Raw genomic sequence first — 230,686 nt, forward strand, 5'->3', positions numbered from 1 at the left:
ACTCAGCTGCTTCATCAAAAGACAAATGAGAAATTGGTTTAGTTCCTTTCACAATTCTAGGGTCGTTATTGTGCATCCCGTCAATGTCAGTCCATATTTGAACTTCTTCTGCTAAAATTGCAGCCCCTAATAATGATGCTGTATAATCACTTCCACCTCTGCGTAAATTATCAACCTCGCCAAAGCTATTTCTACAAATAAAACCTTGTGTAATGAATAAGTTATTTCCTTTGTGTTTGGCTAATAACGGCGTTAAATGTTCCGTAGTAAAAGGAATATCTGGCTCATTATCCTCATCAATTTTCATAAAATCTAAAGCAGGTAAAAGCACAGAAGGCACTCCTATCGACTTTAAATAGATATGATATAAAGTGGTTGATAATAATTCACCCTGAGCCAAAACAACTTTATCTTCTATATTGGTAAATAAATCATTAGCTAAAGAAGCTAAAAAATTAAAATGATAATCTACTACTTCCTGGCCTTGCTCTCTAAAATCGCCTGCTGGCAAAAGCTCGATCACAAACTCATTATACTTTTGGTTTAATGCCTTTATTAATTTGATAGCCTCATCCTTTTCTTCCTTCAATAACTTAGAAGAAATTTCCACTAAACTGTTTGTTGTACCAGACACCGCTGATAATACAACTATTTGTTCTTCAGCCGGATTAATAATATCCAACAGTTTTGTCATTCGCTCAGGACTACCTACAGACGTTCCACCAAATTTTAATATTTTCATTTTTAATTTTAGAATGCGTATTTTTCTTATTATTGTATCGGGGCGTGAAAATAAGGAAAAGAGGTCTAATTTTCGCCAAAATGACAAAATAAAATTCTGATAACGTTCTCGTAAATAGACGTGAACAATTTTAATTTTGTTTTGTATTTATAATACTTACATCAATCAATTTAAAAAATGCAATTAGAAGAAAGCACCCTTGCAACAATTAACGAATGGCTTAATGGCAATTACGACCAAGAAACAAAAAGTTCAATTCAGGCCTTATTAGACAATAATTCGACTACTGAATTAACAGATTCATTTTATAGAAGTTTAGAGTTTGGGACAGGTGGCTTGCGTGGAATTATGGGGGCTGGTTCTAACCGCATTAACAAATATACTATTGGAACTGCTACACAAGGCCTGGCTAATTACTTGAACAAAAAATATCAAGGAGAAAAAATTAGCGTGGCAATTGCACACGACAGCAGAAACAATTCTGACTTTTTTGCAAAGATTACTGCAGATGTTTTTTCTGCAAATGGCATTAAAGTTTACTTTTTCTCAGCGTTGCGTCCAACACCGGAACTTTCATTTGCTATACGTGAATTAGGTTGCAAAAGTGGCGTGATGTTAACCGCTTCCCATAACCCTAAAGAATATAATGGCTATAAGGCTTATGGTAATGATGGCGGCCAGTTTACCTCTCCGGATGACAAAATGGTAATGGATGAAGTTGCTGCCATTAAAAGCATTGACGAGGTTAAATTTGATCGAGTTGAAAGTAATATTGAGTTAATTGCAGAAGCAATTGATAAAAGTTATTTAGATAAAATTACTGCACTTTCAGTTTCGCCAGATGCAATTGCTCGTGAACGCGATTTAAAAATTGTTTACTCTCCTATCCACGGAACTGGAATTACACTAGTACCAAAAGCTTTGGCGCAATTCGGTTTTACTAATGTTAACATAGTTGAAGAGCAAAGTAAACCAGATGGAAATTTTCCAACTGTTGTTTATCCAAATCCTGAAGAAAAAGATGCTTTAAGTTTAGCGATAAAAAAAGCTGAAGAGCTTGACGCTGACTTAGTTTTAGCAACGGATCCAGATGCTGACCGTGTTGGTATTGCTGTTAAAAACAATGACGGAGAATTTATTCTTTTAAATGGAAACCAGACTGGTAGCTTGTTAATTAACTATTTATTAACCGCTTGGGAAGAAAAAGGAAAATTAACTGGAAATGAATACGTTGTTTCTACAATTGTAACCACAAGTTTAATTAAAGCCATCTGTGATGCTAAGAGCGTTGAATACTTTAATACTTTAACAGGATTTAAGTGGATTGGCCAGGTAATGACACAACAACAAGGCAAAAAAACCTTTATTGCAGGTGGTGAAGAAAGCTATGGCTATTTAATTGGCGATTTAGTGAGAGATAAAGATGCAGTGATTTCTTGTGCATTTATTGCCGAGATGACTGCGTTTTATAAAGATAAAGGCAGTAGCTTATATCAAGCAATGATTGATATGTACGTTACTTACGGAATGTACAAGGAAGATTTAGTTTCGATTACCAAAAAAGGTAAAACTGGGGCTGAAGAAATTAAAGCTATGATGGAAACATTTAGAAATAATCCACCAGCAAAACTGGGTGGTTCTGAAGTGGTTACCTTAAAGGATTACGAATTAAACAAAGAAACAGATATTAAAGCAGGTTCTAGCAAGGAACTAGGTTTTCCAAAATCTGATGTATTGCAATTTATTACTGCTGATGGTAGCATCATCTCTGCCAGACCAAGTGGCACAGAACCTAAAATCAAGTTTTATTGCAGCGTAAATACGTCATTAGAAAGCGCAGAAGACTTTAAAGCTACTGAAGAGAAACTAGCAGAAAAGATTAAAACAATAATGGAAGATTTGCAAGGATAATAAATTGTCAGTTTGAGCGGAGTCGAAGACTCATCATTAAAATAAAGGTTGGTGTTTTACATCAACCTTTTTTGTTGCCTATTATTTCGAAGAATTGCTTGAACTTGTCAAACTAAAACAGTCAGCTAAGCAAACGGCAATGAACTAACACTGAAACGAATATATGAAGAAAAACATAAAAGTATCATCTTGCCAAGAAATGACCACATTTCACAGGCTTGAATAAGGTTTGTTCGAGACTTCTCCCAGATTTGTTCGAGAAACCTTGCTTTAAAGGCCGATTCTCCGAACGAATCTGGGAGGAATGTGGGAGAAAACACCCACAATTCTTCGCCTTGACAGCGTAAAAAAATATGTTTTTCTTAAAAGTTTTACACTGTTTTTACTTTTACTCAAAAATTCCAAACGAATTCACCTAACTAGATTATTGCTCGAGATTTGGCCACTCTGGCAAATGACGCTTAATTCTTAACCACATCCCAAAGTGATTTTAACTTAACCATCACACTTTTGCCATTTAATTCCTTTTGGTCAAAAGTAATAACTTTCTCTTTCCATGCTTCCAAATCGAAATAGTTATCGCTTAATTTTCCTTTGTAACCAGCGATATCTACAAAAACATATTTAGCAAGGCTTGAAGATTTTAAAATGATTTGATTGCCTTTAACTTGATAAGTAATTTTAGGATTTACCAACTTTAAATCTTTCGGTTTAATCATATCTCTTTCAAGTTTAATATCATCCCTATAGGCTTCTTTTACAGCGTACCAAGCTGCTTTTGGAGCACGGTCGTAATAATCTGTAATGCTCCAACTTGCTACAGGCCAACAATCATTTAACTGCCATAGCAAAGTTCCCATATTGTATGGTGCTTTATTTCTGTGGATTAAGATCATATTCTTGAAACCATAATATTGCACACATTGGGTGAGATAAGTATAATCCTCAACGGAAAGTTTATTGATTCTGGCCGAATCAATCATATAGTTTTGGAGATAAACATTCAGCTTTGCAAAACCATTCCCTGCCTTTTGATGGTCGTTTAAAACTTTGGAAAACAAATACCTATCCTGTGGTTGCGTATAAGCTAAAACACTTGAATAATTAGGCATAGCTAGCATTCCGTACTCGCTCACAAATCTTCCAGTTTTATTTTCAAACACCTCAAAATCTTCATTGCCCCACCAAACGCCCCAATAATGACTATCGCCTTCAGTAAAGCTATTTTTAACACCCCATCCATATTTTGGAGAAGTGCTGATGTAAGGTCTACTATTGTCAACTTCTTTTACCCATTTTGGGATGCTATCCCTAAATAGTCGAGTGTAATCATCCCATAATTTAACTGAATCTTTAGGTTTAATGCGATATTGATTTTGCCACCCCCAACGGTTAAAAGCTTCATCAATTTCATTGTTACCACACCATAACACAATACTTTTATGATGCCTTAACCGCTTAACCTGATATTTTACTTCTTCTTTTACATTGGCAAAAAAAGCTTTATCTCCTGGCACCATTGTTCCTGCAAACATAAAATCTTGCCAAACGTGAATGCCAAGCGAATCGCACAAATCATAAAATTCATCAGCTTCATAAATTCCTCCACCCCAAACCCTTAACATGTTCATATTGGCATCTTTTGCCATCATCAACATTTTGCGGTAATCATTTTTGGTCATTCGGGTTACAAATGCATCAGATGGAATGTAGTTTGCTCCCTTCATATAAACGGGTTTTCCATCAATCTTAAAATAGAATGATTTACCATCTTTATCGGGCTGTTGCACCAACTCTACATTTATGGGTACTACAAAAGGTTTTTCAGCTGGTTTGGTGTTGTAACTTTCCAATCTTACTTCTTTCCAAATGCCAACGCCCGTTAATTTCGGTCCCCAATCCCAGCCAAAATGAAACTGTGCCTTGCGCACATAAGCTCTTGGATTATCGGGGATAAAAAAAGGTAAATCGGCTTTTGCAATGGCATCAACTTTGTTTTGTGCTGAATAAAAACGAACTAACAATTGATTGCCTTTTGGTTTAACAAGGCGTTTCACATCAACTGTCCACTGGCGAAACATATTATCCGCCTTTAAAATCAGCTTTCCATTTAAATAAACATCAGCATAGGTATCTAAACCATCGAAAACTAAATCTATATGATTAGAAGCAAGGGTTTGAGCAGAAATATCAAAGTTAGTTTTATAGTCCCAATTCTCTTTTTCTACCCATTGTACTTTTTTTTCATTGTCACGATAAAATGGGTCTGGTATTAATTTGTTATTTAACAAATCTACATGTACCTCCCCTGGCACTTTTGCAGGATACCATTTAGCATCATCCTGCTCTTGAAAAACCCAATTGGTGGTTAATTTTTGCTTCAAGGTTTGCGCATCCGCGTTGATGGCGAATAATAAATATAGAACTATAATTATTTTTAATTTATTCATATAATTTAAAAAATACTCCCGCAGATTTAACAGAAAATCGCAGATTATATTTCTTTAAAATCTGCGAAATCCGCAATATCAGCGGGCTTCAAAAACTGAATTCAATCTACTTTTATTATTTTGACTTGTACAATCCCAACTCTGTAATCGTTGGATTTAACCTTGATGATAAAATGTTTAACCTCACTTCTTTTGCTACGATAGCTTTAAAACGCAATAGCCTTTTATACCCAATTGTAGTTCCTTGAGTAATCGTTTTCCAATCGTCCCCATCTTTATATTCTAACACAAACTTTTCTACTCTTTGACCAATGGCAATGTTTTCTTGCAGCGATAAAACATCAAACTCTACTGGTTTTGAAAAAGTAAGATTTATGGTAGCAGCGGTATCTTTTGGTGAAGCTACATAATAGGTATGTTGACTGCCATCTAATATTGAATTTACATTATTACCATTACTCGCTTTTAAGCTAGCTTGTTTGGCTATGTTTTCTGCAAATAATTCGTTCCTTAAAAACGACCAGTCTTTTAAGGTTTTGACATCACTTTCGCTTACTAGCCCATTTTTGTCTGGCGGAACATTTAATAGCAAAACACTGTTTCTTCCAACGGATGAAAAATAGATATCCATTAATTTTTCTGGCGTTTTCACTTTGTTATCTTGTTCTGGATGATAAAACCAACCATCACGAATAGATACATCAGTCTCTGCTGGATACCAAACCAAACCTTTAGCATTTAAAATCTTCGAGCGACTACCTAAATCCTCACCCATTTTATCACCAGCAGGGACAAAAGCTACTTCCTTTTGAGAATTATCGGCAATTGCCTTTAACATGTTTTCATCTGCAGGTAAAACACTCCATTCCGTTTCACGCCCATAACCACTTTCGGTTCCTACCCAACGTACATCTGGCCCCATAACTGCAATAGTTGCTGATGGCTGTAATTTTCTAATCAGCTTGTACCAGTTGGCAAAATCATAAACAGGCTTTTTACCATTTGGTCCGGTTCCGTTTGCACCATCAAACCAAACCTCATCTACTTTACCATAATTGCTTAGCAATTCGGTTAACTGGTTTACGAAATATTCATTATAAATTTTACTATCACCATAATCTTTATGGTTCCTGTCCCATGGAGATAAATAAACACCAAAACCAATCTTATATTCCTTACACGCAGCTGCAACTTCTTTTACCACATCTCCCTTTCCACCTTTCCATGGACTATTCTTAACACTGTGTTCAGTAAATTTACTAGGCCATAAACAAAAACCATCGTGATGTTTTGCTGTCAAAATAACTTGTTTAAAGCCTGCTTCTTTCATTGTTCTTACCCACTGTCTGGCATCCAGTTTTGTGGGATTGAAAATCTTAGGGTCTTCCTTTCCATCTCCCCACTCTCTATTGGTAAAAGTATTTACACCAAAATGGAAAAAAGCAGTTAGTTCTAGCTGTTGCCATCGTAATTGTCTGGTAGATGGTTTTACATTAGCTGCTTTGCGGATTATATCCTCGTGTTTATCCGTTGCTTTAATGATGACTTGATTGCCAGTATTTTCTTGAGCAAATAGAGAAGAATTAACTAAAACTAGACCAGCAAAAAGAATTGTTTTTATAGATCGCATATTTCGGAAATTAATATACAGTTTTTGCTTTAATTGAGCAGTAAAAATGTTTAGTTTTGCGCTCGATGAAAATCTGTAAGCAGTTTATAGCCATCTTTCTTTTGGTTGGAATTTTAACCAACTGTTTTAACTATTGGATTTTATCATCATCTTATATCCTCAACAAACAATACATTTCTACCGTACTTTGTACCAATAAAGATAACCACGAATTGCATTGTGAAGGTAAATGTTTCATGGATATTAAATTAAAGGAACTGGACCAAAAGAATAAACACGATCAAGATAATTTAAAACGAATTATTGAAACTGTAGCACCAGTAACGGCTAGCTTGTTAGCACCAGTTTACGAATTGCCCATTGAAATTTTTGCAATGAATTACCTGCAAAAAAAGCCAATAAAGACTTCCCTCTCTATCTTCCAACCGCCTAAGCACGCATAACATCTATTTGTTACCTTGAATCGCTGTCTTTTGATAGGCAAATTATCAAGGTCGTTCTTGAATTTTCGTCAAGACTAACTATTCTTATAAAATTTTCCCGCTGATTTAACAGATTGCGCAGATAGACACTTAAAATCTGCAAAATCATATTTATCTGCGGGGACCAAATAATAATTGCCAAAATCAAATTGGCACATTTCTACATTTTTTAAAGTTTCAAACAATGAATACCAAAAATATATCAATCGCACTTTTTGCAATTTTAACCATTGCATTTACTTCTTGCAAAAAAGATGAAACCGTTAATACAGCCGAAAAAGGAACTTTCGCCTTAGAATTTGAAAATCAGGTAAACGGTGCTCCACTAGTTTTAAACAATCAAAATTACACGAATCTCAATGGAGAGAGTTTCAATATTTCTACATTTAAATATTATGTAAGTAATATCAAACTAACCAAAACAGATGGTTCTATTTATGCAATCCCAGAAAGTTACATCTTAATGGATGCGGCGAAACCAAGTTCTTTATTAAACAATCTTAAAGACATCCCGGCAGGAGATTATGCTAAAATATCTTTTACCATTGGTGTAGACAAAGAACGGAATTTGGCAGGTGCACAAACAGGTGCATTAGATCCAGCTTTAGGAATGTTCTGGACTTGGAATAGTGGTTACATCTTCGTGAAATTTGAAGGAACATCGCCACAATCTACAGCGACAGACAAATCATTAACTTTTCATATTGGCGGAATTGTTGACCCAAATAACACCATTAGAACTTTCAGCAGCGATTTTAGTACTGGAAATCCGCTAAGAATTAGAGCTGATAAAAATCCTCAAGTTCATTTTGTGGTGAATGCTGGAAGTTTATTTAAAGGAAAACAAAAAATCAGCTTTGCTAACCTAAACTTTACCATGGGTGGTGCTAATTCTGTAATTGTGGCAGATAATTATGTAAATGGTTTATTCGAATTTGAACACATACACAATTAAACATGAGGCATTTAAAAATATACCTCATACTTATAGCAAGTATGGGGATGTTGTATGCCTGTAGTAAAACTGAAATAGTTAAACCACAAACTGAAGAAATTCGGTTTGTGGTTCCTAGCAACTTTCCAGATGCGGTATACAAATTCGATGGAAATATCTTAACTAATAATGGCTTTGCTTTAGGCAAAAAACTATTTTATGATGCTCGATTATCAGCAGATAAATCAATCTCTTGTGGAAGTTGTCACCAACAATTTGCAGGTTTTGCAAACCTAGACCATAAAGTAAGTCACGGGGTTAACAATTGTTTAGGGAAAAGAAATGCACCTGTATTGTTTAACCTAGCTTGGCAACGCGAATTCTTTTGGGATGGCGGTGCTAAAAACTTAGAAATTGTACCCATTAATGCCATAACAGATATTTGCGAAATGGGAAGCGACTTAAATACAATCGTCACTTTCTTAAATAACACAGCTCCCTACCCTAGTCTTTTTAAAGATGCTTTTGGTTCAGCAACCATCAATTCTCAAAATCTTTTAAAAGCTTTAACACAGTTTACAGCAGCGATGGTTTCTGCAAATAGCAAGTATGATAAAGTGATGAGGAAGGAAACTGTTTTTAATCCTGAAGAACAGCAGGGATATCAATTATTTAAGGATAAATGTGCCAACTGCCATACAGAACCTTTGTTTACCAATCTAAATTACATCAATAACGGATTGGATTTAAACAGTGTTGATGAAGGACGTAAAACGATAACGGGTTTAGTTAGTGATAAGGCGAAGTTTAGAGTTCCAACTTTGAGAAACATCGAATTATCATCGCCATATATGCATGATGGTCGTTTTAATACATTAGAAAAAGTACTAGAACATTATAATGTTGGTGTACAAGCGAACGAAAATTTAGATGTTTCGCTCTCCAAAGATTCGCAGCTAGGTATTCCGCTATCTAACATTCAAAAACAACAAATTATAAGTTTTTTAAAAACATTAACAGATGATGAATTTATCAAGAATAAAATTTTCAGTGAAAATTAATATTATACTTTTTGCTCTACTTACAATTTCAATAAGCGCTTCCGCTTGTGATATTTGTGGTTGCTTCATGGGACTAACGCCTTATGATAACCAAAGTAGTTTTGGCTTATTGTATCGATATCGTTCCTTTAGCGGTTATCACGGTCAAAACCATTATACTTTTCCAAAAGGTAGTAGTTTCTTCTTTCCAAAAGACGATAAATCAGCTCCATTAACTGGTCACAATAATAATCCAAACGATTATGAATTATACCGAACAATGGAAATTAGAGGCAGGTATTTTGTACATCGAAAAATTGAATTAAATGCCATTATTCCTTACAATTCAAACAGCGAACGATATAATGGAAATACCATTTCCATTTCTGGAATGGGCGATGTTAATCTTTATGCCGGTTATCACCTGATTAGAAAATTAGACCAATCAACATTTAATCAGCGTTTAATTGTAGGTGCCGGAGTTAAATTGCCTAGCGGGAAAAATGATATCAAGACTAATTCAGGAATCAAGTATTCTGCTTTAATGCAACCCGGTACGGGTAGTACCGATGGGTTTGTTTATGCCAATTACTTAATTGGTTATAAAAAATTCGGAATGAGCATTAATACTTCCTATAAAATAAATGGAGAAAACAATGAACAGGAAGGAATTGCCAATAGCAGCACAACCTTTTTAAATCTGTTTTACACCCAAAGAATTAGCAAAGAATGGCAGGTAATGCCATCAGTTCAGTTTTTTTACGAAAATTCTGCTGGTGAAACCTACAAAGGAGTAAAAACTGGCGAACACGAGATGAACAACTTAATGGCGGGTATTGGGGCAGATTTATATTATAAAAATATAGCGTTAAACATAGGTTTACAAAAAAATGCTTGGCAAGCTAAAACAGACCATCCACAAAGTTCAGCTAAAATTTATTTAGGTATAACCTACAACATTAATCAATTATATTATTTACTTAAATCTTAACAAATCTTACAGATATACGTTAAACTTTATTTGGGTTTAACGTATGTTTGTAACCAATTTCAATCATCATGATAAAAATTAAAAACACTATCGCCATCGCTACTTTATTAAGTTTAAGCATTTGCTTTTATGCTTGTAATAGCGATAAAAAATTACCAATTTACGGTCAGCGTGAAGCAAAAATAACAAAAGATGCGGATGGAAATGAAAAAGTAGATACCATTTACCAAACCATTCCAAATTTCAAATTCTTAAATCAAGATAGCACTTACTTAACCCAAGATGCTTTTAAAGGAAAGATATATATAGCAGATTTTTTCTTTACTTCTTGCACCACCATTTGCCCTATCATGCACAGAAATTTGAAAACAGTTTATGATGAATATAAAAGCAATCCAGATGTGATGTTTTTATCTCATACCATAGATTTCAAATATGATAAACCTTCAGTTCTAAAAAATTACGCCCAAAAACTTGGTGTTGATACTAAAAAATGGCAGTTTGTCTATGGCCCAAAAGAAGAAGTTTATTCATTGGCAGAAAAGAGCTATCTAACTGTTGTTGGAGAGGATAAAACAGCACCAGATGGCTATATGCACCAAGGTTGGTTGGTGTTAATTGATAAAGAAAAAAGAATGCGTGGCGCTTATGATGGCACAAAAGAAGAGCAAGTTGCCAAGCTAAAAGAAGACTTAAAAACACTTATAGCAGAAGAAGAATAATGCGCAAAACCATTTTACTTTCTATTTTTTCTTTTATCATTTGCTGTATCATTTATTCCTGCCAAAATGCAGCAGAAATGGAACAAGCAAAATACCTTTCTGGTGGCAAAGACTTATACATTAAATATTGTCAGAATTGCCATAGTGCCGATGGAGAAGGCTTAGGTGAATTATACCCTGCATTAACAGACACCGTTTTTTTAAAGAAAAACAAGGATCAACTGGCTTGTATCATTAAATATGGCTCTAATAAACGAATGGTGATAAATGGAAAAAAATACGATGGTAAAATGCCCGCATTTAAACAAATAGAAAACATCGATTTAGCTAAAATCATAGTATACATTACCAATTCATTTGGCAACAAACAAGGAATGTACAAATTTGAGCAAGTAGCTGATGATTTGGAGAAATGTAAATAGTTTGGAGTTAACGCAAAACTCCAAACTATTTTAAGCCTTTCGGCTTAAAAACCTATCTTTACAAAAAAATGCAAGCCGTTCTATCGCCGTATCTTAATGGTAAGGAGGAAAGTCCGGGCAACATAGAGCATCTCGCTTCCTAACGGGAAGGCATTTAGGATTGAAAACCTGAATGACGGAATAGTGCCACAGAGAATATACCGCCACGATTTATCGGGGTAAGGGTGAAAACGTGAGGTAAGAGCTCACGAACTCGCTAAGCGATTAGTGTTTTGGTAAACCCCGGGAGTTGAAAGACCAAATAGGCTAACGCATGTAGGGCTGCTTCGTCCGATGTTAGTGGGTAGGTCGTTAAAGATAAATGGCAACATTTATATTAGATTAATGATAGAAAACTGATTTATCAGGAACAGAACCCGGCTTATAGGCTTGCATTTTTTTCTTTTTTTGAAGCACAATACTAGTGCTTTTTTTGGCAGCCCACCTTTTCGGCATATCTATTTTTGTCTTTCGACAAGCTCAGGATGACAAAAATAGGATATCGCTGCAATTAGGGCTATAAACTAATGCTTGTGCAAGTAAAACCCCTCATAGTAGCACAACCCCAAGTTTAATAAACCTGGTGGCAGCGAACACGGAACGAAGTGGAGTAAAGCGGACAGCAAGACTGCTCTTGCCTAATGATACTGACATTCATTTTCAAAAATATAGTTGTTATTTAACCACAAAGACACTAAGAACACAAAGTTTATATTCTTCTAAAGACAGAATGGCAAAACTAACCAAATGAGCCAATGAGCTTATATTTTCCTATTGTTCAAACTTGCACAATGAATTAATGAGCTATTGAACAAATGAACCACCCTAAAACCTTTAACCTATTTTAACGTTATAAACTGTATAAAAAACTATACATTAAACAAAAAATAATATATTAGCATACTTATATAAATGAATACCTACTAACTATGGCAAAACTGCTTATAATTGATGACGAGAGAGCGATAAGAAGTACTCTTCGCGAAATTTTAGAATACGAAAGTTATGAAGTTGATGACATTGATAATGGCATTGACGGATTAGAACTCATCAAAAAAAATAATTATGATTTAGTCTTGTGCGATATCAAGATGAATAAAATGGATGGTATGGAGGTGCTAGAAAATGCACTTTTAATGAAACCAGACCTTCCATTTATCATGATATCTGGACATGGAACCGTAGAAACGGCAATAGAAGCAAGTAAAAAAGGAGCTTTTGATTTTGTTTCAAAACCACCTGATCTAAACAGGTTATTAATTACTGTTCGCAATGCATTAGATAGAGGAACCTTAGTTACAGAAACTAAGGTTTTAAAACGTAGGGTTAGTAAAACTCGTCATATTTTGGGCGAATCTGATAGCATTAGCAAAATTAAGGAAACGATTGAACGTGTTGCGCCAACCGAAGCTAGGGTATTAATTACTGGTGCAAATGGTAGCGGTAAAGAATTAGTTGCGAGATGGATTCACGAAAAATCTAACAGAGCTGAAGCACCTTTAATTGAGGTTAACTGTGCAGCAATTCCATCAGAATTAATTGAAAGTGAGTTATTTGGCCACGAGAAAGGTTCATTTACATCTGCCGTAAAACAACGCATTGGTAAATTTGAATTAGCTAATGGTGGTACCTTGTTTTTAGATGAGATTGGAGACATGAGTCTTTCTGCTCAAGCGAAAGTATTAAGAGCATTGCAAGAACATAAAATTACCAAGGTTGGTGGCGAGAAAGAACAAGAAGTTAACGTTCGTGTTTTAGCGGCAACCAATAAGGATTTATTGAAAGAAATTGAGTTGGGTAATTTCCGTATGGATTTATACCACCGTTTAAATGTTATCAATATTCACGTTCCGCATTTAACAGAAAGAACTGATGATATTCCTGTAATTGCACAGAACTTTTTAGATGAAATTTGCGGTGATTATGGTATGCCTGTTAAAAAAATTAGTGAGGGTGCAATGGAAGCTTTAAAGGCTTTACCTTGGACAGGTAACGTGCGTGAATTACACAACATGATTGAGCGTTTAATCATATTGAGCGATAAAACGATTACCGAAAATGATGTAATTGCGTTTGCTAATCCAACTGGAGGGACTAATATTGGTACTGCAGTAGCTGGTGGTGGCAATGGCTCTTCTGGTGGTTCTGCTATCAATTATGAGAAATTCTCGAACTTCCAAGATTATAAAGATTTCGCAGAAAAGGAGTTCATCAAGTTTAAATTAGAAAAGAACAATTGGAACGTTTCTAAAACAGCAGATGACATCGAAATTCAACGCAGTCACTTATATAGTAAAATAGAAAAATTTGGCTTAAAAAGAGCTGAGTAAAAAATTGGAATTTGTAAGGTTTGAATGTTGAAAGGTTACCCACCCTGAACATTTCAACTTTACAACTTTTTAAATATTACTACAAACCTACGAATCAAACTTATCCAACAACTTCAACAAGGTTGTAAAATCTTTTGGATACGGTGCTTCAATGTGAATATCTTGCTCATCTAAGCCTTTAAATGTTATTTCTTTTGCATGTAAGGCAAAACGTTTCATAATTGGTTGCTCCTCCTCATCTTTCGCAATGCGATAGCCTTTTTTAAGCGCAGAAAGAAAAACTGGTTTTCCTTTGTACATGTGATCGCCACAAATTGCGGCACGTTGGGTAGCCAAATGTATACGAATTTGGTGCATTCGGCCAGTAACAGGCTTACACTCAACTAGAGTATAATGTTTGTAATGTGTTAAGGTGTTAAAATAAGTCTCGGCACGTTTGCCCTCAGCCCTATCTATCGTTACGTTTTTATTACCATCATTTAGAATTGGCAAGTCGACGAACAGATTATCAAATTGCCATTGTCCATCTACTACAGCGTGGTAAATCTTTTTAACTTTCCTACGTTCAAACTGCATTGCCAAATTACGGTAAGCATCAGGGTTTTTAGCAATTACAATAGCTCCAGAAGTTTCTTTATCTAATCTGTGGCAAACTTGTGCATCATCTGAATACTGTCTAGCCATCCGAAGGATATTAACTTCGGCACCAGCAGTACGTTCGTCTAATGAAGCTACAAAAGGAGGTTTGTTTACAACGATGTAATCATCGTTTTCGAATAAGATAAGGTCTTTAAAAATTGGATACTTCACGCTGTGTTGTTATGTAAAGTGCAAAAGTACGGAAATAATAATTAGCTAATTAATGAATGTGCTAATTAGCTAATTGCCTAGTTAATTTAATAAAAAAAGTCTTAGCTATACGCCAAGACTTATTATATTTTGAAATGTTGTCTTTCGGGTTTCTTAACTCAACTCAAACTTATAACCAACACCTTTTACGGTAGCTACATAAGTTTCGCCTAATTTTTCACGAAGTTTACGGATGTGAACATCAATGGTACGATTGGTTACCACAACTGAATCTTCCCAAATGTTTTTAAGGATTGATTCCCTTGTATAAACCTTACCTGGTTTTGAAGCTAACAAATACAATAATTCGAATTCTTTTTTAGCAAGAACTACTTTCTGTCCATTTTGATAAACCAAATAAGCTTCTCTATCTATTACTAAATCACCTATTTCAACTTTGTTATCAGATACTTCTTCACCACTTGAATTTCTACGAAGGATAGCATTTATTCTACTTACTAAAGCTCTTGGTTTAATTGGTTTTGCTATATAATCATCAGCACCAACATTAAAACCTGCTATTTCAGAATACTCCTCGCTTCTAGCAGTTAAAAACACCATGAAAGTATTTTTAAACTCTGGAATAGCTCTCATTAAACGGCAAGCTTCAATTCCATCCATTTTGGGCATCATGATATCCAAAATAATCAAATCTGGCTGAACTTTTTTGGCAACAGTTATTCCTTCCTGACCATTGCTTGCTAAAAATACCTGATAACCTTCTTTTTTTAAGTTGTATTCAATCAGCTCTAAAATATCCGGTTCATCATCAACAATTAATATTTTCTGTTTGGCTGTGCTCATCGCTTATTTTTATTTATTACGAAAGTAAGTATTGATTTGCACTATTGAGTTAAAAATAGGTTAACAAATTGTTAACCAACGCAAATATTTTAACACTGAATTAGGCTTAGGGTAATGTCTTGTTTAAAAAAGCTTCTAATTCTTCTCCTCGTAAGTTCCTTGCAATGATTTTTCCAGCTGGGTCAATTAGGAAAGAAGCTGGTATAGCTTCTACCTGATATAACTTTACACTTGCACCTTCAAAGTCGGCTAATTCACTTGCATGTGACCAGGTTAAACCATCTTGTTTAATGGCCTGTTGCCAAGCAGCTTTATCTTTATCTAAAGAAATTCCCAAGATAGTGAAGTTTCTATCTTTAAACTTATTGAAAGCTTTAACCACATTTGGATTTTCATTTCTACATGGTCCGCACCATGAAGCCCAAAAATCAATTAAAGTATATTTTCCTTTAAAATCAGTTAAGTTAATGGTTTTTCCATCAATAGAATTGATACTGAAATTTGGCGCTTGCTGACCAACCTGCACTGCTTTTAGTTTAGTTACTTTTTCTACAAAGGTTTTAACTGCAGAATTTTTCTTTAAATCTTCATCCACTTTCTCTGCATAAGCAACCATAGCAGCTTCATTACCTTGTGGATTAATTAAACTAATGGCATAAAAACTAACCAGCGACTTTGTATTTTCTTGTGCAAATTTGATGATGGCATCATTTAATTCTTTTAATGCAGCCATGTAAGAAGGTGTAATTTGTTGTATTAACGCTTCCCTACTATCAGGGTTTGCTGCTACTTTTTGTTCAAAATCACTTTTAATGGTTTCAACTTTTGTCGAATAGGTATTCTTTAGGGTATTAAACTCAGTTATCTTCTCAGCATCATCAGAACCCCTAAGTTTATATTCGTGGTTTTTATTATTTAAATCTGCATTTATAATAACTTCATCACCATTTTTAGCAATTACCATGTATTCGTTGGTACCGTTATTTACTCGATAAAAATCAGCTTCTGGTGCAACTCCTTTAAACTCAAATTCCCCTTTTTCAGATAACGTGGTCGAATCTAACACAACCATATTGCTGCTAGACATCCCATATAGGTACACTTTCTTTTCTGCGCCAACATTTTCAAACTTACCATCTATGGTAAATTTCGTTTTGTCTTTACAAGCTGTAAAAACGGTTGAAAAGGCTAATACATATATTAATTTCTTCATCTTTTATTTTAATTTTTCTATGATTGAATCACTTATTTTTTTGGCATCGGCCTTGCCCTTTGCTAATTTCATTACCTCGCCAACAAACAAACCTAAAACGCCTTTTTTGCCAGATTTGTATGCCTGTACTTGCGATTGGTATTTTGCGAACACTTCATCTATAAATCCAGCTATGGCATCATTATCTTCAACAATCAGCAAATTCAATTGCGAGGCTAAACTTTCAACGTCTATATCCTTTCCTTCTAAAGCAGGTAAAAGTTGTTGCAATGCATTAGCCTGGCTTACCTTTTTTTCATCTACTAAATTAATAACGGAGGCTAACCGATCAGGTTGTACTTTATATTCAGCAATGCTGATTCCTTTTTCATTTAACAAAGCCCTAACTGAGCCTAACAACCAGTTAACCAAACTCTTTTGAATTTTAACATCAAGTTTAGCTTCATTAAAATAATTGTATAAATCGATATCTTCTGCTAATAAATTCGCTTCAGTTTTATTAAGGCCAAAATCGGCAATCAATTGTTTCGCAATTTCTTTTGGTAAAGCTGGCATGGCCGATTTAATTTCGGCTAACCACTCATCAGAAATAGAAATTGGTTGTAAATCTGGGTCTGGAAAGTAACGGTAATCATTAGCTTCCTCTTTTGTACGCATTGGAGATGTGGTACCTTTATCTGCATCAAAGTTTAATGTACTCTGAATAATCTTACCTCCATTTGATGTCACTTCAACCTGTCTGCCGAATTCAAACTCCATTGCTCTGCGTACGTTTCTAATAGAGTTTAAGTTTTTAACTTCACAACGTGTCCCAAACTCAGCAGTTCCCTTTTCACGAATAGAAATATTGGCATCGCAACGCAATGAGCCTTCTTCCATATTACCATCGCTCACATTTAAGTGACGAACTAAACTTCTAATTTCGGTTAGCAAGGCTGATGCTTCTTCTGCACTGCGAATATCTGGTTCAGTTACAATCTCAATTAATGGAACACCTGCCCTATTTAAATCTACATAAGAATATTTAGCATTTTGATCGTGCAAACTTTTCCCCGCATCTTCCTCTAAATGTATCCTATTTATACCAATTCTTTTTTCTTCGCCATTGGCCAAAGCCACATTCAGAAATCCATTTTTACAAATAGGACTATTATCTTGTGTAATTTGATATCCTTTCGGCAAATCTGCATAGAAATAATTCTTGCGGTCGAAGAAATTATGTTGATTGATTTCACAGTTTAGTGCCAATCCAATTCTTATTGCTTTAGCAACAACCTCCTTATTTAGCTTGGGCAAAGCACCTGGTAAAGCCAATGAAACTGGAGAAATATGCTCATTTGGTTTTGCCCCAAATGTAGCGCTATCAGAAGAAAATATTTTTGATTGTGTATTTAACTGTACATGTATCTCTAAACCGGAAACCAATTCGAAGGTTACACTTTCAGCTGCAGTTATTGTACTCATTTAGTGTGTAATATGTATTAAAACAGTCGTTTAAGACTAGTCAAAGATAGATAAATATCCATCAATTCTATTGAAAAACAGTTAACAAATATACTTATGGCACAGAATTGGATTTAAGTTTATTACACACATAATTTTAAAGCTATGAAAAGATTAATTGTATTTGCAATGTTAGGAATTGCATCAGTCGCTTATCAGCCAGCAAAAGCTCAGGTCAGTATTAATATGAACATTGGAACACCTGCATACTATGGCTACAATACTTATTATGTACCTGCACGACCTGTGGTTTATGTAGACAGAGATGTAAGGTACCGTAGAAGCTATAACTATCATCCACAAAGAAATGTGGTTGTTTATAGACCACAACCAGTTCATCGCAAAGTTTATTATAACAATTACAGACCATCAAACAGATATTACTCTGTAAGAAGTGTTAATTATAAACATTATAATAAGTCTTTCAAACATTCTAATGGCAGAGGTCATGGAAAAGGAAGACACTAACCTGATTACTCACTAAACTTAAATATATAAAAATGAAAAAATTAATGCTGGTAGCCATGCTAGGAATAGCTTCGCTACTAAACAATAATGCAAAAGCGCAAATTAACATTAACATCAGCGCTCAACCTTTATGGGGACCAACTGGTTATGACCATGTAGATTATTATTACCTACCGGATGTGGATAGTTACTATAGTGTGCCAAAACAACAATTTGTTTACCTAAACAATGGCAATTGGGTTTTTAACAATACACTGCCTGCTCGTTACAGCAGTTATAACCTTTATAATGGCTACAAAGTTGTTGTTAATGGAGATAGACCTTATTTAAACTATAAGACAGATAAAATTAAATATGCTAAGTTTAAAAACTATGGCGGTAAACAATTGGTAATTAAAAATAGTAACGATAAAAAATACTATGTTGTTAAAGGACATCCGCACGGAATGCCACCAGGGCAAGCCAAAAAAATATATAGTGGTAATGGAAAAGGGAAAGTTGTTAATGTAAAAGGAAATAGTGGAAAAGGTAACAACGGGAATGGAAAAGGGAAAGGGAAGAATTAATAAGCAAATGAAATAAAAAAGTCCCGACCAAATGGTCGGGACTTTTTTATTTTAAAATCTTTTACCAATAGTAATACCAGCTCTTGGATAGGCATCAGCATTATTAGCACCAAAAAGCCTACCTGCACCTAAATAAATCTCTCCAACAAAACCATTTTTTGTAAGGAATTTAGCACCAGCAGCGGCTCCCAAACCAAAATTTGTTTGAGTTCTATCTCCATAATAGGTATATACATCTGTGGTATAGTCATACTTATAATAAGATCCATACCCATCAGAAGAAATAACTGCTGCATTTCCTTCTATAAAAAAACCATTTGCTTTTTTACCACCAAAATAGACTCTAAAATTAGGGATGATCCCGAAGTTGAATTCAGGATTTTCTTCAATCCCAAACATAACAGCAAGACCAACACTCATGTCATCTTTCAGAATTCTCTCATAATTTATTTCCGGAAAACCTCCAATAGTGTAAGCTAGGTTCAGTTTTAACTCATTATTGCCACCTATACCAGATTTCTTGTTAGAAGAAGTATCTACTTTTTGGGCATATGCAAAAAAACTTGTGGCCAATAAGAAGCCAGAGAGTATTAATTTTTTCATAGGGTTAATTTGATTTTCTAAAGGCCTAAAGTATAAAATGTTTTTTAATTACTAATACTTTAGTTCACACATAAAAGTTTTAACAAAAAAAGCTTTAAAAATTCACCAACAAATCAACTTATGAAATTCTTTGCTTTAGCTAATACTGATGGCAAACCAGCTGCATTTTTACCACCCGCTGTTGCATAAAACGGCTGACCACCACCACCACCTTGAATTTCTTTACCTAATTCGCGAACGATTTTAGCGGCATTCAAACTATCTGAAACAATATTTTCGGAAATCATTACCGTAATACCTGGTTTTTCATCAATTAAAGTGGTTAACACCAAGTACAAATCTGGCACTAAAGCTTTCACTTCAAAAGCTAGGTTTTTAACAGCTTCTGCATTAGGTAAATCTACTTGAGTAGCAATAAAATTGATGCCGTTAATATTTTCTGCTTTAGCTGCGATATCTTGTTTCATATCTCCGGCCTTAGCTAAAATACTTTTTTCTACTTCTTTTTTAAGTTTGGCATTTTCTTCTATTAAAGCTTGTATGGCAGCACTGATGTTTTGCGTTCCTTTCAACAAACCTCTAAGATGATGTAACTCTTTGCTTTGATTAACGATGAATTGTTCTGCCTTATCAGCTGTAATGGCTTCTATCCTACGCACACCAGCAGCTACAGCAGTTTCAGCTACAATTTTAAAATAACCAATTTGCCCGGTTGCTTTAACGTGTGTGCCACCACAAAGTTCTTTAGAGAAATGATCATCAAAAGTAATTATACGCACAAAATCGCCGTATTTTTCTCCAAATAAGGCTGTTACACCAGAATTGATAGCTTCATCATAAGGAACATTCCTTTGTTCCTTTAATTTGATATTCGCTCTAATCTTTTGGTTAACGATATACTCAATCTCCGCTAAATCGTCTTCATTAATTTTTGCAAAGTGCGAAAAATCGAAACGTAAGTTTTCAGCGTTAACTAAACTTCCTTTTTGGTTAACATGTGCACCTAGAACCTTTTTTAAGGCCGCATGTAATAAGTGGGTAGCTGAATGGTTATCTTCTGTTAATTCCCTCTTATCTTCATCAATTACTGCCCAAAACTTACCATCAAGGTCGATAGGTAAAGTATCTGTATAATGAACAATAACGCCATTTTCTTTTTTAGTATCAGTAATTTCTACCCAAAACTGACGGCTATGGTCTTCTAAACGACCTGTATCACCCACCTGACCACCACTTTCTGCATAAAAAGGTGTTTGGCGTAAAACGATTTGATATTGCTCCTTACCTTTTGCACTTACTTTGCGGTATTTTAAAATTTCGGTTTCAATCTCAGTTAAATCATAACCAACAAATTGGGTGTCGTTATCTTGGTTTAGAATTATCCAATCTCCAGTATCGACGGCAGTTGCAGCACGAGAACGATTTTTTTGTTCAGCTAAAGCTTTATTGAAACCTTCCATGTCAACAGTTAAGCCTTTTTCGCGAGCCATTAACTCTGTTAAATCTATTGGAAAACCGAAAGTATCATATAATTCAAAGGCAAAATTACCATCAATTATATTTTTTGTTTCGTACTTCTCAAAACGCTGTATTCCTGTAGCTAAAGTTCTCAAAAATGAAACCTCTTCTTCCAGAACAACCTTTTGAACGAAGTCTTTTTGCAAATACAATTCATCAAAAACACCTTCAAACTGATTAGCTAAAACTGGTACCAGTTGATTTAAGAATGGCTCTTTTAAATTCAAGAAAGTATAAGCATAACGCACCGCTCTACGTAAAATACGACGAATTACATAACCAGCTTTATTATTTGAAGGCAATTGACCATCTGCAATTACAAAAGAAATAGCCCTGATATGGTCGGCCATTACACGCATTGCAACAGCTTCATTCCATCCTTTATCTCCAGGTTCTGCACTGCTGCTATATTCAAATCCAGATTTTTCTGAAATAAATTGAATTAGGGGTTGGAAAACATCCGAATCATAGTTTGAAGTTTTGCCTTGTAAAACGCGCACTAAACGCTCAAAACCCATTCCTGTATCTACATGTTGTGCGGGTAATGGTTTTAAAGAACCATCCTTCACTCTGTTAAATTGCATGAATACATTGTTCCAAATCTCAATTACTTGAGGATGGTCCGCATTGACTAAACTCTTACCACTTACCGCTAAGCGCTCAGCAAACGGACGGCAATCTACGTGGATTTCTGAGCAAGGCCCACAAGGTCCAGTATCGCCCATTTCCCAGAAGTTGTCTTTTTTATTGCCTAAAATAATCCTGTCTTCATCTACAAATTGTTTCCAAAGTTCAAAAGCTTCATTATCTCTTGGTAAACCTTCTTTTTCATCCCCCTCAAAAATAGAAACGTACAATTGGTCTTTCGGAATTTTATAAACTTCAGTTAATAATTCCCAGCTCCAAGCAATGGCTTCTTTTTTAAAATAATCACCAAAACTCCAGTTGCCCAACATCTCGAACATGGTATGGTGATAAGTATCAATTCCTACTTCTTCTAAGTCGTTATGTTTACCAGAAACACGCAAACAACGTTGTGTATCGGCAACGCGAGGGTATTTAATGGCAGCTTCTCCTAAAAACAAATCTTTAAATTGGTTCATCCCTGCATTGGTAAACATTAATGTAGGGTCATTTTTAACCACAATTGGTGCAGATGGCACAATGTGATGTTGCTTGCTTTTGAAAAAATCTAAATAGGTCTGTCTTATTTCTTTCGCTGTCATTTTATGGAATGTTTCAATGTTGTAAAGTTTAAAAGTATTGATAAGCTTGGGAGAAAACTCTTCAGTCGCTTAAAACCTTTAATCTTTAAAACACTTTGTGTTCTTTGTGTCTTTGTGGTTGTATTATTGCAGAACAAAATTAAAATTTTTATTGTGGTATTTTACTAAAAACCGACTACATTTGAATACTTTAAGTAAAACTCACAATCAATTCATAATCAGCTAAGAAGATGCCGTATAAAGAGAGAGAAATTAATAAAATGTATTATACAATGGGTGAGGTTACCGAAATGTTTGGCGTAAATGCTTCACAAATTAGGTTTTACGAAAAGGAATTTGATGTACTTCAGCCTAAAAAAAACAAAAAAGGGAATAGGCTTTTTACCCCAGAGGACATTGACAATTTGAAGATCATTTTTCACTTAGTAGATGATAAAGGTTTTACCTTAAAGGGTGCCAAAGACCATTTAAAAAACAATAGTGGCGAGGTTAAGGAAAATCAAAAAGTCATAGCTTCATTAGAGAAACTGAAAGATTTTTTATTGAAGCTGAATGAAGAGATATAATTGATGGAAAATGTAAGATGGAAAATGGATGTAAAATTCCTATCTTACCTCTTCCATTTTCCATCTTACATATTTTATTCTATCTGAAATTATTGGTTTTTAGTGGTATCTGGTAATTTTTTGGTAGTATCCACTGCAGGTGAATCTATTTTATTAGTATCCACCGTAGGCGAATCTAGTGTACTATTTGCATTTTTGCTTGAGCTACATCCTGCTACTGCCATCCCGGCAACTGCAAGAACTATTAAAAATTTCATTTTCATCGTTTTTTCTTTAGGGTTAATGTATTTGTACTATATAAATAACTCTAAGTAGAAAAAGGTTTTAAAAAATTTATAATAATCTAATTATCAATAATTTAAATAAAATATTTACTACTAGAAACAATAAGAAACAGTTGATTTACGAACTATAATGATATAATTAGCGCTCGAATTAATATGACGGCATGCATTGTCTTTCAATAACACTGCCCAATTCTCCTATAAACTCATTTGGCATTTCTCTTCCACCTACTTGCTCCCAACCATCTTTAACTTTATTGATAGTACCTATTAATTGGTCGCCAACACAGACATAAAAAACATCGCTTATGTCTGATTGCATTAAGGTATAAAGCAGTGGAAGCTGATTCTCAAACAATTCGCACAAATAATCAATTTTTACCATGACCCATATCAATTAATTTTCCATTTGAATAACTTTATCTAGACAACCATAAAACCAACTAAATGTTTGGTGAATTTTAATGATAAATCCTTAAAAATTTAAATATCTTCTCTAAATATGAAATTACGGAATTTCTTGAAATTTAAAAACAACAAATTGTTAATAAATTATTTACAATATTCTTTCATTGCATCCAATATCATTTGCTTGCGATCGCCTAAAGAGTATCCTAATTTTAAATCTGCACAAATTTTAGCCAACTCAATTTCTGGAATTTGAACTTTATCTTTCGTTGCTAATATTGTTACCTCGCTAGTAGCGCTTAGTTTCCGGCTATCCTTAAACTGAAACTTTCTTAATCTGGCGAAAGCTCTATTACTTATGGCCTCCATATAAAGAGGTTCTAACTCTACAGCCTTATCAAAATCAGCGATGGAATTATCGAAATCAAATAAATTTAGCTTTGCAGTACCCCTATATAAATAGGCATCAGAATAATTAGGGTTTAGTAAAATTGCTTCATTTAATTTTCTTACTGCAGCAGCATATTCATTATCCTTTAGGTAAGTTAAACCTTTATCTAAGGCTGAAAAAAAATTCAACTCTTCTTTAGGAACATCTTGCTTATTAGCTACAAAAGTAGATTGCCTTTTTAATTTTCCAGTTGAATAAAACATTTGCCACAACCCAACTTCTTTTTTATGATCAAAACTTCCTTTCTGTTTTAATTTACCATTTATAAAGTATTCTTCAGTATTGCCGTGTTCTATTCCATTCTCATAAGTGTAGAAATATCGTTTATTACCATTGGAAAAATAAACAGTCCTAACACCATCAACTACTCCATTTGTTAAAGTACCCTCACCCTGTATTTTACCATTTAAATAATAATCTATAACCCTTCCAGTGTACGGTGTATCTGAATTATTAATATACCATTTACCCTCTTTTCTAACCATTATCTTTGTAGTGGGAATTTGTTTTAATTCTTCAGATCTTTTAGAAAACGCTTTTGTTGTGATAATAAAAATTTTATCTACTTTTCCTTCATAACCTAATGCCTTAATGCGGTCTAAACTTGTTACAACTTCAAGATTTTCGATATCATCGTTTAATAATTCGTCTGTTTCATCAGGGTCATCCATTATTGGAACATTGTCTACAATATAGAATATTCTTTCTTGTTGCTGCTGAGCAAAAGTTAAAACACTAAACAGTAAAATAAGTACGGCTAGATATATTTTTTTCATAGCTTATACCTTTTTTACTATGGCGATAATATCTTCCTCACCTAATTCTTGTTCTGCATTTTTAAAACTTTCATAAGCTGCATTTGCCAATGGCGAATTTAATCCCTCTGCTTTTGCCAAGCCTAAATCTTTTGAAATATGTTTCAATGCAAAAACTGCATTATAATTATCTTCCAAAATAGCATCACCTTTAATTTTCATAAATACATTACCTAAAGCGCTATTATTAATTAACTCTAATAAATCTTTAGTATCAATTCCTTGTTGTTTAGCAAATGACACTGCTTCTGCCAAGCCTTGTGCATGGAAACTTAACAAGGTGTTGATAGCCAATTTAGCAGAATTACCAGCACCTATCTGTCCTATATGCAAGGCTAATTTACCCAGCACATCAAATATTGGTTTAACTTTTTCAAAAGCCGATTTATCACCTCCAACCATAATTACTAAAGAACCTTCTATGGCTTGTTTTAAACTTCCAGAAACTGGCGCATCAATGTAAAAGGCACCCTCTTGAGCAAGTAAACTGGTCATTTCTTTACTGATGGCCGGCGAAACTGTACTCATATTTATAATGATTTTCCCAACAGTCGCTGAAGAAATTAGGCCATTCTCTCCTGTAATGATGTCTTTAGTTGCCTTGTCATCAGCAACCATTAAAATCACAACTTCACATTGTTTCTGTAAATCAGCAGGGTTATTCATAAACCTTGCTCCTTCTGCAACTAAAGAATCAGCCTTTGCTATACTTCTATTGTAAACAAAAAGCTCATAGCTAGCCTTTATTAAATTTTGAGCCATTGGGATGCCCATTTTCCCTAAACCAATAAAACCAATTTTTGTAGTGTTCATAGTTTAAAGATAATTAGAATAAAAAACAAGGAATAAAGATTAAAGACAAAAATTCCAATATACTTGGTCTTTCATCTTTGTTAATTTATCCTTATTCCACTCCTTTAACTTTCATTTTTATGGTATAAACCGACTTAGATGCAGTTATGAATAAGATGTCTCTATTTTTACCTCCAAAGCACAAATTTGCGGTGTGATTTTCTGGAACATTGATGTGTCCAATTTGCTCGCCTTTTGAATTGTATATGGTAACTCCTTTTCTAGTGAGATAAAGATTCCCTTGATTATCTAAAGTCATTCCATCAGAGCCTTGACTTACAAATAGTTTACGATTAGTTAGTCTTCCATTTGACTTAATATCATACCTATAGGTTTTATTAGCCTTTGCATCAGTAACATACAAGGTTTTGCCATCCGGGCTACCAACAATTCCATTGGGCCTTTGTAAGCTATCTTCTACTACCATGACATTTGAACCTTCAGTTATTTTATTTGGCAGGTAATAAACCTTTTCACCAACAATTGCAGGTGCTTTTCTTATCCAGTAATCTCGTTGGTAATAGGGGTCTGTAAAATAAATCCCTCCTTTTTTATCAATCCACAAATCATTTGGCCCATTTAAGTCAGCACTTATAGGGTTTTTATAAATTACTGTGGCTACTGCATTCTTATCAAAAGACCACAATTCAAATTGTTCATCAGCACAAGCAATTAGATTTCCTTTTTTATCAAAGAACAAGCCATTTGCTCTTCCAGCCTTTGCTGTAAAAAGCGATAACTTACCTTCAACATCATATTTCCAAATGGTGTTATTTGGTTGGTCGGTAAAAAAAATATTTCCTTTTTTATCTACGGCAGGGCCTTCGGTAAACTTAAATTGAGAAGAAACTAGTTTGAGGCTATCCTGTATAAATAAGGACTTATTCTCTTCTACTTGGGATTGAGCAGCTAAAGTGATTAACGATATAATGCAGGTTAATATTGATTTCAAAACTTTAAGCCCTCCACTTTCCACTTTTTTTCAGGTAACGAATAATCACGTAATAAGCAGCTAAAACAACTAAAGCGCTAATGCCTATTTTATCTCTTAGCACCGTATCTCCACCAGTTAAAATCGGATTATCCATTGAATTATTGTAATTATAAAAATAAAGTAGAATAACAACAATACCCAACATCCAAACCGTTTGTGTGTTATATTCTTTAATTAACCAACGCTTACCGTTAAAAGCCATGCTGCCAATTGTTTTATGTAGACCACCAAAATTAATCCACCACCTGTTTACACGAGCACAATATTCATCAAATTGTTTACCGAATTTCCCTCTTAAAAAATTCTCTTCTGCTAGTACAATAGCTTGATAAATGAATAAAAACAAAGGAATAAAAACACACATGAAAACAACTGAGTTCATCAAAATCCCTACACCAACCAACATTAAAATATTGCCAACATACAGTGGGTTACGACCGTGATTAAAAAACCCCTCTGTTACTAAATCATCTGCATGAACTTTTTTATTTAAACCGCCCCTAACAATGTAAGCCAATGAAATGGCTACTCCGCGGATTAACTGACCCAGTACGGTGATGAACAATCCGATAATTAATGGATATAAATAATAGTTTGCACCGAATTCGCTTTCTCTAAAAATTTGAGGAGATGGAATAAACAAAGCTAGGTACAAGAAGATGAACAGAAAGTTTCTGTACTTGAAAAAGAAGTTTCCTATAGCAATCATATTAGTTTTTTACTGCGATAAAGCCTGAAAAATTATACCATTTAAAAAAGGTTTCTGTATGTTGAAAACCAGCCTCTGCTAACATCTTAAAATTTTCACTTAACTTATAAGGAATTAAGACATTTTCCAAGGCTTCTCTTTTTTGAGAAATCTCCATCTCACTATAATTGTTTCTACGCTTATAATCGTAATAATATTTGATAAAATTTCTGTTGAACAGACTGTCTTCTGCCAAAATCTTTTCTGAAATAATCAAAACTCCACCTGGCACTAAACCATCATAAATTCTTTTCAATAACTTCTCGCGAAAAATAGGGCGCATGAACTGAAGTGTTAAACAAAGAATAACAACAGAAGCATTTTCTATTTTCACTTCATCATGCAAATCTGCATTAACCAATTCGTAATTACGTTTAAAATCTGCTTGTTTCAGTTTAACATCGCATTTTTTAAGCATTTCTACAGAATCATCTATTCCTACAAACTTTATGTTTTCTGCAACGTAAGGGTTCAATCCAATCATTGTGGTACCTGTAGAACAGCCTAAATCTACCACATTGGTATTTGGTAATGCGTGTTCGGCTGCCAGTTCAATAATCATTCGCTGTATTTCATTGTAAAATGGAACAGACCGCTCTACCATGTCATCAAAAGCATTGGCAACAGTAGCACCAAACTTAAAATCAGAAGGTTTTTTTATTTCTTCTTTAAATACGTTATCTAAATTCTCCTTCTTATCCATATCAGGTTTATATTGGTCTTTGTGATTAGCCTTAAAGATATGTATAACTATCTCTAAAGCTAACATAAGCAATTGATTTAACTAACATTTAACACCGCAGTAAAATATTTGTTTCAATATACCATTAACATTACCTAGCATAAACCCCATTTGGCGAAACTACGGATGCCAGCCCACCAGTTATGCCAACAGGAGGAATAATTACATCTATAATTTTACCATCTATTTTTACCAATACCTTTTTGGCATGTATTTCTACCCCTTGTTGATAAAATGGTGGCATTGCAGATGGCTGCCTATTTATTAAATAAGGTTCTGAAAAATCGCTCATTTCTACCTCGAAGGTATAACCGTTTACTACGCAGGTAGAGTAAGCACATGTTGGTGTTATTTCAACCTTTATAAAAGCTGTTAAAACTGATGCCATTTCAAAAGGAGTATCAGCAAAAATATTCGGTCCAAAGTATTTCCCCACAGTTTCGTTGTTACTTACAAAACCCATAACTGCTGGAGGCGCAGTTAGGTCTGGCTGCCATAAAATCATTCCACTAGCAGCATTTCCCACTGGTGTGTTTACCATTCTGCCCAGGTGAATTATTAAGTTGGGCATTTGAAGGTCTGGAGCTGTTAAAGCCACAAGGTCTATCCCACCTTCCCAACTCATCCATTTGGTTACATTGTTCATTTCTTTTAGTTTAAGTTTATAATACACTAAACTTAGTGGCATAAATTAGTTGTAACAATACCCGATGGTGGGTATATTAACTGATAATTAAATATTCGTAACGGCTTTAACACATTGCATCATATAAACTGCAATAGCACTACATTTGCCCATCAAAATTATTTTATGAAACTGAGACAATTATTCCCTATTGCCTTGTTTTGTATAAGCCTGTTCTTAATCTCTTGGGGTTATACTGGTCACAGAACAATTGGTCAAATTACACAGAACCATCTTAACCCTAAGGCAAAAGAAGCCATCAAAAATCTTTTAGGAGATACCAGCATTGCTGAAGCTTGCACCTGGGCAGATGATGCAAGAAGAGAGCCCGAATTTTCGGAAACCGCTAACTGGCATTTTTTAAATCTTCCGCTAGGCTTATCTTTTGAAGATTTCAAGAAACACATTGATACATTAAGCAATGAAAACGTTTATACAGCCTTAAATAAGGCAAAAATAGAATTGACAAATCCTCAAGCTACAAGAATTCAAAAAGTGCATGCACTTAAATTCATCATGCATTTTGTAGGTGATTTACACCAACCAATGCACATTAGCAGAGCTGAGGATAAAGGAGGCAGTACCATTCAATTAAATTTCGATGAAAAAGGAACCAACTTACATAGCCTTTGGGATACCAAAATGTTAGAAAAACAAGGTTTAACTTACGATCAATTGGCTACTAAATACGATAATGTTTCTGCAGAAAACATTAAACAATGGCAAAACGATCCGTTGATACAATGGCTTTGGGAAAGTTACCAAATTTCAACGCAACTTTATGCTGAGGTAGATGCTATGAATAAAAGAGTAATTGACGATGCATACTATCAAAAACATTTGCCAATGGTCGAAAAACGCATCCAACAAGCCGCAATTAGACTGGCTGGTGTTTTAAATGAAATATATCCAGAATAATTTTATTAAATATTTTCTGTAAAGCGGGGCAAGCGATTCTTAAGAAGATCTTGTCCTGCTTTAGTCTCTGCCAACCGCAGGCAGGTTTTAGCTTTAATTTAAAGATCTATTTATTCCCTTTAAAAACATTAACTGTGCTTGTTTTCCAAGCAATGTATCCTTGTAGGGCACAAATTTGTGCTACTTCTTTTTCTACAAAATCTGGCACATCGTTAGCTATTCTCCAACGAACGTTATACTTTAAGTTATAACTGATGTAGATTACAATATCATCATCCATCGGTGGCATCGACGCCAAGGATTTTAAATGAACGTTTTGCAAATCGGATGCTAAACGTATCAATCTTTCCTTTAACACTTTAGCTAATGGTGCATGCGGATTAAACTCATCAAATATGGCAACGACAGTAACGGTCATAAAAAATTATGCTATTATTTTTAGCAAATGTAATAAAATTTACCAAAGATAAAAGCAAAAAAATGTCAGTTTTATTATTTCTATGCAGATTATAACTAAACTTCCTCTAAACCAAAACTTTGTGTTTTTATATTTGTTGCTTTGTTCCGATTGAAGAAATCAATAACCATTAAAACTATATCACCTATATCTCTATGTGGTAAAATCTTTAACTATCTTTGCACAAATAGAAAACCCATGGCAGTACTACATAAAAAAGAAGAAAAAATACAAGCAGTATTAGGCAGATTGCCTAAAAACTACACCAACGAAGAATTTGTTGCCATGTTTATTCAATTATATTCTAAAGATTGGGGTAAAATTAAGTCTGCCTACATTAAACAATCGCAAGACAAAGAACCTGGAACGGTAATTAATATGCCTAAGCCAGATCTTTACTTAAAGCAAGTTTTAGAAACTTATTTAAAAAATAATGTGGCAGCAGCTGGTGTTCAAGTAAAGGAAGAACCAGTAGTGGTTGCAAAAGCACCTAAAATAGTTAAGGAAAAAACAGCTATTAAAAAAAAGGGAGTTAATGAAGAAACCATTACTGGCCCAGAAATCATTCAAACAGTTAAAAAAACAAAAGCGCCTGCTAAAATGAAAATAATTGAGGATGAAGCGGTTACAAAACTAAAAAAACAGTAGCAAAAAAAAAACTAGAGAAGAAAAAAAATAATAATGTTTATACAATAAATAGCTTTTTTAGGTGTTTATATATACGAGAGCGTTAATTTAGATAACGGGGATTTGTCTTTGATGAATCCCTGTTTCTTTTTAGAAAAAATGCTATTGATTGGGATATTAACCTTTTAAATAATACCAAATCCCATTTTCTTGTTTAAAAACTGATCTTTCATGATGAATAAATATCTTTAAACCATTCTGGTAAAAAGCCTTAAATTCTACAATGTCTTTTTTAGCTTCACAGATCTCTAGTTTTAACCAAACATTACTTTTAGCCGAATTCTCTATTTCCTTCTTTTGATACAAATGTCTTTGCGAAGGATGTGTTGTTTCAATTAAATAATCTATTAAATGTAAGGCGTAGGCAGAAAAACGAGAACGCATTAGCTTTTCTGGCGTTAATGGCTTTTCTTTATTTAAATGAAATGGGTGGCAACAATTGGAATAGCTTAAGTTAGCACAACAAGGACAATCAATATGCAATATTTTAAACTTTAATTTTTTGCAAAATGACAGTTATTGATGGTGATATTAATTCCATATGATGAATTCTATTCATTGGAATATCTATAAAATCACCCACCTTCATTACTCTTAAATTTTCACACACTGTGAATTTACATTCCCCTTCTAAAACTAACATACTTTCTAATACGTCTGGGTGATTTTCTTCTTTAACACCTAAAGTTGTAGTAACTACCATTTGTAAAACATCATCGTCCTCACGAAGCACATGAATGGCTTTACCTGACACCGATGATTCCATTTCTAAGTCCTTCGTAAAATTTAACCAGTTTTTATAGCGTGAATATGCGGTAATTATAGGTAAATCATTGACATTCATAACTTGCTCTTTCTGTAAGTTTACAATGTTGTCTATTATCCTGCCCTTTAATGCAGGCCTTGGACCGTCAATATCTAAATCCGAATAGCTTTCAAAAGCCATTTCAATCTCTGAAATCTTTTCTAGTAATTCAGGATTATTTTTTACTGCTTTTTCTATATTAAGTTTCTCATGTATAGGTAGAGAATCTAAAACATAAAGCTCTAATATGCCACTTTCTAGGTAAGGTGCTAAATTCAAGGTTATAAAAATAGTTAGTTTTAAATCTCTTTAATTAGTAAAACATTTTACCAATTCATCAGAAATAAATATATGACATATTTTTACAAGTTAAAAGCTGTTGAAGCAAAGAATTATCAACAAAATACTAATAAACTAGCTATTAAGCTATAAATTACTTAAAAATGATGATTTTTGCTCTAAAAATCAAACTAACAGCACTAAAAACAGCTAAACACACACAAAATCAAGCAGAAAAAACACCTATAAACAAAATATCCTTTGTTTTTACCAAGCAAAGGATATTTTTAAGCTTTATAACAGTGATTTATCTTCTTACTCTTGTAGGACTATAAGCAATGAAATGATCTGCACCTATCTGTGACTCTATTAACTGATCCTTGATATGAATTTTTGGATATTTAGTATTGATGCGTTTTAAAACAGCGTCACCAAAATCATCCATACTTTTTTGGTCAACCGCAACACTTACTGTTGGGTAATAATCATGTTCAATAGCTAATTTTTGAGTAAGTGAAACCTTTTCCAATTTCCAGTTTTCTGAAGGCATTATCCCATTTTCATCATTTGCATTATTTAGATGGAAAAGATATTCTGTTGCCATAAAGGCGATGTTGTTAGTTTTCATCAATGTAATTTTTGTTTTTTTGTAATGAAACCATCATGAGCATATCCACAGCTATTGCTTGTAAGCGTTTGCCCATAACAATTTTATTCATATAATTTAATGGCCCGATTAATTAAGTAAACCTACAAAATGGCCAAATGAAGGGTAAGTCCAATCGATAAGAATGCCAAAGGTAATTATATAATCGCACCAAACTATAAACGAGACAAATAATGCAAATATTTTACAATGAATAGAAATATTTAGAATAGCTATAAAAATGTTTTTTATTCTCCAGGCTTAACCTCACTAGTAGAGAAACTGTTTCCACTTAACCTATATTTAATGGTTTTTACTAAGGTTGTTGTTTTGCCGCTATCTACATTAACAACTGGAACAGAGCGAAACAGATCACCATTTTTAACAAAAAACTTGTCATTGCCTTCATAACCTTTTTTAAGGTTATCCTTTAAACCCGGAAAACTGATTTTATCAAAACTTCCGTTGCTGTATTCAAAAACATTTAAGTCGTTAACGTTTTTCCTTACTACATATTGAACATATAACTCTGGATTTCCGTCATTGTCCATATCCATGTTCCAAGCATCGGCAATGATACCTTTCCTTTCAACAGAGATTGATTTGTAGTTGTTTTTCACAGAATCAGACATCAATAACAAATAACCACCTAAGGTATCAACTCCTTTTCCCCAACTTAGCACCTCAAAGTTAAAACCAGGTTTAATTTCTATGTTTTTATAAAATGGAAAAGGATTTGGTTCTTTAGTATCACCTTTGGTAGCTGGCGCCGCAGTTAATGGCTTGTCGTCACTTGTACAAGCAGCTATGAATAAAACACTGGCTAAAGCACAACATCCTAGTTTGATAGCTTTGGTTAATTTCATTTTTGTGATGATTTTATTTTAAAACATTAAGAATTTCCAATCGTTAAGTTAACCTTAATTTTTCTTCATTTCTTAATGTTTAATTTTTGTTACGCATTTATCTTGTCTACTTATAACATTTAACGAAAATTATTTCGTTTTAACATCAGCAGCACCATTATTTAATATTGTTTCTGTAACCACACTCCTTCTTCCACTTGGCATGATCACTATGGTTTTAAGCACTTTCTTCTGTCCTTGTGGCACAATAACTTTTATTGGGCTTTTATATTCAGTTGCGTTCTCAGATGGACGATAATTATCCAATGTGTAAAACACCTTAGCCCCTGGCATTGGTGATTTTAACTCCACTGTTATATTTTCTCCATTAATTACTTTTTCTGTTTGGCCTATTGGGGTTGGCACCCAATAATTAGTATTTGTTTTATCCAATCTGGCTAAATGTAAAGGTAAACGTTCTTCAGTAAAGTTTTTGATGTCTTTTCTTTCAACCGGGCTCCATGCAATTTCTGCTAAAGAAAACAACCTAGGTAAAAGCATGTATTCTACCTTAGCTGGTGTTTCCATATATTCTGTCCAAATATTTGCTTGCACACCAATTACATATTTACGTTGGCCTGCATTTAATTCTTTCGGAACCGGATCATAACCATAAACCTTTGTAAAATTAGACAAACCACCAATAGTTAGGGGCTCATCGGTTGAGGCAGATTGTTTATGATCAAAATATAAACCAGCAGAACCTGGTGTCATGATTACATCATGATTTTGTTTGGCTGCCTCAATACCTCCTGCTTCTCCCCGCCAAGACATTACGGTTGCATTTGGCGCTAAACCACCTTCTAAAATCTCATCCCAACCAATAATAGACCTACCTTTTGCGTTAATGTATTTTTCCATTCTTTGGATAAAATAACTTTGCAAACCATGTTCGTCTTTCAGGTTATTATCTTTAATAAACTGCTGGCAAAAAGGAGATTGTTTCCAATATTCTTTAGGGCATTCATCGCCACCAATGTGGATGTATTTTGAGGGAAACAAGGCAATAACCTCATCCAATACATTTTCTAAAAATTTAAAGGTATTTTCTGTAGGCACAAAAACATCGTCAAAAACACCCCAGGTTTGTTGCACTTGTTTTCCCTTTCTATCTCCACTCCAAGGTGTTTTATCACTAATAAAGGTATCTCTATCGGGAAAACAACTTAACTCTGGGTAAGCCGCAATTGCTGCACCAGCATGGCCTGGCATTTCTATTTCTGGCACAACAGTAACGTACTTTGCTGCCGCATAGGCTACAACCTCCTTCACCTCGTCTTGTGTATAATAACCTTTATGCACCTCGTTGTCATTACCGCCTGTACCCGGATAATTACCTGCAATAGTTCCGTTTCTCGTGCTACCCACACTAACTAATTTAGGATATTTCTTAATCTCAATTCTCCACCCTTGGTCTTCTGTTAAATGCCAATGAAAATTATTCAGTTTATACTGCGACATTAAGTCGATGTATTTTTTAATAAAAGAAACCGGGAAGAAATGACGGGCTACATCTAGGTGCAAGCCACGGTATTTAAAACGCGGATAATCGTTAATCTCAACCGATTGGATACTAATCCTATCTTGTTTTTTCTCCGGCATTAATTGTATTAAAGATTGCACTGCGTAAAACAAACCCACTTCTGTACCCACTACCTTAATTTGGTTAGCTGTAATTGTTATGGTATAACCCTCCCCAGGTAATTTATCGGCACCTGCCGAAGTTAAAACAATAGCTTTTTGCCCTGCCGTTAAAGTTTTTGCTTCTCTTAATGCAAAACCACCTTTTGTTACAATAAATGCATTTAATAAATCCGCAGCCTTGGCATTTGCTGTTTCATTATTTACCAAAATAACAGTTTTATCTAAAGAAAAAGTACCCGTGTTTTTTTTAATGGAAACCGGAACCGGTATAATGCCCATATTGGCATCTGTTTGCGCAAAAGTTTGAATGGCAAAAAAACTTGCCAAGAAAAATAATAGGTATTTTCTCATCATGTGTGTGTCTTTAATATTTGGTAGCCCAAGATATAAAATTTAGGAGAGATGTAAGAAAAAGATGGATTGTAAATTATTATTGATTGTAATTTGTAGTGGGACAGATCAGCAAATTAAATCTATGCCGCTCTAGCACTATGTCTAATTTGTTCCGACATATAAGATCAAAACATAACAATAATCTAATAGCTCAAAACAAAAAAGTTCAGCATACATTTTACAATATGCTAAACTTTTATCTCAATCAGAAACGGGATGCTTGCTCGGTTTTAGTGATAATTTGAACACCTATCATTTATACACTACACTAACCCCCTAATTCGCATTTGATAAATTGGTAAATTTAATTTTTTTTAAATCAGTGCCATCAATGTTTATCGAGTTAATAAAATTAACATCATCAGTTTTAAGAAAAAACACCTTATGTATTTTACCATTATAGCGAATTACTTTAGAATGAGTGCCGGTAGTGGCAAAATTATGTTTTGCCTTTGAGTCTTGAGATTAATATTAACTAATTGATAAGAGCATGCTGCTACTATATTGTCCGACTCCAATATTACTGGGTTACTATAAAATTTAGAATTTCTCAAGGTGTCATTAGTTACACTAATTTTCTTAATATTTCTTAAATTTTTATTATAGAAAAAAATACCATCATCGGGACCACTTTTTGCCAGAAGTATTCTATTTTGATCTACATATGTTAAATCAGAGAAGTTATAAGCCTTTATATCAGAAAGCTTATCAACCTTTAAGGTTTTATATTAAGTGAATAAATATCGAAATTATGGGGGCACTACTCCTGAATCTGGAATAATTTCTGTATTCCTTCGCTTGCGTATAATATACAATGCTATCATTTACAAATACACCTTCAATTTTCAAAGCATTATTATCAGAGATATTTTTCATTTCTTTTCCTGACAAAGGGATAGGCAAAAGCCATCGCTATGTGACCTTTGGGAAAAGCACGAAAGGCCTTAAATGCACGGGAAGGAGAAGATAGCATTGTTATTTCATGATAATTGAGCATAATTAACAATTACTTATCAAGCACGAGCTTTCTCCAACCAGATTTACCCACACCTTTTAAATCTTTTTTACGTTCTTCCATTACCTTTTTAATTTTAGAGGCATAGGTCCAACAGGTGCTTTGTCTAATGCCTAATTTTTCTGACAATTTATGAGAAGAAATTGCGCCTTTATGGTTATACATTAAATAAACAAGGTAAAAGGCTTTGTTAATTGGTATTCTATTATTCTCAAAAATAGTTTGATGTAAAACAGATTCCTCATAGGCGCACTTTGTACATCTTCTGTTAAATGGAACTTTACCATTACAATAAGTTGTATTAGCGCATTTAATGCATGCATAACCATTTTCCCATTTCAATTCGGCCAAAAACTTATAACAGGTATCTCTATCGGGATATTTTAAACTAAACTCATCAAAATCCAGCTCTGTTGCATTAACACGGGCATCGGTTACTTTTTCTATATTGGTTTTAAGCGTAATGTTGTCTTTTTCTAGTAGGATGTTCATTCTAGAAATTTCCTCAGCCTGTTGCTCTAACAATGCATTAATAGACAACAATTCTTCATTTTGATCTTCAATAGTGATATTTTTCTGTTGTAGCTCTTTAGATTTTTGTTGTACCTCTTTGGTACGTTCTGCTACCTTAATCTCTAATTCTTTATTTATGCTATCCTTAAGGTCTGCATTAACCTGCATTTGTTTAATGATCTGTTTACGGGCATTTTCTTTTTTCCGTTTCAAAATCCTTACCTGATCGCCTATGGCAAAAGATAAAAATACCATCTCCAGTAAAAAGCCAAAACTTAAACTATAATAACCAACTACATTGCCAATAAATAGTCTAGACCAACCAAGTATGTGTACAATTTTTATGATAAAGCCCATAAACAGGAAAAAATAACCCAACACAAAGAATCGTGCAGGCCCGTACTGTTTTTTCCACCAGATGTAAATACCCGTAAAGAAACATAACGACAGAGGTATTGCCTCTAGGAATTTGTACTTAAACAGATCATTATCATAAAATAAGCATACCAAAAAGAACAAGAAACGAACACCTAATAACACGTTAATGACCTTGTTAATTGTAGGCGCCTTTATCTTAACGTGTAATAACTCTTTGGTAAAAATAAGGCCGAATGTGCTTAAAAAGAACAAGGAAACTCCATAAGCATACTCATTCCAAACAGGGTGATTAGGCCATAGGTATTGAAAAGCAATGCCATCGGTAGACATTTCATACAAACCAACACTCAGTATATATAAAATATAGAAAAAGTATTGTCGCCTTTTTACAGCTAGAAACATCAATAAATTATGGAAGCTGAAAATTACGATCATCCCGTAAAAAAAACCGAACATGATATACTCAGAAAGTGCATAGCCAATAAACCTCTCTATGGTTCTGTAAACAATAATTACGTTTACCTGGTCTTTAGATTTTACCCTGAAATAATAGTAATACTCTCCTTTTTTAGTGGTATTAATAAGAAACTCGAAATTTTTATGATGGTAAGATCTTTCTGCAAAATTTAAATCGGCACCTGCTACACTTTTTACATATTTCCTATTGGTATCAGGCAAGTACGATTCAATGTGATCGGTTATTTGATCAAAAAACTCAATTATTGCATTTTGCTTTACATCTTCCTTAAACCTAACCTTTATTCTATACCAGTATGCAGATGATCGGTTATAGTTTTTAGGGTAAAAATTTATGTTCTTAATAAATTTACTTTGGTAAGCAGCACTGCTTATGGTTGCTATGGTTAACTTGTTACTCGCATCTTCCAAACAAACAACCTCATCAGCCTTAAATATATATTCCTTTAATTTAGAATCTACATTTACTGCTCTTTGTGCGTAAGACGAATTAAAACTTAAGGTAATGATTACAAAAGAAAAAACTGATGTGAGTTTTTTGAGCATAATTTAACTAAATTGAAAAATTATTTTTAGGATATCACAATTCTTATCATATTGCAGTACCCTAAGATTTGGCTAGCTTAATATATTTGATGCTTTAAATATATTAACATTTAATTAATAATTAATGTCATAATCAGTATAAGCTCATTCCAAATTGTTATAATGAAAAAAATAATCCTTTGCTATTTAATCGTTTGCACCAGTTATCAAGCAATATTAGCCAAATCTTATAAAGTAAATTCTGAAAAGGAATTTAAAACTGTTATTCCACAGTTATTAGCTGGTGATGAGGTGATCATCGCCAATGGCAATTACAACAATTGGGCAATAGAAATAGCTAGTAAGGGTACAAAAGCGAAAACAATTTTAGTGAGGGCACAAGAAAGTGGCAAGGTTGTTTTTTCTGGTGATATGGATCAAATCTTATTTAAGCTGACTGGCGATTATATCATTTTAAGTGGAATAACTTTTAAACACTGTATCCTGTTAAAAAATGGGGGTTTGATAGAGCTCAAAGGTTCGCAAAGTTGCCAAATTACCAATTGCCAGTTTTTAGAAAATACGGTTAAGACACAGTTTACGCCCTTAGTAATAGTTTCTGGAAGTGGAGCTAACAATAAAATTGACAAGTGCACCTTTACTGCCAATGTAGATAACCAGGATTTACAAGTTAAAATAACTAAAGAAACTTGCCCACAAAACACCTTAATTGAGCAGAACATTTTTACCAATAAACAAAAGGTAAGTTGGAAAAATGGCAATGGAGGCGAGTGTGTTCAAATTGGTCAAGACCCTGTTTTGTTAGGTTTACAAGCAGCAAAATCTATTGTTAGGGATAATAGATTTATTAATTGTAATGGCGAAAGTGAAGTAATTAGCAACAAAAGTAGTGGCAATAGCTACTTGAAAAATTATTTCGAGAATAATGATGGAGAATTGGTGATGAGAGGCGGTCACGACTGTATTATTGACGGCAACATATTTAATGGTGGTACTGGAGGAATTCGTGTAAACGGTACGGGACATACCATTACAAACAATAAAATAAGTAACATTAAAACTGCCATCAGATTAATGTACGGAATGGCAAAAGGAAAGCAAGAAATAGGTTTTTATATTGCCGCAAGTAATTGCATCATCAACAATAATCAAATATCAAATGCCACAACAGGAATACTGGTTGGTGATAGTAAAGATGCAGATTGGAAGGGAAAATTTGATACCATAAGATATCCATCACCTGTTATACAAAGTATTGCCCCTTTTGATAATAAAATATCGGGCAATACTTTTTCAGATACAAAGACAGAACAGGTAAATCAATAATTAATTGTTAATTAAAGTGATATAAGAACATTACATCGCCAGTATAAGCAGGTTTAGGTTGGTCTTTAATAATTAATGTTGCCTGAATAATTACCTTGGTAATGCCTCTTAAATTAGTTATAGATTGAAGTTTTGCCTTTAATTGAACTTCGCTATTTACAACAACGGCTTGGCCAAACTTAAAGCTCTCTATGCCGTAGTTAATCTCCATTTTAATATTGCGAATATCTGCAATCTGTTTCCATAAATATGGGATTAAAGACAAGGTTAAATAACCGTGAGCAATAGTTGCTTTAAATGGGCCTTCATTTTTGGCTTTTTCTTCATCAGTATGTATCCATTGATGATCTAGGGTTGCATCTGCAAATTTATTGATCTGATCTTGATCAATAGTATGCCATTGAGAAATACCAATTTCCTTACCTAGATGTGCTTCAAACTCTTCGTAACTATTTACTACTACCATATTTTTTTTTCTACTAATAATGCTAAAATTAACATTATTGTTTTAACAATCCTTTTAAATCTGCCGGAGAATAATTAATAGACTTTAAAGTCTTATGATCCCCATCCCTGTAAACTAAAAACAAGCCATCAATTTCTTTATAGTGAGCATCGGTATTACTGTTATTTTTATAATGAGCAATGGTATCATTTGCCTCTTCTACAGTTTTACATGCTTTGCTCATGTTAGACCTGTGCACTTCATCAAACAGTGTTTTAAAGTTGTTGGCTAAGCCGAATTCTAAAACTGCACCAGCTAAAACATATTGCAGATCGCATAATGCATCAGCTATTTCTACCATGTTATTATCGTTAACCGCTTCCTGCAGTTCTTTCAATTCTTCGGCAATTAGATCAATTCTTAACTGGCTTCTTTCTCTTGTAGGAATAGTTGCGTTATCTAATATTGGGTGCTTAAAGGTTTTGTGAAATTCTGCTACTTGGCTTAAAGCTTTTAAATCTTCCATTTTATGTTTTTACTTATTTGCATGAAGGTTAGATTATTTATATTGAAGGGCAAATTTTCTTATCAACATCAACTTTTATTTCCACAAAAATGAGCTAAATTAGCTTTGATTAAAACATCTGTATGAAAAAATTTCTTCTAGTTATTGCTCTATTTCTACCGCTGTTTAGCATCGGACAAGAAAAATATATAATTAATGGCAAAGTGGGCTATATCAATGCGGGACAGGCTATTTTAACCTATAAAATTGATGGTCAATTAGTAACGGATACGATTAAAGTTACGAGTGGTTCTTTTACTTTTACAGGAACTGTTCCAAGAGTTGTAGGTGCTACAATAGAACTTCGATATTATGCTGCGCCAAATTTTAAAAACATTGCAGATAAGTTAAATTTTTATCTTGAAAACAAAAATATGACTATTTCATCAAGAGGGTACTTGCAAGAAGGCAAGATTGGGGGTTCTCCATTGAATGATGAATTTCAAGCCCTAAATGACGAAATAAATAAATTAGGTAATATATCTTCAGTTGAAAAAGGAAAGGCTTATGAGAAATATGCCTTAACCCATATCAATACATTTATGGGATTGGTAGCTTTGTCTTATTCAATGATTAGAGATGCCGACGAAGCCGTTACACAAAGTATTTTAGACAAATTCTCTCCAGAATTTAAAAAAATGGGCTTAGCAAAAGGTATTCAAACTACTATTGATGGGTTTAAAAATACGAGACCTGGTGCAACTGCGATGCCCTTTACCCAAAACAATGAAAAAGGCTTTCCTGTTAGTTTAGGAGATTTTAAAGGAAAGTACGTGCTTATAGATTTTTGGGCGAGCTGGTGTATGCCTTGCAGAAAAGAAAATCCTAATCTTGTAAATACCTTTAATAAGTTTAAGAATAGGAACTTTACCATACTGGGCGTATCTCTTGATCATACCAAAGACAATTGGTTAAAGGCAATTAAGGACGATCGCTTAGATTGGGCACAAGTTTCAGATTTACAATATTGGGATAATGCAATAGCAAAGATGTATGCTGTTAAAGGAGTTCCAACAAATATTTTGGTAGACCCTAATGGAAAAATTGTAGGTAAAAATCTATTTGGTCCTTACTTGGTTCAACGTTTAAATGAATTAATTGCAACTAAATAATTTCAGAAAAATCTTTCAATAAATCAATTTATGAAAAAGTGCATCACATTTTTAGTTCTTTTAACTAGCATCTATTGTGTTAAAGGTCAAGAAAATAAAGTTTCGCAATATATTTTCCCAGATTTTGAAAGTGGCATAATTAAATTTAAAGTTGGAGCAGATTTAGAGGCAAAACTTAACTATAACACCTTGAGGGAAGAAATGCTCTTTATGAAAGATGACACTATACTTGTTATGGCAGAAGTAGAAAAAATAGATGCCATTTACATTAAAGGGTTAAAATTTATTCCCAATGGAAATATGTTTTATGAAGAAATTCCCTTCAAAAACAACTCGCTTTATGTCAGGCACACTGCAACATTAATAGCACAGGCAGTTGATACAGGCTTAGGAAAAACTGAAAACTCTGCGCAAACCAGTATTTCAACTGTAAAATGGCAATTTGGTGTATACAACTTCATACTGCCAGAATATAATATCAAAAGAAAAGATGAGTTCTATCTAAAGAAAAACGACAAGTATATTCATATTAAAGGCATTAATACACTTGCAGAATTTTTCCCTAATCAGTTTAAGGAAGTGAAAGATTATATCAATTCCAACAATATTGATTTGAATAATAAAAAAGGTTTTGCTCAGGTTTTAGATAAATTTTCTAAATAATTTATCGGTTTAATATATTTTCAATTGCATTTAATTCTGCTTCACTAAAACTGATGTTTGCTAAACATTCAATGGCATCTGTTACCTGGGCAGGTTTACTTGCTCCAATTAATACAGAAGTAACTCTTTCGTCTTTTAACAACCAAGCAAGTGCCATGTGAACCAATTTCTGATTACGACTTTGAGCAATCTCATTTAGCCTTTTCACTTTTTCTATTTTCTCTGGGGTAATGCTGTTTTGATTAAGAAACACGCCACTTGTTGCTACTCTAGAATCAGCCGGAATACCATCTAAATACTTATCAGTTAATAAACCTTGTGCCAAAGGCGAAAAAGGAATACAGCCTACTCCTTTGTTGCCTAAAACATCCATTAAGCCATCTTCTACCCAACGCTCAAACATAGAATATTTAGGTTGATGTATTAAACATGGTGTACCTAGTTTTTGCAAAATATCAATAGCTCTTTCGGCTTCTGCTGCCTTATAATTAGAAATACCCACGTATAGTGCCTTACCCTGACGAACAATTAAATCTAATGCCGCCATTGTTTCTTCTAATGGCGTATCCGGATCGGGTCTGTGGTGATAAAATATATCCACATAATCTAACTGCATTCTTTTTAGACTTTGATCGAGACTTGAAACCAAATATTTCTTAGAGCCAAAATCGCCATAGGGGCCATCCCACATGGTATAACCAGCCTTGGTTGAAATAACCATTTCATCTCTGTAATTAGAAAAGTCTGATTTGAGTATTTTCCCAAAAACCTCTTCAGCAGAACCTGGAGGCGGACCGTAGTTATTGGCTAAATCGAAATGTGTAATGCCATTATCAAATGCAGTATGGAGAATATTTCTACTATTTTCAATTTGATTAACAAAACCGAAATTATGCCATAAACCTAAAGAAAGGGCAGACAATTTTAAGCCACTATTACCGCAACGGCGATATTGCATAGCTTGATAACGATTTTTTTGAGGTTGATAAGACATTTAATGTTTTTAGCTAGTTCCAAATAATCCCCAATAATAAAATATTAAATCTAAAAACACATTTTAAAATTTAGATTACCTTAAGATTTTACCTTTTTCGCAGATTGACGCTGATTTCTTCCGCAGAAAAAACGCTGACAAACTTCCTATTAAATATGAAGCCATTAGTCTGCGCCTTATCTGCGTTCCTTTAAATCTGCGGTTTTTCTGCGAAACACCTTTCGCTGATTGACGCTGACTCCCTCCACTGAAAAGCACTGACAAACTTGCTATTCAATATGAAGCCATTAGTCTGCGATTTTTTTGCTAAAAACCCTTAAATCACATGAAAACGTTTGCGTAAATAATTTGATATACAGTATAAAGAGAATATAGCCAAATATGCCATTTACAACATAATGAGTGGATATTTTCTAATTACGCCTCTATTTATTTCAGCACAGTACAGGATGCATGAGCATAACTCTGCAAGTATCTTAGCATAAAACCAAATACATCAAGTATGAAACACAAATTGCTAATGCTATTTTGCCTTATCGTTATTGGAAGTCAAATCAGCTTTGCTCAAAACCAAAGAAGTACTTACAATTTTAATCCAGGTTGGAAACTATATATTGGCGATGCAAAAGATGCTGAGCAAACTGCTTTTGATGATAGAGACTGGAAAAGCATTACCCTACCCTACGCTTGGAATGAAGATGAGGCTTTTAAAAAATCCATTGAAGATTTATCAACTGGCATTGCCTGGTATAGGAAACATTTCATTCTTCCATCAGGTGCTGAAGCAAAAAAGATATTTTTAGAGTTTGAAGGGATTAGACAAGGCGGAGAATTCTATTTAAACGGCAAATTTATTGGTAGACACGAAAATGGCATCACTTCCTTTGGCTTCGACATCAGTAGTTTAGTAGAAGCTAATAAAGACAATGTATTAGCAGTTAGGATAGATAACTCATGGACTTACAGGGAAAAAGAAAGAAATTCTACCTATCAATGGAATGATAAAAACTTTAATGCAAACTATGGTGGTATTTCTAAAAATGTTCGTTTGCATATTACAGGTAAACTTTATCAAACATTACCACTTAACTCAACTTTAAAAACAACTGGTAATTATATCTACGCTAAAGACTTCAATATCACTGGAAAAAGTGCAGTAGTAGTTTCAGAATCTCAAATTAAAAACGAAACAGCTGATGCTGCATTAGTTCAATACGATGTAGAAATTAAGGATGCAGATGGTAAAATAGTTAAAACATACAGTTCTCCTGCTCAAACTGTTGCGGCTGGTAATATGACAATTTTAAGAGCCGAATCTTTAGTTAATGGCTTAAATTTTTGGAGCTGGGGTTATGGCTATTTATATACGATAACTTCTCGTTTAAAAGTAAATGGCATAACAGTTGACGAATTAAACACCAAAACTGGTTTCAGAAAAGCTGAATTTAAAAACGGAATGGTTTACTTAAACGACCGTGTTTTAATGATGAAAGGTTATGCCCAACGTACTAGCAACGAATGGCCAGCTGTTGGCTTGTCTGTACCGGCCTGGCTTAGCGATTACAGCAATGGATTAATGGTAGAAAGTAATGCCAATTTAGTAAGATGGATGCACATTACACCTTGGAAACAAGACATAGAATCATGCGATAGAGTTGGGTTAATACAGGCAATGCCAGCTGGTGATTCTGAAAAAGATGTAACGGGTACTAGATGGGACCAGCGCGAGGAAGTAATGACAGATGCCATTATTTACAATAGAAACAACCCTAGTATTCTTTTCTACGAATGTGGTAACGAATCTATCAGTGCAGAACACATGGTAGAAATGAAAGCCATTAAAAATCAGTATGACCCAAATGGTGGCAGAGCTATTGGTTCTAGAGAAATGCTTAACATTGATGAGGCAGAATATGGGGGTGAAATGTTATACATTAATAAAAGTGCAACTAAGCCATTATGGTCTATGGAATATTCTAGAGATGAGGGTTTAAGGAAATACTGGGATGAGTTCTCCCCTCCTTTCCACATTGATGGTGCTGGTCCGAAATATAAAGATGCCGATGCGAGCGATTATAACAGAAATCAGGATTCTCACGCCATTGAAAATGTAAAAAGATGGAATGAATATTACCAAGAAAGACCAGGCACCGGAACTAGGGTAAGTTCTGGTGGGGTAAATATCATCTTCTCAGATTCAAACACGCATCACAGAGGTGAAGAAAATTACCGTAGAAGTGGTGAAGTTGATGCCATGCGTATTCCAAAGGATGGCTTTTATGCGCACAAAGTGATGTGGGATGGTTGGGTTGACGCTAAAAAAACAGGTATTCATTTAGTTGGTCATTGGAATTATAAAGCTGGCACAAAAAAGAATATATATGTAGTTGCAGCGGGTGATAAAGCAGAGTTAATTCTGAACGGAAAATCATTAGGTTTTGGAGAAAAAAGCAATGGTTTTCTTTATACTTTTAAAAACATAGCTTACCAAGCTGGAACATTAAAAGCTGTATCTTATGATAATAAAGGCTTAAAATTGTCAGAAACTCAACTTAAAACTGCAGGAGAACCAGTTGCAATTAAGTTAACTAAAATGCAAAACCCAACTGGCTTTAAAGCAGATGGTGCAGATTTAGCTTTGGTACAAGTTGAAGTGGTTGATGCAGCTGGCAATCGTTGCCCAATCGCTTTAAATATGATTAAATTTGATGTAACTGGTCCCGCAGAATGGCGTGGTGGTATTGCCCAAGGCCCAGACAATTATATCTTATCTAAACAATTACCCGTAGAAGGTGGCGTAAATAGAATTTTAGTTAGGTCTACTACCACAGCAGGTAAAATTAATATTACAGCAACGGCTGAAGGATTAAAACCTGGTTCAATTGCTTTGGAGACTTTACCTGTAATGGTTAAAAATGGTTTATCAAGTCAATTTCCTGCTGATGGATTGAAATCGAGCTTAAAAAGAGGTGCAACTCCTGCAGCACAAACATATCAAGTAAGTAGAAAAGCCATTAAAATTGTTGGTGCAACAGCTGGTGCAAACAGCGACAAAGCTAAGTTGAGTTATGATGATAACGAATTGAGCGATTGGGTTAACGATGGTATTTTAAATACCGCTTGGATAAAATATGATCTAGAAAAAGAAAGCACAATCGGTCAAGTTGAGTTAAAGGTAAATGGCTTTAGAACTAAGGCCTACCCTATTCGTATTTTAGTAGATGGGAAAGAAGTTTTTAAAGGGAATACTGTACCAAGCTTAGGTTATTTTACTGCAATTTGCAAACCAACAAAAGGTAAAACAGTAACCATCCAACTATTGGGTTCGGGTAAAGAAGCTGCAGATAATGCTAAAATTGGTGTAGAGGTAAATGGCAAAAAACTGGATGATGGAATTGAAAGAGTAGAAACTAAATCAAGAGGCGGATTGAGTATTATTGAGACTGAAATTTACGAAGCTAAATAATCATATAATTAAAACCAGATGAGATTATTAAACAAAACGAGCCTTATCATTATATTGATTTTAACATCAATAAAAGTAAGCAATGCACAAACCAATGCCAATATTGAGGTAAACTTCGACAAGAAAATTGAAGAGATGAAACCCATTTGGGCTTGGTTTGGTTACGATGAGCCAAATTATACTTACATGAAAGATGGCCAAAAATTGTTGACTGATATTTCAAAATTTAGTCCGGTTCCTGTGTATGTAAGGGCACACAACCTGTTAACTTCTGGAGATGGAACACCTGCTCTAAAATGGGGCTCAACCAACGCCTATACTGAAGATGCAAATGGCAATCCGGTTTATAACTGGAAAATAGTTGACCAGATTTTTGATACTTATGTAAAACGAGGAATGAAACCTTTGGCGCAAATTGGTTTTATGCCCGAAGCTTTGTCTATTAAGCCAAATCCTTACCAGCATAAATGGAAACCTGGTGTTCGTTATGATGAAATTTTAACGGGCTGGGCTTATCCGCCAAAGGATTATAAAAAATGGGGCAATTTAGTTTACGAATGGGTTAAGCATTGCGTAGAAAGATATGGCCAAAAAGAAGTAGAAAGTTGGTATTGGGAGGTTTGGAACGAGCCAGATGGAGCTTACTGGAAGAGTACACAAGCTGATTTTTTTAAATTATATGATTATGCCGCCGATGGCGTAAAAAGAGCTTTACCAACTGCTAAAATTGGTGGTGCTAATGTTACTGGTGGTGGGAGTAGATATCTAGATGCCTTTATCAAACATTGTTTAAAAGACACTAACTATGTTACTGGTAAAATTGGTTCGCCATTAGACGCAGTTTTATTTCACGCTAAAGGTTCGCCAAGAGTTGTTAATGGTACAGTAGTGATGAATATACGCAACGAGCTTAGAAATGTAAACGACAACTATAAAGTAATTAACAAATACCCGGAGCTTAAAAATATCCCCGTAATTATTGGTGAGTTTGACCCAGAGGGATGTGCTGCTTGCGGGATGTCTACCAATCCAGAAAATGCCTACAGAAACGGGACAATGTATTCTAGTTATACCGCAGCATCTTTTGCTAGGTTATATGAACTAACCACTCAATATAAAATTAATCTTTTAGGAGCCGTGAGCTGGTCTTTTGAATTTGAAAACCAACCTTGGTTTGCCGGTTTTAGGGATTTAGCTACTAATGGCGTTAACAAGCCTGTTTTAAATGTATTTAGGATGTTTGCCATGATGAAAGGTGACAGGGTTGATGTAAAAAGCGATCAAATGTATAACCTAAAGCTTGTTTTAGATTCTAGCATTAGAAAGTCGGCGCCAGACATTGGGGTTTTAGCAGCAAAGGCTGAAAACTCTGCTACAGTAATGATTTGGAATTACCATGATGAAGATAAAAAAGGGGCAAATGATATCGTATCGGTTTCCTTAAATGGATTAAACAAAAAAATGGTAACCATTACTCAATATCGTATTGATGACTTAAATAGTAACTCTTACGAAGAATGGAAAAAGATGGGTTCTCCTCAAAGTCCAACTACAGCACAAATAGCAACACTTGAGAAAGCAAGTTTGCTCAAAACAATTGGCAAGCCTATTAAATTCGATACTAAATCTGGTCCATTTAAATTTGAATTAGGCAGACAAGGTATTTCATTGTTAAAAATAGATTAATGAAAAAGCAAATAGGTTACTCTTTCATTGTTTCTATATTTTTCGTTCTAACCATAGTTCAAATTGTAAATGCCCAATCCAACAACATTAAAAACGATGTTTTTTGGAAAACAAAAGATGGCAAGCCTATTAATAGTCAAGGTGGTGGGATATTTAAATTTGCCGACCCAAAGACAGGTATAAAAAAATATTACTGGTATGGGGTTAACTACGCAGAAGCAGATAAATATCGAATTGACCCATCTGTTACACAACCAAGAGCTACATTCGAGTCTGTTACTTGTTATAGTTCTACAGATTTAGTGAACTGGACATTCGAAAATGATGTTTTAACAAAATCCGAAACTAATAAAACCAGTAAAACTTGGGTTGGTCGTTTAGGTGTTGCCTACATCAAACAATTGAAGAAGTATGCAATGTTTGTTCAGCATGGGGGAAAAGTTTTAATTACTGTTTCTGATTCGCTAGCTGGCGAATTTACTTGGCACCAAGAAATTAGCATGATGGAGATGATTGGAACTTCAAATACTGGCGATCAAACCGTATTTACGGATGAAGATACTGGAAAATCTTATCTCGTTTATTCTTATGGCAAAGGCCGAAACAAAATTTACGTTTCAGAAATTGGCGTTAAGGAGGGTAAAGTAAACTTGTTAGATTGTACGCAAATATTTAAAGGCGAAAGCAGAGAAGGCAATTGTATGTTCAAATACAATGGCAAGTATTACATGTTTGCTTCGAATATTTATGGATGGGATGGTTCTCTTGCCTACTATCTGGTAGCTGATAACATCAGGGGTCCTTATACACCAACCAATCAAATGTTAGTGATGAAGGGTAGTGAAGCTGATTATGCACACGTAACACAAACAGGATTTTTTGTGAATGTAAAAGGTAGCGAACAAGAAACTGTTATTTATTGTGGCGACCGTTGGGCAGATTTTGCAGGTAACGGATTAGGCTATAATCAATGGTTTCCAATTTCATTCGATGGTAAAACACCGTATTTTAACTCACTTAATTCTTGGGATTTAAATGCTAAAACGGGTAAATGGAATGTAGCCAAAGACAATGATCATGTTAAAAACGGGAGTTTTGAGGCTGATAGAAAACGTATTCCGAGTGTTGTTAAACCAGTGCAAACGCAATTAACAGGATGGGTAACTCAAATCATTGAGGGTAACAAAATTAGTTTAGACAGTGTCCAATCGCCCGACTTAAACCATTTTAATACAGAAGCCGACAGGAAAGAAGTTATTGGCGAAAAAAGTCTTTACATCAACGATAAAGTAAACTTTAAACGTAAGGTATCTCAAATTATCACTTCTTCTCCTTATGTAAAACTAGCAGACGGAACTTACACATTAACTGCTAAAATAAAAAACAACAATGGCTTTAATAAGTTAGAGATGTACGCTTTAAGTAATGGCAAAACCTTTAATTATCTTATTAAAGAGGCAAATGCAGACTGGCAAAGCATCACTATTAAAAACATTATTGTAAAATTTGGCAAGGTTGAAATTGGCTTTTTAGCTGATGGAAAAGCAAACGCTTTTTGCAGGGTTGATGATGTTTCTTTGGTGAAGGCACTATAAAGTTTTACCGCAAAGGCGCTAAGAACGCAAAGATTTTTAAATATTCCTTTGCGCTCTTCCTCTCTTTGCGGTTAACAAAAAATTATTTAATCTTAACTGGTTTTACTTTCTCGAAAACATCAACTGGCAAGATATTTCCCTTTTCATCAAACCTTAAAGGTGAGATTGCGGTTTCGCGATTGTAACCATTACCACCTGGAATTTTAAAACGATGGTAGGCAATATACCATTCATCTTTACCTGGAACTTGTACAATAGAATGGTGACCAGCACCTTTTACAACACCCTTACCTTTTAAAATTGGGTTTTGCTCTGCTTTAATAAATGGTCCCATCGGAGAATCTGAAACGGCATAAGCTACAGAATATCTTGGGTCTCGGGTATCAAATTCAGACCAACTTAAATAATATTTCCCGTTTCTTTTAAATACAAAAGAACCTTCATTATACCCTTTTGGTTTAATCGATATGATCTTCGTGGCATCATAAGAAATCATATCATCGTTAAGTTTTACGATGTTACAGTTACCTTGTCCGAAGTATAAATAAGCTGCTCCGTCATCATCTACAAAAACCATCGGGTCTATCATTTGCCCTTTTAACATTGCTTTTTTCACAAGAGGTTTGCCTAATGCATCTTTAAATGGTCCAGTTGGTTTATCAGCAACTGCAACACCAATATTTACATCAGCCGAGAAATAATAATAGTACTTCCCATTTTTATAGGCTATTGCAGGTGCCCAAGCTCGCTCTTTTGCCCAAGTAATATCTCTTGGCAAATCTAATATCACCTTTTCAGACTTCCATTTTACCAAGTCTTTAGAAGACCAAGCCGTAAAACTTGTTGCGTTCCATCCTTCTGAACCATCGGTAGTTGGATAGATGTAGAACTTTTTGCCAAAGGCAGCAATATGCGGGTCGGCATATACACCAGGCAAAACCGTAGCAGGTGCATTTAAGGTATCAGTTTGGGCGTAAGTAGCTGTTGAAAACAAAAGACCACTTAACATGACAAATAGCGTGTGTTTCATTGCAGTATTTTTTTTAATTTATTATTTCTTTTTCTCTTGTATTTTAACTCCATCAGAAGTCATGACTATTTTTTTTATGCTCCCATCACGGTTGTACGCTAACAGATCTATACATACAGATCTGCTATAACTGGTTCCATTACGTTGTATAGCACCATTATGATAAATGAAATAAGATTTGCCTTTAAAATCTATTATAGCTTGATGATTGGTATTGCTGTTCCCTGCAATTTCGTTTAAAATTCCTTTGTATTGATAAGGTCCCTCAATATGGTCTGCCATTGCATAAGCAATTTTTTCTGGAAAGCTTGTTGCATACGAAAGGTAATATTTTCCTTTACGTTTATGTATCCATGGTGCTTCTTCAAATTTTAATCCATCAAAGTCAATCTTTTTTATAGCACCATCAATTTCTATCATGTTTTCCTTCAATTTTGCATAATAGCAAACGCCATTGCCCCAAAAGAGCCAAGCTTGTCCATCATCATCAATAAATACAGAAGGGTCTATACAAGTCCAAGAATGAGTGGAAGCAAAACAATCTGCATTGGTTAGCAATTGTTTCCCTAATGCATCTTTAAATGGCCCTTGTGGACGATCTGCAACCGCAACACCAATGCCAGAGCCATTGGTACTGATATACCAATAATATTTACCATTTCGTTTGATGGTTTGACCAGCATAAGCACCCCCGCTCTTATCCCATTTAAAATCAGACAATTTCAATGGCACTGGGTATTCAATCCAATTTTTCATATCAACTGTTGAGAACACACACCAATCTTTTAATTTATAGCCCTTTTGACCTCCTTCAAAATCATGACCTGTATAAAGCCAAAGTGTATCATTTTCTACCATTGCAGCAGGATCTGCTGTAAACTTATGAGTAATGATAGGATTACCGTTTGATTGGAAATGATAAAGGGTATCCTTTACTGTTTGAGCTCCCGCAGTATCATGGTTCACCAAACAAAATAATAAAAGCCAAACAATGGATGTTATTGTAAATTGTGATTTCATTATCAAATTCTTAATTGGCTTTCAATAATATTTCGGGAACACCTCCCCACTTCTCATTTAATCGTTTGGCTTCTTCTTTGGTAATGCCGATTATGCTACCATGTCTGGGATAAAAGTTTTTTGTAAATGATTCAGGAGTTGGCGTAAACCCGTACAAATCTTTGCTGCGCTGAAACTCATACCGATGGTTGGTATACAAATCGTACATCAAAATATAAGTATCATCGTTATTTAACTTGAACACACTTGAACCTTCCACCACTATTTTTTTGGCAGAATAAGCATCTAAATAATTAAAATCTTCTACCCAAGGTCCTTGAAGGGTTTTACCAATTGCTTGTCTAATTCCATTTTTGTATTCTTTACCATTTTCGTCTTTAGTATTACCTTTAAAGAAGAAATGATATAAACCATCCTTGTAAATAATATCGCCATCTATTGCACCATATTTAGGGTTGAACATTAGTTGAGGTTCATTTTCAAAACCGTTAAAAGTTGCATTGGCATAGGCTGAATAGAAATCTAATTTTAAATCATCCTTAAATTTAACCGTAAAATAAACCAAGTATTTACCGGCTACTGGGTCGTAAATAGTTTGTGGTGCCCAAACCCATTGCACATTCTTAAACTTTGTAGGGTAAACTTTTTCAAGGTCTATGAAACCGTGTTTCCAATCTATTAAGTTTTCAGATTTTAACAAAACAATGCCTGGATTATGCCCCCAGCCATTTTTCGCTGTACTCATATCGGTAGCTACCATATAAAAACTTTTTTCATCCTCGCCCCTTAAAATATGTGGGTCTCTAATTCCGCCTGTTCCAGAGATAAGCTCAGAAGAAATGATAGGTTGGTTTTTATTTAGGGCAGACCAATTGACAGCATCTGCACTTACACCAAACCTCACTTGTTCGTCTTTATCTCGTGGACCAGAACCTTCAAAGTAAGTAAACAGATAGCCTTGCAATGGCATTTCTTGATAAGCTACATTAATATCGAATGACTTTTTAACTCGTAAATTCCCAGAGGTTATTGAAGCTGTCATTTTAAGCTTCCTCTTACTTCCATTTCTAGGCGAAAGCTTTAACAGTTTTCCTTTATCTGAAACATAAGCTGGGTTGCTCGATTTCCAAGTGATTATTGAACCATTTTTACCCACAGTATCCAATGGTAAATCCCAATGGAGATTGCTCAAATATCCTGTTGGTATTTTTAATGCCGCAGCATCTGTTTTAGCTTGGTTTTGAGCTTGTGAATTTTCGATGATAGTAACTAGTAAAGCAATAGTTAACAAGTATTTAAAAATATATCTTTTCATTTTCATAAATTAAATTAGTCGTGTCATACCCAACTTGATTGGGTATCCTAATGCTAAAAGCCTACGTGACGCTTTAAGATTAGCTTCGCTGAGCCCTTCGGGGTTCCCGCTTTTGCGGGAATGGCGCAAGGGTTGTATCATTATTTAGCTACGATTGTAAATTGGTCCTTGGAAACATAAAAATTGAAATCTTTAATTTTTCCTTTTGTTTTTTGTGTACCTGCAAGGTATTTGAAACCCGATATATTGGTTACTTTTCCTAAATCTATTACCACTCTATGCGGATGCGCAACTTTTTTATAACCCCATTGTGTTTGCCAAGAAGTTGTTGGCTGATTATCCATCATTAAAGTTGCCAAACCATTTTCCCTTTCAAATTCTTCGCTATCGGCATACACAATTGTACATTCTTCTCTTGGTACTTCTAGTCCATTTGCATCTAAAATTCTTAATTCAGCAATAGCGGCAACTGCCGAATTTTCATAACTAGAGGTGCTCTCCAAACAAATATAACGTCCAGCTACGGCTTTATCTAATGAGATATTTTGCCACCCATCTTTATCCTCTAGCACCCCTGTTTTAACCAACTGGCTTGCATTTAAAGTTAATTTAGAACCAGCTTTAGAATGTAGCAAGGTAGAATCTAATTGAGTAGCCCAGATTTGCTCTTTTATGCCTTTAATTGAATTAGCTTTAGGATTGCCCAGTTCTAAAATAGTGATTTGATTTATACCTTTTTTAATCCAGCAACCTGGAATATATAAGGTTTGTTGAGGCCCAATACCCCAATACCTGCCAATTAACTTACCATTTAACCAAAGCAAGCCATGATCTAAATTACGTGTATCTAAGTAAGTATCGCCTATTTCATTTACCGTAAAACTTCCTTTTAAAAACTCAGGATATCCGGCTTTTGCCGATGATGTTTTAACACTTTCTATTTTATCTAACGGAAATTGATAATGCTGCCATTCTTTTAGTGCCCTTCCATTTAAATAAACACCTTCGGTAATGCCTTTTCGCTCAGTATCTATTGCAGTACCAAAATTTACTCTTCCCAATGGTTCTACTAATATCTCTAATCTGTGTTTTCCTGTCGGGAAGTTAACTTGTATCGCAGTTTGATTAAGCCTTCTATCTAATACGCCAATTTTCTTACCATCTAGATAAATCATTGCCCTATCCATTACACGGGTAATTTTCAATTCACCTTTTAACTCCCCAGTAAAATCGTGAGCATATAAAATTAAACCATAAGCTTGGTCTAATGCCTCTATATTTTGTGGTGTTTCAAAAACTTTGGGAGCTGGTAAATTATTAACCAATGAAGCAAAATGCGTCAGTTTAAATTCAGGAATAACAATCTTTTTAATGGGCGTAGGTAAAGCAGGTAATTTTAAATCCGGATATTTCTTTAAAATCACATCTCTAAAAGCATAAAACTTATCATTTGGCTCACCATCCTCATTTAAAGGTGCATCATAATCATAACTAGTTGTATAAGGCGTGTAATAAGTGTTACTGCCGTTTGCCCCAGGAAAAAATCCGTTTGTGGTACCCCCATGAAACATATAGAGGTTAACAGAAACACCATTATCTATCATCCATTTAAAGTCTTCTATTTTCTCTTTAACAGAATGTACTTCGTGTTTACCGCCCCAGTAATCGAACCAGCCTGTCCAAAATTCTGAGTTAAATCTTGGTCCATCTGGCACATATTGAGCAAAAGTTTCAAAACCTTTTTGTGCCTTACTTCCAAAATTAATGGTTGGTATTACTCCTTCTATGTGACCTTTATCGTAATAATTTTTTCCTAGCCAGTCGCAATGAAACAAGGGTACATCTACTCCTGCCTTTAACAAAGTGTTTTTGATAGCTTCTAGATAAACCTTGTCTGCTTTATACACTCCATATTCATTTTCAACCTGCACCATCAAAACATTTCCACCTTTGGTAATTTGAGCATTTTTAAAAGCTTGTACTGCCCTATTCAAAAACGTCAACGTTTGAGGCATATAGTCGCTATCTGAGGTACGTAGAACAATGTTTTTATTCTTTAATAGATAAGATGGCAATCCACCTAAATCCCACTCTGCACAAGTATACGGGCCGGGACGAATGATAACCCATAAGTCCTCCTCTGCTGCTATTTTGCAGAATTCGGCAATATCTAGGTTACCTGTAAAATCATAAGTTCCTTTAACTGGCTCATGGGCATTCCAAAACATATAGGTGCAAATGGTATTTAAACCCATAGACCTTGCTTTTTTTAATCGATCTCTCCAATAAGCCCTTGGCACACGAGCATAATGCATCTCGCCAGAAATAATATGAAATGGTTTTCCATCTAACAAAAAATCATTTTTATTAATAGTGAAAGTATGTTTTTGCTGGGCTGCTAATTGCGCTATACTGAAAAATAGAAATACAACAATTAGAAGGCATTTCTTATTTAAGCTGATGTTCATAGAGAATGATTTAACATTTGGACTAACCAAAAATAAAATAATAAACGTCAAAAAAACGTTTATCATAACTCTTTTTTTAACCTGCTTAATTTTGTTACAAAAAATGAGCAAATTGGCCTATAATTAATCAACAGTACAGGATGCCAAGATTACGCTAATGATTTATATTTGGTCTAACCAAATTTTAAACATGCTCATCCAAAATCCTATCAGATTTATAAGTGCAGCCTTATTTGTCGTTAGCGCTATTCTCAACTTACCGTTATATGCCCAAAAAGCAGGTAAAACAGATGCTATTTATTCTGGCCTACCTTGGTATGATCAAAATGGAAAAGTGGTAAGTGCACACGGAGCCAACATTATAAAAGACAAGGACAAGTATTATCTATTTGGCGAAGCACATAGTGATACTAGCAATGCTTTTGTTGGATTTAATTGTTATTCTTCAAAAGACCTATACAATTGGAAATTCGAAAGTATCGCTTTACCTGTTCAAGCTAGTGGCAAATTAGGACCAAACAGAGTTGGGGAAAGAGTTAAAGTAATGAGAAACCAAAAATCTGGTCAGTATTTTATGTATATGCACGTAGATACTTTGGGCTATAAGGACCAGTTTGTAGGTTACGCTACATCAAAAAACATAACAGGCCCTTATCAATTTAAAGGTTCAATACTATTCAATGGCAAACCTATCAAAAAATGGGATATGGGGACTTTTCAAGATAAAGACGGAACAGGCTATATCCTCACCCATGGTGGCGTAATACACCAATTGGCAGATGATTATAAATCTATAATTGCCGAAACCAATAAACAAATATCAAGCGGATTTGAATCTCCAACTTTATTTAGAAAGGGAAACACCTATTATTTTATCGGTTCAAACCTCACCAGTTGGGAAAAAAATGATAATTATTATTACACGGCAACCGCATTAAGCGGGCCTTGGACCTCAAGAGGTTTATTGGCACCAAAAGATAAACTTACTTGGAACTCGCAATCTACTTTTGTTTTAGCTATTGAGGGTTCAAAAGACACTACGTATATGTATATGGGCGATAGATGGTCGTACCCTTTGCAACTTTCTTCCGCTACTTATGTATGGCAACCCATTACATTTTCAGCCGGTGGCATTTCCATTCCAGATTACATTCAATCGTGGACAGTTAACACGAGCACAGGTGAGTATGCAAGCAAAAAATCTGACATTAAAGTTATAGAGAACACTAATAAACTGATTAAATATAAAGGCAATTGGAAACATCTATCAGATTCTATAAGTACAAGTAGGTCAGCCACCAGAGGTAATGCTTTCTCTTTTACCTTTAAAGGAATACAAATAGGGTTATATTCCCTGTCGTTACCAGACAATGGTTATGCTGCTATTATCTTAACTGATAAAAAGGGAAAGATATTAGTGAAAAATTTGGTTGATACTTACACCAAATTACCATCAAGCACAATGGTATTTCTATCTCCTATCTTACCCAAGGATGAATATACTTTAACTGTCTCGGTATCGGGTTTAAAACCAAATTGGTCTGATAAAAAGAAAACTAATTATGGCAGTACCGATTATAATATTTCATTGGATAAATTAATCATCAAGGAATAAATCATTATATGAAACCATCATGAGCAAACGCTCACAAACAGCAATGGCCCGAGCTTGCGAGTTCTTGAACACCGATGAAAAAAATAAACAAAGAGTGAAAAATACTCTCATGATAGCTTCATCACCATTAAAAAACATACCGAGCTTGCGAGCTCATTGATACCAATGACAAACAATAACCTCCAATCAATAATTATATACTGATGAAAACTTACTTTTTCTACTTCCTACTTTGTTTAACTAGCATTATAAAAGTTAATGCGGCTAATCCTGGTTCCCCTACAAACTTAAGAACGGCCGATAAGGTTAAAACCATAGGTACTAACGACCATCCTTTTTTTGGTTGGTATGTAAATGATATCGATGAAAATGAAATTCAATCGGCTTATCAGATCTTAGTGGCTTCTACAGCAGAAAAATTAGCCAAAGGCGATGCCGACATTTGGGACAGTGGTAAAATAAAATCAAGGTCGCAAAACTATATTGATTTTAAAGGAAAAAACCTCAGCCCTGCAACTCGTTATTATTGGAAAGTACGTACTTGGGATAAAGATGGAAATGTAGGCCCTTATGCTGCATTTACCTATTTTGATACTGGTTTATTTAAAGCTGCCGACTGGAGTGGTGCTTTTTGGATTAGACGTGAAAGCAAAGACGCCAATAACTATACTTATTTCAGAAAGAAAGTAACACTTGCTAATAAAACTATAAAAAAGGCCATCGTTTATCTTTCTGCCTATCATAATTATGAGCTTTATATCAATGGGAATGTCATTGGAAAAGGACTCGCTCATCATTATCCTCAATATGCTTATTACAATGCCTATGATGTAACTGACAAATTAAAAAACATAAATACCATTGCTGCAATGACGCATTGGTATGGTGGTGGACAAGGTAGGCCAAAAGGCGATAGCCGATTTATTTTGAAATTAATTTTAACCTACAATGATGGCACAAAGGCAGAATTTGGAACAGATAAAAGCTGGAAGCAAATTGCAGTTGAAGCACTTAATCCAACTACTGCCAAAAGAAATGGTGAGGGAATTGGTTTTGTTGATGTAATAGATAGTCGCAAAGCCTTAACAGATTGGAACAAACCTAACTTTAACGATTCGGATTGGCAAGAAAGCAAAGAAATTGGCACACATCCTTCTGCTCCTTTTACGGGCGAACTGCAACCAGATTTAACTAGACGAACTGAAAAAATCATTAAACCTGTTGCTGTAAAAAACCTAGGCAATGGACGTTATGTTATAGACCTCGGTAAAATTTATGCAGGTGTACCCGATATTACCTTTGCTGGAGGAAAAACAGGTGATACTGTAAAAATGTTAGGTGGTTTTGTGCTAAAGGAGGATGGCACAGTTTCTGAGAAAATAAATCAAAGTACAAACTTGGCTTATTCCTTTGTATTAAATGGCAATAAGGCTCAATTTAAACCCATTGTTTATTTAGGCTATCAATATTTGCAGGTAGATCATTCTCCAATTATACTCACACCTGAAAACGTAAAGTTTATCATTAGGTATTATGAATTAGAACCAGAACGTGCCAACTTCAATTCTTCTAACCCGATGTTAAATAATGTTTGGGAATTGATGGCACATTCATTAACACTAGGTGCACAGGAAGATTTTGTAGATACACCTACGCGAGAAAAAGGTGGCTTTTTATCAGATGGTTGGAGTCAAGCCGTAAGTGCAATGAAAACCATGGGAGAAAGAGCAATGAACCATAGGGTGTTGCTTCAATTTCTAGATTCTCAAGACCAATATTGGGCAGATGGTCGATTAAATGCAGTTTACCCTAATGCAGATGGAAAAAGAGACATCCCAGATTTTACGCAACAATACCTTTTATGGGTATGGGATTATTATTTGCAGACCGGCAATACCGAATTTTTAAAAACCAACTATACAAGACTTAAAAAGGTAGCAGAATATGTAAGCGCTTATAGCAATCCAAAAACTGGCCTTATCGATAAACTAGCTGGCGGCAGCGGTCCTTATGCTTTTGGAATTATCGATTGGCCAAGTAATATGCGTTATGGTTATGACATGGAAAGCACAAGTAGAACAGTAATTAGTGCTTATGCCTATGCAGATTATGATATCATTGCTAAAATTGCAGCCATAACTGGGCATACAGCCGATGCAGATCTATATCATTCTAGAGCAAGTGCAATAAGTAAGGCAATTAATAAGGAATTGATTAATGCAGATGGTGTATATATTGATGGATTATTACAAGATGGTAGTCAGAGCAAACACGTTTCACAACACGCTAATATGTTTCCGCTAGCTTTAGGCATTGTACCAGCGGCAAATAAAAAAGTGGTAATTAATGTGATAAAGGAAAGAAACATGAGTGTTGGAATGGTAACCTTACGTTTTTTACCACAAGCATTAGGTCTTGCAGAAGAAGCCTCACAATTGTTAAAACTTTATACCAATACCCAATGGGATGGTTGGGCAAAAAACATTACTCAAGGCGCTACTGCTACTTGGGAATCATGGAATGCCATAGACAGAAATGACAGCATGTGCCATCCATGGGGAACAAGTGGACTTGATGGTATGCAACAGTATTTTTTAGGTGTAAGGTCTGTTAAACCACAACATGAATTGGTAGAAATTAAGCCGCTCGACTTTAAAGGTGAGTTAAAAAATGTAAGTGGTAGTGTGCCTACAGATAAAGGAGATATTAAAGTTAGCTGGGAAAGAGATTTGAAAACTTATCAGTTAACGATGCAAAGCCCTGCAAATGTAACGGCTGATGTTTACATACCAAAAGGAACTAGTACATCACTAATTGTAAGTGTTAATGAAAAACCTGTAAGCGGTAAAATCAGTGGCAATTACATTCTGCTTTCAGGTATTGGTTCAGGTAAACATACATTTAAACGTAATCTTTAATTTATTAAACCACATCTGCCTGCGGTAGGCAGGTAGCGAAATAAATAAGTAGTCGTCATACCCAACTCGTTCCGATAGCTATCGGAAGGGTATCCTAATTGCGATGGAAGAATGAATAGACATATTAGAATGCTTACGATTAGCAGCACTACGCCCTTCTGGGTTCCCATTTTCATGGGAATGATGGCAGATTACTATCGGGTGGTGGTGTTTCACCTACCGAAACTGCTCCATAATCTATTTTAAATTGTAGTTTTTTACTTAACTGCTTTAACAGTCACCTCTTCTTTACCATTTTTATTACTTACTAAAATAGTGGCAATTGTTTTCATTGAACAATCCATCACCTGTCCAGCAACAAGACTTCCTTTTTCACTTGCTTTCACTGTATAATAAAAGGCATTTCTACTGATAGCTGCATTATTCTTAAAACTATAATGCAAAATCTTTTTGTTCATCGAATCATAAACACTGGCCCTAATACTATCTGGGCACTTACCTTTTGTATAAATTTTTTCAGTTTCAAATTTATACCTGCCATTCTTTTGTTGCGACTGGCTTTGGCTTACTAGAAAGGTAATTATAAGTATAACGAGTAGAGTAAGTTTGCTTTTCATTAGATGTAAATTTATTTTCTAATATAGCATTAAAAACTATGCCATCTATGTTTCTACCTTCCTACCGCAGGCAGGTGTGGTCAATTTAAGATAGCAAAATAAAGTCTACAAAAATAGTAGTCTTTATCTAAAATATTTATACTTTTGGGAAGTTTTGAATTTAAACCATTTAAAATCTTCCTACCATGCAGTTACAAATCAACCAAATTCCGCCTCCTTTTCTACCCCATTGTACAGCACCATCAAGCGATATTATTTTATTACATGGCTTATTTGGTCAATTGAGCAATTGGAAAAGTGTAGAGAACAATTTTGCCTTTAAACATAAAGTATGGGCACCAGAATTACCCCTGTTTCAATCTTTAGTAGGGCAAAGTTTAAATAGACTAGTTGCCTTTCTTGAACATTACATTGAGAAGAACAACATCGAAAAACCGATTCTAATTGGTAATTCCCTAGGCGGTCACATCGCTTTGCTTTATACCTTAAAACATCCAGAAAAGGTAGAAAAACTAGTGTTAACAGGAAGCTCTGGTTTATATGAAAATACTTTTGGTGGCACTTTCCCTAGAGTTAAGGATTATGATTATATCAAATCAAAAATCGAAGGTGTATTTGATAGGAAAGAAGTGGTTAATGATGAAATGATAGATCATGTATTTGGTATTGTACAACAAAAACTAAAGGTTTTATCCGTTATCGGATTAGCTAGAGATGCCCAAAAACAGAACTTGGCCAATTATCTTCCGCTTATCAATATCCCTGTATTGTTGATTTGGGGCTTACAGGATATTGTTACACCTCCTGCAGTTGCAGAACAATTTCATAATCTACTTCCTAATTCAACTTTACATTTCATTAACAATTGCGGCCATGCTCCTATGATGGAACAACCAGAATTATTTAATGGTTACGTGAACAATTTTTTAGCCAACTAAAATGAATAACATTAATTATTTGGCATTTGCCATTCCTGCTTTTTTCATTTTTTTATACATGGAATATGCCATTGCCTTACACCTAAAAAAAGGCCACCTTTTTAAGTATGAGAGCTCGGTTTCTAACGTAAGCATTGGCATTGCAGAGCGATTACTAAACCTATTTATTGCGGCTAGCTTTTACGATTTATTCTATTTTGTTTATAAAAACTATGCTTTGTTTAATATCCCAAATGTTTGGTGGGTTTGGGCTATATTGATTCTTGCTACAGATTTTGTTTGGTATTGGTACCATAAATTAGGCCATCAAGTTAATTTTTTATGGGCTGCTCATATTGTCCATCATCAAAGTGAAGAGTTTAATTTAAGCGTGTCTGCCAGAATTACAACATTTCAAGCTTTAATTAGAAATATATTTTGGTGTGCCTTACCATTTGCAGGCTTTCATCCGGCTATGGTAATTACCATATTAACCGTACATGGTGCCTACTCTTTTTTTACACATACCCAGTTAATAGGTAAATTGGGATGGCTAGAAAACATATTAATCACGCCCTCTTTACATGGCATTCACCATGCCAGCGACGACAAGTATCTCGACAAAAATTATGGCGATGTATTTGTATTCTGGGATAAGCTATTTGGCACCTTTCAAAAAGAAGAAGAAGCGCCAAAGTATGGCTTAACACATCCCATTAAAAGTTATAGTTTTTTATGGCAACACTTCCACTATTACTTTGAGCTGGCAGAAGCTTGTAAAAGGGAAAATGGCTTTAAGAACAAATTGAATATCATTTTTGGTAACCCTGCTACGCTAAATCAAGATATCAGACCTATATTAGAAAAGCGTTTTTTACAACACAAATCTCAAGACAGGTATCGGTTTAAGTTCAAAAAATACCTAAACTTTCAATTGATAGTTTGTATAGCCTTATTAACTTTTACCACGGCATTTTTTGGTTCTTTAAAGCTAGACGACAAAATTTTTATCCCATTATTTTTATTAATTACCTTAATCAACTGTGGAGCTTTATTAGAACAACGAAGGTGGATTTATTACTTAGAATGTTTAAGGTTAATTTTAGTTTTTGCTTATGTCTTTTTTAAGTTCGATTTATTGGGCTTAATATTTTTACCAACTATTTCATTGATCATTTTAGAAAGAACCTTTGCCTTAAGCCATGTTTACAGAGTTTACGTGCTGCAATATGAGACCATCATGAGCAAACACTCACCAACAGAAATCAATATTGCACATGATAGCGTAATCAACAATAAAAACAAATTATATACTGATGAAAAAATAGAAAGTAAATAAGCTTTCCTATACCACAAACAAAAAAAGAGCTATCCATCCAGATAGCTCTTTTTATATATTACCAAATATAACTGTTTCTTATCCTATATGATTAGTACTAAAACAATAATCAAATTTAAATAGTTAAAATAATATAAGTGTCCTGTACTATGCTGATTTAGAGCATAATTGTTGAAAATAATATGAGATTTTTTGTATAAACCTCAAAAAAGACCAACTAATGTAGAATTATTTATTGGAAAACAATTGTTAGTGCTTCTTGGCTACTGAAGTTCCGTCCAAAATGGACTCCTTCGGAGCCAACGCTACCTACCTACCTGCACGCGGGCAATCTTTACCCCCAGTAGGCGTTTATAAGAAAAATGGGTAAAAGGATTTAAACCTATGTCTGGTTTATAGAACCTGCTTGTGCTACCAAATAGCACATACAATTCATATCTAGTTAAAAAGCAATTCGTTATAAAAAATATTATAACTATCTTACACCATGAAAAAGAGGCAAAGTCCCCTACTTAAATTAAAATCAACCTTCGCTGTGATAGAAATTCTATTTTGGATAGTTATGTTCGTGGTTATTTATCTTTAAACCAGTCGCAAAGATTGAATGAGGGTACAGCGATGCAGTCTCTTTACAACTTCTTCTTCTCCATTACTTTTGCGACTAAAGTTTCCTTTCCTTTTTTAACAACATTAGATTCTTTACACTGATCTTTGTAGTTATAGGCAGTCAATACACATAAAATAGCACTTACTAAACAAGTGATTATTCTTATTTTAAATTCGGTTTTGTTCATCACGTACGGTACATAAAGCCTTTAGGATGGGCTTGAATGAAATTTATATTTGGTTTGTTGGCTCAATTTAAAAAAAAAAAGCTTAATCAAATATAATAATGTGAAAATAAATATCATCCTGTGCTATCCTGCTCTAATTGACATTGATATCGGTTATTCATAAATTGGATTAGCAATTATGTTTTGTTAATAATTTGTCGGAGTTGTTGAGTTTACCAAGAACCGCTACTTTTGTTAAATAAACCCGATTGAAATGTATACCGACCGATTTTTATCGGCTCGGCAGCAATGGAAAGTCCCAAAGGGATGCCTTTGGCACGGGGCTGCTCCCGATAGTTATCGGGATGCTAAGGATTACCGACATTAGTTTCCCACTCTTCAGATCTTGTTTTTTACCATTGATAAATAACATGTTTCAGCCTGTGTAGTTATTAACCTTAACTACAGGATAGAACAGGATGAAAATTAGCTAATCATTATCGATATTAGTAATCACCAAATAGATGAACGATATAAACACCTTCCTTATGAGCAACAATGCTCCAGTAAAAATTAAAAAAACCAACATCAGCAAATTAATATTAGTTGCAATTATTGGAATTGCATTACCCTATAGCGCATCTGCAGATTTTATATTTCGTAACAAGGCAAACCTAAATATAGCCATCAGCAGTAAAGAAGCCGAAGTGGTAAACACAGCATTAGAAATGTTCGGTAAGGATTATAAAGCTGTATTTGGTGGACAAATCTTAAAAAACACAAACGCCCAAATTTATATCGGCACTTTGGGAAGTGGTGCCGAGGCTGAAAAATTTATTGATAAAAAATTTATTGAAGATTTAAAAAACAACAAGGAAGCATATGCCATCCAAGTTAAAAACGATAAAATATACATTGTAGGCAGCGATAAACGCGGAACAGCTTATGGTATCCTAGAAATTTCTAGACGCATTGGCGTATCTCCTTGGGAATGGTGGGCAGATTCGCACATCGCCAAAAAAAACACATTAACACTAAAAAACGGATTAAATCTATTTGAGCACCCATCAGTTGTACACAGGGGTATTTTCTTAAATGATGAAGACTTTGGCATTAATCCCTGGAGTTATTTAACCTATGAACCTTCAAAAATAAAGGGGCAAATTGGTCCAAAAACCCACGCCCGTATTTTCGAACTATTGCTTCGCCTGCGTGCCAATACTTTTTGGCCTGCCATGCATGAGGTTACAGAGGCTTTCTATCAAACACCAGGCAATAAGGAAATAGCAGACAAATATGGTATAGTCATGGGAACTTCACACTGTGAACCAATGATGCGCAGTGCCAATACAGAATGGAAAATTGATGGTAAGGGCAGTTACGACTATGTAAACAATAGGTCTAGTGTACTAAAATTTTGGGAAGACCGAGTAAAACAACTAAAAAACTCGGATAACATCTATACACTTGGCATACGTGGAGTGCATGATGGCAAAATGCAAGGTGCAAATACGCTTCAGGAACAGAAAGATGCCATAACAGCAATATTTAAGGATCAGCGTGACATGATAAAAACCTTATTGAACCCCGATGTTGAAAAGGTACCACAGGTTTTTATTCCTTATAAAGAAGTGCTCGATGTATATAACATGGGTTTACAAGTGCCTGATGATGTAACCTTAATGTGGACTGATGACAACTACGGTTATATCCGTCATTTCCCGAATGAGAAAGAACGTGCCCGCAAAGGTGGAAATGGGGTTTATTACCATATTTCTTATTGGGGTAGACCACATGATTACCTTTGGTTAAGTACCAATCATCCTGCACAGCTTTACACGCAAATGAAAATGGCTTATGACAAGGGTGCAAAAGATATCTGGATTTTAAATGTTGGCGATATTAAACCAGGTGAATATTTAACAGAGCTTTTTTTAGACATGGCATGGAACATCAATGCCATAGCAGATAATAAAGAAGGTTTAGATGAACACTTGCAAACTTGGCTGGCTCGTGAGTTTGGCAAGAAAAATGCAGTAGCACTAAGTGCAGTAATGAATGAGTATTATCGTTTGGCATACATCCGCAAACCAGAATTCATGGGCAATACCCGTACAGAAGAAACCAACCCTAAGTTTAAGGAAATTGCCGATCTACCTTGGAGTGAAATAGAAATCAAAAATCGCATTGCAGCTTATGATAGAATTGCGGAAAAAGTAATTCAGCTTTCAAAAACAATAGCTCCAGAAAAACAAGATGCTTGGTTTCAGTTGGTAGAATATCCTGTTCGTGGTGCTGCCGAAATGAACAAAAAACATCTCTATGGTCAATTAGCAAGACATGGTTTGACACAATGGACACAGAGTGATGCAGCTTTTGACCGGATACAAACACTCACCCAACGATATAATTCATTAGCTGGTGGCAAATGGAAAAACATGATGAATGCTAGCCCTCGCAACCTTGCTGATTTCCTGAAAATACCACATATAAAAGCAGAGAAGCCATTACCCTTACTTCGAAAACCACTAGCATTGTTTAATGGAACTCAATATGTTAAGTTCTCTGGAGCGAAACCCATTGCCCACGGATTAGGTTACGAGCAAGGTGCTATAAGTTTAAAAAAAGGTGAAATGGTTGAGTATTCATTCGATAATTCAAATACTGATTCTCTATCAATTGAAGTAAACTTAGCCCCTAACCATCCTGTAGAAAGCAAATTGATTCGCTATGAGATTTTTGTAGATGGACAATCTTTACAAGTAGTAGACTACCATACATCAGACAGAAATGAAGAATGGAAAGTTAATGTATTAACCAATCAAGCTAAACGCATTACCAAAACAAAGCTTAAAAATGCTGGTGGCGAGCATAAAATAGCCATAAAAGCCATAGATGAAGGTGTAGTTTTGGATCAGATTAAAATTTGGAATTGATTTAAGGATCGTCATATCGACCGCAGCGAAGCGAGGAGATATCCGCTACACATAGGTTTAATCAATAGATGCGGACCAATAGATATCTCCCATCGTCGATATGACGCTCACAACATCTCGTATATCGACCGAAGAGTAGTCACGAGAGATCTATTAATTAAAATAGTTAAAATAGATCTCTCCTATCGTCGGAGATGACGTAGATTTAATTCCTCTGCTGGCTTTCTCACCTGCCAAAACTCTATCCTATTCCTATCAAACAAATGCTAAAAACTCTTGGTCATATCCCAGCAAACACAAATGACTTATCGCCCCAAAATGCATGGAATCTTCTTCTATAATTTTGTTAAATAATGAAATAGCTTCCTCTTTTTTACCCAGTCCCATTAATCCAAGGGCAGTCATATAAAAACAATGTAATTGATTGCGCAAATTCATGTCATCATCAAACACCAATAAATTAGGCAGAGACACGGCAAAATAATCTAGTACAACTTTGTCGTTTTGATGAATTGTTCCATAAGCAATTAAACTATCGAAGATCGCCTTTGCATTTGCCTCCCCACCTAACTTAAGCCAAGCCAATCCTTGATAGAATATTTTATCTGGTTGTTGATCATTATAGAACATAGCCGCACCCAATTCTGTACTACCTTCAGTAGATTTCACAAAATAATGCGGAGCATCTTCATGCTTGCCTAAACCTTCATGAGCTACACCTAACCAATAAAAGATATCATTTTCTGCAGCACTATATAACTTCCCTTCCCCAAGGTTATGAGGATAAGCGTGTGCCCTATTTAATATTCCAATGGCCAACTCAAAGTTACCTGCGGTAATCTCCTGTTTAGCCCATTCTACCTGAGCAAACAAATATTGACCATATTATGTTTCCTAGTAATTTTTGTATCTTAGTATAACAATGTAATTATTGTATCCGAGCTTATTCAAAGCATTTTCATTTCCCTTAATTTGAATCCATCAAGTCCAAGTCAAATCCAAGTTATATCCAAGTTATATCCAAGTCATATCCAACCTTCCGCTATTCTCTATCCCATCCCTATTGCACTCCTATCCCAATGCTACCCTATGATACTTGCTTCCGACCTTATTCTTAGCGATTAAAGTATGACTATGAGATACAAGGATAGGTATGCTATAGGTATCGAAGCATGGTGCAGGAAACAAGGAAGGGTTAATAGACGGCCTACGCTGGGGGTAATAAGTATTGACGATAATTCACTTTCTGCTGGCGCCCCATCAGCAAAGATTATTTACTGAACAGCTAACCTATTTCCTAAAGAATAGGAGTGAATTTTCACCTTCATTAGTTTCAAGTATCGATTTCCGAAGACCTATATTTCCCTAATAGTTATGTCATTATTAATTTATAGTAGAAGTATTTTCTTAACACTGGTTAAATCGGCTAGGCATCTATATGTTTTCTCCCACATTCCTCCCAGATTCCTTCGGAGAATCGGCCTTTAAAGGAACGTTTCTCGAACAACTCTGGGAGAAGTCTCGAACGAAGCTAAATCGAAACCGTTCAAATCAGGTCAATGCCATCCAAATCAGGTCACCACTTATTGCAACGATATAATCTTTGTTTTTTCACACTATTTTCGTTTCAGCAAAGCAGAAAAAATAATATTCAAAGAGGGGTAACAATTTTGGCAATGACTTGATATCTATCAAAACAATCATTGTTAACCTTAAAAAAACAGACATGGAAAAATTTATTAAAATCACCAGCCTTTTAAGCCTTGCGCTTGTTACCTTTTTTGCTTGCAAAAAAGATGTAACCGAAGTAAAACAAGAAGATAGATTTTCAGTTGACCTAAAAGTAGCATCTGCTAAAGGTTCAGAAAATGCAGTAATCATTGGTACCAAGGCAGAACTAAAAGCTGCATTAACAGCAAGTGAAAAACCTATTTTCCTTAAAAAAATAGCTACGGCAAACAATGTATTTATTCCCATTGAAGATGAAGGGCCTGATCCCGTAGATCCGGGTCAGTTATGTTGGGATGAAATAAACGCTTATTACAATGCTCATATTGCGGGATGGCAACAAGCAGCTAACCAAAATTGTACTAACGTGATGGTTTGCTTAACCTGTCCTAATGCTGGTGGTGGCTTGTACGTGATGTACGTTATTCGTCCTACCTCGCCCAAATGCAATGTACTAGAAGCCTTTGAAGCACAATTTAGCCTAGCTGCATTTAACTTTGGTAATGGAGAACTAGAAAGCGAAGCTGTAGCAACCCATATTAAAAGAAAGTAAATTATAAGTTTAAATAAAAGCTAAACATATCAATACCAAAAGGTGCAAGCAAATGCCTGCACCTTTTGGTATAAAAATAAACCTAAAAAATTATTTATCACATTACTTCCCTTCCTTAATATATTTCAAGGCTCTTTGTAGCTGTGCATCTTCTATCCCCATCAAATCCTTAGCAGATGGCTTAAAATAAATATCTGGTATAATGCCAACCCGTTGTGTTTCCCGTCCGCTGGGATAAAAGATACCATTGCCAGTAAAGCTAAAGCGATACCCCCCAGGCAAGGTCAATCTCTTTAAATCGCCATCGGCTCCGGCGGTTTGGCTACCGATAATGGTAGTATTGTTGTTCAACTGGCTTAACATCATGGTAAACCACTCGCCCATGCTTTGGGTCTCTTCATTGGTTAAAATAATAATCTTGCCGGTATATAATGTCCCCATGGGTTTAGTGCCATCCTTAGCTACATACATATAGTTTTCAATTCCTTCTCTATGGATGAAAACTCCGGGGTTCTTAAGGTCTGCCGCATAATAACGGGCAAAGGCAAAAGGTTCTTTACCCAATAGCAAGGGTAAATAGTAACTAAAAAAACCTGGGCCTTGTGGGTATTTTCTCATGTCAACAATAATGGCCTTTTTACTTTTCAGCTCGGCTGATAGTTGTGCAAGGTCTTTATCTTCCGGAAAATCTTTATCAAAAAGATAACCAGCTCTAATCAAAGTAATATCATTACCTATATTTTCTCTGCCTTTGATAGTTTTCTCTTTTGCCCTTTTTTGCACAATGTCATTCTCAATCAGTTTCGTGATTTGTTTGTTTTGACGATCCAACATCATAAGTTTTAGGTTCAGGCAAGCTTTATCTCTTTTTACCTTCATATTTAAAGTCTCTCCTTGTATATTGCTGAAGGCAAAAGTATCTCCCCTGTTATTATCAGATGTACTTAATTCTCTATACTTAACGGCATTGTTAGAGGCAGGTAGCAAGACAGCTCTTTCTTTAAGCCATTGGGCTACCTTGATTCCATTAATAGCAATAATCTCATCGCCAATTTTCAGCGCACTGTTTGTTGCCAAAGAATCGTTTAAGAATTTTTTAATGACAATGCCCCCTGCCTGTGCCTTATAATCAAAGGGCGGATAATACCGTACATTAAAAATAACATTGGTCATTTTCATATTTCCGCTTTCCATAAACTCTACCGCATGGGTGTCATTAATAGCAACGGCTAGCATGAGTACACTTTTCTCATAACTGGTTCTGTTGTTTATCTCTCTAAAAACTGGCACCATTTCCATTAAAACCTTTTTCCAGTCCCTATCCATCATGTACTTATAAGGAAACAGGTACTCGACCGCATTCCAGGCCTTGGCCAGGGTTAATAAATTCACTTCTTCTTGGTTAAAAGTATAGGTTGGGTAAGAAGCTTCGTTAGGGATATCGCTTTCATGCCATACAGCTGGAATATATTGGTGTTTACCAGTTAAATTAACATAATTAGATAAAGCAGTCAATTTTTGCCTCAATAGAACAGTGTATCTCTTGTCTTTAATCCAATTGTAATTAACATTTTTAAGCAGGTATTGGTAGCTATTGTAGCCATGGCCTTTTGTTGGCAATGAAACATCAATATCCCCTATCATTCTTAACATCAATTGGTTAAATTGTTTTTCATTGGCGTTCGTAACTGAATCTATCAATGTTAGAAACACCCGGTCTGCATTAAATTTACCAGTAATGCTTTTTTGCGATTTGTATTTAACCAAACCCCATATCTTAATAAATTGCCCAATATTCTGGTTTTGGGTTTTAATGTTAGCCTCTTGTGCACGTACATTAGGCATATGTAACAATAGGCTGGCCAACAGCAATAAGAAGTAGTATTTAATTGTTTGCATGATTTTTTGTTTAACTGCCCAAATGTGCCCTTTCAAAATAGCTGCTCAAAAAGCGATTGACCAACGCCATGCTTTTATTGACAAGGTCTAATTAGTTAAAAAATAAATCATGTGTAGCCATTTACCAATCTTGTCAATAAAATTTACCATTTGGTGTATTCTTTTTCTTGTGGGGCTTAATTTAACCTACTTTTAAAACATGAACAAACGATTATTAGGCTATCTACATATTGGCTACTGGGTATTGGTATTCATGCAGGTATTGATGGTGGCCCTAGGCACCGGCGTTTTGGGCACACATTTCGACTGGCACTTGTTTCTCTCCATTGTATTGCCAGTTAAGGCATTACAAATTGCCTGTTCGGCCTTGTTTTTCTATGTTAACTATCTTTTGTTGGTTCCCTATTTTTTAAAAAGAGGAAACATTGTTAAATACATACTTTCGTTGTTGGGTTGCCTTTTTGCATTTAGCCCACTCTATTACCTCATGGAGCAAATTGTGTATCCATTAATTGGCTGGAAAAGCTATAACCTGGACCTAGATTTCTTTTTTGCTTTTATAGTTACCTTAGGCGCTAACTTTTTGAATATATTTTTAGGGTTATTGCTAAGTTACCTAATGGATTGGCGCAACATCCGTGCAGAAAAAGAAGTGGCAGAAAAAGAACAGCTCAAAACCGAACTTGCATTTTTAAAATCGCAGGTAAACCCACATTACCTATTCAATACCATTAATGATATCTATTCGCTTACCCAACAGCAATCTGAAGAAGCACCCGCTGCATTACTGAAGCTTTCTGAACTGCTACGCTACATGTTAAGGGAAAGTGATGATCCTTACGTACCATTGATAAACGAAATAGATTACCTTAACAATGTGATAGACCTACAAAAAATTGGACAGAAAGGACAATCATACATCAATTTTAAGGTGGTAGGCAAAATAGACCAGCAAAAGATTGCGCCATTGATCTTGATCAATTTTATAGAGAATGCCTTTAAGCACGGCGTTTTTAAAGACAGTGAAGCACCCATCCAAATTTTAATTGCTATTGATGTGCAGGCTTTTCATTTGCATATTCGCAACAAGGTTAATACACATAAAAAAGACAGAACCGGCGGCATTGGTTTAGTTAATGTGCAAAGGCGTTTGGCACTGATTTACCCGAACAGGCATACGCTTTTAATTGACCAACAAACTGATACCTTTATTGTTGATTTAAAAATTGACCTTTATGATTAGATGCATCGTTGTAGATGATAAACCCTTAGCCATTGACGTTTTAAAGCATTATATCTCTAAAGCCCCATCACTCAGCTTAAGTTTTACCACTGTTAATCCATTAGAGGCTTTAAACAAGGTAATTGAAGGAGAGGTAGACCTGGTTTTTCTTGACATACAAATGCCCGAACTAAGCGGCTTGCAATTCATGAAAATTGTAAAAGGAAAGTGTTTGGTTGTGCTAACAACCGCCTATGCCCAATACGCATTAGAAGGTTTTGAGAATGATGCAGTTGATTATCTTTTAAAACCAGTATCGTTTGAGCGTTTTTATAAAGCTGTAGAAAAGGTACAGCTAATTTTAAACGGTTTGGCCGAAACAGCAAAACCAAGTACAACCGCTACCACAAAGGAAAAAGAGATAAGCCATATTTTTGTAAAAACAGAATACAAACTGGTTCGGGTTAATATATCAGATATTCTCTATATAGAGGGCTTACAGAACTATGTGATGATTTATACGGCTACAGAGAAGATCACCAGCCTGCAAACCATGATCAAAACCGAAGAGCAGTTGCCTGCTCATCAGTTTATAAGAATCCATAAGTCATTCATTGTAGCAATAAACAAGATTAACAGTGTTGAGCGAAACCGCGTAAGTATTGGCGATAAAACAATTGCATTGGGCGAAGTTTACCGCGAAGCCTTTTACAATGCAATAGCGAATAATTAGCCATTCTATTTTAGCCAAACGTGCTCACCATTCTAGTTAGCTTCCGTAAGTACAATCTGTGGTTTCTCTTTAAATAAAACCAATTTACCTTAACACAAAATTATCTTCAAATACGGTTAGGCGTTTAGGGTTTAGTTGGTCTTTTATTGATTAGTTGCGAGATTGTACATTCATCATTGCTCTTTTGAGAACTTGGGGGGTATGCGTACCTATCTCAACAAAACGAGCCTTTTTTACCCAAACTAAACAGGGCGATAATGCCTATTGATATGGCTTGGCAAACATTCTGTTTTTGGTATGGTATTTCTATAATTAGTGTCACAGTGCAAGCAATTTATAAGCACAAATAGAAATTAACCAGGTACATCAATAAAAAAACAACCTCATGAAAAACATCACTAAACATTTGCTGTTCGCCGCAATCGGCTTTTCGGCTATCACCTTCCAGTCATGCAAGGGCAAAAACAAAGACACAAAGGATGCGATAGTTAATATTGACAGCCCTGCAACTGCACCTGTACAAATAGCGATAGATGACGAATTAACCAACAAGGCAAAGGATGCCATTAAAGACTTTAATGGAGTAAGCGCAACAGTTGCCAATGGAGAGATTACCTTAACTGGTAACATAAAACGCGACAAATTGCAAACACTGATGCAAACGATAAATGCTTTGCACGCTAAAAAAATTAACAACAAGCTAACCATAACAAACTAGCACAATGGCATTACAGGAAAAATATGGCGAGCTTATTTCGGCAGCCAAACACGGCGGAATTACTGATTTACAGGTACGTGAACAAGACAATGTACTTTATATAGATGGCAGTACCGCCAGTGGCGAACTTAAGGATTCGTTATGGAACATTTATAACAAGATTGACCCAGACTATAGGACTGGAGATTTAATACTGAACATTGATGCAGCGGCAGCGGCAGGAACAAAGGCCAAGGTAACTACCGAATCTTCTAACCTTAACATTAGAAAAGGGCCTGGCACCGATCAGGAAATAGTGGGAAAGGCAGCACATGGGGAAATCATCAATGTGGTATCAAGAGCTAACGAACTATGGAGTTTAGTACGCACTGATAGTGGCAAGGAAGGCTATTGCTATAGCCAGTACCTTACACAAGTTTAAGAAGAAATCATTACGCTGTTACTAGCGTGAGGTAGCTATACGCAAGATTGGGCCTGGAGTTTGTGTTTTAAATTTTGGTTAATTTACAGGTCCAATTTTTGCGTTAAAACAAATTGTGTGGAACTTGATGGAGTCATTATTGTTAATGCTTCATTAGTTTGTTACCCTTTGTTTTAGCTAATGCAATGAGGTAGGGTTAGTTGTTTTTTGTGGAGACTATTTCTTTGGGCAAAAAGGTTTATGCTTTATCTCATCTTAGGACTTTCAGACCTCCCGACTTTCATTTTCCATCTTACATCTTACCTCCAATCCCTATTCCCCCTCTTCCATTTCCCATTTTACCTCTAACCAAACGCCCCTACAAATACCCACTTCTAGGTATTTTTTCATTCCCTATTTAAACTTAATTTTAGCTATTCATTAACATTGGTGGATTTAAAATTTCGATATGAAACTCAAATTAACGTTCGGTTTACTTATCCTTTTCTTTGCTGTTGGAACAGTTACTGCCCAAAAGAAACATGCGCTAATTTTTGCCATAGGCGATTATCCTGAATCTGGTGGTTGGAGCAAAATTTCTAGTGCCCAGGATGTTGGTTACATTAAAAACACTTTAGCCAAACAAGGTTTTCCTGCAAATAATGTTAAAGTAGTTGCAGATTCTGTAGCCACAAAAGAAGGCATTAAAGCTGCTTTTGAAAATTTGATAAGTAATGTTGGTAAAAAAGATGTGGTTGTAATACATGTCTCTTCTCACGGTGAACAAGTTGCAGATGACAATGACGATGAAGCGGATGGTTACGATGAGACCATAGTTTCATACAATGCTACCCTTGCCATGGGTGCTGATAAGACTGCTATTGCAAGAGGTACTTTAAGCAAGGCTGAATATGAGAAACTACAAGCCAATTATTTTAGGGATGATGAATTTGGTGCTTATATACAGCGTTTAAGAGCTGCCTTAGGTAATGAGGGTGATGTAGTAGTGTTCATGGATAATTGCCACTCTGGATCAGGAACTCGTGGTTCTGCGCAAACAAGAGGAGGAAAACCAGCATTGGTATATAGTGGTTTTGATAGGAAATTTAGAAAAGAAGATGGTGAAGAGGTTTTTAAGGAAAGTACGGCATCTCGTGGTAATGATAAAGATTTAGCAACTTATGTGGTTGTTTCTGCAGCTTTGGCATCTGAACTGAATTTTGAAACCACAGGTGATGATAACGTAGGAATGGGTTCATTAACTTATGCCATTAGCAAAGTTTTCGAAAATTTAAAGGCAGGTACAACCTATAGAACCTTGTTTGCCAATATACAAGCTATCATGAATGAGAAAGTACCAGGTCAGCATCCGGTATTAGAAGGTAATGGCCTAGATAGAACATTATTTGGGGGTGCATTTGTAGATCAAAAACCTTTTATCGATGTAGAAAAAATTAATACGCCGTTAGAGATTTTGGTTAAGGCAGGTTCGTTTGCAGGTTTAAGTGTGGGTGCTAAGGTAAATATTTATCCAGCAGGAACAATTGATCCAAGTAAGGCAGTGGCTTTGGCAAAGGGAGTGGTTATTAAAGCAACCAATTACAAGGCAACCATCAAACTAGATAAAATTACAAAGCTTACACAGCCAAGCCAGATGTATGTATTTATCTCAGAGCCATTGTTTAGCACCAAGCCAATTGTAGTGGGGTTCTCTCCAAAATCTAGAGGAAATACTGCATACACAGCAGAAGAAACAGCACAAATAACTGCTGCCCTTAAAAAATTACCATTGGTTAGTTTGGTAGGTGAGCCAGAACTATTAATTGTAAAAGGACAAGGTAGAGATACCATCAGCATTGCCACTAATGGCTATCGGTTTACAGATATCCCAACAGCAACAGATACCGTTGCTTTAAAAGGGGTCATTAATAGATATGCCCAATATAAACTGCTTGAGAAATTAGTGGTTAAAGACTCAACCATTATGGCGCAAGTAAAACTGATCCCAGTGGTAGATGGCAAACCTGATGAAGCGGCAATGAAAGCCAAATTTGACGATAGGACTTATAACTTCGTAGATGGTGATAAGGTGATGTTGTGGATTAAAAACACGGGCAAAAAAGCAGTATATGTGAATATCCTAGATTTACAACCAAATGGAATTATCAATACATTTTTACCAAATAAAGAGCAAGAAATTTATCCTGGTGATTTAAGGATAGAACCAGGACAGACCAGAATTTTTGATAAGTACGAAATAGAACTAGGTGAACCTTTTGGTACCGAAGTTTTAAAAGTATTTGTTACCTCAAAAGAAATTAACCTCGAAGGATTGGCAACACCGAAAGCATCTAGAGGCGATACAGGTAAAAAAGGAGTATTGAGCATATTGGAAGGATTGGTAGATCAATCAAGCACCTCAGCAACCAGAGGGCCAAAAGTAGTTTCAGTTAAGGAAGCCGAGGGCAGCGTTTACAATATCCTTTACACATTAAAAGAAAAACAATAAACCAAACAACAATAAATTTAGTTTTAGGGGAAGAACGGAAGGCTGCATCGAAAGGTGCGGTCTTTTTTACGTAAACACCTTACCCTACAATTACCAAAACTCCCTTAAAAACATTATTTTTGTACTTTGGATTCATTGACTTTGTTTTAGTCTTTACTCTTTGCTCCTTAATCTTTATCCTACAAATGTACAACCAAGATACCATCATCGCTTTATCAACTCCATCAGGCAGCGGCGCCATTGGCGTAATACGTTTATCTGGCCCAGATGCCATTAACTTAACCAATGAAGTTTTTGCAGGTAAGGACTTGACAAAACAGGCATCGCACACTTTGCATTTTGGATTGATTAAGGATCAAGAAATCATAATTGATGAAGTGGTAGCAGGCTTATATGTAGCACCCAGATCATACACCAAAGAAAACGTGGTAGAAATCTCTTGCCACGGCTCTAACTATATCATTCAGCAAATTTTAAATCTGCTGATTAAAAAAGGAGCAAGGGCAGCTAAACCAGGCGAATTTACTTTGCGTGCTTTTTTAAATGGAGCATTCGATTTGAGTCAGGCAGAAGCCGTAGCCGATTTAATTGCATCAGATAGCAAGGCATCCCACGATGTGGCCTTACAGCAAATGCGTGGAGGGTTTTCTAGCGAACTAAAAGAGCTTCGCGAGCAATTGATTCACTTTGCTTCTATGATTGAATTAGAGTTAGATTTTGCAGAGGAAGATGTGGAGTTTGCCAATCGCGATCAGCTAAAAGCTTTGATTTTACGTCTTATATCTCACATCTCAATACTCATATCTTCTTTTGAACTAGGTAATGTACTTAAAAATGGAGTTCCTATTGTCATTGCTGGTAAGCCGAATGTAGGTAAATCAACTTTGTTAAATGCCTTATTAAATGAAGATAGAGCCATTGTTTCTGACATTGCCGGTACCACAAGAGATACCATTGAAGACGAATTGAACATCAATGGCATTATTTTTAGGTTTATAGATACGGCAGGCATTCGCGATACCGCAGATATTATTGAAGCAAAGGGCGTAGAGCGTACGCTAGAGCGAATGAAACAAGCAAAGCTGATACTTTATATGGCAGATGCTTTACAAACCCCCGATGAACTAGAAGAGCAATTAACCGATTTAAAGAAAATTGATATCCCCTATTTGGCTATCGTTAACAAAGCTGATTTATTTACCGACCAGCAAAAAGCTGCATTTGAAAAACAGGAAGTTTTGTTCCTTTCGGCAAAAGAAGGCGTAGGTGTGGAAGAATTAAAGACCAGTTTATTAGAAAAGGTAAACTTACTTTCCATCAATACCAGCGAAACCTTAGTTACCAATATTCGCCATGTAGAGGCTTTAAAAAACACAGAAAAGGCATTGGCAAATGTGCTCAACAATATCGACAATCCAGTTACTTCGGATTTTTTAGCAATGGATATCAAACAAGCACTTCATTACTTGGGAGAGATTACGGGTATGGTAACTACGGATGATTTGCTGGAGAATATCTTTAGTAAGTTTTGCATCGGTAAGTAGATCAAAAAATCAAGTCCGAAAGTTAATTGTCCGAAAGTCCGGAAGATAGTGTAAGTCGCGTAAGTACGATGTTGAAAAACTAATCCTAACGATTAAGCCAAACTTTAGTAAAAAAGAAAGTCCAGAAGTTTTAACTCCCAGACTTTCCTTTTCTACCTTCTGACTTCCTGTCTTTCGGACTTTACTGACTTCCCGACTCCCTTAATAATTCCCAGTTACCCCTACTTCCAAGCCTCTTAGTTCGGCCAAGCCACGTAAGCGGCCTATGGCAGAATAACCTGGGTTGGTTACTTTATTTAAATCATCAAGCATTTGGTGACCATGATCTGGTCTAAATGGCATTGGTGTATCTCTTTTTGCATTTTCAGCAGTAATCACTTTCATTACTTCATACATGTTCACATCACCACCTAAGTGGTCTGCCTCATAGAAATTACCCTCTTCGTCTTTGGTTACATTACGCAAGTGCAGGAAGTATACACGTTCCTTAACCGCTTCAAAAATATCAACCAAGTCGTTTTTCATACCAGCACCTAAAGAACCTGTGCAATAACAAATCCCGTTAAAAGGTTGATCAACGCGTTTTAAAATATCCAATAAATCTTCTTTATTGCTTGCAATACGAGGTAAACCTAAAATTGAATAAGGTGGATCATCTGGGTGGATAGTCATCTTAATTCCATTTGAAGTACAGGTTTCTGCAATTTCTGTTAGAAACCAAGCTAAATTCTCCCTTAAACCCTCCATACCCATGGTTTTATAGGTATCAATACTTTCACGCAGGGCTTCCATTTCGATTTCCTTTTCATTAGGAATACCCATTAAAACGTTTATACGTAATTCATTAAGTTCGTCCTCGGTCATTGTTTCGAACCTAAGCTTAGCCTTTTCTAAAATATTTGCTGGATAATCATTCTCAGCTCCTTCTCTTTTGAAAAGATATAAATCAAAAACCGCTAAATCTGTCCAATTAAAATATAAGGCTTTAGAACCATCTGTCATGGTTAAATCTAGCTGAGTCCTAGTCCAATCTAACACGGGCATGAAATTGTAGCAAATAGTTTTTAAGCCACAAGCAGCCAAATTAATTAACGATTTTTTATAATTCTCAATGTATTGAGCTGCATCTGCCCTACGCGTTTTAATGGCTTCGTGAACAGGTACGCTTTCTACCACAGCCCAAGTTAAACCAGAAGCTTCAATTATTGCTTTTCTTTCTTTAATATCTTCCAATGGCCAAACTTCGCCATGCGCAATATGATGTAGAGCCGTTACAATTCCAGTTGCTCCTGCCTGTTTAACATCTTGTAATGAAACTGGGTCTACTGGACCATACCAGCGCCAAGTTTGTTGTAGTTTATGATTAGCCATTTTTAGTTTTAGTATATAGTAATTAGTATTTAGATAGAATGAAATATTAACCACTCCGTTCAAAAATAATTGTACCAAGATAACTGAAAAATAAAATTAGTACCACCTTATCATTGATAAAAATTTACGGAAACGTTAGCGTAGATGTGAGTTTAGTTGTGGAGGCGTTGAGGTGTAGAGATGTTGAGATGACTTTCAACTTTACAAATACACAACTCAACGACTCAACTCTTATTTAACTTCAAAACTTGATTCTAACTTAATGCCGTCTGACGAACCACCAACCATTACTTTAAAATCTCCTACTTCTGTTACCCAACCCAATTTCTCTTTAAAGAATTTTAATTTATCTGGTGTTAATGTAAAGGTGATGGTTTTACTTTCTCCGGCATTTAACTTTACTTTGGCAAAGTCTTTTAATTCCTTAACTGGTCTTACCAAGGAAGCAAACCTATCTTGAATGTATAGCTGCGCCACCTCTTCTCCTGCTACTTTACCACTGTTTGTTAAAGTAAAGCTTAGGGTAACTGTTTCATTTTTTAATGGCGATGCTTTATCTAATTTTAAACCACTATAAGTAAAATTGGTATAACTTAAGCCATACCCAAAAGCAAACTTAGGATCGTTAGGCGAATCGATATAAGCAGATTTATAAACGATATCTGTAGGTTTTGTAACTGGGCGACCAGTATTATAGTGATTATAGAAAATTGGAATTTGCCCTACGCTTCTAGGAAAGCTCATTGGCAATTTACCAGATGGATTATAATCGCCACTTAACACATTAGCAATGGCATTGCCACCTTGATCGCCTAAAAACCAAGCATACACTACCGCATCTGCTTTATCAGCTATGCTGTTGAATACTAGTGGGCGACCAGCCATCATCACCACAATTACAGGCTTACCTGTTGCTTTAATGGCATTAAACAACTCTTCTTGTTTACCAGGCAAGCTGATGTCTGTACGAGATTTCGATTCTCCACTCATGTCCCAAGTTTCCCCTAAAACCATAACTACAACATCTGCATTTTTTGCTGTTTCTACTGCAGCTGCAAAACCATCAGTTTTAGCATCTTTTACTGTGGCACCTTCAGCATAAGTGAATTTAGTATTTGCAAATTTCGACTTCATCCCCTCAGCAACACTTACAATATTTGCAGTATCGGCATACACCACCCAACTACCCGCCTGGTCTCTTTTAGCATTAACTAAAGGACCAATTAAGGCGATGTTTTTAATGCTTTTCTGCAAAGGAAGAATGGCGTTATTATTTTTTAATAAAACGATAGATTTTTGAGCTGCTGATAAAGCAATTTCTTTATGCTTAGGATCATTCATTACTTTCTCTTCACGTTTTTCATCAGAGAATTTGTAAGGATTATCAAACAGACCTAATTCAAATTTTTTGTACAGGATACGTCTTACCGCATCATCAACATATTTTACATCTACTTTACCACTAGAAACTAATTTCTCCAGTTCTTTTTTGTAAGCTTCGCTTTCCATGTCCATGTCACTACCTGCAACAATTGCTTTTTCGGCAGCTTGGTTCATATTTTTAGCAAATCCCCAGGGAATCATTTCTTTTATAGATCCCCAATCGCTCACTACAAAACCTTTGTATTTCCATTCGCCTTTTAAAATATCACGCTGCAAATAAGCGTTTCCAGTAGCTGGAACGCCGTTTATGGTATTAAATGAATTCATAAAAGTAGCTACGCCAGCATCAGCAGCTGCTTTAAATGGAGGCAGATAAATCTCATTCAATAACTGCTCACTCATGTCAACGGGGTTGTAATCTCTTCCCGCGATTGCGGCACCATAAGCAGCAAAATGTTTAGCACAAGCCATGATTGCATCAACACCACCTAGTTTATTGCCCTGAAAGCCTAAAACCCTTGCTCTAGCAATTGCCGAACCCAAGTATGTATCTTCTCCCGCACCTTCCATTACACGACCCCAACGTGGATCACGAGCAATGTCTACCATAGGTGCAAATGTCCAATGAATACCTGATGAAGCCGCTTCCTCAGCTGCTACGTGAGCAGTTTCCCTAATTGCGGCCATATCCCAAGAGGCAGATTCTGCCAAAGGGATTGGGAAAACAGTTTTATAACCATGAATAACATCCAAGCTAAACAACAAAGGGATTTTTAAGCGAGATTGCAAGGCAACGGCTTGAATTTCCTTTGTATCCTTAACACCTTTTACATTTAACATTGAACCTACCATTCCAGATTTAATGTCATTTAACAGATAGCTTTTCCTATCACTTGTTGGACCTGTAACCTCTTTACCAGAATATTGGTTTAGTTGACCGACTTTTTCTTTTAAAGTCATCAACTTCATCAAAGAATCAACACGTTGATCTATTGATTTTTTTTGGGCATTCATCTTCGGGGTTAATCCAATAATGAGTAAGAGGATTAGGCTTGAAATTTTATTCATCTTCTATTTTAAATTTATTTTTCTTTTTACTAAAGTAGCCGTATAGCTTTTGTTTATGGTTTTTGTAACCCCATCAAAACCACAACAACTGTTATTTATTTTACGCCATCCAGTATTCCTTGGTAGGCGGGTTTTCGTTTGTAATTCGCATCAAAAGGTAGTGGCCAATCTGGTCTTGAGTACGTGCCAGGGATCCAACTATCTCCATCTGTTACGTTCCATGTAGTGATCCCAAATTGTTGAGCCTTTGGAATGGCGTAATAGGTTTTAACAATGAATTTATACTTGGCTGCTTGTTGTTCTGCCAAAGTTGCGGTAAAGGTTAGGTTTGCATCACTTTGAGGATTTACAGTCATGTCTAATTCAGAAATATGTACCAATAATCCAGTTGCAGCGGCTGAAGTAATTGCCGAGGTAATATCCTCATCAGGCTGATTATAACGTGTATGAAGTTGCAATCCTATACCATGAATAGGAATCCCCCTTTGCTTAAGACCGTTCACCAAATTTAATATGGCAGTCCTTTTTACAGGGTTATAATCATGTCCGTAATCGTTATAAAACAACAGGGCACTTGGGTCGGCCTGATGTGCATACTGAAATGCCCGGGCTATATAATCTGTTCCCAATTTCTGAACCCAAATGGTATTTTTATAACCACCATTTTCATCTATAGCTTCGTTAACTACATCCCAAGATGATACCTTACCTTTAAAATGAGTAACAACGGTTTGGATATGTGTTTTCAATAAATTCTCCCAAGCTTGTGTATCACCAGAAAAATTAGTTACCCATTCTGGTACTTCGTACCAGTTTAAAGTATGACCATGCATCCGTTTACCATTTGCTTGAGCTAAGGCAACAATTTCATCGGCATCTTTCCAATTGTAAGTGTTTTCTAATGGATGCAATGCCCAAAACTTCATGGCATTTTCTGCTGTTAAGCTACTATACTCTTTAATGACCAAAGCTTTATAGCTGGAATTGGTTCGCAAGAGTTCGGCACTTACTGAAGCCCCAAATTTAAAAGGCATGTCTTTTAATGTACTTTTTGGCGATTGAAGTGGCAGATCCCTTAAAATACCACTTATTGGATTTATAATTGGATCTAGGAGTGTAGTCTTTTTTGAGCAACTGAATAGACTAAAAACGATAAATAAGACAATTGAATAGTTCTTCATGATGTATAATTTTAAGGTGATTTCTTCTTTTTGTCAAAGAAATCAATTAATTGATACATTTGATAGTTCAATTCGTTCATTTTTTCTATTAGGGGTTTGTACACTTGATAATTGTTATCAACAATGCCCTTATTTGCATTTGTATTTGATGGTTCAGCACCTTTTTGAAGTGGGTCATTATCCATGTATTTAAACCAATGCCAACCTACACAGTTTTTAGATTCAATTAAACTTAAAGTAAAGTTCTGATAGAATAAGCCTCTATCATGCTGTGTTTTAACAACCCACCCAGCCCCAGCTGTATTGCCTAACTCTGAGTCGTCTGCTTTTACATACCATTCGGTAATGATGAATGGCTTGCCCGACCAATTGGCCCAATTAGCCATTAAGGTTTGATCGGGTGTCCAAGCATTATAATAATTCATTGATATGGCATCGATATACTTACCAGCAGCTTTCCATAGCTCGGCAATGTTGCCTTGATTACCGTGAAACCTACAACCCAAGTACATGTGGTTAGGGTCGTATTTTTTAATGGCTTTTGAAACAATAGAAAAGTATTTGTCTGCAACTATGGATAGAAACTCACGACGATCTACATCTGTTATTTTATCGGCAGCAACTCCCCTATCATCAATAAACTTTTTAGCAGTTAAATAACCTGGGTCTTGTTTATCTTTAAGCGTTAAATAGCCATCCAAATTTTTAATACCCAATGGCATTTCGTTATCAGAGAAATAACCAAACAAGTTTGCATCAGTTGAATTGGCTACTAGTTTTTTAGCTGCTTGATCACAAAATGCCTCAAATGCAGCATCGAAAACGAAAATCACATTGTTTGGATAACCTTTATGTCCTGGAACGATGTAAGTACCACCTCTTTTATCACCATAGGCACTCATGAAATCGAGGTTAATGGTATAAGCTAGCGGTTTAGTTTGTTGCAGTGGAGATTTTTGTATTGCTTTTGTGTTAGACCAAGCACCAGTGCCATTGAAACCATTATCAATCAAAAACGCTTGCGTTTTAACCATCCAATTATCTTCATCGCCATATAGTTTAGCAAAGGCTGCTTTGTTTCTATCTGATGAGCCCATGCTTACTGCGTTTAAAGCATTATGGATAAATAGATAACCTTGAGGATCAATTACCCACCAACGATCACCTATCTTTTTGGTGTAATAAAAGCCTGTAGCTTTCTCTTTTCTATCCATTCTACCTCCATATTTATCGGTTCTGATCTTCTTAGATTTAAATTGAGATAAACTCGATAAAGTTCTTGTACTATAGGTTTTATAAGCAGTAAATGAAGCTTTTTCGCTCGAATTGTTCAATACCTTTCTCACCTCAACCTTTTGATTGAAATCTAAACTATCTTGAGCCATAACTTGATGAACAAGCATGATCATTAATCCTGTGAAAACAGCTACAAAATTCCTCATATTTTAATTCCTTTGCTTCTTAACAATGCTTCTAAGTAATAGTAATCTGCATAATTGATTGGCACATCAATTTCAGATTTTGCAGGGCGATGACCTGTGCTGTGTTCCAAGATAAAACCATAATTTGCCCCTGGCTTACTCACATATTTTGAGCTTAGAGAGGCTAAAATTTTATCGGCAGCAGCTTTATACTTTTTACTTTCCTTACTATATTTTGCCAATTCATATAACGCAGAAGCAGTAATGGCAGCAGCTGAAGCATCTCTAGACACATTAGGGATTTGTGGATCGTTGTAATCCCAATAAGGAATACCATCTGCTGGTGTAATTTTGCTGCTTAAAATGTAGTTGGCAATATGGTCTGCCTGCGCTAAATAAGCATTGTTTTTGGTATAACGATAACACAAAGTGTAGCCGTACAAACCCCAAGCTTGTCCACGAGCCCAAGCAGATTCATTCGAATAACCTTGCGCAGTTAGTTTATTCCTCACGTTTCCAGAAACAGTGTCATAATCAATTACGTGCCAAGAGCTAAAATCCGGTCTGTAATGATTTTTCAGGGTTACGTCAGCATGTGAAACTGCAATTTTGTAAAACGATGAATCTCCAGTGAATTTAGTGGCTTCAAAAAGTAATTCTAAATTCATCATGTTATCAATAATAACAGGGTATTTCCATTTATCACCATTATGGTCCCAGGATTTGATTACTCCTGCTTTTGCGTTAAATCTTGTAGATAAAGATTTAGCAGCTTGGATAATTACTGATTTATATTCAGGGTCTTTTGTTACCTTGTAACCATTGCCAAAAGGACAATAGATCATGAAACCTAAATCATGTGTACCTTTATTAAATTGTTCTTTTTTAATATCCTCAGTATATTTTTTCGCTAGGTCTAGCCATCTTTTATCTTTTGTAAATGCATAGAAATACCAAAGTTCGGCTGGGAAAAACCCACTAGTCCAATCTCTAGAAACTACCATTTTAAATTGCCCGTTTTCTACCGTCCGAGGCGAAACCAATGTAGGTTTTATTGCCCTAGCAGAATCAACGTTTTTAATCAATACATCTGTCTGTTTTGCTGCACTTGCAAAAGCCTTTTTAACATTTACTTTTTGGGCTTTAACTGCTCCAAAACTTAAGGCTAATCCTACAATTAAATTAAATTTCAATTTCATAACTTATCTGTTTTAACCCCGCCCTGCGGGCACCCCTAAAGGGGCCTTATTTATTAATATTTATTCTTTTTATCTGATGTTTAAGCTCCTTAAACCTTCCTTCCCTATACCTTCCGCCTCTATCACATCCATATCAAAGGGTGTCTTACCGGTAAATTCCTTATCACTTCCTCATTAGTTGGCTTTAAGTCTAATTTCTTCCAAGTGGTAAACCAATCATAATTATTAAATTGATTTGCACCAAAAATTAATAAGGGCTGGGCAACGGGCCAATTGTCCCAAAACATGACATCTGGTTTTAATGACCATTTACTTTTATCGGCAACAAATGGGTACAAATAGGAAATACCTTTTTTAATTGCCTTACCATCGGCTGTTTCAAACTTCCATAAATTATCTTTTGGTGTAGATAAGATTTGGCAAATCATTGTAAAGGCATCCAAGTTAAAAATGGAATAGCCATAAGGTTTGGTGCGTGCCAACTCTAAAGGAAAGCTACCATCGGTAGCCATTTGATTAGGTAATTGTACATTTTTGTACATCCATCGCAATGAATCTAGCATTGTTTCATCCTTAACTAATTTAGCAAAAGAAGCAACTTGCATTACCCAACAAGCACTATGGTTATTTTTAGCCGTTTTTTCAGCTACGCCATTTTTACTGGTATTTAGCCATAAGATATAATCAGCAAACCATTTTTTGATCTTAGATAAATCACTTTTATTTAAAGATTTGGCTTTCTCCATTACTATAATCCCTTGAGCTACTTCCACTAAATGAATGGTATCTATAATGCCCCAGCTCCTACCCGTTGATGAGCCAATAACGGCTTGGGAAAAAGATAGGTTAGGATTCATTAAAGTTTCTGGATTAACAAACCAAGCCTTTAAATGTATAACGGCTTGTTTAACATACTTTTCATCACCTGTAAGCTGATATGCCGATGCCAATGAGCCAATAATGGCACTGAACCTAATCATCGCTTTACGGTGCGCTATGAAGTTAGCTGGGTTGGTTTCTCCATCACGGTTAATATATGGTCCGCTAGGATTAGCTGGATTTGGCCAAAAGTAATCTGCCTGCGAAAAGAAATCATGCTTACCACCTGTACTTAAAGACGAACTTTCTGCCGTTACTGTTATTGGACTTTGTGTCATGGCCCATTCTGCCTCCCCTAAAATTTGTTTTCGCAGTACATTTTGAGCCTGCAGCTTAATGGTTACCTGTGCGAAACAAGAAAACGATATAAACGTTAGTAAGTAAAAAAGACCTAATCTCTTCATTTGTCTACTGATTTAAAAAAACGGTTGGTATACCCTTAGATTGAACTGAAACTACACTTTTAGCATTATTGGTTTTCATTCTGATGATTGCCCTACCATTATACAATTGAACTTTAGCCGAACCTGTTGATGTTCCTTGGTCTCGGATTAATTCTCCATCCCCTATCAAATTGAACGAAACTAAATTGATGGCATCTAAACATAAAACTCCTTTGTCATCAAACATTTTAACTTCCAATGTGGCAATCCCATCCTTTTCCTCAATTTTATTTAAGGTCATTTTTGCAGGTTTGCCCCACTTTTCAGTTTGGTATTCTTGCGTAATCTCATCAGTAACCGTTACTTTCCCTTTTTTAGCCACAACCTTAAAGGTGTATTTGCCTTTATTCATCGGCACTTGCCAACGCAAACCAGCAGCAGGGAAATTCTGGCTGTCTCTTTTTCTTACGCCAAAGCTTTTTCCATTTACAAAGAGTTCAGCTTCATCACAGTTAGAATAAACCTTTACCATTTTCTCTTCACCTTCTTCCCCCCAACGTACTGGCCAAGAGTGACCGTATAGGTGTACCATTGGTGTGTTTGTCCAGTAAGATTGGAAAATATAAAACGCTTCTTTCTTAGTGAAATCTCTTTCTATGACACCTTTTTGATTAACATAAGGAACCGGATTTTCTGGTCTAATGGGTGTAGAGAAATCCTTAAATGGCCAATAAGCGGTTCCGCTTAACCAAGGCATGGTCTCTTGTTCTTTTAAATGCCAGTCGATCAAGTTGGCAATGTAACTCTCACTCCAATCGCCATCTTTACTTACTCTTGCAGCACCACCATATAATGAAGCATCCCCCGCTCTCTCATCGGCACCGCCACCCTTTTTAATCTTGCTTAATGCGTTATCAGGATTTTCTGAATGTCTGCGAGCGTGACTATCGCCACCCCACTCTACATGTAAAAAGCGGTCAGACTTATTGAACTCGGCCAAGGAAACATCTTTATATTCTGTATAATCTCCACGATACCAACCAGCCCATATAGATGGCGAATAAACATCTACAATGTCTCTACAGAAATCGCATCTTCTTATGGCTGTGCTTCTCGACGGGTCTAATTGGTGAGAAAGAATATTCAGCTCTTTCATAAAAGTTCTGATTTTCTCTTGATCGAATGTGGTAAAATCTCCTGGCCAATCATTTTCATTCCCTAAACCCCATATCATGATGGATGGGTGATTGTAATGTTGCTCTATCATATTGGTCAACATTCTTTTAGCTTGTGCCTGATAGGTTGCACCACCCAAACCGCCTCTGCACCAAGGAATTTCTTCCCAAACCAAAATACCTAGGCTATCACATAGATCGAGTACAATTCTAGATTGTTGGTAATGACCTAAGCGGATGAAATTAACGCCCATTTCTTTCATCATCTTCATTTCGGTAACAATCATTTCCTCGGTCATTGCAGCACCAACACCTGCATGGTCTTCGTGGCGATGTGTACCCCTTAGCAACAATCGCTTGCCATTTAGCATAAATGGCCCCTTTTTAACAAACTCAAATTTCCTGAAACCAACTTTTTGAGAAATAGTTGATTTTTGCCCGTCAGCAATAATATCCATTGTAACGGTGTATTGTTGTGGCAAATCTGTAGACCATAGTTTAGGTGCTCTTAAACTCCAATCCCAAAGCAATGAATCGCCTTTAAAGGTTTTAATGTCTTTGGTAAAATCGGCTATGCTTAAACCATTAGGATCTTTGATATAAATTTTTACTTGAGCATTTTTTGTCTCACTCAAATTATTTAATCGAGCACTTACGGTTAGTTTACCATAACCACCAGTTTCGGCAATTGATGCTTTTGCAAATAATTTGTCTACCGAAACTTGTGGATTATAAACGAGATTTAAGTAACGATAAATACCACCATAAACATTAAAATCCGACAGACTAGAAGGAATCATTTCTAAATCCCTAGAATTATCGCAACGAATAACCACAGGGATTTTGCCTTTAAACTGCGCTTGGTAAACTGGGTTTTTCTTAAACTCAGCAACTGCATCTGTAATATCTGCAGTCCATTCATCATAACCACCAATGTGTTCTGCAACTTTGATATTGTAGATGTAGACAACTGTTTTTTGTCCTGCTCCTTCAAAGTGTAAAACTGTTCTACCTTGTTTGTAAGGATTTTCTACTTCGATATTTGTTCTATACCAACCTGGGCCTTGATAATAATTCACATCTGGGTCTACTGCATCCTTTGCATTAAAACAATGGGGTAAACTTACTTTTTGCCAAAATGGAAGCTCTTCTGGATTGCCAGCTTTAACAGGCCTAACGGCTTCCCAAGCTCCGCCTAAATCTCCTTTTACAAACTCCCAATTATTAACTAATCGTTTTGAAGTTTGTGCTTGCAAAGCTAGATTGGTTGTCAATAAACTGATTAATAAAATAAATGTAATCTTCTTTAACATAATTGCTTAAAATGTTTAATTAAAACTTTTAGTTATCTGATTTAACAAATAACCTTTTTTGTCTGAGCTGTATTCCCAGAACATTACACCTCCTAATTTATTTTTGAGCACATACTCACATTTGTTAGCAACAGACCATTCATCATCATAGGAGATGTATTGTTTGGTTTCTACATTAAACAAATATGGCGCTTTTGCATCCTCATCTTTATAAGCAATAAACCCTTTTTTATCAACCAAACTATCCTTTAAAAACGTATAACCTTTACCATAGTTATTAGCAGCTGATAAAATGGTGTCTCCCAAACCTCTGGTGGAGTTGGGGTTTAACTTTAAATTTCTACCATAAAAGGCAATTCCCATTACTATCTTAGCAGCTGGAACACCTGCATTGATGTAGGCCTGAATGGCTTTATCAGCAGAATTATCTGATGGATAGGTTTTAGAGTTATACAGATTTGTATGATGCCCTGCCCTTTTAGATGAATAATAATCATAAGTCATTAAGTTAATATAATCTAAAAACCGAGCTGCTTTACCCATCTCTGTTTTAGTTAAAAAGGAAGGAAACCCGCCGGTTGCAGTTGTTAACAGTTTCTTTTTACCTGTTTCTTTTTCTAACACATTTAGTTCTTTTCTAATTGCCTCGAACATTAAAGTAAAGTTTTCCTTATCCTCAGGTCGATAAACATTGCCTTCTTCTCCAGGCATTCCTGGATATTCCCAATCTATATCTACACCATCTAAATTGTTTTTACGGATAATGTCAACTGCACTCTTAGCAAAACCTTTCCTCAATGAATCTGTTAAAACTGCACTAGAGAAGTTCTCGCTCCAAGACCAGCCCCCTATTGATATTAAGATTTGCAGGCTTGGACTTTTAGCTTTTAAGGTATTTAATCTCTTGAAGTTTTCTACATCTCTTTTTTCATTATCCAAATAAGCTTGGTTGTTTTTTACATTAACAAAGGCATAATTAATATGTGTTAATTGCTCCACAGCAATTTGGTCTGTATTAATTAAACCACTATACCCGGTTACATAACCTATAACTACAGGTTTTTTATCTGCACTTTTCATTGCAGATAACAGCGCAATAATTAGCAGTAAAAGGAAAATCCAGTTTATTCTGTTGTTTATAAATGCTATCATTTTTTTTATTTTGGTCGGTGGGGACACCGACCAAGGAAATCGAATCCCTTGGCTGGCGTCACCACCAGCCTATCTCTATACTTTTAAACGTAAACTCCTCTTCTCCAAAAACCCAACTATCCTTATCACCACAAATGCTATAAATAACGACCTTATTATTCCTCCAATTCCATAATTGAAATAATGAGGGTAATTAAAATCTATTAAGCTAAATAGCGAATAAAGTAAATATGGAATTAAATAACAGGTTAAAGTACTGGTTCCGGCTGGACTAATTAAGCTAAACCATTTCTTTTTGTCTTTAAAATCTACAATGTAAATCAGTAATTCGAACATCAAAATACTAATGCCCATACAAATGAAAACCCAAGCTGGTGTCGAATAGATTTTAGAAATGCCTCCTGCATAAGGACGAATGATAAATCCAAATAATAGGGATGAAATACCCGCAATAGTTAGTAAAACCCAAAGATTTTGGTCTTTCCCCTTACCAATAAAAATAGTGTACAAAGTGGATATCACAGCACCACCAAGCATTAGAGTAATAGACGAAGCATCGCCAATCATCCATAAATCTATGTGTTGTAAATCCATGTGACTGGTTATATTAATTAAAGCAAAAACGATAAAGGCTGGAAGTAAAAATGCAAACTTCCCTCCGGTGAGTAAGTAAGTTGTAGCTGCAAACAAATAAGCCCAACCAATAATCCCTAAAATGCCCCACCATTGTGGCTCTAAATCTTTGGGGTGTGCTGCATTGCCACCTTTAAACAAGTAGGCCATTGTAGCAACTATGATTATCCCTAATGTAATTAGTGTATATTTTATTGGTTTAGCTAGCTTCTCAGGATAATCTAACCATATCAAGAAAAAGCCAATAGTTAGACTAATCATAAAAACAGGGTAGCTTAAAACCGCTTGGTCGTAATTATAATTCTCCATATTAACGTGAAAAAACCCCATCACAATTAATGCAAATGCTCTTAAAGCTATATAAAGGAAAATAGAGGTAAATGAATCTCCTTTCTTAATTCTACCTTGAATGGCAAAGGGTAACGACAGGCCAACAATAAAAAGAAAAGCAGGAAAAATAAGGTCTGAGAATCCCATACCATCGAAACTCGCTTCCGTATGTTCAATCCATAATGGGATTTTATCCACACCAGCAACATCGTTCACGAAAATCATCAAAAACATGGTGATTGCTCTTAAAATGTCAATTGATGAAATTCTCTTGGGTAGTTGTTTCATTTGATGCTAGGATTTAGATTATTAATTTTCACTTCCATCTTACCTTTTACATTTTCCATTATTTTTTAGTTGCCCAAAATATGGCATTTTTAAATATCAATTTGTAGGCTTCATTCTCAAATAAATCTGCCCCATGACCCATGAAAATGTATACGTTTTTAGCTTTCATTTTTGGATTTGACCAGATTACAGGATGGTCGCCCATTTTAACTTTTGTATCAGGTTCATAGCTCGATTCATCTACACTTGCAATCACTTCTACATTTGGTCGTGGATTTTTATCATAGGTATACCACTCCTCTTTTTTAATGATAAATGGATGTGTTACACCTTTCATGATTGGATGTTTAGGCAATTCTACATTCACCTTTCCTGATGCAAAACCAGGAATGTAACTTTTAAAAGTAATGCCTCCCATAAAATCAGAAAACCAATTCCAAAGCTTGTAGCCATCAAAATCGCCCAATAAGGTAGCGTGATGAAAACCTATCCAACTTGCCCCCTTCTTTTGCACCATGTATTTTTCAAAAGCAGCTTTAGCAATATCGGTCCAGGCATAGGGCGGATAATCTAGTTGTATAAAAAGTTGATATTGCTTTAAAAACTCATCATTTATCCTTTCGGTATTTTTAATATAATCTACAGTGAAATTGCTATCCATTGCCAGCTGATTTAGCCATTCTACAGCTTTTGCTGAATATTTAGTATGATTGCCACCATTTTCATATAAAGCCACCACCTTAAATCTGCTCTTCTTTTGAGCATGCGAAAGCATTGGCGTTATGCATAAAATGAAGATTAAAATACGATAGAATAATTTCATCAGCTTTGCTTATTAGTTAATTGTTTTTACTTGTAAAGCATTTAAAACAGGCTTGCCCTTTATGCCTTTAAACATTAACCTAATTCCCTTATCGTCTGCCACAACACACTCAAACTTCTTTTGAACCGCATTGGCCGCACCATAATTAGCAGCCAAATTGATGTTTTTGATGATTTGTTTATCGTTTAAGTAAACATCAAAAATTCGTTGCTCTGGAATTTCTTTATTGGTAGCTATTAAGCTATCTAGATTATAAGGAAGTGTAGATGCTCCTGTACCTGCCAACTCGGCAAAATACAAAGTGATTTCGTATTTACCCCTTGGTACATCTAATTGATAAGAATCCAATCCTATCAACTGCGTTTGATAAATTGGGTCGTTCAGTGTACTAATAATGTTTTTATCGCTACCATAACTTTGGCGACTGGTATTTTTGGGTTTAAATGCCTCTCCGCCAATGCTACCCCATGAACCTTCTTTGTAAATTTGGTTAGGCAACCAAACTTCTTGATTGTCTTCATCAACAAATTGCCTTTGTGCACCTAAAAGCACATTGAGCGTTTTAAATGGAACGGTTAGGTTATTAAAAATTTCAGGTTTTAAATTGAACGTAATGCTAGTTAAGTCTTCAATTCTATTGCCCTTAACAAAAGACACTGCTTTAATATCGTTCTTACCATTTCTAAATGGAACATTCCAATTGGTTATTTTATCAATTACCTTTTTCTTACCTAATGTTTTGCCATTCACAAAAAGCTCTACCGTATCTGTATTGCTAATTACCTGTAAATTCTGAGTGATTACATTAGCTGCTGATACACCACCTCTTAAATTCCAGTTACCGTTACCAATTTTTAAGAAGGGTTTAGTATTTAAGTAAGCTTTGTATAGGTAGAAAGTGTTTTTGGGTTTTCTATCTAATGTCATTAAACCTTTATTGTTTACGTGGGGCATCGTTTCTTCACGTGTTTCTGAACCGAAATCTGCTAAATTCCACACTGCAGCACCAACTACAAAAGGTCTTTTTAAAATGTCTTTGATATAAATCTGATGATACAACATCCCGTACTCTAAACTTTTATCAAATTTAAGAGGTGTGAAGGCGTGGATTCTAGGGTCTACATCTGCACCAAATTCTGTTACTAAAAGTGGTTTATCAGGAACTTGTTGATGGATTTTATCTAGACTTGGACCGAAATCTTCAGATTTGCCACCATACCAACCCTGATATAGATTCCAGCCAACCAACATAGGTATTTTTACCAAGCCAGCTTTAATGTAACCATTAACATCACCGTGGTTAGACATCATGGTGTATCTAGTTGGATCTGTTTTCCTCGTTAAATCTTCTAAACTTTGTGCTAGCTTCTCAATGTTAGAGAGGTATTTTAATTTTCTTTCTGGCTCATTACTAAACTTCATCCTTAATAAAACTTCGTTCATGTAAGCCCATATAATGATGCTTGGGTGATTGTAGTTTTGCTTAATCATTTCCAGCTGCATTGTTTTGCAATTGTTATAAAACGCTTCAGTTTCTGTAATTTCGTTAACTATTGGTATTTCTACGGATGCTAAAATCCCTAGACTATCGCAGGCATCTAAAACTGATTGGTCTTGTGGATAATGAGCTATACGTAAAAAGTTGCCGCCCATATCTTTTAGTAATTCAACATCTTTTACTTGCAATGATTTAGAAACAGCACTGCCCAATCCCGCAAAATCTTGGTGGCGACTAGCGCCAATTAATTTATAGGGTAAACCGTTTAAGAAAAAGCCCTTTTCTACGTCAAAGCTAAAAAACCTTAATCCAACAGGTGTTTTAACCTCATCTAAAACCTTCCCCGTTTTATCTAATAACTGAGTTGTAGCTTGGTATAAATAAGGGTTTTCTGGCGACCATAAGATGGGGTTTGAGACTTGTATTTTTGGCAATTGAAAAGCAACAACCTTGCTTGCATTAGCTGTAGTTGAAAACTTTACCTCGTTTATCTTTTTTCCAGCTGCATCAGTTAAAGTGCTAAGTATGGTTAACTCGGTATTGGCAAAGGAATTGATTAAGTTTCCATTCACTATTACTTCTGCACTGGCTTTAGTTACTTGATTAGCATGAATATATATTCCTTTTGAAGCGTATTGATTATCTTCAAAATGAATTGGCTCCTTAACCTCTAAAGAAACACTACGATATATTCCACCGAAAAAAGTAAAATCGGCAGTTAATGGGGCAATGTTTTCGTTATAACTATTATCTACTTTAACAGAAACCTCATCAGTCCCATTAAATTTTAAATTTTCTAAAGGAAATCGAAAAGCCGTATAGCCACCTATGTGGCTACCTATTTTTTTACCATTTAGATAAACTTCAGTTTCCTGGTTTGCACCTTCAAAGTATAAAAAAAGCTTTTTGGCTTTCCATTCCGGCTTTAGGACTAACTTCTTTTTATAAATTCCAATTCCCCTATAATAACCAGGCACATCATCCATTGTATCAAAGGCATTCCATGTATGTGGGATGTTAACCATCGAAACAGAAGAGCTATTCCCCTTTTGAAAGCTCCAGTTTGCGTTCAAATTGATTACACTTCTGCCAGTTTTTTGCCCAAAACAGTTAACCGCTATTAAAACGATTAATAACAATAGAACAAGTTTTTGTTGATTTGTTTTGATTTTTTTTAGGCGCAACATTCTTTACAATAGCGTACGAAAAGTTAGATTGATTGGTTATTTGTATTTAATTTGCATCTGATTGTAAAAGTCTTTTAGCACAAAAAATGCTTTTTTCTTTTTACCAGTTTCAGAAATTAATCCCTTACGGTTCCAGAAATTTTGATAAACTGGATGTTGCCTTCTTGGTGACCTAAAGTCAGTTAAAATCCAAGGCGTCATACCTCTAAGTGCATTAATTTGACTTAGCATTTTAATTTGATTTTTATACAAAGCTTCTTGGTATTCTTCGCTCCATCTTGTATTTTCATCTGCGTGAAAACCACCCAAGGCATCGCCACCAAACTCTGTAATTACAACTGGTTTATTGTATTTAATATCGAATTTATAACTGGTAATTTCACTTGGTGTTCCGCCCCAGTACCAACCAGCATATTCGTTAAAACTTACTAAATCTATTTTTTCGCCTAGTGGATCATTTAAAATAATGGTTTTTCCATCTCTGTGTACTTCTAAAGCCGCAGCAACTAATCTTGTATCATCAAGCGACCTTGCGGTTTCGGCTAAATTACCCATGAACTGATGACGAGGTTCGCTCAAAGGTGTTTCATTACCTATAGACCAAACGATCACACTTGCACGGTTTTTATCACGAACAATTAAATCTGTTAATTGCTGTTTTGCATTGGCATAAGTTGCCGGATTTGTCCAGGAGATCGTCCAGTAAACTGGTACTTCGGCCCAAACTAATAGGCCCATTTCATCTGCCAAACGCACCATTTCTTCGTTATGAGGATAATGAGCTAAACGAACATAGTTACAGTTCATGTCTTTTGCCCATTGCAACATCATTCTCATGTCGCCTTCAGAACGTAACCTGCCAGCTATCAGAGGGTTTTCATCGTGAATAGAAATCCCTCTTAAGAAAACAGATTTACCATTTAATAAAATATCAGTTCCTTGGACGCCAATGGTCCTAAAACCAATTTTATCTTGAATATTTTCGGTTGCAGACTTTATGGTTACAGCATATAATTTAGGATTTTCTGGAGACCATAAACTGATCTTGTTCCATATAAATTGCTGATTAATTGTCCCTTCAGTATCTGTAGTAAACGTTTTTTCTAATTTTAACTCAGGAATAGAAACCGTAATATTTTGTCCGGCTGTTGCATCTGCTAATTTTACAGAGAAACTTAAAGTATTGTTGCTTCCTTTTACCAATTGAAGCTTATAATCATTGATATAATGTTGAGGCATTTCTGCTAAGAAAACATCACGAGTAATCCCTCCGTAGTTCCACCAGTCGGTATTTATAGTTGGAATTTCATCGGGTTTCCTTGTGTTATCTGCTTTAACCACCAAAGTATTATCTCCAGCCTTCAATTTTCCGGTAACTTCAAATTGAAATGGTGTAAATCCACCTTTGTGAATGCCTAGTTTTTTTCCATTTAAGTAAACGTGAGCTTCATAATTTACCGCACCAAAATAAACGAAATATCTTTTGTCTGTTTCTGGTTGGGTATTAAACTTACGTCTTAACCAAACTGTACCTTCATACAGTTCTAGTTTTTCAGATTGAGAATTCCAGTCGCCCGGAACATTCATCTGAGGAGATAAATCGAAGTTATATTCAATCAACTCAGCTTTATCTTTTTGAACTTTATCATCATAAAAACCACCCGAACCAGATTTAGATTGGTCGAACGGATCGTGTCTGTAATCATAAAATCCATTTTCATAAGGATCTATAATGTAGTTCCATTTACCATTAAGGCTAAGTATTTTACGAGATTGAATATTTTGTATAGAACTAACTTGTGCGTAAGTGCTAATTGAAACTAGGGAGAGGCAAATTATAAATAGTCTATATTTTAACTTTATCATGGTTTAGGTTTGTGTGTGTTTGTAGGATGGTAGATTGTTAAATCACAATAACAGTCGGCATTTATACCGACCATTATTGTGCTCAATTTTAGGATTAATATCCTGTGTTTTGACCAAGTTTAGTCGCTCTATTTAACTCATTTTGACCAATTGGATATAAATAGTTTTTAGCAGTAAATGATCTGTTCTCTACTGTGAATTTAGTATAGGTAAAGGTTGTTGCAGAAGTTGGAACAATTCTCATTCCACTTACTGGACCATTAAAGGTCGTTTCCCCTTCTTTCCAACGGCGAACATCAAAGAAACGGTGTTCTTCAAATGCTAGTTCTACCCTACGCTCATTGCGAATACGTTTACGAATTTCTACCTTGTCTAAAGGAACATATCCGTTACCTGCTGGATTAGTTGTTTGCAAAGCTGGCATGGCTACTCCAGCTCTAGCACGAATTAAATTTACAGCGGCTAAAACTTGTGTTGCTGCTGCAGTTCCTTGCGCTTCATTTAATGCTTCTGCATAGTTTAACAATACTTCTGCATACCTAAAGTAAATCCATGGGCGACGAATAGTAGTTATTGTACCAGCCCATGACGCACTTTCGCTTAAAAACTTACGCATGTAATAACCAGTTTTGGTAGCGTTAACATTTAAGCCTAAACCATCTCTACCACCTACAAAAGTTTCTACATCCTTACTTTTAAATCTGTTTGCTGGCAAAATTGGTTGTACAGATGCGGTATTGAACAATACTGAAAATCCAAATCTAGGATCCCTATTGTTATAAGGTGTAGCTGCGTTGTAACCAGATGTTGCATCAGTAATTGGTTTACCTGTGGTTCTCATTTCATAAGCGTCAACCATTTCCTGCGTCGGATTGGTACGTCCATTAGCAGCATCGTAACTAACAGGTGCATTGTTTTGCTCAATCGCCACGGTAGCAGTAGCCGATGTTGCAAAAATCACTTCAGTATTAAAAGCGCCAGCCGTGTTCCATAACCAAATATTCGGATAAGAAGTATAGATAGCATGTTTACCAGTATCCATTATTCTTTTAGCTGCATCAGCCGCCGCTTGCCATTTAGTTATATCGCCAGATGGATTGTACTGTGGACTAGCAGCATACAACAACAACCTTGCTTTTAATGCCATTGCAGCGGTTTGGGTTGCTCTTCCACGATCTGTTGTTCTCCATTCTGAAGGAGACAATGGCAATCTTGATATTGCATCTTCACAGTCTTTAGCAATTTGGGCAACACACTCATCAAATGTATTACGTGGTACATCTAATTCGTCGTTAACCGTCAAAGTTTTATTTACAATTACAAAACTGCCATAACGTTTTAACAATTCGAATTCGAAAAATGCTTTTAAGAAATAAGCTTGCCCAACCAAACGCGCCACCTGCAACTCATAAGTTTGGTTAGCTGCAACGTTAGCAGGCAATAACTCATCCAATACAATAAATGGACTTGTTGGTGCTTTTTCGATAAATGTATTTGCCTTGCGAATACCAGCATACATATTGGCATACACATCATCAAATGTTCTTACCGGACCCCAAGTGCCATTATTCAAAACATTTATCCCACCGTTTGAATTAGAATTTACAGCTTCATCAGAACCAGAGGCTAATATGCCACCATCGCCATCTAAATTGTATCTTTCTTGTAGTGAAGCATATACATTATTTAAAAAGTTTCTAGCGTAATCTGGGTTAGCCCAAAGTTGAGCTTCTGTAACATCATTACCGCCACTAAATGACCCATCTTGAAGAAAGCTATCTTTTTCACATCCTTGTGAGATTAACATCACCGCAAGGAAGATATAGCATATATTTTTTTTCATCTTCATCATAATTAAAATTTCAAGTTAACACCGAATGAATAGATCTTCATGTACGGATATGAGGAGTTAAAACCAGATTCTGGCAACTCTGGATCAATATTTAATTCGTTTAATTTACTAAACGTTACTAGGTTTAAACCACTTACATAAAACCTCAGTTGCGATAATTTTAGCCTTTTAACAAACCTATCGTTTAATGAATAACCCAACTCTAAGTTTTTCAACCTCACATAATCGCTAGAGCGAATCCAGAAATCAGAGTTTGCGGTATTGTTACCACGATCAGCAATCAGCAATCTTGGATACGGCGCTGAGGTATTTGTTGGTGTCCATCTATCTACACTAAACTGGTTTAAGAAACCATTATTTGTATTACCCGCATTTACCAACTGATTGATGATAACCGAGCTACCTACCGTTCCTTGAAACAAGAAGTTTAAATCGAAACCTTTAACAGCAACTGAAGCGCCCAGGCCAAAAACATGGTTAGGTACAAAATTGTAATCGGTTTTAACGATATCTAAACCGTTGATGATACCATCATCGTTTTGATCTACATACCTAATATCACCAGGTTTTACATCCTTAGCTAACAATTGTTTTGGAGCTGCATCTATTTCTGCTTGTGACTGGAAAAGTCCCATAGATTTGTACATACTGCTGATATAACCTGCGCCAGTATTTGCTGTGGCAGCAGGGCTGATTACACTTGTAATTGGATGACCAACTGATTTTTGATAAGCAGGTAAATTAGCCGCTTCGTTAATCTTTAAGATTTTACTAACCTGGTAAGTATAGTTACCGAAAACATTTAAGTTAAATCCACCTATTATTTTATTGTAATTAATGCCTGTTTCAAATCCTTTATAAGAAGCCTCACCCTCGTTTACATAAACTAAAGTTTGACCCAAGGTACTTGGTAATTGAGAACCAGTAGCCAAGTCTTTTCTAATTTCATAGAAATAATCAGCACTGATAGATAAAGATTGTTTTAACATTTTAGCATCAAAGCCAACACTTGTTTTATAAGCTTTTTCCCAAGTTAAATAAGGATTACCTAAAGCCAATTGAGCTGTACCAGTTGTACCTGTATAGCCAGTTCCAAAAGTATAACCCGTTGTACTTCTTGAGAAGAAATCATTAAATGCGAATCTTCTGGCACTTCCAATAGCATCATTACCAACTAAACCATAAGAACCTCTCAATTTTAACAAATCAAGAAATGAGCTTGTGCCTTTCATGAAGTTTTCATCAGAGATGATCCATCCAGCAGACATTGCTGGGAAAAACCCAAATCTTTGTCCAACCGCGAAATTTTCTGAACCAGAATAACCTGCGGTTAAGTCAACAAAATATCTCTTTTTAAAGCCATAAGTTAAACGGTTAGAGATACCTTCACGTTTAGTATCAAGGTTACCAAATACAGAGTAAATTTGCCTCGAAACTCTTGAACTAAATTTAACATCATGATCTCCAAAAGTTCTATCGTAATCTAAACCAGCCCAAAACTCGCTCTTTTTAACGTTCCCAGAAAATGAGTTACCTAAATAATCTACCTTAGTTGCTGTTCCATAAGTTTGGTATAAACCTGTTGGCAGCAATTCTGATGTAGCATAAGTTTGGGTAAAACCAGAACGATATAAGCCTGCAATATCATAAGCATAAAATACTTCTGCAGACAAGCCTTTTAAAATGCCATCCATTTTTTGTTTTGCACTAATGGTTGCAATCATGTTACGTAATAAATCTGTACTCGCCCCTCTTGCCTCTAACATAGCCAGTGGGTTACTTGTGGGGAAAATCGATGTTCCGCCATAAGAACCATTTGGATTAATTACAGGGAAAGCATTCGCTGGTGTAGAATATACTGCATTTAGAAAGGCTGCAGTACCTTGGTTAGGGAAAGTTAAATTAGTGATCCTTCCGCCAATATCTAAAGCCACATCTAAGTTTTTATTAACGTGTAAATCGATATTCGTTCTTAAATTATACCTTGTGAAATTGGTATTGGCATCATAGGTTTCGTTATGACCACCTTTATAAAAACCACCTTGCTGATAAGCGCTTAATAAGGTATAAAATCTTAAATAAGCATTACCACCAGTTACAGTGGCTACATAACGTTGTGTTGGTGCTACGCTTTTAGTAAAATCCTTAACAAAATTATTGTTTGGGTATTTAATTGGATCAGACCCATCTTGATAAGCTTGTAATGCTGCCGGACCATAAACTGCTGCCCCTCCGCTGTTTATTGAAGCTTCATTATATAAGGTTGCATAAGTATAAGAATCTAAGGGACGAGCAATTTGTAGCGGTGCTTGCAAGCCTGCCTGTGCATCAAAGGTAACTTTAGTTGAAGTAGCACTTCCGCGTCTGGTTTTAACGTAAATTACGCCATTAGCAGCATACATACCATACCAGGCCAAAGTTGCAGCATCTTTTAAAACGCTTACACTTTCTATCTCACCCAAATCCATTGATGCAAAATTACGCTCAATGCCATCTACCAAAATAAGGGGCTCTTGATTACTGTTATAAGATGAGCGACCGCGAACTAAAAAGCTAGACACATCATAACCTGGCTGTTGAGAGCCACTGGGATAGATTGATAATCCTGGCAACCTACCTGTAAACACGTTAGTTAATGACGAAGATGGTATTTGAGGCAAGTTTGTTGCAGAAATTGTGCTAATGGTAGCTGTTACTTCTCTTTTCTTTCTTACACCAAAGGGGATGTAAACTAAATCATCGTCGCCAGCATCAACTAGCGATTTGGTTAAAATAACATCACTGCTAGTTACTTCTCCTGCTGGTTTCAGTACAGTACCAAAACCTACCATTTTAAAAACCAAAACATCACTTGTGGTAGCTTCTATGGTAAAATTACCATTGCCGTCTGTATTAAATGTTTTGTTCTTTTTATCTTCCTGTATGGAGATAGCAACTCCAGGCAAAGGTTTTTTGTCTTGATCTACAACCCTCCCCTTTACGGTTAATTGTTCATCAGGCTTTTGCCCATAAACGTTCAGTACTGTCGTCCATAAAAACAGCAGACATACTATATATTTTGATTTTGATAATTTCATAATTGAATAAAATCTTAGCGTTATAAATTAACTGATTACTCCCAGCCTGGATTTTGGGTTAACACTCCTTTACTTTTGTAAATCTCTGTTCTAGGGATTGGATAAAGGTTTTGTCTTTCATTCCAAACTTTTTGGAAGCCAGAACCTAAAGTGATCACGTTGTAAGTGAAAGTGCCATTTGCATTTCTAAATACATCCATGCCTTTCATTGGAACAGCGATAGTTGTTGAACCAATTTTCCAACGCATGATATCATACCAACGGTGATCTTCAAAAGATAGCTCGATGGCACGCTCATGCCTAATCACCTCACGCATTTCTGCCGTAGTCATGTTATCTTTTAAACCGTAACCGTAAATACCAGCACCTTTTGTAATTCCTGCTCTGGCACGAATAGCAACCAATGCATTATAAACACTGGCATCTGGTGCCCCTAAAAATTCATTCTGTGCTTCTGCATAGTTTAATAATATTTCTGCATAGCGGAAATAGATGTAATTAAGCAAAGTAGTGCTGCCACCTACTGTTCTATAAACCTCTGGCCAGTACTTTTTGCAATAATAACGGGTTGCGGTGTAGGTTATGTTACCTGGGTTCCAATCTAAGCCATAAGTGGTGGTAGGAACTCCGTTTACATTGGTGATGGTAGAATAAACTTGTATCCTTCTACCTTGCCAAGGCAAATCGTTATAAATAATGTTGTTGTAGAAACGAGGCTCCCTACCCACATACGGCGTTGCAGGATTATAACCAGATGTTGGATCTGTAATGGCTTTACCATTTGCCATCTCGTACATGTCAACATGGTTCTGCGTTGGGTTCATCTGACCCTGGGCGCCTCCAGAACCTGGCGACATAGAAAAATCTTGCATCATTTCTCCAGCTAAAGGTGTATTACCTTTAATACGGATCATGATATATTCTGATGAGTTAGGAACGTTTAATATGTCGCCATAAGTAGCTTGCAAAGCATAGGTTTGGCGAGCAAGGCCAGCATCACCTTTCATTACTTCTGCCGCTGCATCTGCTGCCAATTTCCATTTAGCTATATCATTTGTTGGATTATTTAAAGGACTTGCTGCATATAACAAAACACGGGCCTTCAAAGCTAAAGCAGCTCCAATTGTAGGTCTGCCATAATTAGCAGTGCCATATTCTGTATCTGTACCTAATTTGGTAATGGCAATATCTAAATCATCCAAAATGTATTTGGTTACTTGAGCATAAGTACTACGAGGTAAATTAAGTTCGTCAAGTGGACCATAAACTTTATCAATAATTGGCACACCACCAAATCTTTTCGTCAATTCGAAATAAGATAAGGCACGTAAAAACCTCATTTCACCCTCTACTCGTTTATGATCGAAAATTGGAACTGTAGCATTTGGAGATGGCGGTACTTCGGCAATTCTCGATAACATTTTAACGTGAATCGCAATTCCCCTGTACATTAACCTCCATACATCACCAATCTCATTTAAAGATGCTTGCGTAGAATGTTCGTGGTACAAACCACGATTTAAAGATGTAACCGTTCCTTCTGAGTTTCCAGACACAGCCTCATCAGATGCCTGTGAAACAGTTCCCCTGTGATCGTTTAGACGAACATATTTTGTAATTAAATAATTGTAGGCATTATCTGCAAATCGAGCTGCTTGTGCCGGATCTGCAAAAATTTCATCTTCAGTTAAAGCAACTCCAGGTGTTCTTTCCAAGAAATCTTTCTTACAGGAAACAAAACAAAGCGTTAACAAGAAAATAACTATATATCTTTTATAATTTCTCATCATCTTAAAAATTAATGTTTAAACCAAAGTTGTAAACTTTAGAAGTTGGGTACAGGGCTTGCAATGGAAAGGTCTGATTAACCACGTTTAAATTCTCAGGATCTACATACATTTTAAACTTAGTCCATGTATATAAATTCTGTCCATTCAAGAATACCCTAATGTTACTTAGTTTTAAAGCACTTGACCACGCTTTAGGCAAGGTATAAGCTAATTCTACGTTTCTTATTTTTAAGTAAGCACCGTTTTGTAAGGTAAAATCATTTAAAGCATAATTTAATGATGCCGTTCCTCTTGAGTGTAATGCTGGCCAAGTTGCCGTAGCCGCGTTTGCAGGTGTCCAAGCATTTGTCATAAATGGGTACATTTGCTGACCGTTATTTTGCTCACTTAAAATTACGTTAGAACTTACATGTGCAACGCCTTGAAACATAACCGAAAGCGTAATTCCGTTATAAGATACACGAGGCGTAAAACTGTACACATACTCTGGGTTACTTGTGTAGCCAATAGAAGTTTGATCTAAAGTTGTAATCAAACCATCGCCATCCAAGTCCTTAAACTTTAAATCTCCCGGTATTGGAGTAAAACCTTGTTGCTTAACTGATGAAGCAATATCAGCAGCCGAGGTATAAAAGCCATCATTAACATAACCTATAAACTGACCTACGCTTTTGCCTTTCCGAGCTTGAAAATCAGGTGTGCCGTCTGGCTCATCATTTTCTACAATCCTGTTTTTGGCATAACCGATTTGACCGTTTATACCAAAAGAAACTTTACCAATTTGGTTCTGATAATCTAGCTCAACTTCATAACCTTTGTTATAAACTTCTCCTCTATTCAGTTGAGGGTAATTACGTCCAAAAAGCAAAGAACCACTTAACGATGAGGTTAAGATGTCCTTACGTGTTTCATCAAACACATCAACATTTAACTTCAACTTATCTTTTAAAAATCTAGTTTCTAAACCGATGTTTCTTTTGTAACCCGTTTCCCAAGTAACTTCTGGATTTCCCAAGGCATTATCACCAATAAATAAAGTTGGGAAAGTTGTAATTGACAAAGGATTTCCGAACGGAACGCCAGTATTTCCTGAAAAGGTGGTTAAATATAAGAAACGGTTATCCGATACCCTATCATTACCCACTAAACCATAACTTCCCCTTAATTTTAAATAAGTCAATAAGTTATTCTTTTTCCAGAAGGGCTCATTTGTTAATGTCCATCCTGCAGAAACAGATGGGAAGAAACCATACCTTAAACCAGGAGCAAAGTTCTCTGAACCATTGTAAGTTCCATTAACTTCCACAGTATATCTTTCGTCATAACTATAAAATAAACGACCAGCTAAACCTTGAGCAGCTCTAGGCGGAGCAGTGAAAGCTGTTCCTCCCGTGGTACGAATAAGCTGACGTGTACCCAACAATGTACCCGTTACTCTATTTTTACCAAACTCACGTTCGTAATAGAACCCAGTTTGTAAGTTCATGTTTGTACTACCAGAAGTTACACCACCATCTTGTACCGCACCTAGAGGCTCATCACGGTTACGAGTATCTGTAGAAAGTGTAGCTTCTTTAGTTACTGGATTATAGACATAAGCTGCCCAGTTTGCATTTCTTCTCTCAACGTTGTTATAATAAGAATCATACCCAAAATTTCCTTTGAATGATAAACCCTTAGTTATAAAATCTAGTTTATAATCGACATTAAAAGTACTTTCTATGGTATTGATATCATCATTACGTGTTCCGTAACGAGTTAAAATAGCATAAGGGTTCCAAATATTGGTACCTACGTTAGGGTTCGCTGTTATTCTTCCATCAGGTAAAGTTACCGGATAAGCATAAGCTGGCACCTGCAAAATACGAGAAATCATGCCTTCTATGGTATCATAAGAGAAGGCAGAAGATGACAATAAACCTGAAGGTTGATAACGAGTAGCAAAACGACCACCCAATTTTATACCAACGGTTAAATCTTTATTTAAGGTTAAGTCTACGTTAGAACGGAAATTATATCTATTGTAATTCGGTACCGTATTGATTCCATAAGGTGATGGGAATTTTTTAAAAATCCCATCTTGGAATGAATAACCAGCTGAAACAAAGTACTTCGCTATTTTTGTTCCTCCATTGATATTGATGTTGTGTTGCGTTTGAGAATAAAACTTTTTAGTTAAATAATCAAACCATTGCACATCTGGGTAACCAATGGGATCAGACTTATCTGCAAATTTTTGAATAGCATCATCAGAAAATGGTGCTGGTTTCCCATCATTAAGATAAGATTGGTTTAAAAGCTGAGCATTTTCTAACGCTGGCAAACCAACTGCTAAACCCGTATAAGTTTGTGCTGCATAATTACCAGTATAAGTAACTCTTGGTTTTCCAATCTTACCAACTTTTGTGGTAATTACGATTACACCATTTGCACCCTTTAAACCATAAATAGCTGTAGAAGCCGCATCTTTTAAAATAGATACTGTTTCAATTTCATTAGGATCTACATCTGCAAAACTTGGTCGCTCGATACCATCTACTACCACAATTGCAGAAGCACTTGCAGAGTTTAAGGTGGCTATACCACGTATTCTAATGGTTGCTGCATCCGCACCAGGTTGCCCGCTTGTTTGCACGGCAATTAAACCTGGCAACCTACCAATTAAACTATTGGTTGGATTTGGTGTTGGCGACTTCATGATCTCTTCGGCGCCGATTTGAGAAATTGCAGCTGTTACACTCGCCTTCTTTTGAGTTCCATACCCCACTACAATAATTTCGTTTAAACCTTGAGCATCTTCTTCCATGGTAATGTTAAGTACTGTTTTACCACTTAAGGACACCTCCTGATTTTTGTAGCCAATGCTAGAAAAAACAAGTACCGCATCACTTGGAACATTTTTAAGTAAAAATCTACCATCGCCATCTGTTGAGGTAGCATTGCTGGTTCCTTTCACTTTTACTCCTACACCTGGTAGTGGCCCACTTGCATCTTTTACAACACCTGTAACATCAACCCAACGATTTTTTGTGTTTTTAACACCTTTTGTTAATGGGGTACTTTTTAATGTAGTTAGATAATTTAGCTTAATACTGCCCTTTGCAGAATTAGCTGAAGCATTAATTTGCAAGAACATACACCAGAGCAGTGTGATAGAAATGTTCCGCAAAATTCTTTTTAGTAGAATTTTCCTCATACAGTTTAAATTGGTTTGTTTATTATCCAAAATATTTGGTGAGGTAAATATAGAAGATTAGCCTTTACAATTGCAAATATAAATATTCATAAAACACTGATTTTTAGCAAGTTATAATTGTTTTGATACGCTTTATACGCATACACACAATTAGCTAACAAACTGATAATATGATATATATACAAAACTAATTTTAAAAAGATTATACGCTTAAATCGCATTAAAAAAAATCGAATAAGATTTAAAGAATTTATTAACAATGGAGTTAAAATATGACGATTCTTGCTTTAATGGCAATTTATTTATCAATCACTAATTATTACATATGCTTAAATCATCAAATACCACCCTTCTGAAACAGAGCCATCGGCAATGCTTTTTTTAACTTATAGCTAAGTAATGCACCAACTCCCATTGCTTCACAATCGTCGTTATCCTTTCGTCAACTGGTCGTATCTTGGTCGCTTTTGCATAACCTCTGCGTCGTTACAGAGATGCAATGAGTCCAATATGAGTCCAATATAAGTCCAGTATGTCTCCAACTATTTATATTAATACTTGGACTTTTAATACATATGTTATGTATTTACTATTGTAACATTAATATGCTGTCACGACACAGACCCTAAGCAATGGCGATGGCTTCTCGACTGAATGGCGAACAATAGACAAAGAGAATATGAATGATAAATGGAAAATTCAAAGGGTAATGCTAGCAGTCAACTAGTGTGCGTTCCCTTCTGCACATTAATGGCTAATACACTAATTATTTAGCAACTAAAATATTCAGTAAAATCTATTACAAAAAAAGCTTCCTGATGTTCAGGAAGCTTTTAAATATCATACAAGCTGGTGTCCTTACCAGCCAATGTTTTTATGGATAAGTTGATGCTAGCACATTAACGGCATCGCCTTTGGCAGCTAAATAACGTTCTGCATCTAAAGCAGCCATACAACCAGAACCAGCGGCGGTAACTGCCTGGCGGTAATAATGGTCTTGTACATCGCCACATGCAAATACGCCTTCTAAGTTAGTTTTAGATGTACCTGGGATAGTTGTTAAATAACCTGTTTCATCCATGTCTAACCAGCCTTTAAAAATATCGGTATTGGGTTTATGACCAATTGCCACAAAGAAACCCTCAACATCTAAAACTTTAGATTCTTCAGTTTTAACGTTTAAAATTTTAATGCCAGTAACATTTTTACCGTTACCTATAACCTCGGTTGCTTGTGTATTGTAAATTACCTCGATGTTTGGGGTGTTTAATACACGATGTACCATTGCTTTTGAAGCACGGAATTCATCTCTACGCACTAACATATATACTTTTTTACAAAGTTTGGCCAAATAAGTTGCTTCTTCTGCAGCTGTATCTCCTGCGCCGACAATTGCTACATCTTGACCTTTAAAAAAGAAACCATCACAAACGGCACAGGCAGAAACGCCAAAGCCATTATATTTTTGTTCACTTTCTAAACCTAACCATTTTGCGGTTGCGCCAGTAGCGATGATTACCGTATCAGCAGTGATGGTTTTAATTTCATCTACAACAACTTTACGAGGGAAAGAAGAAAAGTCTACAGAACTTACATAACCAAAACGAATTTGAGTTCCAAAACGCTCTGCTTGTTTTCTAAAATCTTCCATCATTTCTGGGCCCATGATACCATCTGGATAACCCGGGAAATTATCTACATCGGTAGTTTGGGTTAACTGACCACCCATTTCCATACCTGTGTACATTACTGGTTTTAAATCGGCACGGGCAGCATAAATTGCAGCTGTATAACCTGCGGGACCAGACCCTATAATTAAACATTTTACGTGTTCTATTTCTTGTTCTTGCGACATGTTGTTTGTATTAATGTACAAATTTAATCTTTTAAGTTCGAAAGCTCAAAGCTTGTGGATAAAGATGAAATTGTGGAGATAATTCAGTTTGCAGTTATTAGTTTGCTGTCATCTCTATTGTTTGTTTTTTTAGCTTAGAGAAAAATATAGCAATAGTAAATGAAATGAAAAAAGGTAATACCTGAGGTATGTGATACCGTATCGATATTAAATCCCACCCTCTATTAAATATAAAATGATAACTTAAGGAAATTAACACCATAATTAAATACAGGATTAGTTTTATATTCTTAGTTATTCCATTCTTGCAAATGCAATAATAGAAAAGCCAAAACAGGAAAAACCCAGGCAAAGAAGTAATAATTCCAAAAAACAATGCAAAAACTAGATATAAGGAAATATCATTTGGGTAGGCATAATAAGATGAACCATCATACCAACCTTCAAAAAAGAAATATAAGTGATAAAGAAAAAAGCCTGTAATACTACCGCATATCCAAACTTGCAAAGGGTATCTATAAAAACTTAAGAAGCCTTTTTGACTGTTTTCCATATTCTATTTAAGGTTTATTCGCTCTAAGCACCCTTAAAAAATTACCTCCCAAAATTTTAGTGATTTCATTGGCCTTATAACCTCTTTTAAGCAATGCAGCTGTAATTTTAGGATAATCGGCTATGCTATTTATGCCTAAAGGAAATGCTTCTGCGCCATCAAAGTCGGCACCTAAACCAACATGATCTACCCCAATTAGTTTTACGATATAATCTATATGGTCAATTAACTTTTCAATAGATGGTCTTGTTGCATCAGCATCTGCTTGATGTAGAGATATTAAGGTATCAATGGCATTGCTCCTGCCATATTTTGCTGATAATGTTTTTAGTTCTGCATCATATTTAGCAAAGAATACTTTTTGTTTGGCGTTATATGTTGAATCTAAAAAGCCAGCATAAAAGTTAAGTGAAATAACGCCGCCATTTTTACCGACTGCTTTAATTTGTTCGTCATTTAAATTTCTAGGCACTGGATTTAGCGCATAAACACAACTGTGTGACACCAAAACAGGTTTTTTAGTTATCGCAATGGCATCAAAAAATGTTTTTACCCCAACGTGAGACAAATCTACAATTACGCCTAAAGCATTCATTTTACGAACAATTTGCTTACCTAAATTATTTAATCCTGCGTTTTCTGGTTTAACTTTTTTTGATGTTTCTTCTGCTGCCGAACTTGCCCAAGATGTACTATTGTTCCAAGTGAGGGTCATGTAAATCATTCCCCTTTTGGCCAGTTTCTCTAAGTTATCCAAACCGTTCTCGATCATGTGCCCGCCTTCTACCCCAATCATGGCAGCCAGTTTTTTAGCGGCAACTGCTTTTTCTAGTTCTGCTGCATTTTTAACCAAGGTGATCTTATCAGGATACCTTTCTATTAAACTGTATAGAGAATCGATTTCTTGATTTGCCAATGCATACCCCCCACTTTCATCGCACCAAATTGAAAAAACCTGAACATCTAAGCCACCTTCTTTCGCTCTCACCAAATCGAAGTTCCCAGTTTTTTGAAGTTTACCAATATCAATACCAGATTTAATTTGGTTGAACAAAATATCACCGTGGGTATCTACAACAATTGCATGTTTATGAATTGTTTCTGGACTTTGAGCAAAAACTACATAACTGAAAAAAGAAAGAGCTAAACTAAATAAATATTTTTTCATAAATACCTGAGTGTATATTGAATATAATTGACCGTAGGTTTTTTATCAATTCCTGTGGTACCAGGAAACCATGCTTCAGTTTTCATAAAAAAATCTTTGATTTTCATCATCAATGTGCTGTCGCTTAATCCCGTAACTGTGGGCTCTGAAAGCTTTCCATCTTCCTTTACAATAAAACTTACTTTAGCTTCCTCATTAGCAATTGCATTGAAATTTTCCAAACTTAAAAACCGACGAAGATCAGACTTAAAATCGCCTTTTGGCCTAGCTTGAACATCATACTTAGAAGTTTCTTTTATTTTCTGCTGAAATTCTCTTCTATCTTTTTCTTGTTGAGCTTGCACTTCTTTATTCAGTTTCTTACCTACACTTTTCCCATCTTGATAAGTGATTTCGTAAAGACCTCCATCTTGCTGCCAAACTCCATCCTTAACACCATTTTTATAATTTCCAGAAAGCATTAGCTTACCATTTTCCCAAAACTCTCTATATGAACCATTCAAAACGTCATTGTTGAACGTCTCTACCCGTTTTACAGATTCATTCTTAAAATAATGCAACCATTCACCATTCATTTTCCCATTCAAAAATTCACCTTTTGCATCTAAATAATGACCAATAGGTTTATTATATGTTGTGTCTTGATAATTATTTGCTTTACTAAAGCTGCCTTTTTTTGTTTCTCTGCTAATTATATAATAGACATATTTCCCATGGGGAATTGATAAAGCTTCATCCTTAAATGATCCTGAAACAATCAATAAGTTTTCTAGTGAATATTGTTCCATTCGATAGACAGTATCTGAATTGGTTTTAGCAAAAACAACTATATAAGAAGTTGCCTTCGCTGAGTCGGCAACCTGATCTGTTTTATCTAAGTAGTACTTTAAGTTTTGGGAGAAACCGAATTGATTTAACCCAAAAACAAAAAAAAATGAGAGTATTAACTTCATTATAAAATATTTAATTTTTCACCTCACCTTTTACTTTCTTTGTTTTCTTAACGTATCTGGTTGATTTTCGAACACCATTTTCATACGTATCTATTCGGGTTCCATTTTCTGATATCCACTCCCCATGTTTTTCGTTATTCAAAAAATTTCCAGAAACAGTAATATCTCCATACTTATCATATTCTTTATAAGCTCCATTGGCTAAACCACCTTTAAATTCCATATAACTTGAGATATTCCCATCTGGATAATAAGTAAACCATTTTCCTTCTTCTTTGCCGTTTACAAATTCACCTTCTTGGCTTTTAAATCTAGTTTTTCCCTTTAGATCATATCGTGTTCTATTGATATTATTATAATCTACAACACCAGTGTAAAAAACAAATTTACCATGAGGAATAGTTAAAAGTTCATCATTGTATGAACCTGTTTGTAATAGGTTATCATTAAGGTCATACCTTTTAAACATCCAAATATCTTGGTCACTTAGTTTGCCATAAATGGCATAAGACGTCGCTTTATTTTTATTAGAAATAACCTTATCCCCATAAAAATATACAGGCTTTATTTGTGCGTTAACCTTAATTAAACTTGTAATTAAAAATAGCAGTAGTAATAATTTTTTCATTTAAACTTAAACGTATTAATTAAAAACAGGCGATCCGTATTCTCTTCTTAATAATTTTTTATCCTTAACACTAGATTTTAAACTACCAAGATCGTAAATATCTTTTTGAAGACCACCATGCAAAAGCCATTCACCGTGCATTTTTCCATTAACATAATTCCCTGTACTAATCATTTTCCCTTTTCTATCATAACTAGAATAGAGCCCGTTTAACACATTATCTACAAAAACCTCTGAAGTTAGCACTTTCCCATCTGGATAAAAAGACAACCACACACCAGTTTTTTTGCCATCAATAAAATTACCCATTTGACTTGTAAATCTATACCTATCCTTGAAGTAGTAAAAAGTGTCATATTGATTGTTAAACATATCAACATCACCATAATAGGTAAATTTACCATGAGGGGTTTTTAAATCCACATCCTTATAAGTACCAGTCATTATTAAATTGTTATACAGATCAAAACGTTTAATTGTCCATAATTCTTCACTACTTAACTTCCCGTAAATAGCGTAAGATGTGGCTTTTGTAGAATCCCGAGTAATTACCTCTCCCATAAAATATATAGGCTTAATTTGGGTGAAAGCAGTTTGGCAAATACCAAAAAAGCACAACAAGACAAGTAACCTCTTCATAATTTTATGTTTGTATAACCCCAACATTAAAAGCTTTTTTAATAGGCGATTGATTTGCAGCTTCAATTCCCATAGAAATCACTTTACGAGTTTCTAAGGGATCTATAACTCCATCTACCCATAAACGCGAAGCAGCATAAAATGGTGTGGTCTGCCTATCATATCTATCTGTAATATTTTTTAGGAGAGCAGCTTCTTTTTCTGGGGTGATCATTTCTCCCTTTGCTTTTAAGGATGCCTCTTCCATCTGTAAAATTACTTTAGCGGCTTGTGTACCACCCATAACAGCAATTTTTGCACTGGGCCAAGCGTAAATTAAACGGGGGTCATAAGCTTTACCACACATGGCATAATTGCCTGCACCGTAAGAATTACCTATTACGATTGTAAATTTAGGAACTACAGAATTGGCTACAGCATTTACCATTTTAGCACCGTCTTTAATAATACCGCCTTGCTCTGATCGGCTACCAACCATAAATCCAGTAACATCTTGTAAAAAAACCAAAGGAATTTTCTTTTGGTTACAGTTCATGATAAACCGACTTGCTTTATCTGCACTATCTGAATAGATTACTCCACCAAACTGCATTTCGCCTTTTTTAGATTTTACAACCTTACGTTGGTTGGCAACAATACCTACTGCCCAGCCATCAACCCTAGCTAAGCCACAAATAATGCTTTGCCCGAATAATGCTTTATATTCTTCAAATTCAGAGTCATCAACTAAACGAAAAATGATTTCACGCATATCATAAGGTTTCTCTCTATTTTCTGGTAAAATGCCATAAATTTCTTCTTCATTTAATTTAGGCATAGCCGATTTAATCCTGTCGAACCCTGCATTTTCTGGCGCACCAAGCATGCTCATTATTTTGCGGATACTATCTAGGCAAGCTTTATCGTTTGGATGTTTATAATCGGTAACACCTGATATTTCGCAATGCGTAGTTGCACCACCTAAAGTTTCATTGTCTACTTCTTCGCCAATGGCAGATTTAACTAAATAAGAACCAGCTAGGAATACTGAGCCTGTACCTTCCACTATCATCGCTTCATCGCTCATTATTGGAAGGTAAGCACCTCCTGCAACACAAGCCCCCATAATAGCGGAAATTTGCACAATACCATCGGCACTCATCATGGCATTGTTCCTAAACATCCTACCGAAATGTTCCTTATCTGGAAAAATTTCATCTTGCATTGGTAAATAAACACCTGCACTATCTACTAAATAGATAACTGGCAATCGGTTTTCCATTGCAATTTCTTGCGCTCTTAGGTTTTTCTTAGCCGTCATCGGGAACCAAGCTCCAGCTTTTACAGTGGCATCATTAGCAACTATTAAACATTGCCTACCAGAAACATAGCCAATGCCAGTAACTACACCCGCACTTGGGCAACCACCTTGTTCGCTATACATTCCATCAGCTGCAAAAGCGCCTAATTCTAAAAATTCAGAGCCTTTATCAGTTAAATAGTCAATTCGCTCCCTTGCTAATAACTTGCCTTTTTCTTTTTGTTTAGCTGCATTTTTTTCTCCCCCACCTGCAAATATTTTCCTCAACTTGGCCTTAAGCTCATAGACCAATTGTTTATTTATATCCTCGTTCTTGTTGAATTCTATATTCATCTCTTAATTTGGTTAGACCAGACATTAATCTGGCGATGCGAGCAAGTTAACAGTTAAATTTAGTAAACTAAAACCTGTTTTGGTATTCAGTTGCTAAATAAAGTTAGTTTTCTTGTTAAATAACAAAAAGAGCTGTTCGTCGTTTAATGCATAATGAAATACCTGATTGTTATATTGATTTTTTGTTCGCAAATTAGCAAATCGCAAATATTTTCTTATCCGCAGTTAAACAAACAAGGGAAAGATATTGAAGCGCTTACTCCTTTAAGATGGAAAGCTATTGATACCGCTCTTGGTGATTTAAATAATGATAAATTAGAAGATTTAGCCATCATTTATGAACACAATTTGCCAATAACAGAAAGTAGAGCGTATGGCGACAATGAAACAGATTTGATTAAGGAGTTTCAAAGACCAAGGGTTTTAGCTATTTATTTTAAAAATGCACAAAGTGGAAAGTATACTTTAGCCACACAAAACAATAACTTTATTTTAAGAGCTAACGAAGGCGGTTCTTTAGGCGATCCATTAAAAAAAATCAGTATCATAGCAAATAAGTTATTGTTGCGGTTTGAAGGTGGTGCCAATTGGCGATGGAAATTAAATTATGAGTTTAAATACCAAAACAAGGATTGGAACCTAGTTAATGCAAATAACATATATTACAATGCCATTTCTGGCGAAATGACGAATAGGCAATACAATTTCTTGGCTAGAAGAATGAGATTGATTTCAGGGAACTTGGCCGACCAAGAAGGTAATAACTTGATAGATGAAGAGACACTTATCTTCACTAGCTTTAAGACTTTCGCTACTTTTAAAAAACCTTGGACTTGGGAAATTAGCAAGGATAATTTTTTGTAGCATTCGAATTCAAATCCCGTCTTTATCTGGTTAATGAAAAGCCCAAATGACTTAAAATATACCCTCTGTTTTTGCTTTTCAAAAACAATACTCATTAAAAATAATGCTATCAGCAAAATCTGCCTATTATTTAATATGTTTGGGTAAATTGAGCAAAATGAATTTAAGCATAAATACACCCGCATTATTATTTCCTGCAATAAGTTTAATCATGTTAGCTTATACCAACAGGTTTTTATCATTAGCAAGCTTAGTGAGAAGTTTACACGCTAAATATGCTGCCGATAGCAAGGATGGCTCGATAATCCACAGCCAAATTAAAAACTTACGCTATAGATTACGCTTAATTAAAAATATGCAGACTTATGGTATTTGTAGTTTTATAAGTTGCATATTTTGTATGTTTTTTATCTATATAGAAAAAGAGATAATGGGCGAAATATTGTTCGCCATTAGCTTACTATTTTTTATTGCTTCATTGTTTACTTCTCTAATTGAGATAAGGTTAAGTACTAAAGCTTTAGAATTTGAGCTAAGTGATATGGAAGATTTACAAGACCCTTCGCTGGTTCAGTACATTAAAAACAAGTTTGATAAATAGTCACAGCATATTCGCTTTGCGGTTGATTACACCGATTAAGGTGGATTTCACAGATTTTGTTGCTTTGGACTTTAAAAACTAAGTCAAATTTCTATCTCTAAACCAAACCTCGTCTGGTGCTGCTTTAAAGCTCTTCATTTTAGAAACTAGTACAGTTGCATCTGTTTCATTAAATACTAAATCTCTATTGGTTTGTTTTAAGAAACGATGTTCTACCATGACATCCATTTGTTTAAAGAGATGATCGTAGAAACCATTTACATTTAACACACCTATTGGCTTGCCGTGTAAACCTAATTGGAGCCAAGTTAAAACCTCAAACAATTCTTCGAGTGTACCAAAACCACCGGGTAAAATCACGAAACCGTCGGCCAAGTCTGCCATTTTTTGCTTGCGTTGATGCATGTTTTCGGTAACAATCATTTCTGTCAAACCTTTATGCCCAACTTCTTTATCCATTAAAAATTGAGGGATAACACCTGTTGCTTTACCTTTGTGTTTTAAGATTTCATCTGCAATTATACCCATAACTCCTACACTTCCACCACCAAAAACTAAAGTGATATTTTGAGATGCCATTGTTTCGGCTAAATCTTCAATAGCTTTTCTTAAAACCGGGTCGCCATTAAAATTGGAACCGCAATAAACACAAAGTGATTTCATTGTAGAGATTGTTTAGAACTCAAAAGTATACTTTTTTAGGGAATAGAAAATGGGAAATAGAAAATAGACTTATTGCCTATTTTCTATTTCCCATTCCTTATTTACTTTTCTAACTAATTAAAAACTATATCGCAAAGTAGTACCATAAGTTCTTGGATCGCCAAGTACACCAGCATATAAACCAGAGTTACCTGCGGCAGCTTGTAATTGTTCATAATAATTTTTGTTAGCAATGTTTCTGCTCCAAACGAATATTGAGATTTTTTCTGATTTAAATCCTGCCCTAGCATTTAATAAAGAATAACCATCAACATTTAATACTTTTGAAGGAGTTGGGTTTGAAGAATAACCTGAACGGTAACTAGCGTCTGCAGCTATAAAATACCTACCAATTTTAGTTGCTAAATTACCTGGAGTGCTAAATTCTGCACCACCAGAAACATTCCATTTAGAGATACCTGGTAATCTACCACCAGAAGCATCTTTAAATGCCACTTGGGTAGATACTCCGTTAATGAGCTCAGTATGTCCAGTTTCTTCTAGAGGCAATGGCGCATTAGTGAATTTTACATATTTACCGTCAAGATAGGCTACAGCTGCATTAACTGTTAAAAATCTTTCTAATTGCAAGCTTCCATCAACTTCTAATCCTCTTACTTTTACTTTTTCTGCATTAGCCAAATAACCTCTATTTACACCTAATTGTGGAGATTGAACGTTTGTTTGGTAATCTTTAATATCTGTATTAAAACCTGTCACGTTTACTATTAAACCCTTAACAGGTTTTGTTTTAAGGCCTAGTTCATAGTGCTCTACATATTCTGGCTTTACAATGGCTAGTGACAAGTCTGCTTGTCCGTTAGAAGTAGTTGGTAAACCGCCTACGTTTACCCCAACAGGTTTATAAGCGGTAGAAAATGTTCCGTAAGCATTTATCTTATCTGTTGGGCGATAAGACAAAGTAATGTTACCAGATAGGTTATTATTATCTGTACTTATGTTAAATTGTTGATTGGCATAAACGGCCGCTTTTAGCGCAAGTAATGCAGCATCTGAAGTCTGTAATCCTCCGTAAGTTGCCCTGTTATAATCAACATCTTTTTTATCGTAGGTATACCTTAAACCTGGTAAAATGTGCAAATGATTTAAAAATTCCCAGTCAACCTGTGCAAAAACGGCAGCGCTCAACGATTTAATGGTTGAATTGGTTTTGATACCAAAGCCATCTAATAAACCTGGAGTTGAGTATAAAGCTTGTGAGCCCGTAGCAGCTGTTTGTACGAATCTCCATTGATCTTTACCAACTTCTTCTGTTTGGTTTAATCCTTTTAAATTCTGACCGAGAACAAATACACCAATTACCCCACTTAATTTTTCTGTTAGGTTACCCGCATATCTAATTTCTTGCGAATATTGATCATGACGAGAGTTTCCTTGAGATTTGGTTAATGCAGATAACTCAGAGAAATCACGATCATTTGTAGGATCCCAGTTCCAAAATCTCCAAACACTTGTTGAAGTAAGTGTTCCGTTACCTATTTTATAATCTACGTTCAATGATGCTCCACCAATCGATTGGTTCTGTTTCCAAGGCGTGTTGGTATTTATCGTTCTAGAAAAAGGGTCAATAACCGGTTGTTTATAACCTAAATCAGAAACTATTTTAGCATATTGGCGATAAGCACTTCTTTCTGTTGTTGTAACACCTGCAATTACAAGCGGATAACCTGCTGGATGCTGAATACTCACATCTCCACTTAACAATATTTGTAATTTACTTGACGGTGTGTAATAATATTGACTTTTAATACCAATGTTATTTTGACCACTATACTTACGTTCTTCTCTTGTATTGTAAATTGTACCATCTCTTTGTGTACCTGAGATAGCTAGTTTTGCAGCAAGGTTTTTTGCCAAACCACCAGAAATTGATGTTTTAGCTTGTATAAAGTTATAGTTACCAAAGCTTAGTTCTGCTTTTGCTGTTGGTACTTGAGTTGGTTTTGTTGTAGTGATGTTAAATGCACCCGCTGTGGTGTTTTTACCAAACAATGTACCCTGCGGACCACGTAAGATTTCAATTTGCTCGATATCAAGAAAATCTGTTGAGGTTGCAGCTGGACGAGCCTGATAAACTCCATCTACATAAAAACCTACACCTGGGTCGATACCATCATTAGTTAAACCGAAAGTTGAACCCAAACCTCTAATATTTAATGTAGTGTTTCTAGCATTTGATGCATATAACTGAACTGAAGGGACTAATTCCTTTAAACGATTAACGTTAAATGCACCTGCGTTTTCAGCTGCCTGACCACCAATTACAGTGATAGCAATAGGCACATCCTGTAAAACTTCTGAGCGTCTTCTTGAAGTTACTACGATTTGATCTAGTAGAGCATCTTCAACTAAAGTTAACTCTAAGGGTGTGTTTTGAAGTTTTAATACCTGAAAATCTTGTGGCTTATATCCCACAGAACTTACTTGAAGATAAAATGGAGCTTCCTGTTTTGAATTGATGCTAAAAGCACCTTTATCATCTGCACTTACAGAGATATTTGTACCTCTTATTTTTACGGTTGCGCGTGGCACAGGAGCACCATCTGCACGTTTTATGATACCTGTTATTGGACTTTGAGCAAATACAAAAGTTGCCGAAAGTATTAGTGTTAAGAGAATTAGAAAAGATAAGTACTTGTGTTTCATTGTAATTTTTGGTTTTATGTTGTATTAGAATTTCAATACCCTACTAAATCCATAGAATATATCGACAAATGTATATTATAAATCTTAACTACCAAATTTTATTTGGAATTAATTTTTAATCATCTCGTTAACGGAATTAAATATTGACTTTAATCAGTGTTCATTTTTACCGTTAAGTAGTTAGAAGATTGAAGGTTTGTGCTCAATGCAACCCTAGTCTTTTGCACTATTTTGAGTTGCCTAAACCTGATTGAAGTGGATGCCGATTCTTCTTCGGCAGCAAAGAAAAGCGGGGCTATCGTAACCGATGCCCCGCTGTATTTGATTTGCCTAATCTATGTAGTGATTAGATATTTAGATCACCCAATTAGGCGGTAAATTATCTAGTATAATTTGGTGCTTCTTTAGTTATTGTAATATCATGAGGGTGACTTTCTCTCATACCTGCTGCAGTAATTTGAACAAATTGCGCTTCTTGTAATTTTTCAATAGTAGCAGCGCCACAGTATCCCATACTTGCACGTAAGCCGCCAATGTATTGATACATTACCTCAGCCAAAGTACCTTTAAATGGCACACGACCAACGATACCTTCTGGCACTAATTTCTTGATATCATCTTCTACATCTTGGAAATAACGATCTTTTGAACCTTGCTCCATGGCTTCGATAGAGCCCATACCGCGATAAGACTTAAACTTACGACCTTCATAAATGATAGTTTCTCCTGGGCTTTCTTCTACCCCTGCAAATAACGAACCCGCCATTACCGTGCTTGCGCCTGATGCAATTGCTTTTGCAATATCTCCAGTATGCTTAATTCCACCATCTGCAATAACAGGAACTCCAGTACCTTTTAATGCTTTAGCACATTCGAAAACTGCATATAATTGAGGAACACCAACACCAGCAATGATTCTTGTAGTACAAATAGAACCCGGACCAATACCAACTTTAACAGCATCGGCACCTGCATCAGCTAAAAATTTAGCAGCAGCACCAGTGGCGATATTACCTACAATAACTTGTAAATCTGGATATTTAGCTTTTACTTCTTTTAGTTTATCAACCACCCCTTTTGAGTGACCGTGAGCAGTATCAATTGTAATTACATCAACACCCGCTTTAACTAAAGCGTCAACTCTTAATAAGGTATCCGCTGTAACTCCAACTGCAGCACCAACACGTAATCTTCCTCTTTCGTCTTTACAAGCAGCTGGATAATTTTTAACTTTTGAAATGTCTTTAAAAGTAATTAAGCCACTTAAATAACCATCAGCACTAACAACTGGTAGTTTTTCTATTTTATGATTTTGAAGAATTTCTTCAGCTTGAACTAAGTTTGTACCTTCTGGAGCAATGATTAAATTATCTTTGGTCATCACTTCAGCAATTGGTCTGGTCATATCCTTTTGGAAACGCAAATCGCGATTGGTAATGATACCTACCAATTTATTATCGGCACTAACAACAGGTATGCCTCCAATCTTATGCTCTTTCATGATTTTGAAAGCATCGGCAACTACAGCTGTTTCTAATAACGTAACTGGATCTTGGATCATTCCGCTTTCTGAACGTTTAACTTTACGTACTTCCTCAGCCTGTCTGTCAATCGTCATATTCTTGTGCAACATTCCGATGCCGCCATTTTGGGCAATAGCGATGGCTAATTCTGCTTCAGTTACAGTATCCATAGCTGCAGAAATTAAAGGAACATTTAACTTGATTTTTTTAGTTAAAAACGTTGCTGTATTAACATCACGTGGCAAAATCTCTGAGTATGCGGGAACTAACAATACGTCATCGTACGTTAAACCAGTTGCAATAAATTTATTGGGATCGAGTTGCATAGCAAATAAATTAGGAGTTCTTATTTGCAGGGCAAAGATACAAAAAAACAATGCAAATAAAAAGGTATTGTAGAAGATGCTTAAATATTAAGCTTTGCTGACAAATATTTATATTGTGCTCATTAAACTATTTAAAATTATGATACAAGAAAACCAATATTTTGAAGGTAATGTGAAGTCTTTAGGTTACGCAACTGCGGATGGAAAATCTACAATAGGAATTATTAATCCAGGCGAATACGAGTTTGGAACAGCCCAAAAAGAAATCATGCATATTATTGAGGGGGCATTATCAGCTTTGCTACCAGATAGTGAAGAATGGAAAATTTTCAATGCAGGAAGTAGATTTGAAGTAGCCGCAAATTCATCTTTCACAGTAAAAGTTGAAGCACAAACTGCATACCTGTGTCAATACAGATAAAACACCCTGAATTCTTATTTTAACCTTATTGAAATGAAAAAGATAATCCTTATTGTTTATTTTCTATTTTTTTCTGTAGTAAGTTTTGCTCAAAATTTTAAATATGCGTTTGTAAGCGATACTCATATTGGCAGTGCAAATGCAGATGAAGATTTAAGAAGAACCGTGGCCGATATTAACAATCAACCTGAATTAGAATTTACCATTATCACAGGAGACATTACTGAAATGGGAACTAATGAAGAGTTAAGACTAGCAAAGGAAATTTTATCAGGATTAAAAAAGCCCTATTACATTATGCCGGGTAACCATGACACAGGCTGGTCTGAATCTGGCGGTGTTACTTTCATCAAGGAGTTTGGCTATGATAAATTTACTTTCGATCATAAGGGTTATCGTTTTATTGGGTGCGCATCTGGCCCGTACGTACGCATGTCAGATGGTCATATCCCCAGAGATGCCACCGTTTGGCTAACCGATATTTTAAAAAAAACACCTAAAGAAATGCCTGTTATTTTTGCTAACCACTACCCTATTGATAACAGCTTAGACAATTGGTACGAGGTTACCGATAGACTAAAAACCAAAAACATTCAGTATGTTATATGTGGCCACGGGCATAATAACCATACCTACAATTTCGAAGGTATTCCTGCCACCATGGGGCGTTCTAACTTAAGGGCAAAAGATAGTATTGGTGGTTACAATGTGGTTAACATGACCAAGGATACCGTTTATTTTTCATTAAAAAAACCAATGCAAGCCTTGTTACCATCATGGCGAAAAATACCCTTAAAAACTTTTGTTCATCAAACTTTAAAAGCATACGAAAGACCAAACTATGCGATAAATAGAAAGCATGCCAAAGTAAAGGAAGTATGGACCTATCATTCTAGTGCCAATGTAGTAAACACACCTACTTGCAATGAAAATTTAGTTGTTTTTGGTAATAGTTTAGGCTTAATTGAAGCCTTGAATAAAACTACGGGTAAAAGAATTTGGAGCTATCAAACTAAAGGCGCTATTTATTCATCGCCTGTGGCCACCAAACAATTGGTTATAATTGGTTCAGGAGATGGAAACATCTACGCTTTAAATATCGCCACTGGTAAATTAGCTTGGAAAGTAACAACTGAACATTCCGTTTTGGGCTCTCCCATAATTGATGACAATACAGTTTTTATTGGCGGAAGCGATCATGTTTTTAGGGCCCTGGACATTGAAACAGGAAAGCTTATCTGGAAATACGAGGGTATTGAAGGTGCAATGGTTGGCAAACCGCTAATTTACCGAGGTAAAATCATTTTTGGTTCTTGGGGCAGGCACTTATATGCTTTAAATATAAAAACGGGAAGTCTTGCATGGAAATGGGGCAGCAATACTATGAATAGAATGTTCTCGCCTGCTATGGTTACCCCGGTTGCCACCAAGGGTGTAGTTTACATTGCCGCGCCAGATCGTTTTTTAACTGCCATTGATGTAAATAACGGTGAAACTTTATGGAGAAACAAGGAGGCAGGTGTTAGAGAATCTATTGGATTATCTGCAGATAGCACAACTATTTATGGCAAAACCATGCAAGATGAAATAGTTGGTTATAAAACTCAATCCACTGACCCTGGTGTTGCTTGGAAATTTAATGCTGGTTTTGGTTATGAACATGCTCCATCGCAATTAATTGAAAAAGACGGTAAGGTATTTTTCGGTACTAAGAGCGGAGTGGTTTATGTCTTTGACCCTAAAACCAAACAAAATTTATGGGCGCATAAGATTGATAATTCCATGGTTAACACGGTTCATGTAGTTGATGGAAATACTGTTCTTGTTAGTACAATGGATGGGAAAGTTAGCTTATTAAAAAGCAAGTAAGTCTAGGTTGAATATATATTTTATTTTAACGACAAGAAAAATACATTGAGTTTGTAGAATTCAATAAAAAAATATACCAAGCAGACAAATAAAGCTTCTCGAAAGGGAAACTTTATCTTTTTACCAAGAACTATTATTTATCTCAATCACAAGCTGAATGCTTGCATTAGAAGAAAAGAGAACATCACTTCATCAAAATTATGCGTTTTTTTAGAAGCGAAATGACAATGCAATTGTTATTGGCAGTCCCGCAATTCGCTGAAATCTTTTTGGCGTTTTTGTCATGCTGACGCAGGAAGCATTTCGACCAAAAAGTATTTCCGCTGCTGTCGGAGGCTAGGTAGTTGGGCCTCTGCAATAAAACAAGTATTAAGTAAAAAAATCTCTACGCAACTAGACATTAAAAACCTGCCTTTAATAGGCTACCATTTAAAAAATCCTGAAAAGCAGGCTTATACACATCGCCCAATTGCAGGGTTTTGGTATTATTTAAAATGATGGTATGCCCCTCCACCTTTTTAATGGCATTTTTTGCGATAATGTTAGATTTGTTAACCCTAATAAAATATTTGGGATCTAAGGCAGTCTCAATATGATTTAAACCCATATGTGTTACAAATTTTTCCTTTCCTGTATAAATAAGCACGTAATTCTTTGCTGCCTCTATATATATAATCTCTGTAGAATCAATGTAGTGGTAGGCACTTTTATTATCCGCCTTAATAAATTGCAACCTACTTTTGGTGACTTGCACACTTGAATTAACGATGGTCAAATCTTTTAAGATATAATCTATGGTAGTGGCAAACTTGGCAAATGAAATTGGTTTCAATAAATACTGAGAAGCATTTAAATCAAATGCATTTAAGGCATAACTTGGGTGGCCAGTTGTAAATACTAAAAACTTGGTTTTATCCCTTAAACTCTTAGCCAATTCAAGGCCAGATATTTCGGGCATTTCTATATCTAAAAATATAAAATCGATATTATCTTCTTTTTTAATATTGGTAAGCGCATCTAAGGCACTCACATAAGTAGTAAACACATCTAAATCTGTTATTTTATTGATATATCCAACCATTGCATCAATGGCATATTGTTCATCATCAATAACTACACATTTTAAACTCATTATTTTTCTTATTTAGATGCAAGATAAGGCATTTATTTAAAACTAAAAATTAAGTTTATATACTGTAGCAAGGCTTTCATACTAAGTTATGGGGCTTTGGTACAATATTTTTTATAGAATGTAAAAGAGTTGCTAAACTTATATCAAATCTGATAATTATGTTTTCACTTTTAAAACCCAAAAAAGTAAATATTAATACTACAGTAGCTTTGTTACTAACAGAACTAAATGTTAAAGTATGTTCAAGCACGCTAAATACTGCCTTAGAAGACCATCCAGAATACCCAAGTTTGTTATCTATTAGCGAATGCTTAACTGAATGGCGTGTTGCCAATGAAGCTTACCAAATTAACAAGGATGATTATGATCCTACGGATTTGCTATTTCCTTTTATTGCGCACTTACAACCAAACGGGGGCAATTATATACTGGTAACCGAAATCAAAGATCATCAGGTTAGCTATGGTAATGAAAAAGAGAAAAACGCTACAATGCCCGAAGCTGATTTTTTAAAGGTTTGGTCTGGTGTAGCTTTACATGCTACCCCCACCGAAAAAAGTGGCGAACCTAACTATAACAAAAACAATTTTAAGGATGTTTCAAATAAATTAAAGTTACCGCTTTTAGTTACCACTATTTTAGCAGCAATAGCACTCAGTATAAATTACCAAACTATCAATCTACAGTATAGCTTATCCATAGCCATTAAACTTGCCGGCATAAGTGTTAGTGTTTTGTTATTGATGCATAGCATAGATGCCAACAACCCATTGATACAAAATCTATGTAGCCTTGGCAGCAAGAATAGCTGCAATGCCATTTTAAAATCTGATGCAGCAAAAGTAACTCCTTGGCTAAGCTGGAGCGAAGTAGGTTTCTTTTATTTTACAGGTAGCTTTTTGTCATTGCTACTCGTCCCTTCATCCCTTTCAATCTTAACATGGCTAAATGTATTGGCATTACCATATACCATTTATTCGATAAGCTACCAATACAGACATAAAAACTGGTGTTTATTGTGCTGTACCGTTCAAGTTATTTTGATAGAAGAATTTATAATTAACTATTTCACAAATGGTGCTTTCAACCTACAATCTTCAACTTTAATTAATGTTGTACCTTCTGTTTTATTAGCATTCACATTACCCATTCTAACTTGGTCTATGCTCAAGCCAATATTACTCAAATCAGTGCTAACCCAACCTTTAAAAAAACAACTGAAAAAATTCAAGTTCAACAGTGATTTGTTTAAACAAGCGTTACAAAACCAACCTAAATATGGAGTTTCAAATGATTTAATGCCAATCACTTTAGGAAATCCAAATGCAGAAACAATAATTACCATGGTCAGCAATCCTTTTTGTGGCCCCTGTGCCAAAGCACATCAAATAGTTGATGAATGGCTAAGTTATAGAGATGATATACAACTGAAAATTATATTCTCTACCGCCAATCACGATGATGATGAAAAAACAAAGGTTTCACGCCACATCAGTGCCTTAAGCTTATTAAACGACACTAAATTAGTTGAACGAGCCTTAAATGATTGGTATAAACAAGGAGCTAAAAAATATGAGGCTTGGGCTGAAAAGTACCCAGTCGAATTTGACAAAGAGATAAGTGATGTAACAGCCAAGCAAAAAGCTTGGTGTGATTTAACGGAGATAACCTTTACCCCTACCATATTGGTTAATGGCTACAAACTACCAGAGCCTTATAGATTAGAAGATATTAAATACCTGCTGAGTTAAGTCCTCCCTGCTGGGGAGGATTTAGGAGGAGCTAAGACCTTTTGTACAAAAAGGGCAGCGAGTTGCAACAAGACTGCCCCAAAAACGAGTATCGACGTAAATCGCTACCGCTTAAGTAAACCAGGCGTGATTGGATTACAAAACCTTAGATAAAACCAAAATTAAAAATTTAAAAATGAAAAAGATGAATTTACTCAGCAAAGCTGAAATGAAAAGAGTGTTAGGTGGTAATGAAGATTTACCTGTTGAAGAAGGGTTCGATTGTAAAAAGGTTGGCTCGGCTTGTACTGGCAATGTTCAATGTTGTAGTAACGTTTGTAAAACCGATGGTTCAGCTACTACCGGTGCAAGTTGTGCTAGTGCTTAAACATTTCAATGGGGGCTGTCCGAAAAGCTTGGACACCCCCCCATTTTCATGTGGTTTATAAAGAAGAAAATCTTCAATCCGCCGATCTCAAGCGGTTGATTTGGCCTTTAAGACGTCCTCGGTACCGATGTTGCAAGTGCTGAAAAAGGTAGAACATTCATTTTCCTGTTATAGGTTTTCTTGTCCTGAAAAGCCTTTCATTATCGATTGAATATGAAAGATAATTATCCACCTAGATAAAGCTCAAAATGAGTATTTGTAATTCACAACCAATCTCTTATTTAATTACTACACAAATGAAGAATCATAAAATCCTTAACAAAACAGAAATGGCAACCATAATTGGGGGGCTTTTTGAATCTGATACCGATCCGTGCCTTGTAGTTGCAGCTCCTTGCACGTCAAACTTTCAATGTTGCTCTAATAGATGTATCTCGGACAATTCTACTGTTTTAGGGGCTTCATGCGATGCTCCATAATTGTCAATAAATTATCTTAGACGCTAATGTTTAATTCGTTCTGAAAATTTAAGCTAATAATCTTGAAGATATTTCTTTTGTTATTGATACCATTATGTTTTTTCAACATTGTATTGGCCCAAAGTAATTTGAAAATCAAAGGCTTGGCTTTTGACAGTTTCAAGGGAGTTGCTCTTTCAAAAGCGAGTGTAAGTCTGCTCCAAGAAAAAGACTCTATTCTAATGCAATTTGCTTGGACAAAAAATGAAGGATCTTTTTCGATCGAAAAATTATTACCTGGTAAATATATCTTATTAATATGCTACCCAGATTATGCTGACTATGTTGAAAAATTTGAAATTTCCTTACAGCGCCCAATAATTGATCTTGGCAATATAAATCTTATGTCTAAAGCAAAATTACTGTCCGAGGTCATTATCAAAGGACAGATTTCAGGTGTAAAAGTGAAGGGTGATACTTTAGAGTTTAATTCTAAATCATTTTACGTTGCGCCAAATGCTAAGGTTGAAGATTTATTACGGCAGATTCCTGGTCTACAGGTGGATAACAATGGAAAGATTTCTGCATATGGACAAACCGTTACAAAAGTATTGGTTGAAGGTGAAGAGTTTTTTGGTGACGATCCGACACTTGTGACCAAAAATATTAGAGCGGATATGGTAGATAAAATTCAGTTATATGATAAAAAAAGTGATAATGCAAATCTCACTGGAATCAACGATGGGGTAAAAATTAAAACAATTAACATAAAGTTAAAAGAAGACAAGAAACGGGGATACTTTTGGAAGATTGTTGGGGGTATAAGTTTATCGAGGTATCAGCAGCAACAAGCGATGTTAAATATATTTAAGAATAAATCCAAATTTTCTATATATGGAAATATAGGCAATACCGGCAAAGTTGAACTTAGTAATGCAGAAAATGATAAATATGGAATTAATAGTTTAGACCTTGATATTTTTCAGGTTGGAATTATTACCTCCTTAAATAATGATAACGCAGAATTCGTAAACGAGCATTATGAGGGTCAAGGGTTACCTAATGCACGAATTGGGGGTGTTCATTATGATCAAAAATGGAATAGCGATAAGCAAAAAATAAATGTCAACTACAAAATGGGCTTATTAAATATCAAAGGTACAAAAGATGTACTTTCTAGAAACAACCTAAGCGCAAGTGCTGTTTCAAATACAGCTAGTCAGGACTTTCAAAACGAGCTTACAAGCAAAAAAATGGATTTCGCTTACGAAATTAAGTTAGATACAGCTTCATTCTTTAAAATTACCCTTTTTGGTTCCACAAAAAATAACAATTCCAGCCAATCATTAAATACTAGTACTTTGATCGACGATTTTGGATTATTGAACCAAGGGGATAGAATCTTGGGCAATGACGGTGAACAACAGAATTTTAATGTCAACGCGCTCTATAATAGAAAATTCAAGAAGCCAAGGAGATCATTCTCCTTGCGGATCAGTCAATATTCAAGCCTAAGCAAATCAGATGGATTTTTAAATTCCAAAACCAATTACTTCTCTGAAGATAAAATTGATAGTGTTCAAAATATAAACCAGCGCAGGATCTTTCATCAAACAAGTCAAATTTTCAGCGGCACAATAAACTACACTGAACCAATCTCAAAAAATATTTCATTAATTTTAAACTATGCAAGTGGCTTAAATCGCAGTGTTTCTACTAGAAAAATTTTCAATCAAAGTAATCCAGGTTCGTATGATGTTATAGATCAATTGTATAGTAACAATTTTGATTTTGATGAGGTTGTGAATCGTCTCGGGGGCTCAATTCAATATGCCCATCAAAATCGTGAATTAAGAGTTAGTCTTTGGGCTTCTAATATAGATTTCTCTCAATTAAATAACGTTGGTGGTAATCGCTACCTAAAAAAATTCACTAATTTTGCACCCTCTGCTAGCTATTTCGTTAATATACCAAACAAAGGTTGGTTTAGCATTAGTTATTTGGGATATGCTACTCAACCCACTATTGCCCAATTACAGCCGGTTCAAATTTACGAAGATCCGACGAATTTTGTGATAGGGAATCCTTCCCTTAGGAATGCCTTCACCAATAGAATTAACTTAAATTATTTAATTTCCAGACCATTAGAGGGAAGTAGTATTAACCTAAATGGGTTTTATTATATAACTAATGATCAGATTATAAATGACATCGATGTTGATGTGGCAGGAAAGACAACCATTAGTTTTTTAAATCTGGGTTCCAGAAATACCAGTAATTTTAGTATAAGTGGTATTTATACGAAGAAAATAAAGCGTTTGGATATCAATACATCAATTGAAATAAAGATAAATTCCAATCTTGATTATAGCATCTCTAACAATGATTTAATTAAGCGAAATTTTAGCTCCTACACGTCAAGTTTTAATGTATTTAAACTTAAGCCTAAGCAATACAGCATTAATTTTACTTTGAGACCAGCATATCATCAAAGTTATTCAGCTTATGTTCCGATGCTAGACAACAGCGGTTTTGCGTTGCAAGCCAATTCGTCTTTAGGTTTATTTCTTCCCAAAGGATTTGGTTTGAATACCTCTATCAGCTATAACTATCAAGCTCAGACACATGCCTTTGGTCAGTCATTTAATGCCGTATTAGTGAATGCTTCGATTTCTAAAACATTCTTGAAACAAGAGAACCTAATATTGTCCATGTCGGGTAACGATCTGTTAAATCAAAACTCCGGCTTTTTGAGGAATGCTGTAGGATCAACGATAAATCAAAGTAATTATACAACCATCAGGCGTTATGTATTGTTTTCTCTGTCTTGGGACTTCAGTAAGTTTGGAACGGTGGATAAAACACAAAATTAATTATGAAGTTGAACAAGTTAATGATGCTATGGTTGGTTTTCAGCCTATTTCATGTCAAATTTACGTTGGCGCAAGATGATAATTTGATAACCGAAGGCATAATTGAATTTGAAAAAAGCGCTAACAAATTTGCACTAATTGAAAAGTCGCTCATCAAGTATAATTCAAATACCATGAAAGAGGAGTTTATTAAATATAAAGCTAGTCATCCACAGTTTTTAAAGCTTAAAAGTTCATTGTCGTTTTCAAGCGAAAAAACCCTCTACATGCCAAGCCGCAATAATGAAAGCGACTTAGAAAATCGATGGAATGGCAAAAATATAGTTTCTCAAATTAATACCGTTTATAATGATTTTAGCACCCATACTACAATTACTGAAAAGGAAATATATGGCGATTTTTTTTTAATAAAAGATTCCGTAAGAAAGATCACATGGAAAATAACTGATGAGACTAGAGAAATTGCCGGCTACAAATGTAGGCGAGCTAATGGAATAATCATGGATTCGATATATGTCGTTGCATTTTATACCAGCAAAATTCCTATAGAAGGAGGGCCTGAATCCTTTTCTGGCTTGCCTGGAATGATTTTAGGCGTAGCTCTACCCCATGAAAATACAACCTGGTTTGCAACAAAGGTGAATATAAAACCTGTTATTTTAAATGATAAACACGCACCTAAAAAGGGTGTTCTCACAAATTATCGTAAATTATTTATGAAATTGAAGGCTACTTTTGAAAATGATTTCAGGGCCGGGCAGGATATCCTGAAAGAACTAATGCTTTAATTTGTGTCCATTTTGCTTTAAATAGGATAAGTTTTGCGTGTTTAACTTTAAACTGAGGACGACATTGTCTATAATCAACTTATATCGAATAAATCTATAAACTAAAAATATCTTGAAAAACTTCCCCTTCTATAAACAACCTGATCAAATGGACTGCGGTCCTACCTGCCTACGCATGGTAGCCAAACATTATGGCAAAAATTTCAGTTTGCAAAGGTTAAGGGAAATCTCTGGCATTAACCGGGAGGGGGTGTCACTTTTGGGCATTAGCGAGGCAGCAGAAAAAATTGGCTTCAGGACCACTGGAACCAAGCTTACCTTGGCTCAATTGAATGAAATTGAGTTACCCGCAATCATCCACTGGAATCAAAATCACTTTGCGGTCTTATACAGAATTAAAAATGACATTTACCATATAGCAGATCCTGCAAAGGGTTTAATCCAATACAAAAAAGGGGAATTTACCAAACATTGGTTAAGTACACACAATAATGGGCATAGCCAGGGCATTGCCTTAATGTTATCCCCTACGCCCGAGTTATATGCACAAGAAGGAGATAAAACCGATGGGATTAATTTTGCCTACCTATTGCGTTACCTCTACCGTTACAAACAGCTGGTTTCTCAACTGTTTGTGGGCCTAGGCGTTGGGAGTTTATTGCAATTAATTGTTCCATTTTTAACCCAATCTATTGTAGATATAGGCATCAATACCCGTAACCTTAACTTCATCTATATTATCCTCATTGCGCAAACCATGCTGTTTTTGGGTAGAACAAGTGTAGAGTTTATCCGTTCTTGGATCCTATTGCACATCAGTACAAGAATCAATATTTCTATCCTTACTGATTTTTTAATCAAGTTGATGAAACTGCCTATGAGTTTCTTCGATGCCAAGATGACCGGAGATATAATGCAAAGAATGAACGACCAGAAGCGGATTGAGAGTTTCTTGACCGGCAGTACACTGAACATCATCTTTTCCATGTTTAACCTGGTTATATTTACAGGCGTACTGGCTTATTATAATATTAATATCTTTTTCATCTTCTTGTTGAGTAGCGTGGTTTATTCGCTTTGGGTAATGGCATTCTTGAAAAGGAGACGAGATTTGGATTTTAAACGCTTCGATATTTCTTCCAAGAACCAAAGTAGCATTGTACAACTGATTGGCGGTATGCAAGAAATTAAGCTCAATAACTGCGAACAGCAAAAACGTTGGGAATGGGAACGCTTACAGGCTGGTTTGTTTAAATACAGCATCAAGAGTTTATCATTAGGTCAAGTTCAACAGGCAGGCACGTTTTTCATCAACGAAGGCAAAAACATCGTCATCACTTTTTTGGTGGCCAAAGCTGTAATTGATGGAGATTTAACCTTGGGCGGCATGATGGCCATCCAATATATAGTAGGCCAGGTTAACAGCCCCATAGAGCAATTATTAGGTTTTATCCAACAGTTACAAGATGCCAAGATCAGTTTAGAGCGGTTAAACGAAATCCATCAAATGGATGATGAGGAACCTGTAGACAAAGTATTTTTAAAAGAGTTACCCACCAACAAAAGCATCAGCATTAAAGACTTGAGCTTTACCTATCCTGGTGCCGGCAACGAACCTGTGCTCAAGGGCATCAATCTTGATATTCATGAAGGTAAAACCACCGCAATCGTTGGGATGAGCGGTAGTGGCAAAACCACTATCTTAAAGCTTCTCTTACGGTTTTACAGTCCACAAAAGGGCGAGTTAAAAGTAGGAGCCACAAATTTAGACCAAATTGGTTACCGTTATTGGCGAGGCAAGTGTGGAACGGTAATGCAGGACGGCTTTATCTTTTCTGATACGATTGCCAAGAACATTGCCGTGGCTGATGAATACCCAGATATGGTTAAGTTACAGCATGCCATTAAAATGGCTAACATTGCCGATTTGATAGAGGGATTACCTTTGGGTTTAAGTACCAAAATTGGTGCAGAGGGCAATGGCATTAGCCAAGGCCAAAAACAAAGAATTTTGATAGCCCGGGCCGTTTACAAAAATCCAGAGTATATCTTCTTCGATGAAGCTACCAATTCCCTAGATGCTAATAACGAAAGTATCATTATGCAGAACTTGGAAGAATTCTTTAAGGGCAAAACGGTTGTCGTAGTGGCACACAGGCTCAGTACCGTTAAAAATGCAGATCATATTGTGGTACTAGATAAGGGTGTAATCATAGAGCAAGGCACGCACGCCCAATTAACACACAATAAGGGAGAATATTATCAATTGGTTAAAAATCAATTAGAGCTAAACTAACGTCATGGAACCAGAAATTAGTGTAATAAACAAGCAAATCAGCGATGAGGTTAATGAAACCATCCCTCCTATGTCCTCTCGAATACGAAAAAGCAGCATAAGCGAAACAGAAGAAAGCATCCAAACCAGCGAAGAAGTAAATGAAATCATTACAGCAGTACCCTCTTGGATCTTAAGAAGGGGGATCGCTATAATCTTTTTGATACTGCTCATGATCATTGCCTTGTCTGCTTTTATCCGCTATCCTGATATTGTAAAAACCTCATTAAAGGTAAATTCACTGAACTCTCCAAAGGCTGTTATCGCTCATCAAGCTGGCAAGTTGGTTAAAATATTAGTTAAGGATAGTGAAGTTGTAAAGGATAAACAAGCCTTGGCATTTCTTGAAAGTACGGCTAATCATAAAGATGTAATCGGTTTTTCAGAAAAATTAAAATTCTTACAGCAAAAATTAAATACTACACAGCCAATTATATCAAAAGATCTAGAAACCACAGGTTTAAACCTTGGCGAACTGCAAAATAGCTATCAATTCTTTTACCAAGAGTACCTGGCTTTTATCAATACGCAAAACGGCGGCTTTTATTTAACCCAGAAGGCTTACCTAGAAAAAGACTTAACAGAGATACGCAAGCTGCAAAACCAGATCAATCAACAACAAAAGATTCAAGAGCAAGAATATGCCAATGCAGAAGAAGAATATAAAGCCTATCAAAAATTGAAGAGCAAGAACGTTATTTCAAACAGCGAGTTTAAGCAACAAGAGAATAAATACCTTTCCAGTAAATATCCATTGCAACAATCCGCAACTGCCTTACTCAATAATAATTCAGCTTATTTGGCAAAGGAAAAAGAGGTAGCCACTTTAAACAATACGATAAAGGAACAACAATCTAAGTTTAGGCAGGCATTAAGTACAATGATGAATGAAACAGATAGCTGGATTATGAAATATGTGGTCTTATCGCCATTGGCTGGTCGTGTTGGTTATGCGGGTATTTTGCAAGAAAACCAAAATGTAAACCTTAACCAAGAGCTGTTCGTCGTTAATCCTGGAAACACTAATTTTTTCGGAGAGGTTCAAATCCCTCAATATAACATGGGCAAGGTAAGCTTGGGCCAACGAACCTTGATAAAGATGCGTAGTTTTCCTTTTGAGGAATACGGTGTCATTAATGGAAAGATCAGTTATATCACAGATGCCGCGTTAAAGGATAGTGTATTCATAGCTAAAATAGACTTCACTAATTTTGAGCAAAAAGACAGTGCCCATCCCATATTACTAAAGCCAGGCATGATGGCTGATGCCGAGATCATAACTAGAGAGAGCTCATTGCTGCAACGCTTTATGAGAAATATGACAAAAATGTTAAATAGCAATTAATAAATAGCTCAACTACCTATTAAGTCCTACTTAATCAACTCTAGCTAGCTCAATTTTAAACCTTTTAGAGTTTTCATTCATTTAATTTTATAGATATTGAATTCTATAAAATTAACTTATGAAAATTTCCCCTTTCGACAAAATTATTTGTCGTGTGCCTGCTTTTGGCATTAACCAAACTTTAGCAGAAGTTTGGGAAGAACTAAAGTCTAAAATTGAAGAATCGTCACCAGATTTTTACGAGCTGATCAAAGATTATAAAGCAACTGATTTAGAGCAACTTGAAAGTAAAACTAAGTTTACCATTTGGAAATATTTTAACCGAGCAAAATATCGTTCTACTCCTTTTGGCTCTTTTGCCTCGTTAACATTAGTACCGCTTTCTTTTGACAAACGAGAACCTTTATTTATCGGAAATAAAACGAAAGCCCACCACTGGGTAGATTGGGGCCAAAAAGAGAAACATCAATCTAATTCCCTTCACAATGTGAAAGAGCTGTTGAGCAATTCATCCATTTATTTTGTAGCAGAAGAGATTAGATACATTAAAAGTTTAAGTGGCTTATTCGAATTAGCTACCGTAGGTGCATTACCTGAACTTAATGCCATTCTGCTCACTTGTAAGCGAAAAACTAGCCCTGAAGTGATATATGAATTGATGCAACACTCATTTGATATGGATAATGAAAGTACGGTTGACTTACTACAACAACTGATAGATTTACAATTACTACACACCAATTTACAAGCAAATATTATAGGCAAAGATTATTTTTCTAAGTTAAATGTTTCTTATCCTATTAAAGCTAGCAATTATATTATAGCCGAAAGGGCATTATTAAGTGGGAATTTTGATGGCAAACAATTGAAACATTTACCAGAGATGATTGATTTTTTCACTCGTAATTTCAAAACTTATCAGCCTGCCGATTTAACAAATTTTAAGAACTCGTTTAATAAAAGATTCGAGCACCAAGAGCTGAGTTTAACGACTGTTATGGATCCAGAAATTGGAATTGGCTATGGTAATTTGGCTCAATTAATTAACAATAATACATTAATAGACGACATTAAAACTGCTAGGCATAATCATAGTAATGAAAGCATTAACTATGGTAAACTACAACAATTTTTATTAAAAAAAATAATAGCTAGCGCTACAATTGATCTGGCTGAATTTGAATCTGATTCTAAAGAAATAGCTATTCTACCAAATACTTTTAGTTTGATATTTCATTTATATAAGGGTCAACCAGTTTTAGCTCACACCGGTGGATGTACTGCAAATTCATTATTGGGACGCTTTACCATGTGTAGCGATGAAATAGAAAATTATGGAAGGGAAATTACCAACTCAGAGGTTAATGCTAATGCCAATGTGCTATTTTTTGACATTGCCTATCAGGCAGAAAAAAAAGTTGATAATGTAAACAGGAGAAAACAATTGTACCCTTATGAATTACCTATATTAACTTGGCCTGACACTGAAAATCCTTTAGATCTTAGTGATTTACTGGTAACCATTGAACAAAATGAAGTTATTTTGAAATCTAAAAAATTAGGGAAAAGATTAATGCCGAGAATTGCCTCAGCATATAATTATACCCGTTCAGACTTGGCAATTTATCGGTTATTATGTGATATTCAATCTCAAAATTTATTAACAAGCCTTAGCTTTAAATTACATGATTTCTTTTCAGGACTTGAGCATTACCCAAGGGTTAACTTTAAAGATATTATTATTTCTCCGGCGATGTGGCTTTTTTCCTCAAACATTGAAAAAAATCTTATTGATATAAAAAACTGGTTAGCAGAAAAGCAGGTCATTTCATTTTCAGTTGGGCATACCGATCAATACTTAACCTTTAACTCCAATGATGATGAGGATTTAGGGATGTTTTTAAACTATTGTAAACAACAGCAAAAGGAATTTTATATTACAGAAGCGCTGTTAGATCAAAGTGACTATATTAAAGATGAATATCATAATAGCTACCATCCCCAGTACATAGTTAATTACAAACACCAAAATCAAATTTATAATGCTAGTTCTACGAAGCTAAATCTGCCCAACGAGGTCTATTTACCTGGTTCTGAATGGTTGTATTTTGAAATCTATTGCCACCCTGCCAAAAGCAATTATTTATTATTAGGTCTTATTAATTCATTCTTAAAAGCAAATAATTATCAGCTTAAAAAATGGTTTTTTATTCGTTATACCGATCCAAAACCACACATCCGCTTACGTTTACATTTAAAAAGCACTAATACTGGTTTTGAATTGTTAACTGCCATGCAAAAGTTAATACAACCAGAAATAAAGAAAGGTTTTATTAGTGATTTTAAAATCAAAACTTACCATAAAGAAACACAGCGTTATGGTGCAGAACGAATGTTTTTGGTGGAACAGTTTTTTAATATCGATAGTAAATGTGTTATGCGATTCATCAAATACGCAACAACTGAAGAACAATTAATTGCCAGTTCAATAAGTGTTTTACAGCCTTTAATTGCTTATTCTTTTAATGATATTGGCAAGCAAATTTTATTCGTTAAAAACGTAGCCAAAAGCTTTGCAATTGAAATGGACTTAAATTCAACAAGTTTTAAAAAAATAAATACAGCATTCAATCAATTTAAAGATGATTTAGAAAAATTATGCATCCACTTACCAGTTGCATTGCTTAAAAAACAAGAACAACTATTTATAAAGATCATGAGTAATTGCGAAGATGATTTGGCAAAGGAAAATATATTAGCTGATTTAATTCACATGCATATTAACAGGCTATTTATAACCGACCAAAGAGTTTATGAAACTATTATTTATCATTATCTATTAAGGATATTGCAAACTAAACAGGCTATTTTAAAAAGCTGATTGGGATTTTAATATCTACTTTAAAATGATTGCTGATTACTTGGTATTGAAATATGATTTTATCTCCATAAGCATAGTTTAATCTTTTTTGGATGTTATTTAGGCCTGAATTATTGCTGCCCTTTATTTTATTAACATTAATCAAATTAACTGCCTGAATAATTAAGAGATCATTTTTAACTTCTAAATTAACAAAGGCAATATCCTCCGCATTGCTAATATCGCCATGTTTAAAAATGTTCTCAACCAGGGTAAGCACAACCAAGGGTATTAAACGAAATTGTTTTACCTCATCAGTATAAGCAAAATGAATATTTAGATCGTTATTTTTTCGAATTTGGTAGAGATACAAAAGATTTTCTACCTGTTCAATTTCATAAGCTAAATAAATGGTTTGCTCCATCTCATTTGAGTCTATGGCAAAACGCATCATTTGAGCTAATTTGATAACTGCGTCTCCTGCAGTTTCTGAATATTTATTTACATTATGGTAAATAAAATCTAGGGTGTTGAATAAAAAATGAGGATTGATCTGGGCTTTTAAAAAGGCATTTTGAGCAATCACTAATTCTTGTTCTATTTTTTGTTGTTGAATAATTTTCTCTAATCTTTCTTTTTCTAAATTTTCAGCTCTTTTCCGCTCCTTTAAATAGGTTTTTAAATAGTAATAACCAGTTGAAAAACCCATAAAGAGTATACATCGATAAAGATTTCTTGCGATGAAGATCGAGTCTAGAGTTAGTTTATCCTTGGTTGCACTTATTTCTAAAGTTAGAAGCAAAAAGGTCGCTATATAATGAGAGATTATATACAACACCACTTGAAAACCCAAAACTAAAGGCAATCTCCAAAAAACATCAAACTTGTTTTTTAGTGCCCATGGGAGTATCAAATTAGAATGCAAATAAAACAGAAGGATACTTACAACATAATGTACAATATAAATAAGAGGATGGACAAGATTATTAAATAATATGAAACTTATAACTGTTTCATATAACATATAAAAAACCCATACAAATATGTGAATCTTATTTTCGAGGGCCGATTTATATATCCATTTAGTAAAAAAAGCCATTTAGTGTAGAAAATATATGCGTATGTATAATTTTTTTTATTTGACCTAAAAGCAAAGCTAAGTTTCATAAAAATTAAAATTATGAAACAAAAAGTTATTAAAATCACTCAAAACACATTGTTTGTTTACAAATCATTAAAAAATGTTAAAACACAGTTTTCGAATGACACTACGGATCCAACAACGGACACTACATCGACTTTAAAAACATCATCAGGAATGTTTCATAAGTAAAATAAAACGGGATTACGTTTGTTTTCCCGTTTTTATCAACTTATCAGCCACAAATGCATTGAATTCTTTACGGTAATTATCCCCAACAGATATTCTAATGCCGTTTGTCATTTTCACCAAACTTCCGTCTATCGTTTCTATTTGATCTAAACTAATGATAAAACTTCTATGTAATTGCATAAAGCCAGGCATTGTATTTAAAATTTTGGCAATTTCGGTTAGGGACATATAGGTTAATACTTTTTTGGTTAAAGTATAAATCATTACATAATTCTGTTTACTTTCTATCGCGACAATATCAGCATATCTGATCTTTAGAATTTTAAGATCATCTTCCTTACTTTTTACAAAGAAAAAATCCTTTTTTATCCCTGTATTTTCTTCAACTTTTTCATCAATTGCTTTTTCTGGAAATAGTTTATTAATGGTGATAATAAACTTACCAAGTGAATAAGGTTTCAGTAAAAAAGCATCTGCGTTCGCTTCAAAAGCTTCATAAGCATATTTGGTGTGTGCAGTGGTAAAAACAAGTTTTTTAGTTTTATTTCTAATTTCTTTTGATAATTCAATGCCATTTATTTTAGGCATATCTATATCTAAAAATATAATGTCGACAGATTCTATCCGATCAAAATCTTTTAAAGCCAATAGTGGGTCGATATAACTTTTAGTTAAAACAAGTTCCGAAAGGGAATCTATATACTTTGTTAGTCCTTCTATTGCATGGGGCTCATCGTCAATTATTATGCACTTATACATCTTTCTATTCTAATCCACTTAAATATGTAGAAAAAAGGCGGTTTCTCCAAAACAAAATTTATATCTCGTCAAGAAAATCCACCTATTAGAATAGAAATTAATAAGACTCGTCCCGAAAATGGGCGAATTTAACTAAATTGCTTGTGCAGAGAAAATTAAAACCTGCTCATTGAAAGGAGCAAAATTTACATCCTTCTTACTCTTCTCCATTTCAATTAATCTTATCAAATCTATAATGTCAACATTATAGAATTTTGCCACTTCGAAAAGTTTTGATAATGGTATCTCAATTGTATTTTGCTCATATCTTAGGTATGTTGGTCTACTTATCAAGAGATATTTTGCTAAATCTGCCTGGTTAACTTTGTGCTTCTTTCTAAACTTTTTAAGAATACTACCAATTTCAATTTTCATGATTCATTTTTAAATAATTCCTTAAAAATGTTAACTCTAGAATCCTAAAAACTAAGACTTATACATAAAGGTATATTTTCGGGACGAAAAGGCATGTTTTCGGGACGAACACCTATAACTACTTGAAAACTTCGAAAAAACCAATTAAACAAGCATATTTCCATAAAATATTTACCTATTATTAGCTCGTAAAAACTTAAATTTGATTAGTTTTATTCCTAAAAGTTGTAAAAAAATTAAATAGTTATATCACTATCCTTTAAAATACAAGGAAGTAATTGCAATCTATTTTATTGCATATTTTTAAGTTTAAAATCTTTATATTAGTGAAAAAACACAAGCCAAACATCCTATTGTACTATGCCATATACGTTGATTTTACAAGAATTAAAGCGTTTAATTTTAGTAAAAGCTGAGATAAAAGTCATCAGTCCCTCAGACTGTCGAATAATCTCCATGTCCATACAAAAAGAAACTAAAAAAAACATTAGTGAAACTACTATAAAACGCTTATTCGGTTTTGCCGAGATCAAACACCAATTTTCAAAATTCACTATCAATTCACTAATAGAATATGTTGGATATCAGGAAAATGTAACTCAACTATCAGATAGCTCAATAGCTGAAGATGATGAACTTAGCTTGTTAAAAGCAAATGCGGAGATAATTACTGGCCATACACTGCAAAGTATTCGTAATCGTTGCAGTGTTCCGTATAAAATGACTATTCCAAGAAAGTTTGCTAATCACGATTATATTTTTTTTAGACCAAGCAAATACAGCTTTACAGCTTTTATTTCGCAGCCTGGTTATGGAAGGAGTACATTATTAAGTCATTTAGTTCAAGAAATGTTTATTGATGAGACTGCACCATTTAAAAAAGATATAACCGTTTTCTTTTCAGCAGATTCTTTATTTAACAAAGAACAACAAGAAATTAGTTTAGAAGATAAAGTAAAAGCGAAAATTGGTCTTCATCCTGGTACTGACTTAAATTCTTTTTTTAATGAACAATATAAAAAGTTTGGAATAAAACTCAATATCATAATAGACGGTTTCTCCGAATTAGTTATCAATAAAACATCCAAACTTAAAATATTTGATAATATCTTAAATCTAATTTCTAGCATTGGGGATAACAATAGTATTAAATTAATTTTGAGTATGAGATCTGCTAAATGGATTGAGTTTTATGAGTCATTTAAAAACGTTGCCTATTTAAAAAATAAGTGGTTTGCTGGAAGTTATCTTACAGACAATAGTAATGTTCCTCCTTTGACTGAAGTAGAAGTTGAACAAATCTTTAATAAAATAAGTCCAACAGATTTTTCGAAGATTAGCGAAAGTTTAAAATCTCACTTAAAATTCCCATTTCAAATTCAATGGTATTACAGGTTAAGAGAAGAGTATCCAAATTTTGAATCTTATACCAATATTATTCATTATGAAATTATAGCTCGATTTATTAAGGAAAAAATTTACAATTCTACCTACGCAACAGAAAAGGCTCTTTTTTGCCAAAAAATAGTTCATTTAACCAATTATGGAAGAAGAGGTTATTCAGTAAGCAAAGTAGATTTATTTAAGCAAATACCGGTATTTCAAAACGCTTATGACGAACTATTAGCCGACGGTATTTTGATGGAAGAGGTTCAATTAAACGCTAATTTTTCAATAGAGAACGTAAGGTTTATACAACCCCATATTTATGAATATTTTTTGTTTATCGAATTATACGAACTGTTTAACCATCAAATGGATAATCGGTTTTTTGAATTAATAAATGATGAATATATAGGAAATCAAGTTCGCTTCCAGCTTTTGCAATGGTCTGCAAGGTTGATGATAAAATGCCACAAATTAACAGAAATGAACGCTTTGTTAAGCTTGAATCTAGATAATTTTGAGAAGAATTATTTAATTTATTTCATAGCTGAGAATTTAAGTTATAATAAAAAGCGTGATCCAGAATTAGCAAATCAAATTAAGGAACAAAAGGTTCATCAGTTACTTATTAAGGAAATTGTTTATTTAGACTTTACCGATTCTAGTTTTAAAGAGACTTTAAATTGCCTTATTGAAGTAGCAGATTCTAAAGAGATTGAACTTTCATATCATTCTATTTTAGCAATTTTCGATTGTATGAGTCTAAATCCAAATCAGATACTTGAACGATTGGAAAAGATGGACGATTTAACGGATGAGGCCTCAAAATGGGAGCTAAACCCTTATGAATTAATTAAAATTATTTATTTAAAACTAAAAGGAATTGAAATACGTGAAAGTAGTGTTTTAGATTTTCTTGAAGATTATAAAGCAAATAAACTTCAAATTTCTGAGGATAGTATGCCAAGTGCAAAAGATAGAATTAATCTTTTTCATTTGTTTTTAGCTAATATGTTCTATGGATCTCCTGAAGGAGTATTAAAAATTGTAAAATCTATTTTTAGAATCTTCCCTAAAATGTCTAAAACTAGAAACACATTCTCTCTGTACCTTTTGAGTTCTGCTGCTTATGCAAGTGTAAAGATAAACCCAGGAAAAAAGACTGACCAGCTGGAAAATATTTTAGACAATTTATATGCAGATAGTAGAATTAAACCAACATTATATTCTCAATCTGTATTTTTATTTTTTAAGGCAGAACAAAGTAAATACAGAAAAGAATATGAATTGGCATTACAATATGCCGAAGAGTGTCTTTATATCTATAAGAGAAATTACTTGGCTATTCAAGAACTATTTGCCTATAATTTAATTATTAGCATTTATAATGAAATGGGTAATTTATCCAAGGTTGAGGAATATACTCATAAAAGAATGTATTTACTTAAGAGTAGAGGCATCAGTTTATCGATCTTTAACCCTGCACTATCTTTAAAATAAGGCAATAATAATAATAAAGGGAGGTTAAAACCTCCCTTTATCAGCTATTTTTTTGTAACCTTAAATTCTGTTCGTCTGTTTAGAGCCCTACCTTCAGGATTATCCTTACCTTTTGCTAATTGGTTTGGCGCAACAGGAATGCTAAAACCGTAACCCTTACTCGTCATCCTTTCTGGAGCAATACCTTTACTTACTAAATAATCAACACATGATTTTGCTCTACGCTCAGATAAGTCTAGATTATATTCAGCTGTCCCAATATTATCTGTGTGTGCCCCTAATTCTATTTCAATATCTTTGTTATCTACCATAATATCATATAAATGATTTAGATTAACTTTAGACGAATCGGTTAGTTCTGCACTGTCAAACTCATACAAGATGTTCTTTAAAACAATTGGTTTCTCTGGTATTTTTTCTAAACATAATTCTCCTTTTAAAGTATCTATAGCTACCAATTGTTGTAAGCTATAATTTAAGTTTTTGGCAAAGTATAAACGCTTAGTAGCATTGAGATGAAAGCCTCTATTTGATGTAATACCAAAGCTGTAATTTCCATTTGCATCGGTAGTTGTTGTCATTTCTTCAATATCTTCTCCAGTTAAAACAATTTTAGCACCTTCTAATGGTTTTTTACTTTCACAATCAATTAGCTTTCCGTTTACCGTTAAAATATCTTTTTTAACATGGAAAATCTCTAGGCAACATATAGACTCTCTATCAGAGCTTACATAACCTTCATTATCTTGTTCATCCAATGGTGTAAAGTACAAATCATCCTTAGCAGAGTTAAATGGATAACCTAAGTTTTTTGGAGCTGTCCAATTGGTAAAATCTCCTTGAGTTTCATAGAAATCAAAACCGCCCATACCAACTCTTCCATTAGTACTAAACATTAATTTTTTAGTTTTAGAATTAAAGTATGGTGCCTGGTCATCACCTTTTGAGTTTATTTTATCACCTAAATTCATAGCATTTCCTGTAGTTCCATCAGGTCTGACTAAGGCATACCATAAATCGTACTTACCAGAACCACCAGGTCTATCTGATGAAAAAACAAAATATTTTCCATCTTTAGTTACATAGGGTTGCATAGAATTATAACCATTAACATTAATTTCACCCCCTAATGAAACCGGATCTGACCATTCCCCTGTAGCACTTTTACGTGAAATGTAAATGCTTCTAATTTTTTCATCCTTATTTATCCAAGCCGTGAAATACATTAAGTTACCACTTGGGTGTAAAGCCGGTGCAGCAACTTCCATTTCTTTTGCATTAACAGTAACCCTACTTACACTAACCTTCGCTGTGTCAGTATTTACTTGTGCAGTATAAATGGCATTTATATAGGGCGTTGCTTTTTTAACTACTTTATTGTCATTCACACCAGATAAAATTTCATCTTTACCTCCAGTTCCTTTTGGCCTTGAAGAAGTAAAATAAAACGTATTATTCAATAAAGCCGTGGCATAGTTAGACCCAGAAAGATTTACATTGGCGGGTAGTTTTGCCAATTTATATAAACGAGGATATTTAATTTCATTTAAAGCAAACTTACAGGATTCGATTTCTGCAATCGCTTTTTCTTTATAGCTATCGTTTAGCGTGTATTTTTTGATAAAAATTTCATAAGCCATTATTGCTTCTTCGAACCTTAAATTTGAGCGAAGACAATCGCCATACCAAAAGCCACTTAAAGCATATTTTGAATTGGTAAAATTATTGGCAATGGCATACCACTTTTCTGCATCTTGAAAATTTTTATACAATCTTAGAGAAGAAGCTAATTGGAAAACCGCATATTCATAATCTTCTCTTTTAGGGCTTTCTTCCAACACCTTTTTCTCAAATCCGTAAGGGACAACAAATCCAAGGCTATCTGGAGATATTTGCAATGCTTTTTTGTAATATTCTGCCGCAGCATAATATTCCTTGTTTAAATAATAAACGTCTGCTACTCTTTTACTATCAGCTGAAACAAATTGCGCTTTTGCAAATGAAAAGCTTAAGAGGAGGATGAAAATTGTTTTTAAGTAATGCATATCTATGGGGATTAAAGTCTAGGACAATAAAAACTTGGACCAACAATACCTTTCCTACTGGTAAAGGATATTGATAATTCTAAACCACCTTTACTTCCAGTTGCACGGTTTAATTGCGATGTATTAAAATCATAGCTTACACCAAAAACCATACTTTTATGATGTAAGCCTACAAAGGCGATGGCAGAATCTTCTAATCTGTAATTTGCACCAAAAAGTAGATCAGATTCTGTACTTAACATTAATTGAGCATAAGCACCTCCGGCTACCTCTTGAGCATTACCCTGTTTAAGGTAAATGAAGTTCGGAGTGATGTCTAGCATATAATTCACTTTAATTCTCGCCCCACCATGGCCGGTAAATCTCATTGGCAAACGAGCATCGCCACCAACAAATTTGTCTTTTGGCCTCGTAAGATGAGAAACACTAGCACCTACGAACGAGTTTACTTTTGTATTGCCTCTTCCATCAAAATACATTACACCAAAGTTAACGTCCGGCGATAAATAACCAGATGATGATATGTCTTCATTCATCCCCATGCTTGGATCGTATCCTAAAATTGGATTATATTGACTTCCGAGTGTTATTTTAGAAGGATCAAAACTTTTGTTAATTACACCAGCTTGAATTCCAAAGTTTACAACTTGATCTCCTTCCCTGCCAAAACGTATTCTATAAGCTCCTGACGCTACTGCATTTAATTGATTGTAACCGATATCGCCTGCACGTTGATTAATAATCATTGCCCCTAAAGCAAGATTCTTAGTGGGTGCCATATCGAATGATGCACCCCCTGTTAAATAGCCTTTACCAACATTTGCCCATTGTTGTTTTGCATTCACGTTAACCCTATAATCACCGTCCGTTACACCTGTTAGTGCTGGATTTAACCATAATGGATTAGCATAATATTGAGAGAAATGTGGATCTATTTGAGCGATTGAATCTTTAGCACAAAGACTTAGTCCTAATGCCAACATAAATATTTTAAAGTATTTCATTTTTTTTATTTTTAGGTTAGACATTATCTTAATAAGGTTACGGTTCCTTTAAATGTTTTGGTTGTACCATCATTAAAGGTTACATCGATATTATACACATACACACCATTAGGTTGTAGATTACCTTTGTACCTTCCATCCCATCCGTTATTAATAGACAAGGATTCGTACAAGAATTCTCCCCACTGGTTGTAAATCCTCATCTTAAATTTAGACACCAGATTTCCGTAAGCATAGAAAATGTCATTTTTACCATCCCCATTTGGCGTAAACGTATTTGGCACATATAATTCATTACTAAATGGATTGTCTGCCGTTCCAGTTACTGGAGTAGAATTTGCACTTGTTTGGCAATCTAAACTACCTTTTGCTCTTACAACGATCGTTACACTTTGACCAGGTTGTAAACCTGTAACCACGTGAGTTGTTCCGTTTGCTCCTGAAGATGGCACCATCCAAGTTGCCCCGTTATTTATCGATACCTCATACGCAGTTGCACCAGTAACAGCACCCCAAGCAAACGTTACACTATTTGCAGTTTTAGATTGTGCAGTAACTACAGGTGCTGCTAATACAGACAACACAGTAACAGTAATAGAAGTTCTGGTATTACTTGGACAGCCACCTGTTTTTGAAACACTTTCTACATAATAAGTAGTAGTGGCAGCTAATATTGGTGTGGTATATGAATTACCTTCAAATAATGATGTACCTCCTGAACTGCTTGAATACCATCTATAAATCAAGTTCACATCAGGGCTGTTAACATTTAATGTAGCTGTACTACCTGAACAAATTGGATTATTCGTTGCAGTAAGCGATGCTGGCGCCAAAGGTATTGGCATTGCATTGATGGTTACTGATGTTCTTGCAGTTGATTGACAAGAACCAGCAGCAGCTTCTACATAATAGGTCACATTAGCAGTAATAACTGGTGTTGTAAAATTGGCGCCCGTACCTACTGATGTTCCACCATTAGCTAACGTATACCAAGTATAATTAACTCCACTTTGTGGGTTGCTTACACTTAATATCGTTGTATTACCGATACAAACATTAACATTATTTGAGATTACTGTAGGTGCAGTCGGTCTTTGCGTAACATTTACAGTTACCAATACTCTTCCGCTAGTGTTTGCACAACCAGCAGCACTTACTGCTTGAACATAATAGGTTGTACTTGTATTTAAAACTGGCGTTACATAGGTAGCACCAGTAAATAAAAGCGTTCCGTTTGTAGCTGCATTATACCACTCGTAAGTAACACCAGTTTGAGCATTTTCTACCGTTAATGTAGTGTTGCTTCCAGCGCAAATGTCTCTACCTGTATTCGCAACAACAGGGTTAATTGGTTTTGCATTTACAGTTACTACAACAACTTTCGCATTACCAGCTGCATTTTCACACCTATTATCTCCTTTTATAGTTACATAATAAGTAGTGGTTGCATTTAGAACAGCAGTTGTGTAAGCAGATCCAACAAAAACAACATTAGTTAAGGTAGAATTACTATACCAAGTATAAACTGGATTAGTTACTGTAGTTGTACTTGCTGTAAGTGTTGTTGTATTGCCTTCGCAGATTGATATGGTACCATTAACTGATAAATCTGATGCTGTTGCAATTGGTTTAACTATAATTGTTACTGGCTTAGCATTAGCGGCAGTATTTTCACATTTATTAGTTCCTTTTACGGTTACGTAATAAGTAGTGGTAACACTAAGTGAAGGAGTTGTAAAGCTTGGTCCAACAAAAACTGCAGTGGTTAATGAAGCATCGCTATACCAGGTAAATACTGGATTAGTTACCGTTACACTACTTGCATTAATGTTTACACTACCAGAACCACATACTACCGTTGGTGTAGTTAAGTTAATATCAGCAGCTATTGCTCCCATATTAACTGTAACCGTTACATTCTTAGCAGTTGAAGAAGTGTTTGCACATCTGTTGTCGCCGCTTACAGTTACATAGTAAATTTTAGTAGCTGTCAAGTTTGGTGTAGTAAACGAAGCACCAACAAAAGCAACTGAAGTTAAACCTGCATCATTGTACCAAGTGAAAACAGGATTTGTTACGGTAGTCGTACTTGCTACAAGAGTAGTTGATGTTCCTTCGCAAACTGTTGCATTACTACCAGTTATATCAGCAGAGGTTGCAACTGGTTTAACTATGATTGAGATAACCTTAGCATTTGCAGGAGCATTTTCACATTTATTGCTTCCTTTTACTGTTACATAAAATGTAGTATTAACAAATAAAGGTGGACTTGTAAATGTTGGCCCAATGTAAATTAGATTAGTTAAAGCCGCATCAGCATACCAAGTAAACACTGGATTGGTTACCGTTGGACTTGTTGCTGTTAAAATTGCTGGAGAACCTGCGCATGCGGTAGCATTGCCGTTTACTATAATGTCTGTCATCCCCGCCAAAGCATTTACAGTCACGGTTACTACTTTCGCATTTGCAGGTATATTTTCGCATTTATTTGTCCCTTTTACGGTTACATAAAAATTAGTAGTGGTACTTAAAGGAGGCACTACATAAGTAGGCCCAACGTAGGCAACAGCGGTTAATGAAGCATCGCTATACCAAGTAAATACTGGATTAGTTACCGTAAAGCTTGATGCCATTAATGTAGTTGAGTTACCAGCGCATATTGTTGAATTTGTTAAAGTAATATCAGCAGCAGTTGCATAACCCTTAACTGTAACTGTTACAAGTTTGGCATTTGCTGGTGTACTTTCACACTTATTATCGCCTTTTATAGTTACATAATAAGTTTTGTCTGCTGTTAAAGTTGGTGTAGCATAAACAGCACCAACAAAAGCAACAGAGGTTAAGCTAGCATCATTGTACCAAGTAAATACTGGATTGGTTACTGTAGTAGAACTCGCATTTAAGGTAGTATTAGAGCCACTGCATATATTAGTGGCACCACTAATCACTATGTCTGTGGCTTGTGCTAACGGATTAACAGTAATAGTTATCGCTTGTGCATTTCCAAAAGTATTTTCACATTTATTATCGCCTTTTACAGTTACATAATAAGTAGTGCTTGCATTTAGCACTGGAGTAACAAAAGTGGTTCCAGTAAACGCTACATCTGTTAAGGCAGTGTTTCTATACCAAGTAAATACAGGATTAGTAACGGTTGTTGTACTCGCTGTTAAGCTTACCGCTGAACCAGCACAAATAGTACTTACACCTGCTAGGTTGATATCTGCAGCTGTTGCTGGTGGGTTGATAGTTATGGTAACCACTTTAGCATCAGCAACTGCATTTGCACATTTGTTTGTACCACTAACTGTTACATAATAGGTTGTTGTCGCAGAAAGAGCAGGTGTTGTAAATACAGCACCAGTGAAAACTACATCTGTTAATGCCGCATTTCTGTACCAAGTAAATACAGGGCTAGTTACAGTTAAACTACTTGCGGTTAGAGTTGTTGTTGTTAAACCGCAAACAGCAACTGTTCCACTAACTTGAATATCTGCAGCAGTTGATGAAGGGTTAATAATAATGGTGATTTTTGTACGAGTAGCATTTGCACAACTACTTCCATTAACAGCCTCAACATAGAAATCATAAGTTCCAGCCAACAAATTTGCAGGGGTAGTATAGTTAGTATTGTTAAGAACCAATACATTTCCATTAGTGTCATACCAATTAAATGTAATACCTGCTACTGGTTGAACACCTATTATAACTGGCGAACCTAAACAAGCTCTTGATGGATTGCCTGCAAGCGCCACTGGAGGAGCTGGTGGAGCGATAACAGTAACCACAACTTTTGTTGGTGCGCTCTCACAACCATAAGCAAATGCTCTCACATAAAAATTATATGTTCCTGCAACAAGAGAGGTTGGTGTATTAAATGTTACCCCATCTGCTTGATACGTATTTTCTAAATACCATTTATAAGTTACCCCTACCTGAGGATTTAATACATTTAATGTTGCTGAACTTCCCTGACAAGTACTTGCGCTTGCTGCAGTAACTTTTGGTGCAACATTTATACGTTGCGCATAATCAAAGTTTACAGAAGTTAATGCGCCAATTAAACCAGAGTTTAATCTTACTTCAACTCCGTCAAACGGTAATGTTGGTACATAAGTTAAAATGATTGCACTTCCATCACTTAGTAACTCTAAATTAATTACTGGATTGTTAACTACCATTGCATCAGCATTGCTAGTAGCGCCATTATAAGTTGTTACACTTAAAGTAGGAAGTACAGCTAGTGACAATAATTTTCCTGGAGAAGAAATTTTAACTCTCAAGGTATCTCCTACGTGAGACAATCCGCCAGCAAAACCAACTCTTTGGAAAACAGATGCACCAAGCGCACCTACAGGCATTAATAAACTTGAACCAGTTTGTGTATTATTATCAATCGCTAAATTAGGATTTGAAACTCCCGCAAACAATGCAACACCAGTAACTCCATCAGCCAATGCTACAGTAGCAGCACCGCAAGGAGTTGTAATTGGAGTGCCGTTTGGCGTTACGGTAATAGTAACAGAAGCACGAGCCGACGCTGGACAAGGCCCTGGAACCACTGCTTCAACAAAATAGGTTGTAGTTGTAGTTAAAGGTGGTGTAACATAAGTTGCACCAGTATGTAAAATAATTGCAGACCCAGCAGTTGCATACCAATTAAATATAGCACCAGAAGTACTTGAACTTGCAGTAAGTACAGCAGGTGAACCTTCACTAACAGTAACTGCAGCAGGTGTTACAATTGGCACATCCACAGAACCTACGGTAATAGTAGCTGTTGCTCTTGCAGATGTTCCGCAGCTATTTACAGCTTCGACTGAATAACTTGTGTTAGCTAATACTACAGGGATAGTGAAACTTGTTCCATCCATTCCTGCTTGGTATGTACCACCAGCATTGTACCATTTGTAGGTTGTACCCGAAACAGGATTTTTAACTTCCAACAACACATTGTTACCCGCACAAGTATTTACAGTAGCAAATAATAATTCAGGTACGGTTGGTAGTGGAGATGCAGTAACGTTAACTTCTGTTTTTGCACCAATACAACCTGAACCATTGCTTGCGGCAACAGCATATTTAGTATTAACAGTTATGGCAGGGGTAGTAAAACTTATTCCGTCTTTACCAGTCTGATATACTCCAGCGGCATCATACCATTTATAGGTTAAACCAGCTTTTGGATTATTAACCGTTAAAGTAGCTGTTTGGCCAACACAGGTTGTAACATTTGCAGAAACTACTTCTGGTTTAGCAATAACATGTTGTGCATAATTTACATTTAATGATGTTAACGCCCCAACCAAACCTGAGTTTAATCTTACTTCTATTTGATCAAAAACTGCAGTTGGAACAAAGGTTAATAGTGCTTGAGTATTGCCGCTTAGTAATGTTAAATTAATTAATGGGTTATTTGAGGCAACTGCATCGTTATTACTTACACCAGCATTATAACTTGTAAGTTGTAGGCTTCCTAATACAGAAGCTGATAATAATTTACTTGGTGAATTGATTAAGATGCGAACTGTATCCCCAACGTTTGATGTTGTAGGGAAAGTTAATCTTTGGTAAACAGAAGCTGCTAAGCCAACAGGGATAACTAAAGTAGAACCCGTTTGTGTATCGTTATCAATTGCTAATGTAGGATTTGAAACTCCTGCTAAAATAGCTAGCACCCCTGTAACACCATTTGTTTGAGCAACAGCTCCCTCACAAGGAACAGGGTTTATAGGTGCGGTACCATCTACTGTAACCGTAACCTGAATTCTTGTTGCAGAAGTACAGCCCGTTGTGGTGTTAAAGCTTTCTACATAATATGAGGTTGTACTATTTAATGGAGGAGTTACAAAAGTTGAACCTGTGTAAAATGGCGTTGTTCCATTAGATGTAGTGTACCAGTTAAAGTTCACGTTTGCATCTGCAGAGCTTGCTGTTAATACAGCAGTTTGTCCTGGACTAACAGTAGAAGATGATGATTGTACTTGAGGTGCCGCAGGGCGAGGTGTAACTGTGATGCTAACCGCTGCACGACTAGAACCTAAACACCCTGCTTGTGATGCTTCTACATAATAAGTTTTATTAGCTGTTAAAGCTGGTGTAGTAAATGAGGTACCTGTAAAAATTGACGGTCCACCAACTGCAGTTTCAAACCAATTATAAGTAACTGCAGAATTTGGGCTTGTAACTGTTAATGTACGAGTAGAGCCCTCACAAGTTGAAGGAACTGCTGCTACAACTGGCACTGTTAATACAGGTGTTACGGTAACCGTTACTGGTACTCTTTCTGCATTTGCGCATCCAGCTTTGCTAACTTGAATATAATAAGTAGTGGTAGTTGTTAACGCTGGAGTTGTATAAGTATTTCCGTTAGCTAAAACGCTACCACCAACTGCATCACTGTACCAAGTTAATGTTGTTCCTCCGTTTGGAGTTGCAGATAAACTAGCAGTGCTACCAGAACAAATAGCTAAACCTGTAGATGCTACAGTGGGTTTAGGATAAATAATCTCTGCGCCATAAATATCTAAACTCGATAATGCGGCAACAGTTGCGCTGAACCTAACTTCTACCCTATCGTATACACCACCTGCTAAGAATGTTGCTTTGAAGCGATTTGCTGATAATAACTTTAAATCAATTAATGCCGAATTTAACTGGTAGGTATTTACTACAGACCCGCCATTCATTACAGTAACTGTTACTCCGCCTAAAACCGACAAATCTAATAAGCCTGTAGGTGTAGCCAAATCTAAACGGATACTATCCGTTGCTACACCAGTTGATGGGAATATTAAACGTTGATAACCTTGTGCACCCACACCAACCGCTAAAGTAATTCTTGTGAAATTGGTTAAATTTGCGTCTGTTGAGTTTCCAGCACCGCTTATACCACATAATAAACAAATACCTGTAATACCACTATTTTGACTATTTGCAGCATTACAATTTGGATTTACAGGTCCATTTAAAACAGTAACTGTTACTGGTGCCCTACTTGCACTTACACAGCCTGTTCCATTTACGGTTCCTGCATAGTAAATTGTTGTTGTTGTAAGGTTTGGTGTTGTAAAGCTTGGCCCTGTTGCTAAAATAGCACCACCACTTGCATTTGCATACCAATTAATTGTTTCTCCTGCCCCAGCGGTAGCTTGTAAAACAGTGCTTTGTCCGCTATTGATAATTTGACTATTGGTAGTTATTAAAGGCACATTTGGTGCTGGGTTAATGTTAACCGTTACAGCTGTACGTGTGCTAACTGCAGTTCCAGACACAGCTTCAGCATAAAAAGTAGTAGTTGCATTTACCACAGGTGTTGTAAACGTTCCGTTATTACCTGTAGTTAAAGGTGTATTTCCAGTTGGTCCGTACCAGTTATAGGTAACACCTGCTTGTAAATTAGTAACAGTAAGTGTTGCAGTTGTTCCGCTACAAATAGTTGCATTAGCAACCACTGGTGCAGGCACACCCACAGTTATACTATAATCTGTATTTACTACATTTCCATTTGCATCTGTTGCAGTTAATGAAACTGTATAAACGCCACCAGTTGTTGGTGTTCCTGTAATTTCTCTAGTTAATGTATTAAAACTCAATCCAGGAGGAAGGTTTGTTGCTACATAAGTGTATGGAGCTGTACCACCTGTAACCGCTGGTAAAGTTTGAGTTGGATATGGAGTACCAACTGTTCCATTTGGCAATGTTGCGGTTGGTAAATTAAGTGCTCCAATTACTTTTAAGGCGTAAGTATTACTGATGGTATTTAAATCTGCATCAGTAGCGGTCATTGTAATGGTATAGTTTCCAGATTGAGTTGGTGTTCCAATAATCTGCCTAGTTGTGGCATTAAAACTCAAACCAGGAGGAAGATTAATTGCAGAATACGTATAAGGACCAACACCACCACTTGCTGCAGGTAAAGTTTGCGTTGGATAAACAACACTCACATTCCCATCAGGCAAAGTTTGATTTGCCAAACTTAAAGGATCTTTAACTCTAATTGAGTAATTAGAAGTTGTAGTTCTTCCCTCAGCATCTGTAACCGTAACCGGAATTGAATAAGTTCCAGCGGTTGTAGGCGTACCTGTAATTTCTCTTGTTGTAGGGTTAAATGATAACCCAAGAGGAAGATTGATTGCACTGTAAGTATAAGGACCTGTACCGCCAGTAGCTGGCAATAAGGTTTGTGTAGCATAAACTACTCCAGTTGTTCCATCAGCCAATGGCGATGTAGGTAATACCAATGGGTCTTTAACTACAATAGTATAATTATTACTTGCTTGATTTCCATCAGCATCTGTTGCCACCACATTAACTACATAAGGCCCTGAGGTTGTTGGTATGCCAGTAATTTCTCTTGTTGCCGGATTAAATGATAATCCTGGAGGAAGATTTGTAGCTACATAAGTGTAAGGTGTGCTACCTCCAGTTGCTGCCGGAATTACTTGTGTTGGATATAAAGTTCCAACTGTTCCGTTTGGCAATGTTGCAGGAGCAAGAACCAAAGTTGGCGTTACTTTTAAAGTGTATGCAGTAGTTACGGTACAGCCTTTTGAATCTGTTGCAGTAATATTAAAATTATAATCTCCTGCAGTTGTGGGCGTCCCTCCAATTTGTCCGCTTGATGACAACACTAAACCTGCTGGCAAAGTACTGCCAGCAGCTAAGGCGTATGTGTAAGTTGGCGTACCTCCCGTTGCAGCTGTAATTTGTTTAGAATAGGCCGAACCTACCGTTGCATTTGATAAGGTTGTAGTAACCAAAACCATTTGAGGATTTACGGTTACCATAACAGGTACCCTTATTGATTCTGAAGTACATCCAACTCTTCTAGCGGCTACATAATAAGTTTTGGTAGCAGTTAGGTTTGGTGTTACATAAGTTCCATTATAAGCTGTTGTTGCTAAAACTGTTCCTCCTAGTGCTACATCATACCAACGTAGCTCGTTATCTGCAGCAGTAGTTGCACCTAAATTAGCCGAGTTATTATAACAAACATTAATAGTATTAGATAAGGGCGCTAAAAAAGTAGGTCGCGGTGCAGAGCTAACCACACTGTATAAATCTACAGTTTGCGTAAGACCAGCATTTAGAAGTGAATTAAGTGTAATTTGAACTCGATTAAATTGCGCACCTGGTACAAAAGGTACGCTAGTTACTTGTCCTGAATTTAATAACCCAAGTAAATCTAGTGTAAGTAGGGAATTTAAATTTTGAGAAAACACCTGTGTGTTTCCATTATATGCAGTAATTGTTGTGTTGTTTAGCAAACCTGCACTAACTAAAGCAGGGTTAACACGTAAACGTACACTAAACTCATCTCCAGGATTTGAAAGTGTAGAGATATATATATTTTGACTAATTGAACCTGCAACGCCTAAAGCACCTAAGCTAATCTCAGAAAAGTTAGTTTGATCAGCGTCAATTGCCCTTTCTGGATTGGTAACCCCAGCCTTTCCTACCCCTAATACATCCACAGTTAAACCGTTACCTTCAAAACCAGTTGCAAAAGCATTTGCACAAGGATCAATTCCCGAAGTATAAAATGCATTGTAAACTAAAGTTTGGTTAGTAGAACCTAACAGCAATGCATCGGTTATATCTTTTATATAAACTCTATCATATATTTGATTTGGTGTTATAGCTACATAAAACAAGCCATCAGCATCTTTTACAATACGTAGATTGGCATTACTAAATGAATTTGAACTAGTTCCAGAAACAATAGTTGTTCCTCCATTTCTAGCACCAGCTTCAAAAGCATGATTTCCCAATACTATGCCACCTACAACATCGGCCAACAGTCCACCTAGATTACCTCCAAGTAATGCATTTAATACATCGGGGTCAAAGCCAATACGTACAAAAGTTGTTGTATTGGCAGGAACAGGCGCAGGAAAAGTAAGTTCTAGCTCTCCACTATACTTACCAACTCCAAATAGTGCACCACCGTAAGACTTAACTGTAGCGAAACTATTTGTAGCATTAGTTGCATTGTCTTTGTTATCTACTTGAACGGATTTAACAGTAGCCGTATTTGCATAAATTTTAGTTTGCGCATACGAATCACTAAAGAATAGCGTTATTAAAATAAGATGCAAGAGAAATACGGTCCATCTAATAGACCGTTGATTTAAGGTAGAAATCAATTTCATATGACAGGGATTTAATGATTATTGTACTACAATTTTAAGTAGCAAATAGGCCATATAGTATTATTCGACTTGTTCATTAAAGAGCAATACTTGGTTATTTTGTTCATTTCGTTCATTATGCCATTAAGGGCTATACGCCCTATTTTCTTTTGAGTTAAACCTTATCTTCGTAAGATTAGGTAACTACTTACAGAAAAATGACGCACTTAATATTAAATGAACTCCGGCATTTAATTTTACAAAAACTCAAAATTCAAATTATCAGTCCATCTGACTGTAGTTATATTGCATTGGAGATTAACAAATCTTTACACAAAAACATTAGTGTAACCACCGTAAAAAGATTATTTGGATTTGCGGTTACCCAACACCAATTTTCTACCTATACAATAAATACACTTTTAGCATTTGTGGAAAGTGAACAAGATAATCCTATTTCTAAAACAGCGCTCAAAACTACAACCTTAACTAAAGTTGAAGAATGGGATTACCTTGTTATTAAATCAAAATCGTATTCAGAAGCTACGAAAAAAAGGATTGTCGACAATTGTTCTATCCCTTATCAATTTACTATAAATAGAAAATTTGCGACTCATGACTTTGATTACTTTTACCATTCTAATTTTAGTTTCACTCCTTTCATCTCTCAAGGTGGTTATGGTAAAAGTATCCTGTTGTCTCACTTGGTAGAAAACTTATTTTTAAAGCCTGAAGCCAAGTTCAACAAGGATGTTATCTTATTTTTACATGCAGATAAAATATTTGATCTAGAACAAGAAAAACAAGATCTAACAAAAGACATTGCTGTTTTATTAGGTTTGCCTCCTAGAACAAACCTTATAAAATATTTCACCGAACAACATAGCCAAACGGGACGTAAACTAGTATTGATATTTGATGGTGTAACTGATATATTAAACAAGCATGGTTTAAAACCAAAACTATTTGATACTCTTGTTCAATTAATATGTGATGTTGAAGATAGTCCTGCTATAAAATTGGTAATCAGTGTCAGATCATATACTTGGAGGCGTTTTTTTGAAAGCATTCGCCATTCTAGTTTTATTATTAGCAAGTGGTTTACTGGCAGTTATTTCAAAAGAAAAGATCATTCAAACATCCCTCCTTTTACCATAGGAGAAATTGAACAAATTTTAGATAAAATGGATGCTAACTCGGCTTCTTTCAATACGGAATATACTCAAAAATTAAGACATCCATTTCAATTCTATTTCTATCATCAATTAAAACTTGAGTATCCAGAAAATGAATATAGCAGTAGCTTGATATTCCATGAGGTTACGCTGAGGTATCTGTTGTTGAGAATATATCAATCTAATCATTCTATAGAAAAAACAACGATCTGTAAAAAGATAATTCACCTAACTGATTATGGCAGAAAAGGAAATAAAATCTCTAAAAAACTTTTGCTAGAAGAGCTAATTGTTTTTAGAGATGCTTATATGGAATTATTGCATGATGGAATTCTAATAGAACAAGTAAATGATACTGACGAAATACCAACTGAGTATATACATTTTATTCATAATGATGTTTTTGAGTATTTTTTATTCAAAGAAATATTGGAGCTCCATAAACATGAAATGAATGAAGCTTATTTTAATTTCATTCTAAACGAGTACAAAGATCAAGACAAGCAAAACATCCTACTACAATGGTATGTTTTTGAAGGAATTAAAAACAATAAATTTGAAATTATAAAAACTATTTTCTGGTTAAAACTAGATAGTAATCAGCACAATCAGTTAATAACTTTTTTAGCTGAAAACATTAAACATCAAATTAGTATTGATCCAAGCGTAAAAGATAAATTAAGATGTCCAGAATTACATAATGAGATGGCAAATGCATTGCCTTATCTTGATTTTGCAGACCAATCTTACCAAAAGATACTTAACACTTTTAGCGAAATTGCCGATACTGAAAAGACATTTGTTTTTTATCAATCTGCATTGATATTTTCAGACTGTCTTAATTTAAATCTGGAGAAACTACGGGAAAGAAAAACCCAATTATCAAAACATAAATCAATTACCAGTAAAATACTTGTTGATCCAAGTGAAATTGTTGAAATAATGATCGATAAATTTAACGGAAGAGAAGAAATACAATATCCATTATTTGCTAGAGTTAACGATATTGTGCTTGACCTTAAATTTAATGAAAATCCGAACAATTTAATGTCTGGTCTATTATTGATAATGGTATACTGGTTTAAAGGTGATTCCCAAACAGCAATCGAAATCATAAACAATATGATTAAGGGGACAAAGGAGTTATTTCAGAAATCAAAAATCTACAATGCTTATCTTTTACATATCTTAGCACTAGAAACCTCAAGGAGTTCAATTTCTAATAAAAAACCAGATCAACTAGAAAAAATCCTAATTTATTATCACCAAAGAAATCAAATTAACAGTTTTAATGTTAAAATTTTATTCAATACTGTTTTAGCAATGCAAAGCTTAAGAAGGAATGAATATGATACTGCGATAAATTATGCAAAAAACAGCTTAACACAAGTAAATGATGACTTCTTAATTGCTAAAGTTTTTATAAACTATATATTGATAAAAGCCTACTCAATTATTGGTGATCAAGATAAAATAAATGAATGTAAATATTCAATCCTGTGTTTATTAGAGGCTAAAGAAATAAATCCTCATTTATTTGATGAGACATTGGTACAAACTTTAAACAAATACTAACTAAAAAAATAAGGCTATCAGTAATAAACCAATAGCCTTTAGTAGAGTATTTATCAAAGAGCATTAAATTACTGGAACCAATTCATTATGGTTTAAAGGTTTTAAAATTAGCTTTGTAACGTGAGGATATGTTTTCATCAGTTCGATATCTTCAGGAATATCAGACCCAGTAATTACTACAATCCTACAGGAGTCTTTTAACGTCTGTGCAAACATTTTAAATCTATCCAAAAACTCAAATCCATTCATTTGAGGCATATCTATATCTAATAAAATAAGTGATGGAATTGCTGATAGATTATCTTTATTTGAATCTAAAAAATCAAGCGCTTCCGTTGCACTTTCCATCACAAGAATATCTCCTTTTGCATACGTTTTTTTTAACACATGTGCAGTAATCATTTGATCGATAAGATTATCATCAATTATCATTACCGTTTGCCTTTGCTTCATCATCTCACTATTTTATATTAAAGCCTTTTAACTCTCGGTTATTGTTTTATAACTGTTATCTCAGTTCTTCTATTTAATTGATGCTGGTCTTCTGTACAATCCTTACCATTACTACAATCATTAAGCAACCTGGTTTCCCCATAGCCTTTAGCCTTTATTCTATACTTATCGATACCTTTATTAATGATGTAATTTACAGCAGCATCTGCCCTAGCCTGAGATAATTTCAGGTTATAACTATCACTTGCCCTACTATCTGTATGTGATCCGAGTTCTATCCAAATTGTTGGATTTTCTTTTAATATCCTTGCTACCTTATCTAACTCAATTGCAGCATCTGCCCTAATATTACTTTTATCTAAATCATAGTAAATATTTTCTAGCCTCACTTCTTTAAATAAGTTAATTATATCTAAATAAACATTCTTTTTAAGAACTGTAGATTCTTTAAGACCAACGCTAGTTACCTGACTTGTTTCTGCATTGTGGAATCCTGTTTTAACACCATTTAAGTTGTAAACTGTATTCTCTTCTAAATCAAACTTATAATTACCATTTTTATCTGTTTGAACACTTAAGGCAGTACCATCCTCCTTACTTAGGCTCACGATTACTTCAGACAAAGGCAATCCAGTTTTTATATTAAGAGCAATGCCTTCTAGTTTAAAGTTTAGGTTTGGATTAAGTACAAAATTGTAAATATCATCACTCCCCCTTCCCCCTAGCCTATCTGATGAAATAAAGCCTTCTTTTTTGTTTCTTAGCATAAAGGCAAAATCGTCTTGTGGAGAATTTAATGGATATCCCATATTTTTTGGAGGATCAAAGTTGTTGCCATTTTTTGGAGCCTTAAATACATCTAAACCTCCCATACCAACTCTTCCATCTGTAGAGAAATAAAAGTTATTATCTTCATCAAAAAATGGATTTCTTTCTGCACCTTCTGTATTTATGTCTTCCATTGACATTGCCTGTCCCCATTCTCCAACCTGATTTTTATGACAAACGTAAATGTCTGTTTTGCCTCTACCACCGGGCATATCAGAAACAAAATATAAAGAATTGCCATCCCTACTAATATAAGGATCACCTACAGAATAAAGATTTAAATTATTATATTTAAAAGGTGACACTGGCCCCCAACTTCCATCATCTTTCTTCCTGCTTGAATAGATTTCTACCTTTACTGTTTTTGGAATTCCCTTTTCACGTTCTATCAAATTTGGGATACGTGTTAAGGTAAAATACATCTCTTTTCCATCTTTGGCAAAACTTGCAGCGCCAATATGATATTCTGAACCTGCATTAAAAGGAAAAAGAGTAGCAGTATCGGCATCCTTTTTAAGATATAACCTTAGGTAATTATTTCCAGTCCAAGCATATGTTTTTTTACTTGGGGCTTTGTTAGAATCATCAAATTTTAAAAATGGCTTCCCCTTTTTTACCTCATCCTCTACTTTTATATTTATTCTATCAGATGTAAAAACTATCGAATTTTGATAAATTACACTTCCCCAATCTTCAGCGATACTATTAACTCCTTTTTCATTATTTAAAACTATTGGTTTCGGCTTTTTCATCCAGATTAATGCTGAATCACATGAAAGCAACAACAAATTCTTTTGATTAACTCCTACTGATTTTTTCAGCTCTGCATATTTTTCGTATTGAATTTTAGCTTCACTGTATTTAGAGTTATTACGCAGAGCTTCACCATAATAAAAAAATGCATCAGGTTTTGCCCCCTTAGTTTTGGTTAATATGGCATACCAACTCTCTGCTTGTGGGTAATCTTTCGTTAATCTATAGCAATCTGCCAAGCGCTCTATTGTGTGTAAACTTGCTTTCCTTTGGTAAGCCTCTGTATACAGCTTAATAGCTGTGCTATAATTAAAAAGTTTATATTCTTCATCTGCTTTTAGCAGAACATACTGTGCATTTACTTTTACACTAGTTGCCATAAAGAGTAAAAACAAAAACAATATTTTGATTTTTTTTAACTCAGGATTCTTCATTAAATACGTCGCTAATCTAATTTGCATCTATTAAAAATCTGTTTATAAGCATTTCTATTGACCAATTAATTATTTCTTAATAGAGTAATATAACCTTTTGATACCGTCCAGTTACCTTTTGTATCCTTAACCTTTAGTAAGTAATAATATGTACCTTCTTTTAAGCCATTTCCACTCCAATCATTTTTATAGCCACCATTGCTATGGTAAACCTCATTGCCCCAACGGTTAAATATGGTCAAGAAATTATCTGGATAAAGTTCTAGTCCATCAATCACAAAGTTGTCATTCTTACCGTCGCCGTTTGGTGTAATTACATTTGGCTTAGTATTTAAAGTAAAGATCTCTTTTAAGTCAGTGGCTGAATTATTAGCTGAATTTGGATCAAGCTCAGCAGCTGTTACAGATGCAGTATTACTGATAACACCAGATTTGCTTGATTTTACCTGTATAGTTAACATTACAACTCCGCCAGATTCTATTGTTGGAACTGTCCATAATAATGTATTTGAACTTGCACTATAGTTCGCAGTACCTTTTCCCGCTGAGTGAGACACATAACTCAATCCAACTGGTAAAACATCGGTAACAACCACATTATTTGAAGTAAAGAAACCGTTGTTTTTAACTAGAATGGTATAATCATAAGGGGTGTCTATTCCTACTGGCGTTAAGTGATTTGACATTTTTGCAATACTTAAATCATTCTGGATGAGTGCTGGTATTTCTGCCGTAGTCGTTATATCACCTATGGTTGATAAATCAGGGGTATTACTGGCTACTGTTACACTATTTGAAAGTGGTTTACCTGCATAGATTGATTTGGCAGCACTATTAGGAGTTGCAACAGTTATTTCATAACTAACTTCCGCATTACTTGGAAACAATGAGATAGTTTGATCCAGATTTCCAGTACCATAATTATTTGGCAAGGTTAAACCTGTTGCATTGGCAGTCCATTTAGTTATTGTTGTGCCCAACGGGGCGATATCAGTTACCTTAACATTTACCGCAGCACTTGGCCCAATATTTTTAATGCTAATCAAGTAAATAACATCTTCACCTGGAACATAAGAAATCTGTGCAGCGTTTTTTAATCTTTTAACTGTAACCAAATCTGCATTCGGGTTTAATAAAACCACAGTTGGGTCATCTGCAAGTGTTGTATTTGGATCATCAGATAATGGATCTACAATCGAATTATTATTGGCGTCTTTTGCAATTACACTTGCTTGGTTACTGAACCTACCTAAATTAACATCTGCTTGTGTTAATGTATGTTTTGCTACCACTACCGCTATTGCACCAGGTTGTATTGTTGCAACATTGGCAGGTAAAATACTACCAGCATCTGCACCAGTATCTGCAACCACTACATTTGTTAATGTAGTATTACCAGTATTTTTAACAATTAGCGTGTAATTGATTACATCACCGGCCTTGCTGCCTATGTTGTTAGCACTTTTAGTTAATGTGATAGAAGAAACCTGTGCAATCGAAATAATAGTAGGATCATCTGAGGCAGAGGTTGAAGGATCATCAGAAACCTTGGTGAAATTATTTCCTTTTGGATCTTTTGCGCTAACATTTGCCTGATTTACCACTGTACCTGCGTTAATATCTGTTTGTGTAAGAATGTGGGCTGCAGTAATATTTACCAACACTCCCGGAGCCAAAGTTGGGATAAAATATCCAGAGCTATTAGGATTTGGACTTGGGGTTGGAGAATTTGCCAATGTTGCATTAGCATCTTTAACTTCAATATTATTTAACGTTACGTTTCCAGTGTTTTTAAGAACGATGAAGTATGTAATAACATCACCTACTTTTGTACCACTATTGTTTGCAACTTTGGTTAATGCAAGAGCTGGTGAGGCAGGAATTACAGTAATCGTTGGATTGTCGTTATTTTCAGCAGTTCCAGATATGTCGGCAATAATATTGCCCGCTGGCGATTTTGAACTAACGGTTGCAGTGTTGGTTACTGATCCTAAATCTTTATCACTTTGTGATAAGGTATAAACCCGAGTATAAGTTGTACTAGCTCCTATGGCTAATGAACCTGGTAAGACTACATTAATGCCAATTTTAGCATCTGTTAATGTAATGTTATTCAATATAACATTACCAGTATTCTTTATCGTAAAGGTATAAGTAATTGTATTATTTCCTGAATTTACTAAGCCAGATTTTACTAAAGCTATTTTACCTTTTAAAATTGGTATGGTAACCGAGGCTGAATTATTAGCTGGATTTGGATCCATTGCCAATTGGGCAGCATCAACAGTTACACTATTGGTTATGTCATTTTGAGCATAATTTGCATTAACCGTTCCTGTTACAAGTAAGGTAACTGATTGTCCGGCATCTACATCTGAGGCTGTGGTAAAGGTGTTTGCAGTTTGGTTATAAGTACCACCAGTTGCTTGGTAAGTTACATTGCTTAAACCTGAAGGCAGAGATTCTGTTAACACAATTGCTCTCCCAGCTAAAACAGTTGCAGTACCAATATTTCTTACGATAATAGCATAAGTAATATTTTCATTTACCTCTACCCCTGTTTTATCAGCAATTTTAGTAACTGTTAAATCGGTAATCCAATTAGGAATGGTAACAGTAACTGTTGTAGTGGCTATATTTGATGGATCTAATTTATCAGTAATTTTATACTTTAATACGTAAACGCCTGGTAAGGTACGTGGCTGAACAATTACTTTTCCATTAGTTGAGTCTATATTTATTTTTGGATTATCAGTAAACAATTGAGCGATAACAACATTGCCTACATTAGCTTGAGCGCCTCCATTGTAAGTATCATTAGATAAAATGTCCATTTGAATTGTTCCTCCAAAGAAACCTAAAATTGTACCTATATCTGGTGTTGCAACCAAAGCTCCGCTAGTTACGGCAACTGTAATTGTAGCTGTCTTCTTCTGCCCTGGATTTAGTTTATCTTCAATTTCATAAACCAATGTATAAGCTCCTGCTGGTGTGTTCGGTGCAACATTTACTTTACCTGTAGCTGGGTCTATCGTTACATTTGGACTAGTCGATGAAATTTGAGTAATAGTTACATCATTTAATGTAGCTGGGTTACCATTATAAGTATCGTTAGTTAAAATATTTGTAATAGCGGTTCCGCCCGTTACGCCATTTATAGAACCATTATCATTAGTAGCAAATACTGCAGGCGATGTAACTGTAACGGTTACAGTCGCAGTTTTTTTCAAGCCTGGGTTTAATTTATCCTCAATTTGGTAAACCAAGTTATAAGTAGCTGCCTGAGTTCCAGCTGCAACGTTTACTTTACCTGTAGCTGGGTCTATCGTTACATTTGGACTAGTTGATGAAATTTGAGTAATAGTTACATCATTTAGCATTGCTGGATTTCCATTATAAGTATCATTAACCAATACATTGGCAACAGCAGTACCACCTATCAATCCATTAATAATTCCACTGTCATTGGTTGCAATAATAACAGGCGCAATAACAGTAACAGTAACAGAAGCTTGTGTAATTTTAGTTGGATCTAATTTATCAACAATTGCATAAACTAAGGTATAAACACCTCCAGGAGTTCCTGGAGCAATATTTACTTTACCACTCAATACATCAAGCGTTACCTTTGGATTTGTTGTAGAAACTTGAATTAGATTTACATTAGTTAGTGTAGCTGGACTTCCTCCGTTAAAGGTATCATTAATCAATACATTAGTAACTGCAGTACCACCAACAATGCCATTTACAGAGCCCGCATCGTTACTTGCTTGAATAGTTCCTGATGAAACTGTTACTGTAATGATTGCAGTAGCTACCTTACTTGGATCAAGCTTATCAGTTATTGAATAATCTATTGTATAAACTCCTGCTGGTGTATTTGGTGCAACCGTTACTTGTCCTGTAGTCGTATTTAATATCACTTTTCCCGCACCTGTGTTACTACCCGGTACTTCTGCAATGGTAACATTAGTTGTTGTTGGTGTTTGGTTTGTTCCGTTATATTTATCATTTGCCAGAATATTTGAAATGGCAACACCACCATTTACTGTATTTGCAGTGCCACTATCATCATTTGCCTGAATTGCACCTGATGTAACTACAACTACAATATTTGCACTTGATGTTTTAGAAGCATCAAGTTTATCTTTTATAGTGTAGTTTATAGTGTAAGTTCCTGGAGGCGTACTTGGTACCACACTAACAACACCTGTTCCAGCTGCCAATGTTACCTTACCCGCACTGTTATTTGAGTTTTCTGTAATGGTTACACCTGCAATCGTTGCCTGAGTACCACCATTAAATTTATCGTTATCTAATACGTTTAACAAATTAGGATTACCAATAGTAGAATTTACTGTTCCACTATCGCCTACTGCTTCAATTATTCCAGAAGAAACGATTACAACAATATTTGCACTTGCTGTTTTAGTAGGATCTTGTTTATCTGTTATGGTGTAGTTTATCGTGTATGTTCCAGCTGGTGTACCTGGTGCCACATTTACTTTGCCAGTTGTGGAATTTAATGTAACTTTTCCTAGACTGTTATTCGAGTTCTCGGTAATGGTTACATTAGCAGTTGTTGCTGTTAAAGTAGTATTGTAATTGTCATTTGCCAAGCTATTTGCAATAGCTTCGCCACCAGTAACTGAGTTTGCAACGCCATTATCACTAACTGCAAGTAAATTAGATGGACATAGTAATGGATCAGTTGTAATTGTACCACTTACAACTATTGGATCACAAGGTGAAGTATGTCCAATAGTTGTTACATTATAAGTTACACTTGAATTAAATCTACCAGTAATAGTTACGGTCTTGTTAATTGTATTTACTACATAATTTGCAGGAGATATAGTCCCTGTAACAAAAGCACTTGTTGCACTTCCGCCATAGGTATAAACAATATCAGTAATAGCACTACCAGTACAAATTGTTTGGTTTTGCGAACCCCCACTACGAATTAGTGTAGATGGCCTGTTAACTGTAATAGTATAAGTCGAAGAATTTGTACAACCATTGGCATTAGCAGCCGTTTTATAAGTAATAACAGATGTTCCTACAGCAAGACCTGTAACTTCACCAGTTGAAACATTCACCGTAGCTACACTTGGTGTTGCACTACTCCATACGCCACCTGCTGTTGCGTTTGCCAAAATTCTACTCAAACCAATACATAAATCACCTCCTCCAATTATTGGAGTTACAGTTGGTCTAGCATCAATAGTTAATGATTTACTTGTGCATCCAGCAGGTGCTATATAACTAATTAATACTGAACCTGGAGCAATAGCAGTAACCAATCCCGATGAATTAACAGTAGCAATAGCAGTATTTGAGCTTCCCCAAGTTCCACCACCAGTCGCGTTTGCCAATTGCAAAGTAGAACCTTCACAAATAGAAGAGGTGCCAGGGGTTATAGGAGTAGATAAAGTTGACGATTTGATATTAATATCTATTGGCGTTCTAGGTCCATCACCACAAGAGTTAGTTGGCTGAATATAATAGGTTGTATTAACCAGTAAATTAGGTGTGGTAAAAGGGATCATTCCTAAGTTCGTACCACCAGAAGGGGCAGTCCATACAGAGTAAGATGACCCATTACCATAAGGAATATTAGACAAAGTGATTGTTGCACTACTATTTGCACAAATATCAGCTGGAGCAACAAGCATTCCCGTTGTAGATGTTGTAGAAAGAACCAATACATAATTTGCTGTTGAAGTACAACTCCCGTTAGAATATGTATTTGTAACGATATAGTTTCCTGCTTGACTTGCAGCAATGTTTACTACCCCTGTATTAACATCGATACTTAATCCAATAGTAGAAGCAAATGTACTACTTGTAATACCTGTTGTAGTCCCACCAAAGGTTGGACTTGCAGTACCACCAGCTGAGTAGCAATAAGGACCACCATAATTAATGGTACGTAAAGTTGGAGGAAAAACAGTAGCCGTTAGTGTAAACGAGGCCCCTTCACAAGACCCTGACCTTGGTGTAACCGTATATCGAACAGTTCCATTTCCAGTTAATGTTCCTGTAATATTGGGTTCATTACTCCCAGAAGCTCCGCCAGTAACGGTGCCTGATAATACAGTTGGTGCAGACCAAGAATAAACAGTCCCTCCAGGAACTCCAGAAGGCTCAACTAAAAATGAATTTGCAGAGCATACTGAAACAGTTTGACCAGAAACTGCTGCAATTTGACTTACAGATATAGTGGCTATTGCCGAGAAAACCTCTGCACAAGCAGCCGTTTGAGACACTACACGATAAGCCCTAGTCTGGGTTAAACCAACATAACTTTGGGTAGCACCAGTATTGGCAATAGATGTCCAATTAGCACCCGCATCAGTTGAGTATTCCCAACGGATAGTAGTCCCTGCAACTCCATTGGCAGTTAAAGTACCAATATTATTAACAGCACATACAGTAATATAATCAGGAGTCACAATTCCTCCAGAAGACACACTAATAACGATTGAACTGCTAGCTGGTCCTGAACAGCCAGCCGCCGAAGCGGTAATAGTAGCGTTTCCGGTAAATGCTGCCGACCAAGTCATCTGACCTGTTACCAAATTCATAGTTCCCGCAGTTGTTGGGCTTACACTATAAGTAATACCAGTAGTATAATTAGCAGTAGCACTGTAAGAAACAATACCAGGACCTTGACAACGGGTTGCAACATATGGATTAAAAACCGGACTTGTAACAGCTCCATTAACGGTTAGTGAACCAGTAATTTCCACATCTGTTGGTCCTCCTTGAGTAGTAACCTTATAGGCTTGTGCACCCACTGTAATAGACGGAATACCAGTAATGGTATATTTTGCAGGAGCTACAGGTGAATTTGTAGCCGCTGTATATACCCCTGTTAATCCGGCAGGGAGGTTAGCAATAGCACCAGTTGTGGTTCCCCAAAAAGTATAAACTATTGGAGTTATAGCTGTCGAGGGGCTATAACAAATTGTTTGAGCATCTGTACCTGATGCAGAAGTTAATGTTATTGCTGGCACTACAGAAGGAGTAACTGAAGCAACGTCGTTATTAGTAGTTACATCATTTTGTGGCCCTGAAATACTTGCAATATTTTGATAAGATCCAGCAGATTTTGTAATTGCGCTTACCACCAATGTTGCTGTACTTGAACTATTTGCGGCAAGTGAGCCTATTATCCATTTTCCTGTTAAATAATCATAAGATGTTCCAGCACTTGCTGTATGAGATACATAAGTATAACCTGTAGGTAGCAAATCTGTAACTACTACATTAACTGCATTTCCAGGACCTAGATTTTTTGCCGCTAATGTAAAATTTACTGTCGATCCTATTACAGGAGTTGCATTATCAACAGTTTTAGTAACTGCCCTGTCAATATTACAAAGATTGATTATAATAGGTAATGATTGCGCACTATTACCACAATCTAATGCTGTAGTTACCGTATAAACTCCAGAAACTGCTGCAATATAATTTATTGAGGTTGCACCCGGGATCATAACCCCATCCAAATACCATTGATATGGAGCTCTACTATTTGGATCGGCCGAGAGTACAGCAGATGCGCAATCTCCTTGGGCAAAAGTTGGCACCAATGCCTTTTCTGGTAAAGGTGTTAAGAAATTCGACATTGAAAATCCCCCTCCCTGTTGAACCATAGAGACAGTAAGCCTTGATGTACTTTCTAAAGTAATTGAATTTGGGTTTGCAACATTACTATTTGTAAAATCTATTATAAACAAGCCAGACGAGCCCAATTGCCTTCTAACACCTACACCTGGTAAAGTTTCAATATCTTTATTTGTTAACCCGTTATCAGTAGTAATGAAAACTTTTGCCACTGCATCATTTAAAATAATATAGGCAAAATAAGGCAAATCGTTGGCAGGGGAATATTTCCTGAATTTATAAGCCTGAACTTTAGTAGAACCAGTACAGTCAGAAATTGGCACTAAGGTTGCAAGATCAACCTCGCAATTATCTGCTGTACCCGAATAAGCAGCAACCTTTTTAGTAGAAAGAATTCTTGTAGCAGAATAAATCTGACCCTCTGATGTATTTGCCGCATTTGTACCACCTGGAATACCGTTATTAAAAGTGATAAAATCTCCAGCGGCAGCTAAAGTATAAATAACTGTATTGTGTATAGCACCTGCTGATGTGTAATTAACTACAGTAACTACAGTGTTATCTTCTGAAGCAACTATTGTTGTTTGCTCAGAAACATCATTTCCATTTCCCCTAACAACTATATATTGTGTTCCTAAAGACGAAACTGGAGCTACAGGATTACTTGTGCCGTCAAAACAATTACCTCCAGTTGGAGAATCATACGCAGCACTGGCATTCATTACAGCCGGACCAGATGTTTCTACCAGCGAACCAATATGATTTTGAAACAAATAAGATTGACCAGCATTTAAGGTTGTTATTGGAACCCCATTGATTTTTAAGATCGTTCCATTATTTATAGCCATTACACTATAGATAGGTCTTGCTGGACGGTTTCCTCCTGAGGTATAAATGTCTCCATCCCTATAATAACCCACCCTAAATGAAGTACCAACAGCCGCATCGCCAAAACTAAATAGCGATGAATTACCTTTGATATAGTCATCTAAACCTTGACCAAGATCTTGATCTGAAACAATGTTTCTTAGATTTACAGTAATTGGTTGATCTCCAATAACAATTAAACCAGCATCGTTTATTATAGTATTTAATGTATGTCTTTGATTTCCGTTGGCATTAATTAACCCTACAAATCTATAAACCTTTGGATGACCAATTGTTAATGGATCTGAATTTAATGGTGTTATTGCCGGCGTTGTTCCATCGCTGTTTTTAATGGTTACGTTAACAGGTGTAACACTATTTGTTGCAATAATTAGTTCATTACCTTCTGTAAAGTATACCCACGGCGCTGGAGCTATGTAATGATTTTTGTAGGATTGTGCACTTACTAAATTTGAAAAAAATACAAATAAACAAATCAACGCAATGGATTTTGCAGTTATTTTTTTTGTTTGAAGAAGTGCAGCTTTTAGTAAAAAATTATCCATAGAGTGTTAACGAAAGTATTACTACCCGCACACGTATCACAAAATCAAAGCCATGGAATTATTTTCTTTTAATTTTTATAGGACCAATTAGCATATTCGCTAGTAATTAATGTTTAAACAACTAAAAACACCTAATTTTAATAGCGTGTTAAAATGTGAAAAAATTTACACGATAATTTAACCTTCAAACACCACTTATTTTTAGTTGATTATTTTCCCCAATTTGAGATAAGTAATTACCCAATATGGGGAAATAATTACCCGTAAATACATACTAACAAAATATCAAACCCCTACAGTTATCAATTGTTTAATCCGATTTTTTTTATTGTAGAAATAAATACCCAATACAAAAATCCTTAATCAACGATAAGGACTTTTGTAGATTCTTAAGTTTTCAATCATAAAATCAATGCTGTACCATTCTCTATCTCAACAACATAAGCATCTAGCTTTTTAGAGAATTCGTCTTCAAAAACTTGTGTTAATTCCTCAATAAAATCATCTATGCGCTCTTCTTTTACTATATTCAGTATGCAACCATCAAACCCTTCTCCCATCATTCTAGCTCCCAAGACATAGGGTATTTTTTTTACCGTATTAACCAAAAAATCCAACTCATTGCAGCTTACCTGATAAAGCTCACTTAGTCCATCGTGTGTTTGGAACATTACCTGACCAAACCCTTTTAAATTAGCATTTTTTAAATGTTCAGCAGCCAATAATACCCTTTGATTTTCTTCGACAATGAACTTGCATTTTTTGTAGATTTCAACGTCTTTACCTTTAACATATTTATCTAACATCTTTAAACTAGTATCTTGTAAACTTACTACCTGGGTAACATTACTCTTAATCCATAATAATCCTTGCTCACATTGTTCCTTAGCTCTATCAAGCCTAATAGTTGACGTTGAGTCCTCCAAATTTGCATTTAATAAAACAAGCTGATAGCCGTCTAACTTTAATGGGATATGTTCATGGCACAAATTTTTACAATCCAAGAGGATGGCATTTCCCTTTTTCCCAAAAACAGATGTAAATTGATCAATAATACTCCCGTTACCGCCTTTAAAACCCTTTTCTGCCATCTGGGCAATTTTTGCTACATCTAGTTTTGGGACAGATAAAGAAAAGAGCTCAATCAAGGCATAGGCAGTTGCGCATTCTACTGCCGCAGATGAAGAAAGTTCGTCATCAAATGGTACATCACCATCAATATAAAGGTTAAATCCACCAATGTGATAACCCCATTTCTGTAATTGGTCCGCTATGCCTAAGATGTAATTTATCCAATCTTTTTCTGTCTTATTTAAATCAGAAAGCTTACCTTGAAAAGCTTCACTATAACTTTCTGAGTATAGGTGAATGTCATCATCACTCCTTCTCGAAACAGCTACATAAGTCACTATATCAATGGCCGCAGGTAACACATAACCATCAGTATATTCTCCTATTAAATTAATCTTTCCAGGAGAGCGGACAATGATAGGAACACGGTTGAAATGCTTTTTAAAAGCTGATTTTATAGATTCGATAATCATCTCAGTTTTCTTTTAATTCTTTGATCATTAATTTTAGTTTTCCTTTTGGTAAACCCTTACATAATCAACTTCCATCCTATTTGGAAACTTTGTCCCATTTAAATCTCCTCCATTTAATCCGCCCAGGGCAAGATCTAATAAAATATAATGCTTTTGTTTAAATGGGTTTAATCCTTCTTTATTGTCATTTTGCAATTGAGTTAAGGTCACCTTAACATATAATACATCATCAACAAATAAGCTAATATTTTCACTATCCCAATCCATTCTCCATACGTGAAATTTTTCTGCCCAAGCATTCCCACCTAACTCTTTAACAGCCTTAGTTTCACTAAACCATTTCGGTTTTCCATCCTTACCCAAACTTGCAATGTTCGATAAAATTTTACCCTTGTAATATTCCATGATATCAATTTCACCATTTGCAGGCCACCTACCAGCTACGCCTAAAGTCCAAAAGGCTGGCCATAAACCATTGTTAACATCTATTTTACCACGCATTTCAAAACGTCCATATTGCCAACTTTGCAATCCTTTAGTAATTACACAAGCACTGGTATATTCAATATTTTTCCGGTTTCTTCGCCAATCCTTGCTTCCTTGCGTATAAAGCGGATTTGGTTTTTGTTCTTTTTTTGCTTCAATCACAAGTAGCCCATTTTTGCAAAACGCATTTTCAGGCTGATACCACTGCAGTTCTTCATTGCGTACAAAACCTTTCTCGTAAGTCCAGTTTTTAGAATTTGGCATACCATCTTGTTCAAATTCATCCGCCCATACCAATTGATATCCTTCATTGCTATAATCTGCAATTTTTGGCTCCACGTTAGCTTTTCTCACTGTACAAGAAAGCATACAGATTAAGCTCAATGATAAAGCTAGATGAATCTTATTTTGCCTGCGCATTATCTTTACTTATCAATCTTATGGTATAACTATAGCTATATTTTTTTTCCATTAACCTATAAGGAGGATGTGGTAATGCACCCCAACTGTCATCACCACCAACACCGCGTTGTTTAAGATCTATATTTAGAAAGACGTTTCTTTTTACGGGAAGATCAGTTGGATGTTGTTGTTTTTTGGTTAAGCCTGGATCTAAATCTTCAGTAGAATGATTGATTGCCGTGAACGAAAGTGGTTGCAAACCTTCAATTAAAATCCCTTTTCCCTGTTCATCAGTTAGACTTAACCACCTCACATCAGTTTTATTACCACTTTCTTGTGGTCTGATATATCCTTTATAAAATTGATTTTCTACTTTATCGCTATATAAGCCTACTAAAGAAGAGGAGTTTCTATCGCTATAATTTTCATGTGGACCGCGACCATAATAACTCAAATTGCCATATCGCTGTGATAATTCCGTCCTCATCCCAAATCTTGGTAGCTCTGGCAAATCTCTACCAGTCATATCCATAGACGCGGTAACTTTTACAGCTCCATCGTTTGTAATTAAGTAAGCTATGGTATAGGGAACTTTAATATTGCTTAACTCATAGCTAACGTGAATTAATAGACCGCTATCTGTTTGTTTTGCAACTTCAACATTCAATAGCTTTTTATTGTCGTGTGCCGAGCGCCAAATACCCAATCTAGATGGCATATTATTACCAAAATCATTATCGGTTGGTGCCCTCCAAAAATAAGGTTCTGGGAAACTATTTAGAGAACCTCCATTGTCTTTGCTGTATCTGGTAAATCTTCCAGTTTTTGTATCAAACTCGCCGTGTACATCACCAGCATCAAAACTTAATTTGTTCTCTTTTGTGCTTGTTTTTAATACTGTTTCTGTTTTTTTACTTTTAGTAAAAAAGTCTCCTGCGTATTTAAATTGCTCCTTCGCAACTTCAAATCCAGTTGGCAGCATGGCTGATGCGATTTTACGATAAGCATACACATTCAAATAAAACTCTGTTCCTTCCATTGTTTTTATCATTGGAAGTGTAAGTTTTACTTCCTTCTTTAGATGCGGACTTAAAGCAACACCAAATGTTCCTTCTTTAAATACTTTGCCGTTGCTGACCAATTCCCATTTAAAGTTATATTCATTAAGATTTGTAAAGTCGTGCAAATTTTCAATAGTTAAACTCCCTTTCGAAATATCATTCGAAGTAAATTGGATATATTGATAAACCTTTTTAATCTCATATGCTGCAGGATCTGGCGTTCTATCAGAACTGATCATTCCATCAGCAACCCCATTTTCATCATTTTGCCAATAAAAACCACCTAAATCACCTCCATAAGCCCAAAAAGTTTTACCATTAGCATCTTTAGTCTTTATGCCTTGGTCAACCCAATCCCATATAAAGCCACCCTGCATGTGTTTGCTATTCCTAATAATGTCAAAATATTCTTGGAAATTTCCATTGCTATTTCCCATTGCATGAGAATATTCGCACATAATATAAGGTCTGTTTTTTGAAGTGTCAGCAGCATATCTTTTCATGCTGCCAATGCTTGGATACATTGGACAAACGATGTCTGTATTCCAATCTTCACCAGCCTGTTCAAACTGAACCGGACGAGTATTGTCTCTTTGTTTAATCCACTTATAGTTATCGTGAAACACTGGCCCATTACCAGATTCATTCCCTAAAGACCAAATGATAATTGAAGCATGGTTTTTATCTCGCTCTACCATTCTAACCGTTCTATCTGTATGTGCTGCTGCCCATTCTGGCAAATAAGCGGGGTGTTTTGTTTTATCAAACCAACCCTGCAATTCAGCACCCATTGCATGCGTTTCAATGTTGGCTTCATCTACTAAATAAAGTCCATATTCATCACATAGTTTATACCAAAGAGGATCATTGGGATAATGCGAAAGTCTAACTGCATTAATGTTAAACTCTTTCATTAAACGAATATCTTTTAACATCAATTCTTTAGAAGTGGTATGCCCAGTTACATCATCATGTTCATGCCTATTTACACCATGCACATAAGTTGCCACCCCATTAATTAGCAATTGTGCATTTTTAATCTCCACTTTTCTGAAACCCATTTTTGCTCCAGTAATCGCTAATTGTTTGCCCTTATTATCTTTTAAGGTGATCATACAACTGTATAAATTAGGTTGTTCTGCATTCCATTTTAATGGATTTTTAATCGTACCTGATAAATTAACAGTCTGGATAGTATCAGCTGCCGCACTAAAAACTTGAGTTTTTTGAAATACAGATTTCCCGCTTTTATCTAATAAAGAAACTACGATTGAGCCACCCGCGAGTTCGGTTTTTGCAAATTTCCTCACATCAATTGCGGCCGTAAACAAACCATTAGTATAAGTTTTATCTAGATCTCCTTTTAAAAAGAAATCCCAAACTGTTTGTTTTGGCATAGAAAAAAGATACACATTACGTTCTATCCCACTTAAACGCCAAAAATCTTGGTCTTCTAAATAACTTCCATCGTGCCAACGAAAAACCTGAACAGCTAATTGGTTAACTCCTTTTTTAAGAAATGGAGTAATGTTAAATTCTGCTGGTGTTTTTGAAGCCTTTGTAATGCCAACTTTTTTACCATTTACATAAATAAAAGCACAACCAGAAATAGAACCAAAATGGATTAAGGTTTCTCTCTCTTCCCAGTTCTCTGGGATGGAAAAAGTCTTGCGATAGGTACCCACTGGATTATTTTCACCAATAAAAGGTGGGTTTTTAGGGTGTGGGTAAGTTATATTGGTATAAATTGGCACACCAAAACCATTCAATTCCCAATTTGAGGGCACATTAATATTCGCCCAACCACCGTCATTTAAATCAGTTTTATAAAAATCTTTAACTCGGTCTGCATATTTATCTACATAATTAAATTTCCATTGTCCATTTAAAGATTGATAATAGGCCGATTTAGTATAATCATCTTCAATTACCTCCTTTTCTGAATCGAAAAGCATAAAGGTAACGTGAGCTTTTTCTTTACCTTGATCTACCAGCTTTGGATTTTCCCAATCGTTGTTTTGGGCCATTAAAGGCACAGCAAACATTAACGCAATTAATGTTAGGGGAATTAGTCTTTTAAAGTTCATTTATGTATTATTTTATTACTAATGTGTTTTAAGGATTATACGGGCCACTTGTAGCTGTAGGCAAACCATCTTTTCTCATGGCTTCTATTAAGATACAATTGTAAACATAATCCCAACTAGAGCTTACCTCAGAATTTTGATTCAGTCCAAAAGGCCACCAATGTTGGGTGTCTCCACTTAATTGCACTGTTGAGTTACGTTGTATTTTTCTTAAGAGTTCATTTGTGTATTGCCCTTGAAATTTGCCGCCAACAATTTTACTTGTCCACCAACTTGTGGTACCTGTACCAAGCGTATGGTTCATTTCATGCAACATTGTTCTTAAATTTTGAAAACCAGCATTAGTACCAAAACGCATCCATCCTTCATTATTAGCATCGGCAGTTGACGTACCTTCTACATAGTTTAAATAAACATGTTTTGTCGCAGAGGTATAATTGCTTAAGTACCATGTAGCACTATCTACAGCCACCTGTAAACGAGCATAAGCTTCGAGCTGTTCGGTAGTAGGATTTGTAGCTTTATTAAAAGTGTAGGTGATTTTTCCTTTAGGAATGGTTTTAAACTGAACATTATTGCTATAACTTACTCCTTTAGCATTAATGGCATAAGCCCTAACATGATAATTTGTTTTTTCTAAAAGCCCTTTGATCATTAACCTATAGCCACCTACACCTGCATTATTGTGTTTAACTTTATTATCGTTTATAGTTGGGTTTTCAATTAAACCATACACTAAACCCCGTTCGGTAACATTATCTCCACCATCATTTATTATTTCCATATCACAGGTTGCGAGTGTGGCTCCCACAATAAATAGAGGTGTAAAATTAAAACTAGCATTGCCAATAGCAGTAGTTGTAAAAGAAATTTCGTTTCCATAACCAATGCCATTATTATTAACTGCATAAGCTCGTACAAAATATTTTGTACCTGCTTTAATTCCAGTAATTTCACTTGTAAATTCTCCAGCACCCGTAATACTTGTTGTGCCAAATTTTGTATCGGCTATTGTTGGCAGAGGATTTAAGCTTAAAACAAGGCCACGTTCCTTAATTGTACTACCGCCATTATCTATTGTAATACCACCACTCTGGGCGGTAATTGTCGTAATATTTTTAAGTATAGCCGTTTGCACCTTAGGTATTGTCCCTGTGTTTACAATGGGATTACCACTTATAACATTACTTGTTTTCTCTGCCTTTTTACAATGTATTAGCAAAATTGCAGCAAGAATTAAAATAGGAGTATTAATTTTCATTTGTTTGTTGGAGTAATAAATGGAAGTCAATTAATGATAAAAATTGACTTGCGGCGATACATTTAAAAAATCTATAGGAGTTTTGAGCTCCCATAGATTCTTAAAGAAGATTTTATTTATAGAAAATTAATTTGGTAAAGTCTTACCGATGCTATTTTTGCATACATACCTGTACTACTTGTACCTGTTAAATTAGCCGCAAATCCAATAGAAACCTGTTTAGCCTGATCCAAATTAAAGTTGAGCAACTTACTTTCTAAATTTGAGAATGCAATACTAGAACTCGTAATATTAGCTACATTTGGTATTGAAGTGCCTTCTGCCACAGTTAAATATCTAGATCCTCCAGCATTAAAATCGTTCATTACAATTTCTAACCTATACCTACCTGCAGGTAGGTTTATGGTCTGATAAATTTTACCATCAGTAACATTTGGTAATCCCCAACCCGCTTCTAACGAAATAAACCCAACATTGCTTCTTTTTTCATAGCCACCAAAACCACTTGCATTTTTAACTGAGGGACTAGTAATCCAATCATTTAATATGCCCCATCTATTAGCGTTAATTGATGAAAAAGTAACATTAGCACCTGCATTTTTAAGGTAAGTAGAAGTTACGTCTATCTTACTAAATTTAGGGATGTACATATTTTCATAGGCAGTATAAAAAGTATCAATACTTAACGTATCCGGTAGAAATAGTGTACGATATTTAATCGTTCCCTTTTCCTTAAAGTTTGGAATGATGTAGTTATTCACATCAATAGGGATTCTAACTGCTTTCTCTACATTAGAGTTATCTGTATAAATCATTTCTGTAGCAAACACACCACTTACCCTATCCATTCCTCCCCATTCTATGGTAGAAACACCACTTTCATTGGTAAAGGCTGAGTTTATACCTCTATTAGTTAAAGTAGATTGGTACCTATCTCCATAAACTCTTCCAGTTCTATATACTGGAATGGACTTATTACCAGCATTATCATAGGTATAGATTATAAAATTCTGAACTCCTTCTGTGATGTTATTGATAAACAATTTGAGTGTATCAACATTGGTTGTTCTAGTAACAGGAATAACAATGGAATCGACTCTGTTATTCCAGTATACCACACATTTTTTAACCTTTGGATCTGCAAGGAACAAGCCATTTAACAATACACGGTATCTCCCAGAATTAATTTTAACCGAGTCTAATTTCCCAGTATAGGATATTTCGCCCTCTTTGGTGAATTTCTTATAAGCATCCATTTTATCACATGAAGATATAATGCCTACCAATAGCATAGCCAAGCCTACGAATAGCAGGTTCTTGTTTAATTTTTTAATATTATTTTTCATCTTAATACTCATAAAAGCGTTATACATTATCTTGGATCACCATATACTTGAAGCTCGCCGATTGACATGAATGTTGTTCCTTGCCAATTTTTCAAGCTCTTGATGCGCAAGTACCTAACTTTTGGTATTCCAACATCAAACGTGTAATTTAATCCTGCCTGTCCAGCAGCAATATCTTCAGTTGTATTAGTCCCGTAAGCAGATCCAGAAGGTTTTTTAGCTTTAAATGTTCCAAGCTTTGTCCAGTTGGTAAAGCTTCCGTCTGATGGAGGGTTATCAGTTCCCCAAATCTCAAAATCTAACAAATTACCGCCATAGAAATAGGTTCGTCCGTTTAAATATTCAGGATAATCCCATATTACAATACGACTTAATGCAGATAATTTACCCATGTCAAATGTAACCCACTGCGGCGTTAATACTGCAGAACTTGTCATGGTAACTCTTGGCCAATTTAATAGATCTCCGTCCCACATTCCACCTAATACGGTTGCAGTGTGAAGTGCCACATCTCCAGGCAAAGTAACTGCCTTGTAGCCAGTTTTCGGAATTTCCGCCTCAAACAAAGGAGTAAGTGTTGTGTAAAGGGTGTCACTATAATTTAACCACCTATCTCTTATGGTTATTGCAAACTTTCGTTCTACAGGATCATAACCTCTAATTGCATTATCAATATCTACTGTAGAAGTATAGATATTCTTAGTGGTGGGCACCATTCTACCTTTACTATCTTCAGTTAAAATTTCAATCGCCAAATCTGCTTTTGCAGGATTTGTTGCTGTAAATCTTAAACCCCCAAAATCTGCTACAACAAGCATGCTTCTAAAAACACCCCAAATTGGATTTTCTAAAGGCTTTACTTTTATTGAAACTGGTGTAGATGGTATTTCACTTCGGTTTACAGCATACAATTTTACTTCATGCTCTTCAGTATCTCCAAAACCTTCAACAGTTAAAGTATTACCGTAATAAGAAGCCTTAACTTCCATTACGCGACCGTTTGCAAGCGTGTAAACAGCTTTAATGTATAACAAATCCTTATCAGCTGGCAATGCATAAGTTAATACAGCATTACCAGGTCCAGCTGTAAATTTTACATTTGATACAGGCCCAGGGGGGGTCGTATTTTTTTCAAGTGGTTCGAGTGTATCTACCTTACAACTTGATACTAATGCCCCTATTATAGTTAACATTAGTAAGAAATTCATTTTAATTGTTTTCATATTAGAAAAATTAATTTGGTTAGCGACTACCATCCTGGATTTTGAACCAGTTTAGGATTTACAGTTATATCATAATTTCTAATTGGTGCCAAGTAATCTCTTGGAGCCACAAAATTTTGGGTATAGATGGTTCTAGGCCTATAATAATCTGCAGTATTAGCCTGAAAAACACTCCATCCAGTAATGGGTTGGTTAAATACTTCTGCAGCTTTTTTCCATCTTTTAAGATCCCAGTATCTACTACCTTCAAAAGCCATCTCAATCCCTCGTTCTTGGTGTATGATTTCTCTCAAACCATCCTTAGTTGTTGGTTTAGTTGGATTGTTAGAAAAACTATTCCATGCTTCTACCACTCCTTTTAAACCAGCACGTTTTCTAATACGATCTACATATTCGAATACATTATTAACTGGGCCTTGTGATTCGTTTAATGCCTCAGCATACATTAAGTATAAATCTGCCAAACGAATCTGCGGCCAAGGATAATCACGATAAGAAACTCCATTGGTACTATTTGTCATGTTCCAATCCACTACTTTCTTCAAGTAATAACCAGTTTCATTGTAAAAACCTACGTGTGTAGCACCAGCTAGTTGTGTATATTTTCCTTCTACAACCCAAGTATTCTCATCAGAGTTACTAGGACTATCATATTTATACCAAACGCCACCATCGAAGCCTAAATCTGCATAAAAACGAGCTTCTCTATCAAAATTTAAACGAGAAGTTTCATAACCTTCTTTAACAAAAAAGCGTTCGCTTTTAAGTGCTGTTCTTAAGGTATATTTATTAGAAAAATTAATTAATTTATCTTCATTAATAGGAACTCCGTTGCTAGAATAAAACATTTCTGCAATCTTTAACGGCGCTGCCAATTGCATTCTGGCATCACCACTTGCTCCACCTGCTGCTAATTTAGGCATTGCTGTGCGCTGTAAAAAATCTGTTCTACTATTTGGGTTTGCCCAAATATGCTCCACATTCCAACGTTCGGTAATTGCACAACGTAAGGTTAATTGTAAGTTTGTTGTATCAGATAGCTTAAAGGTAGACCCTGGAAATTGGTACAACTTGGCACCTGCTAATTCTGCTGCATCAATTGCTATTTTAGCAGCATCTGCAGCATTTTTCCACTTATCTGCACTGAAAGTAGCTGGGAATAAACTTACACCGTCGTTATCTTTGAATGATGTATAATCTGGATTTCCATTGAACAATGGACTAGCTGCCATCAATAATAATTTAGCTTTGACAGCAAGCGCAACTGGCTTTGTAATTCTGCCAAGTTCTGTAGTTCTATCTGTAATAATTGGCGGCAAGTTTACTGCAGCCTCGTCTAAAAGTGAGGAAATAAAGGTAACACATTCGTCAAAAGGCATTCTCTTGATTCGAACATCAGCTTCTGGAGCACTAATATCTATATTTTTGTCAACCAATGGAATTGGCCCGTACATACGAAGCAAATAGAAGTGGTAGTATGCTTTTAAGAAAGTAACCTCTGCAATCCATCTTGCACGCTCATCAGCTCTTAAATCGCGAACTTTTGTTTCGTCTTTTACATTATCTAAAAAAATATTACAGTTTCTTATACCCTTCCAAAGCCCATAAAGGTCTCCTGGTCCACCACCTTGAAAATTTCCTTGCCAAGCGTTCATATAAGGGTTAGCAGCATTTTGTCCGCCTCTTGCCCCACGCCATGCATAGGATACAAATTCCCATTCTTGCGTAGGAATCCACAACTCATCTCCAGATAGAAAGCCTACATTATAAAGAGGATCGCCATCTTTTGGCAAGAAAGAATAGCAAGTGAATAAATATTTTTCTGCCTCCGTTCTCATTGTAAAGGCATTGTCTATTGTTGCAACGTTATCTGGAATAATATCCAAATACTTTTTACAAGCAGATAAACTTAATAAGGTTGCAGTAAAACATAAAATAAGTATCCTGTTTTTAATGTTCCCTTTAATCTTAATGATTGTTATATTTTTAAATTTCATTTTATTTTCTTTAACAATGTCCTAATTAAAATGATGCTCTAATTCCTAAGTTATAAGTACCTTGAATTGGATATCCCAAACCGTTGCCCCCCATTTCTGGATCCCAAGTATTAAAACTGCTGATGTACCCTAGGTTAGTTGCACTTACGTAAATGCGCAAAGATTTGAAGCCTATTTTCTTGTTTAATTTCTGAGGCGTATTATAGGCAACTTCAACACTTCTCAATCTCAAGAAATTACCATTTCTCATCCACCATGTCGAAGTTCTATTATTATTAGGTACAAAGTTTGGACTTAAACGAGGCCATAATGCGTAAATATTTCTATTTTCTTCAGACCAATAGCTATCGGAAATTGCTTGTAGCAATCCATTTTGACTACCACCATTTAACACAAATGGGGCAATGTTTTGTGAGTTGATAAAAAATGATGATCGAGCAGATCCTTGTAAAAAAAAGCTAAAATCTAAACTTTTATACCCAACAGTACCTCCAAATCCATAGATAATTTCTGGTGTAGTTGGTAAACCAATAGGTACAATATCTTGATCGTTTACCACACCATCATTATTTACATCTCTGTATTTAATGTCTCCACCCCCATAAGTTAATCCTGGAGTACCATCAAATTGCTGTGGAGCATTTTTTGCCTCATTATCATCGATAAATAAACGTTCAGCAATTAAACCATAATTTTGTGTAGTCGAATTACCTACTGTTGAGCGATAATATTCACTTGTAGGATAACTAGGCTCGTCGTTAATTAAAATTTTACTTTTTGCATAAGTAAAGTTTCCTCTCATTTGCATTGACCATCCATTGCCAAACGATTTGTTATAAGCAGCAGCAAAATCTACACCCTCATTTTGAGCTTTGTTAGTATTTGCCCTAACAGAAGCTTGTAGACCCATTGTTGTTGGAATATAGGTACGTCCTGTTAAAATATTTGAACGGGTATTTCTATATACGTCGATGTTTAAATCTAATGCGTTCAAAAATCTAAAATCTGCTCCAAAGTTTACCTGTTCAGATTTCTCCCAAGTAATGAGAGGATTGGCGTATCTAGTTACCAAAACACCAGCTTTACTATAACCATATTGTTCTCCAAAAGTAGCGCCATAGCTACCATTGTTCATGTTAACTTCAGACATATAGAAGAAACGATCGCCATCAGCACCTATTTGATCATTACCCACTAAACCATAAGTAGCTCTTAATTTTAAACTGGTAATTACTTTTGTTAATGGTTTAAAGAAATCTTCGTTAGATACTACATACCCTAAGCCTACAGAAGGGAAAAATCCAAAACGATTATTTTCTGCAAAACGTTCAGAGCCGTTATAACCAAAGTTAAATTCAACTAAATACTTATCATCATATCCATAAGTTGCCCTTCCAGAAACTCCTTGGTTACGAGATGGTAATGAAGCTTGGAGGCTACCAGCGTTTCCAGAAAGATAGTTTCGTAGAGTGGTAATCAACATACCACTTATGGCATGTTTTTTTGCAAAAATTTTATTATATGTTAAGGCAAATTCTGCATAAAAAGTAGAGTTAAGTCGTTTTAAACCTTCCGAGTAACCCAAGTATTCAGTTCCTGTTGTGCCAATAGAACCTTGTCCACCTGGATTTAGTACTTGTATACCCGTACTACCATTTGGTTGTTCAGTAGCGGAATAAAAAAATGGATTGTAACTTCTAGAAACATCAAAATAAGAATATCTCCTAGCATAAGTCATCAACCTAGCATTTAAACCTTTAACAAGGCTATTTAAATCCTGTTTTAGCTCAATTTGTGTTTGTAATGTTGATGAATTATATTCTGAATAACCTTTAACCATCTCTGCATAAGGATTTACATATAATCCATTATTAGGAGTAATTGCATTGCCAAATAATGCATGCGTAGCAAAAGGAGATAATGATGACGGATAAACCGCAGGAAACAAAACAGGATTAGACCATATAGTTTGATTAAAGATTCGCTGACCTCCATTTACAGGATTACCATTTACATCATATCCTAAAAGAGGACCCGAGTAGTCATCAAACTGACCATACACCCTAATTGCTGCAGTCGTCGTTTTAGTCAGATTTATATCCACATTAGAACGTACTGAGTAATTTTTCAGTTTTACGTTGTTGTTAAAATTATTTATCCCTTCAACTTTTAGTACGCCGTTATCAATATTATAAGTTCCAGCAACATAATATCTCGCTTTTTCTCCACCACCCTGAACACTAATATTATTTCTATAATTGACTGTATAATCTTTAATTAATTGCTCTATCCAATTATTGCTTGGGTATAATAAAGGATTATCTCCTCTTGCCGTAGCATCAATTTTTGTTTGTAAATAGGGTAATGCAGCTGTTGGATTTCTTGTTAAAGCTGCCTCATTTGCCAACTTCATATAAGTAATATTATCTGCAAATTGAAAGTTCTTGGTATTTGAAGAAACTGCAGATTCAGATCTAACTGTGAAATTTGTCATACCAGCCTCTCCAGATTTGGTTGTAATCAATACTACTCCATTTGCCCCACGTGCACCATATACTGCCGAAGCCGTGGCATCTTTTAAAACACTAAAAGATGCAATATCATCTGCCTGTAAACGTGCCATGTCATTTTGGGTAGATTCGATACCATCAATTAAAATCAATGGATCTTGTTTCCCGCTTCCAAAAGTCCCCAAACCACGAATAAAGAACTGTGCATTATCTGATCCAGGCTCACCACTTCGCTGATAAGCAATCATACCAGCCACACGTCCCTGCATCATTGTAGTTAGGTTACTTGTAGGTCCTTTTAATTCTTTAGGATTGATCGTTGTAATGGAACTGATCAAGCTCGCTTTCTTTTGTGTACCAAAACCTACAACGGCAACTTCATCTAAAGCGCCAACATCGCTATCTAAAGTAAGATTAATTACATATACTCCTTGTCCATCTGGTGTATAATCAGCAACTGCTACCGTTTTTGGTTTATAACCTATACCAGTAAAAAGAAGTTTGCCTGATCGTGGTAGTGTAATGGTGTATTTACCGTCCGAATCGGTATTGGTTCCTTTATTTGTTCCTGAAACTTTAATGTTTACTCCAGGTAAACCTCCAATAGTATCTTTAATAACGCCTCTTACGGTTACCTCTGTTTGCGCCATTGATTTTAAGCTACAAGTAAATAGCGTAAAAAAAATAAATAGCTTGATACAGGATTTAAGCTCAACAGGAAATGAAAGGATCTGAATTTGTTTAAGTAGTTTTTCTATCATACTAAAATAATTTTATGTGATTTTTAAACTGAACTAAACAAGAAATAGGTTGCTTCTTTAAAACATACATTTGAGAAATTTTTATTTTACACATTTGCTTAAAAATTGCTTGTTATTGATTAATAATTTGTTAATAAATTTTGCCCTAAAAAGATTGCATTTTTGTTTTGCCTGCTGGAGCCTAGCAGAAAATATGCACTTAAATTTGGTTTGTTCATCTCATTTTTTATAATTGGTTTAGAACAAATAACCATTAAAATGAGCTTATTAGTGAGGGATAATTCGGTATTAATTAGGGGTTAAATTGTTATTTTACATCGTAAAAATGACCATAAAGCTAGATTTTGGAAATTAATCAAGTATTTGAGTCTTAGATAATTTTTTATTGAGGTTTGTTGAGATGAGGGAACTTCTATTTCAAATAATTTATACGAGATTGAATGTTGTGCTGACTTAAGAAAAGAGCATAACTAGCACCATGTAAAAATTTGAAGTTGAACTATTAATACATTGAAACTGGTTGGGTACTTGCAAAGAATAGCCTAAAGTTAGATTTGAAAACTAAGTAATTAAGACTTACTTAGTTTTTTATGACGAAAATTGAAAATGTGAAAATCCAATTTCAAATGGTTTACACAGATTTGAAAGCAGCGCCATTAAGGCAAAAGAATTGCTAGTACAAGCAAATAAGCCCTAACGAGATCTATGAATATATTGGAAGAGTGGGGTAAATCCTTACTTTGATTTAAAAACACTCAGATCCCATTGGTCCATCCAAGTAATTTTAAGTTTGTCATTTTCAAACTGGATTGGCAACCACAAGTATCTACCATCTATGGCATTTTTAGGTCTCCAAATATCGGCCATAAAAATAAACTCTCCTTTTTTATTTGGCGCTGGTAATACATAAGTACTTTGACCACCAAAAGTCTTTTCTGCTCCTTGGCCAACGCAAGGATTGCCCATAAATGTCCACGGTCCCCATAAAGATTTAGCTGTAAACCAACGAGCAGGGTTTGGGGCCCATCCTGTACATCCAGAACCTATCATGTAATAAACTCGATTTTTCTTAAATAAAGCTGGAGCTTCAGTTTGCTCGCCAATATAAATCCTTGTGAATTTACCCGTATGCCCTAAATAATCCGGTGTTAGCTCGGCCATATGTAAGGTAAAATTCTCCTCGGAAGAAAAAATATGATAAGCCTTTCCGTCATCATCAACAAAAACAGTCATGTCTCGAGCCATTTGACCACCAGGTAAATCGCGACAAAAGAAACCATCGCTTTTATTTGCAGGCGCAGCACAATTCAACTTTTCACTTTCTGGTGTGTTAGGTAAATAAATAGGCATTTGACCCGGGTTTGGTCTATAACTTTTCAAAAAAACATACGGTCCGGTTACTTTATCGGCAACCGCTACACCAGCTCTTGCAGCTGCATAGCCTTTGTCTTTTAGCTCCAAATGGAACCACATTACGTATTTTTTTGTCTTTTTATTATAAACAACTTTAGGTCTTTCTATAACACTTCCTTTTACAATATCACTTTTTGGATCATCGCTTACTTTTAACGCAATTCCCTCATCTTTCCAGTTATATAAATCTTTTGATGAGTAACAATGAGCACCAACCTGAGCTGTATTACCAATCTCACCCGCTACTTTATGTTCGCCAAACCAATAATAAACACCTTTATCTACAAGTATTCCTCCACCATGTGCATTAATATGAACGCCTTTATCATCATTCCAAATTTTACCTGGCGTAAAGGATGTTAATTTTGTTTGTTGCGCAACACTCTTAAATGCATTAACAGAAAGCAACGCAATAATTATTAAACAGATATTTAAAGACTTGCAAAATAGGTGTTTCATGGGCTAAATTTTTAACATCTTGATAAACGTTAAACTAACATTTATCAATTATAAAAATAGGGATAAAGAATGATGTTTTTTAGAATATTTTGCTAATTAGTTGGCGAATATTAACTCAATAATTTAGAAGTTAACCTTATTTTACTATTTGTTACACCAAAAGGATTGGGTATCTTAATGCTATAAGGAAGGTGTATAGCTTTAAAGTTCCACTTATGCAGGAATGACGAAAAACACTACCTCTTCCAAGTAAGAACTTGCACTTTAGTAGGTAAAGCATTTGCCTTTCCCTCTCCATCTACTTGCTCAACTTTTTGAACAAACAGGTCTAATCTCTTTTTTGTAATCCATAGTTCGGTATCAAAAGTAGGTTCCCACTCCCCTACACTCATTTCAGAAAGGTCCTTACACTCCCAATTAGATTTTGTAATGTCGTTGCCAATGGCGATTGAAACCTTATTCCCTCTTTCAACATCTCTAAAAATTAACGCACAAGAGATGGTATTTTTCGACGACCAACTGATTAACTGCGGCCTTGATATTGGGATTTTTTTAGTACCACCCCCACTTAAGCTAAAAGGTGTTTTTCTAAAGGTTAACCTGTTTACTCCCCAATCCTTACCAGTCTTATACACAATGTGATATTGTGGCACTGTTTCACCAGCATCTCTCCAGTACGTAGCAATAAATGGATTTCCATTCTCATCAGCGAACATTGAAGTCTGATTAATCAACTCGCTGTTCTGTGGGATTTTCAAGGCATACTCTGCATTTTCGGCATTAATTGGCAATTGATATTTTGTACCGTCTGATTTTTGCCAAGTCAAACCTCCATCGGCAGATTTTGCATAACACAAGTCATGGTTACTGGCAACATCAGGACTTTCCCTCCAAACCCATGATAAATGGATAGTTCCCTTTGCGTCAATTGCTGTTTGTAAATAGGCATTTCTTTTACCTTGACCATCAATTAAATTGTCCTGAATTCTTGTCCAAGTTTTCGTTTTTAAATCATATTGATTGATCATTAAATTACCATTTCCAGAGCCACCATCTCTATAAAAGAAAAGTAAATTACCATTAGCCAGCTTATAAAATTCAGGATAACTCACTTTATTTTCCTTTAAACCAAGCATTGCCTGCTTTTGTCCTAACAAAAGACTTTCAGGTTTAATAGATTTTGCATAGTTAAGGTTATTGTTGTGTTGCCCCCATCCAAGGTGCAAATAACCACTTCCATCAACCATGATACTGATAGATTTGTGCGCATCCGTTGCATCACCTTTGTATTGCGTTTTAACAACCTCCCATATTTGCGAATTGAGCTTTCGCTTTGCTAAAACCACAAACTGATCTGCATCATAATAAGCAGCGTATTGGTTATTTTTAAAGGTGGTTAAAGCATTTTTCCTAAAAATAACAGTGTTGATAGAGTTATTTGCCCACCCGTTTTTGGCAATAGTACTCCATGAAGTATGCTCTTGACTTTTAACAGAAAAGCTTAAACCTACAAGCAACAAAAAAACAACAGAAAACTTGAACATCTATCTTAAATCTACACTGTGATCATTTGGAAAATCTTCTCCGCCCCATATTTTCTGAGCACTCCATTTTACTGCCGTGTTTGCCCAAAAAGGATCAGTTTCTGGCAAGCCTAAAGGCAAAAATATGCTGGTACAGAGATAAGGACTGCCTTGGTTATTGTAAACATCGGCTATATTAGGCTGACTTCCATGTAAACCAATCGTTAACCATCCATTTTCATAAGTAGTTGGACTTTCTAACGTCTTTTTTATGACCGCAGTTAAGGCACAACGGACTTGCGCTGGACTTAATTGTTTTGGCAATAACTTTTTAAAAGCCATATCTGCTAAATGATGAAAAGCAGCTCCACGATACACAATTGACCGCCCTGTAGCTGGGTAAGTTCCATCAGTATTAATCAATCGTTCTTGAATAACAGCATAACGCTCATTACGTTTTTTAATCTTCTCGAACATGGCATTATAAGCATTTGTTTTTTTGCCAATAATATCCACCAACGTACCCAAATAGGGATGAATTACAAAACTGTTGTAATAATCGAAAGCATAAGTGCTACCATCTTTATACATCCCATCACCAACATACCATTGCTCCATTTGTTGCAAGGCATAATCTACTCGCATCACATCCCACTCATAGCCAAACTTTGCCATAAAAGCTTCGTTAACTGCAGAAAAAAGCAACCAATTTGAAAACCCAGGCTTAAATTTCCTTGTTGTAGCAATGGATTTCATCATCAGGTTTTGGTCCTTTTTATCTAAATTTTCCCAAAGCCAAGGCGCACGTATAAAAGCAAGTGCTACAAAAGAAGCATCAACCAATTGTTGACCTCCAATATCATAGTTCATGAAATCCTTAGCAGTCGAGTCCAATGAATTTTTAATGCCTTTAATAACCCATTCTCGGTATTGGTTGCGCAAGGCTATTTCAGCTTCCGAACCGCCTTCTAACTGTAACCAAGGTGCTATGCCACTTAAAACCCTACCCAAAACTTCAACATATTGTACTTTAATGCGATGTTCTTTATTATCTATGCGAATAGAAGTCTCCTTTGGCATTACAAGATGTAAACTGTCTTTGGCTAAACTGTAAATTACAGGCCTTACCATTTTATCCATTTCCTGTAACCAAACTTGTCTATCGGTTAAAGGGACTGCTTTTACATTTTTACTTTTCTTTTGTGCTGCAACCTTTCCTACAGCTAAACAAAGGATTAGAAAAACAACAACAATACTTTTTAATGATGAATTCATGTCTATTTTTTGTTGGTTAAAAACCTATACATTTCGCAATTGGCTAACAAAAATGCACCTACACCAAAATTAGCTGTAGAGTTTGCATCTACTACCTGACCTGGAATTGCTTTTTCTCCAATTGGTTGTACATAACCTACTTTTCCGCTTTCCTGAAGCGCAGTTTTAGTGAGGTAATTGTATGCTTTTTTTGCCACCGGAAGATACTTATTTTCTTTAAGCAAACCATTATTAATGCCCCATAACAAACCATAAGTAAAAAAAGCAGTTCCACTAGTTTCTGGTCCTGGTGCATGTTGAGGATCGAGTAAACTCCTGGTCCAATAACCTTCAGCTTGTTGACTTTTCAGAATTGCTTTCGCCATATTTTTGTACTTGGTTAAATACTCATGGCGGTGTGGATCGTTTTTAGGCAAATCTTCTAAAACCTTTGCCAATCCTGCGAAAACCCATCCATCGCCCCTGGCCCAAAAATCTTTTTTGCCATTTGCACTTTTATGTTTTGGGTAAACATATTTCGCATCTCGATAATAAAGTTTCTCTTTTTTATCATACATGATACCATTGGCATACACAAAATACTCATAAAGTTTATCCGAATACTGCTGATTACCTGTTAGTTTATACATTTTTGTCATTACAGGCATTACCATGTACAAACCATCTGCCCACCACCAATAATCGCTTGCAGCTGTAGACATTTCATATTCCATTACCTCTTTAGCACGAGCAACTTTGTGGGGTTCTGGGTTAAGATTATACAGATCTATATAGGTTTGAAAGCAGATTTGCCAATCTCCAAACAATACAAATTCATCTGTTTCGCCGTACTTATATTTCCACTTGCTTTTATCGGTACTTTTTGCACCCATCCATTTGTTATGGTTGGCCCAAGTTTCTGAGTAAGTTTTGTAAGCCTCGTTTTTGGTGATTTTGTATGCCTCTATGTTACCGGTATGATAAGCAGCATGATCCCAAAAAGCCCTTACCTCTGGCTTGTTATTACTTTGCCAATAGGCATTTGCTTTGTTAATTGTTGCTATTACTTCTTGCGTTGAAGGAAGTGTTTGTGCAGTAGCTATTTTGCTAATCAATAGCAATGCGATAAGCCAGTTGTATTTTTTCATCTTTGGAACGAAGTATTCGATTTATGATTTGGTAAATCTAAGTACAATAAATTTATTCTTTTTGGTGGGGGTGTTAATGATAATTTTAGGGGGATTATTTAACTTGACTACTATTTATCGCTCAAATTAGTATTAATGCTATACTGTTTATGGAATATTTTACGATGTTTTTTAATAAATGACGAAGGTGTAAGTTTAAATTGATTTTGAAATTGAACTCTAAAATATTTAATATCATTAATACCTACCCTGAAAGCTACTTCATTTATATTGAGATTTGTATTGATCAATAGTTCTGCCGCCTTACGTAACCTAATGAAACGCACAAAACTATTAATAGATAAACCTGAGGTCGCCTTTATTCTTTTATAAAGATTAGAATGACTCATACTTAACTGAGATGCCAGTGTTTTCACATTAAAATTAGTTTCCATCAGGTTATCTTCTATAATAGTGATGGTTTTTTGAATAAAGCTTTTATCTTCTTGAGAAATTTTATTCCGCTCTGACTTTAAGGTTACCTCATTATAAAAATACGATTGTAGGTTGCTCCTATTTTTAATTACACCATTAATTTTTGCAGTAAATAATTCCTTGTCAAAAGGTTTACTGATAAAATCATAAGCACCAACTTCTATCCCTTGTAACTTCAACTCTGGACTTGGATCCGCAGTTAGCAAAATCAAAGGAATATGGCTTATTGCTGGATCTGCTTTTATTTCCCTGCAAAACTCAATTCCATTTAAGCCATCCATATTAACGTCAGAAATGATAATATCTGGTAAGTGTTCTCTGGCAGATTCTAAACCCTCTAATCCGTTATTGGCTTTGTAAACCTTAAATTTCTGATGAAAAATTTGATGGATATAGTCTATGATTTGCTCATTATCATCTACCACTAAAATAGAATGCAAATCTGAAATGAGTAACTCGAGATTAGGAATTTGCTCATCACCTAGCTCCTCTTCCTCTGCTATAAGCTCGCTAACGTAATTAAGCTCTTGTTTATCTTCTAAAACATTCACTTGTTCTTCAACTACATCACCTTTTGGTATGGCGATAAAAAACGTTGTTCCTTCTCCAAGTACTGAAGTATATGAAATTTTTCCTTGGTGTAGTTCGACGAAGCTTTTAACCAGATAAAGTCCAATCCCAAAGCCAATTTTAATTGAACTGTTATTCATTACCTTATAAAATTTATCAAATAGCCTATCGCCAACTTCAATCGGTATTCCTGGTCCAGTATCAGATACCTTAATTTGTATCATATCATCAACCAAGGTAATACCCAATACCACTTTACCACCTTTTGGCGTAAACTTTAATGCGTTAGAAAGTAAATTAAAAAGGATAATTTCTAACTTATCTCTATCTGCATAAATATAGATTTGTTCATCTTCACACACAAATTTATAACTAATGTTATTGTTATTGGCCAAGTAATTAAAACATAAGAATATCTCATGGGAAAACTTGAAAAGGTTTATTTTAACCAATTTTAAAGCTTCATTCTCATTTTCTGTTTTCCTAAAAAGCAGTAATTGATCAACCAAACTCAACAAACGTCTCGAATTTCTATAAACAACATTTAAGTCGTTTTTCTCTTGACCGTTTTCCTTTGTGCTTAAAATATCCTTTATCGGGTTTACAATTAAAGTTAAAGGCGTTCTTAGTTCATGAGAAATATTTGTAAAAAAGTTAAGCTTCTTCTCATTCAGCTCTTTCTCTCGTTCCATATTCAAGTTGGCCAACTCAACTTCATGCTTTAAGCGGTATTGCCTTCTTCTGTACTTAACAAATACTGCATATAATGAAATGATCGATATTAAATACGATGAATAAGCCAACCATGTACGGTACCAAGGTGGTAAAACTTTAATGATGATAATTTTTTCATTTGATGCCCAAGCACCTTCTGTATCTGTGCTTTTTAAGTGTAGCTTATAGGTCCCTTCATTTAAACGAGAATAATAGGCAAAGTTTAGCTTGTCTATGTAATTCCAATCCCTATCCCATCCTTCTAAGTAATAGGCGTACTTAATTTGATCTTGGAAAGAGAATTCGATTGCCGAAAAATTAACTGAGATTACCGCAGCGTTAAATGGCATAGAGATTTTTTCTAGCCCAACAACAGAAATTTCATCCTGGTAAGCAGGATCTTCATCAATTGGAATATTATTTACCCTAAAATCTGTAATTACAATTTTTGGTACTCTCTTATTGATTTTAATGCTATCTGGGAAAAACTTATTAAATCCATTTATCCCACCAAATAACAATTCGCCATTGCTTAATCTTAAAGCGGCATTGTAATTAAACTGATTACTTTGTAAATCATCTGTAGCATAATAGTTCTTAAACTTAGCGCTTTTGATATTGAATTTAGAAAGCCCATTATAAGTGCTACACCATAAATTCCCTTTGTTGTCTTCTAAAATATTAAGGACAGAATTACTTGGTAAGCCATCAGATTGAATGTAGCGTTTCAGTTTTTTAGTTTTCCTATCCAATTTCAGCAAACCACCACCTTCAGTTCCTATCCACAATTGCCTGTATGTATCTTCGTAAATAGCCCTTATGGCAATGCCGACAGGAATATATTGGTGTTTTTTACGGATGGGATCTATCTGTATAAGGTGGGTATAATTACCTCCCCAGAGCACTCCTTGCTGATCTTGATAAAGCGTATGGATGTCTTTCAGCCTTGCATCAAAAAGCTCGAATCTATCTAAACTACTATTATAAAGATAGAGTGCTCCTCCCTTTGTTGTACCTGCCCAAATCCTGTTATTTTTATCTTGAAAAATCTTCCAAACATTAATTTCTTCTACTCCTTTAACAGTATTAAAGCAGGTGTAATGCTTAAAGCTATTAGTCTGTTTGTTAAAACGATCTATTCCACCATTAAAGGTGGTTACCCAAATGTTTTTCTGCTTATCATTTATAATACTGGTTACAAAATTACTAGATAATGAAGATGGATCATTTTGATGATGCACAAAATTGGTATAACTGTTAACTATAGGGTTCCATAAGCTTAAACCGCCTCCATCGGTACCAATCCAGATATTTTTATTTTCATCTTCGCAAAACGATAATATGAAATTGTTGACTAAAGTATTCTCCCTAAAAGGATCTTTTTTGATGGTCCTAAACTGCGCTTGTACATTGTCTATAATATTAACCCCGCCTCTTAAGGTAGCAATCCATTTTCTTGCCTCCCTATCTTCATAAATGGCACCTATTGAATTACTGCTCAGCATTCCTTTTTCTTTAGAAGCATTCAGAAAGCTTGATTTTTTTGTTGCAAGGTCAACAATGGTGATACCACCCCCATCTGTAGCAATCCACAGTTTCTTTTGCTTACCCATACTTAAGCCCATGATGTTATCATCACTCAGTTGAACAGCAATTCGTTCTAATTTTCCAGTAGTTTTGTAGTAAGAGAACAAACCTCTTTCAGTACCGATTAATAACTGGTCTTTATTGTAGTTAATAATTGAAGTAACCGAAGTAATAGGCGGTTTTGTTAAGCCAATTTTACCCAAAGTCACATTGTAGGTACACAATCCAACATCTTTTATAAATACCCAAAGGTTATTTTGCTGATCTATTGCAAGCCCTCTTGCCGTAAAATTAACATGACCTAGAACAGGAATTCGGTTGGCAATGTTCGAGCCTTTCTGAATGATAAACAAACCCTTTTCGTCTGTTGCAATATAGGTAGTGCCATTTTTAGCAACAGCAATTGAAGTAATAGGAGCCGTAATTTTAACTCTCCTGCCTTTATCAATATAAAAAACCGGATGTATTTTTGAATTCGCATAATCAAAAAAAGAAACACCTTTCTGTGTTCCAATCCATATTCTATTTAAATCATCACCATTAAGTGCGGTAATGTGGTTATTAATTAAGGAATTTTCATCCCCCCATTTATTCCTGAATATTTTAAAGCTATAACCATCATACCTATTCAATCCATCATAAGTACCCATCCACATGAAACCAAACCGATCTTGGTAAAGTGAATTGACAATATTGTTCGAAAGACCGTCTTCTACACCCAAATATTTAATAGACTTACCATTTAATTGCGCTGAACAGTTAATGAGCGTAAAAAAGAGATAAATAAACCCTATAATCGACTTAAGAGAGTAGCTTTTTGCCATTGAATGATTAAATGCTGCTATTTGGTTTCCTAAGATACATAATTAATAAACGTTACAAAGACATTTTTAAATTAACAAACTAAAATACTGTTAATCAAATAATTAAACAAAAAATTTAATATATTATTAGCTCTTTATAAAACGCAAAGACACAAAATGTTCAGCAAGGAACGCTAAGCAATTAAGCCTTTCTTTGGTCTTTGCTTCTTAATCTTCCCAAGTTCCGGACTTTACTGACTTTCGTACCTCATAAAACGCAGAGAACACAAAGTTTACATAGAGAACGTCGAGGTTGCTTTCAGCTTCCCCCAACTCTACAACAGCGTAAAATTAGATTATCTTATTTTTAGTTGACCATTAAACAGGTTATTCGTTTTCTTTTAGCCATTGCTCAGTATAACCCTTCAGCCCCAAACAATCTTCCCTTTTGCATTACCAATGAGTTAATAACTAGTGAACCTATCCTCCAGGCTTTAGCGACTTCCGGAATCCTAAACAAAAAGCCATCCCAGTTAAAACTGAAATGGCTTCATTTATTTAATGATGATTCTTTTAGTAACCGTTATTGCCGAATTCTGCTGCATTGGTTATGGCATCTAGAAAATATTGTGGAATTGGGCGTTGCGTATGTTTCGCTGGATCAAAGTTTGCCGATATGGCTGGATTAGTTTGTGCAAAATAAGTTTTAATCAAGTTCCTCGGTTCTTTTAAGGTCAATCCAACGTGAATGCGCACCTGCTAGTTTTCTGCTACGTCCTTTTAAAGATAGCCCACGTTAATCTCTGCAGCGGTAGCCAACATTTCAGTTTCACGAGTAGTTAGAGCAGCACGTTTACAAATTACATTTACATAGGTCGCCGCCTTTAAAGCGTCGTTATTAGCTAACAATGCCGCTCATAAATATTATTTTAACCGACGATACTTCTGGATAATATCTGTATCGTATCTGAAAGTTAATGAGTCCAATATAAGTCCAGTATGTGTCCAAGTTTTTATATAAAAACTTGGACTATCAATATGTGTATTATGTATTTATTATTGTAACATTATGTCACTGTTAGGATACAGACCCGAAGCAGTGGCGATGATGTTTAGGCAATCAGTAATAAAGAAAAGAGGAACAATAAAGGGAAATTCATAAGGTGAGACTGGTAGTTTGGTATTTCGTGAATACCGGAGTAGCTAGATTATTCGATGTACCCAAGGTAATTGGCAAACCATGGTACCTAGGGACATAAAAAACAGTAAGACTCTTTAGAAAATCACTCATGGCTTCGCTGATCCTTCGGAGTCCTCCTAAATGTAAGTCGGGACTAGGTCGATTCGATCCGATAGCTATGACAAAACTGCTTCGTTGAGCATCTACCCTAAATCCTAGTTAACCTCATAGGATAAACCTGATTAGCATTCCATTGTGGAACATACAAATTCTCATCATCATCTAAACAAACATCATGTGGATGCATAAAATGACCAGCTAACTTTTGCTGTGGCAACAGTACTCCATGATGGTAAATTGGTTCTGTAGCTCCTGGCGATGAAATCACTTTGTTATATTCATCTAGTATGGTTAAATAACCTGAACCAAAGTTTTGATTATCACCAGAGCAAAAAACCGCCACATAGATATTTTTACCCTTTATCACAGGCCTACATATAAATGACCCAAGAATATCAACAGTTCCCAAATATTCACCCTTAAGAGAAAACTGTTTAAAGGCATTTTCGTTTCTTGAGGTGACCAGCAATATATTTTTATCCGCATTGCGATTATCTAAAGCAATTCCGTGAGCGCAATCAAGATTAGAAGTACCATTACCCCTGCCACCAAAACGCCTAATATATTCTCCCTTGGCATTATACTGAATTAAAAACTACTGTTCCTAATTTTTAACATTATTTTTTTGAGGGGTCATACTAATTTCTTTCTAAACCAGCTCTTGTTGCGGTAAGAATTTCTCCACTAGTCATGTTTTGTACCATTCCCAAAACTTCCCATCCTTTGGGATCAAATCCTAGGGGAACTGTAATTGATGTAGAGCCTTTTCCACTAGCAGAAATCACCTGTGTTGTAAGCTGCTGTACAATTTGAATATGCAAAAGCTGTTTACCACCATTTTCACCAGACTTTACATTTACTTTGGCAGTTTTCTGGATGATTGCAATTGCCAACCTAGTAGCACTTATACTTTTATCAACCTGGTAATCTAAAACAATTTTTCTCTTTTCCATTCTAGCACTAAGCAGCAAACTTGACGTTCTTTGTACAGCCAGCTCGCTCCTTATTGCATTTTGCATAACTCCTTCATCAGATCCAACAAATTCATATTTTCCATTCACGATTGCTTGCGGCGTGTATATCTGTCTCTTCTTTAACCAACTACCATATTGTGTCTGTCTGCTCGTATGCGCTGGACTACCAAAAGTATCCTTCCAACCTAGCTGATCAAAATAATCAACATGGTATGCCAATAGGTAAACGTCTTTGTCTTTATACTCACTTTGTAATCGAACCATTAGTTCTTCTGCAGGGGGACAACTTGAACATCCTTCTGATGTAAAGAGCTCTACAACAGCAAAACCATTTCCTGCTTTACGATCGGTCTTTGAAATGAAAGCAAATACCATCCCAGCACCTAAGGCCAGAATTACACTCATTGATAAAATCTTAATATATTTCATGATTTCTATTTTTTAATTGGTCAAATCTAATTTGCAATCCGCATCGTCAATAATTATAACTGCCTTAGATGGACAGAATGATCATTAAACTAGGCATTTAAGGCATTCAATAATCATAGCTAGATCGGCAACTAACAATCCATTACAAAGCAGGCAATAAAATGGTTTTTTTAGCTCAAACTTAAAATCGACCAATTCAGGATGAATATAGTCCAATTCAGCCTTTAATTGATTGAATGACTGATTGTATCACTATACTTTTGGGGTCATAAACAAATCATTTAAATCCAATATCATGGCAACCAATAACACAACAACATCCAACAAAGTATTGTATACCGCTAAAACTCATACCACAGGTGGCAGGGAAGGCACATCACATAGTGATGATGGTAGATTAGACATTAACTTAACAGTACCAGGCGCAAATGGTTCAGGCACCAATCCAGAACAGCTGTTCGCAGCGGGTTGGTCGGCTTGTTTCATAGGTGCCATGGGAATTGCAGCAGCAAAAATGAAGATTGCACTACCTGTTGATAGGGCTGTTAATGCCGAAGTAGATCTATGTAATGTTGATGGGGAATATTTTTTACAGGCACGCCTTAATGTAAGTCTTCCTGGCTTAGACAAGGAAGTAGCGCAGGCTATAGCAAATGCAGCCCACCAAACCTGTCCCTATTCTAAGGCAACCCGAGGTAATATCGATGTAGTCATCACAATCATCTAAATTTCACGAGTAAGCCTCGGCTATTATACGTCGAGGCCTTCACATTAAAAAACACGATCATGTCGCAAAAAATTAATCACCAAAATAAGTTTCTAATAACTTTGGTTATGTTGATGATTTCAACACTTACAAATGCACAGTCTACTGCTATCAATAATGTTTCAAACAATCCATTTACCGATATCAAACAAATAAATGCCGGCGAACTTAATGTTGGCTATGTTGATGCAGGCCCAGCAAATGGCCCTGTTGTGCTCCTGATACATGGCTGGCCTTATGACATCCACAGTTTTGAAGATGTTGTTCCTTTATTAACGGCCAAAGGTTATCGGGTAATTGTGCCTTACTTACGTGGTTTTGGCACAACCAGCTTTATATCTGAAAAAACAATGAGGAACGGTCAACAATCAGTTCTAGCCACAGATATGATTGCCTTAATGGACGCATTAAAAATTAAGAAGGCTACTATTGCCGGTTTCGATTGGGGCGCACGTACAGCTGATATCATGGCAGCCATTTGGCCAGACCGTATCAATGCATTGGTATCGGTAAGCGGCTATTTGATTGTAAATCGCACAGCTAACCAAAAGCCATTGAATCCAAAGGCTGAGCTGGGCTGGTGGTACCAATACTATTTTGCCACAGCTCGTGGTGAAGCAGGTTACGCTGCCAACCGCAATGAATTTAACCGATTAATCTGGCAAATCGCTTCGCCCAAATGGAACTTTGATGAGCCTACTTTCAATCGCACAGCCGCATCTTTCAACAACCCTGATCATGTAAACATTGTGATTCATAATTATCGTTGGAGGTTGAGCCTTGCTCAAGGGAATCCAAAATATGATGAATTAGAAGCCAGACTAGCAGCCGGTCCAATCATTACTGTACCCACCATTACCATAGGAAGTGATTTTGATGGCGCCAATGCTAATGGAGCAGCTTATGCTAAAAAATTCTCTGGAAAATATGCTCACAAGATCTTAGAAGGTATTGGCCATAATGTACCACAGGAAGCACCTCAGGCTTTTGCAGATGCCATAATTGAAGCCGCTAACTTTACCAAATAAAACGGTATCTAGATCTCTAATTTAGATGTTATATTTGATGAACATGGCGGCACAAAAAACATTCAAGATATCGCACAAAGTCATTTGGTTAAGTTCTTTTTTCTTAGGGGCACTAGTAGCTGTTCCTAAAATAGCAGAACATCATTTTAACCTGTATGAAGCATTGATCGACTCGACTGTTACCTTTTTATTTGCGCTGTTGACATGGTATTATAACATCAAAACTTTACCTGTCTACTCATCAAAAGACATAGTCAATGGTTTTTCTATCACAAGATTAGTTAAGAACCTCTTTTTTGGAATTGTAGTGATGTTTATACTGGCGTCCATACAAAATTATCTGCTCTCTCACCTTAACTTTGGTCCAGTGATGCTGATGTTTGAGGTAAGAGGAATTCTGGTAAACGTCATGTTCTACATGTTTATACACCTACTCTATCATAGTTCTCAAAACCAACAGGTAGGTATAGAGCTTGAGCGAACCAGGGCAGCCAACCTAGCTGCGCAATACGAATTACTGAAACAACAGGTAAATCCACACTTTCTATTCAACAGCTTAAATACCTTAAAATACATGGTAGAGAGCGAAGACAAACATAGTGTGGATTTTATCTTAAAACTATCAGATTTTTATAGATTTACCTTAGAAAGTCGAAAACAAGCCCTCATTACCATCCAAGAGGAATTGAACATATTAGATGCATACTTATTTTTGTTAAAAGCTCGTTTTGAAGAGGGTATTGACCTAATCATCGAAATTGACCCTAAATATCATCCATCTTACATCCCTCCTTTTACTTTACAGCTATTAATTGAAAATTGCATCAAACATAATGTGGTTTCATTAGATAAGCCACTACACATCAAGCTGTATACTGAAAATGAATACTTGATTGTTAAAAACAAACTACAACTAAAGAGAACGCCAGAATTATCTACCGGAATGGGCTTGGAGAACATTAATGAGCGTTATAACCATCTCTTCAATAAGGCGATTGAGATACAGGCCAGCGAAACACATTTCACCATTAAATTACCGATCATCCATGCAAATCATCATCATTGAAGACGAGCTTAAAGCAGCCAAGTCTTTGGCTAACTTGATAGTAAAGCTTAAGCCTGCAGCTAAAATTGTAGCACAATTACAGAGCATTGAAGGGTCGATTGAATACCTGTCTAACAATGAACAGCCTGACCTGATTTTTATGGATATCCAACTTTCAGACGGACTGTCTTTCGAAATCTTTAAGGCAGTAGAGATTCGTTGCCCTGTAATATTTTGTACTGCTTATGGAGAATATGCGATGGATGCAATCAAAGCCAATGGGATTGATTATTTATTGAAACCATTTTCTCAAGATGATTTGCATGCTACATTTGAAAAGGTGGCTAATTTTAAAAACTTCTTTCAAAAAAATACAGCTCCGGATTTAGACAATATACTTAAACAAATTGTACTAGATGAAGGGAAAAAGAGCTTCTTAGTCTTTAAACATCAGAAATACACCACGGTTCAAACAGAACAGATCGCTTTCATTTACATCAGGAATGATTCGGCGTCTATCATGACTTTTAAGCAAGAGGAATATGCCCTTGATCAATCTTTAGATCAGCTGCAAGCTTTACTTTCTGCTAAACAATTTTTTAGGCTCAACAGACAGTATTTGATCAATTTTAGCGCTGTTAAAGAAGTAGAACATTATTTTGGTCGTAAACTCTTTGTAAAACTCATCATACCAAGTCCAGAACAATTATTGATAGGCAAGGAAAAAACAAGTGCATTTTTGAATTGGTTGGAGAACAGGTAAATGATTATCCAGTGTGAAGGATTTCATTAATTCAATCTACAAAAAAGCAGTCTTTTCAAAAGTTTTAAATTCCGAAACACTATAGTACAGCTAACAACTTGACACATAAAAAAGGCCAAAACCTTAACGATTTTGACCCTTTATAATAAGGAAACTCGCTTAGTTTTGCTCAATTTCCTTCAAACTATTCATTTTCTTGTAAGCTAAAAATCCTTTGATGTCTTCAAAGTGCTCACGAACACGTTTATTACCAAACTCAAATACTTTTGTTGCCAGTCCATCCAAAAAATCACGATCGTGAGATACTAATACCAAAGTGCCATCAAAATCTTTTAAGGCATCTTTAATGATGTCTTTCGTTTTCATGTCCAAATGATTAGTTGGCTCATCCAAGATCAATACATTTACAGGTTCTAACAGCAACTTGATCATGGCTAACCTAGTTTTCTCACCACCTGAAAGTACCTTCACTTTTTTTGTGGTATCATCGCCACTAAACATAAAAGCACCCAAAAGGTCTTTGATTTTTATAGAACCGTCGCTCAATGGAATCTGATCAATAGTTTCGAATACCGTTAAGTTCTCATCAAGCAATGCTGCTTGATTTTGAGCAAAATATCCAATCTTGGCATTATGCCCTACTTTTAAACTTCCTTCGAAATCAATCTCGCCCATGATGGCTTTAATCATGGTCGACTTACCTTCACCGTTCTTACCCACAAAAGCAATCTTTTCTCCACGCTCAATTACCATTGATGCTTTTGCGAATACAGTATGTTCGCCATAAGTTTTGGTTAGTTCTTCTACTATTACTGGATATTGCCCAGAACGTGGTGAAGGAGGAAACTTCAATCGCAATGCCGAAGTATCTACTTCATCAATCTCAATCACTTCCAATTTCTCAAGCATTTTTACACGAGATTGTACTTGCAAGGTTTTAGAATAAGTACCTCTAAATCGGTCTATAAATTCTTGGTTATCCGCAATAAATCGTTGTTGTTCTTCGTAAGCTTTCAATTGATGAACGCGACGATCGGCTCGTAACTGCAAATAATGACTGTACTTAGCTTTGTAGTCGTATATCCTGCCCATTGTCACCTCAATTGTACGATTGGTAATGTTATCTACAAAGGCACGATCATGTGAGATGACCATCACTGCATTTGCAGAATTCATCAAGAAATCTTCTAACCATTGGATACTTTCGATGTCCATGTGGTTGGTAGGCTCATCTAATAAAATCAGATCTGGTTTCTTTAATAGAATTTTAGCCAGTTCGATACGCATGCGCCATCCACCCGAAAACTCTGAAGTTTGTCTAGTAAAGTCTTTACGCTCAAAACCCAATCCCTTTAGCACTTTCTCTACTTCTGCATCATAATTAGTCTCCTCAATCGAATAGAACTTTTCGCTCAATTCTGATACACGTTCAATGAGCTTCATGTAGTCGTCACTTTCGTAATCGGTACGAATGGTTAACTGCTCATTCAGTTCATCAAGCTCTTTTTGCATTTGGTTTACCTCTTCAAAAGCCTTCATCGTTTCCTCAAAAACGGTAACCTTATCTTTTGTCAGCAAATGCTGAGGTAAATAGGCAATTACAGCTTCCTTTGGGCCAGTTACGTTACCAGAAGTAGGTTTAGTTGCACCTGCAATAATTTTTAGAATGGTAGACTTGCCCGCACCATTTTTACCCATCAATGCTATTTTATCATTCTGGTTAATAGAAAAAGTAACGTCGCTGAAAAGGGTTGTTCCGCCAAATGAAACGGAAATATTATTTACATTAATCAAGATTGTGATATTTAATTGGCCGCAAAGATAAAGGAATTGGGTAACTGAACTAACACGTTTTTATAAAAATAACAAAGAAAAATTGCAATTCACTCCACAAAAAAACAGTAACTAATGCATCAATTAAAGTCAATTTATTCTGTTAGGATTTGAAGTTAAGAAAGAGGTAAATCAACTATCTTTACATTAATCGATTTTTTGTAAATGAACAAACGAATACTTAGCCGATGGTTTTCCCTTCTCAACGTAGACTATGTTAAACTCGGCACTAAATGGAATTATGCTTGCGTAATTAGCCCCTATTATAGGCTTTATTATATCGATGATGGTAACGGAACAATATCTGGAAGTAACACAACCCTAACACTTCAAAAAGGGTATATCTATCTTATCCCCAGCTTCACACTTTGTAATTTAAAATGTGAAAATACTCTAGGGCAGTATTTTATACAATTTTTCGAAGAGTCTGCAGATGGCATTTCCTTATTTCAAAACAATAGGGAACCAATGAAAATTCTAGCATCTGAATTAGATATTGCTATCTTCAAGCGCCTACTGAAGGTAAATCCGGGAAGAGGTATTAATCGATCCGACAACCCAGAAATATACGAAAAAAACATTTACTATAAGGAATATCAGGAGCTTAATAACAGGCAAAGTGTTGCAACGCAGATGGAAACTCAAGGTATAATCCAGCAATTACTTTCTCGTTTCCTAAACTCAAGTACGTTCAAGAAAAAAGAACATGAGCCTATACCTTCAACTGTTTTAAATGCCGTTAGTTATATACAGATCAATTTAAAGAACCAACTCAGAGTTATCGATCTTGCTAAAAGGGCAAACCAGCACCCTGATTATTTTTCTCGTCTTTTTCTCAAACACATGGGCACAAGGCCAATTACATATATTAATGAAAAAAGAATAGAAAGGGCACAATACCTAATCATCACCACACATATATCTTTAGATCAAGTCGCTGTTGAAGTAGGATATGATACCACACCTTACTTTTCTAAGATATTTAAAAAAATTACTGGCCTAACCCCTGGAAAATATACAGTCCAGAACAAAAGTTATTCAGACTTAGGGTAAAGTCAATTATCATGCTATCAGTTACAATAGCAATACATCCTTGTCCAGTAGCATTCGACTGCCCACCAATCAAATAAACTTCAATTAGGTTATTTTGAACTTAACAAATTCGATGCAAGTATCATCAGCAAATAACAGGTGTAATATTCTTTTTAATCCAAAGACGCTCATAATCATCTATGGTTTCATTAGACTTTGATTTGATAAGTAAAAGAAATTAGGCTAAACTTATCCAATCTTTAAGGTGAAAGCATAGTTTAAATACGGTTTTTTCTCCTCTAAATTAACTACAAGACCAATTTCATTTTGTTCAAAAGTTAACAAACCACTACTACCAAGCAACTGTATGCTATTGATTTTTTTCTGTAGGTATTGACTACTGCTATTCATACTTTTTATAATTATTTTACCATCGGTTGGCCATCCTAAAACGGTCGCATAAACAACGTTATTCTTTGTCGTAAAACGGATATCACTAGCAGAAAAGGGCTTGCCTTTGCCTTCGTTAAAACCTTGTGCAGCTAATGGCGCAGCAGACTCCATTGCTGGCCCTTCACCAAAAACCAACCAAGGGCGTGTATCATATATTCCTTCTGAATTAACGTCCATCCAAGCACCAATTTCTTCCACTACTTTTCTTTCCTCTTCATCAATAGTACCATTTCCTTTAACCGGAATGTTGAGCAATAGATTTCCATTTTTACTCACTACGTCTACCAATGTATGTATTACTGTTTTTGCACTTTTGTATCTTTTATTTGCATACACACGTTTATCATAATGCCAATTACCTATACAAGTATCTGTTTGCCAAGAAAGTGACTCTATTGCATTACTTTGTCCTCGTTCAATATCCCAAACCATACATTTGCGCTGAAGTTGATCTAAAATCTTCCCGAAGATAACTGCTTCATTCTTGCCATTTTTTTTGATGCTCTTATTGTAAAGATGAGCAGCAATTCTTAATCCAGCATCACTTACCGGCCATAACGGGAGTGCGGTATCATCAAAGTAAACTAAATCAGGATCATAGGAATTGATAAGATCTATGGTTCTGTTGAAAAATTTTTCGCAATAAGCGGTTGTTGGTACACAAACTCCTTCAGCCCAGTCCCATTGTTTATGAATCATACGATTGTCTTCACTGTTCTCACTTAACACATGTTGCTGGGCATATAAAGCTTGGGGATCTAGGCCTTCCCACCACTTACCTTTACCATCAACCTTAGTCAATTTCCCATCATAAGGAATACCTGCCATCGTACCATTTTTATCTGAGCGTTGAGCTGTTTCCATCCAACTCCATGCATGAGCCGCATGAACACTTACACCAAATGGAAGTCCGTTATTACTCGCAGCTTTTCTCCATCCTGCAATCAAATCTTTCTTAGGACCTATTTTTGTTGAGTTCCAATTCTTTTGATATTTACTTTTGTAGAGGTCGAAATTATCATGATGGTTGGCAAGTGCCATAAAATAACGTGCACCGGCTTTTTTGTAAAGCGAAACCAATTCTTCAGGATCCCAAGATTCAGCTTTCCATTCGTTAATCACATCCTTAAACCCAAATTTTGATGGGTGACCATAAGTAGCAAGGTGATATTTATACTGTTCACTTCCTTCTTGGTACATACCACGTGCATACCAATCGCCATATTCTGGTTGACATTGGGGGCCCCAATGTGCCCATATACCAAATTTAGCATTGCGAAACCAGTCTGGAGCTTGATAAGCTGACAAGGATTTCCAGTCCGGACTAAACGGCCCAGTAATTATTTTTTCTACCTCTTCGTTCAAAATGCCATCTGCTGCTCTTAACTGTGGGGCAAGTACAATAGCTGGTAATGTGGCAGCAAGTTGTTTTAAAAGTAATCTGCGATTCATATAGGTTCTCTAGTTGAGCTCATCCCTTAATTTATATAGATGAATAGGTGAATTGATTTGTATTTGGTTTAAGAACGGAAATTTCCGATTTATTTTAACAAAAATATTCGATGCTATTCTTTTTAGCTTATATATAACGGACTTAAACCTATACAAATCCGACAATACCAGTAAAACAAAAGTAATCTGTTAACTTTGAGTAAGAGAAATACCTAATTACAAAATGCTACAAACAAAAAAGCAATCTTTTCAGACTGCTTTTAAAACTAGGGGGCTGAAGCAGCAACACACAACATCTTACAAGTCAATAATAAAGAGCAAAAAAGAATAAAAAAGCAGAAAACCTCATCATTTCAGCACATTAAAAATAAGAATTCTAACAATCTTAAGCTCTTGGTAAGATAAAACAGAACCTACTACCTTCCCCTATTGCACTCTCTACCCATATCATTCCACTTTCTGCCTCGATGAAATCTTTGGAAATGGCCAATCCCAATCCTGATCCTGATTTGTTCTGCCCATCGGTTGGTACTTGAAAATAACGATCAAATAATCTTTTCTGATATTTTTCCTCGATCCCTTTTCCAAAATCCTTTACTGAAAATTCAATTTGTCCATTTTTCTCTATAACCTGGATAATAATCTTAGCTTTTTCTGCACTATAGCGCAGTGCATTGGAAAGAAAATTGACCAGCACCCAAGCTGTTTTTTGAATATCAACATTAACTTCAGGCAGTTGTTCATTACAGTTCAATTCCAATTGGATAGATTTCTGCTCTGCCTGAAATTTTACGGCATCAATAGCAAAGCGTACAATTTCAATAGGCCTTGCCAATACAAAGCTTAACTTTAGGTTACCGCTTTCTACCTGTGAAAGATCTAATAGCTCGCTCGTGATTTTCAACAACCTATCGCTATCCTCTTGGATATGTTGTAATAGTTCATGCTGTTCTTTGTTCATTTCGCCAACACGTTTATCTCCCAATAATTTTAAGCTCATCTTTATAGATGACAATGGGGTTTTAAGTTCATGGGAAACTGTAGCTATAAAATTTGTCTTGGCCTGATCGAGTTCTTTGAACTTGGTTACATTCTTGAGTACATAAACATTACCTGCCGACCTGCTCGAAGCAGAAAGGGGCTGGTTGTCATCGGTTTCGATGTTAGGCACAACGATTTCCCTGCTTTCCAGTTGGAAAAAGGATTCACGTTCATCGGCATAGATCTTCAGCGTTCTGTTATCGTCCTGCGGCTGAATTATATTCTTCAACAGTTCATTTCTTTGCATCAGCTCGCCAACATTCTGGCCAATAGTGGTCTGTTCATCAACGCCGATAAGCTTAGCGGCTAGTTGATTAAGAAACAAGACTTCACCTTTTTCATTCACTCCAATAATGGCATCTTGCATCTGGGCAATGATAGCCTCGATCCTTGACTTCTCGCTTTTGAGCTTGGAAAGATTACTATTTTCCCATTCGTGAAGCTTTTTTGCCATCGAATTAAATGAGCTTGCAAGTTCTGTGAATTCATCATTATTGTTAAAATGTAACCGTTGCAAGTAGTTTCCATTTCCCACTTGTTTAATGGCCTGGCTAAATTCTGCTAATGGATTAGCAACAAATCCCGGAAAGTTTACAACAAAAGTAAACAGTACAATGAAACAAAATGATGCTGCTATGGCAATAAACATCTCGGCTCTAGCGTAAGCATTGTTGGCTTCATCATTTTTGTTTTTGATGGCCTGCATGTTAACAAATTCTATTTGAGCGAGTGCAGAACGGATCTCCTTTTCCGCAAGTCTGCGTTCCCCATCTACAACCGCAGACAAAAGGCCACTATAAGCCGTAGCTAGTTTATTAACTGCAAGTTTTTCTCCAGGTTCAGTAATATTCTTTTTTTCAAGTTCTAGATTCTGCTCAAAATGCTGTTTAGCAGTTCTTGTTAATGGATAAACTCCATCATCTATTACACTACGCATCTGAGCTACGTAGCCTATTGTTTTGTAGTTGTCCTTCAGGATCAGCTTTGCTTTTGAAGAAATTTGATTCAGAAAGAAAAGGGCGATTAGCCCAAATCCAAGTACGATGACAAACAGAAATCCGAATCCTGCACGCAGTTTGGTCTTGATTTTCATAGTTTTTTATTTATTGTCAATGGTAATGAAGCGATCATGATTTTTTCTTTTGAATTTGATAAATTATGATGGTATCATCTTTAATATTTTAGGTAGTGAAATTAGTATTTGATGCATTAATTTAAGACAAAATGACCATATCAATTTCCTTGGCCGCCAAGTTCCGCAGCAACTGGTTAAAGATTGCCGTTCGCAAGATGACCTGGAAAATATTCAGATGTGGTTTTCCAATACAGATAGTGGTAATCTCCCGTTCGGCTGCCATATCCATAATTGCCTGAGTAATGTTGTTGCTCTTCACTTTTACCACCTCTGCCCCAAGTTCTGTTGCCAACTTGAAGTGGTTAATCAGGTGGCGTTGTTTGTCGAGCTTAATCTTATCTAAACTCTCGCTGTCGCTCTGTACATACAGCACAATCCACGGCGAATGGTAATAAGAGGCTAACCTTGCGGTCTTTCTAATCACGATTCCGGCGGTGTCGGCGTTTGATGAAATACAGGCCAAGAACTTTTCAGGTCTGAGCTTGATAGATTTTGGAATTTCGATATGGATCTTGCGTTCCACCTGATGAACAACTTCCTTTAAAGCAAGTTCGCGAAGCTGCAAGATCTTATCAGATTGGAAAAAATTTGCCAATGCCTTTTCTATCTTACTCTCATCATAGATTTTCCCTTCCTTTAGCCTTGTCACCAATTCATCGGCTGTAAGATCTATATTTACAATCTCATCCGCTATTTCTAAAATCTTGTCTGGTATGCGTTCGGTAATGGTAATCCCAGTAATCTGCTGCACATCTTCATTAATACTTTCCAAATGCTGAATATTCACCGCTGAGACCACACTAATGCCAGCTTCAAGTATATCATAAACATCCTGCCAACGCTTGGCATTCTTACTGCCTTCGGCATTGGTATGGGCAAGCTCATCTACTATAACTATTTCGGGATGGCGGTTGATGATTGCTTGCACATCCATTTCTTCTAGTGACTTTCCGCGATAGAAGATACTTTTCCTTGCCACTATTGGAAGACCCACAACAAGCGCCTCGGTCTCTACTCTTTTGTGTGTCTCCACATAACCGATGCAGACATCTATCCCATTGCGTAAAAGTGCTTGAGCTTCTTGAAGCATCCGGTAGGTTTTGCCCACACCAGGACTCATACCGATATAGATCTTCAGCTTGCCCCGTCTAGACTTTTTAACAAGGTCAAGAAACCTACGTACCGATTCTTCTTTGTTCTCTTCCATGATAGATTAATTTACCATTTGAGTATCACTGTCCCGTTATTAACCAACATTCCAACACCCAAGATCAGTGCTGCTAAAATAACCAATAACACAATGGTCCTTGCTTTTTTATTCTCTTTTTTAATAGGTATCATCATTAAGGATATTAAACCTTTTTTCTTTTCTTCATCAGCAAAATGCCAATAAGCACTAACAAAACGCTGATCAGGATTTCCAAAACTAATTGCATATCGCAAAAGCATTCCCTTTTAAAAGGGAACGCTTTATTAATTATTTAGAACGACACCGCAATACTTGCAGTAATTGTTGCATTGTGATTAACCAAACCTAGGTCTCTTGTAAACACCTTATCCTTGCTATCATATACTTTTCCCTCCAATCTAACCACCGCATTGCTTATCGGCGCATAATCTAGGTTCATAGAGTATCCCATCGTTTTAAAACCGTTTGGCGTTCCTGTAGCGATAAAGACACCATCCTTATCCTTGTAATATTCTGCCCTTGCAGCAACAGTGAATTTCGGATCGAACTTATATTGCGCAATCAGCACGGGAGAAATGATCTCGCTTTTTGCCGACTGTCCCTTTACTTTCTGTTGGGTGGCATAGTCAAATCCAGCGGTTATCCCAAACTCATCCGTTACCTGAGCAATCGCATAAAAGTTGTGATATAATCTGGTTACAGCTACTGCATTTATCCCTTCTTTTCCTAGATAATTGCTATAGTTTAATGTTAATTTTCCAGTTGGTTTGTAGGTCAACTGAACTCCTCCCGCTGGCTTGCTGTTGCCATCAACACGGTTGATACGCTGCCATCCATTAAGGTAGAACAGCGCGGCTGTAAACTGTCCTTCTGGAGAACCATAGGTAACCTTAGCTCCTGATTCATAATACGGCGTATTTTCCGATGATATGTTCCTAGTTAGTACCCAGCAATCTTTTGAGATTGCACTTTCAAATCCGATATGTGAAGAAAAGATACCCGCATCCACCCAGATGTTCTGTGTTTCGCTCAGCTTGATTCCGGCATTTGCCTCAAAGATATTTTTAAGCACACCAGGTTCTGCTGCAAGGTTGGCATTGGTATAGGTACCAGCCATCAATGCTACATTTGCCCTGATTTTCCCACTATCATAGGCTGCCTTGATAAATCCAAGGTTTAGGTTTACTTCATTATGTCTGTTATGAGAATAAACAAACCCAGGTCTATTGTTATTCACCGGCTCATTGAAATCATAGCCGTAATAGGTTTCAAGGTAGCCTGTAACTTTGATTTTTGGTATTTCTTGGGCATAGGAATAAATGGATGTGGCTAAAGCCATTGCGCTAAATAGTATTCTTTTCATATTGGTGTTCATTACTTGTATGTATATTTATTTTGATATTAAATCCTTTTCGGCGGGCCTACCAATAATCTTGTTTTGGCAAACGCTCTGACAAATGGCAAGCCCTCCGAATGGATAAGTGTTATTTAAGTTCGTCTAGTGCAATATTCAATTTGAGGACGTTTATCGAGCTTGGTCCGAACAACCCTAAAAAGGGACCGTCAGTGTGTTTAACCACTAATTCGGTAATTTTACGCTCATCTATTTTACGAATGGCTGCAATCCTTTTAATCTGGATAATGGCACCCTGCTCAGAGATGTTCGGATCAAGACCACTTCCCGAAGCAGTTACCATATCTGCTGGGATGTCGGCTTTCTTAATGGTCGGATTATACTTCAATAAGGTATCGATGCGGTCGGAAACCGATTTCAGGTAGTCCTCATTTGAGGGTCCTTTATTCGAACCTGCTGAACCTGCTGCATTGTAGCCAACTGCCGATGGACGACCCCAGAAATATTCCGGACTGGTAAACGACTGGCCAAGCAGCGCATATCCCACTACCTTTCCGTTTTTGGTGATCTTTTCACCATCACCGTTTCCTTTAGAGAATTTTCCGGCCAAGGCAATGCTTAGTGGGTATAATATGCATAACAGTACGATGAGTACGAGTGTTAAGCGAATGGATTGAATGATATATTTTTTCATTTTCTTTAATTTTAGGACCTAAACAAAAAGGCCGACTAATAAATCAATTAATTTGATACCGATAAATGGAGCCACCACGCCACCTATACCATAGATGAAAAGGTTTCTTCTGAGCAGTGCCGTAGCACCTATCGGTTTATAGGCAACACCTTTCAGTGCCAATGGGATCAAAATCGGAATGATGATCGCATTGAAAATCACTGCAGACATGATAGCACTCTCTGGACTGTGAAGCCCCATGATGTTCAAGCTTTGTAAAGCAGGGATAGATGCTATAAACAATGCTGGTACGATTGCAAAATATTTGGCCACATCATTGGCAATTGAAAAAGTCGTTAATGTACCACGAGTGATGAGTAACTGTTTTCCAATCTCAACAATCTCAATCAGTTTGGTAGGATCATTATCAAGATCTACCATGTTACCAGCCTCTTTTGCGGCTTGTGTTCCACTGTTCATGGCCACGCCAACATCAGCTTGCGCTAGTGCAGGAGCATCATTTGTTCCGTCGCCCATCATCGCTACCAATTTACCAAGTGCTTGCTCATCTTTAATGTAGTTCATCTTGTCTTCTGGTTTTGCTTCTGCAATGAAATCATCAACACCAGCTTTTTCAGCAATGTATTTAGCGGTTAGTGGATTATCTCCAGTTACCATCACTGTTTTTACACCCATTTTACGCAAGCGTTCAAAACGTTCGCTGATGCCAGGTTTAATGATATCCTGTAGCTCGATTACACCTAAGGCTTGCTCATTCTCACATACAACCAGCGGAGTTCCGCCATTCGAAGAGATTTTTTTCACCTCATCCTCAATATCCATAGGAAAGCTGTTTCCTGCTTGCAATACAATATTTCTAATCGAATCAAAAGCCCCCTTGCGAATTCTTCTACCATCTGGCGTATTTATTCCACTCGAACGAGTCTCAGCTGTAAACTTGATAAATTCTGCTCCAGAAGGTGCGGTTTCCAAAAAAATATGACCATCGCCTTTAGCTAGTTCGATAATTGATTTTCCCTCTGGTGTTTCATCAGATAGCGAGCTTAATACGCAGGCATCAGTAAACTTTTTAATAATTACTCCAGCTGTTGGATAAAAATTGGTGGCCTTACGGTTACCAATGGTAATCGTACCAGTTTTATCCAATAACAATACATCAATATCGCCAGCTGTTTCAACCGCTTTACCAGATTTGGTAATTACGTTAGCTCTTAACGCCCTATCCATTCCTGCAATACCGATAGCCGATAAAAGACCACCAATTGTGGTTGGGATTAGGCAAACAAAAAGAGAGATCAATGCAGCTATGGTAATCGGCGTATTTGCATAGTCAGCAAATGGTTTAAGCGTTACACACACAATGATAAACACCAAGGTAAAGCTAGCAAGCAAAATAGTCAATGCAATTTCATTAGGTGTTTTCTGACGTGAGGCACCTTCTACAAGGGCAATCATCTTATCAAGGAAACTTTCACCCGGCTCAGTGCTTACTTTTACTTTGATCTGGTCTGAAAGTACCTTTGTACCACCAGTTACCGAAGATTTATCACCTCCAGACTCCCTGATTACTGGAGCTGATTCACCAGTAATTGCTGATTCGTCGATGGTGGCAATCCCTTCGATGATCTCTCCATCTGTGGGAATGGTATCACCGGTTTCGCATAAAAAAACATCTCCTTTTTTCAGTGAACTAGAAGAACGTACTTCTGTTTTTCCATTTTCTAATATCACTTTGGCAGGAGTTTCCTCACGGGTCTTGCGCAAGCTGTCTGCCTGTGCCTTTCCCCTTGCCTCGGCAATTGCCTCTGCGAAATTGGCAAACAGTACGGTCAATAGCAGTACCAGAAAGATAAAGAAGTTATATAGAGGTGAGCCTTGTCCTTGGTTACCGATTGAATAAACAGTAACATAGGCCATTATCAAAGTTCCAATCTCCACGGTAAACATTACCGGGTTCTTGATCATTACTCGTGGGTCGAGTTTGATAAAGGATTGTTTCAGCGCAGTCTGCACCAAAGCAGGTTCGAATAATTTATTATTGGGTTTCATTATCGTTATTATTTAAGCATGGTAAAATATTCTGCGAGCGGGCCTAGGGCCAGTGCAGGGAAATAAGATAGGGCGTTCAGCACCAAGATCACCGCAAAGGTCATCAAGGCAAAAGTCTTGGTATCTGTCTTTAGCGTACCAGCAGATTCCGGAATGAACTTTTTAGAAGCAAGCAGGCCTGCAATCGCAATCGGACCAATGATTGGAAGAAAACGGCCAAGAAAAATCAAGATACCCGTTGATAGATTCCAGAAAATATTGTTATCCCCAAGACCTTCAAATCCAGAGCCATTGTTCGCATTTGACGAGGTCATTTCATAGAGCATCTCGGAAAAACCGTGGAAACCAGGGTTGTTTAACCAAGCCTTAGGCTGAACTGCCCAGGCCGCATCCCCATAGTTGGTGAAAATGTAACTCGAAATCGCAGTTCCCACCAAGATCAGAAACGGACTCAGCAAGGTGATGATTGCGGCAATCTTGATCTCTCTAGCTTCGACCTTATGGCCCAGAAACTCAGGAGTCCTTCCCACCATTAGCCCTGAAATGAATACAGCGATGATCAGGTATATAAAATAATTGAGCAGTCCAACTCCACAACCGCCATAGAATGCATTGATCATCATTCCCAACAACTGCCATGTGCCCGACATGGGCATGGTACTGTCGTGCATGCTGTTTACTGAACCGGTAGATATGATGGTCGTAACCGTAGACCAGTAGGCAGAGGCTGCAGGTCCGAAACGAACCTCCTTCCCTTCCATAGCACCGGTAGTCTGGGCAATACCCATTTTGGCCAGTGCAGGATTACCACCGAGTTCGGAACTCAGCATCGGGATCAGCAATAAGAAAAGTCCAATAGTCATCACCCCAAAGATTGTCCAGCCCAGTTTTCTTCTGCGGATGAAATACCCGAATGCAATTACCATGGCCATGGGGATGATTACCTGAGCAACAAGCTCAACAACATTCGTAAAGTAGCTCGGATTTTCAAAAGGATGTGCAGAGTTAGCACCGAAATAGCCACCACCATTTGTGCCCAGATGTTTAATCGCAATCAGCTGTGCGGCAGGACCGCGTGAAACATTTACCGTATCGCCTTGCATCGAAATGAACTGGTCCTTGCCCTCATAACTTGCTGGGGTACCATTAAAGGTCAATATTAGTGCTACAACAATCGATAGTGGCAATAACAAACGGGTAATCGACCTAACAAAAAACTCCCAGAAATTTCCTAGTGCTGTTGTGGTCTTGTCCCTAAACGCCTTAAATAATACAACCGCAGCTGCAATTCCTGTAGCTGCACTTACAAACTGAAGGAACATCAGCACAAATTGTTGTGTAAGGTAGCTTACACCGCTTTCGCCAGAATAATGTTGAAGATTACAGTTAGCCACAAAGCTTATAATGGTGTTAAATGCTAAATCAGGAGTCATGCCTGGGTTACCATCGGGATTGAAAGGCAATTTATCCTGAAAGATCAGTACGAAAAAGCCGTAAACTAACCATAACAAATTAATGGTCAATAGCGCTTTCAAGTGTTGCTTCCAGTTCATCTGTTCTTTGGTATTGATTCCAGAAAGCTTATAAATTCCGTTTTCGAGCGGTTTAAGGAAATCCGTCCATACCTTTTCCCCTGCAAATACCTTAGCGAGGTACTTTCCTAAAGGGACAGCAATCGCTAAGGTAATTAGGAAGGTGGCAATGATGCCAAGTAATTCTGTGTTCATTGTTTTAATTTTTAATGCTCGATGGGAGCGACAGTTAAAATTTTTCGGGTCTGATGAGTACGTAAACCATATACAGGAATACAAGTACTGAGATAATGAATAATGTGATCATGGGCTTTAGATTTTTTCGAACCAATCGATTGATTTGTACACTACCCAACAGAGCAGTAGTAAAAAGAGAAATAGGATTATCATCATAATGTGAATTGTTTTTAATCCCCAATACCAACTAATATACCAATAAAATAAATTTACAATTAACTACCTGATAAACAATTGATTAAAATAAAAAATTTAGTTAATATTTACCTACAAACAAAAAAACCCTTCCAAAATGGAAGGGTTTTTTTCATATCGAGAAGGGAGGAAAATTTTAGGAGATATGGTATTCTTCAATCTTTCTATAAAGTGTAGTTAGTCCTATCCCCAATAGCCTTGCAGTTTCAGTTTTATTGCCTCTGGTATGGTTAAGCACTCTAACAATGTGCTGTTTTTCTATAATTGCCATCTCCATTGAACCTCCAGAATCATTCACACTGTTGTTAAACTCATAGGGTAATAAATCAGCACCTATAACCTCGCCGTTGGCTAGTATTACAGCTCGCTCTATAATGTTCTTGAGTTCACGAATATTACCCTTCCAGTGGTGATTATTTAAATAATCTATAAAAGACTTGTCCATAGAAAGTTCATTTCGATTCACCTTAGCCGAAAATTCTTTCAGGTAATGTTTTGCTAACAAAACAATGTCACCTTTTCTTTGGGAAAGACTTGGAAGCAAGATTGCAAAAACCGACAAGCGATAATAAAGATCGGAACGGAAATTACCTTTGTCTGATTCTTCTTTCAGATCTCTATTTGTTGCAGCTATAATCCGAACGTTCACCTTACTGGTTTGTGTACCTCCCATTTTAATGAAAGTTTGGTTTTCTAGCACCCGAAGTAACTTCGCCTGCAAATCGATGTTCATTTCGCCAATTTCATCAAGGAATAAGGTCCCTTCATTGGCTTCCTCTAGCAGTCCCTTTTTATCCTTATTGGCACCAGTAAATGCACCTTCTTTGTAACCAAATAGTTCACTCTCTAACAACTCCGGATTAAAGCCACTACAATTTAATGCAACGAAAGGTTTATTCCGTCTCGGACTACCATAATGGATTGCCTGCGCAAAAACCTCCTTGCCCGTACCTGTTTCACCGAGCAATAATACCGTAGTATCAGTAACTGCAACCTTTTGAGCCAAGCTAATCGCTTCCTTAATTGCAGGAGAATTTCCTATTATGCTGTCGAAACTATGCTTTAAACCAACCCTTTTTTCAAGATCAAAAACCCTAACTTGCAGCTTTGCCTTTTCCAATGCCTTATGCAAAAGTGGGATAATCTTGTCGTTGTCATCACCTTTGGTAATATAATCGAAAGCACCATTGCGCATTGCGGTTACGCCATCAGCAATGGTTCCGAATGCCGTAAGATTGATTACTTCAACGTATGGCCTGATCTTTTTGATTTCTGCAACCAGTTCGATACCATTGGCATCAGGGAGCTTAACATCACTAAGCACTACCATTACCTCGTTTAGGCTCAACAGTTTTAAGCCTTCTTTTGCCGTAGCAGCTTGGAGAACCTTAAATCCTTCGAGTTCGATGATCCGAGAAAGCAAACTTCTAATCTTACTTTCATCGTCAATGATGAGTACAATGTGTTCCATAACAAATGTGATGTATTGCAGCAAATATAACGTTAGTTCTTCAAACCATCTACAATTGTAAACCTTGGAGGTATGTTACTAACCCCTATTGTGTTTAATTTTCCAACAATAGGTACCAGCGCTTGGAGCAAATTGATATAAATATCTATTCCCTCTTCAATTTCTTCGATTAGAATAAATTCATTAGCAGTATGAGATCGAGAGGAACACCCGGGCCCCATCTTTACTGATGGCATATCTAACCAACCCTGATCAGAGCTGGTTGGCGAAAGATAGGTCTTTCTACCAAGGCTTATCCCTGCTACCACAACAGGGTGCAAAAGGTCAATATTAGATGGCTGGAGCACATTTGGCCTAACCTTTAGCATAACAGAGGTATGATTAATCACCATGTTCAATATCTCCCTTTGGGTATAATTATGGTCAAAGCGAACATCCACAGTAAAACTGCAATCTCCAGGAACAATGTTGTGCTGGATTCCTGCATTAATCTGAGTTACTGTCATCTTTACAGGATCGGGAAGGTTATCTTGAATTGGGAATTTAAAGCTGGAAAACCACTCAATATCTTTCATCGCCTTATAGATTGCATTGTCGCCCTCTTCCCGAGCAGCATGCCCCGAGCGGCCCTTGGCCAAACAGTCGATCACCATCGAGCCCTTTTCGGCAATGGCCATCTGCATTTGGGTAGGCTCACCTACTATGGCAAAAGAAATGGGTGTCAGCTCAGAAAGAATACTCCTGACTCCATTCTCTCCAGAGGTCTCTTCTTCACCGGTAGCAGCTATGCAGATATTGAAGGGCAGACCTTGCTGTTCATAAAAGTAGATAAATGCGGCCATCAGCGAAACCAAAGCACCACCAGCATCGTTACTACCTAAACCGTAGAGCTTTTCCTCATCTACAATTGGCAAGAAGGGATCATTGGTATACTGGCCATTTGGCTTTACGGTATCATGGTGAGAATTGAGGAGAATGGTTGGTTTTTGAAGGTCGAAATACTTGTTGTAAGCCCATACATTATTGTGTTTTCTTAAGGTCTGTACCTTATGGCTGGAAAAAAATGATTCGATCAGATCAGCAGTAGCCAATTCTTCCCCACTAAATGAAGGGGTTGCAATCAGTTTTTCTAACAAGTGGAACGCTTGGCTATATAAGTGGTTAAGGTCTTGGTTCATCGGGATTTCAAGGTGGTCAGTTTTCATGAGAATAGGTTTGGGTCTGTAATACTTGATTTGAGTTCAAAAGTTTGTTCTGTAACTGTGCTGGATCAAAAAGCATGGCAGTGCAAAGGCAATTGCAGCAATGTTTGCGTTTCAAGATGTCATAATTGACACAACTCTTGCAGCCCTCCCAAAAATTGGGATCATGGGTAATTTGTTCGAAACCCACTGGCGAAAATCCAAGCTGTGAATTCATGCGCATGATTGCACTCCCGGAGGTAATACTAAATATCTTTGCATTAGGGAACATCCTACGTGACATACGGAAAATCCTTTGCTTGATGCTCTTGGCAACGCCAGAGTTTCGAAACTTGGGTGCAACGATTAGCCCTGAATTGGAAACAAAATTTCCATTTTCCCAAGTCTCAAAGTAGGAAAATCCAACCCATTCGTCATTAGAAGTAACAGCGATCACAGCACGGCCGCTGTTGATTTTTTCTGCAATCATTTCTGGGGAACGCTTCGCAATGCCCGATCCTCTAGCAATGGCAGATTTTTCAGTCTCTACTATTATTTCATCTGCATAACGTACGTCATCAGGCGTTGCGTTGCGCACAAAAATCATTTGGTTATTCATTTTTCTTTAGTTTTCATGCCACAGCATTTACAAAACAGGTGCCCTTCTGTAGCGCATCATCCAAAATCTATGTTTAAATAAAAAAAAGAGACAAAATAAATTTCCAGCCCACCACACTAAATTATGTGCCCTTCCATTTTGATAGGTTTATTTCCGATATGAAAGCTCAGTTGATAGGAGTAAAAGCTCACCTAAAAGAAAAATATCCTAATTAGAACTTGCAGCAATGGATTTCCTACAACGCATTGCTAAACGGCATACTTATGGCATCACCCCTCAGAAACACATAAACACAAATATGCTAACCGTAGAAAAAATAGGCGGAACCTCAATGACCGCTATGAAGGAGGTAATTGATAACATTATCTACTATAAACGAAAAGAAACTGGGCTCTATAATCGAGTATTTGTTGTTTCGGCCTTTGCCGGCGTAACCGATATGTTGCTTGAGAACAAGAGAACTGGAATTCCAGGCGTATACCATCGAATCAAAAAGCATCAGGACTTTCATGGCTTGCTTAACAACTTGCTCAAGTCCTTAAAAGAAATCAACAGAAGATATGTACCATTAGGCCTTGACTTAGAAGCAGCTAACAATTTCATTGATAGACATATAGATGAGGGAGAAAAGTACCTAGCCAACCTAGCCAATATCCTTGCTTCTGGTTATGTAAGTAGAGAAAGTATACTGCAGGCCGCAAGAGAGATCTTAGCCTCTATCGGAGAAAGTCATTCGGCATTTAACCTCAGTAAGGTACTAACTAATAAAGGCATTAGTTGCAAACTGATAGATCTTGGAGGTTTTGGAGATCATAGGGCTTTGTCAATAGACCAGCGTATCAAACATGCCTTTAAAGGAATTGATTTTGAAAACAACATCTGTATAGTTACCGGTTATGTAAAGGGAACCGAAGGAATTATGCGAGAATTTGACCGTGGCTACTCAGAGATTACGTTCAGCAAGATTGCTGAGATACTATTGCCTAAAGAAGCCATCATCCACAAGGAATACCATCTTTCTACAGCAGATCCAGTTCTGGTTGGAAAAGAAAACTGCAGCCCAGTCTGTTATACTAGCTACGATATCGCCGGACAACTGGCAGATGTCGGTATGGAAGCCATCCACCCAAGGGCGGCTAAACCACTTGAGTCAAAAGACATCCCTCTGAGGATAAAAAACACTTTTGATCCCGCCCACCCTGGAACATTGATTACTAGTGGGTACGTATGTCCCTATAAAAGGGTCGAGGTTATCACAGGCACCGATAAGATCCTAATGCTCGATATTTATGACCCGTCGATGGTTGGTAACGTTGGCAGCGATCTAGAGATCATGCAATTATTAGTTAAATACAACATTAGTTACACCTTTAAGGTCACAAGCGCCAACAGCATCTCCATCGTGATATGGGAAAAGCACTATAGCAAAAGGCTCGTCGGGGAGCTGCGCCAAAAATTCAGCCTAGTCACCATCGAAAAAGTTGCGATGGTCTGCCTGCTAGGTTCGAACATTGACCAACCAGGTTTATTGTCAAAGTGTTCAGCTACTTTAGCTGAAAAGGGTATCAACATCAAAAGTGCAGGCATAGCCCTTAGAAAGGTAAATATCCAATTCCTTATAGATCGACAACATTTTGCTACTGCCATTATCGCCCTCAACCATACAATGGATTAATTGGAAAGTGGTTAGAAAAAAAATGCAGGTGGATTAAAACCATCTGCATCTGAAGTTCTTAGTTCCCTCCAATGATCACTGGGTTTTTACCATTACCCAACATGATAATCTTAGTATTGGGTGAAAGCGCAATTTCCTTTTGTGCCTTGATGGCCTCATACTGCAATTGTTTATCGCTCAATCCAGTCGAGAGGATTTGCTGATAGTCGGCAATACCTTGAGCTTCTACCCGCTTACGTTCTGCTTCCTGTTTTTCCTTTTGGAGCACAAAAGTCATTTTTTGTGCCTCTTGTTCTGCATTGATCTTTGATTCTATGGCAGCCTTAACCGATGCTGGCAAGGTAACATTCCTGACTAGTAACTGTTCAAGTTCAAGACCACGCCCAGCAAAGCTTCGTGCAATGGTTTGATAGATTTTTTGTTGAAATTCCTCTCGTTTTAGGGAATACAAGGCAACAGCATCGTAAGAAACCGCATTGTCTCTAATGGCGGTTCTGGTAATTGGCCTTACCACCTTGTCTACATAATCTGTTCCAATAGTAGCAAGGATTTTGGGGGCAGAACTAGGTTTCACCTTAAACAATACAGAAAGATCGATGACCACTTCCAGTCCGTCGGCAGATAGTACTCTAATGGCATCGTCACCTTCTTTATTTCCTTCATTGTGCACCGCAGACATGGTATAGTTCTGGGTCCTGATATCGAACGTAGTCACATCAACCAAGGGGTTAACCACATTCAGCCCACTGTGGAGCACATCATCGTCAACCTTACCATACAATGTCTTTACACCAACATCACCGGCATCAATTACTTTGAGCATTGACGTAACTGCACCTAAAAAGATGACCACAAAACCAATAATGCGTATTGCACCTTTAAACCTTGCCAAAGGACTATTGCCGTTGACCACAAAAAAGCTTATCACAACGATAAGCATACCTAAAATAATGAGAAACATAATTTTTTAAATTTATTTGCCAGCAAGGCAACAAAGCTAATGCCCAAACGCAAAAAGGCTTAAAAAAGCCGCTTTACACTAGAGTTTAAAGATGTTTGCAAGCAGAAGTTTCTAGATGAACCCTATCATAATGGTGTGTTTTTTTTCATTTCGACAGGGTAGTACTGTTTCCAGAGGTTAATTAAACTTACCCTGCAGTAATATCAAGATCATCTTTGGTGTGAATTTAGGTTCATTACATCAGAAGCAGGAAAGTTTGTAGTAGTGCTGGCCATCTGCTATATCGAAAAATTACTTGGCTGAATCAAATGAGAATAAATCAAAAAAGGCATCTCAATTTGAAATGCCTTTTATTTATGACTCCCTTTCGCTAAAAACAAGTTGAAAAGTGCTGATGATATCAACTCGCTTAGATGACTTGGGAAGAAAGGCATCCGCCCCAATTTTAATCAGGTTCTCCACCCGCTTGTCATCCTTATCTAGGTCTGAGAATATGATTACTTTTGTATAATTAGTCGCCTTGCTCACAAAGTCTTCCAGTAATTCGGTACCAGGCATATTGATGTCTAAAATTAACAAATCAAATTCAACATCAAATACATCTTCAGCAACCTCAAACATTGTACTAGCTTCATAAACCACTGCATCCGTCCAGTGTTTGTGTATATACAATTTGAGCGCAAGCCTATAGATTTCTAAATCATCTGCTACTAAAATATTCATACTCCTCCTTTCCTTTTAAATTTCTATATGCTATATAAATTATTGCATTTCAATTTTTGGGACAGCGATGAAGAAGGCTATTAACATCCCTATTTGTTCACCTTCCTCAAACCTATCCATTTCTTGTCGCTTTAAAATTATAAAGGCCGTGATGAAGACAATCATTAACTTCCCTATTGCTCACCCCCTTCAAACACGGCCAGTCTTTTTATATCGCTTTACAAGTTATATTTTTGCCCTTCTATTCAATTACCAATACACTTTCAGGCATTCACCATACCTGTGGTCTACTTTGAACTTAACTAATCAATTATTGATTAGCAATTTATAAAGGCCGCGATGAAAAAGGTCATTAACATCCCTATTTGCCCACCCTTTTCAAACACGGCCAGTCTTTTTATTATTGTTTTACAATCTTAAATTCAGTTCTTCTATTCAATTGATGGTCTGCTTCAGAACATTTTACACCATTTGTACATTCGTTAACAGGAACGCTTTCTCCATAACCTTTTGCAGTTATCCTACTTTTATCAATTCCCCTGTCAATAATGTATTGTACTGCAGAGTTTGCCCTGCTTTGAGACAACCACTGGTTATACTGGTCATTTCCCCTACTATCCGTGTGCGAACCAAGCTCAATCCAAATTGTTGGATTTTCAATCAGAATTTTCACTAGTTTATCCAGTTCTTTAGCGGCATCTGGCCTGATGTTAGATTTGTCAAAATCATACCCGCAACTGGTGTACTTGCCGCAGCTAAGCTCCAAGTAGTGGTATTTGTTAAATTAACTCTTGGAAACAATAAACCTTTGTTTGAACTTTCCAATTCAAGTAAGGAGCCCTTATTAATTTCTGTTGGGTTATCACCAACTTTTACCTGCGCCTGTGCCAATTGGACAAAAGCCAATAACAAGATAAAGAATGAAAGTTTTTTAGTAGTAGAAGTAATCATATTTAAAGCTTTATTAGATTTAGGGCCATACTTTGCATAAAGGGCTAATTGCCCAAATAACACAGGGAGTACTTTACACGCAATAGGCAAAGGACATACCATAGCTCAAAATGGGCTTTAAATCTATATAGAGCCATAAAATTAGATTTTAAGGGAATAATGATTAGGGTGTGAATTCCACACTATGGGCAAGCGAATAGCGATTTAGCACTTTTCAGAATTCATTTTCTAAGCTAAATTATTAATTAGCAGGGCACCTGTTAAAGCAATTATTCGGGTCTCCTTCGGGAATTCATTTAGGTTTCTTCGGGAACTGTTCGGGAAGCGGTCGAGTCTGCTTCGGGAAGTGTTCGGGAAAGCTTCGGGAAACGGTCGAGAACTGGTCGGGATCATCCCGAAGCGGAGTCGAACAAAAGTAAACCACAATACGATGCAGGCATAACGCATTCTCGACCTTGTCTCGAAACGATTAGCATTAGTTTACAATGAGGGTTTAAGTGTGGAGTTGGTAGAAAGAGTTGAGGTGTGGAGTTGTTGTAATTGGTTTCCCGAGAAGTCGGGATTTCAGCGTTGAGACAATGGCGACACAAATGACTTCCTGACTTTCGGACTAACCCCCTAAACTCTAAACTTCTTCCGACCTTCTGTCACCCGTTACTTCCACTAACCTATTCAGCTTCGCCCCAGCCTTTAAAGGTCGGGCTTCGACATAAAGCTTTCAAAATTCAAATAGCCTACCTAAGCTTCATATGTGCCTTGAATAAATCAAGCTTAACATTAAGATCATTAATCGCCCAATCTAATTAGTGATGGTCAATAGGCTATAAGCAGTGTTTAAGCATAGATGAAGCACATACTAAGCACGTACATGTAAGCACCTTTGGCAAAAAAGCTGCTAAAATACCTAAGCACCTCCAAATCTGTTGCGGCATTAAAACGCTAAAAATGAAAAGAGTATGCGTCTATCCAAAGGATGTCAGTACGTTAACAGGAAAAAGCATTAGAAATGCGCAAAAGATTCTGCAAGACCTTAGGTTTTTACTTAAAAAAGAAAAGAATCAGTTCATAACCATTGCAGAGTTTGCAACCTATTCTGGCATAGAGGTGGCAATAATCGAAAAGGTTTGTGAACGTTAGTAAAAAACTATTTTAGTTAACAAACGAAACCCGCCATCATCCCGGGGTTTGTTAATGCAACTCCACTCCCTCAATTTTTAAGGTATAGGCATAATCACCAATTTTTTCATCTGGAAATGTTACCGTTAGCCCATTAACATCTTGCATAAATTTCAATTCTTTAGCATACCCCAACAAAGAAACTTTGCTAACCTTTCCTTTACTTAGTGGCAATGAACGAACAATTATAGGTGCTGTTGGCCATTTTAAGGAAATAGCATACAAATTATTGCCTTTTGTGGTAAATCTTAAAGATTCCTCGCCATATTTATCCCATGCCCTAGTTCCATAAATGCCATCGCCATTAACTTTTAGCCATTTACCAACGCCTAATAATATTTCTTTTTGCTCTTGAGGAATAGTTCCATCACTTTTAGGCGAAATATTGAGCATTAGGTTACCATTTTTACTTACATTTTCAACCAAACGTCTAATCACTGTGGCAGCATTAGTCAATTTCATTCCTTCTACATAGCCAAACTTCTCGCCTATAGGGTCATCAACTTGCCATACAAAATCCGTTAACCCTTTTGGTGCCCTTCCTTGGCGTTCAAAGTCCTTAATGCTGCCTGCTAAATAGGCATCACTTTTAGTGCTGATAGAAACTGCTTTACCCCATTTATTTGCACTATTGTAGTAGTACGCAGCAAATCTCAATTTAACAGAATCTAAACTTCTGCTATTTACACCATTATCAAACCAAAACATATCTGGTTTATATTTGTCTACCAACTCTTGGCAACGAGCTAACCATTCTTCTAAAAAAGCCTGACTTTGAGGTGCTTTATTTTGGTCTTCAATAACCTCTTCTCCATTTGTTGCTGGTTTACGAACAGGTGGAAGTTGTGGCGGCCCATAAAAATCTGCATAGGCAGGATCAAACAAATCAGACTTTGTTTTCAGTTGAGGATACATGAAATCCCAATGTTCCATTCTATGATTAGAAACCCCAAACTTTAATCCATCCTTACGTACCGCTGTAGCCAATTCGCCAATAAAATCAATCATTGGACCCATATCCTTAGCATCCCACTTGGTTAGTTTGCTATCATACATGGCAAAACCATCATGATGTTCTGCTGTTGGCACTACATATTTAGCTCCTGCTTCCTTAAAAAGATCGGCCCATTCTTGCGCATTAAACTTCTCCATCTTAAATAATGGAATTAAGTCTTTATAGCCAATTTTATCTACCGGGCCACCAAAATGCTCAACGTGCCATTTCTGCACACCTCCATTAGAATACATGTGGCGTGGGTACCATTCGCTCGCATAAGCAGCAACGGTGTAAACACCATAATGAATAAATATCCCAAACTTTCCATCCAAAAACCATTCTGGGGTTTTGTAGTTCTCTTTTACAGATTCCCAAGTTGCCTTGTATGGACCTTTGGGAATTGCCGCAGCTTTTCCATTTGGCAATTTAATGGTAACTCGTGGCGGTGTTGGATTGCCTTGTTCCTGTGCAAATGTTCGAATACCATGACAGGATAACATCAAAGCAATTAATGTTAATGTAGCTTTTCTTTTCATTTTGTGTGTGTGTGTTATTTATAATTAATTTGGTTGCAAACTGAATATTTGATTCATCAACACCCATTTTTCTCCTTCCTTAGCCCAAGCAATCGGCTTTTGAAATTTCGACATTAAACCTTCCCATTCCTTTACTATTGGATTTGAAGCATCCAATAACTGTTTTTGCTCAAAGGAAAAAGAATCTTCAGTTTCCATGATCATGAACAATCGATTACCCGTTCTATAAATTTCCATTTGAATAATATGGGCATCTAAAATGCTATTTCTTATCTCAATCCAGCCATTTTCTGCTTTATGCCAATGTTCATATTCGGCAATTAGAATAGGATCATCAATTAAATCTAAGGCAAGACAAAATCTTTTCATTATATATTTATTTTGTTGTTTGTTGAACTTTTAAGAAGGTAATGGCAGGGTCAGTTTTAATGTTTATTTTTTTGCCCATTACAGTTATTTCTGGAACCGTTCCGGAATAGGACCTAATGGTTGCTTTTTTCAATTGATGATTTTCCCACTCAATATCTACTTCATAATTGCCCCTAGCCCTTAACCCATATATTTTTCCATTACTCCAGGCACTTGGCAATGCAGGTAAAATATCTAAATCACCAGTTTGACTTTGCAATAGCAATTCGGCAAAGCCACCAAAAGGTGCATCATAAATAACTGGATATTTTAGACTTAATGCAGCCAGCGCTTTATCGCCATCTAATAACCTTGCCCACATTCCTGCCTTATCAGGATGATAACCCCCACTTCCCCTTAACTCCAAAGATTTACGGGCTGCCGCTAATAATGTAGGGGTATTTTTGTTAATTTGACTTAAAGGCCAAACTGAAATAACATGAGATATATGCCGATGAGTAACTTCCCACTCTTTTAAACTCGCAGAATAATCGAATTCCCATTCGTTTAATTGCCCTTTTGAACCTATTTTAAATGGCAATAATTTAGGCAAGGCCTGTTCTAGCTTAAGCCTAAAATCAATATCTCTTTTTAACACTTTACTGGCTGTGATGCAATGCTGAAAGAGCGACCTTAATAAAGCCAGGTCTAGCGTACTTCCCTGACTTACAGCTACGCGATTTCCCTTTTCATCAAAAAAATGATTTTCTGGAGAAGTAGACGGTGAGGTAACTAAATATCCATCTTTATTTTCAAGTAGCAAGTCTAAAGCGAATTCTGCAGCGCCTTTTAATATTGGATAAGCTGTGTTTTTCAAATAAACTTCATCCTGATTAAAATCATATTTATCCCAAACATTTTCGCATAACCAAATCCCACCCATTGGCCAAAGTGCCCAGCAAGGATCTCCTGTTGCCATGGTGGTCATTGCCCAAATATCTGAGTTATGGTGAGCCACCCAACCTTTAAAGCCATAATTGATCCTGGCTGTTTCTGCACCATTCTTAGCTAAATCGCAAACAAACTTAATTAGCGAATTAGTTACTTCGCTGATGTTGGCTGGTTCTGCAACTGCATAATATTTTTGCGGATTTTCATTCAAAGTATAATTGGATGCATAATTTGGAAACATATCCCTATTCCAAATCCCTTGTTCATTTCTTGGCGCCATACTTCCAGCCCTAGAACAAGCAATTAGGTTATACCTTGCCCATTGGTAAGCCAATATATATTTATTGGGCTGTTCATTGTTCACCTCAACCCAAAGTCTTCTAAATAACGATTGATAATCTTTTACGTGTGCATTTAGCAATTGTAAATAGCTTTTTTTAATTGCTTTATTTAAGTAAGCCGTAGCAAGTTCATTTTCATTTTTGCCAGCCATTCCAGGTTCTTTATCAATTCCATTAAAACTTGTAGCTGCCGAAAAATATATAATTGCTGTATCTGCTGCTAAAACAGTTAATGAAGTGTCTCCTACAATGTTCGTTTTACCTCCAATGGTTTTAATTGCTAACCTAGCCTGAAAACCAGTTCCCTTTTTTTCATCCCACTCTACAATCTGTTTTTTATTATAATTATCGATATGAATTGGCGCTCTACCATTCATAACTAGAGTTTGCCCTTCTGTTTTCAGCTTACCTTGTAACTGCGTATTCATCCCTGTGGTAAAACTTACAGTGCCTTTTTTATTGCTGTAAATTCTCATGATGATAGCCTGGTCAGGATAACTGGCAAAAATCTCACGAGTAAAATCAATACCGTTTACTTGATATTTAATAGTGGCCACTGCCCTATCTAGACTTAGTTCTCTTGAATAGTTACTATAGTTTTCTGATCCAGGAAAATTAAGATAAAGGTTTCCCAAGGGTTGATAAGCTTGATTGTTTTTCCCTTGCAATTGCCTAGCTAATGAATCTGCTTCTTTATATGCTGATGTTGCTAATGCCGCCCTAACTTCAGCCAAAACCTTAACATTTTTAGCATCATTATATGAACGAGGTACACCAGACCACAAAGTTGCATCATTTAAATTTATAATCTCTGAAGCTACACCACCATAAATTTTAGCACCCAATCTTCCATTGCCTAAGGGGATGGCTGCTCCAAAATCCTTTTGGCTAGTTGGCATATTATAGCTTAACTTTAACGACTCCCAGTTACCTTTTTTGCTACTGGTTTGTGCTACTCCATCTTTTTGGTTTAAAACCAATGCAACAACCCCTAAGGCAAATGCAATCCTTACTGATTTTTTTACAAAAAACTTCATTAATATCTCATTTTACTAAATAGGTGAAATAATCCAAATCCAAGTAACCAGAATCAGACTCATTGTTGTAGGTATAAATACCAATTCTATCACCACGATAAGCACCCCACATCAACTGGTAGGGCTTCCCAAATGGAGCATATTTTATTCCATCAGTACTGTAATAAAACTGACTTAAACCATCTAAACTCCAAGTAGATTTCAGCCACAATTGATTAGTTGTGACTGTGTCGCCCAAAACAATAGCGCCTTTCACATTATATTCTATTCTTTTGGTAACACCATCAAACACAACACCTATAGTTGCATAATTTGGCGAACCAAAATGTGTCAGACCAGATTTTTGACCTTTGGCCATCCCTGCTAAATCAAGTTTTACAACCACTTCATTAAATGAAGACCTGAAAGAACGTTGTGTTATTGTATTTCCGGCTTTTAATAGGTTATTTGTTTCAATTGGTCTAAAAGCCTTTAACCTAAGCCAGCCAGCTCTTTCTGCCAAACTCCATTTTTCTGCCCTAGGCTGATAATTCCATTCCCATTGCTCTGCTAGTACTTTAGCATTAAAACCATCACTGGTTTGAGGAATGCTTTTCTTTTGGCCTTGAATAGGTTTTCGTCCATTCCAAACCATCGAACCAATTTGATTAGCATCAGGATTTCCTAAAATTGGCCAATTGTCTATCCAGTTAACGGGTAGTAAACTCATAACCCTTCCAGACCAATCGCCAGACGAACCATGGTGAGTTAGGAAATACCAATCACCTTTTTGAGTCTGTACAATGCCTCCTTGATTTGGTTCGTGATGTTCTTTTTGAGCATAACTTAATTGTTTTGGACCCTCATAAGGACCATAGATATTTTTTGCCCGCTCCATCATCACTACCCTACCACCAGCTTTTACCTCAGAAAAGAAGTGATAATAAGTGTCTTTTATTTTAAAAAGCTTGTTAGCCTCACTTCCCTTAGATTGGTAAATCACCTTATCTGATCTTGCAATTAAGGTCTTTCCATCTGCTGTCATTTTAAACAGATGAATTTTATAACCATCGGTAAAATGGGTTCCTATAAAATAACCTTGTCCATCATCATCCCAAAAAGGGCATCCATCATCCCATCCTTTTGCGGCTAAGATTTGATGAACAGGTGCCCAAGGTCCTTCAATCTTTGCAGCAGTAGTCATAAAATAACCTTGATCAGGATCTCCAAAGTAAATCCAAAATTTATTATTGTGGTATCGAATTGCTCCTGCCCAGATACCTCTGCCATAGGTATTCATTTTATCCCAATTCATTTCTGCCGAGATTTTTGAGATATCATTTACCGCATGGCTAATGATTTTCCAGTTAACCAGATCCTTTGAATGTAAAATCACAAATCCTGGAGAATATTGAAATGTTGAGGAAACAGCATAATAATCACTCCCAACTCTTATGCAGTCTAAGTCACTATAATCTGCAGGTAATATTGGGTTTCGATAAGTACCATCATTTTGATCGCCCCAAGTTTGCCAATCTCCCCATTTTACTTTTTGTTGTGCAAAGGATTGTTCAACTAACAAAAGTGATACACAAAATAAGGTTATCAACTTATATTTAAAGGGCA

The 230,686-nt window shown here is 35.8% G+C and carries 156 protein-coding genes, 1 other RNA gene and 1 pseudogene (2 of these 158 running past the window's edge); 52 read left to right on the top strand and 106 right to left on the bottom strand.

Going from position 1 to position 230,686, the window contains the following annotated elements; translation table 11 throughout:
* Positions 1-742, bottom strand: the 5' portion of a protein-coding gene (locus EZ428_RS07500) for an aspartate kinase (protein ID WP_131552542.1). 572 nt of this gene lie to the left of the window's left edge; the window shows 742 of its 1,314 coding nt (coding positions 1-742); the start codon lies at positions 740-742; its stop codon lies beyond the left edge, outside the window.
* A gap of 177 nt (positions 743-919) precedes the next feature.
* Between EZ428_RS07500 and EZ428_RS07505 the strand changes: the two genes are divergently transcribed.
* Complete coding sequence (locus EZ428_RS07505) at positions 920-2,653, top strand: phospho-sugar mutase (RefSeq protein ID WP_131552543.1); 1,734 nt, start codon at positions 920-922, stop codon at positions 2,651-2,653.
* Between the two features lie 461 nt (positions 2,654-3,114).
* Here EZ428_RS07505 and EZ428_RS07510 read toward each other — a convergent pair whose 3' ends face one another.
* Both EZ428_RS07510 and EZ428_RS07515 read right to left on the bottom strand, forming a co-directional pair.
* Positions 3,115-5,103, bottom strand: a complete 1,989-nt coding sequence (locus tag EZ428_RS07510; RefSeq protein ID WP_131552544.1) for a beta-mannosidase — start codon at positions 5,101-5,103, stop codon at positions 3,115-3,117.
* A gap of 115 nt (positions 5,104-5,218) precedes the next feature.
* Positions 5,219-6,733 (bottom strand): alpha-L-fucosidase, encoded by a 1,515-nt coding sequence (locus EZ428_RS07515; RefSeq protein ID WP_131552545.1) that lies wholly within the window; start codon positions 6,731-6,733, stop codon positions 5,219-5,221.
* A 65-nt stretch (positions 6,734-6,798) separates the two neighbouring features.
* Between EZ428_RS07515 and EZ428_RS07520 the strand changes: the two genes are divergently transcribed.
* The 8 genes from EZ428_RS07520 to EZ428_RS07555 all read left to right on the top strand — a co-directional run bounded on the left by EZ428_RS07520 (position 6,799) and on the right by EZ428_RS07555 (position 13,693).
* A complete protein-coding gene (locus EZ428_RS07520; protein ID WP_131552546.1) occupies positions 6,799-7,176 on the top strand; it encodes a hypothetical protein in 378 nt (125 codons plus the stop codon).
* Positions 7,177-7,399: 223 nt separating this feature from the next.
* Complete coding sequence (locus EZ428_RS07525; protein WP_131552547.1) at positions 7,400-8,170, top strand: MbnP family protein; 771 nt, start codon at positions 7,400-7,402, stop codon at positions 8,168-8,170.
* A 2-nt stretch (positions 8,171-8,172) separates the two neighbouring features.
* Positions 8,173-9,210 carry a cytochrome-c peroxidase gene (locus EZ428_RS07530; RefSeq protein ID WP_225871017.1) on the top strand — a complete coding sequence of 346 codons (1,038 nt, stop codon included), beginning with the start codon at positions 8,173-8,175 and terminating at the stop codon, positions 9,208-9,210.
* Positions 9,170-10,180, top strand: coding sequence for a hypothetical protein (locus EZ428_RS07535; RefSeq protein WP_131552548.1), 1,011 nt, complete (start codon positions 9,170-9,172; stop codon positions 10,178-10,180). Before EZ428_RS07530 ends, EZ428_RS07535 begins: the two co-directional genes overlap by 41 nt.
* A 68-nt stretch (positions 10,181-10,248) precedes the next feature.
* Entirely contained in the window at positions 10,249-10,902 is a 654-nt protein-coding gene (locus EZ428_RS07540) for an SCO family protein (RefSeq protein ID WP_131552549.1), read from the top strand.
* The gene (locus EZ428_RS07545; RefSeq protein WP_131552550.1) at positions 10,902-11,324 is read left to right on the top strand and encodes a c-type cytochrome; all 423 of its coding nucleotides are present in this window, start codon (positions 10,902-10,904) and stop codon (positions 11,322-11,324) included. Before EZ428_RS07540 ends, EZ428_RS07545 begins: the two co-directional genes overlap by 1 nt.
* Before the next feature lie 67 nt (positions 11,325-11,391).
* Positions 11,392-11,764: RNase P RNA component class A (gene rnpB / locus EZ428_RS07550), an RNA gene on the top strand.
* Positions 11,765-12,292: 528 nt separating this feature from the next.
* On the top strand, positions 12,293-13,693 hold the full coding sequence (locus tag EZ428_RS07555; RefSeq protein ID WP_131552551.1) for a sigma-54-dependent transcriptional regulator: 1,401 nt from the start codon (positions 12,293-12,295) through the stop codon (positions 13,691-13,693).
* A gap of 87 nt (positions 13,694-13,780) precedes the next feature.
* Here EZ428_RS07555 and EZ428_RS07560 read toward each other — a convergent pair whose 3' ends face one another.
* The 4 genes from EZ428_RS07560 to gatB form a co-directional block, all read right to left on the bottom strand.
* A complete protein-coding gene (locus EZ428_RS07560; protein WP_131552552.1) occupies positions 13,781-14,503 on the bottom strand; it encodes an RluA family pseudouridine synthase in 723 nt (240 codons plus the stop codon).
* A gap of 153 nt (positions 14,504-14,656) precedes the next feature.
* On the bottom strand, positions 14,657-15,346 hold the full coding sequence (locus EZ428_RS07565) for a response regulator transcription factor (RefSeq protein WP_131552553.1): 690 nt from the start codon (positions 15,344-15,346) through the stop codon (positions 14,657-14,659).
* A 106-nt stretch (positions 15,347-15,452) separates the two neighbouring features.
* Entirely contained in the window at positions 15,453-16,559 is a 1,107-nt protein-coding gene (locus EZ428_RS07570; protein ID WP_131552554.1) for a TlpA disulfide reductase family protein, read from the bottom strand.
* 3 nt (positions 16,560-16,562) lie between these two features.
* A complete protein-coding gene (gene gatB, locus EZ428_RS07575; RefSeq protein ID WP_131552555.1) occupies positions 16,563-18,023 on the bottom strand; it encodes an Asp-tRNA(Asn)/Glu-tRNA(Gln) amidotransferase subunit GatB in 1,461 nt (486 codons plus the stop codon).
* Positions 18,024-18,167: 144 nt separating this feature from the next.
* On the opposite strand from gatB, the gene EZ428_RS07580 reads away from it, so the two are divergent.
* Positions 18,168-18,530 (top strand): hypothetical protein, encoded by a 363-nt coding sequence (locus tag EZ428_RS07580; RefSeq protein WP_131552556.1) that lies wholly within the window; start codon positions 18,168-18,170, stop codon positions 18,528-18,530.
* A 32-nt stretch (positions 18,531-18,562) separates the two neighbouring features.
* Positions 18,563-19,096, top strand: a complete 534-nt coding sequence (locus EZ428_RS07585; RefSeq protein ID WP_131552557.1) for a hypothetical protein — start codon at positions 18,563-18,565, stop codon at positions 19,094-19,096.
* Between the two features lie 51 nt (positions 19,097-19,147).
* On the opposite strand, the gene EZ428_RS07590 is transcribed toward EZ428_RS07585, so the two are convergent.
* Positions 19,148-19,699 (bottom strand): hypothetical protein, encoded by a 552-nt coding sequence (locus EZ428_RS07590; RefSeq protein ID WP_131552558.1) that lies wholly within the window; start codon positions 19,697-19,699, stop codon positions 19,148-19,150.
* A 113-nt stretch (positions 19,700-19,812) separates the two neighbouring features.
* The gene (gene alaS / locus EZ428_RS07595) at positions 19,813-22,443 is read right to left on the bottom strand and encodes an alanine--tRNA ligase (RefSeq protein WP_131552559.1); all 2,631 of its coding nucleotides are present in this window, start codon (positions 22,441-22,443) and stop codon (positions 19,813-19,815) included.
* 230 nt (positions 22,444-22,673) lie between these two features.
* Here alaS and EZ428_RS07600 point away from each other — a divergent pair, with 230 nt between their 5' ends.
* Positions 22,674-23,009: a MerR family transcriptional regulator gene (locus tag EZ428_RS07600; RefSeq protein ID WP_131552560.1), complete on the top strand. Its 336-nt coding sequence runs from the start codon at positions 22,674-22,676 to the stop codon at positions 23,007-23,009.
* An 89-nt stretch (positions 23,010-23,098) separates the two neighbouring features.
* Here EZ428_RS07600 and EZ428_RS23960 read toward each other — a convergent pair whose 3' ends face one another.
* The 8 genes from EZ428_RS23960 to EZ428_RS07635 form a co-directional block, all read right to left on the bottom strand.
* On the bottom strand, positions 23,099-23,266 hold the full coding sequence (locus EZ428_RS23960) for a hypothetical protein (protein WP_165501729.1): 168 nt from the start codon (positions 23,264-23,266) through the stop codon (positions 23,099-23,101).
* A 178-nt stretch (positions 23,267-23,444) separates the two neighbouring features.
* Positions 23,445-23,678 carry a hypothetical protein gene (locus tag EZ428_RS07605; protein WP_131552561.1) on the bottom strand — a complete coding sequence of 78 codons (234 nt, stop codon included), beginning with the start codon at positions 23,676-23,678 and terminating at the stop codon, positions 23,445-23,447.
* A gap of 167 nt (positions 23,679-23,845) precedes the next feature.
* A complete protein-coding gene (locus tag EZ428_RS07610) occupies positions 23,846-24,928 on the bottom strand; it encodes a hypothetical protein (protein ID WP_131552562.1) in 1,083 nt (360 codons plus the stop codon).
* A 3-nt stretch (positions 24,929-24,931) separates the two neighbouring features.
* Complete coding sequence (locus tag EZ428_RS07615) at positions 24,932-25,780, bottom strand: NAD(P)-dependent oxidoreductase (RefSeq protein WP_131552563.1); 849 nt, start codon at positions 25,778-25,780, stop codon at positions 24,932-24,934.
* A 91-nt stretch (positions 25,781-25,871) separates the two neighbouring features.
* Positions 25,872-26,771 (bottom strand): SMP-30/gluconolactonase/LRE family protein, encoded by a 900-nt coding sequence (locus EZ428_RS07620; protein ID WP_225871018.1) that lies wholly within the window; start codon positions 26,769-26,771, stop codon positions 25,872-25,874.
* 4 nt (positions 26,772-26,775) lie between these two features.
* Positions 26,776-27,522: a methyltransferase family protein gene (locus EZ428_RS07625; RefSeq protein ID WP_131552565.1), complete on the bottom strand. Its 747-nt coding sequence runs from the start codon at positions 27,520-27,522 to the stop codon at positions 26,776-26,778.
* A 1-nt stretch (position 27,523) separates the two neighbouring features.
* The gene (cmoA, locus tag EZ428_RS07630) at positions 27,524-28,330 is read right to left on the bottom strand and encodes a carboxy-S-adenosyl-L-methionine synthase CmoA (RefSeq protein ID WP_225871019.1); all 807 of its coding nucleotides are present in this window, start codon (positions 28,328-28,330) and stop codon (positions 27,524-27,526) included.
* A 64-nt stretch (positions 28,331-28,394) separates the two neighbouring features.
* The gene (locus EZ428_RS07635) at positions 28,395-28,949 is read right to left on the bottom strand and encodes a hypothetical protein (protein WP_131552566.1); all 555 of its coding nucleotides are present in this window, start codon (positions 28,947-28,949) and stop codon (positions 28,395-28,397) included.
* Positions 28,950-29,114: 165 nt separating this feature from the next.
* Between EZ428_RS07635 and EZ428_RS07640 the strand changes: the two genes are divergently transcribed.
* Positions 29,115-29,906 (top strand): S1/P1 nuclease, encoded by a 792-nt coding sequence (locus EZ428_RS07640; RefSeq protein ID WP_131552567.1) that lies wholly within the window; start codon positions 29,115-29,117, stop codon positions 29,904-29,906.
* Positions 29,907-30,012: 106 nt separating this feature from the next.
* Here the strand turns inward: EZ428_RS07640 and EZ428_RS07645 are convergent, their stop codons facing one another.
* Positions 30,013-30,324 (bottom strand): hypothetical protein, encoded by a 312-nt coding sequence (locus EZ428_RS07645; RefSeq protein WP_131552568.1) that lies wholly within the window; start codon positions 30,322-30,324, stop codon positions 30,013-30,015.
* A 237-nt stretch (positions 30,325-30,561) separates the two neighbouring features.
* On the opposite strand from EZ428_RS07645, the gene EZ428_RS24205 reads away from it, so the two are divergent.
* The gene (locus EZ428_RS24205) at positions 30,562-31,011 is read left to right on the top strand and encodes a hypothetical protein (RefSeq protein WP_225871020.1); all 450 of its coding nucleotides are present in this window, start codon (positions 30,562-30,564) and stop codon (positions 31,009-31,011) included.
* 156 nt (positions 31,012-31,167) lie between these two features.
* Here the strand turns inward: EZ428_RS24205 and EZ428_RS07655 are convergent, their stop codons facing one another.
* The 6 genes from EZ428_RS07655 to EZ428_RS07680 form a co-directional block, all read right to left on the bottom strand.
* Positions 31,168-31,533 carry a YchJ family protein gene (locus EZ428_RS07655; RefSeq protein ID WP_262711782.1) on the bottom strand — a complete coding sequence of 122 codons (366 nt, stop codon included), beginning with the start codon at positions 31,531-31,533 and terminating at the stop codon, positions 31,168-31,170.
* A gap of 4 nt (positions 31,534-31,537) precedes the next feature.
* Positions 31,538-32,134 carry a hypothetical protein gene (locus tag EZ428_RS07660; protein WP_131552569.1) on the bottom strand — a complete coding sequence of 199 codons (597 nt, stop codon included), beginning with the start codon at positions 32,132-32,134 and terminating at the stop codon, positions 31,538-31,540.
* Between the two features lie 307 nt (positions 32,135-32,441).
* On the bottom strand, positions 32,442-32,762 hold the full coding sequence (locus EZ428_RS07665; protein WP_131552570.1) for a hypothetical protein: 321 nt from the start codon (positions 32,760-32,762) through the stop codon (positions 32,442-32,444).
* Between the two features lie 266 nt (positions 32,763-33,028).
* Positions 33,029-33,646, bottom strand: coding sequence for a hypothetical protein (locus EZ428_RS07670; protein WP_131552571.1), 618 nt, complete (start codon positions 33,644-33,646; stop codon positions 33,029-33,031).
* Between the two features lie 129 nt (positions 33,647-33,775).
* The gene (locus tag EZ428_RS07675; RefSeq protein ID WP_131552572.1) at positions 33,776-35,683 is read right to left on the bottom strand and encodes a beta-N-acetylhexosaminidase; all 1,908 of its coding nucleotides are present in this window, start codon (positions 35,681-35,683) and stop codon (positions 33,776-33,778) included.
* A gap of 1,045 nt (positions 35,684-36,728) precedes the next feature.
* A complete protein-coding gene (locus tag EZ428_RS07680; protein WP_131552573.1) occupies positions 36,729-38,651 on the bottom strand; it encodes a 7TM diverse intracellular signaling domain-containing protein in 1,923 nt (640 codons plus the stop codon).
* Between the two features lie 162 nt (positions 38,652-38,813).
* Between EZ428_RS07680 and EZ428_RS07685 the strand changes: the two genes are divergently transcribed.
* Positions 38,814-39,977 carry a chondroitinase-B domain-containing protein gene (locus EZ428_RS07685; RefSeq protein ID WP_131552574.1) on the top strand — a complete coding sequence of 388 codons (1,164 nt, stop codon included), beginning with the start codon at positions 38,814-38,816 and terminating at the stop codon, positions 39,975-39,977.
* Positions 39,978-39,984: 7 nt separating this feature from the next.
* On the opposite strand, the gene EZ428_RS07690 is transcribed toward EZ428_RS07685, so the two are convergent.
* Complete coding sequence (locus EZ428_RS07690; RefSeq protein WP_131552575.1) at positions 39,985-40,443, bottom strand: MaoC family dehydratase; 459 nt, start codon at positions 40,441-40,443, stop codon at positions 39,985-39,987.
* A 34-nt stretch (positions 40,444-40,477) separates the two neighbouring features.
* Positions 40,478-40,948, bottom strand: coding sequence for a pyrophosphohydrolase domain-containing protein (locus tag EZ428_RS07695; protein ID WP_131552576.1), 471 nt, complete (start codon positions 40,946-40,948; stop codon positions 40,478-40,480).
* Positions 40,949-41,070: 122 nt separating this feature from the next.
* Here EZ428_RS07695 and EZ428_RS07700 point away from each other — a divergent pair, with 122 nt between their 5' ends.
* Both EZ428_RS07700 and EZ428_RS07705 read left to right on the top strand, forming a co-directional pair.
* A complete protein-coding gene (locus EZ428_RS07700) occupies positions 41,071-42,099 on the top strand; it encodes a TlpA disulfide reductase family protein (RefSeq protein WP_131552577.1) in 1,029 nt (342 codons plus the stop codon).
* A gap of 30 nt (positions 42,100-42,129) precedes the next feature.
* Positions 42,130-42,762 carry a hypothetical protein gene (locus EZ428_RS07705; protein ID WP_131552578.1) on the top strand — a complete coding sequence of 211 codons (633 nt, stop codon included), beginning with the start codon at positions 42,130-42,132 and terminating at the stop codon, positions 42,760-42,762.
* A 1-nt stretch (position 42,763) separates the two neighbouring features.
* On the opposite strand, the gene mgrA is transcribed toward EZ428_RS07705, so the two are convergent.
* Positions 42,764-43,756 carry an L-glyceraldehyde 3-phosphate reductase gene (gene mgrA / locus EZ428_RS07710; protein ID WP_131552579.1) on the bottom strand — a complete coding sequence of 331 codons (993 nt, stop codon included), beginning with the start codon at positions 43,754-43,756 and terminating at the stop codon, positions 42,764-42,766.
* A gap of 502 nt (positions 43,757-44,258) precedes the next feature.
* Here mgrA and EZ428_RS07715 point away from each other — a divergent pair.
* Genes EZ428_RS07715 through EZ428_RS07725 form a run of 3 tightly spaced genes read left to right on the top strand, consistent with a single transcriptional unit; the run spans position 44,259 to position 50,503 of the window.
* Positions 44,259-47,222, top strand: a complete 2,964-nt coding sequence (locus tag EZ428_RS07715) for a glycoside hydrolase family 2 protein (RefSeq protein ID WP_131552580.1) — start codon at positions 44,259-44,261, stop codon at positions 47,220-47,222.
* 18 nt (positions 47,223-47,240) lie between these two features.
* Positions 47,241-48,908, top strand: a complete 1,668-nt coding sequence (locus tag EZ428_RS07720) for a GH39 family glycosyl hydrolase (RefSeq protein WP_131552581.1) — start codon at positions 47,241-47,243, stop codon at positions 48,906-48,908.
* The gene (locus tag EZ428_RS07725) at positions 48,908-50,503 is read left to right on the top strand and encodes a family 43 glycosylhydrolase (protein ID WP_131552582.1); all 1,596 of its coding nucleotides are present in this window, start codon (positions 48,908-48,910) and stop codon (positions 50,501-50,503) included. The genes EZ428_RS07720 and EZ428_RS07725 overlap by 1 nt, the downstream gene beginning before the upstream one ends.
* 82 nt (positions 50,504-50,585) lie before the next feature.
* Here EZ428_RS07725 and EZ428_RS07730 read toward each other — a convergent pair whose 3' ends face one another.
* The 4 genes from EZ428_RS07730 to EZ428_RS07745 all read right to left on the bottom strand — a co-directional run bounded on the left by EZ428_RS07730 (position 50,586) and on the right by EZ428_RS07745 (position 56,402).
* The gene (locus EZ428_RS07730) at positions 50,586-51,533 is read right to left on the bottom strand and encodes a family 43 glycosylhydrolase (protein ID WP_131552583.1); all 948 of its coding nucleotides are present in this window, start codon (positions 51,531-51,533) and stop codon (positions 50,586-50,588) included.
* A gap of 21 nt (positions 51,534-51,554) precedes the next feature.
* Positions 51,555-52,553: a glycoside hydrolase family 43 protein gene (locus EZ428_RS07735; protein ID WP_131552584.1), complete on the bottom strand. Its 999-nt coding sequence runs from the start codon at positions 52,551-52,553 to the stop codon at positions 51,555-51,557.
* 10 nt (positions 52,554-52,563) lie between these two features.
* Positions 52,564-53,868 (bottom strand): glycoside hydrolase family 43 protein, encoded by a 1,305-nt coding sequence (locus EZ428_RS07740; protein ID WP_205945642.1) that lies wholly within the window; start codon positions 53,866-53,868, stop codon positions 52,564-52,566.
* Between the two features lie 140 nt (positions 53,869-54,008).
* Positions 54,009-56,402 (bottom strand): beta-galactosidase, encoded by a 2,394-nt coding sequence (locus EZ428_RS07745; RefSeq protein ID WP_131552585.1) that lies wholly within the window; start codon positions 56,400-56,402, stop codon positions 54,009-54,011.
* 124 nt (positions 56,403-56,526) lie between these two features.
* Between EZ428_RS07745 and EZ428_RS07750 the strand changes: the two genes are divergently transcribed.
* Positions 56,527-57,951, top strand: coding sequence for a family 43 glycosylhydrolase (locus tag EZ428_RS07750; protein WP_131552586.1), 1,425 nt, complete (start codon positions 56,527-56,529; stop codon positions 57,949-57,951).
* Positions 57,952-58,154: 203 nt separating this feature from the next.
* Complete coding sequence (locus EZ428_RS07755; RefSeq protein WP_131552587.1) at positions 58,155-60,869, top strand: family 78 glycoside hydrolase catalytic domain; 2,715 nt, start codon at positions 58,155-58,157, stop codon at positions 60,867-60,869.
* 257 nt (positions 60,870-61,126) lie between these two features.
* Here the strand turns inward: EZ428_RS07755 and EZ428_RS07760 are convergent, their stop codons facing one another.
* Positions 61,127-61,486, bottom strand: a complete 360-nt coding sequence (locus tag EZ428_RS07760) for a hypothetical protein (RefSeq protein ID WP_131552588.1) — start codon at positions 61,484-61,486, stop codon at positions 61,127-61,129.
* Between the two features lie 185 nt (positions 61,487-61,671).
* Between EZ428_RS07760 and EZ428_RS07765 the strand changes: the two genes are divergently transcribed.
* The 3 genes from EZ428_RS07765 to EZ428_RS07775 all read left to right on the top strand — a co-directional run bounded on the left by EZ428_RS07765 (position 61,672) and on the right by EZ428_RS07775 (position 67,451).
* Complete coding sequence (locus EZ428_RS07765) at positions 61,672-62,424, top strand: alpha/beta fold hydrolase (RefSeq protein WP_131552589.1); 753 nt, start codon at positions 61,672-61,674, stop codon at positions 62,422-62,424.
* A 1-nt stretch (position 62,425) separates the two neighbouring features.
* Positions 62,426-63,742, top strand: a complete 1,317-nt coding sequence (locus EZ428_RS07770) for a sterol desaturase family protein (RefSeq protein WP_131552590.1) — start codon at positions 62,426-62,428, stop codon at positions 63,740-63,742.
* A gap of 1,321 nt (positions 63,743-65,063) precedes the next feature.
* Positions 65,064-67,451 (top strand): glycosyl hydrolase 115 family protein, encoded by a 2,388-nt coding sequence (locus EZ428_RS07775; protein ID WP_165501731.1) that lies wholly within the window; start codon positions 65,064-65,066, stop codon positions 67,449-67,451.
* A gap of 255 nt (positions 67,452-67,706) precedes the next feature.
* Here EZ428_RS07775 and EZ428_RS07780 read toward each other — a convergent pair whose 3' ends face one another.
* Positions 67,707-68,324, bottom strand: coding sequence for a tetratricopeptide repeat protein (locus tag EZ428_RS07780; RefSeq protein WP_131552591.1), 618 nt, complete (start codon positions 68,322-68,324; stop codon positions 67,707-67,709).
* Positions 68,325-69,177: 853 nt separating this feature from the next.
* On the opposite strand from EZ428_RS07780, the gene EZ428_RS07785 reads away from it, so the two are divergent.
* Complete coding sequence (locus tag EZ428_RS07785) at positions 69,178-69,732, top strand: hypothetical protein (protein ID WP_131552592.1); 555 nt, start codon at positions 69,178-69,180, stop codon at positions 69,730-69,732.
* Between the two features lie 102 nt (positions 69,733-69,834).
* Here the strand turns inward: EZ428_RS07785 and EZ428_RS07790 are convergent, their stop codons facing one another.
* On the bottom strand, positions 69,835-71,631 hold the full coding sequence (locus EZ428_RS07790; protein WP_131552593.1) for a S41 family peptidase: 1,797 nt from the start codon (positions 71,629-71,631) through the stop codon (positions 69,835-69,837).
* Positions 71,632-71,830: 199 nt separating this feature from the next.
* Here EZ428_RS07790 and EZ428_RS07795 point away from each other — a divergent pair, with 199 nt between their 5' ends.
* From EZ428_RS07795 to mnmE, 6 genes are all read left to right on the top strand, one after another.
* Positions 71,831-72,874: a sensor histidine kinase gene (locus EZ428_RS07795; RefSeq protein ID WP_131552594.1), complete on the top strand. Its 1,044-nt coding sequence runs from the start codon at positions 71,831-71,833 to the stop codon at positions 72,872-72,874.
* Positions 72,867-73,586 (top strand): LytR/AlgR family response regulator transcription factor, encoded by a 720-nt coding sequence (locus EZ428_RS07800; protein ID WP_131552595.1) that lies wholly within the window; start codon positions 72,867-72,869, stop codon positions 73,584-73,586. The genes EZ428_RS07795 and EZ428_RS07800 overlap by 8 nt, the downstream gene beginning before the upstream one ends.
* 385 nt (positions 73,587-73,971) lie before the next feature.
* On the top strand, positions 73,972-74,304 hold the full coding sequence (locus EZ428_RS07805; protein ID WP_131552596.1) for a hypothetical protein: 333 nt from the start codon (positions 73,972-73,974) through the stop codon (positions 74,302-74,304).
* Positions 74,305-74,308: 4 nt separating this feature from the next.
* Complete coding sequence (locus tag EZ428_RS07810) at positions 74,309-74,725, top strand: SH3 domain-containing protein (RefSeq protein ID WP_131552597.1); 417 nt, start codon at positions 74,309-74,311, stop codon at positions 74,723-74,725.
* A 448-nt stretch (positions 74,726-75,173) separates the two neighbouring features.
* On the top strand, positions 75,174-77,213 hold the full coding sequence (locus EZ428_RS07815) for a caspase family protein (RefSeq protein ID WP_131552598.1): 2,040 nt from the start codon (positions 75,174-75,176) through the stop codon (positions 77,211-77,213).
* Between the two features lie 185 nt (positions 77,214-77,398).
* The gene (gene mnmE / locus EZ428_RS07820) at positions 77,399-78,757 is read left to right on the top strand and encodes a tRNA uridine-5-carboxymethylaminomethyl(34) synthesis GTPase MnmE (protein ID WP_131552599.1); all 1,359 of its coding nucleotides are present in this window, start codon (positions 77,399-77,401) and stop codon (positions 78,755-78,757) included.
* A gap of 201 nt (positions 78,758-78,958) precedes the next feature.
* Here the strand turns inward: mnmE and uxuA are convergent, their stop codons facing one another.
* The 22 genes from uxuA to EZ428_RS07930 all read right to left on the bottom strand — a co-directional run bounded on the left by uxuA (position 78,959) and on the right by EZ428_RS07930 (position 115,251).
* Positions 78,959-80,128 (bottom strand): mannonate dehydratase, encoded by a 1,170-nt coding sequence (uxuA, locus tag EZ428_RS07825; RefSeq protein WP_131552600.1) that lies wholly within the window; start codon positions 80,126-80,128, stop codon positions 78,959-78,961.
* 231 nt (positions 80,129-80,359) lie between these two features.
* On the bottom strand, positions 80,360-82,579 hold the full coding sequence (gene bglX, locus EZ428_RS07830) for a beta-glucosidase BglX (RefSeq protein WP_131552601.1): 2,220 nt from the start codon (positions 82,577-82,579) through the stop codon (positions 80,360-80,362).
* A gap of 95 nt (positions 82,580-82,674) precedes the next feature.
* Positions 82,675-83,760, bottom strand: coding sequence for an endo-1,4-beta-xylanase (locus tag EZ428_RS07835; RefSeq protein WP_131552602.1), 1,086 nt, complete (start codon positions 83,758-83,760; stop codon positions 82,675-82,677).
* 11 nt (positions 83,761-83,771) lie between these two features.
* Positions 83,772-85,202 carry an agarase gene (locus EZ428_RS07840; protein ID WP_131552603.1) on the bottom strand — a complete coding sequence of 477 codons (1,431 nt, stop codon included), beginning with the start codon at positions 85,200-85,202 and terminating at the stop codon, positions 83,772-83,774.
* A complete protein-coding gene (locus tag EZ428_RS07845) occupies positions 85,199-86,380 on the bottom strand; it encodes a glycoside hydrolase family 88 protein (RefSeq protein WP_131552604.1) in 1,182 nt (393 codons plus the stop codon). The genes EZ428_RS07840 and EZ428_RS07845 overlap by 4 nt, the downstream gene beginning before the upstream one ends.
* Before the next feature lie 122 nt (positions 86,381-86,502).
* Complete coding sequence (locus EZ428_RS07850; protein ID WP_131552605.1) at positions 86,503-87,663, bottom strand: alginate lyase family protein; 1,161 nt, start codon at positions 87,661-87,663, stop codon at positions 86,503-86,505.
* 4 nt (positions 87,664-87,667) lie between these two features.
* Positions 87,668-90,130 carry a glycoside hydrolase family 2 protein gene (locus EZ428_RS07855; RefSeq protein WP_131552606.1) on the bottom strand — a complete coding sequence of 821 codons (2,463 nt, stop codon included), beginning with the start codon at positions 90,128-90,130 and terminating at the stop codon, positions 87,668-87,670.
* 15 nt (positions 90,131-90,145) lie between these two features.
* Positions 90,146-91,282: a glycoside hydrolase family 18 protein gene (locus tag EZ428_RS07860; protein WP_225871021.1), complete on the bottom strand. Its 1,137-nt coding sequence runs from the start codon at positions 91,280-91,282 to the stop codon at positions 90,146-90,148.
* Between the two features lie 75 nt (positions 91,283-91,357).
* Positions 91,358-92,533, bottom strand: a complete 1,176-nt coding sequence (locus EZ428_RS07865) for a DUF5009 domain-containing protein (RefSeq protein WP_131552607.1) — start codon at positions 92,531-92,533, stop codon at positions 91,358-91,360.
* A 58-nt stretch (positions 92,534-92,591) separates the two neighbouring features.
* A complete protein-coding gene (locus tag EZ428_RS07870; RefSeq protein WP_131552608.1) occupies positions 92,592-93,356 on the bottom strand; it encodes a ThuA domain-containing protein in 765 nt (254 codons plus the stop codon).
* 12 nt (positions 93,357-93,368) lie between these two features.
* Complete coding sequence (locus EZ428_RS07875) at positions 93,369-96,041, bottom strand: glycoside hydrolase family 2 TIM barrel-domain containing protein (RefSeq protein ID WP_131552609.1); 2,673 nt, start codon at positions 96,039-96,041, stop codon at positions 93,369-93,371.
* A gap of 36 nt (positions 96,042-96,077) precedes the next feature.
* Complete coding sequence (locus EZ428_RS07880; protein WP_131552610.1) at positions 96,078-97,907, bottom strand: glycoside hydrolase family 2 protein; 1,830 nt, start codon at positions 97,905-97,907, stop codon at positions 96,078-96,080.
* A 94-nt stretch (positions 97,908-98,001) separates the two neighbouring features.
* Complete coding sequence (locus tag EZ428_RS07885) at positions 98,002-99,750, bottom strand: RagB/SusD family nutrient uptake outer membrane protein (protein ID WP_205945643.1); 1,749 nt, start codon at positions 99,748-99,750, stop codon at positions 98,002-98,004.
* Between the two features lie 11 nt (positions 99,751-99,761).
* Positions 99,762-102,836: a SusC/RagA family TonB-linked outer membrane protein gene (locus EZ428_RS07890; RefSeq protein ID WP_131552611.1), complete on the bottom strand. Its 3,075-nt coding sequence runs from the start codon at positions 102,834-102,836 to the stop codon at positions 99,762-99,764.
* Between the two features lie 35 nt (positions 102,837-102,871).
* Positions 102,872-104,626, bottom strand: a complete 1,755-nt coding sequence (locus tag EZ428_RS07895) for a RagB/SusD family nutrient uptake outer membrane protein (protein WP_205945644.1) — start codon at positions 104,624-104,626, stop codon at positions 102,872-102,874.
* A 1-nt stretch (position 104,627) separates the two neighbouring features.
* Positions 104,628-107,822, bottom strand: coding sequence for a SusC/RagA family TonB-linked outer membrane protein (locus EZ428_RS07900; RefSeq protein ID WP_131552612.1), 3,195 nt, complete (start codon positions 107,820-107,822; stop codon positions 104,628-104,630).
* 874 nt (positions 107,823-108,696) lie between these two features.
* The gene (gene trxB / locus EZ428_RS07905; protein WP_131552613.1) at positions 108,697-109,677 is read right to left on the bottom strand and encodes a thioredoxin-disulfide reductase; all 981 of its coding nucleotides are present in this window, start codon (positions 109,675-109,677) and stop codon (positions 108,697-108,699) included.
* A 560-nt stretch (positions 109,678-110,237) separates the two neighbouring features.
* Positions 110,238-111,398, bottom strand: a complete 1,161-nt coding sequence (locus EZ428_RS07910) for a dipeptidase (protein WP_131552614.1) — start codon at positions 111,396-111,398, stop codon at positions 110,238-110,240.
* Positions 111,395-112,351, bottom strand: coding sequence for a toxin-antitoxin system YwqK family antitoxin (locus EZ428_RS07915; protein ID WP_131552615.1), 957 nt, complete (start codon positions 112,349-112,351; stop codon positions 111,395-111,397). The genes EZ428_RS07910 and EZ428_RS07915 overlap by 4 nt, the downstream gene beginning before the upstream one ends.
* Before the next feature lie 10 nt (positions 112,352-112,361).
* A complete protein-coding gene (locus tag EZ428_RS07920) occupies positions 112,362-112,979 on the bottom strand; it encodes a toxin-antitoxin system YwqK family antitoxin (RefSeq protein WP_131552616.1) in 618 nt (205 codons plus the stop codon).
* Positions 112,980-112,994: 15 nt separating this feature from the next.
* Positions 112,995-113,618, bottom strand: coding sequence for a toxin-antitoxin system YwqK family antitoxin (locus EZ428_RS07925; RefSeq protein ID WP_131552617.1), 624 nt, complete (start codon positions 113,616-113,618; stop codon positions 112,995-112,997).
* 4 nt (positions 113,619-113,622) lie between these two features.
* Positions 113,623-115,251, bottom strand: coding sequence for an acyl-CoA carboxylase subunit beta (locus tag EZ428_RS07930; RefSeq protein WP_131552618.1), 1,629 nt, complete (start codon positions 115,249-115,251; stop codon positions 113,623-113,625).
* A 153-nt stretch (positions 115,252-115,404) separates the two neighbouring features.
* Between EZ428_RS07930 and EZ428_RS07935 the strand changes: the two genes are divergently transcribed.
* A complete protein-coding gene (locus EZ428_RS07935; protein WP_131552619.1) occupies positions 115,405-116,115 on the top strand; it encodes a hypothetical protein in 711 nt (236 codons plus the stop codon).
* Positions 116,116-116,272: 157 nt separating this feature from the next.
* The gene (locus EZ428_RS07940) at positions 116,273-116,716 is read left to right on the top strand and encodes a DUF2721 domain-containing protein (RefSeq protein ID WP_131552620.1); all 444 of its coding nucleotides are present in this window, start codon (positions 116,273-116,275) and stop codon (positions 116,714-116,716) included.
* Between the two features lie 78 nt (positions 116,717-116,794).
* Here EZ428_RS07940 and EZ428_RS07945 read toward each other — a convergent pair whose 3' ends face one another.
* The 3 genes from EZ428_RS07945 to guaB all read right to left on the bottom strand — a co-directional run bounded on the left by EZ428_RS07945 (position 116,795) and on the right by guaB (position 121,934).
* On the bottom strand, positions 116,795-117,379 hold the full coding sequence (locus tag EZ428_RS07945) for an LOG family protein (RefSeq protein ID WP_131552621.1): 585 nt from the start codon (positions 117,377-117,379) through the stop codon (positions 116,795-116,797).
* A gap of 117 nt (positions 117,380-117,496) precedes the next feature.
* Positions 117,497-120,085 carry a TonB-dependent receptor gene (locus tag EZ428_RS07950; RefSeq protein ID WP_131552622.1) on the bottom strand — a complete coding sequence of 863 codons (2,589 nt, stop codon included), beginning with the start codon at positions 120,083-120,085 and terminating at the stop codon, positions 117,497-117,499.
* 379 nt (positions 120,086-120,464) lie between these two features.
* The gene (gene guaB, locus EZ428_RS07955) at positions 120,465-121,934 is read right to left on the bottom strand and encodes an IMP dehydrogenase (RefSeq protein WP_131552623.1); all 1,470 of its coding nucleotides are present in this window, start codon (positions 121,932-121,934) and stop codon (positions 120,465-120,467) included.
* 139 nt (positions 121,935-122,073) lie between these two features.
* Here guaB and ppnP point away from each other — a divergent pair, with 139 nt between their 5' ends.
* Both ppnP and EZ428_RS07965 read left to right on the top strand, forming a co-directional pair.
* Entirely contained in the window at positions 122,074-122,355 is a 282-nt protein-coding gene (ppnP, locus tag EZ428_RS07960; RefSeq protein WP_131552624.1) for a pyrimidine/purine nucleoside phosphorylase, read from the top strand.
* Positions 122,356-122,388: 33 nt separating this feature from the next.
* The gene (locus EZ428_RS07965; protein ID WP_131552625.1) at positions 122,389-124,224 is read left to right on the top strand and encodes an outer membrane protein assembly factor BamB family protein; all 1,836 of its coding nucleotides are present in this window, start codon (positions 122,389-122,391) and stop codon (positions 124,222-124,224) included.
* Positions 124,225-124,624: 400 nt separating this feature from the next.
* Here the strand turns inward: EZ428_RS07965 and EZ428_RS07970 are convergent, their stop codons facing one another.
* Positions 124,625-125,356: a LytR/AlgR family response regulator transcription factor gene (locus EZ428_RS07970; RefSeq protein ID WP_131552626.1), complete on the bottom strand. Its 732-nt coding sequence runs from the start codon at positions 125,354-125,356 to the stop codon at positions 124,625-124,627.
* 158 nt (positions 125,357-125,514) lie between these two features.
* Between EZ428_RS07970 and EZ428_RS07975 the strand changes: the two genes are divergently transcribed.
* The 7 genes from EZ428_RS07975 to EZ428_RS08010 all read left to right on the top strand — a co-directional run bounded on the left by EZ428_RS07975 (position 125,515) and on the right by EZ428_RS08010 (position 138,154).
* Positions 125,515-127,107, top strand: coding sequence for a cysteine peptidase family C39 domain-containing protein (locus EZ428_RS07975; RefSeq protein ID WP_131552628.1), 1,593 nt, complete (start codon positions 125,515-125,517; stop codon positions 127,105-127,107).
* Positions 127,108-127,282: 175 nt separating this feature from the next.
* Complete coding sequence (locus EZ428_RS07980; protein WP_131552629.1) at positions 127,283-127,474, top strand: hypothetical protein; 192 nt, start codon at positions 127,283-127,285, stop codon at positions 127,472-127,474.
* A gap of 541 nt (positions 127,475-128,015) precedes the next feature.
* The gene (locus EZ428_RS07990) at positions 128,016-130,805 is read left to right on the top strand and encodes an outer membrane beta-barrel protein (protein ID WP_131552631.1); all 2,790 of its coding nucleotides are present in this window, start codon (positions 128,016-128,018) and stop codon (positions 130,803-130,805) included.
* A gap of 8 nt (positions 130,806-130,813) precedes the next feature.
* A complete protein-coding gene (locus tag EZ428_RS07995) occupies positions 130,814-131,593 on the top strand; it encodes a GLPGLI family protein (protein ID WP_165501732.1) in 780 nt (259 codons plus the stop codon).
* 112 nt (positions 131,594-131,705) lie between these two features.
* Positions 131,706-133,889, top strand: a complete 2,184-nt coding sequence (locus EZ428_RS08000; protein WP_131552633.1) for a peptidase domain-containing ABC transporter — start codon at positions 131,706-131,708, stop codon at positions 133,887-133,889.
* A 4-nt stretch (positions 133,890-133,893) separates the two neighbouring features.
* Positions 133,894-135,273, top strand: coding sequence for an HlyD family secretion protein (locus tag EZ428_RS08005; RefSeq protein ID WP_131552634.1), 1,380 nt, complete (start codon positions 133,894-133,896; stop codon positions 135,271-135,273).
* A 118-nt stretch (positions 135,274-135,391) separates the two neighbouring features.
* The gene (locus EZ428_RS08010) at positions 135,392-138,154 is read left to right on the top strand and encodes a lantibiotic dehydratase (protein WP_131552635.1); all 2,763 of its coding nucleotides are present in this window, start codon (positions 135,392-135,394) and stop codon (positions 138,152-138,154) included.
* On the opposite strand, the gene EZ428_RS23965 is transcribed toward EZ428_RS08010, so the two are convergent.
* The 3 genes from EZ428_RS23965 to EZ428_RS08025 form a co-directional block, all read right to left on the bottom strand.
* Complete coding sequence (locus tag EZ428_RS23965; protein ID WP_165501733.1) at positions 138,138-138,842, bottom strand: sensor histidine kinase; 705 nt, start codon at positions 138,840-138,842, stop codon at positions 138,138-138,140. The two genes, EZ428_RS08010 and EZ428_RS23965, sit on opposite strands and share 17 nt — an antisense overlap.
* A gap of 636 nt (positions 138,843-139,478) precedes the next feature.
* On the bottom strand, positions 139,479-140,225 hold the full coding sequence (locus tag EZ428_RS08020; RefSeq protein ID WP_131552637.1) for a LytR/AlgR family response regulator transcription factor: 747 nt from the start codon (positions 140,223-140,225) through the stop codon (positions 139,479-139,481).
* A gap of 132 nt (positions 140,226-140,357) precedes the next feature.
* A complete protein-coding gene (locus EZ428_RS08025; protein WP_131552638.1) occupies positions 140,358-140,639 on the bottom strand; it encodes a helix-turn-helix domain-containing protein in 282 nt (93 codons plus the stop codon).
* 360 nt (positions 140,640-140,999) lie between these two features.
* Between EZ428_RS08025 and EZ428_RS08030 the strand changes: the two genes are divergently transcribed.
* Positions 141,000-143,525: an NACHT domain-containing protein gene (locus EZ428_RS08030; RefSeq protein ID WP_131552639.1), complete on the top strand. Its 2,526-nt coding sequence runs from the start codon at positions 141,000-141,002 to the stop codon at positions 143,523-143,525.
* 44 nt (positions 143,526-143,569) lie between these two features.
* Here the strand turns inward: EZ428_RS08030 and EZ428_RS08035 are convergent, their stop codons facing one another.
* The 3 genes from EZ428_RS08035 to EZ428_RS08045 are packed head-to-tail and all read right to left on the bottom strand — an operon-like array spanning position 143,570 to position 156,728.
* Entirely contained in the window at positions 143,570-145,570 is a 2,001-nt protein-coding gene (locus EZ428_RS08035) for an OmpA family protein (protein WP_131552640.1), read from the bottom strand.
* A gap of 11 nt (positions 145,571-145,581) precedes the next feature.
* Positions 145,582-146,574: a PorP/SprF family type IX secretion system membrane protein gene (locus EZ428_RS08040; protein WP_131552641.1), complete on the bottom strand. Its 993-nt coding sequence runs from the start codon at positions 146,572-146,574 to the stop codon at positions 145,582-145,584.
* 23 nt (positions 146,575-146,597) lie between these two features.
* The gene (locus EZ428_RS08045; RefSeq protein WP_131552642.1) at positions 146,598-156,728 is read right to left on the bottom strand and encodes an Ig-like domain-containing protein; all 10,131 of its coding nucleotides are present in this window, start codon (positions 156,726-156,728) and stop codon (positions 146,598-146,600) included.
* Between the two features lie 197 nt (positions 156,729-156,925).
* Between EZ428_RS08045 and EZ428_RS08050 the strand changes: the two genes are divergently transcribed.
* Entirely contained in the window at positions 156,926-159,457 is a 2,532-nt protein-coding gene (locus EZ428_RS08050; protein ID WP_131552643.1) for a hypothetical protein, read from the top strand.
* 63 nt (positions 159,458-159,520) lie between these two features.
* Here the strand turns inward: EZ428_RS08050 and EZ428_RS08055 are convergent, their stop codons facing one another.
* From EZ428_RS08055 to EZ428_RS08145, 19 genes are all read right to left on the bottom strand, one after another.
* Positions 159,521-159,913, bottom strand: a complete 393-nt coding sequence (locus EZ428_RS08055) for a response regulator (RefSeq protein ID WP_131552644.1) — start codon at positions 159,911-159,913, stop codon at positions 159,521-159,523.
* Positions 159,914-159,948: 35 nt separating this feature from the next.
* Positions 159,949-161,871: an OmpA family protein gene (locus EZ428_RS08060; protein ID WP_225871022.1), complete on the bottom strand. Its 1,923-nt coding sequence runs from the start codon at positions 161,869-161,871 to the stop codon at positions 159,949-159,951.
* A gap of 119 nt (positions 161,872-161,990) precedes the next feature.
* Positions 161,991-170,990 (bottom strand): DUF7507 domain-containing protein, encoded by a 9,000-nt coding sequence (locus EZ428_RS08065; protein ID WP_131552645.1) that lies wholly within the window; start codon positions 170,988-170,990, stop codon positions 161,991-161,993.
* Between the two features lie 401 nt (positions 170,991-171,391).
* A complete protein-coding gene (gene galK, locus EZ428_RS08070) occupies positions 171,392-172,534 on the bottom strand; it encodes a galactokinase (RefSeq protein ID WP_131552646.1) in 1,143 nt (380 codons plus the stop codon).
* 33 nt (positions 172,535-172,567) lie between these two features.
* The gene (locus EZ428_RS08075) at positions 172,568-173,389 is read right to left on the bottom strand and encodes a glycoside hydrolase family 16 protein (protein WP_205945645.1); all 822 of its coding nucleotides are present in this window, start codon (positions 173,387-173,389) and stop codon (positions 172,568-172,570) included.
* Between the two features lie 34 nt (positions 173,390-173,423).
* The gene (locus EZ428_RS08080) at positions 173,424-176,570 is read right to left on the bottom strand and encodes a glycoside hydrolase family 2 TIM barrel-domain containing protein (protein WP_131552648.1); all 3,147 of its coding nucleotides are present in this window, start codon (positions 176,568-176,570) and stop codon (positions 173,424-173,426) included.
* A 28-nt stretch (positions 176,571-176,598) separates the two neighbouring features.
* Positions 176,599-177,831, bottom strand: a complete 1,233-nt coding sequence (locus tag EZ428_RS08085) for a hypothetical protein (protein WP_131552649.1) — start codon at positions 177,829-177,831, stop codon at positions 176,599-176,601.
* A gap of 116 nt (positions 177,832-177,947) precedes the next feature.
* Positions 177,948-179,177 carry a DUF4998 domain-containing protein gene (locus tag EZ428_RS08090; protein WP_165501734.1) on the bottom strand — a complete coding sequence of 410 codons (1,230 nt, stop codon included), beginning with the start codon at positions 179,175-179,177 and terminating at the stop codon, positions 177,948-177,950.
* Between the two features lie 26 nt (positions 179,178-179,203).
* A complete protein-coding gene (locus EZ428_RS08095; RefSeq protein ID WP_165501735.1) occupies positions 179,204-180,400 on the bottom strand; it encodes a DUF5000 domain-containing lipoprotein in 1,197 nt (398 codons plus the stop codon).
* A 26-nt stretch (positions 180,401-180,426) separates the two neighbouring features.
* Complete coding sequence (locus EZ428_RS08100; RefSeq protein WP_131552652.1) at positions 180,427-182,397, bottom strand: RagB/SusD family nutrient uptake outer membrane protein; 1,971 nt, start codon at positions 182,395-182,397, stop codon at positions 180,427-180,429.
* Between the two features lie 25 nt (positions 182,398-182,422).
* On the bottom strand, positions 182,423-185,668 hold the full coding sequence (locus EZ428_RS08105; RefSeq protein ID WP_205945647.1) for a SusC/RagA family TonB-linked outer membrane protein: 3,246 nt from the start codon (positions 185,666-185,668) through the stop codon (positions 182,423-182,425).
* A gap of 735 nt (positions 185,669-186,403) precedes the next feature.
* Positions 186,404-187,540, bottom strand: coding sequence for a glycoside hydrolase family 43 protein (locus EZ428_RS08110; RefSeq protein ID WP_131552653.1), 1,137 nt, complete (start codon positions 187,538-187,540; stop codon positions 186,404-186,406).
* 236 nt (positions 187,541-187,776) lie between these two features.
* Positions 187,777-189,084, bottom strand: coding sequence for a BNR repeat-containing protein (locus EZ428_RS08115; RefSeq protein WP_131552654.1), 1,308 nt, complete (start codon positions 189,082-189,084; stop codon positions 187,777-187,779).
* Entirely contained in the window at positions 189,085-190,338 is a 1,254-nt protein-coding gene (locus tag EZ428_RS08120; protein WP_131552655.1) for a DUF2264 domain-containing protein, read from the bottom strand.
* Positions 190,339-190,340: 2 nt separating this feature from the next.
* On the bottom strand, positions 190,341-191,465 hold the full coding sequence (locus EZ428_RS08125; protein ID WP_131552656.1) for a glycoside hydrolase family 88/105 protein: 1,125 nt from the start codon (positions 191,463-191,465) through the stop codon (positions 190,341-190,343).
* 110 nt (positions 191,466-191,575) lie between these two features.
* Positions 191,576-195,634, bottom strand: a complete 4,059-nt coding sequence (locus tag EZ428_RS08130) for a hybrid sensor histidine kinase/response regulator transcription factor (protein ID WP_131552657.1) — start codon at positions 195,632-195,634, stop codon at positions 191,576-191,578.
* Positions 195,635-196,186: 552 nt separating this feature from the next.
* A complete protein-coding gene (locus EZ428_RS08135; RefSeq protein WP_131552658.1) occupies positions 196,187-196,369 on the bottom strand; it encodes a hypothetical protein in 183 nt (60 codons plus the stop codon).
* 632 nt (positions 196,370-197,001) lie between these two features.
* Positions 197,002-197,280: a hypothetical protein gene (locus EZ428_RS08140; RefSeq protein WP_131552659.1), complete on the bottom strand. Its 279-nt coding sequence runs from the start codon at positions 197,278-197,280 to the stop codon at positions 197,002-197,004.
* 271 nt (positions 197,281-197,551) lie between these two features.
* The gene (locus EZ428_RS08145; protein ID WP_131552660.1) at positions 197,552-198,316 is read right to left on the bottom strand and encodes a DUF1223 domain-containing protein; all 765 of its coding nucleotides are present in this window, start codon (positions 198,314-198,316) and stop codon (positions 197,552-197,554) included.
* A gap of 295 nt (positions 198,317-198,611) precedes the next feature.
* On the opposite strand from EZ428_RS08145, the gene EZ428_RS08150 reads away from it, so the two are divergent.
* The 4 genes from EZ428_RS08150 to EZ428_RS08165 are packed head-to-tail and all read left to right on the top strand — an operon-like array spanning position 198,612 to position 201,918.
* A complete protein-coding gene (locus EZ428_RS08150; protein WP_131552661.1) occupies positions 198,612-199,043 on the top strand; it encodes an organic hydroperoxide resistance protein in 432 nt (143 codons plus the stop codon).
* Between the two features lie 59 nt (positions 199,044-199,102).
* Positions 199,103-200,110 carry an alpha/beta fold hydrolase gene (locus tag EZ428_RS08155; RefSeq protein WP_131552662.1) on the top strand — a complete coding sequence of 336 codons (1,008 nt, stop codon included), beginning with the start codon at positions 199,103-199,105 and terminating at the stop codon, positions 200,108-200,110.
* A 43-nt stretch (positions 200,111-200,153) separates the two neighbouring features.
* A complete protein-coding gene (locus EZ428_RS08160) occupies positions 200,154-201,176 on the top strand; it encodes a sensor histidine kinase (RefSeq protein ID WP_131552663.1) in 1,023 nt (340 codons plus the stop codon).
* Entirely contained in the window at positions 201,157-201,918 is a 762-nt protein-coding gene (locus tag EZ428_RS08165; protein WP_131552664.1) for a LytR/AlgR family response regulator transcription factor, read from the top strand. Before EZ428_RS08160 ends, EZ428_RS08165 begins: the two co-directional genes overlap by 20 nt.
* Before the next feature lie 159 nt (positions 201,919-202,077).
* Here the strand turns inward: EZ428_RS08165 and EZ428_RS08170 are convergent, their stop codons facing one another.
* Positions 202,078-203,712, bottom strand: coding sequence for an ABC-F family ATP-binding cassette domain-containing protein (locus tag EZ428_RS08170; RefSeq protein WP_131552665.1), 1,635 nt, complete (start codon positions 203,710-203,712; stop codon positions 202,078-202,080).
* Between the two features lie 204 nt (positions 203,713-203,916).
* On the opposite strand from EZ428_RS08170, the gene EZ428_RS08175 reads away from it, so the two are divergent.
* A complete protein-coding gene (locus EZ428_RS08175; protein ID WP_131552666.1) occupies positions 203,917-204,804 on the top strand; it encodes a helix-turn-helix domain-containing protein in 888 nt (295 codons plus the stop codon).
* 228 nt (positions 204,805-205,032) lie between these two features.
* Here EZ428_RS08175 and EZ428_RS08180 read toward each other — a convergent pair whose 3' ends face one another.
* The 12 genes from EZ428_RS08180 to EZ428_RS08235 all read right to left on the bottom strand — a co-directional run bounded on the left by EZ428_RS08180 (position 205,033) and on the right by EZ428_RS08235 (position 219,385).
* Positions 205,033-206,688 carry an alpha-L-fucosidase gene (locus EZ428_RS08180; RefSeq protein ID WP_131552667.1) on the bottom strand — a complete coding sequence of 552 codons (1,656 nt, stop codon included), beginning with the start codon at positions 206,686-206,688 and terminating at the stop codon, positions 205,033-205,035.
* Positions 206,689-207,073: 385 nt separating this feature from the next.
* Complete coding sequence (locus tag EZ428_RS08185; RefSeq protein ID WP_131552668.1) at positions 207,074-208,822, bottom strand: HAMP domain-containing sensor histidine kinase; 1,749 nt, start codon at positions 208,820-208,822, stop codon at positions 207,074-207,076.
* A 121-nt stretch (positions 208,823-208,943) separates the two neighbouring features.
* Positions 208,944-210,071: a sensor protein KdpD gene (locus EZ428_RS08190; protein ID WP_131552669.1), complete on the bottom strand. Its 1,128-nt coding sequence runs from the start codon at positions 210,069-210,071 to the stop codon at positions 208,944-208,946.
* An 11-nt stretch (positions 210,072-210,082) separates the two neighbouring features.
* A complete protein-coding gene (locus EZ428_RS08195) occupies positions 210,083-210,313 on the bottom strand; it encodes a hypothetical protein (RefSeq protein ID WP_131552670.1) in 231 nt (76 codons plus the stop codon).
* A gap of 32 nt (positions 210,314-210,345) precedes the next feature.
* Positions 210,346-211,416 (bottom strand): porin, encoded by a 1,071-nt coding sequence (locus EZ428_RS08200; RefSeq protein WP_131552671.1) that lies wholly within the window; start codon positions 211,414-211,416, stop codon positions 210,346-210,348.
* A gap of 121 nt (positions 211,417-211,537) precedes the next feature.
* The gene (locus EZ428_RS08205; protein WP_131552672.1) at positions 211,538-212,101 is read right to left on the bottom strand and encodes a K(+)-transporting ATPase subunit C; all 564 of its coding nucleotides are present in this window, start codon (positions 212,099-212,101) and stop codon (positions 211,538-211,540) included.
* 18 nt (positions 212,102-212,119) lie between these two features.
* Positions 212,120-214,150: a potassium-transporting ATPase subunit KdpB gene (kdpB, locus tag EZ428_RS08210; protein ID WP_131552673.1), complete on the bottom strand. Its 2,031-nt coding sequence runs from the start codon at positions 214,148-214,150 to the stop codon at positions 212,120-212,122.
* Positions 214,151-214,158: 8 nt separating this feature from the next.
* A complete protein-coding gene (kdpA, locus tag EZ428_RS08215) occupies positions 214,159-215,877 on the bottom strand; it encodes a potassium-transporting ATPase subunit KdpA (RefSeq protein WP_131552674.1) in 1,719 nt (572 codons plus the stop codon).
* 34 nt (positions 215,878-215,911) lie between these two features.
* Positions 215,912-215,989 (bottom strand): K(+)-transporting ATPase subunit F, encoded by a 78-nt coding sequence (gene kdpF, locus EZ428_RS24355; protein WP_131553369.1) that lies wholly within the window; start codon positions 215,987-215,989, stop codon positions 215,912-215,914.
* Positions 215,990-216,250: 261 nt separating this feature from the next.
* Positions 216,251-217,585 (bottom strand): sigma-54-dependent transcriptional regulator, encoded by a 1,335-nt coding sequence (locus tag EZ428_RS08225; protein ID WP_131552675.1) that lies wholly within the window; start codon positions 217,583-217,585, stop codon positions 216,251-216,253.
* Between the two features lie 32 nt (positions 217,586-217,617).
* The gene (locus EZ428_RS08230) at positions 217,618-218,790 is read right to left on the bottom strand and encodes a M20/M25/M40 family metallo-hydrolase (protein ID WP_225871023.1); all 1,173 of its coding nucleotides are present in this window, start codon (positions 218,788-218,790) and stop codon (positions 217,618-217,620) included.
* Complete coding sequence (locus tag EZ428_RS08235) at positions 218,780-219,385, bottom strand: GNAT family N-acetyltransferase (protein ID WP_131552676.1); 606 nt, start codon at positions 219,383-219,385, stop codon at positions 218,780-218,782. The genes EZ428_RS08230 and EZ428_RS08235 overlap by 11 nt, the downstream gene beginning before the upstream one ends.
* 298 nt (positions 219,386-219,683) lie before the next feature.
* On the opposite strand from EZ428_RS08235, the gene EZ428_RS08240 reads away from it, so the two are divergent.
* Positions 219,684-221,060, top strand: a complete 1,377-nt coding sequence (locus tag EZ428_RS08240; RefSeq protein ID WP_131552677.1) for an aspartate kinase — start codon at positions 219,684-219,686, stop codon at positions 221,058-221,060.
* Between the two features lie 58 nt (positions 221,061-221,118).
* Here EZ428_RS08240 and EZ428_RS08245 read toward each other — a convergent pair whose 3' ends face one another.
* The 4 genes and pseudogenes from EZ428_RS08245 to EZ428_RS23970 all read right to left on the bottom strand — a co-directional run bounded on the left by EZ428_RS08245 (position 221,119) and on the right by EZ428_RS23970 (position 223,695).
* Positions 221,119-222,021 carry a prohibitin family protein gene (locus tag EZ428_RS08245; RefSeq protein WP_131552678.1) on the bottom strand — a complete coding sequence of 301 codons (903 nt, stop codon included), beginning with the start codon at positions 222,019-222,021 and terminating at the stop codon, positions 221,119-221,121.
* Positions 222,022-222,375: 354 nt separating this feature from the next.
* Entirely contained in the window at positions 222,376-222,744 is a 369-nt protein-coding gene (locus EZ428_RS08250) for a response regulator (RefSeq protein WP_131552679.1), read from the bottom strand.
* A 400-nt stretch (positions 222,745-223,144) separates the two neighbouring features.
* Positions 223,145-223,474: pseudogene (locus EZ428_RS08255) on the bottom strand (OmpA family protein); the annotation flags it as partial.
* Positions 223,417-223,695 (bottom strand): hypothetical protein, encoded by a 279-nt coding sequence (locus EZ428_RS23970; RefSeq protein ID WP_165501736.1) that lies wholly within the window; start codon positions 223,693-223,695, stop codon positions 223,417-223,419. The pseudogene EZ428_RS08255 and the gene EZ428_RS23970, both read right to left, overlap by 58 nt.
* Positions 223,696-224,640: 945 nt before the next feature.
* Between EZ428_RS23970 and EZ428_RS08260 the strand changes: the two genes are divergently transcribed.
* A complete protein-coding gene (locus tag EZ428_RS08260) occupies positions 224,641-224,832 on the top strand; it encodes a hypothetical protein (protein WP_131552680.1) in 192 nt (63 codons plus the stop codon).
* Positions 224,833-224,883: 51 nt separating this feature from the next.
* Here EZ428_RS08260 and EZ428_RS08265 read toward each other — a convergent pair whose 3' ends face one another.
* The 4 genes in view from EZ428_RS08265 to EZ428_RS08280 are tightly spaced (at most 24 nt apart) and all read right to left on the bottom strand, a layout consistent with a single transcriptional unit that may run on beyond the window.
* A complete protein-coding gene (locus tag EZ428_RS08265; RefSeq protein WP_205945649.1) occupies positions 224,884-226,404 on the bottom strand; it encodes an alpha-L-fucosidase in 1,521 nt (506 codons plus the stop codon).
* Positions 226,405-226,428: 24 nt separating this feature from the next.
* Entirely contained in the window at positions 226,429-226,773 is a 345-nt protein-coding gene (locus EZ428_RS08270) for an L-rhamnose mutarotase (RefSeq protein WP_131552681.1), read from the bottom strand.
* 7 nt (positions 226,774-226,780) lie between these two features.
* Positions 226,781-229,081 carry a glycoside hydrolase family 95 protein gene (locus tag EZ428_RS08275; RefSeq protein ID WP_131552682.1) on the bottom strand — a complete coding sequence of 767 codons (2,301 nt, stop codon included), beginning with the start codon at positions 229,079-229,081 and terminating at the stop codon, positions 226,781-226,783.
* A gap of 7 nt (positions 229,082-229,088) precedes the next feature.
* Positions 229,089-230,686: the 3' portion of a glycoside hydrolase family 43 protein gene (locus EZ428_RS08280; RefSeq protein WP_205945650.1), read on the bottom strand. The gene runs 31 nt beyond the window's last position; only the last 1,598 of its 1,629 coding nucleotides appear in the window; its start codon lies off the right edge, out of view; the stop codon is at positions 229,089-229,091.

Origin of the sequence: Pedobacter frigiditerrae, assembly GCF_004331645.1 — a bacterium.
Lineage (GTDB): Bacteria > Bacteroidota > Bacteroidia > Sphingobacteriales > Sphingobacteriaceae > Pedobacter > Pedobacter frigiditerrae.

What these genes read in the sequence shown, in the direction of transcription:
- EZ428_RS07505 (WP_131552543.1), top strand. Translation starts at nt 920, where the DNA reads ATGCAATTAGAAGAAAGCACCCTTGCAACAATTAACGAATGGCTTAAT.
- EZ428_RS07510 (WP_131552544.1), bottom strand. Translation starts at nt 5,103, where the DNA reads ATGAATAAATTAAAAATAATTATAGTTCTATATTTATTATTCGCCATC.
- EZ428_RS07515 (WP_131552545.1), bottom strand. Translation starts at nt 6,733, where the DNA reads ATGCGATCTATAAAAACAATTCTTTTTGCTGGTCTAGTTTTAGTTAAT.
- EZ428_RS07520 (WP_131552546.1), top strand. Translation starts at nt 6,799, where the DNA reads ATGAAAATCTGTAAGCAGTTTATAGCCATCTTTCTTTTGGTTGGAATT.
- EZ428_RS07525 (WP_131552547.1), top strand. Translation starts at nt 7,400, where the DNA reads ATGAATACCAAAAATATATCAATCGCACTTTTTGCAATTTTAACCATT.
- EZ428_RS07530 (WP_225871017.1), top strand. Translation starts at nt 8,173, where the DNA reads ATGAGGCATTTAAAAATATACCTCATACTTATAGCAAGTATGGGGATG.
- EZ428_RS07535 (WP_131552548.1), top strand. Translation starts at nt 9,170, where the DNA reads ATGATGAATTTATCAAGAATAAAATTTTCAGTGAAAATTAATATTATA.
- EZ428_RS07540 (WP_131552549.1), top strand. Translation starts at nt 10,249, where the DNA reads ATGATAAAAATTAAAAACACTATCGCCATCGCTACTTTATTAAGTTTA.
- EZ428_RS07545 (WP_131552550.1), top strand. Translation starts at nt 10,902, where the DNA reads ATGCGCAAAACCATTTTACTTTCTATTTTTTCTTTTATCATTTGCTGT.
- EZ428_RS07555 (WP_131552551.1), top strand. Translation starts at nt 12,293, where the DNA reads ATGGCAAAACTGCTTATAATTGATGACGAGAGAGCGATAAGAAGTACT.
- EZ428_RS07565 (WP_131552553.1), bottom strand. Translation starts at nt 15,346, where the DNA reads ATGAGCACAGCCAAACAGAAAATATTAATTGTTGATGATGAACCGGAT.
- EZ428_RS07570 (WP_131552554.1), bottom strand. Translation starts at nt 16,559, where the DNA reads ATGAAGAAATTAATATATGTATTAGCCTTTTCAACCGTTTTTACAGCT.
- gatB (WP_131552555.1), bottom strand. Translation starts at nt 18,023, where the DNA reads ATGAGTACAATAACTGCAGCTGAAAGTGTAACCTTCGAATTGGTTTCC.
- EZ428_RS07580 (WP_131552556.1), top strand. Translation starts at nt 18,168, where the DNA reads ATGAAAAGATTAATTGTATTTGCAATGTTAGGAATTGCATCAGTCGCT.
- EZ428_RS07585 (WP_131552557.1), top strand. Translation starts at nt 18,563, where the DNA reads ATGAAAAAATTAATGCTGGTAGCCATGCTAGGAATAGCTTCGCTACTA.
- EZ428_RS07590 (WP_131552558.1), bottom strand. Translation starts at nt 19,699, where the DNA reads ATGAAAAAATTAATACTCTCTGGCTTCTTATTGGCCACAAGTTTTTTT.
- alaS (WP_131552559.1), bottom strand. Translation starts at nt 22,443, where the DNA reads ATGACAGCGAAAGAAATAAGACAGACCTATTTAGATTTTTTCAAAAGC.
- EZ428_RS07600 (WP_131552560.1), top strand. Translation starts at nt 22,674, where the DNA reads ATGCCGTATAAAGAGAGAGAAATTAATAAAATGTATTATACAATGGGT.
- EZ428_RS23960 (WP_165501729.1), bottom strand. Translation starts at nt 23,266, where the DNA reads ATGAAATTTTTAATAGTTCTTGCAGTTGCCGGGATGGCAGTAGCAGGA.
- EZ428_RS07605 (WP_131552561.1), bottom strand. Translation starts at nt 23,678, where the DNA reads ATGGTAAAAATTGATTATTTGTGCGAATTGTTTGAGAATCAGCTTCCA.
- EZ428_RS07610 (WP_131552562.1), bottom strand. Translation starts at nt 24,928, where the DNA reads ATGAAAAAAATATATCTAGCCGTACTTATTTTACTGTTTAGTGTTTTA.
- EZ428_RS07615 (WP_131552563.1), bottom strand. Translation starts at nt 25,780, where the DNA reads ATGAACACTACAAAAATTGGTTTTATTGGTTTAGGGAAAATGGGCATC.
- EZ428_RS07625 (WP_131552565.1), bottom strand. Translation starts at nt 27,522, where the DNA reads ATGATTGCTATAGGAAACTTCTTTTTCAAGTACAGAAACTTTCTGTTC.
- cmoA (WP_225871019.1), bottom strand. Translation starts at nt 28,330, where the DNA reads ATGTTAGCTTTAGAGATAGTTATACATATCTTTAAGGCTAATCACAAA.
- EZ428_RS07635 (WP_131552566.1), bottom strand. Translation starts at nt 28,949, where the DNA reads ATGAACAATGTAACCAAATGGATGAGTTGGGAAGGTGGGATAGACCTT.
- EZ428_RS07640 (WP_131552567.1), top strand. Translation starts at nt 29,115, where the DNA reads ATGAAACTGAGACAATTATTCCCTATTGCCTTGTTTTGTATAAGCCTG.
- EZ428_RS07645 (WP_131552568.1), bottom strand. Translation starts at nt 30,324, where the DNA reads ATGACCGTTACTGTCGTTGCCATATTTGATGAGTTTAATCCGCATGCA.
- EZ428_RS24205 (WP_225871020.1), top strand. Translation starts at nt 30,562, where the DNA reads ATGGCAGTACTACATAAAAAAGAAGAAAAAATACAAGCAGTATTAGGC.
- EZ428_RS07665 (WP_131552570.1), bottom strand. Translation starts at nt 32,762, where the DNA reads ATGAAAACTAACAACATCGCCTTTATGGCAACAGAATATCTTTTCCAT.
- EZ428_RS07670 (WP_131552571.1), bottom strand. Translation starts at nt 33,646, where the DNA reads ATGAAATTAACCAAAGCTATCAAACTAGGATGTTGTGCTTTAGCCAGT.
- EZ428_RS07675 (WP_131552572.1), bottom strand. Translation starts at nt 35,683, where the DNA reads ATGATGAGAAAATACCTATTATTTTTCTTGGCAAGTTTTTTTGCCATT.
- EZ428_RS07680 (WP_131552573.1), bottom strand. Translation starts at nt 38,651, where the DNA reads ATGCTCAAAAAACTCACATCAGTTTTTTCTTTTGTAATCATTACCTTA.
- EZ428_RS07685 (WP_131552574.1), top strand. Translation starts at nt 38,814, where the DNA reads ATGAAAAAAATAATCCTTTGCTATTTAATCGTTTGCACCAGTTATCAA.
- EZ428_RS07690 (WP_131552575.1), bottom strand. Translation starts at nt 40,443, where the DNA reads ATGGTAGTAGTAAATAGTTACGAAGAGTTTGAAGCACATCTAGGTAAG.
- EZ428_RS07695 (WP_131552576.1), bottom strand. Translation starts at nt 40,948, where the DNA reads ATGGAAGATTTAAAAGCTTTAAGCCAAGTAGCAGAATTTCACAAAACC.
- EZ428_RS07700 (WP_131552577.1), top strand. Translation starts at nt 41,071, where the DNA reads ATGAAAAAATTTCTTCTAGTTATTGCTCTATTTCTACCGCTGTTTAGC.
- EZ428_RS07705 (WP_131552578.1), top strand. Translation starts at nt 42,130, where the DNA reads ATGAAAAAGTGCATCACATTTTTAGTTCTTTTAACTAGCATCTATTGT.
- mgrA (WP_131552579.1), bottom strand. Translation starts at nt 43,756, where the DNA reads ATGTCTTATCAACCTCAAAAAAATCGTTATCAAGCTATGCAATATCGC.
- EZ428_RS07715 (WP_131552580.1), top strand. Translation starts at nt 44,259, where the DNA reads ATGAAACACAAATTGCTAATGCTATTTTGCCTTATCGTTATTGGAAGT.
- EZ428_RS07720 (WP_131552581.1), top strand. Translation starts at nt 47,241, where the DNA reads ATGAGATTATTAAACAAAACGAGCCTTATCATTATATTGATTTTAACA.
- EZ428_RS07725 (WP_131552582.1), top strand. Translation starts at nt 48,908, where the DNA reads ATGAAAAAGCAAATAGGTTACTCTTTCATTGTTTCTATATTTTTCGTT.
- EZ428_RS07730 (WP_131552583.1), bottom strand. Translation starts at nt 51,533, where the DNA reads ATGAAACACACGCTATTTGTCATGTTAAGTGGTCTTTTGTTTTCAACA.
- EZ428_RS07735 (WP_131552584.1), bottom strand. Translation starts at nt 52,553, where the DNA reads ATGAAATCACAATTTACAATAACATCCATTGTTTGGCTTTTATTATTT.
- EZ428_RS07740 (WP_205945642.1), bottom strand. Translation starts at nt 53,868, where the DNA reads ATGAAAAGATATATTTTTAAATACTTGTTAACTATTGCTTTACTAGTT.
- EZ428_RS07745 (WP_131552585.1), bottom strand. Translation starts at nt 56,402, where the DNA reads ATGATAAACGTTTTTTTGACGTTTATTATTTTATTTTTGGTTAGTCCA.
- EZ428_RS07750 (WP_131552586.1), top strand. Translation starts at nt 56,527, where the DNA reads ATGCTCATCCAAAATCCTATCAGATTTATAAGTGCAGCCTTATTTGTC.
- EZ428_RS07755 (WP_131552587.1), top strand. Translation starts at nt 58,155, where the DNA reads ATGAAAACTTACTTTTTCTACTTCCTACTTTGTTTAACTAGCATTATA.
- EZ428_RS07760 (WP_131552588.1), bottom strand. Translation starts at nt 61,486, where the DNA reads ATGAAAAGCAAACTTACTCTACTCGTTATACTTATAATTACCTTTCTA.
- EZ428_RS07765 (WP_131552589.1), top strand. Translation starts at nt 61,672, where the DNA reads ATGCAGTTACAAATCAACCAAATTCCGCCTCCTTTTCTACCCCATTGT.
- EZ428_RS07770 (WP_131552590.1), top strand. Translation starts at nt 62,426, where the DNA reads ATGAATAACATTAATTATTTGGCATTTGCCATTCCTGCTTTTTTCATT.
- EZ428_RS07775 (WP_165501731.1), top strand. Translation starts at nt 65,064, where the DNA reads ATGAGCAACAATGCTCCAGTAAAAATTAAAAAAACCAACATCAGCAAA.
- EZ428_RS07785 (WP_131552592.1), top strand. Translation starts at nt 69,178, where the DNA reads ATGGAAAAATTTATTAAAATCACCAGCCTTTTAAGCCTTGCGCTTGTT.
- EZ428_RS07790 (WP_131552593.1), bottom strand. Translation starts at nt 71,631, where the DNA reads ATGCAAACAATTAAATACTACTTCTTATTGCTGTTGGCCAGCCTATTG.
- EZ428_RS07795 (WP_131552594.1), top strand. Translation starts at nt 71,831, where the DNA reads ATGAACAAACGATTATTAGGCTATCTACATATTGGCTACTGGGTATTG.
- EZ428_RS07800 (WP_131552595.1), top strand. Translation starts at nt 72,867, where the DNA reads ATGATTAGATGCATCGTTGTAGATGATAAACCCTTAGCCATTGACGTT.
- EZ428_RS07805 (WP_131552596.1), top strand. Translation starts at nt 73,972, where the DNA reads ATGAAAAACATCACTAAACATTTGCTGTTCGCCGCAATCGGCTTTTCG.
- EZ428_RS07810 (WP_131552597.1), top strand. Translation starts at nt 74,309, where the DNA reads ATGGCATTACAGGAAAAATATGGCGAGCTTATTTCGGCAGCCAAACAC.
- EZ428_RS07815 (WP_131552598.1), top strand. Translation starts at nt 75,174, where the DNA reads ATGAAACTCAAATTAACGTTCGGTTTACTTATCCTTTTCTTTGCTGTT.
- mnmE (WP_131552599.1), top strand. Translation starts at nt 77,399, where the DNA reads ATGTACAACCAAGATACCATCATCGCTTTATCAACTCCATCAGGCAGC.
- uxuA (WP_131552600.1), bottom strand. Translation starts at nt 80,128, where the DNA reads ATGGCTAATCATAAACTACAACAAACTTGGCGCTGGTATGGTCCAGTA.
- bglX (WP_131552601.1), bottom strand. Translation starts at nt 82,579, where the DNA reads ATGAATAAAATTTCAAGCCTAATCCTCTTACTCATTATTGGATTAACC.
- EZ428_RS07835 (WP_131552602.1), bottom strand. Translation starts at nt 83,760, where the DNA reads ATGAAGAACTATTCAATTGTCTTATTTATCGTTTTTAGTCTATTCAGT.
- EZ428_RS07840 (WP_131552603.1), bottom strand. Translation starts at nt 85,202, where the DNA reads ATGAGGAATTTTGTAGCTGTTTTCACAGGATTAATGATCATGCTTGTT.
- EZ428_RS07845 (WP_131552604.1), bottom strand. Translation starts at nt 86,380, where the DNA reads ATGAAATTGAAATTTAATTTAATTGTAGGATTAGCCTTAAGTTTTGGA.
- EZ428_RS07850 (WP_131552605.1), bottom strand. Translation starts at nt 87,663, where the DNA reads ATGAAGAGATTAGGTCTTTTTTACTTACTAACGTTTATATCGTTTTCT.
- EZ428_RS07855 (WP_131552606.1), bottom strand. Translation starts at nt 90,130, where the DNA reads ATGTTAAAGAAGATTACATTTATTTTATTAATCAGTTTATTGACAACC.
- EZ428_RS07860 (WP_225871021.1), bottom strand. Translation starts at nt 91,282, where the DNA reads ATGATAGCATTTATAAACAACAGAATAAACTGGATTTTCCTTTTACTG.
- EZ428_RS07865 (WP_131552607.1), bottom strand. Translation starts at nt 92,533, where the DNA reads ATGAAACAACTACCCAAGAGAATTTCATCAATTGACATTTTAAGAGCA.
- EZ428_RS07870 (WP_131552608.1), bottom strand. Translation starts at nt 93,356, where the DNA reads ATGAAATTATTCTATCGTATTTTAATCTTCATTTTATGCATAACGCCA.
- EZ428_RS07875 (WP_131552609.1), bottom strand. Translation starts at nt 96,041, where the DNA reads ATGTTGCGCCTAAAAAAAATCAAAACAAATCAACAAAAACTTGTTCTA.
- EZ428_RS07880 (WP_131552610.1), bottom strand. Translation starts at nt 97,907, where the DNA reads ATGATAAAGTTAAAATATAGACTATTTATAATTTGCCTCTCCCTAGTT.
- EZ428_RS07885 (WP_205945643.1), bottom strand. Translation starts at nt 99,750, where the DNA reads ATGAAAAAAAATATATGCTATATCTTCCTTGCGGTGATGTTAATCTCA.
- EZ428_RS07890 (WP_131552611.1), bottom strand. Translation starts at nt 102,836, where the DNA reads ATGAAATTATCAAAATCAAAATATATAGTATGTCTGCTGTTTTTATGG.
- EZ428_RS07895 (WP_205945644.1), bottom strand. Translation starts at nt 104,626, where the DNA reads ATGATGAGAAATTATAAAAGATATATAGTTATTTTCTTGTTAACGCTT.
- EZ428_RS07900 (WP_131552612.1), bottom strand. Translation starts at nt 107,822, where the DNA reads ATGAGGAAAATTCTACTAAAAAGAATTTTGCGGAACATTTCTATCACA.
- trxB (WP_131552613.1), bottom strand. Translation starts at nt 109,677, where the DNA reads ATGTCGCAAGAACAAGAAATAGAACACGTAAAATGTTTAATTATAGGG.
- EZ428_RS07910 (WP_131552614.1), bottom strand. Translation starts at nt 111,398, where the DNA reads ATGAAAAAATATTTATTTAGTTTAGCTCTTTCTTTTTTCAGTTATGTA.
- EZ428_RS07915 (WP_131552615.1), bottom strand. Translation starts at nt 112,351, where the DNA reads ATGAAGTTAATACTCTCATTTTTTTTTGTTTTTGGGTTAAATCAATTC.
- EZ428_RS07920 (WP_131552616.1), bottom strand. Translation starts at nt 112,979, where the DNA reads ATGAAAAAATTATTACTACTGCTATTTTTAATTACAAGTTTAATTAAG.
- EZ428_RS07925 (WP_131552617.1), bottom strand. Translation starts at nt 113,618, where the DNA reads ATGAAGAGGTTACTTGTCTTGTTGTGCTTTTTTGGTATTTGCCAAACT.
- EZ428_RS07930 (WP_131552618.1), bottom strand. Translation starts at nt 115,251, where the DNA reads ATGAATATAGAATTCAACAAGAACGAGGATATAAATAAACAATTGGTC.
- EZ428_RS07935 (WP_131552619.1), top strand. Translation starts at nt 115,405, where the DNA reads ATGAAATACCTGATTGTTATATTGATTTTTTGTTCGCAAATTAGCAAA.
- EZ428_RS07940 (WP_131552620.1), top strand. Translation starts at nt 116,273, where the DNA reads ATGAATTTAAGCATAAATACACCCGCATTATTATTTCCTGCAATAAGT.
- EZ428_RS07945 (WP_131552621.1), bottom strand. Translation starts at nt 117,379, where the DNA reads ATGAAATCACTTTGTGTTTATTGCGGTTCCAATTTTAATGGCGACCCG.
- EZ428_RS07950 (WP_131552622.1), bottom strand. Translation starts at nt 120,085, where the DNA reads ATGAAACACAAGTACTTATCTTTTCTAATTCTCTTAACACTAATACTT.
- guaB (WP_131552623.1), bottom strand. Translation starts at nt 121,934, where the DNA reads ATGCAACTCGATCCCAATAAATTTATTGCAACTGGTTTAACGTACGAT.
- ppnP (WP_131552624.1), top strand. Translation starts at nt 122,074, where the DNA reads ATGATACAAGAAAACCAATATTTTGAAGGTAATGTGAAGTCTTTAGGT.
- EZ428_RS07965 (WP_131552625.1), top strand. Translation starts at nt 122,389, where the DNA reads ATGAAAAAGATAATCCTTATTGTTTATTTTCTATTTTTTTCTGTAGTA.
- EZ428_RS07970 (WP_131552626.1), bottom strand. Translation starts at nt 125,356, where the DNA reads ATGAGTTTAAAATGTGTAGTTATTGATGATGAACAATATGCCATTGAT.
- EZ428_RS07975 (WP_131552628.1), top strand. Translation starts at nt 125,515, where the DNA reads ATGTTTTCACTTTTAAAACCCAAAAAAGTAAATATTAATACTACAGTA.
- EZ428_RS07980 (WP_131552629.1), top strand. Translation starts at nt 127,283, where the DNA reads ATGAAAAAGATGAATTTACTCAGCAAAGCTGAAATGAAAAGAGTGTTA.
- EZ428_RS08005 (WP_131552634.1), top strand. Translation starts at nt 133,894, where the DNA reads ATGGAACCAGAAATTAGTGTAATAAACAAGCAAATCAGCGATGAGGTT.
- EZ428_RS08010 (WP_131552635.1), top strand. Translation starts at nt 135,392, where the DNA reads ATGAAAATTTCCCCTTTCGACAAAATTATTTGTCGTGTGCCTGCTTTT.
- EZ428_RS23965 (WP_165501733.1), bottom strand. Translation starts at nt 138,842, where the DNA reads ATGGGTTTTTCAACTGGTTATTACTATTTAAAAACCTATTTAAAGGAG.
- EZ428_RS08020 (WP_131552637.1), bottom strand. Translation starts at nt 140,225, where the DNA reads ATGTATAAGTGCATAATAATTGACGATGAGCCCCATGCAATAGAAGGA.
- EZ428_RS08025 (WP_131552638.1), bottom strand. Translation starts at nt 140,639, where the DNA reads ATGAAAATTGAAATTGGTAGTATTCTTAAAAAGTTTAGAAAGAAGCAC.
- EZ428_RS08030 (WP_131552639.1), top strand. Translation starts at nt 141,000, where the DNA reads ATGCCATATACGTTGATTTTACAAGAATTAAAGCGTTTAATTTTAGTA.
- EZ428_RS08035 (WP_131552640.1), bottom strand. Translation starts at nt 145,570, where the DNA reads ATGCATTACTTAAAAACAATTTTCATCCTCCTCTTAAGCTTTTCATTT.
- EZ428_RS08040 (WP_131552641.1), bottom strand. Translation starts at nt 146,574, where the DNA reads ATGAAATACTTTAAAATATTTATGTTGGCATTAGGACTAAGTCTTTGT.
- EZ428_RS08045 (WP_131552642.1), bottom strand. Translation starts at nt 156,728, where the DNA reads ATGAAATTGATTTCTACCTTAAATCAACGGTCTATTAGATGGACCGTA.
- EZ428_RS08050 (WP_131552643.1), top strand. Translation starts at nt 156,926, where the DNA reads ATGACGCACTTAATATTAAATGAACTCCGGCATTTAATTTTACAAAAA.
- EZ428_RS08055 (WP_131552644.1), bottom strand. Translation starts at nt 159,913, where the DNA reads ATGATGAAGCAAAGGCAAACGGTAATGATAATTGATGATAATCTTATC.
- EZ428_RS08060 (WP_225871022.1), bottom strand. Translation starts at nt 161,871, where the DNA reads ATGGCAACTAGTGTAAAAGTAAATGCACAGTATGTTCTGCTAAAAGCA.
- EZ428_RS08065 (WP_131552645.1), bottom strand. Translation starts at nt 170,990, where the DNA reads ATGGATAATTTTTTACTAAAAGCTGCACTTCTTCAAACAAAAAAAATA.
- galK (WP_131552646.1), bottom strand. Translation starts at nt 172,534, where the DNA reads ATGATTATCGAATCTATAAAATCAGCTTTTAAAAAGCATTTCAACCGT.
- EZ428_RS08075 (WP_205945645.1), bottom strand. Translation starts at nt 173,389, where the DNA reads ATGCTTTCTTGTACAGTGAGAAAAGCTAACGTGGAGCCAAAAATTGCA.
- EZ428_RS08080 (WP_131552648.1), bottom strand. Translation starts at nt 176,570, where the DNA reads ATGAACTTTAAAAGACTAATTCCCCTAACATTAATTGCGTTAATGTTT.
- EZ428_RS08085 (WP_131552649.1), bottom strand. Translation starts at nt 177,831, where the DNA reads ATGAAAATTAATACTCCTATTTTAATTCTTGCTGCAATTTTGCTAATA.
- EZ428_RS08090 (WP_165501734.1), bottom strand. Translation starts at nt 179,177, where the DNA reads ATGAAAAATAATATTAAAAAATTAAACAAGAACCTGCTATTCGTAGGC.
- EZ428_RS08095 (WP_165501735.1), bottom strand. Translation starts at nt 180,400, where the DNA reads ATGAAAACAATTAAAATGAATTTCTTACTAATGTTAACTATAATAGGG.
- EZ428_RS08100 (WP_131552652.1), bottom strand. Translation starts at nt 182,397, where the DNA reads ATGAAATTTAAAAATATAACAATCATTAAGATTAAAGGGAACATTAAA.
- EZ428_RS08105 (WP_205945647.1), bottom strand. Translation starts at nt 185,668, where the DNA reads ATGATAGAAAAACTACTTAAACAAATTCAGATCCTTTCATTTCCTGTT.
- EZ428_RS08110 (WP_131552653.1), bottom strand. Translation starts at nt 187,540, where the DNA reads ATGAAACACCTATTTTGCAAGTCTTTAAATATCTGTTTAATAATTATT.
- EZ428_RS08115 (WP_131552654.1), bottom strand. Translation starts at nt 189,084, where the DNA reads ATGTTCAAGTTTTCTGTTGTTTTTTTGTTGCTTGTAGGTTTAAGCTTT.
- EZ428_RS08120 (WP_131552655.1), bottom strand. Translation starts at nt 190,338, where the DNA reads ATGAATTCATCATTAAAAAGTATTGTTGTTGTTTTTCTAATCCTTTGT.
- EZ428_RS08125 (WP_131552656.1), bottom strand. Translation starts at nt 191,465, where the DNA reads ATGAAAAAATACAACTGGCTTATCGCATTGCTATTGATTAGCAAAATA.
- EZ428_RS08130 (WP_131552657.1), bottom strand. Translation starts at nt 195,634, where the DNA reads ATGGCAAAAAGCTACTCTCTTAAGTCGATTATAGGGTTTATTTATCTC.
- EZ428_RS08145 (WP_131552660.1), bottom strand. Translation starts at nt 198,316, where the DNA reads ATGAAATATATTAAGATTTTATCAATGAGTGTAATTCTGGCCTTAGGT.
- EZ428_RS08150 (WP_131552661.1), top strand. Translation starts at nt 198,612, where the DNA reads ATGGCAACCAATAACACAACAACATCCAACAAAGTATTGTATACCGCT.
- EZ428_RS08155 (WP_131552662.1), top strand. Translation starts at nt 199,103, where the DNA reads ATGTCGCAAAAAATTAATCACCAAAATAAGTTTCTAATAACTTTGGTT.
- EZ428_RS08160 (WP_131552663.1), top strand. Translation starts at nt 200,154, where the DNA reads ATGGCGGCACAAAAAACATTCAAGATATCGCACAAAGTCATTTGGTTA.
- EZ428_RS08165 (WP_131552664.1), top strand. Translation starts at nt 201,157, where the DNA reads ATGCAAATCATCATCATTGAAGACGAGCTTAAAGCAGCCAAGTCTTTG.
- EZ428_RS08175 (WP_131552666.1), top strand. Translation starts at nt 203,917, where the DNA reads ATGAACAAACGAATACTTAGCCGATGGTTTTCCCTTCTCAACGTAGAC.
- EZ428_RS08180 (WP_131552667.1), bottom strand. Translation starts at nt 206,688, where the DNA reads ATGAATCGCAGATTACTTTTAAAACAACTTGCTGCCACATTACCAGCT.
- EZ428_RS08185 (WP_131552668.1), bottom strand. Translation starts at nt 208,822, where the DNA reads ATGAAAATCAAGACCAAACTGCGTGCAGGATTCGGATTTCTGTTTGTC.
- EZ428_RS08190 (WP_131552669.1), bottom strand. Translation starts at nt 210,071, where the DNA reads ATGGAAGAGAACAAAGAAGAATCGGTACGTAGGTTTCTTGACCTTGTT.
- EZ428_RS08195 (WP_131552670.1), bottom strand. Translation starts at nt 210,313, where the DNA reads ATGCTTTTGCGATATGCAATTAGTTTTGGAAATCCTGATCAGCGTTTT.
- EZ428_RS08200 (WP_131552671.1), bottom strand. Translation starts at nt 211,416, where the DNA reads ATGAAAAGAATACTATTTAGCGCAATGGCTTTAGCCACATCCATTTAT.
- EZ428_RS08205 (WP_131552672.1), bottom strand. Translation starts at nt 212,101, where the DNA reads ATGAAAAAATATATCATTCAATCCATTCGCTTAACACTCGTACTCATC.
- kdpB (WP_131552673.1), bottom strand. Translation starts at nt 214,150, where the DNA reads ATGAAACCCAATAATAAATTATTCGAACCTGCTTTGGTGCAGACTGCG.
- kdpA (WP_131552674.1), bottom strand. Translation starts at nt 215,877, where the DNA reads ATGAACACAGAATTACTTGGCATCATTGCCACCTTCCTAATTACCTTA.
- kdpF (WP_131553369.1), bottom strand. Translation starts at nt 215,989, where the DNA reads ATGATCACATTATTCATTATCTCAGTACTTGTATTCCTGTATATGGTT.
- EZ428_RS08225 (WP_131552675.1), bottom strand. Translation starts at nt 217,585, where the DNA reads ATGGAACACATTGTACTCATCATTGACGATGAAAGTAAGATTAGAAGT.
- EZ428_RS08230 (WP_225871023.1), bottom strand. Translation starts at nt 218,790, where the DNA reads ATGAAAACTGACCACCTTGAAATCCCGATGAACCAAGACCTTAACCAC.
- EZ428_RS08235 (WP_131552676.1), bottom strand. Translation starts at nt 219,385, where the DNA reads ATGAATAACCAAATGATTTTTGTGCGCAACGCAACGCCTGATGACGTA.
- EZ428_RS08240 (WP_131552677.1), top strand. Translation starts at nt 219,684, where the DNA reads ATGCTAACCGTAGAAAAAATAGGCGGAACCTCAATGACCGCTATGAAG.
- EZ428_RS08245 (WP_131552678.1), bottom strand. Translation starts at nt 222,021, where the DNA reads ATGTTTCTCATTATTTTAGGTATGCTTATCGTTGTGATAAGCTTTTTT.
- EZ428_RS08250 (WP_131552679.1), bottom strand. Translation starts at nt 222,744, where the DNA reads ATGAATATTTTAGTAGCAGATGATTTAGAAATCTATAGGCTTGCGCTC.
- EZ428_RS23970 (WP_165501736.1), bottom strand. Translation starts at nt 223,695, where the DNA reads ATGATTACTTCTACTACTAAAAAACTTTCATTCTTTATCTTGTTATTG.
- EZ428_RS08260 (WP_131552680.1), top strand. Translation starts at nt 224,641, where the DNA reads ATGAAAAGAGTATGCGTCTATCCAAAGGATGTCAGTACGTTAACAGGA.
- EZ428_RS08265 (WP_205945649.1), bottom strand. Translation starts at nt 226,404, where the DNA reads ATGAAAAGAAAAGCTACATTAACATTAATTGCTTTGATGTTATCCTGT.
- EZ428_RS08270 (WP_131552681.1), bottom strand. Translation starts at nt 226,773, where the DNA reads ATGAAAAGATTTTGTCTTGCCTTAGATTTAATTGATGATCCTATTCTA.
- EZ428_RS08275 (WP_131552682.1), bottom strand. Translation starts at nt 229,081, where the DNA reads ATGAAGTTTTTTGTAAAAAAATCAGTAAGGATTGCATTTGCCTTAGGG.